This window comes from Serinicoccus chungangensis, from assembly GCF_001483745.1.
Lineage (GTDB): Bacteria > Actinomycetota > Actinomycetes > Actinomycetales > Dermatophilaceae > Ornithinicoccus > Ornithinicoccus chungangensis_A.
On the sequence record NZ_LQBL01000031.1, the window covers coordinates 113,725 to 297,860 of the forward strand.

Annotated in this window: 181 protein-coding genes, 1 tRNA gene and 1 pseudogene (1 of these 183 running past the window's edge); 80 read left to right on the top strand and 103 right to left on the bottom strand. The window is 73.9% G+C overall.

The annotated features are described in order from the left end of the window. The 8 genes from AVL62_RS13315 to AVL62_RS13350 all read left to right on the top strand — a co-directional run. Positions 1-856, top strand: partial view of a metallophosphoesterase gene (locus tag AVL62_RS13315; RefSeq protein WP_058892138.1) — the 3' portion only. 137 nt of this gene lie to the left of the window's left edge; the window shows 856 of its 993 coding nt (coding positions 138-993); the start codon falls outside the window, past its left edge; the stop codon is at positions 854-856. 68 nt (positions 857-924) lie between these two features. Further along, positions 925-1,001, top strand: a tRNA-Pro gene (locus tag AVL62_RS13320). A 156-nt stretch (positions 1,002-1,157) separates the two neighbouring features. Further along, entirely contained in the window at positions 1,158-4,142 is a 2,985-nt protein-coding gene (locus AVL62_RS13325; protein ID WP_058892139.1) for a DUF4040 family protein, read from the top strand. Continuing rightward, positions 4,139-4,471: a sodium:proton antiporter gene (locus AVL62_RS13330; protein WP_058892140.1), complete on the top strand. Its 333-nt coding sequence runs from the start codon at positions 4,139-4,141 to the stop codon at positions 4,469-4,471. Before AVL62_RS13325 ends, AVL62_RS13330 begins: the two co-directional genes overlap by 4 nt. Further along, on the top strand, positions 4,468-5,982 hold the full coding sequence (locus AVL62_RS13335; RefSeq protein ID WP_327282323.1) for a monovalent cation/H+ antiporter subunit D family protein: 1,515 nt from the start codon (positions 4,468-4,470) through the stop codon (positions 5,980-5,982). Before AVL62_RS13330 ends, AVL62_RS13335 begins: the two co-directional genes overlap by 4 nt. Beyond that, positions 5,979-6,359, top strand: coding sequence for a Na+/H+ antiporter subunit E (locus AVL62_RS13340; RefSeq protein ID WP_058892142.1), 381 nt, complete (start codon positions 5,979-5,981; stop codon positions 6,357-6,359). Before AVL62_RS13335 ends, AVL62_RS13340 begins: the two co-directional genes overlap by 4 nt. Continuing rightward, positions 6,356-6,616 carry a monovalent cation/H+ antiporter complex subunit F gene (locus AVL62_RS13345; protein ID WP_058892143.1) on the top strand — a complete coding sequence of 87 codons (261 nt, stop codon included), beginning with the start codon at positions 6,356-6,358 and terminating at the stop codon, positions 6,614-6,616. Before AVL62_RS13340 ends, AVL62_RS13345 begins: the two co-directional genes overlap by 4 nt. Beyond that, the gene (locus tag AVL62_RS13350) at positions 6,613-6,951 is read left to right on the top strand and encodes a cation:proton antiporter (RefSeq protein ID WP_058892144.1); all 339 of its coding nucleotides are present in this window, start codon (positions 6,613-6,615) and stop codon (positions 6,949-6,951) included. Before AVL62_RS13345 ends, AVL62_RS13350 begins: the two co-directional genes overlap by 4 nt. A gap of 34 nt (positions 6,952-6,985) precedes the next feature. Here the strand turns inward: AVL62_RS13350 and AVL62_RS13355 are convergent, their stop codons facing one another. The 9 genes from AVL62_RS13355 to AVL62_RS13395 form a co-directional block, all read right to left on the bottom strand. Next, positions 6,986-7,546, bottom strand: coding sequence for a DUF5063 domain-containing protein (locus AVL62_RS13355; protein ID WP_058892145.1), 561 nt, complete (start codon positions 7,544-7,546; stop codon positions 6,986-6,988). Positions 7,547-7,621: 75 nt separating this feature from the next. After that, complete coding sequence (recR, locus tag AVL62_RS13360; protein WP_058892146.1) at positions 7,622-8,239, bottom strand: recombination mediator RecR; 618 nt, start codon at positions 8,237-8,239, stop codon at positions 7,622-7,624. A 58-nt stretch (positions 8,240-8,297) separates the two neighbouring features. Further along, positions 8,298-8,972 carry a lysophospholipid acyltransferase family protein gene (locus tag AVL62_RS13365; RefSeq protein WP_058892147.1) on the bottom strand — a complete coding sequence of 225 codons (675 nt, stop codon included), beginning with the start codon at positions 8,970-8,972 and terminating at the stop codon, positions 8,298-8,300. A 13-nt stretch (positions 8,973-8,985) separates the two neighbouring features. Next, complete coding sequence (locus AVL62_RS13370; protein ID WP_058892148.1) at positions 8,986-11,547, bottom strand: DNA polymerase III subunit gamma and tau; 2,562 nt, start codon at positions 11,545-11,547, stop codon at positions 8,986-8,988. 44 nt (positions 11,548-11,591) lie between these two features. Then, positions 11,592-11,906 carry a hypothetical protein gene (locus tag AVL62_RS13375; protein ID WP_161937890.1) on the bottom strand — a complete coding sequence of 105 codons (315 nt, stop codon included), beginning with the start codon at positions 11,904-11,906 and terminating at the stop codon, positions 11,592-11,594. Between the two features lie 11 nt (positions 11,907-11,917). Next, complete coding sequence (locus tag AVL62_RS13380; RefSeq protein ID WP_058892150.1) at positions 11,918-12,643, bottom strand: hypothetical protein; 726 nt, start codon at positions 12,641-12,643, stop codon at positions 11,918-11,920. Then, complete coding sequence (locus tag AVL62_RS13385; RefSeq protein ID WP_058892151.1) at positions 12,640-12,972, bottom strand: PadR family transcriptional regulator; 333 nt, start codon at positions 12,970-12,972, stop codon at positions 12,640-12,642. Before AVL62_RS13385 ends, AVL62_RS13380 begins: the two co-directional genes overlap by 4 nt. A gap of 21 nt (positions 12,973-12,993) precedes the next feature. Next, positions 12,994-15,228 (bottom strand): HelD family protein, encoded by a 2,235-nt coding sequence (locus AVL62_RS13390; protein WP_058892152.1) that lies wholly within the window; start codon positions 15,226-15,228, stop codon positions 12,994-12,996. Between the two features lie 83 nt (positions 15,229-15,311). Continuing rightward, on the bottom strand, positions 15,312-16,328 hold the full coding sequence (locus tag AVL62_RS13395; protein WP_058892153.1) for a helix-turn-helix transcriptional regulator: 1,017 nt from the start codon (positions 16,326-16,328) through the stop codon (positions 15,312-15,314). 295 nt (positions 16,329-16,623) lie between these two features. Here AVL62_RS13395 and purD point away from each other — a divergent pair, with 295 nt between their 5' ends. The 3 genes from purD to purL are packed head-to-tail and all read left to right on the top strand — an operon-like array spanning position 16,624 to position 22,923. Next, a complete protein-coding gene (purD, locus tag AVL62_RS13400) occupies positions 16,624-17,910 on the top strand; it encodes a phosphoribosylamine--glycine ligase (RefSeq protein ID WP_058892154.1) in 1,287 nt (428 codons plus the stop codon). A 1-nt stretch (position 17,911) separates the two neighbouring features. Next, complete coding sequence (locus AVL62_RS13405) at positions 17,912-18,871, top strand: phosphoribosylaminoimidazolesuccinocarboxamide synthase (protein ID WP_058892155.1); 960 nt, start codon at positions 17,912-17,914, stop codon at positions 18,869-18,871. 35 nt (positions 18,872-18,906) lie between these two features. After that, positions 18,907-22,923 (top strand): phosphoribosylformylglycinamidine synthase, encoded by a 4,017-nt coding sequence (gene purL, locus AVL62_RS13410; RefSeq protein ID WP_058892156.1) that lies wholly within the window; start codon positions 18,907-18,909, stop codon positions 22,921-22,923. Positions 22,924-22,979: 56 nt separating this feature from the next. Here purL and AVL62_RS13415 read toward each other — a convergent pair whose 3' ends face one another. Then, positions 22,980-23,411: a VOC family protein gene (locus AVL62_RS13415; protein ID WP_058892157.1), complete on the bottom strand. Its 432-nt coding sequence runs from the start codon at positions 23,409-23,411 to the stop codon at positions 22,980-22,982. 134 nt (positions 23,412-23,545) lie between these two features. Here AVL62_RS13415 and AVL62_RS13420 point away from each other — a divergent pair, with 134 nt between their 5' ends. From AVL62_RS13420 to AVL62_RS13430, 3 genes are read left to right on the top strand one after another with little or no spacing between them, the layout of a single operon-like run. Beyond that, positions 23,546-24,064 carry a pyridoxamine 5'-phosphate oxidase family protein gene (locus tag AVL62_RS13420; protein WP_058892158.1) on the top strand — a complete coding sequence of 173 codons (519 nt, stop codon included), beginning with the start codon at positions 23,546-23,548 and terminating at the stop codon, positions 24,062-24,064. 2 nt (positions 24,065-24,066) lie between these two features. Further along, on the top strand, positions 24,067-24,744 hold the full coding sequence (locus AVL62_RS13425) for a YdeI/OmpD-associated family protein (RefSeq protein ID WP_083518956.1): 678 nt from the start codon (positions 24,067-24,069) through the stop codon (positions 24,742-24,744). Further along, positions 24,741-25,805 carry a winged helix DNA-binding domain-containing protein gene (locus AVL62_RS13430; protein WP_058892159.1) on the top strand — a complete coding sequence of 355 codons (1,065 nt, stop codon included), beginning with the start codon at positions 24,741-24,743 and terminating at the stop codon, positions 25,803-25,805. The genes AVL62_RS13425 and AVL62_RS13430 overlap by 4 nt, the downstream gene beginning before the upstream one ends. Positions 25,806-25,815: 10 nt before the next feature. On the opposite strand, the gene AVL62_RS13435 is transcribed toward AVL62_RS13430, so the two are convergent. From AVL62_RS13435 to fbaA, 6 genes are all read right to left on the bottom strand, one after another. Then, on the bottom strand, positions 25,816-26,457 hold the full coding sequence (locus tag AVL62_RS13435; RefSeq protein WP_058892313.1) for a maleylpyruvate isomerase family mycothiol-dependent enzyme: 642 nt from the start codon (positions 26,455-26,457) through the stop codon (positions 25,816-25,818). Between the two features lie 138 nt (positions 26,458-26,595). Beyond that, positions 26,596-27,066, bottom strand: a complete 471-nt coding sequence (locus tag AVL62_RS13440; RefSeq protein WP_058892160.1) for an SRPBCC family protein — start codon at positions 27,064-27,066, stop codon at positions 26,596-26,598. Positions 27,067-27,170: 104 nt separating this feature from the next. After that, positions 27,171-28,469, bottom strand: a complete 1,299-nt coding sequence (locus tag AVL62_RS13445) for an adenylosuccinate synthase (RefSeq protein ID WP_058892161.1) — start codon at positions 28,467-28,469, stop codon at positions 27,171-27,173. A gap of 72 nt (positions 28,470-28,541) precedes the next feature. Then, positions 28,542-29,504: a hypothetical protein gene (locus AVL62_RS13450; RefSeq protein WP_058892162.1), complete on the bottom strand. Its 963-nt coding sequence runs from the start codon at positions 29,502-29,504 to the stop codon at positions 28,542-28,544. 169 nt (positions 29,505-29,673) lie between these two features. Then, positions 29,674-30,090 (bottom strand): DUF3151 domain-containing protein, encoded by a 417-nt coding sequence (locus AVL62_RS13455; RefSeq protein WP_058892163.1) that lies wholly within the window; start codon positions 30,088-30,090, stop codon positions 29,674-29,676. Beyond that, the gene (gene fbaA, locus AVL62_RS13460) at positions 30,087-31,115 is read right to left on the bottom strand and encodes a class II fructose-bisphosphate aldolase (protein WP_058892164.1); all 1,029 of its coding nucleotides are present in this window, start codon (positions 31,113-31,115) and stop codon (positions 30,087-30,089) included. Before fbaA ends, AVL62_RS13455 begins: the two co-directional genes overlap by 4 nt. 83 nt (positions 31,116-31,198) lie before the next feature. Here fbaA and AVL62_RS13465 point away from each other — a divergent pair, with 83 nt between their 5' ends. The 3 genes from AVL62_RS13465 to AVL62_RS13475 are packed head-to-tail and all read left to right on the top strand — an operon-like array spanning position 31,199 to position 34,553. Further along, positions 31,199-32,785, top strand: coding sequence for a circularly permuted type 2 ATP-grasp protein (locus tag AVL62_RS13465; RefSeq protein WP_058892165.1), 1,587 nt, complete (start codon positions 31,199-31,201; stop codon positions 32,783-32,785). After that, positions 32,779-33,711 carry an alpha-E domain-containing protein gene (locus AVL62_RS13470; protein ID WP_058892166.1) on the top strand — a complete coding sequence of 311 codons (933 nt, stop codon included), beginning with the start codon at positions 32,779-32,781 and terminating at the stop codon, positions 33,709-33,711. Before AVL62_RS13465 ends, AVL62_RS13470 begins: the two co-directional genes overlap by 7 nt. Next, on the top strand, positions 33,711-34,553 hold the full coding sequence (locus AVL62_RS13475) for a transglutaminase family protein (RefSeq protein ID WP_058892167.1): 843 nt from the start codon (positions 33,711-33,713) through the stop codon (positions 34,551-34,553). The genes AVL62_RS13470 and AVL62_RS13475 overlap by 1 nt, the downstream gene beginning before the upstream one ends. 8 nt (positions 34,554-34,561) lie before the next feature. On the opposite strand, the gene AVL62_RS13480 is transcribed toward AVL62_RS13475, so the two are convergent. Together AVL62_RS13480 and AVL62_RS13485 are read right to left on the bottom strand one after the other, a co-directional pair. Next, entirely contained in the window at positions 34,562-35,365 is an 804-nt protein-coding gene (locus AVL62_RS13480) for a transglutaminase-like domain-containing protein (protein WP_058892168.1), read from the bottom strand. 4 nt (positions 35,366-35,369) lie between these two features. Beyond that, positions 35,370-36,023, bottom strand: coding sequence for a TrmH family RNA methyltransferase (locus AVL62_RS13485; RefSeq protein WP_058892169.1), 654 nt, complete (start codon positions 36,021-36,023; stop codon positions 35,370-35,372). A gap of 129 nt (positions 36,024-36,152) precedes the next feature. On the opposite strand from AVL62_RS13485, the gene AVL62_RS17350 reads away from it, so the two are divergent. Next, the gene (locus tag AVL62_RS17350; RefSeq protein WP_058892170.1) at positions 36,153-37,808 is read left to right on the top strand and encodes a hypothetical protein; all 1,656 of its coding nucleotides are present in this window, start codon (positions 36,153-36,155) and stop codon (positions 37,806-37,808) included. A gap of 36 nt (positions 37,809-37,844) precedes the next feature. Here the strand turns inward: AVL62_RS17350 and pyrE are convergent, their stop codons facing one another. From pyrE to AVL62_RS13510, 4 genes are all read right to left on the bottom strand, one after another. Beyond that, positions 37,845-38,393 carry an orotate phosphoribosyltransferase gene (gene pyrE, locus AVL62_RS13495; RefSeq protein WP_058892171.1) on the bottom strand — a complete coding sequence of 183 codons (549 nt, stop codon included), beginning with the start codon at positions 38,391-38,393 and terminating at the stop codon, positions 37,845-37,847. A gap of 46 nt (positions 38,394-38,439) precedes the next feature. Next, positions 38,440-39,834, bottom strand: a complete 1,395-nt coding sequence (locus AVL62_RS13500) for a hypothetical protein (RefSeq protein ID WP_058892172.1) — start codon at positions 39,832-39,834, stop codon at positions 38,440-38,442. Beyond that, positions 39,831-40,616 carry an SDR family NAD(P)-dependent oxidoreductase gene (locus AVL62_RS13505; protein ID WP_058892173.1) on the bottom strand — a complete coding sequence of 262 codons (786 nt, stop codon included), beginning with the start codon at positions 40,614-40,616 and terminating at the stop codon, positions 39,831-39,833. The genes AVL62_RS13500 and AVL62_RS13505 overlap by 4 nt, the downstream gene beginning before the upstream one ends. A gap of 87 nt (positions 40,617-40,703) precedes the next feature. Next, positions 40,704-41,504: a deoxyribonuclease IV gene (locus AVL62_RS13510; protein ID WP_083518958.1), complete on the bottom strand. Its 801-nt coding sequence runs from the start codon at positions 41,502-41,504 to the stop codon at positions 40,704-40,706. A gap of 207 nt (positions 41,505-41,711) precedes the next feature. Here AVL62_RS13510 and AVL62_RS13515 point away from each other — a divergent pair, with 207 nt between their 5' ends. Next, positions 41,712-42,122 (top strand): SRPBCC family protein, encoded by a 411-nt coding sequence (locus AVL62_RS13515; RefSeq protein ID WP_058892175.1) that lies wholly within the window; start codon positions 41,712-41,714, stop codon positions 42,120-42,122. Here AVL62_RS13515 and aztD read toward each other — a convergent pair whose 3' ends face one another. Together aztD and AVL62_RS13525 are read right to left on the bottom strand one after the other, a co-directional pair. Beyond that, positions 42,123-43,514 carry a zinc metallochaperone AztD gene (aztD, locus tag AVL62_RS13520; protein ID WP_058892176.1) on the bottom strand — a complete coding sequence of 464 codons (1,392 nt, stop codon included), beginning with the start codon at positions 43,512-43,514 and terminating at the stop codon, positions 42,123-42,125. An 85-nt stretch (positions 43,515-43,599) separates the two neighbouring features. Then, complete coding sequence (locus tag AVL62_RS13525; protein ID WP_058892177.1) at positions 43,600-44,055, bottom strand: DUF2231 domain-containing protein; 456 nt, start codon at positions 44,053-44,055, stop codon at positions 43,600-43,602. 144 nt (positions 44,056-44,199) lie between these two features. Between AVL62_RS13525 and AVL62_RS13530 the strand changes: the two genes are divergently transcribed. Continuing rightward, complete coding sequence (locus AVL62_RS13530; protein ID WP_058892178.1) at positions 44,200-45,003, top strand: exodeoxyribonuclease III; 804 nt, start codon at positions 44,200-44,202, stop codon at positions 45,001-45,003. 40 nt (positions 45,004-45,043) lie between these two features. Here the strand turns inward: AVL62_RS13530 and AVL62_RS13535 are convergent, their stop codons facing one another. Together AVL62_RS13535 and AVL62_RS13540 are read right to left on the bottom strand one after the other, a co-directional pair. Then, positions 45,044-46,261 (bottom strand): MFS transporter, encoded by a 1,218-nt coding sequence (locus AVL62_RS13535; RefSeq protein ID WP_083518959.1) that lies wholly within the window; start codon positions 46,259-46,261, stop codon positions 45,044-45,046. After that, positions 46,258-46,839, bottom strand: a complete 582-nt coding sequence (locus AVL62_RS13540) for an HhH-GPD-type base excision DNA repair protein (RefSeq protein ID WP_058892179.1) — start codon at positions 46,837-46,839, stop codon at positions 46,258-46,260. The genes AVL62_RS13535 and AVL62_RS13540 overlap by 4 nt, the downstream gene beginning before the upstream one ends. Before the next feature lie 54 nt (positions 46,840-46,893). Here AVL62_RS13540 and AVL62_RS13545 point away from each other — a divergent pair, with 54 nt between their 5' ends. Beyond that, complete coding sequence (locus AVL62_RS13545) at positions 46,894-47,766, top strand: ribonuclease HI family protein (RefSeq protein WP_058892180.1); 873 nt, start codon at positions 46,894-46,896, stop codon at positions 47,764-47,766. On the opposite strand, the gene AVL62_RS13550 is transcribed toward AVL62_RS13545, so the two are convergent. The 7 genes from AVL62_RS13550 to clpB all read right to left on the bottom strand — a co-directional run bounded on the left by AVL62_RS13550 (position 47,763) and on the right by clpB (position 57,368). Further along, positions 47,763-49,637 (bottom strand): MFS transporter, encoded by a 1,875-nt coding sequence (locus tag AVL62_RS13550; RefSeq protein ID WP_083518960.1) that lies wholly within the window; start codon positions 49,635-49,637, stop codon positions 47,763-47,765. The two genes, AVL62_RS13545 and AVL62_RS13550, sit on opposite strands and share 4 nt — an antisense overlap. A 2-nt stretch (positions 49,638-49,639) precedes the next feature. Further along, positions 49,640-50,392 (bottom strand): LppX_LprAFG lipoprotein, encoded by a 753-nt coding sequence (locus AVL62_RS13555; protein ID WP_058892181.1) that lies wholly within the window; start codon positions 50,390-50,392, stop codon positions 49,640-49,642. Positions 50,393-50,456: 64 nt separating this feature from the next. Next, entirely contained in the window at positions 50,457-51,236 is a 780-nt protein-coding gene (pstB, locus tag AVL62_RS13560) for a phosphate ABC transporter ATP-binding protein PstB (protein WP_058892182.1), read from the bottom strand. Positions 51,237-51,274: 38 nt separating this feature from the next. Continuing rightward, positions 51,275-52,417, bottom strand: coding sequence for a phosphate ABC transporter permease PstA (gene pstA / locus AVL62_RS13565; protein ID WP_058892183.1), 1,143 nt, complete (start codon positions 52,415-52,417; stop codon positions 51,275-51,277). Further along, positions 52,417-53,394 (bottom strand): phosphate ABC transporter permease subunit PstC, encoded by a 978-nt coding sequence (pstC, locus tag AVL62_RS13570; protein WP_058892184.1) that lies wholly within the window; start codon positions 53,392-53,394, stop codon positions 52,417-52,419. Before pstC ends, pstA begins: the two co-directional genes overlap by 1 nt. A gap of 105 nt (positions 53,395-53,499) precedes the next feature. Continuing rightward, positions 53,500-54,606, bottom strand: coding sequence for a phosphate ABC transporter substrate-binding protein PstS (gene pstS, locus AVL62_RS13575; RefSeq protein WP_058892185.1), 1,107 nt, complete (start codon positions 54,604-54,606; stop codon positions 53,500-53,502). A gap of 191 nt (positions 54,607-54,797) precedes the next feature. After that, positions 54,798-57,368: an ATP-dependent chaperone ClpB gene (gene clpB, locus AVL62_RS13580; protein ID WP_058892186.1), complete on the bottom strand. Its 2,571-nt coding sequence runs from the start codon at positions 57,366-57,368 to the stop codon at positions 54,798-54,800. 225 nt (positions 57,369-57,593) lie between these two features. Between clpB and AVL62_RS17150 the strand changes: the two genes are divergently transcribed. Beyond that, a complete protein-coding gene (locus AVL62_RS17150; protein ID WP_058892187.1) occupies positions 57,594-57,938 on the top strand; it encodes a hypothetical protein in 345 nt (114 codons plus the stop codon). Between the two features lie 2 nt (positions 57,939-57,940). Beyond that, on the top strand, positions 57,941-59,380 hold the full coding sequence (locus AVL62_RS13590) for a hypothetical protein (protein WP_058892188.1): 1,440 nt from the start codon (positions 57,941-57,943) through the stop codon (positions 59,378-59,380). 13 nt (positions 59,381-59,393) lie between these two features. Here AVL62_RS13590 and AVL62_RS13595 read toward each other — a convergent pair whose 3' ends face one another. Continuing rightward, positions 59,394-60,215, bottom strand: a complete 822-nt coding sequence (locus AVL62_RS13595) for a ZIP family metal transporter (RefSeq protein WP_153011800.1) — start codon at positions 60,213-60,215, stop codon at positions 59,394-59,396. A gap of 79 nt (positions 60,216-60,294) precedes the next feature. On the opposite strand from AVL62_RS13595, the gene AVL62_RS13600 reads away from it, so the two are divergent. Beyond that, positions 60,295-60,813 carry an O-acetyl-ADP-ribose deacetylase gene (locus tag AVL62_RS13600; protein ID WP_058892316.1) on the top strand — a complete coding sequence of 173 codons (519 nt, stop codon included), beginning with the start codon at positions 60,295-60,297 and terminating at the stop codon, positions 60,811-60,813. Positions 60,814-60,867: 54 nt separating this feature from the next. On the opposite strand, the gene AVL62_RS13605 is transcribed toward AVL62_RS13600, so the two are convergent. Further along, on the bottom strand, positions 60,868-62,397 hold the full coding sequence (locus AVL62_RS13605; RefSeq protein ID WP_058892190.1) for a CYTH and CHAD domain-containing protein: 1,530 nt from the start codon (positions 62,395-62,397) through the stop codon (positions 60,868-60,870). Positions 62,398-62,462: 65 nt separating this feature from the next. Then, positions 62,463-62,771: a ribonuclease E inhibitor RraB gene (locus AVL62_RS13610; RefSeq protein ID WP_235585707.1), complete on the bottom strand. Its 309-nt coding sequence runs from the start codon at positions 62,769-62,771 to the stop codon at positions 62,463-62,465. 332 nt (positions 62,772-63,103) lie between these two features. Here AVL62_RS13610 and AVL62_RS13615 point away from each other — a divergent pair, with 332 nt between their 5' ends. Continuing rightward, entirely contained in the window at positions 63,104-63,727 is a 624-nt protein-coding gene (locus AVL62_RS13615) for a GNAT family N-acetyltransferase (RefSeq protein ID WP_153011801.1), read from the top strand. Here the strand turns inward: AVL62_RS13615 and AVL62_RS13620 are convergent. Genes AVL62_RS13620 through AVL62_RS13630 form a run of 3 tightly spaced genes read right to left on the bottom strand, consistent with a single transcriptional unit; the run spans position 63,639 to position 67,037 of the window. Further along, on the bottom strand, positions 63,639-64,880 hold the full coding sequence (locus AVL62_RS13620) for an MFS transporter (protein ID WP_058892193.1): 1,242 nt from the start codon (positions 64,878-64,880) through the stop codon (positions 63,639-63,641). The two genes, AVL62_RS13615 and AVL62_RS13620, sit on opposite strands and share 89 nt — an antisense overlap. Continuing rightward, the gene (locus AVL62_RS13625; RefSeq protein WP_083518963.1) at positions 64,877-65,992 is read right to left on the bottom strand and encodes an ATP-binding protein; all 1,116 of its coding nucleotides are present in this window, start codon (positions 65,990-65,992) and stop codon (positions 64,877-64,879) included. The genes AVL62_RS13620 and AVL62_RS13625 overlap by 4 nt, the downstream gene beginning before the upstream one ends. A 28-nt stretch (positions 65,993-66,020) precedes the next feature. Next, a complete protein-coding gene (locus AVL62_RS13630) occupies positions 66,021-67,037 on the bottom strand; it encodes a threo-3-hydroxy-L-aspartate ammonia-lyase (RefSeq protein ID WP_235585708.1) in 1,017 nt (338 codons plus the stop codon). 112 nt (positions 67,038-67,149) lie between these two features. Between AVL62_RS13630 and AVL62_RS13635 the strand changes: the two genes are divergently transcribed. The 4 genes from AVL62_RS13635 to AVL62_RS13645 all read left to right on the top strand — a co-directional run bounded on the left by AVL62_RS13635 (position 67,150) and on the right by AVL62_RS13645 (position 68,879). Then, the gene (locus AVL62_RS13635; protein WP_058892196.1) at positions 67,150-67,410 is read left to right on the top strand and encodes a hypothetical protein; all 261 of its coding nucleotides are present in this window, start codon (positions 67,150-67,152) and stop codon (positions 67,408-67,410) included. 69 nt (positions 67,411-67,479) lie between these two features. Then, on the top strand, positions 67,480-67,632 hold the full coding sequence (locus AVL62_RS17355; RefSeq protein WP_161937891.1) for a hypothetical protein: 153 nt from the start codon (positions 67,480-67,482) through the stop codon (positions 67,630-67,632). Continuing rightward, the gene (locus AVL62_RS13640) at positions 67,633-68,199 is read left to right on the top strand and encodes a hypothetical protein (RefSeq protein WP_058892197.1); all 567 of its coding nucleotides are present in this window, start codon (positions 67,633-67,635) and stop codon (positions 68,197-68,199) included. 80 nt (positions 68,200-68,279) lie between these two features. After that, positions 68,280-68,879, top strand: coding sequence for a class I SAM-dependent methyltransferase (locus AVL62_RS13645; protein ID WP_058892198.1), 600 nt, complete (start codon positions 68,280-68,282; stop codon positions 68,877-68,879). 78 nt (positions 68,880-68,957) lie between these two features. Here the strand turns inward: AVL62_RS13645 and AVL62_RS13650 are convergent, their stop codons facing one another. The 4 genes from AVL62_RS13650 to AVL62_RS13665 all read right to left on the bottom strand — a co-directional run bounded on the left by AVL62_RS13650 (position 68,958) and on the right by AVL62_RS13665 (position 72,743). After that, positions 68,958-69,986, bottom strand: coding sequence for a sensor histidine kinase (locus tag AVL62_RS13650; RefSeq protein WP_153011802.1), 1,029 nt, complete (start codon positions 69,984-69,986; stop codon positions 68,958-68,960). After that, positions 69,976-70,686 carry a response regulator transcription factor gene (locus tag AVL62_RS13655; protein WP_058892200.1) on the bottom strand — a complete coding sequence of 237 codons (711 nt, stop codon included), beginning with the start codon at positions 70,684-70,686 and terminating at the stop codon, positions 69,976-69,978. The genes AVL62_RS13650 and AVL62_RS13655 overlap by 11 nt, the downstream gene beginning before the upstream one ends. Before the next feature lie 123 nt (positions 70,687-70,809). After that, positions 70,810-71,466, bottom strand: a complete 657-nt coding sequence (locus AVL62_RS13660) for a response regulator (protein WP_058892201.1) — start codon at positions 71,464-71,466, stop codon at positions 70,810-70,812. Positions 71,467-71,495: 29 nt separating this feature from the next. Beyond that, positions 71,496-72,743 carry a sensor histidine kinase gene (locus AVL62_RS13665; protein ID WP_058892202.1) on the bottom strand — a complete coding sequence of 416 codons (1,248 nt, stop codon included), beginning with the start codon at positions 72,741-72,743 and terminating at the stop codon, positions 71,496-71,498. Positions 72,744-72,907: 164 nt separating this feature from the next. Between AVL62_RS13665 and AVL62_RS13670 the strand changes: the two genes are divergently transcribed. Then, the gene (locus AVL62_RS13670) at positions 72,908-73,801 is read left to right on the top strand and encodes an ABC transporter ATP-binding protein (protein ID WP_058892203.1); all 894 of its coding nucleotides are present in this window, start codon (positions 72,908-72,910) and stop codon (positions 73,799-73,801) included. Continuing rightward, a complete protein-coding gene (locus AVL62_RS13675; protein WP_201023273.1) occupies positions 73,798-74,745 on the top strand; it encodes an ABC transporter permease in 948 nt (315 codons plus the stop codon). The genes AVL62_RS13670 and AVL62_RS13675 overlap by 4 nt, the downstream gene beginning before the upstream one ends. 364 nt (positions 74,746-75,109) lie before the next feature. Here the strand turns inward: AVL62_RS13675 and AVL62_RS13680 are convergent, their stop codons facing one another. The 5 genes from AVL62_RS13680 to AVL62_RS13700 form a co-directional block, all read right to left on the bottom strand. Then, positions 75,110-75,547, bottom strand: a complete 438-nt coding sequence (locus AVL62_RS13680) for a heat shock protein transcriptional repressor HspR (protein ID WP_058892204.1) — start codon at positions 75,545-75,547, stop codon at positions 75,110-75,112. A gap of 3 nt (positions 75,548-75,550) precedes the next feature. Beyond that, a complete protein-coding gene (locus tag AVL62_RS13685; protein ID WP_058892205.1) occupies positions 75,551-76,627 on the bottom strand; it encodes a DnaJ C-terminal domain-containing protein in 1,077 nt (358 codons plus the stop codon). Between the two features lie 48 nt (positions 76,628-76,675). Then, positions 76,676-77,434, bottom strand: coding sequence for a nucleotide exchange factor GrpE (locus tag AVL62_RS13690; RefSeq protein WP_058892206.1), 759 nt, complete (start codon positions 77,432-77,434; stop codon positions 76,676-76,678). Beyond that, positions 77,431-79,356, bottom strand: coding sequence for a molecular chaperone DnaK (gene dnaK / locus AVL62_RS13695; protein WP_058892207.1), 1,926 nt, complete (start codon positions 79,354-79,356; stop codon positions 77,431-77,433). The genes AVL62_RS13690 and dnaK overlap by 4 nt, the downstream gene beginning before the upstream one ends. A gap of 178 nt (positions 79,357-79,534) precedes the next feature. Further along, complete coding sequence (locus AVL62_RS13700) at positions 79,535-80,245, bottom strand: HAD family hydrolase (protein ID WP_058892208.1); 711 nt, start codon at positions 80,243-80,245, stop codon at positions 79,535-79,537. A gap of 109 nt (positions 80,246-80,354) precedes the next feature. Here AVL62_RS13700 and AVL62_RS13705 point away from each other — a divergent pair, with 109 nt between their 5' ends. Together AVL62_RS13705 and AVL62_RS13710 are read left to right on the top strand one after the other, a co-directional pair. Next, positions 80,355-81,293 (top strand): aminotransferase class IV, encoded by a 939-nt coding sequence (locus AVL62_RS13705; RefSeq protein WP_058892209.1) that lies wholly within the window; start codon positions 80,355-80,357, stop codon positions 81,291-81,293. Beyond that, on the top strand, positions 81,290-81,997 hold the full coding sequence (locus tag AVL62_RS13710) for a hypothetical protein (protein WP_058892210.1): 708 nt from the start codon (positions 81,290-81,292) through the stop codon (positions 81,995-81,997). The genes AVL62_RS13705 and AVL62_RS13710 overlap by 4 nt, the downstream gene beginning before the upstream one ends. A gap of 179 nt (positions 81,998-82,176) precedes the next feature. Here AVL62_RS13710 and AVL62_RS13715 read toward each other — a convergent pair whose 3' ends face one another. After that, positions 82,177-82,335 (bottom strand): hypothetical protein, encoded by a 159-nt coding sequence (locus AVL62_RS13715; protein WP_419177493.1) that lies wholly within the window; start codon positions 82,333-82,335, stop codon positions 82,177-82,179. A 98-nt stretch (positions 82,336-82,433) separates the two neighbouring features. Here AVL62_RS13715 and AVL62_RS13720 point away from each other — a divergent pair, with 98 nt between their 5' ends. Both AVL62_RS13720 and AVL62_RS13725 read left to right on the top strand, forming a co-directional pair. After that, on the top strand, positions 82,434-83,009 hold the full coding sequence (locus tag AVL62_RS13720) for a MerR family transcriptional regulator (protein ID WP_058892211.1): 576 nt from the start codon (positions 82,434-82,436) through the stop codon (positions 83,007-83,009). Continuing rightward, entirely contained in the window at positions 83,006-83,767 is a 762-nt protein-coding gene (locus AVL62_RS13725) for an isocitrate lyase/PEP mutase family protein (protein ID WP_058892212.1), read from the top strand. Before AVL62_RS13720 ends, AVL62_RS13725 begins: the two co-directional genes overlap by 4 nt. Positions 83,768-83,836: 69 nt before the next feature. Here the strand turns inward: AVL62_RS13725 and AVL62_RS13730 are convergent, their stop codons facing one another. The 3 genes from AVL62_RS13730 to AVL62_RS13740 all read right to left on the bottom strand — a co-directional run bounded on the left by AVL62_RS13730 (position 83,837) and on the right by AVL62_RS13740 (position 85,999). Further along, positions 83,837-84,145 (bottom strand): hypothetical protein, encoded by a 309-nt coding sequence (locus AVL62_RS13730; RefSeq protein ID WP_058892213.1) that lies wholly within the window; start codon positions 84,143-84,145, stop codon positions 83,837-83,839. A gap of 142 nt (positions 84,146-84,287) precedes the next feature. After that, positions 84,288-85,154, bottom strand: coding sequence for a pyridoxal kinase PdxY (gene pdxY, locus AVL62_RS13735; protein WP_058892214.1), 867 nt, complete (start codon positions 85,152-85,154; stop codon positions 84,288-84,290). Between the two features lie 143 nt (positions 85,155-85,297). Next, the gene (locus tag AVL62_RS13740; protein WP_058892215.1) at positions 85,298-85,999 is read right to left on the bottom strand and encodes a GNAT family N-acetyltransferase; all 702 of its coding nucleotides are present in this window, start codon (positions 85,997-85,999) and stop codon (positions 85,298-85,300) included. Positions 86,000-86,149: 150 nt separating this feature from the next. On the opposite strand from AVL62_RS13740, the gene AVL62_RS13745 reads away from it, so the two are divergent. The 5 genes from AVL62_RS13745 (at position 86,150) to AVL62_RS13765 (ending at position 89,643) form a co-directional block, all read left to right on the top strand. Beyond that, entirely contained in the window at positions 86,150-86,710 is a 561-nt protein-coding gene (locus AVL62_RS13745; RefSeq protein ID WP_058892216.1) for a DUF2975 domain-containing protein, read from the top strand. After that, entirely contained in the window at positions 86,697-86,918 is a 222-nt protein-coding gene (locus tag AVL62_RS13750) for a helix-turn-helix domain-containing protein (protein WP_058892217.1), read from the top strand. Before AVL62_RS13745 ends, AVL62_RS13750 begins: the two co-directional genes overlap by 14 nt. Before the next feature lie 27 nt (positions 86,919-86,945). Next, positions 86,946-87,485, top strand: a complete 540-nt coding sequence (locus AVL62_RS13755; RefSeq protein ID WP_058892218.1) for an MOSC domain-containing protein — start codon at positions 86,946-86,948, stop codon at positions 87,483-87,485. A gap of 199 nt (positions 87,486-87,684) precedes the next feature. Beyond that, positions 87,685-88,572 carry a phosphatase PAP2 family protein gene (locus AVL62_RS13760; RefSeq protein WP_058892219.1) on the top strand — a complete coding sequence of 296 codons (888 nt, stop codon included), beginning with the start codon at positions 87,685-87,687 and terminating at the stop codon, positions 88,570-88,572. 12 nt (positions 88,573-88,584) lie between these two features. Next, positions 88,585-89,643 carry an ArsO family NAD(P)H-dependent flavin-containing monooxygenase gene (locus AVL62_RS13765; RefSeq protein ID WP_058892220.1) on the top strand — a complete coding sequence of 353 codons (1,059 nt, stop codon included), beginning with the start codon at positions 88,585-88,587 and terminating at the stop codon, positions 89,641-89,643. A 49-nt stretch (positions 89,644-89,692) separates the two neighbouring features. On the opposite strand, the gene AVL62_RS13770 is transcribed toward AVL62_RS13765, so the two are convergent. Beyond that, positions 89,693-90,061: an iron chaperone gene (locus tag AVL62_RS13770; RefSeq protein ID WP_058892221.1), complete on the bottom strand. Its 369-nt coding sequence runs from the start codon at positions 90,059-90,061 to the stop codon at positions 89,693-89,695. Between the two features lie 20 nt (positions 90,062-90,081). On the opposite strand from AVL62_RS13770, the gene AVL62_RS13775 reads away from it, so the two are divergent. Further along, positions 90,082-90,972, top strand: coding sequence for a patatin-like phospholipase family protein (locus AVL62_RS13775; RefSeq protein ID WP_058892222.1), 891 nt, complete (start codon positions 90,082-90,084; stop codon positions 90,970-90,972). An 81-nt stretch (positions 90,973-91,053) separates the two neighbouring features. Here AVL62_RS13775 and AVL62_RS13780 read toward each other — a convergent pair whose 3' ends face one another. Continuing rightward, positions 91,054-91,713, bottom strand: a complete 660-nt coding sequence (locus tag AVL62_RS13780; RefSeq protein ID WP_062946266.1) for an alpha/beta fold hydrolase — start codon at positions 91,711-91,713, stop codon at positions 91,054-91,056. Then, positions 91,710-92,279 (bottom strand): VOC family protein, encoded by a 570-nt coding sequence (locus tag AVL62_RS17565; RefSeq protein WP_201023275.1) that lies wholly within the window; start codon positions 92,277-92,279, stop codon positions 91,710-91,712. The genes AVL62_RS13780 and AVL62_RS17565 overlap by 4 nt, the downstream gene beginning before the upstream one ends. Positions 92,280-92,375: 96 nt before the next feature. On the opposite strand from AVL62_RS17565, the gene AVL62_RS13790 reads away from it, so the two are divergent. The 4 genes from AVL62_RS13790 (at position 92,376) to AVL62_RS13805 (ending at position 97,652) form a co-directional block, all read left to right on the top strand. Beyond that, positions 92,376-92,816, top strand: a complete 441-nt coding sequence (locus AVL62_RS13790) for an OsmC family peroxiredoxin (protein ID WP_058892223.1) — start codon at positions 92,376-92,378, stop codon at positions 92,814-92,816. 126 nt (positions 92,817-92,942) lie between these two features. Continuing rightward, positions 92,943-93,743 (top strand): crotonase/enoyl-CoA hydratase family protein, encoded by an 801-nt coding sequence (locus tag AVL62_RS13795; RefSeq protein ID WP_058892318.1) that lies wholly within the window; start codon positions 92,943-92,945, stop codon positions 93,741-93,743. A 20-nt stretch (positions 93,744-93,763) separates the two neighbouring features. Further along, entirely contained in the window at positions 93,764-95,149 is a 1,386-nt protein-coding gene (locus AVL62_RS13800) for a DUF2254 domain-containing protein (protein WP_058892224.1), read from the top strand. A gap of 25 nt (positions 95,150-95,174) precedes the next feature. After that, complete coding sequence (locus AVL62_RS13805) at positions 95,175-97,652, top strand: hypothetical protein (RefSeq protein ID WP_058892225.1); 2,478 nt, start codon at positions 95,175-95,177, stop codon at positions 97,650-97,652. Here AVL62_RS13805 and AVL62_RS13810 read toward each other — a convergent pair. The 3 genes from AVL62_RS13810 to AVL62_RS13820 are packed head-to-tail and all read right to left on the bottom strand — an operon-like array spanning position 97,649 to position 99,376. Further along, on the bottom strand, positions 97,649-98,602 hold the full coding sequence (locus AVL62_RS13810) for a class II glutamine amidotransferase (RefSeq protein WP_058892226.1): 954 nt from the start codon (positions 98,600-98,602) through the stop codon (positions 97,649-97,651). The genes AVL62_RS13805 and AVL62_RS13810 overlap by 4 nt on opposite strands. A 56-nt stretch (positions 98,603-98,658) precedes the next feature. Further along, positions 98,659-98,961 (bottom strand): putative quinol monooxygenase, encoded by a 303-nt coding sequence (locus AVL62_RS13815; protein ID WP_058892227.1) that lies wholly within the window; start codon positions 98,959-98,961, stop codon positions 98,659-98,661. Positions 98,962-98,971: 10 nt separating this feature from the next. Beyond that, entirely contained in the window at positions 98,972-99,376 is a 405-nt protein-coding gene (locus tag AVL62_RS13820) for an OsmC family protein (protein ID WP_058892228.1), read from the bottom strand. A gap of 72 nt (positions 99,377-99,448) precedes the next feature. On the opposite strand from AVL62_RS13820, the gene AVL62_RS13825 reads away from it, so the two are divergent. Then, positions 99,449-100,687 (top strand): glycosyltransferase, encoded by a 1,239-nt coding sequence (locus AVL62_RS13825; RefSeq protein WP_058892229.1) that lies wholly within the window; start codon positions 99,449-99,451, stop codon positions 100,685-100,687. A gap of 107 nt (positions 100,688-100,794) precedes the next feature. Here AVL62_RS13825 and AVL62_RS13830 read toward each other — a convergent pair whose 3' ends face one another. Both AVL62_RS13830 and AVL62_RS13835 read right to left on the bottom strand, forming a co-directional pair. Continuing rightward, positions 100,795-101,970 (bottom strand): PQQ-dependent sugar dehydrogenase, encoded by a 1,176-nt coding sequence (locus AVL62_RS13830; protein ID WP_058892230.1) that lies wholly within the window; start codon positions 101,968-101,970, stop codon positions 100,795-100,797. A gap of 23 nt (positions 101,971-101,993) precedes the next feature. After that, complete coding sequence (locus AVL62_RS13835; RefSeq protein WP_058892231.1) at positions 101,994-103,175, bottom strand: phosphotransferase; 1,182 nt, start codon at positions 103,173-103,175, stop codon at positions 101,994-101,996. A gap of 134 nt (positions 103,176-103,309) precedes the next feature. Between AVL62_RS13835 and deoD the strand changes: the two genes are divergently transcribed. Further along, the gene (gene deoD / locus AVL62_RS13840; protein ID WP_058892232.1) at positions 103,310-104,029 is read left to right on the top strand and encodes a purine-nucleoside phosphorylase; all 720 of its coding nucleotides are present in this window, start codon (positions 103,310-103,312) and stop codon (positions 104,027-104,029) included. A 102-nt stretch (positions 104,030-104,131) separates the two neighbouring features. On the opposite strand, the gene AVL62_RS13845 is transcribed toward deoD, so the two are convergent. From AVL62_RS13845 to AVL62_RS13865, 5 genes are all read right to left on the bottom strand, one after another. Next, entirely contained in the window at positions 104,132-105,160 is a 1,029-nt protein-coding gene (locus tag AVL62_RS13845) for an alpha/beta fold hydrolase (protein WP_058892233.1), read from the bottom strand. A gap of 38 nt (positions 105,161-105,198) precedes the next feature. Next, positions 105,199-106,071 carry an NUDIX hydrolase gene (locus AVL62_RS17935; protein ID WP_235585709.1) on the bottom strand — a complete coding sequence of 291 codons (873 nt, stop codon included), beginning with the start codon at positions 106,069-106,071 and terminating at the stop codon, positions 105,199-105,201. A gap of 11 nt (positions 106,072-106,082) precedes the next feature. Further along, a complete protein-coding gene (paaN, locus tag AVL62_RS13855; protein WP_201023276.1) occupies positions 106,083-107,792 on the bottom strand; it encodes a phenylacetic acid degradation protein PaaN in 1,710 nt (569 codons plus the stop codon). A 111-nt stretch (positions 107,793-107,903) separates the two neighbouring features. After that, on the bottom strand, positions 107,904-108,911 hold the full coding sequence (locus AVL62_RS13860; RefSeq protein ID WP_235585710.1) for a hypothetical protein: 1,008 nt from the start codon (positions 108,909-108,911) through the stop codon (positions 107,904-107,906). A gap of 123 nt (positions 108,912-109,034) precedes the next feature. Continuing rightward, positions 109,035-109,832 (bottom strand): MerR family transcriptional regulator, encoded by a 798-nt coding sequence (locus AVL62_RS13865; protein ID WP_083518966.1) that lies wholly within the window; start codon positions 109,830-109,832, stop codon positions 109,035-109,037. An 82-nt stretch (positions 109,833-109,914) separates the two neighbouring features. On the opposite strand from AVL62_RS13865, the gene AVL62_RS13870 reads away from it, so the two are divergent. The 5 genes from AVL62_RS13870 to AVL62_RS13885 all read left to right on the top strand — a co-directional run bounded on the left by AVL62_RS13870 (position 109,915) and on the right by AVL62_RS13885 (position 114,293). Continuing rightward, a complete protein-coding gene (locus tag AVL62_RS13870) occupies positions 109,915-111,174 on the top strand; it encodes a 3-hydroxyacyl-CoA dehydrogenase NAD-binding domain-containing protein (protein WP_235585711.1) in 1,260 nt (419 codons plus the stop codon). A 34-nt stretch (positions 111,175-111,208) separates the two neighbouring features. After that, positions 111,209-111,649, top strand: a complete 441-nt coding sequence (gene paaI / locus AVL62_RS13875; protein ID WP_201023277.1) for a hydroxyphenylacetyl-CoA thioesterase PaaI — start codon at positions 111,209-111,211, stop codon at positions 111,647-111,649. A 16-nt stretch (positions 111,650-111,665) separates the two neighbouring features. Further along, on the top strand, positions 111,666-111,812 hold the full coding sequence (locus AVL62_RS17360; RefSeq protein ID WP_161937892.1) for a hypothetical protein: 147 nt from the start codon (positions 111,666-111,668) through the stop codon (positions 111,810-111,812). A gap of 181 nt (positions 111,813-111,993) precedes the next feature. Next, positions 111,994-113,316, top strand: a complete 1,323-nt coding sequence (gene paaK / locus AVL62_RS13880) for a phenylacetate--CoA ligase PaaK (RefSeq protein ID WP_201023278.1) — start codon at positions 111,994-111,996, stop codon at positions 113,314-113,316. Between the two features lie 362 nt (positions 113,317-113,678). Then, on the top strand, positions 113,679-114,293 hold the full coding sequence (locus tag AVL62_RS13885; RefSeq protein WP_161937893.1) for a hypothetical protein: 615 nt from the start codon (positions 113,679-113,681) through the stop codon (positions 114,291-114,293). Between the two features lie 157 nt (positions 114,294-114,450). Here AVL62_RS13885 and AVL62_RS13890 read toward each other — a convergent pair whose 3' ends face one another. Together AVL62_RS13890 and AVL62_RS13895 are read right to left on the bottom strand one after the other, a co-directional pair. After that, the gene (locus AVL62_RS13890; RefSeq protein WP_058892236.1) at positions 114,451-115,230 is read right to left on the bottom strand and encodes a hypothetical protein; all 780 of its coding nucleotides are present in this window, start codon (positions 115,228-115,230) and stop codon (positions 114,451-114,453) included. Further along, on the bottom strand, positions 115,227-115,775 hold the full coding sequence (locus AVL62_RS13895) for a SigE family RNA polymerase sigma factor (protein WP_058892237.1): 549 nt from the start codon (positions 115,773-115,775) through the stop codon (positions 115,227-115,229). Before AVL62_RS13895 ends, AVL62_RS13890 begins: the two co-directional genes overlap by 4 nt. Before the next feature lie 221 nt (positions 115,776-115,996). Between AVL62_RS13895 and AVL62_RS13900 the strand changes: the two genes are divergently transcribed. The 4 genes from AVL62_RS13900 to AVL62_RS13915 are packed head-to-tail and all read left to right on the top strand — an operon-like array spanning position 115,997 to position 124,239. After that, a complete protein-coding gene (locus AVL62_RS13900) occupies positions 115,997-119,635 on the top strand; it encodes an ABC transporter permease (protein ID WP_058892238.1) in 3,639 nt (1,212 codons plus the stop codon). Further along, the gene (locus AVL62_RS13905) at positions 119,632-122,439 is read left to right on the top strand and encodes an FtsX-like permease family protein (protein ID WP_058892239.1); all 2,808 of its coding nucleotides are present in this window, start codon (positions 119,632-119,634) and stop codon (positions 122,437-122,439) included. Before AVL62_RS13900 ends, AVL62_RS13905 begins: the two co-directional genes overlap by 4 nt. Then, positions 122,436-123,527, top strand: coding sequence for an ABC transporter ATP-binding protein (locus tag AVL62_RS13910; protein WP_083518968.1), 1,092 nt, complete (start codon positions 122,436-122,438; stop codon positions 123,525-123,527). Before AVL62_RS13905 ends, AVL62_RS13910 begins: the two co-directional genes overlap by 4 nt. After that, positions 123,520-124,239 (top strand): ABC transporter ATP-binding protein, encoded by a 720-nt coding sequence (locus AVL62_RS13915; protein WP_058892240.1) that lies wholly within the window; start codon positions 123,520-123,522, stop codon positions 124,237-124,239. The genes AVL62_RS13910 and AVL62_RS13915 overlap by 8 nt, the downstream gene beginning before the upstream one ends. Positions 124,240-124,329: 90 nt before the next feature. Here the strand turns inward: AVL62_RS13915 and AVL62_RS13920 are convergent, their stop codons facing one another. Next, positions 124,330-124,821, bottom strand: coding sequence for a nucleoside deaminase (locus AVL62_RS13920; protein WP_058892241.1), 492 nt, complete (start codon positions 124,819-124,821; stop codon positions 124,330-124,332). A gap of 77 nt (positions 124,822-124,898) precedes the next feature. On the opposite strand from AVL62_RS13920, the gene galE reads away from it, so the two are divergent. The 7 genes from galE to AVL62_RS13955 all read left to right on the top strand — a co-directional run bounded on the left by galE (position 124,899) and on the right by AVL62_RS13955 (position 133,894). Beyond that, a complete protein-coding gene (gene galE / locus AVL62_RS13925) occupies positions 124,899-125,915 on the top strand; it encodes a UDP-glucose 4-epimerase GalE (protein WP_058892242.1) in 1,017 nt (338 codons plus the stop codon). Between the two features lie 188 nt (positions 125,916-126,103). Beyond that, on the top strand, positions 126,104-126,496 hold the full coding sequence (locus AVL62_RS13930) for a BlaI/MecI/CopY family transcriptional regulator (protein ID WP_058892243.1): 393 nt from the start codon (positions 126,104-126,106) through the stop codon (positions 126,494-126,496). A gap of 16 nt (positions 126,497-126,512) precedes the next feature. Then, positions 126,513-127,376 (top strand): M56 family metallopeptidase, encoded by an 864-nt coding sequence (locus tag AVL62_RS13935; protein ID WP_058892244.1) that lies wholly within the window; start codon positions 126,513-126,515, stop codon positions 127,374-127,376. A 74-nt stretch (positions 127,377-127,450) separates the two neighbouring features. Further along, positions 127,451-128,914: a cytochrome ubiquinol oxidase subunit I gene (locus AVL62_RS13940; protein WP_058892245.1), complete on the top strand. Its 1,464-nt coding sequence runs from the start codon at positions 127,451-127,453 to the stop codon at positions 128,912-128,914. A gap of 12 nt (positions 128,915-128,926) precedes the next feature. After that, the gene (cydB, locus tag AVL62_RS13945) at positions 128,927-130,006 is read left to right on the top strand and encodes a cytochrome d ubiquinol oxidase subunit II (RefSeq protein ID WP_058892246.1); all 1,080 of its coding nucleotides are present in this window, start codon (positions 128,927-128,929) and stop codon (positions 130,004-130,006) included. Between the two features lie 27 nt (positions 130,007-130,033). Then, positions 130,034-133,546, top strand: coding sequence for a thiol reductant ABC exporter subunit CydD (gene cydD / locus AVL62_RS13950; protein ID WP_058892247.1), 3,513 nt, complete (start codon positions 130,034-130,036; stop codon positions 133,544-133,546). Positions 133,547-133,555: 9 nt separating this feature from the next. Beyond that, positions 133,556-133,894 carry a hypothetical protein gene (locus AVL62_RS13955; RefSeq protein ID WP_058892248.1) on the top strand — a complete coding sequence of 113 codons (339 nt, stop codon included), beginning with the start codon at positions 133,556-133,558 and terminating at the stop codon, positions 133,892-133,894. A 16-nt stretch (positions 133,895-133,910) separates the two neighbouring features. Here AVL62_RS13955 and AVL62_RS13960 read toward each other — a convergent pair whose 3' ends face one another. Beyond that, a complete protein-coding gene (locus AVL62_RS13960; protein ID WP_058892249.1) occupies positions 133,911-134,510 on the bottom strand; it encodes a hypothetical protein in 600 nt (199 codons plus the stop codon). Next, complete coding sequence (locus AVL62_RS13965; RefSeq protein ID WP_058892250.1) at positions 134,507-134,800, bottom strand: hypothetical protein; 294 nt, start codon at positions 134,798-134,800, stop codon at positions 134,507-134,509. The genes AVL62_RS13960 and AVL62_RS13965 overlap by 4 nt, the downstream gene beginning before the upstream one ends. A gap of 108 nt (positions 134,801-134,908) precedes the next feature. On the opposite strand from AVL62_RS13965, the gene purB reads away from it, so the two are divergent. Genes purB through AVL62_RS13980 form a run of 3 tightly spaced genes read left to right on the top strand, consistent with a single transcriptional unit; the run spans position 134,909 to position 137,231 of the window. Further along, the gene (gene purB / locus AVL62_RS13970; RefSeq protein WP_058892251.1) at positions 134,909-136,360 is read left to right on the top strand and encodes an adenylosuccinate lyase; all 1,452 of its coding nucleotides are present in this window, start codon (positions 134,909-134,911) and stop codon (positions 136,358-136,360) included. Further along, positions 136,357-136,716 carry a barstar family protein gene (locus AVL62_RS13975; RefSeq protein ID WP_058892252.1) on the top strand — a complete coding sequence of 120 codons (360 nt, stop codon included), beginning with the start codon at positions 136,357-136,359 and terminating at the stop codon, positions 136,714-136,716. The genes purB and AVL62_RS13975 overlap by 4 nt, the downstream gene beginning before the upstream one ends. Continuing rightward, positions 136,713-137,231, top strand: a complete 519-nt coding sequence (locus tag AVL62_RS13980) for a ribonuclease domain-containing protein (protein WP_058892253.1) — start codon at positions 136,713-136,715, stop codon at positions 137,229-137,231. Before AVL62_RS13975 ends, AVL62_RS13980 begins: the two co-directional genes overlap by 4 nt. Here the strand turns inward: AVL62_RS13980 and AVL62_RS13985 are convergent. After that, on the bottom strand, positions 137,195-137,680 hold the full coding sequence (locus AVL62_RS13985) for a hypothetical protein (protein ID WP_058892254.1): 486 nt from the start codon (positions 137,678-137,680) through the stop codon (positions 137,195-137,197). The two genes, AVL62_RS13980 and AVL62_RS13985, sit on opposite strands and share 37 nt — an antisense overlap. A gap of 416 nt (positions 137,681-138,096) precedes the next feature. Continuing rightward, positions 138,097-138,660: a dihydrofolate reductase family protein gene (locus AVL62_RS13990; protein WP_058892255.1), complete on the bottom strand. Its 564-nt coding sequence runs from the start codon at positions 138,658-138,660 to the stop codon at positions 138,097-138,099. A gap of 182 nt (positions 138,661-138,842) precedes the next feature. On the opposite strand from AVL62_RS13990, the gene AVL62_RS13995 reads away from it, so the two are divergent. Continuing rightward, positions 138,843-139,730, top strand: a complete 888-nt coding sequence (locus AVL62_RS13995) for an MBL fold metallo-hydrolase (RefSeq protein ID WP_083518969.1) — start codon at positions 138,843-138,845, stop codon at positions 139,728-139,730. Here AVL62_RS13995 and AVL62_RS14000 read toward each other — a convergent pair. Then, complete coding sequence (locus tag AVL62_RS14000) at positions 139,719-140,402, bottom strand: hypothetical protein (protein WP_058892256.1); 684 nt, start codon at positions 140,400-140,402, stop codon at positions 139,719-139,721. The two genes, AVL62_RS13995 and AVL62_RS14000, sit on opposite strands and share 12 nt — an antisense overlap. A gap of 98 nt (positions 140,403-140,500) precedes the next feature. Between AVL62_RS14000 and AVL62_RS14005 the strand changes: the two genes are divergently transcribed. From AVL62_RS14005 to AVL62_RS14015, 3 genes are all read left to right on the top strand, one after another. After that, a complete protein-coding gene (locus AVL62_RS14005) occupies positions 140,501-140,782 on the top strand; it encodes a metal-sensitive transcriptional regulator (RefSeq protein WP_058892257.1) in 282 nt (93 codons plus the stop codon). A gap of 63 nt (positions 140,783-140,845) precedes the next feature. Beyond that, positions 140,846-141,085 (top strand): heavy-metal-associated domain-containing protein, encoded by a 240-nt coding sequence (locus AVL62_RS14010; RefSeq protein WP_058892258.1) that lies wholly within the window; start codon positions 140,846-140,848, stop codon positions 141,083-141,085. A gap of 31 nt (positions 141,086-141,116) precedes the next feature. After that, on the top strand, positions 141,117-143,336 hold the full coding sequence (locus tag AVL62_RS14015; RefSeq protein ID WP_058892259.1) for a heavy metal translocating P-type ATPase: 2,220 nt from the start codon (positions 141,117-141,119) through the stop codon (positions 143,334-143,336). Here the strand turns inward: AVL62_RS14015 and AVL62_RS14020 are convergent. The 9 genes from AVL62_RS14020 to serS form a co-directional block, all read right to left on the bottom strand. Beyond that, the gene (locus AVL62_RS14020) at positions 143,333-144,691 is read right to left on the bottom strand and encodes a hypothetical protein (protein WP_058892260.1); all 1,359 of its coding nucleotides are present in this window, start codon (positions 144,689-144,691) and stop codon (positions 143,333-143,335) included. The two genes, AVL62_RS14015 and AVL62_RS14020, sit on opposite strands and share 4 nt — an antisense overlap. Positions 144,692-144,820: 129 nt before the next feature. Next, entirely contained in the window at positions 144,821-145,468 is a 648-nt protein-coding gene (locus AVL62_RS14025; protein WP_058892325.1) for a VOC family protein, read from the bottom strand. A gap of 35 nt (positions 145,469-145,503) precedes the next feature. Next, positions 145,504-146,304 carry a TrmH family RNA methyltransferase gene (locus tag AVL62_RS14030; protein WP_058892261.1) on the bottom strand — a complete coding sequence of 267 codons (801 nt, stop codon included), beginning with the start codon at positions 146,302-146,304 and terminating at the stop codon, positions 145,504-145,506. Between the two features lie 2 nt (positions 146,305-146,306). Continuing rightward, positions 146,307-147,158 carry an HAD family hydrolase gene (locus tag AVL62_RS14035; protein WP_058892262.1) on the bottom strand — a complete coding sequence of 284 codons (852 nt, stop codon included), beginning with the start codon at positions 147,156-147,158 and terminating at the stop codon, positions 146,307-146,309. A 46-nt stretch (positions 147,159-147,204) separates the two neighbouring features. Continuing rightward, on the bottom strand, positions 147,205-148,386 hold the full coding sequence (locus tag AVL62_RS14040; RefSeq protein ID WP_058892263.1) for an ABC transporter permease: 1,182 nt from the start codon (positions 148,384-148,386) through the stop codon (positions 147,205-147,207). Further along, complete coding sequence (locus tag AVL62_RS14045) at positions 148,383-149,264, bottom strand: ABC transporter ATP-binding protein (RefSeq protein ID WP_058892264.1); 882 nt, start codon at positions 149,262-149,264, stop codon at positions 148,383-148,385. Before AVL62_RS14045 ends, AVL62_RS14040 begins: the two co-directional genes overlap by 4 nt. Positions 149,265-149,376: 112 nt before the next feature. Then, positions 149,377-150,075, bottom strand: coding sequence for a response regulator transcription factor (locus AVL62_RS14050; RefSeq protein ID WP_058892265.1), 699 nt, complete (start codon positions 150,073-150,075; stop codon positions 149,377-149,379). Further along, on the bottom strand, positions 150,072-151,481 hold the full coding sequence (locus AVL62_RS14055) for a sensor histidine kinase (protein ID WP_058892266.1): 1,410 nt from the start codon (positions 151,479-151,481) through the stop codon (positions 150,072-150,074). Before AVL62_RS14055 ends, AVL62_RS14050 begins: the two co-directional genes overlap by 4 nt. Positions 151,482-151,589: 108 nt before the next feature. After that, positions 151,590-152,870: a serine--tRNA ligase gene (gene serS, locus AVL62_RS14060; RefSeq protein WP_058892267.1), complete on the bottom strand. Its 1,281-nt coding sequence runs from the start codon at positions 152,868-152,870 to the stop codon at positions 151,590-151,592. 36 nt (positions 152,871-152,906) lie between these two features. Here serS and AVL62_RS14065 point away from each other — a divergent pair, with 36 nt between their 5' ends. Then, the gene (locus tag AVL62_RS14065; protein ID WP_058892268.1) at positions 152,907-153,929 is read left to right on the top strand and encodes a diacylglycerol/lipid kinase family protein; all 1,023 of its coding nucleotides are present in this window, start codon (positions 152,907-152,909) and stop codon (positions 153,927-153,929) included. A gap of 292 nt (positions 153,930-154,221) precedes the next feature. Here AVL62_RS14065 and AVL62_RS14070 read toward each other — a convergent pair whose 3' ends face one another. Continuing rightward, complete coding sequence (locus AVL62_RS14070) at positions 154,222-154,677, bottom strand: DUF4446 family protein (protein WP_058892269.1); 456 nt, start codon at positions 154,675-154,677, stop codon at positions 154,222-154,224. A 94-nt stretch (positions 154,678-154,771) separates the two neighbouring features. Here AVL62_RS14070 and AVL62_RS14075 point away from each other — a divergent pair, with 94 nt between their 5' ends. Next, on the top strand, positions 154,772-156,898 hold the full coding sequence (locus AVL62_RS14075) for a hypothetical protein (RefSeq protein ID WP_058892270.1): 2,127 nt from the start codon (positions 154,772-154,774) through the stop codon (positions 156,896-156,898). Between the two features lie 69 nt (positions 156,899-156,967). On the opposite strand, the gene AVL62_RS14080 is transcribed toward AVL62_RS14075, so the two are convergent. Next, positions 156,968-157,894, bottom strand: a complete 927-nt coding sequence (locus AVL62_RS14080; protein ID WP_058892271.1) for a glycosyltransferase — start codon at positions 157,892-157,894, stop codon at positions 156,968-156,970. Between the two features lie 4 nt (positions 157,895-157,898). Further along, entirely contained in the window at positions 157,899-158,807 is a 909-nt protein-coding gene (locus AVL62_RS14085) for a DUF5926 family protein (RefSeq protein ID WP_058892272.1), read from the bottom strand. 38 nt (positions 158,808-158,845) lie between these two features. On the opposite strand from AVL62_RS14085, the gene AVL62_RS14090 reads away from it, so the two are divergent. After that, positions 158,846-159,919 (top strand): enoyl-CoA hydratase/isomerase family protein, encoded by a 1,074-nt coding sequence (locus AVL62_RS14090; protein WP_058892273.1) that lies wholly within the window; start codon positions 158,846-158,848, stop codon positions 159,917-159,919. A 117-nt stretch (positions 159,920-160,036) separates the two neighbouring features. After that, complete coding sequence (gene lgt / locus AVL62_RS14095; RefSeq protein ID WP_058892274.1) at positions 160,037-160,924, top strand: prolipoprotein diacylglyceryl transferase; 888 nt, start codon at positions 160,037-160,039, stop codon at positions 160,922-160,924. On the opposite strand, the gene AVL62_RS14100 is transcribed toward lgt, so the two are convergent. The 7 genes from AVL62_RS14100 to AVL62_RS14130 all read right to left on the bottom strand — a co-directional run bounded on the left by AVL62_RS14100 (position 160,917) and on the right by AVL62_RS14130 (position 169,031). Next, positions 160,917-162,422, bottom strand: a complete 1,506-nt coding sequence (locus AVL62_RS14100) for a UDP-N-acetylmuramoyl-L-alanyl-D-glutamate--2,6-diaminopimelate ligase (RefSeq protein ID WP_058892275.1) — start codon at positions 162,420-162,422, stop codon at positions 160,917-160,919. The genes lgt and AVL62_RS14100 overlap by 8 nt on opposite strands. A 135-nt stretch (positions 162,423-162,557) precedes the next feature. Further along, positions 162,558-162,740 carry a hypothetical protein gene (locus AVL62_RS14105; protein WP_058892276.1) on the bottom strand — a complete coding sequence of 61 codons (183 nt, stop codon included), beginning with the start codon at positions 162,738-162,740 and terminating at the stop codon, positions 162,558-162,560. A gap of 77 nt (positions 162,741-162,817) precedes the next feature. Then, positions 162,818-164,809, bottom strand: a complete 1,992-nt coding sequence (locus AVL62_RS14110; protein ID WP_235585712.1) for an alpha-amylase family protein — start codon at positions 164,807-164,809, stop codon at positions 162,818-162,820. Positions 164,810-164,900: 91 nt separating this feature from the next. Further along, positions 164,901-165,764 carry a carbohydrate ABC transporter permease gene (locus AVL62_RS14115; protein ID WP_058892278.1) on the bottom strand — a complete coding sequence of 288 codons (864 nt, stop codon included), beginning with the start codon at positions 165,762-165,764 and terminating at the stop codon, positions 164,901-164,903. After that, a complete protein-coding gene (locus AVL62_RS14120; protein ID WP_058892279.1) occupies positions 165,761-166,963 on the bottom strand; it encodes a carbohydrate ABC transporter permease in 1,203 nt (400 codons plus the stop codon). The genes AVL62_RS14115 and AVL62_RS14120 overlap by 4 nt, the downstream gene beginning before the upstream one ends. Further along, entirely contained in the window at positions 166,960-168,216 is a 1,257-nt protein-coding gene (locus tag AVL62_RS14125) for an ABC transporter substrate-binding protein (RefSeq protein ID WP_327282400.1), read from the bottom strand. The genes AVL62_RS14120 and AVL62_RS14125 overlap by 4 nt, the downstream gene beginning before the upstream one ends. Before the next feature lie 293 nt (positions 168,217-168,509). Continuing rightward, on the bottom strand, positions 168,510-169,031 hold the full coding sequence (locus AVL62_RS14130) for a SprT-like domain-containing protein (protein WP_058892281.1): 522 nt from the start codon (positions 169,029-169,031) through the stop codon (positions 168,510-168,512). A 54-nt stretch (positions 169,032-169,085) separates the two neighbouring features. On the opposite strand from AVL62_RS14130, the gene AVL62_RS14135 reads away from it, so the two are divergent. Together AVL62_RS14135 and AVL62_RS14140 are read left to right on the top strand one after the other, a co-directional pair. Beyond that, positions 169,086-169,472, top strand: a complete 387-nt coding sequence (locus AVL62_RS14135; protein ID WP_058892282.1) for a DUF6394 family protein — start codon at positions 169,086-169,088, stop codon at positions 169,470-169,472. 14 nt (positions 169,473-169,486) lie between these two features. Next, entirely contained in the window at positions 169,487-171,265 is a 1,779-nt protein-coding gene (locus AVL62_RS14140) for a potassium channel protein (protein ID WP_058892283.1), read from the top strand. A 27-nt stretch (positions 171,266-171,292) separates the two neighbouring features. On the opposite strand, the gene AVL62_RS14145 is transcribed toward AVL62_RS14140, so the two are convergent. Continuing rightward, positions 171,293-171,826, bottom strand: coding sequence for a DUF3806 domain-containing protein (locus tag AVL62_RS14145; protein ID WP_153011805.1), 534 nt, complete (start codon positions 171,824-171,826; stop codon positions 171,293-171,295). Positions 171,827-171,891: 65 nt separating this feature from the next. Between AVL62_RS14145 and AVL62_RS14150 the strand changes: the two genes are divergently transcribed. The 3 genes from AVL62_RS14150 to AVL62_RS14160 all read left to right on the top strand — a co-directional run bounded on the left by AVL62_RS14150 (position 171,892) and on the right by AVL62_RS14160 (position 175,104). Next, positions 171,892-173,898: an acyltransferase family protein gene (locus tag AVL62_RS14150; RefSeq protein WP_058892285.1), complete on the top strand. Its 2,007-nt coding sequence runs from the start codon at positions 171,892-171,894 to the stop codon at positions 173,896-173,898. A gap of 47 nt (positions 173,899-173,945) precedes the next feature. Next, on the top strand, positions 173,946-174,449 hold the full coding sequence (locus tag AVL62_RS14155; RefSeq protein WP_058892286.1) for a DUF427 domain-containing protein: 504 nt from the start codon (positions 173,946-173,948) through the stop codon (positions 174,447-174,449). Between the two features lie 148 nt (positions 174,450-174,597). Further along, entirely contained in the window at positions 174,598-175,104 is a 507-nt protein-coding gene (locus AVL62_RS14160) for a hypothetical protein (protein WP_058892287.1), read from the top strand. A gap of 102 nt (positions 175,105-175,206) precedes the next feature. Here AVL62_RS14160 and AVL62_RS18140 read toward each other — a convergent pair whose 3' ends face one another. From AVL62_RS18140 to AVL62_RS14175, 3 genes and pseudogenes are all read right to left on the bottom strand, one after another. Further along, entirely contained in the window at positions 175,207-176,055 is an 849-nt protein-coding gene (locus tag AVL62_RS18140) for a transglycosylase family protein (protein WP_058892288.1), read from the bottom strand. Positions 176,056-176,237: 182 nt separating this feature from the next. Further along, positions 176,238-176,888 carry a DinB family protein gene (locus tag AVL62_RS18080; RefSeq protein ID WP_083518980.1) on the bottom strand — a complete coding sequence of 217 codons (651 nt, stop codon included), beginning with the start codon at positions 176,886-176,888 and terminating at the stop codon, positions 176,238-176,240. A 147-nt stretch (positions 176,889-177,035) separates the two neighbouring features. Further along, positions 177,036-177,685, bottom strand: a pseudogene (locus AVL62_RS14175) (Type 1 glutamine amidotransferase-like domain-containing protein); the annotation flags it as partial. A gap of 118 nt (positions 177,686-177,803) precedes the next feature. Between AVL62_RS14175 and AVL62_RS14180 the strand changes: the two are divergent. Beyond that, complete coding sequence (locus AVL62_RS14180; RefSeq protein WP_058892289.1) at positions 177,804-178,730, top strand: aldo/keto reductase; 927 nt, start codon at positions 177,804-177,806, stop codon at positions 178,728-178,730. Between the two features lie 302 nt (positions 178,731-179,032). Here AVL62_RS14180 and AVL62_RS14185 read toward each other — a convergent pair whose 3' ends face one another. The 7 genes from AVL62_RS14185 to AVL62_RS17955 all read right to left on the bottom strand — a co-directional run bounded on the left by AVL62_RS14185 (position 179,033) and on the right by AVL62_RS17955 (position 183,886). Further along, the gene (locus tag AVL62_RS14185) at positions 179,033-179,404 is read right to left on the bottom strand and encodes a nuclear transport factor 2 family protein (protein ID WP_058892290.1); all 372 of its coding nucleotides are present in this window, start codon (positions 179,402-179,404) and stop codon (positions 179,033-179,035) included. Between the two features lie 30 nt (positions 179,405-179,434). Next, positions 179,435-179,866: an SRPBCC family protein gene (locus AVL62_RS14190; protein WP_058892291.1), complete on the bottom strand. Its 432-nt coding sequence runs from the start codon at positions 179,864-179,866 to the stop codon at positions 179,435-179,437. After that, the gene (locus tag AVL62_RS14195; RefSeq protein WP_058892292.1) at positions 179,859-180,191 is read right to left on the bottom strand and encodes an ArsR/SmtB family transcription factor; all 333 of its coding nucleotides are present in this window, start codon (positions 180,189-180,191) and stop codon (positions 179,859-179,861) included. The genes AVL62_RS14190 and AVL62_RS14195 overlap by 8 nt, the downstream gene beginning before the upstream one ends. Positions 180,192-180,418: 227 nt before the next feature. Beyond that, positions 180,419-181,675, bottom strand: coding sequence for an MFS transporter (locus AVL62_RS14200; RefSeq protein WP_083518970.1), 1,257 nt, complete (start codon positions 181,673-181,675; stop codon positions 180,419-180,421). 849 nt (positions 181,676-182,524) lie between these two features. After that, positions 182,525-182,767, bottom strand: coding sequence for a histidine phosphatase family protein (locus tag AVL62_RS18255; protein WP_201023280.1), 243 nt, complete (start codon positions 182,765-182,767; stop codon positions 182,525-182,527). 154 nt (positions 182,768-182,921) lie between these two features. Next, on the bottom strand, positions 182,922-183,389 hold the full coding sequence (locus tag AVL62_RS14205) for an NUDIX hydrolase (RefSeq protein WP_058892294.1): 468 nt from the start codon (positions 183,387-183,389) through the stop codon (positions 182,922-182,924). A 119-nt stretch (positions 183,390-183,508) separates the two neighbouring features. Then, positions 183,509-183,886: a GNAT family N-acetyltransferase gene (locus AVL62_RS17955; protein ID WP_327282410.1), complete on the bottom strand. Its 378-nt coding sequence runs from the start codon at positions 183,884-183,886 to the stop codon at positions 183,509-183,511. Between the last annotated feature and the right edge of the window lie 250 nt (positions 183,887-184,136).

A 184,136-nucleotide genomic window follows, 5' to 3' on the forward strand; every position in this document is an offset into this window, starting at 1 on the left:
GCCTCCGGGCAGACCGGAGGTGCGGGTGCTCCACCTGTCGGACCTGCACCTCGTGCCGCGGCAGCACCGCAAGCGCGACTGGGTGCGGGGTCTGGCCGCGCTCGAGCCCGACCTGGTGGTCCACACCGGTGACCACCTGGCCGCGATGGACGCGGTGCCGGCGGCGCTCGACACCTACGGCACGCTGCTGGACCGCCCGGGCGCCTTCGTCCTGGGGTCGAACGACTACTACCCGCCCACGGCGAAGAACCCGCTGCGCTACCTCAACGACAGCCACCGCAGGGGCGCCGACCTGACGCCGCGACGCCTGCCGACCCAGGACCTCGTCGACGGGCTCACGGCACGCGGCTGGGTCGACCTCACCCACCGCCGCGTCCGCATCGAGACCGGCGGGGTCACCCTCGAGCTGGTCGGGACCGACGACGCCCACCTCGGGCTGGACGACTACGCCCGGGTATCGGCACCGGCCGATCCTGGCGCGGACCTCACCATCGGCGTCACGCACGCGCCCTACCGCCGCGTGCTCGACCCCATGGCCGCCGACGGAGCACGCCTGCTCATCGCCGGGCACACCCACGGCGGGCAGCTGCGGGTTCCGGGGTATGGCGCGCTCGTCACCAACTGCGACCTCGACACCCCCCGGGCCCGAGGGCTGTCGCGCTGGTGGCCTGGCGCCGGAGCGACCTCGTCACGGCTCCGGCCCCGCGCGGCGCCCTCCGCCGACCCACCGTCGGACGCGGCCTGGCTGCACGTCTCGGCCGGCCTCGGCGGCAACCCCTACACGCCGTTCCGCTTCTGCTGCCGGCCCGAGGCGACGCTGCTGACGCTGACGAACGACCCTCGTCGGCGGATTTAGCCGCGGCGGTCGGCGTGGGCTATCCTTGCGGACGCTGCGTGCGGCCAGTCGGGCCTGCGCAGGAGCCACGGGGTGTGGCGCAGCTTGGTAGCGCGCTTCGTTCGGGACGAAGAGGTCGCAGGTTCAAATCCTGTCACCCCGACCATGCAAAAACCGACCCTGACCAGGGAAGACACGGTCAGGGTCGGTTTATTTCGTGCACGTTGCAGGCGCCGGCACGGGGGGTTGGTAGCCTGCTGTTCATGATCCGCCCGGTCGACCGTTGCCCCACCGGCACCGGCCTGTCCAGGGCGGGTGCTCCGTGAGCCTGCTCTGGACCCTCGTCATCTCCGCGGTGACGGTCCTCGCCACCTTCCCGCTCACCCGCTTCCTCGGGCGTCACGCCGGCTGGCCCATCGCCGCGCTCTACCTCGCGGCCGCGGCGGCGTTCTGGCCGGCCGCGACGCAGGTCATGGCCGGGGACACGCCGACCTGGTCCGTGCCGTGGGTGCCGACCCTGGGCCTGGAGCTGTCGCTGCGGGCGGACGGCCTCGGCACCGTCTTCACCTTCATCGCCCTGGTCATCGGCGCGATCGTGCTCGCCTACTCCACGGCATACCTCAAGCCGGGCCGCAACCTCACCTTCTACTTCTACATGGCGATGTTCACCGTCTCCATGGTCGGACTGGTGCTGGCGGACGACCTCATCCTGCTGTTCCTGTGCTGGGAGCTCACCAGCCTGGCCAGCTTCTTCCTCATCGCCCGGTCGGGGTATGCCGGCGAGGCCGCCTCGATGCGCACGCTGCTCATCACCTTCCTCGGCGGGCTCGGGCTGCTGGCCGCGGTGACCGCGATCATCGTGCGCACCGGCACCACGACGCTGTCCGAGGCGCTCGCCCACGAGGTGTGGGACACGAGCCCCGGCTTCACCGCCGCCGTGGCCCTCCTCGTCATCCTCGCGGCCTTCACCAAGTCGGCGCAGTTCCCCTTCCACGTCTGGCTGCCGGACGCCATGGCCGCCGCGACCCCCGTCAGCGCCTACCTGCACGCCGCCGCGGTCGTCAAGGCCGGCATCTTCCTGCTCATGCGCTTCTCGCCGGCCTTCCACGACGTGCCGGTGTGGAACGTCCTGCTCATCACCACCGGCCTGGTCACCTGCGGGATCGGCGGCTGGTTCGCGCTGCAGAAGACCGACCTCAAGAAGCTCATGGCCTATTCCACGGTCAGCCAGCTCGGGCTCATCGTGGCCACCATCGGCGTCGGCACGGAGTACGCCCTCGCCGCCGCCATCCTGCACGTCATCGCGCACGCCCTCTTCAAGTCCGGGCTCTTCATGATGGTCGGCGTGGTCGACCACGCCACCGGCACCCGCGACGTGCGCCGTATGCCGGTGCTCTCCAGCGCCATGCCGGTGGCCTTCTGGGTCACCGTCCTCGGGTGCGCCTCGATGGCCGGCGTGCCCCCCATGCTCGGCTTCGTCTCCAAGGAGAGCATCCTCACCTCGATGCTCGACTCCCCCTTCGGCGCGGTCGCCTCCTGGGCCGCCTTCCTGGGGGTCGCCCTGACCGCGGTCCTCACCTTCGCCTACTGCGCCAAGATCGTCTTCAACGGCTTCTACGACGGCCGCGGCCAGGCCAAGTGGCCCGAGGACCGCCCGTTGCACACCACCCCGTGGGCTCTCGGGACCTTCGCCGCCATCCCCATCGTCGTCGGCCTGCCGCTGGCCTTCGTCGTCGGCATCCTCGACACCCCGGTCGGCCGGGCCACCGCCGCCATGCTCCCCGCCGACGCCGAGGAGCCGCACCCGCACCTCTCCCTGTGGCACGGCGTCAACCTCGAGCTCGTCACCTCCCTGGCCATCATCGCCGTCGGCGTGCTGGTCATCCTGCGCCGCCGCTTCTTCTTCCCGGCCCGCGAGCACGACACCTTCTCCTTCGACGGCGCCGACGTCATCCGCGTCATCAACGACACCGCCGCGGACTTCGGCAAGGCGCTGGGAGCCCTCGCCCGGGCCGACAACCCCACCCGGCACGTCGCAGTGCAGTTCGTCGCGCTGGCCGCCCTCGTGCTCGGCGGCGTGGGCGTCCTCGTCGGCCGCGACGAGCTCCTGCCGGTGCAGGAGGGACTGGTCAGCCCGGTCGACGCGGTGGTCCTGGTCATCATCGCGGGGGCCGTGGTCGTCCTGGGGCGGGCCAGCTCGCGGCTCGCCGCCGTCGTGGCGCTCTCCACCATCGGTGCCGCCGTCACCGTCCAGATCTTCGCCCTCGGCGCCCCCGACGTCGGCATGACCCAGCTGCTGGTCGAAGCGCTCACCGTGCTCATGATCATGCTCGTGCTGCAGCGCCTCCCCCAGACCTTCGGCCGCGGGCCCCGGTGGGGCAACAAGGCCGCCCTCGCCCTCGCCGTGGTCGGCGGGCTGTCGGCCGGCGTGGCGACCTGGGCGCTGACCGGCCGCCGCGACCGCAGCGAGATCGCGATCTGGTACCTCACCGAGGGTCCGGTCGAGACGAGCGGCGACAACGTCGTCAACACGATCCTGGTGGAGTTCCGTGCCCTCGACACCTTCGGCGAGCTCACCGTGCTGGGGATGGCCGCGGCCGCCATGGTCGCGATCCTCTCCACGGTCCGCGACCGCTACCTCGACCCGCCCCCGGAGTCGGACCGCAACTACGTCGCACCTCCCGAGGTGCCGCTGCAGGCCGAGGGGTCCACGGCATACCGCGCCATCGCCGAGGCCTGGGGCAACGCCGTGCCCATGCAGATCATGGTGAGGGCCACCGCGCCCCTGCTGGCGATCATCTCCGCGATCCTCTTCCTGCGCGGCCACAACTCCCCGGGCGGCGGGTTCATCGCGGCGCTCGTCGGGTCCTCGATCGTCGCCCTCATCTACCTCGCGACCTCCCGCGACCGCACCGTCGGTCCGCCCCGGCTCCCGCTGCGCCTCGTCGCGCTGGGTGTCCTCATCGCCATCGGCACCGGCATCTGGGGCATGCTCGGGCACGCCTCGTTCCTCGAGCCGCTGCACGGCTACGTCTTCGACATTTACGTCAGCACCTCGATGGTCTTCGACCTCGGCGTCTACCTCGCCGTGCTCGGCCTCGTCATGGAGGCCTTCAACCTGCTCGGCGCCACCGGGGGCCGCGAGGGCACCAGGGAGCGCGCCGACGAGTCCGTCGAGGGCGAGATCAGCGGGCCCATGGACACCTCCCGCGGCGAGCGGTATGCCGAGACCCGCCGCGGCATCCCCGGGCGCCGGTCGACCTACCTCCAGCAGGACCGTCCCCCGCGCCCAGGAGGTGGCCAGTGATCCTCCCCCTCACCGTCGGCGTGCTCACCGCCGGAGCCATCTACCTCATGCTGCAGCGCGGCATGGTGCGCATCATCTTCGGCCTGTCGCTGCTCGCCCACGCCGCCAACCTGGTCATCCTCTCCGCGGGCGTGACCGCCTGGCGGGGTGAGCCCTTCCCGGACGCGGCCGGGGCCGCGGACGCCGGCGACCCCCTGCCCCAGGCCTTCGTCCTCACCGCCATCGTCATCGCCCTCGCCGTGACCGTGCTCATGCTCGCCATGGCCGTCATCGGGCACAACGACGACACCAAGCGGATGCCCGAGACCGGGGAGACCCACCGCCGATGATGACTGCCGCCCTCCTCCCGTTCCTCGCGGTGCTGCCGATCGCCGCCTCCGCCGCCACCGTGCTGTGGCGCAACGCGACGTGGCAGCGGATCTGGCTGCTCGCCATCCCGGTCCTCACCGGTCTCGGCGCCCTCGACCTGCTGCTGCAGCACCGCGAGACCCCCGTCATCGCCGAGAACGTCGGCGCCTTCGTGCCCGGTGTCGCGATCCCCTTCGTGTCCGACACGCTCAGCGCGCTCATGATCCTGGTGACCTCGCTCACCGTGCTCATGTGCCTCGCCTTCATGACGATCACCGGGGAGAGCCGCTACCGGCTGGTGACCCCCCTCGTGCTCATGCTGCTCGGTGGGGTCAACGGCGCCTTCCTCACCGGCGACCTGTTCAACCTCTTCGTCTTCGTCGAGGTCATGCTGCTGCCCAGCTACGCCCTCATCGCGGTGACCGGCACGTGGCGGCGCCTGGGCGTGGGCCGGACCTTCGTCGTCGTCAACCTGCTCACCAGCACCATCCTGCTCATCGGGGTGGGCCTCGTCTACGCGACCGCCGAGACGGTCAACCTGGCGCTCCTCGTCGGCGCCGGCAGCGACCCCCGCACCATGCTCAGCTCGGGCGTGGTGCTGCTGGCGCTGTCGATCAAGGCCGCCATCGTGCCCCTGCACACCTGGCTGCCGCGGACCTACCCCGCCACCTCGGCCTCCGTCATGGCGCTGTTCAGCGCCCTGCACACCAAGGTCGCGCTGTACGCGCTGTACCGCGTCACGTCCACGCTCTACGAGGGTCAGCCCCCGTGGATCATGGTCCTCGCCGTCCTCGTGGGGCTCTCGATCGTCGTCGGCTCCTACAGCACCTTCAGCGAGCGGGTCATGCGGCGGGCCCTGTCCTGGCAGATGGTCGCCGGCGTCGGGCACATCATGCTGGGGCTGGCGCTCTTCACCCAGTTCTCCCTGGGCGCCGGCATCTTCTACATGATCCACCACATCATCACGATGGGGGCCCTCATCCTCGGGGCCGGGGCCATCGAGCAGACCTACGGCTCGGGCCGGTACGAGCGGCTCTCGGGGATCATCCGGCGCGACCGGCTGCTGACCATCAGCTACGCCCTCGCGCTCATGTCGCTCATCGGGCTGCCGCCGAGCTCCGGCTTCTTCGGCAAGGTGGGGCTGGTGCAGGCGTCCGCCCAGGCGGGCGGCCCCTGGCAGGCGGTCTTCATCACGCTGATCTTCGTCGGTGCCCTCGGCTCGCTGGTCGCCATGCAGCGACTGTGGGTCGGGGTGTTCTGGGGCCCCGACATGGAGGACTACCTCCCCGACTCCCCGGAGACGGGCCGCGGCACCAAGGTCGCGCTGACCGACGACGTCCGCGTCACCCCCCGGCTCCTCGCCCCGATGGCCGTGCTGGTCATCACCCAGCTCGCGATGTTCGTCCTCGCCGGGCCGATCATGCAGGTGACCACCCGAGCGGCCCAGGGCCTGGTCGACCTGCAGCCCTACGTGCAGGCGGTGACCGGATGATCCCCAACCCGCTGCGCATCGGGGTCTACGCCGGCTGGCTGGCCGGCGAGGTCATCCGCGGCGCCCTGCGCATCGGGGTCGACGTCATCACCCCGGACCTGCGCATGTCCCCCGCGATCGTGGCGCTCCCCCTGCACTGCGAGACCGACCTGGAGATCAGCACCATGGCCTCCTCCATCACCATCACCCCCGGCACCATCACCCTCGGCATCGCCCCCCGCACCGGCGACTCGCCGCCCACGCTCTACGTCCACGCGCTCTACGGGCAGGACCGCGACTCCCTCATCGAGGAGCTGCGGGAGATGGAGCGACGGCTGCTCGTCATGACGCGCGGGCGCCGTGCCGGTGAGCGGGCCATGGAGGGGGAGCCGGCATGACCTTCATCGTGTGGACCACCGTGGCGATCCTGCTGCTCGCGGCCGTCCTGGGGCTCGTGCGCGTGCTGCTCTCGCGCGACGACGCCTCGGTCGCGGCGGTGAGCGACCTCGCCTACTTCTGCGCGGTCGGGATCTTCCTCATGGTCGGGCTGAACTCGGAGTCGATCGTGCTGCTCGACGTCGCCTCCCTCGCCGCGCTCGTCGGCATCCTCGCCACGGTGTCGCTGGCCCGCATCCTCACCAGGGGGCGCCGATGACGCTGCTGCTGACCATCCTCACCGGCGTGCTGTGCATCGGTGGCGCCGTCTTCGTGCTGCTCAGCGCCATCGCCATGCTGCGCTCTCGCGACGGGCTGTCCCGGATCAGCGTGCTCTCCAGCGCCACCGGCATGGGGCTGCCCTGGATGGCGACGGGGGTCTACATCCAGCACGTGGTGGTCCACGGGTTCGACGTCATCACCCTCGTCAAGCTGCTGGTCGCCATCGCCGGCTTCATCATCATGAGCTCGGTCGCCTCCAACGCGCTCGGTCGGGCGGCCTACCGCTCGGGCGCCCCCCTCGACCCCGCCACGGACCCGAACGAGCTGGCCTGAGCGCACCCGGGGTCGCCCGGGGTCGTCCCCGTCGTCAGGTGACGGCGTGCAGCGCCGCGAGCTCGGCCTCCATGACCTGCTCGTCGGTGGCGTCGAGCCGGACGTGCGCCAGCAGCGTGTGCAGCACGCGCAGCGCGGCGGCGGCGCGCTCGCCCCAGGAGGAGAGGTAGCTGAACTGCCACCACCACATGGCCTCGGTCGGGCGGCCGGCGAGGTAGTGCTCCTGGCCGTGCGCCAGGTCGGCCGCCACCGCGACGAGGTCGTCCGAGAGCGAGCCGCGCGTCACCTCCCCGGTGATGACGGGGTCCTCGAGGTCGCAGTAGTCGTCCAGGCCCCCGAGCAGCGTGTGCAGCGCCTCGCGCACGCGTTCCAGGTCGGCGTCCGGGCCGGCGTCGGGCTCGAAGCGCTCGGCCGGCACCACGTCCACCAGGGCCCCCAGCCGCGCCCCGGCGGCGCACAGCTGTCCCACGCTGAGCAGCAGCAGCGGCAGCGCCGACTCGGCGGCCTCGCCCGAGGCCACCTCCTCGAGACTGCTGAAGTAGGCGGCCACCTCCGCGTGCATGTCCTGCGCCGGCTGGGTCCAGTCGTCGACCATGCCCCCCACCCTAGAGGCAAAGGGAGACCGGCGGGCCGGGTCGCGCCCTCCGGGGCGCCGGTCCGCCCCCGCGCGTCAGGGCGTGGCGGTGCCGGAGGAGATCATCCGACGCCCCTCGAAGGCCCGCCCGAGCGTGACCTCGTCGGCGTACTCCAGGTCGCCGCCGACGGGCAGCCCCGAGGCCAGGCGACTGACCCGAACCCCGTCGTAGGGCTTGAGCAGGCGGGCGAGGTAGGTCGCGGTCGCCTCTCCCTCCAGGTTGGGGTCGGTCGCGATGATGACCTCGGCGACCTGGCCGTCGGCGAGCCGGGCGACCAGCTCACGGACCCGCAGGTCCTCCGGACCCACGCCACCGATGGGGTTGATGGCCCCGCCGAGGACGTGGTAGCGGCCGCGGAACTCCCGGGTCCGCTCGACGGCGGCGACGTCCTGGCTCTGCTCGACGACGCAGATCATGCTCGGGTCGCGCCGGTCGTCCAGACAGATCCGGCAGCGCTCGGCCTCCGCCACGTTGCCGCAGACCTCGCAGAAACGCACCTTCTCCCGGATCTGCAACAGGGCCTCGGCGAGGCGGGTGATGTCCTCGGGGTCGGCCGCGAGCAGGTGGAAGGCCATCCGCTGGGCTCCCTTGGGGCCCACGCCGGGCAACCGCCCCAGCTCGTCGATCAGGTCCTGGACCACGCCTTCATACACAGCAGGCCACTGTATGCCGTGGCGCCGACACCCGCCTCCAGGCTCGCCCGGTCCGGTGTCAGGCGGGGGTCTCGCCGGAGCGCTGGGCGTACTCCCCGGCCCACTCCTGGCCCGACAGCTCCCGGATGCGCTGCATGACCTCGTCGGTGAGCTCGCGCCGGGCCCGGCCCTGCGGCACCCCGTCGAACCGACCGGCGACGTGGATCGGTGCGCCGAACTCCACCCGCACCTTGGCCCGGCGCGGGAGGCGGCTCCCGACGGGCTGGATGTCCTGGGTGCCCTGGAGCCCGACCGGCACGACCGGGCAGCCGGCCTCCAGGGCCAGCCAGGCGACGCCGGTCCGACCGCGGTAGAGGCGCCCGTCACGCGAACGGGTGCCCTCGGGGTAGATGCCGAAGGCACCGCCGCCGCGCAGGTGGGCGAGCGCGAGGTCGAGGGACTTCTGCGCCGCCCGGGTGTCGTCGCGGTCCACGGGGATGGACCCCACGCCGGTGAACCACTCGCGGCTGATCCAGCCCTTGACCCCGGTGCCGGTGAAGTACTCCGACTTGGCGAGGAAGGCCACCTGGCGGGGCGCCGTGAGCGGGATGACCACGCTGTCGATGAACGAGCGGTGGTTGCTGGCCAGGATGACCGGTCCGTCCATGGGGACGTTGTCCCGCCCCACGACCTCGGGCCGCCAGATCGCCGTGGCCAGGGGGGTCACCACAGGATGGAGCAGCTCGTAGATCATGCCTGGGCCGTCCTCACGCCACGGGGTCGTCGTTGATGGCGATGACAGTACCGCCCAGCACGCTCTCGATGACCGGCTGGCCGACCGTGCCCGAGGTCGCGAGGTCCTCGTCGTCGTCGCTCGGGACGGCGTCGGCCGCGTCGGCGGGAGCCGCAGGCCGGTCGCGGGCGGGCGCCGGCCCGGCCGGGGCAGGCTCCGCGCCGGTCGCCCAGGCGGGCGCGCCCTGCCCGACGGTCCGCTGCGACCACTCCGGCTGGTCCGCGGCCGGTGCCTCCGGCCGCCCACCGGCACCGAGCTGCTCGGCCAGGCCCGGCTCGGGTGGGCCCGCCGCCGCGCGGCCCGGCTGCGACGGGCCCGGCCCGGGGCCGCCGCCGCGTCCGCGCACCCGCACCGGGGCGGCGGCGGGCGCCGCGGTCCCGCCCACGCCCTCGGAGCTCGCGCCACGCGTCCGCAGACGCCCCCGCATCGGAGCATCGGGGATGCCGTCGGGCACCGCGGCCGTGCCGACCGACGGCGTCCCCGGAGCGTCCGTCCGGCGTGCCGCGGGGGTCGTGTCGTCGGACGCGCCGAGGTCCTCCGGCGGAGCCCAGTCGTCCGGCTCGGGCGGCTCCTCCGGGGCTCGCTCGGGTTCGTCCTCCGGCGGCTCTGGCGCCGCCTGGGGGCTCGGGCCGGGGCCGGGGGCGCCCGGCCGCGCCGCCGGCTGGCGGGACCGGTCGCCCGGCCGGGGCGGGGATCCCGCCGCCCCCGGAGCCCCGGTGGGCTGCCCGGCGCCGGTGGACTGCGCCGAGGGCGAGGGCGAGGTCTTCGATGGGGCACGCCCGCCACCGTCCTCGGGCGGATGGCCGCCGACCACGGTGGCCTCGATGCGGGTGTCGAGGGCGAGTGCGTCCAGCACCCCCTGCCGCAGCGCCTCCTCGTTGGAGGTGCCCATGAAGTGGCGGATCCACCGCTCGTCCGGCATACCGACGAGCAGCCGTCGACCGTCGAAGTCCACGACCTGGATCGACTCCAGGGCGCCCGCGGTGCGGCGGCTGATCGAGCGCACGGCCGCGATGATCTCCGGCCAGTGCCGACGCAGCGCGGCCGTGTCGAGGTGACCGGGTGCCGACGCACCGGCATCGTGCCGCTGCCCGTCCACCTGCTGAGCGTGGTCCTGCTGCTCGACCTGGGCCGGGGCGGCCCCACCCGGCTGCTCCCCGTGCCCCGGGGCCGCCGCCGACGCGGGTGGCGTCGGTGCCGGCCCCCGGTCCGTCGCCCGTGCCTGCGCCACGGCGCGCTGCCGGGGCGAGGGCTCGGTGACCGCGCCCCGGGCCGGGGCCGCCGCCCCCGGACCACCGCCGGGAGGAGTCGTGGCGTCCTCCTCGACCGGGGCAGCGCCACGTCGGCCCGTCGCCGTCCCGCCGCCCGGGCGGTCGGCCGCGCCGAGCCGGCGCTCGATCCGGTCCAGCCGGGCCCCGTGACCCTCCTCGCCCTGCGCGGCGGGCAGCAGCAGGCGGGCCGCCAGCAGCTCCAGGACCAACCGGTAGGAGACCGCGCCCGTCATCTCCGACAGCCCCCGGCTCACCAGGTCGCCCGCCCGGGACAGCCCGGCCGCGCCGTAGGCCTGCGCCTGCCGTCGCATCCGCTCCACCTGGTCCTCCGGCAGCCCGGGGAGCAGACCGCCGGCCTGCTCACCCACGGCGGCCAGGACGATGAGGTCGCGGTAGCGCTCGAGCAGGTCCTCCACGAAGCGTCGGGGGTCGTGCCCGGACTCCATCACCCGGTCGACCTGCGCGAACACCGTGGCCGCGTCGCCGGCCGCGACCGCCTCGACGACCGCGTCCAGCAGCTCGACGTCGGTGAAGCCGAGCAACGCGGCGGTGCGCTCGTAGGTGAGGCCGTCCTCGCCCGCACCGGAGATCAGCTGGTCGAGCACCGACAACGAGTCGCGCACGGAGCCGCCCCCCGCTCGGGTGACGAACGACAGCACGCCCGGCTCGAGGTGCACGCCCTCCGTCCGGCACAGCTGCTCGAGGTACGCCGTGAGGCGCTGCGGCGGGACGAGGTGGAAGGGGTAGTGGTGGGTGCGGGAGCGGATGGTCGCCAGGACCTTCTCCGGCTCGGTGGTGGCGAAGATGAACTTCACGTGCGGCGGGGGCTCCTCCACGACCTTGAGCAGGGAGTTGAAGCCCTCCCGGCTCACCATGTGGGCCTCGTCGATGATGTAGATCTTGTAGCGGGCCGTCGCGGGCCCGAAGGCCGCGCGCTCGCGCAGCTCTCGGGTGTCGTCCACCCGCCCGTGGCTGGCGGCGTCGATCTCGATGACGTCGACCGACCCGGCGCCGTCGCGGGCCAGCGCCACGCACGACTCGCAGGTGCCGCAGGGCTCCGGCGTGGGCCCCTGCTCGCAGTTGAGGCAGCGGGCGAGGATGCGTGCGCTCGTGGTCTTGCCGCAGCCGCGCGGGCCCGAGAAGAGGTAGGCGTGGCTCACCCGCTCCGAGCGCAGCGCCTGCATGAGCGGCTCGGTGACGTGCTCCTGACCGATGACGTCCGCGAAGGTCTCCGGTCGGTAGCGGCGGTACAGGGCGATGCTCACAGCACCGACCCTAACGCCCTGGCCCGACAGCTCCCCCCCGCCGATCATGCCGCCTGTGGACGATCCTGCTCGCGCCGGACGCGGCGCCACGCCGTGGCGACGGACCAGCACACCGCCACCGTGAGCAGCACCCAGATCCAGGTGACGAGGTCCGCGGCACCTCCGTCGACGAGGCGGTCGACCGTGAGGAGCAGCACCACCGGCACGAGGGCCGTCCAGCCCCAGGCGGCCCGGCGGGCCCGGGCCACCCGGTCCCGGCCGAACCGTGACGCGTAGGACGCGGGCGTCCCGAACTCCTCCCGCAGCCCGGCACCGGACCGGCCGGCGTGGGCCCTGGCCTCCCGGACGATCTCGCTCACCCTCGCCTCGCTCAGGTCCAGCCGCAGCCGGAGGGTGCCGGCCAGCTCCCGGCTCCACGCCTCGTCGTCCGAGGCGGGGGCGGTGCGCCGGCCGGACGGCGGCAGCACAGGGCGTAGCCCACCGCGAGGAGGGCGAGCGAGAACGTGCTCGTGGTGGCCAGGACGGCGTCCCTGGTCCCCAGCAGCAGCCACGTCAGCCCGGCGACGACGGTCGCCGCCACGCCGAGCCCGGCCGCCGCCGCGACGCCGACCGGGCGGCGTGTCAGCACCCACTCCCAGGTGGCGATGGCCGCGACCACCCCGGTGCCGGCCAGGATCGGCAGGAGGAGCAGGCCCCAGGTCAGCTCCACCGACCATCCCTCGCGCAGGAGCCAGACGAGCATCATGAGCAGGCTGACGAGACAGGCCGCCACCGAGCCGACGACGGGGACGTCCCGCCATCTCGCGTCCGGGGTGGAGTCCACCGTCGGGAGCCCGCGCTCGGCCCGGTCCGCGAGCCGCCCCGCGGCCCACTCCGGCGCCGGGCCGTAGAGCTCTGCCGGCCCCTCCCCGGTCTCGCGGACCAGGGGGAGCGCGTCCCGCAGCTCCTCCAGGACGGGGCGCGCCCACACTTCCTCCCGCGCCAGGGTGAGCACCACCTCCTCGGCCCAGGCCTGGTCCTCCGCCCGCCCGCGGGCCTCGCGGTAGGCGCGCAGCACAGGGGTCAGCGGCCCCTCCGGCCGTCGGGTCCTGCTCATCGTCCCTCCTCCATCCGTAGCGCGTCGCCCAGCTGGGCCCAGCTCGTCCGGCCCTCGTCGAGCCGGGTGCGGCCGGCCGACGTCAGCCGGTAGTCCTTGCGCGCCGGGCCGCTCCCGGCGTCGACCCAGGCCGCCGCGACGTGGCCGGCGTCCTCCAACCGCGCCAGCACCGGGTAGAGGGAGCCCCCGCGGAGCCTCCCGAAACCCCGGGCCTGTAGCACCTGGGCGATGGCGTAGCCGTGACGGGGCCCGTCGGCCAGCGATCCCAGGACCGCCAGGTCCAGGGCGGCACGCACCCACGCCGCCGGCCACCGAGCTGTCTCTGACATGTACCTAAGTATGCATCATACCTAGAGCGCCGCAGGAACCCCCGTGGCCTCGGGGCGCAGCACCGTCATGCGGTGCGCGGCCCGCGTGAGCACGACGTAGAGGGCCCGCACCCCTCCCGGCGCCTCCCGGACGACGGCGTCGGGGTCCACCACCACGGTGGCGTCGTACTCCAGGCCCTTGGTCGACAGCGGGTCGACGAGGACCACCTGCTCACCGGCGACCACCGGGGCGAGCCGCTCGTGCCAGGACCAGGGGGCGATGACCGCGACCGCGCCGGACACCAGCGCCCGCAGCTCCGCCACCTCCTCGGCCACCCGGGCCGGTGTCTCCTCCGCCCACACCGTGACGTCCCGCGGCTCGTGACCGGTCTCCCGCACCGCCTGCGGGATGTCGGCGTCGGGCACGTGCTCGGTGATGAGCCGCGCCGCCAGGTCGAAGATCTCGCGGGCGTTGCGGTAGTTGGTGTCCATGTGGAAGGCCCGGCGCGGCGCGCTGCCGAAGGCCTCCTCGCGGGCCTGCCGGGCCTCGGCGAGGTCGTCCCACGAGGCCTGGGCCAGGTCGCCCACGACGGTCCACGAGGCCCACCGACCGCGCCGCCCGAGCATCCGCCACTGCATCGGGGAGAGGTCCTGCGCCTCGTCGACCAGGACGTGGGCGTACTCCTCCGACTCACCCACCCGCCCGGCGAGCAGCCGCTCGCGCGGGTCGGCGGACACCCGCTGACCCCGACCGGGCGCCCCCGTCGCCTCGGTCCCGCCGTCCGCGCCGACCCGCAGGGCGGAGACGCCGTACTGGCTGGCGTCGTCCAGCTCCTCGATCTCGTAGAACCCGCGCTCCTCGCTGGGCAGGTCCACCACGGGTCCGAGCCGGGCGGCGAGGTCGTCGACGAGGGCGACGTCGGCCACCGTCCACGTCCCGAGCCGCAGGGCCTCCTGGTAGGACGCCGCGAGACCGGCTGCGGCGCCGGCGTCGAGCCCCCCGAGACGCCGGACGAGGCCCTCGTCGGCGAGCCAGAGCAGCATCTCGCGGGGGTCGAGGGGGCGCCACCAGTGCCGCATGAACGCCTCGACGTCACCCGAGTCGCGGAACCGGTCGAGGAAGTCGTCGCGCTCGCCGTGCTCGACCTGGGCCCAGGCCAGCTGCGCCAGCGCCTCCACCGCCGCATCGTAGCCGGCGTTGCGGTGGTGGTGGCGCAGCACCTGGGCCCGCGCCCGGTCGAGGTCCGGGGCGTCCAGGCGGATGGCGTGACCGGCGACGAAGGTGCGCAGCTGCAGGGGCGCGTCCGGGATCGGCTCCCGGACCAGCCGGGCGAGCAGCCGACGGACGCGCAGGCTGCCCTTGGTCGCCGCGACCGCCGGTGGGTCCAGCCGGGTGGCGGTGATGCCGCCGAGCACGTCCCCGAGCGAGCGCAGCACGACCGAGTCCTCGCCCAACGAGGGCAGGACCCGCTCGATGTAGGCGGTGTAGGCGGCGGACGGGCCGACGACGAGCACCCCGCCGCCCTCGAACCTGCGACGGTCGGAGTAGAGCAGGTAGGCCGCGCGGTGCAGCGCGACCACGGTCTTCCCGGTGCCCGGGCCCCCGGTGATCTCGGTGACGCCCCGGGCGGGTGCCCGGATGGCCTCGTCCTGGTGGTGCTGGATGGTGGCGACGATGTCGCGCATCCGGGCGCCGCGGCTGCGGGTCAGCGCGGCGAGCAGGGCGCCGTCGCCGACCACGACGACGTCCTCCGGCGGCTCGGCCACCATGAGGTCGTCCTCGACACCGACGACCTGGACCCCCTGGCAGCGCAGCACCCGCCGGCGCAGGACGCCCTGCGGGTCGACCGGGGTGGCGCGGTAGAACGGTGCGGCGGCCGGCGCCCGCCAGTCCACCACGAGCGGCTCGTAGTCGTCGTCGCGCACCCCGAGCCGGCCGACGTAGCGCACCTCGCGGGTGGCTCCCTGCTCGTCGGGCACCTCGTGCTCCAGGTCGAGCCGACCGAAGACGAGCCCCTCGTGCTGGTGCTCGAGCGAGGCCCGCCGCTTGCTGGCGGAGTAGACGAGGGCGTCCCGCTCGAACAGCCCGGCCATCTCCTCCTCCCGGGGGTCACCGGTGCCCCGGCGGTCGGTCTGCCCCCTGGCCATGCCCTCCGCGTGCACCAGCTCGACGCGGGCGGCAGCCTTGCCGAGCTCGGCGTAGACCTTGTCCACGTGCGCCTGCTCCGCGGCGATCTCGGCCGCGACCGCCTGGTCGGTCGTCGCCAGCTCGGTCATCCGCCCACCTTCCGTGCGATCTCCCGGGGCGCAGCGCCGCCACGGCGGCCCCCGCAAAGTCGGCAGTCTATCGGTCCGCGGTGTCAGACCCAGCCACGGCGGACCGCCTGGGCGCCGGCGTGGAACCGGGTGGCCGCCCCGAGGTGCTCCATGATGTAGCGCACGCGGCGCTCGACGGTGCGCACGGAGATGTCGCACCGCCGGGCGATCACCTGGTCCGACGCCCCGCTGACGAGGAGGGTGAGGATGGTCTGGTCGCGCTCGTCCAGCGGTGCCGCCGACCCGCCCTCCTCCTTGCGCCGGTTGGCGTCGCGCATCTCACCGTAGGGGGCCGCCAGCAGCCAGGTCCGCTCGATGAGGCTCGCGACGGCGGCCACCGGGGCCTCCATCCGGGCCTCGAAGGACCCGACCCCCTCGGGGTCGAACCGGCTGATGTCCACGAGCGTGGCGTCGTCGTCGCAGACGACCGCGGTCACCGGCACCCCGTTGCCGGTCCGGACGAGGGCGCCGTCGCGCACGGCCTGCTCCATGACCGCCACCGTGGCGGGCAGCTCCAGCAGCCCGGTGTCGAGGATCAGCCGCCGGTCGACCCCCGGCCGCACGGACAGCAGCCCGGGGTCGTCGGCCGCGAGCTCGAGCAGCCTGCGGCTGGCCACCGAGCCGTCGATCGCCCACCAGAGGCGCTCGGTCGTGGCCAGGTGCATCGCGGCGATCCGGCCCACGATGTCGTCGACCCCCCCGAGGAAGTCCATGCCGGGGACGACCCGCTGCACCCCGCCGTCGGCCGCCCGTCGCCACGCCCGTTCCAGCTCCCCGGCCGTGGCCCGGGCCAGCCGCAGCCGATGCTCGGTCTCGGCGGCATACCGGGCCACCGCCTCGCGCGGCGGCACCACGTCCCAGGTCCCCGGCGTGCCACCGGACCGCAGGAACCCCCGCGCCTCCAGCTCGGCCGTGGCCACGTCGATCTCCTCGTCCGTGAGGCCGGCGTCCCGGAGGGCGGGTCGCGAGGGGCTGCCGAGACGCACCGCCCGGCGGAACACCCCCGAGACGAAGTCCTCGTAGGCCGCGCCGTGCAGGCGTGCGGGGGGCTGGGCGTCCATCCCCTCATGATGTCGGATGTCCGCCAACGGCGACATCCCGACGTGCCGTGGCGTGACATCGCCCTCGTCGTGTGCCACTGTGGGGAGGTCGGTTACGACCGGCGCAGGGATCGTGTGAGTCGCGCGGGCAGCCCCCCATCAGCCCGTGTCGACCCTGCCCTGCCGATGGCCCTCCTGGGAGATATCCCCCCTGCCTCCCAGGAGGGTCATCCTCGTCCGCGGGCCCGCCCGCACCCGCCCCCTCCGTCCCACCCGCGGCGCCTCGTGGTGCCCGGGGCCGATAGGCTGCTGGCCCGTGGTGGTCCTCGTCCTCGGCTCGGGCGCGCGTGAGCACGCCCTGGTCCGCTCCCTGGCCCGCGATCCCTCGGTCGACGAGGTGCTCGCCCTGCCCGGCAACCCCGGGATCGCCGCGCTCGCGCGGTGCCTGCCGGGCGACCCGGCGGACCCCGCAGCGGTCGTCACCGCCGCCCGCGCGCACGACGCGGACCTCGTCGTCGTCGGGCCGGAGGCACCGCTGGTGGCCGGGGTGGCCGACGCCGTGCGCGCTGCCGGTGTCGACTGCTTCGGGCCCAGCGCCCGCGCCGCCCTGCTGGAGGGCAGCAAGTCGTTCGCCAAGGAGGTCATGGCCGCCGCCGGGGTCCCGACCGCGGCCGCGCACGTGTGCACCGACGTCGCCCAGGTCGAGCAGGCCCTGGAGGCCACCGGTGCGCCCTACGTCGTCAAGGAGGACGGTCTCGCCGCCGGCAAGGGGGTCGTGGTGACCGAGGACCGGGACGCGGCCCTCGAGCACGCGGCCGCCTGCCTGTCCCGCGAGGGCGGCCGGGTCGTGGTGGAGGACCACCTCGACGGCCCCGAGGTCTCGCTCTTCTGCCTGAGCGACGGCGCCGAGGTCGTCGCGCTGGAGCCGGCGCAGGACTTCAAGCGGGTCGGCGAGGGCGACACCGGCCCCAATACCGGCGGCATGGGCGCCTACTCGCCGCTCACCTGGGTCCCGGAGGACCTGGTGCCCGAGGTCCTGCGCACCGTCGCCCGGCCGACGGTGGCGGAGATGGCCCGGCGGGGTATGCCGTTCGTCGGCGTCCTCTACGTGGGCCTGGCGCTGACCCGGTCGGGTCCGCGGGTGGTCGAGTTCAACGCCCGCTTCGGCGACCCCGAGACCCAGGTGGTCCTGGCCCGTCTGCGTACGCCGCTTGCCGGCGTCCTGCGGGCGGCGGCCCGCGGCGAGCTGGGCGCGCTGGCGCCGCTGGAGTGGGACCCGAGCACCGGGGTCAACGTCGTCGTCGCCGCCGAGCACTACCCCGGCAGGCCCACCACCGGCGACCCGGTCGGCGGGACCGAGCAGGCCGAGCAGGTGGAGGGGGTGCACGTCCTGCACGCCGGCACGGCCACCGACGACCACGGCGCCCTCGTCTCCTCGGGGGGCCGGGTGCTCAGCGTGGTCGCGGTCGCCGAGGACCTGCCGCGGGCGCGCGAGCAGGCCTACGCGGCGGTGGGCCGGATCCACCTGCGCGGTGGCCACTCCCGCCCTGACATCGCGCTGGCCGCCGCCCAGGGCCGCGTGCGCGTCCCGCAGGAGGACTGAGATGACCCTGAGCATCCCCGGGCACGAGCTGCTCTACTCCGGCAAGGTCCGCGGCCTCTACGCCCCGACCGACCCGACGACCGGTCGGCGCGACGACACCCGCCTGCTGCTGGTCGCCTCGGACCGCATCAGCGCCTACGACCACGTCCTCGCGACGCCGGTCCCGGACAAGGGCGCGATCCTCACCCAGATGTCGCTCTGGTGGTTCGACCAGCTCGCCGACCTCGTCCCGCACCACGTCCTGTCCACCGACGTGCCGGACGAGGTCGCCGGACGGGCCGTCTACGTGCGCCGGCTGACGATGCTGCCGGTGGAGTGCGTCGCCCGCGCCTACCTCACCGGAGGCGGGCTCGCCGAGTACGCCGCCACGGGCACCGTCTCCGGGGTGCGGCTGCCCCACGGCCTGGTCGACGGCTCGCGCCTGCCGGAGCCGGTCTTCACCCCGAGCACCAAGGCACCGCAGGGCGAGCACGACGAGCCGATCAGCCTGGAGCAGGTCGCGGACCTCGTCGGCCCCGGGCTGGCCGACCGGCTGCGCGACCTCACGGTGGCGATCCTGGCGCGCGGGGACCAGGTCGCCGCCGCGCGCGGCATCCTCATCGCCGACACCAAGGTCGAGTTCGGCGTCGACCCCGCCCAGCTGCCCGCTCCCGGCGCGGACGGCCGCACCGACTGGCGGGCGGTCGATCCCGACCTGCTCGAGATCCGGCTCGCCGACGAGGTCCTCACCCCGGACTCCTCACGCTTCTGGCGGGCGGCGGACTGGGAGCCGGGGCGTCCCCAGACGTCCTACGACAAGCAGGTGCTGCGCGACTGGCTCACCTCGCCCGCGAGCGGCTGGGACCGGGCGTCCGACACCCCTCCGCCCGCCCTGCCCGAGGACGTCGTCCAGCTCACCCGGTCCCGCTACGTCGAGGCCTACGAGGCCCTCACCGGCCTGACCTTCCGCCCCCGGTCCTGACCGGCCGCCCCACACCCGCCAGGAGCCGCACCGACATGGCCGCCCCCGACCTCGTCCTCACCACCGTGCCGGGCGGGTCCGCCCTGTCCCCCTTCCGCACCGAGGGCCTGCTCCGCCGGCTGCGACGGGTGGCCCCGCAGGTCGCCGCGCTGACCGCCCGCCACGTCCACGTGGTCGCGACGCACGAGGAGCCGGCACCCGCCGAGCGGGAGGCCCTGACCGCCATCCTCGACCACGGCGAGCCCTGGACCGGCGACGCGGTCGAGCGCGACGGGGCGGGCGCGTCACGGCATACCTCGCTCGTCGTCGTCTCCCCCCGGCTCGGCACCATCTCGCCGTGGTCCAGCAAGGCGACCGACATCCTGCACAGCTGCGGCCTCGCCGTGCGCCGCGTCGAGCGGGTGACGGAGTTCCACCTCGTGCTGGACGGCGGCCCGCTGGACGAGCCCACCTGGACCGCCTGCGCGGAGGTGCTCCACGACCGGATGACGGAGTCGGCGCTGCCCACCCGCGAGGCGACCGCACTGCTCTTCGCCGAGCGCGAGGCCGCGCCGATGGAGCGGGTGGACGTGCTCGGCCGCGGCCGCGCGGCGCTGGAGGAGGCGGACGCGGCCTTCGGGCTGGCGCTCTCGCCGGACGAGATCGACTACCTCGTCGAGTCGTTCACCGCGCTGCGCCGCAACCCGACCGACGTCGAGCTGACGATGTTCGCCCAGGCCAACTCCGAGCACTGCCGGCACAAGATCTTCAACGCGGACTTCGTCATCGACGGCCAGGCCCAGGAGCACAGCCTCTTCGGGATGATCCGGCACACCGAGGCCGTTGCCGGCCGAGGCACCGTGGTGGCCTACAAGGACAACGCCTCGGTCATGGAGGGCGGCCGGGTCTCGCTGTTCCGCCCCGAGGGCGACGGCTCCGGACACGGGCAGCGGTATGCCGTGCACGAGGACACCGTCCACGTCCTCATGAAGGTCGAGACGCACAACCACCCCACCGCCATCTCGCCCTTCCCCGGGGCCGCGACCGGCGCCGGGGGCGAGATCCGCGACGAGGGCGCGACCGGCCGCGGCAGCGCCCCCAAGGCGGGCCTGACCGGCTTCGCGGTCTCCCACCTGCACCTGCCCGGCACGCAGGAACCCTGGGAGACCGCCGACCCGGGTCCCGGGTCCCCCGACCACCTCGCGACCCCGCTGGACATCATGCTGGACGGGCCGCTCGGGGCCGCCGCCTTCAACAACGAGTTCGGCCGGCCCGGGCTCGGCGGCTTCTTCCGGGTCTACGAGCAGACCGTGGACGGGGTGCGCCGCGGCTACCACAAGCCGGTCATGAGCGCCGGCGGGCTGGGGACGATCAGCGCGGGGCAGACCGAGAAGGTGCGCTTCCCCGCCGGGACGCTGCTGGTGCAGCTCGGCGGCCCCGGCATGCGGATCGGGATGGGGGGCGGCGCGGCCAGCTCGATGGCGGCCGGCACCAACGCCGCCGAGCTCGACTTCGACTCGGTGCAGCGGGGCAACCCCGAGATGCAGCGGCGGGCGCAGGAGGTCATCAACCACTGCTGGTCGCGGGGTGCGGACAACCCGGTCCTGGCGATCCACGACGTCGGTGCGGGCGGGCTCTCCAACGCCTTCCCCGAGCTGGTGGACGACGCCGGGCTCGGCGCCCGCTTCGACCTGTCGCGGGTGCCGCTGGCCGAGTCCGGGCTCTCGCCCAAGGAGATCTGGTCCAACGAGAGCCAGGAGCGCTACGTCCTGGCGATCGCGCCGGCCTCGCTGGAGGACTTCGCGGCCCTCTGCGAGCGCGAGCGGTGCCCCTACGCGGTCGTCGGCACCGCCCAGGAGGAGACCGAGCTGGTGGTCACCGACGGCCAGGGCGCGCGCGACGTCGTCGCCGACGCCCCCGTCGACATGCCCCTCGGGGTGCTGCTGGGCAAGCCTCCGCGGATGACCCGCGACGTGCACCGGGTGGCGCGCCGGACCGACGAGCTCGACCTGGAGGGGCTCGACGCCCCCGGGGTGCGGGAGGCGGCCTACGCCGTCCTGCGGCACCCCAGCGTCGCGTCCAAGCGCTTCCTCATCACCATCGGCGACCGCACCGTCGGCGGGCTCACCCACCGCGACCAGATGGTCGGGCCGTGGCAGGTGCCGGTCGCCGACGTCGCGGTCACGCTGTCGGACCACCTCGGGCTCGCCGGCCAGGCCATGGCCAGCGGGGAACGGATGCCGCTCGCCGCCGTCGACGCGCCCGCCTCCGGCCGGATGGCCGTCGGCGAGGCCCTGACCAACCTGCTCGCCGCGCCCGTCACCCCCCTGGACGACGGCTCACCGCTGTCCGGGGTGAAGCTGTCCTGCAACTGGATGGCCGCCTGCGGCGAGCCCGGGGAGGACGCCGCGCTGCACGACACCGTCCGGGCCGTCGCGCTCGAGCTGTGCCCCGCCCTGGACGTCTCCGTGCCCGTGGGCAAGGACTCGTTGTCGATGCGCACCCGGTGGGCCGACGAGCGGGGGACGCAGCAGCAGGTCACCTCCCCGGTCTCGCTGGTCGTCTCGGCCTTCGCCTCCCTGCCCGACGTCGGAGGCACCCTCACGCCGCAGCTGCACGCCGGGTCCGAGCTGCTGCTCGTCGACCTCGGGGCCGGGGCGGACCGCCTCGGGGGCTCCGTCCTGGCCCAGGTGCGGGGCGCGTTCGGCGGCGCCGTCCCGGACCTCGACGACCCGGCGCGCCTCACCGGCCTCGCCGCCGCGCTGTCCGAGCTGCGGGCGCGGGGGCTCGTCACGGCATACCACGACCGCTCGGACGGGGGGCTGTGGGCGACGCTGGTCGAGATGGCGCTCGCCGGCGGGGTGGGGCTCGACGTCGCCGTCCCGTCGGGCGGCGGGCCGGCCGCGCTGTTCACCGAGGAGCTGGGCGTCGTGCTGGAGGTGCCCGCCGGCCGGGTCCCCGAGGCGCAGGACGTGCTGCGCACCCACGGGCTGCTGGAGCTCACCGGCGTGCTCGGCCGCTCGACCCCGGAGCGCCACGTGCGGGTGCGCGGGGTGGACGGCGCGGGAGCGCCGCACCGGACGGGCGTCGGGGGCACGCCCGAGCACCTCCTGCTCGACGAGCCCCTCGCCGACCTCGCGCAGGCCTGGGACGAGGTGTCGTGGCGGATCGCGTCGCTGCGCGACCACCCGGGCTGCGCCGACGAGGAGCACGCCGCCGTGGGCCGCGACGAGCCCGGCCTGCAGGTGGCACCGAGCTTCGACCCGACCGACGACGTGGCCGCGCCCTACCTCTCGCGCGGGGCCCGACCCCGCGTGGCGGTCCTGCGCGAGCAGGGCGTCAACAGCCACGTGGAGACCGCCTACGCCTTCCACCGGGCCGGCTTCGACGCGGTGGACGTGCACATGACCGACCTGCAGGCGGGGCGGGTCGACCTGTCCGACCCCGGGCTGGTCGGGTTGGTCGCGGCCGGCGGCTTCTCCTACGGCGACACGCTGGGGGCCGGCGAGGGCTGGGCCCGCTCGGTCCTCTTCAGCCCACGTCTCACCGAGGCCTTCTCCGGCTTCTTCGCCCGTCCGGACACCTTCGCCCTGGGGCTGTGCAACGGGTGCCAGATGTTCGCCGCGCTCGCCGGGCTGATCCCCGGTGCGGCCGCCTGGCCCCGCTTCGTGCGCAACCGCAGCGAGCAGTACGAGGCGCGCCTCTCCCAGGTCGAGGTCCTCGACAGCCCCGCGCTCTTCCTCGCGGGGATGGCCGGGTCGCGGCTGCCCATCGCCGTGGCGCACGGCGAGGGACGCGCCGACTTCTCCCGGCAGGGGGACGAGGCCACCGTGGCGGCGGCCCTGCGCTACGTCGACGGCCAGGGAGCGGTGGCGACGGCCTACCCGGCCAACCCGAACGGCTCCCCCGGCGGGCTCACCGCCGTCACCACGCCGGACGGTCGGTTCACCGCGATGATGCCGCACCCGGAGCGGGTCACGCGCAACGCCCAGCTGTCGTGGACGTCCGGGCCGCTCGCGCAGGAGAGCCCCTGGCTGCGGATGTTCCGCAACGCCCGGGTGTGGGTGGGCTGAGCCCGTCGCCGGCGCCCCGCCGGAGGGCGGCGGGCGCACGGAGCCGCGGTGACCGGTCAGGTATGCCGTGACCAGGCGTCGAGCGCGGCCTGGACCTCCTCGTCGGTCATCGCGACCGGGGTCCCGACGATCCACTGGTGGCCGAAGGGGTCGCGGAACCGGCCCTGGCGGGCACCGTAGGGCTGGTCCGCCACCGGGAAGACCTCCACGGCCCCGTGGTCCAGGGCCAGCCCCATCACGGCGTCCGGGTCCTCGGTGAGCACGTCGAGGACCACACCGCCGCCGCCCTCCGGCGGCGCCGGGTCGGTCTCGTCGGCCTCCTTGACCTGCAGCCCGCTGCCACGCGGCAGGTCGAGCGAGGCGAGGACGACGGCGCCACCCATGGCATACCGCGAGCGCGGTCGGGCGCCCAGGACGGCGCGGTAGAACTCGATCGCGTCGTCGGCGCCCCGGACCACGAGCTTCGGCGTGACCAGCGGGCCGCTCATGCCCCCAGGCTGGCAGCGCCGGCCACGATCGGCAACCCCTCCCGGCCGGCGCTCCGTGCGGGCCGCGACGTCACCTCCTGACCGACCCGACGAGGACGGTGCGGTGTGTCGGTCCCCGGGTCTACGGTGCGGGTATGCCGCCGACGAGCAGCCCGCGCACCGACCGTCCGACGCTGCCGGAGGGCTACGGCCTGCCGACCGGGACCGAGGGGACGCTGGCCTGGACCACGGTCGAGCAGCGCCTGCGCGACGCCGAGCACTACTGGTTGGCCTCCGTCCGCCCGGACGGCCGTCCGCACTCGGTGCCGCGCTGGGGCGTGTGGCTGGACGGGCGGTTCTGGTACGACGGCGCCCCGACCACCCGGCACACCCGCAACGTCGAGGCCAACCCCGCCGTCACGCTGACGCTCGAGAGCGGCACCGAGGTGGTCATCGTCGAGGGGTTCTCCCACGCCACCCGGGCGGACGCCGACGGGCTGGGGGCGCGGCTGTCCGAGGCCTTCGGGAAGTATGCGGAGGCCGGCTACTCCCCCGGTCCGGACTCCTGGGCCGGCGAGGACGGCGGTGGTCTCCGGGTCGTCGAGCCACGCCGCGTGCTGGCGTGGTTCGACTTCCCGACCGACTGCACCCGGTTCACCTTCGGGGGCGACTGAGCATGGCGATGAGGCCGGGCGGCACGTCGGATCGGCCGGCGGTGTTCTTCGACGGGCCGGAGGACTTCCGCGCCTGGCTCGAGGAGCACCACGAGAGCGCGGACGAGCTGTGGATGGGGCTGCACAAGAAGCACGTCGAGCCGCAGGGCCTCACCTGGGCGCAGGCGGTGCCGGAGGCCCTGTGCTTCGGGTGGATCGACTCCGTGAGCCAGCGGATCGACGCCGACAGCCGCCGCCAGCGGTGGACCCCGCGTCGGCGGGGCAGCATCTGGAGCGCGGTCAACGTGGCGCACGTCGAACGGCTGCTGGAGCAGGGCCGGATGCGGCCGGCCGGGATCGCCGCCTTCGAGGCACGGACCGCGGAGCGCACGGCCGTCTACTCCTTCGAGCAGCCACCCGCCCCGCTGGAGGAGGCCCAGGAGGCGGCGCTGCGGGCCGACCCGGCGGCGTGGGCGTTCTGGGAGGCCGCGACCCCGAGCTACCGCACGACCGTCACCGGCTGGGTGACCAGCGCGAAGCGCGAGGCCACCAGGGCGAGCCGGATGCGGCAGCTCGTGGAGGACTGCGCGGCCGGCCGCCTCGTGCCGCCGCAGCGTTACGGCGCCACGCCCGGGTGGCTGACGCGGGCGGCAGACGCGGCCCGGGCGGCGCGCGCGCCGGAGGGAGGGGCGCAGCGATGAGGCGCTGGACGACCGACGACGTCGCGCGCATGCGGCTGCTCTCGCAGCGCCTGGTGGAGCCGCTCGCCACCCCCGGTGAGGTGGTCCGTCACCTCACCTGCGTGCAGGGCCAGGACTACCCCGGGTCCACGACCTCGATCGCGCTGCGGACGCGGTCCCGGCGGCTCGCCGAGGTCCGCGAGGCCTACGACGCCGCGGAGGTCGTGCGCAGCTGGCCCATGCGCGGCACGCTCTTCGTCGTGCCGGCGGAGGACCTCGGGTGGATGCTCGGCCTCACCGCGACCAAGGTCCTGCGCGGGACGACCCGCCGGCGCGAGGAGCTCGGTCTGGACGACGCCGCCCTGGCGCGGGCCGAGGAGGTGGCCCGCACCACGTTGGCCGGCGGCGGGTCGACCCGCGACGCCCTGGTGGAGGCCTGGGAGCACGCCGGGCACCCCACCGCCGCCGGCCGCGGCTACCACTCGCTCTTCCACCTCGCCGTGCGCGGGGTGATCTGCCTGGGGCCGACCGAGGGCCGCACCCAACGGTTCGTCCTCGCCGAGGAGTGGATCACCTCCTCCCGCACCCTCGAGCCCGAGGCCGCCGTCCTCGAGTGGTTCGTCCGCTACGTCCGCAGCCACGGGCCGGTGCCGGCCGCTGACTTCCTCTGGTGGACCAAGCTGCTCAAGCGCGACCTCGCGCCGGCCCTGGGAACCGCCCGCGACGAGCTGGAGGTCCTCGACGTCGACGGGGTCGAGCACTGGGTCGACCCCGCCGTCGTGGAGAGGTATGCCGGTGCCCGTCGGGCGACCGCCGCCCCGCTGCTGCTGCCGGGCTTCGACGAGCTGGTGCTGGGCTACGGCGACCGCCGGGCGGTCGTCACCCGGGAGGAGGAGGCGGCGGTGGTCCCGGGCAACAACGGGGTGTTCCGGCCCACCGTCGTGCAGGCCGGGCGGGCCCTCGGCACGTGGCGGCGACCGACGCGGTCCGGGGCCGCCGTGGTGGTGGAGCCGTTCGGGGCCGCCCTGCCGGGCCCGGTGGAGAGGGCGCTGCCCCGCCTCACCCGGGACCTGCCGGCCTGAGGCCGTCGGCTCAGCCGTCGAGGCGCCCGGCCAGGGTCGGCACGCCAGGGCCGCGGAGGTCCTCGAGGAACGCGGCCCGACCGGCCAGCACCATGGTGAGCGCCAGGGTGGGGCCGACGACCTCGGGGCCGCTGCCGACGTCCAGATCGCTGTCGTCGGCCCGGATCCGCAGACCGGCGGCCGTGGTGCGGCTGGGGACCGTGAAGTCCCGCGACACGAAGAAGCGCGCCACGGCCTCGGCCCGCTCCGGCGGTGTCGTGACCGGCAGCCCGAGCGGGCGGCGTATGTCCTGACCGTGCACGACGACCTCGCCCAACCACGCCGGGGTGTGACCGGACGCCGCCGTGGTGCTGGTGACCACCCGCCGGAAGCCGGCCAGCGTGTCCTGCGGCGTGGCGCCGAGGTGCTCCTCGAGACGTCGCCGGTTGTGCAGGTCGAAGTCGAGGCGCGCTCCCAGCACGCTGAGCAGCCAGCGCACCCGGCCCACGCTGGCGGCCGCCGTCAGGTGGGCCACCACCTCCCGCACGCTCCACCGGCCGCACAGGCTCGGCGCCGCCCACTGCTCGTCGTCGAGCGTGCTCAGCTGGTCGGCCAACGCCGCACGCTCCGCGTGCACCGCCGCCCACAGGTCCCTCGTCGTCGGGTCGGACACCGGCACACCTCCTCGGTCGGGGACCAGTCTGCGACGGCGCACGCGTCCGGTGTCGGCCCGACACGCGTCTGGTGCGGCCGGAGCACGCGTCCTGTGCGGTGGGTGGTGGGAGGGGCACGCCCGAGATGGCGGGAGGGGCTAACCGGTGGCCTGCGCGTCCTGCTCCTCGCGCAGCACGAGGCGCAGGCGCTCGAGGTCGCGGCGCATGGCCCGCTTCATGCCCAGGGTCACGGCGCCGGAGGCGAGCGTCGTCATCGCCGAGGGGCGGCCGGCGTTGCGGACGCTCATCCCGGTGCGCGGCCGGCCCCCGTCGCCCGGCTCCTCGTCCCACCAGCAGTAGGTCGTCTCCATCGGGAACGGCCCGTCGTCGGTGCGCATGACCATCCGCTCCTGGGGCACCAGCTCGACGACGACGTAGGTGTAGGCCAGCTGCCTCCCGAGGAAGCGGGCCACGAAGTCGATACGGGCCCCCTCGACCAGCTCCGAGGGCCCCTGCCAGCGGACCGACCTGATGTTGGCGTACCACCGCATCGCCTGGTCCGGGTCACCGGCGACCGCGGCGACCAGCGGCCGTGGCGCGTCGAAGGTGGTGGCCACGGTGACGTCCATGGAGGTCAGAGTAGCCCTCGCCGCTGCGCGTCCTCCGGGGTCGAGTCCAGGGTCGAACCAGGGGCCCGCCCGCCCCCGGTGGCGGGTCCGCGCCCACCGGCAGGTCAGTCCTCGTCGCGGCCCAGCAGGTCGTGCCGCACGATGACCTCGTCCCGCCCGGGCCCGATGCCGATGACCGAGATCCGGGTGCCGATGAGCTCCTCCAGCCGCTCGACGTAGCGCTGGGCGGCCTCGGGGAGGTCGTCGAACTCCCGGGCCCCGGTGATGTCCTCGCTCCAGCCGGGGAGCTCCTCGTAGACCGGGGTCGCGTGGTGGACGTCGGACTGGTTGACCGGCATCTCCTCGACGCGCTCGCCCTGCACGTCGTAGGCGACGCAGACGGGGATGGTGTCGAGGCCGGTGAGGACGTCGAGCTTGGTCAGCACGATGTCGGTGAGCCCGTTGACGCGGCGGGCGTAGCGCCCGATGACGACGTCCGCCCACCCGCACCGGCGTGGCCGGCCCGTCGTCGTGCCGAACTCCGCGCCCACGGTGCGCAGGTGGTCGCCGTGCTCGTCCTCGAGCTCGGTGGGGAACGGTCCCTCGCCGACCCGCGTCGTGTAGGCCTTGAACACCCCGACCACCCGGTCGATCCGGGTGGGGGGGACGCCCGAGCCCGTGCAGGCCCCACCGGCGGTCGCGTTGGACGACGTGACGAAGGGATAGGTGCCGTGGTCCACGTCGAGCAGGGTCGCCTGCCCCGCCTCGAAGAGGACGGTCCGGCCCTCGTCGAGCGCCTGCCCGAGCTCGAGGACGGTGTCGGTCACCATGGGGCGGATGCGCTCGGCGTGCCGCAGCAGCTCCTCCAGGACCTCGTCGACCTCGACGGCGCGCCGGTTGTAGATCTTGAGCAGCATCTGGTTCTTGACCTCGAGGGCCGCCTCGACCTTCTGCCGCAGGATGGACTCGTCGTAGAGGTCCTGCACGCGGATGCCGACCCGGCTCATCTTGTCGGCGTAGGTCGGGCCGATGCCGCGGCCGGTGGTGCCGATGCGCCGCTTGCCGAGGAAGCGCTCGGTCACCTTGTCGAGCGTCCGGTTGTAGGGCGGTATGACGTGCGCGCTCGCGCTGATGCGCAGCAGCGAGGTGTCGATGCCCCGTGCCTCCAGGGCGTCCAGCTCCTCGATGAGCACCGCCAGGTCCACGACGACGCCGTTGCCGATGACCGGCGTGCAGCCCGGCGACAGGATCCCGCTCGGCAGCAGGTGCAGGGCGTACTTCTGGTCCCCGATGACCACCGTGTGGCCGGCGTTGTTGCCCCCGTTGAACTTCACGACGTAGTCGATGTCGGAGCCCAGCAGGTCGGTCGCCTTGCCCTTTCCCTCGTCACCCCACTGGGTGCCGATCAGGACGATCGCTGGCATGGCTGGATGCCTTCCTCTCGGGGCTGCTGACGCCTCACTCTATCGACGTCCGGGCCCCGCCCCGACCACGACTCAGTCGACGAGCCCGCGCCGGCTGACGGCCAGCCCCAGCTGGAAGCGGGTGTCCGATCCGTGCTCCTCCATGAGGGCGGCGATCCGACGCCGCACGGTACGCAGACCCAGGCCCATCTGCCGCGCGATCGCCTCGTCCTTGAAGCCGAGGGAGAGCAGCTCCAGGAGCTTGACGTCCTGCGCCGAGGCGTCCCGGGACAGCACCGGCTCCGCCCGCCGCCAGAGCTCGTCGAAGAGGGTGGTGAAGGCGTCGATGATGGCCGGTGGCCGCAGCAGCAGGTGGTCGGCGTCCTCGCCCGCCTCCTTGAGCATCACCCCCGAGCGCCCGAAGACGCCGAACTCGACCCCGATGGCGTCGTCGGGGAGGTAGCGCTGCTGCTCGCCCGACCCGGCCCGTCGCTGGGCGGAGGAGTGCCACTGCGGGTCGGTCAGGACGGACAGGGGGAAGATCGAGCGCAGCTCGCGAGCGCCCCCCGCCGCCTCCTCCCGCCGTCGCCGGACGCCCTCGTCGTACGCGGGACCGGTGGTGACCTGGAGGATGGGTCCGCGCGAGGTCCGGGAGAGGTGCTCGACCACCGGCGCCGCCTCGGAGGGCGCCACCTGCTCCCAGGGCGGCACCCTCGGGCCGGAGAGCTGCAGCCCGCGTCGGTAGTCGGACTCGAAGCTCTCCAGGGACTCCCGGAGGCTGAGCAGCTGCCGCCGCCGCTCGTCGAGGTCCGCCTCCTCGGTGTCCAGCAACCGGCCCACGCCGGCCCGCGGGTCGTCCACCTTCACCAGGTCGCCGGAGACCCGTCGGGCGAGGCGCAGGCGCTCCAGGTCCCCCATGGCGCGCTGGGCGTCGCGCAGCTGCCAGCCCATCGCCTCGGCGTGCTGCGGCAGGGTGGCGGGCGCCGAGCGCAGGACGTGGCGGTAGAGCTGCTCGACGTCCGCCGACAGCCCGACCGTCTGTGGTTGAGCATTCATCTATGGCAGGATAGCGCCAGTGGCAGCCAAGGGACAGCTGCGCGTGCGCGAGCGTGCTTGGATGTCCAGGTCGGACCGCACGTCAGGGGACGCGATCGCTCCGACTCATGGGGAGCGGGCGGCACCCGGGGCGGTCACGGACCCGGGCGCCGCCCGCAACCCCGTCGGTTCAGCAGCCGAGCTCGCGCGCGGCCGTCGCCGAGGACGCCCGGAGGAACTCCGTGCACCGGTGCTGCTCCTCGGTCTCCCCGATGCGGCCCGCCGCCGCGGCCAAGGACGCCAGGGCCCGCAGGAACCCCTGGTTGGGCTCGTGCTCCCAGGGCACCGGTCCCTGCCCGCGCCACCCGGCCCGGCGCAGCTGGTCCAGCCCCCGGTGGTAGCCGGTCCGTGCGAAGGCGTAGGCCGACACGTCGTCCCCCTCGTGCAGGGCGTCCTCGGCCAGCATCGCCCAGGCCAGGCACGAGCTCGGGTATGCCGCGGCGACCGCCCGCGGGTCACCCTCGGCGAGTGCCCGGGTCGCGGGGTCCTCGGGCAGCTCGGTCGGGGGGATCCCCAGCAGGTCGGCCGACCCGACGCCGCCGGTCACCGGTGGGTCCCGGCGGAGCGCAGGTTCTCGCAGGCCTCGACGACCCGGGCCGTCATCGCGTTCTCGGCGACCTTGCCCCAGGCCCGCGGGTCGTACTGCTTCTTGTTGCCGACCTCGCCGTCCACCTTGAGCACGCCCTCGTAGTTGCTGAGCATGAAGCCGGCGACCGGGCGGGTGAAGGCGTACTGCGTGTCCGTGTCGATGTTCATCTTGACGACGCCGTAGTCGACGGCGTCCGAGATCTCCTGGGCGCTGGAGCCGGAGCCACCGTGGAACACGAGGTCGAACGGCCGGCTCTCGGCGTCGCGGCCCAGAGCCGTGGCGGCCGCCTCCTGGGCGGTCTGCAGGATCTCCGGACGCAGCTTGACGTTGCCCGGCTTGTAGACGCCGTGGACGTTGCCGAAGGTCAGGGCCGTGAGGTAGCGGCCCTGGTCGCCCGTGCCGAGCGCCTCGATGGTCGCGACCGCGTCCTCCGGGGTCGTGTAGAGCTGGTCGTTGATCTCGTTGGCGACACCGTCCTCCTCGCCACCGACGACACCGATCTCGACCTCGAGGATGATCTTGGCCTGCCGGCACTGCTCCAGCAGCTCCTCGGCGATCTGGAGGTTCTCCTCCAGCGGGGTCGCGGAGCCGTCCCACATGTGCGACTGGAAGTAGGGCAGCCCACCCTGCTGGACCCGCTCGACCGAGGCCGCCAGCAACGGCCGGACGAAGCCGTCGAGCTTGTCCTTCGGGCAGTGGTCGGTGTGCAGGGCGATGTTGACGTCGTACTTCTTGGCGACCTCGTGGGCGAAGGCGCTGAAGGCCATGGCCCCGGTCACCATGTCCTTCACCCCCTGGCCGGACCAGTACTCCGCGCCTCCGGTCGAGACCTGGATGATGCCGTCCGAGCCGGCCTCCGCGAACCCCTGGATGGCGGCGTTGAAGGTCTGGCTGCTGCTCACGTTGATGGCCGGGTAGGCGAAGCTGCCGGCCTTGGCCCGGTCGATCATGTCGGCGTAGACCTCGGGGGTGGCGATGGGCATGGTGGTCCTCCTCGGGACACGGTGACGTCCGGTCGCCACCCATGCTTCCACAGAGGCCGGGTGCTCTCCTCTAGGGTTGCGCCATGACTGGCGCGTTCACCGACTACCCGACCACGCCGTCCATCTACGACGAGACGGTCTCGACGGACGGAGGCGTCAGACCCGGCTACGAGCAGATCTCGACGCAGTTCGACACCTTCGGCCTCGAGGACGTCCGCAACCGCGGCGAGTACGTCAGCAAGAGCTACCACGACCAGGGCGTCACCTTCGACTTCGAGGGTGAGGAACGACCCTTCCCGCTGGACATCGTCCCCCGGGTCATCGATGCGGACACCTGGTCCCACGTCGAGGCCGGGGTGGCCCAGCGGGTGAAGGCCCTCGAGGCCTTCCTGGCCGACATCTACGGTCCGATGCAGATCATCACGGACAAGGTGATCCCCCGCCACATCGTGACCAGCAGCAGCCACTACCACCGGGTGGCCTTCGACATCCAGCCCGGCAACGGCGTCCGCGTGCACGTCTCGGGCATCGACCTCATCCGGGACGGCGAGGGCGCCTTCCGGGTGCTCGAGGACAACGTGCGCATCCCCAGCGGGGTGTCCTACGTCCTCACGAACCGCCGCGCCATGACCTCGACCCTGCCCGAGGTCGTCGGGACGCACCGCATCCGGCCGGTGGCGGCATACCCCAGCCGCCTGCTCCGGGCGCTCCGGGCGGCGGCACCCTCCGGCATCACCGACCCCGAGGTCGTCGTCCTCACCCCCGGCCCCTACAACTCGGCCTACTTCGAGCACTCGCTGCTGGCGCGCCTCATGGGCTGCCGGCTCGTCGAGGGCCGCGACCTGGTGACCCAGGGCGGGCGCGTCATGATGCGGACGACGCACGGGCTGCAGCCGGTGCACGTCATCTACCGCCGGGTGGACGACGACTTCCTCGACCCGGTTGCCTTCCGCAACGACTCGGTGCTCGGGTGCCCGGGAGTCCTCAACGCGGCCCGCGCGGGCAACGTCACCATCGCCAACGCCGTCGGCAACGGCGTCGCCGACGACAAGCTCATGTACTCCTACGTCCCGGACATCATCCGCTACTACCTGGGCGAGGAGCCGATCCTGCCCAACGTCGACACCTGGCGGCTGGAGGACCCCACCCACCGCGAGGAGGTCATGGACCGGCTCGACGAGCTCGTGCTCAAGCCGGTCGACGGTTCCGGGGGCAAGGGCATCGTCATCGGACCCCAGGCGAGCCGGGCCGAGCTGGACCAGCTGCGCGAGACGGTCAGCGCCTCGCCCCGCGGCTGGATCGCGCAGCCGGTCGTGCAGCTGTCCACCGTGCCGACGATGGTCGAGGACGGGCTGCGCCCGCGGCACGTCGACCTGCGCCCGTTCGCGATCAACGACGGGGAGAAGGTCTGGGTCCTGCCCGGCGGCCTCACCCGGGTCGCGCTGGGCGAGGGCGAGCTCATCGTCAACTCCAGCCGCGGCGGCGGCTCGAAGGACACCTGGGTGCTCTCGGGCGACGGCCGGCGCACCCGGGTCGAGCCCCGGACCCAGCGCCAGGTGCAGATCGGCACCGCCCCGCAGGTGGCGCTCAAGCGCTCGGAGGCCGAGCCCGCCGAGCAGGAGCAGCAACAGCAGCAGCAGCGCACTGACCAGGAGGTGGCGTCGTGCTGAGCCGGATCGCCGAGTCGCTCTTCTGGATCGGCCGTTACCTCGAGCGCGCCGAGGACACCTCGCGCCTGCTCGAGGTGCACCTCACCCTCCTGCTCGAGGACCCGGTGGTCGACGAGGAGGCCACCAGCGAGGTCCTGCTGCGGGTCATGGGCATCGACGGCGAGGCCAGCCCCGACCACCAGACGGTGCTGCAGCTGCTGGGCTGGGACGAGACGTCGCTCACCTCGATGGTGGCCGCGTTCTACGGCGCCCGCGAGAGTGCCCGCCGGTCCCGGGAGACCGTGTCCCTCGAGATGTGGGAGGCGGTGAACACGACGTGGAACATGATGCGCGGCAACCGGCTCCAGCACGTGCCCGCGCACCGCGCCTGCCAGCTGGTCCGCGAGCGCTGCGCCGTCGTCGGAGGCATCGCGGACACGACGATGACCCACGACGAGGGCTGGCAGTACATGATGCTCGGCCGCCAGCTGGAGCGGGTCGACATGACCTCGCGCATCATCGAGTCGGCGGCCTACAACGCCGACAGCCCGTACGCCTGGACGCAGACGCTGCGCGCCTGCGGCGCGCACCACGCGTTCATCCGCACCTACCGGGGCGCGGCGACCGACGCGCAGGCGGCGGAGTTCCTGCTGCTGGACCGGATGTTCCCCCGGTCGGTGCTGGTGTCCCTGCAGGCCGCGGAGGAGGCGCTGGCCTCGCTCGAGGCCACCACCGGCGGCCGTCGGGTCGGGCTGACCGGTGAGGCGCTGCGAGCCCTCGGCCGGGCCCGTGCTGAGCTGGAGTTCGGATCCTTGGAGGAGACCATGGCCCACCTGCCCGAGCGGATGAGCCGGCTGCAACGCACCTGCAGCGCGGTCAACGACGCCGTGTCCGACCACTACTTCGACGGCGCCGGCGCGTCCGTCTGGCGGGCGGGGGTGCGCTGATGCTGCTCCGTATCGTGCACCGCACCGGCTACGAGTACGCCGGCATGGCCTCGCACTCCTTCAACGAGGCCCGGATGTCGCCGCGCTCGACCCTGCACCAGGCGGTGCTGCATACCAAGGTCGACATCTCGCCCACGGCGTGGACCAACACCTACACCGACTACTGGGGCACCACGGTGACGCAGTTCGAGGTGCACGAGCCGCACCCGCGGATGGCGGTCACGGCCTCGGCCACCGTCGACGTGCAGCGCCCCGAGGTCACCGGGCACGGGCTGAGCTGGGAGGCGGTCCGCGACCCGGAGGTCTTCGACGACCTCAGCGAGTACCTCCTCACCTCCCCCATGGTCGAGCCGCCCGACGAGCTCAAGGCCCGGGTCGAGGAGATCGCCGGCCGGAGCGCGACCCCCGGCGACTGCGCCCGCGAGGTGGTGGAGCTCATCCACGACGAGATGGAGTACGTCTCCGGCTCGACCGGGGTGCACACCCGCGCGTCCGAGGCGTGGGCCAACCGCTCCGGCGTGTGCCAGGACATGTCGAACCTCACCATCGGCTGTCTCCGCGCGGTCGGCATCCCCGCCTGCTACGTCAGCGGCTACCTGCTCCCGGCGAGGGAGCCGGAGATCGGCACCCCCTACACCGGGGAGTCGCACGCGTGGGTCCGCTGGTGGGACGGGGAGTGGGTCGGCATGGACCCGACCAACGCCATCCAGCCCGGCGGGCGTCACGTCGAGGTGGCCCGCGGCCGTGAGTACGGCGACGTGCCGCCGCTGCGCGGCATCTACACCGGCACCAAGAGCAGCTCGATGTTCGTCGAGGTGGAGCTCACCGCGCTGCGGGCCTGACCCCGCGGTCAGCCGATCGTCACCGTGCCCAGGTGGTCGTCGGCGGGGAGGTCCCCGTCGACGACCGCGCTGACCTGCAGGGTGTTGAAGCTGAGGCCGCCGGAGTGCACCGTGAGGAAGGACGTCTCGCTGGCGTCCGCACCGCCGCCGATCCGCACGAGGGAGGGCCGCGGGGCCAGGCGGGTGGGGTCGACCACCACCCACCGGTCCTCGACCGCCGCCTCGACGACGGCGTGGAAGTCCATCGGCGCGAGCCCGGGGGCGTAGCAGGCGACCAGTCGTGCCGGTATGCCGCGCGCCCGCAGCAGCGCGAGCGTCAGGTGGGCGAAGTCGCGGCAGACACCCTTGCGGGCGAGGTAGGTGTCGCTGGCGCCGTCGGTGACCGTCGAGGACCCGACGACGTAGCGGATGTGGTCGTGCACCCAGCTGGCCACGTCCAGGACACCCTGCTCACCGGCCACGTCGCCGACCTCGGCCCGCGCGACGGCCTCGAGCCGGTCCAGGTCGACGTAGCGGCTCGGTCGCACGTAGCGGACCCGCTCCAGCGGGCTCACGCCGGCGACGGCGCCGCCGTCGCTCACCGTCGCGGTGTAGCTGACGCTCAGCTCCCCCGGCGCCACGTCCCGCAGGACGTGCCACCGGGTGCCGGAGACCTCGTCCACGACGTCCTGGACCTCGACCTCCTGGCCGTCGAGGGTCACGGAGAAGGACTCGTCCTGCCGGGTCACCTGCTCGGCGACGGTGACCCCGAGGGTGGCCTCGACCGGAGACGTCACGGTGGCGGTCAGGTCGGCGGAGAGGTGTCGGCGCATGCGCTCATGGTGTCAGGTCGCCGGCGTGCTGCAGCGCCCAGTGGTACATGACGATCGCGGCGGCCGCCCCGGCGTTGAGCGAGCGGGTGGACCCGTGCTGGGTGATGGCCACCACGTCCACGCATCCGGCGACCGCCTCCGCGCTCAGCCCGGGGCCCTCCTGGCCGAACAGGAGGACGCAGTCCCGGGGCACGGCATACCCCTCCAGCGGCACCGACCCCGGCACGTTGTCGACACCGAGGACGGGCAGGCCCCGGTCCGCCGCCCAGCGCAGCAGGGCGGCGACGTCGTGGTGGTGGTGCTCGTGCAGGTAGCGGTCGGTGACCATGGCCCCACGCCGGTTCCAGCGGCGCCGGCCCACGATGTGGACGGCCGCCGCGTTGAAGGCGTTGGCGGTGCGCACGACCGAGCCGATGTTGAAGTCGTGGCCCCAGTTCTCGATCCCCACGTGGAACCCGTGGCGCCGCGTGTCGAGGTCGGCGACCACGGCCTCCTGCCGCCAGTAGCGGTAGCGGTCCACCACGTTGCGGCGGTCACCGGCCTCGAGCAGGTGGGGGTCGAGGTGGGCCGGCAGGTCGCCCGACTCCCGGGTCGGCCACGGCCCCTCCCACGGACCGACGCCCACCGGAGGATCGGTCGACTCGCTCACCCGCAGCATTGTGGCACCGCGACGGCGCTCTGCCGTGGCCGACCTGCGCATTTCGCACTACGGTGGGGTGGGTCGCGGGCAGCAGCCCGCCACCGACCGACATGCGGCCGCACCGGGCCGCCGAACGGAGGCACCACCATGGACTCCACCACCTGGATCCTGCTGATCCTGCTGCTGCTGCTCGTCGGCATCGTCGTCTTCTGGCTGCTGCGCCGCCCCGGCGACGACGGCGAGGGCGAGGGAGTGCTGGACGCCCGCGACCACGACGAGCTGGCGGGCCGCGACGACCGGGGTGGCGCCGTGACGGACGTCCGGGACGGCCAGCACGCGGAGGCCGTCCCGCCGTCCGCGGAGCAGCCCGGCGACCCCACCGCGGCCCTCGGGCAGACTGGGCCGGCACCGCTGGCCGAGCCCGTGGGTGGCAGCGAGACCCACCAGCAGCCCGACGGGACCGCCGACCTGGCGGCCCCCGTCGAGGACGGACAGGTGGCGCCGACCGAGTCGCGCTACGACGCGCAGCCGGCCGAGCCGGCGGTCGAGGACGCCTACGTCCCCGCCGACGGGCAGGACGCCTCGGAGGAGCCGCCTCAGGCCCCCGTCGTCGACGAGCAGGACGGCTCCCTGGAGGGGACCCACCAGCCGGTGGACGAGCAGCAGGGGCCTGCCGAGCCGGCGTACCAGCCGGTCGGCGACCAGGACGTCGCCGACGAGCCGACCTCCGTCGGCAACGGTGCCGCGCCGCGCGAGGCCGAGGCGCCCGAGTTCACCGACCCGGCCGCTGCCCAGGAGCCCACGACCGAGCCGCTCACCGCCGAGGAGGTCCTCGCCGCGCAGGACACCACCTCCCCGGACACCACCTCCCCGGACCTCGCGCCCGCCGACGAGTACCCGGTCGGGGACGACGCCACCACCTACCGTGCGCAGCAGGGGCAGGCCGTCGTGCTGGACGACGACGGCTCGGTGCGGCAGGACGATGGCGCCGACATGGACGCCGACGTCTACCCCGGCGGGGACGGGTCGGTCACCCCGCTCACCGACGGGTCGACGCCCGTCGCGGAGGAGCCGACGGCCCAGGACGACGGGTGGGACAGCGCGGACACGGCGCGCGCCGCGGGTGCCGCGGGTGCCGCGGGCGCCGCGGGCGCCGTCGGTGCGGCGAGCCCCGGTGAGGACCAGCGTCAGGGCGACCTGTGGGAGGCCCCGGACACCGCCCCGGCCGACGCCCCCGTCTCCGACGACACCTGGGTCGCTCCGGAGGCCTCCACGACCGAGACCACCGTCGCCGACGAGCGGCACGACGACACGTGGGTGACCCCGGACACGGCCTCCACGGAGGCCTCGGGCACCGACCAGCGCCAGGACGAGACCTGGGTCACCCCGGACACCGCACACACCGACGTCCCGCCGACCGAGCCCACCAGCGAGGCACCCGTCGCCACGGAGCCGGTCGTCGACGAGCCCGTCGCCACGGAGCCCGTCGTCGATGAGCCCGTGGTCGAGGAGCCGGTGGCCGAGGAGCCCCCCGCCGAGGCTGCGGTGACCGACGAGCCGCCGACGGAGGCCGAGGTCGGGGCTCCGGTCTTCGCCGAGTCGATCTACGGGGCCGGGTCCGCCGAGCCGCTCGAGGACGGCACCGGTCCGGCCGGGTGGTCGGTCAAGGGCAACACCGGCTCGATGCTCTTCCACACCCCGGACTCGCCGAGCTACGAGGGTGTGCGCGCCGAGGTGTGGTTCGAGAGCGAGGACGCGGCGCGGGCCGCGGGCTTCGCGCACTGGGACCGACGCCGGCGCTGAGGGCCGCGGCGGCCGTCGGACGTGCCGCCGGGGCGCTCAGCCCGTGAGGCCGAGGTCTGCCAGGGAGTAGGCCGCCCGGTACTCCACGCCCTGCTCCTCGACGCGCTCCCGCGCGCCGCTGTCCCGGTCGACGATGACCGCGACGGCGAGCACCTCTCCCCCGGCGTCGCGCACCGCCTCGACGGCCGTCAGGGGCGAGCTGCCCGTGGTGGACGTGTCCTCGACGACGACGACCCTGCGCCCCGCGAGCGCGGGCCCCTCGATGCGCTGCTGCAGGCCGTGGGCCTTCTCGCTCTTGCGGACGACGAAGGCGTCCAGCGCGGGCCCCTCCCGGTGCGCGGCGGCGTGCAGCATCGCGGCGGCCACGGGGTCCGCCCCCATCGTCAGCCCACCGACGGCGTCGACCGCGAGGTCGTCGACGAGGTCGAGCATGACCTCGCCCACCAGGGGCGCGGCCTCCCCGTGGAGGGTGACCCGGCGCAGGTCGACGTAGTAGTCGGCCTCCGCGCCGGAGGACAGCGTCACCCTGCCGTGCACCACGGCCAGGTCGGTGATGTGGCGGAGCAGGCGGTCGCGTGGGGTCATGGCGCCCAGCCTAGCCAGCGCCAGGGCGGGTCCCCGTGGCCGACCGTCAGGGCGCGGGGGCCCGCTCGGCGATGAGCACGAGGGCGGCGGTCCAGCCCAGCGGGGCCACGGCCGCCGGGTCGCCGTCGTGCAGCACCTTCTCCGGCAGCGATCCCGCCGCCGTCCGGTGGGCGTCCAACCAGTCCAGCCAGCGGGCTGCCTCCAACGGATGGCCGTTGTGTGCGGCGGCGACCGCCTGGAGCGCCGTCTGCGGGGTCCAGGACACGCCGTCGTTGCGCCACCCGGCCCCGGGAGCCACCCCACCGGCCGGGCGCCGCTGCGCCTCCTGCGCCCGCAGCCGCGCGCGGTCGGCCCCTGGGACCGGCAGGTCGACGAACGGGGGCAGCAGCAGGGTCACCGCGGCGTCCGGGCGGCCGCCAACGTGGCGGGGGAACCGGGGCCCGAAGGCGTCGCCGATCTGCGCCCGCAGGTCGGCGGCCGTCGGCGCCAGGAGGCCGGGGTCGATCCCGGCCGAGCTCCACGCCTGCTCGCCCACCAGCCCACGGGCGTGGAGGTCGGCCGCCGCCTCCAGGCCCATGAGGGCGGTGGCCGCGATGGCCAGCGTGACCTCCTCCTCCGGGCGCTCCCAGTAGTCCGGCGAGGGCCGGGGCAGGCCCGTCCGCGGGTCGAGCCTGTCCAGGAGGCGCCCGGTCGAGCGCACCACCAGCGGGGTCAGCAGCTCGGCCACCTGCTGCTGCCCGTCCGCTCCTGCCGGGCCGACCGTCCCCCGCCCGCCACCGGTGTCACCGGCGGCGCCGTCGCCCCCGATCGACGGCATACCCTCCTCGATCACCGCGGCGGCCGCCCACACCGCCCACCCCGGCCCGTCCTCCTGGGGTTCCCGGTCGTCCGGCACCGTGCCGTCCCCCACGGGCAGGTAGCGGGCCTGCATCGAGCCGTCGTCGGCCTGCAGGTCCTGCAGCAGGAGCAGGGTCAGCAGGGCGTCCTGCTGGTGCCCGGTGCGGGCGAGCGCCACCGCCACACAGCTCGCGTCCCGGGGCCAGACGTACTGCCAGGCGGGGGACGCACCGGCGAGCACGGCGCCGGGGGCGGTGCCGGTGGGCGCGGTGAGGGTATGCAGGTCGGCCAGGGCGGCACGCGCCATCCCTGATCTCGGGTCGGTGGGGTCGGGGAGCCACCCGGAGGCGAGCCACGCCTGCCGTCCGGCCTCGCGGGCGGAGAGCACGGAGACCTCGAGGGGCACCGTGGCGGGGTCCGAGGACAGCGGGAGCCACCCGTCCGCCGAGCGCCCGGGGGCCACCTCGACCAGGCGCCCCCACGCGTCGCGGGTCGCCGTCTCCTGGTGCAGGGGCACCTGCCGGTGGCTGCCCTGCCAGACCAGCGCGCCGCCGCTGACGAGCAGCACCGCGAGGGCGACGGCCCACCGGCTGCGGGAGGTCATCCCTGCGGGTCGCGAGGGCGCCGACGGGCGGCGAGGGATCCGGCGACCCCGCGCGTCACCCGGCGGGGCGCGACCCGCAGGAACCCGACGAGGGACCGGTAGGTCACGGACGGCACCGAGACCACGGTGCCCCGCGCGACGTCGTCGAGCCCGGCGCGCACCACGTCGGACGCGTCCAGCCAGAGGGCGTCCGGGAGCCGCGACATGTTCATCTGGGCCCGGTCGTGGAACTCGGTGTGCACGAAGCCGGGGCACAGCGCCGTCACCGTGACCCCGTGCGGGGCCAGCTCGGTCGCCAGCGCCTCGGAGAGGACGGTGACGTAGGACTTGATCGCGGAGTAGTGGCCCATGACCGCAAAGGAGGCGACGGAGGAGACGTTGAGGATCGCTCCCCGGCGACGCTCGCGCATGGCACCGCCGGCAGCGTGCGAGAGCACCATGACCGCACGCACCATGAGGTCGAGGGCCGCCTCCTCCTCGGCGAGGTCCCCGCGCACGAAACCGCGTCGGCTCCCGAACCCGGCATTGTTGACCAGCAGGTCCACCGGGCGGTCGCGGTCGGCGACCCGGTCGGCGACCCGGCCGAGGGCCGCGCGGTCGGACAGGTCGGCCGGCAGGACCTCCACGGCCACGCCGTGCCGGGCGATGAGCTCGTCCGCGAGCGCGGTCAGCCGCCCCTCGTCCCGCGCCACCAGCACGAGGTCGTGGCCGCGGCGCGCGAGCTGCGCCGCGAACTCCCGTCCCAGTCCGGCGGAGGCCCCGGTCACCAGCGCTGTTCCCATGGGCTCAGGGTATGCCGCTGTCTCCCCTGCAGGGCCGGGCAGGTCGTGGCCGGGCGCGCGCGAGGCGCGGGCCCGGACCCGCGTCCGCTACAGGTGCTCGCGGAGCCAGTCGAGGTCCGCGACGTGCTCGTCGGCGCCGCCCGGGGTCTCCACCAGGGAGGGCGCACCGGCGGCCCGCACGACGTCGGCCAGCTCGTCCGGCGGGACCTGTCCGGCGCCGAGGTTCGCGTGCCGGTCGGCGCCGGAGCCCGCGGCGTCCCGCGAGTCGTTGACGTGGACCAGGTCGATGCGCCCGGTGATGGCGCGCACCCGGTCCACGGCGTCTCCCAGCTCGATGCCACCCGCCCAGGCGTGGCAGGTGTCCAGGCAGAAGCCGACGTGCTCGGCCCCCTCGGCCGCACCGACCGCGTTCCAGACGCGGGCGATGCGGTCCAGGTGGCGGGCCATGGCGTTGTCGCCGCCGGCGGTGTTCTCGATGAGGACCGGGGTGTCCCCGAAGGTCAGCGACTCGACGGCCTTGCGCCAGTTGTCGAAGCCCTTCTCCGGGTCGTCCTTGGCGTTGACGTGGCCGCCGTGCACGATGAGGCCCTTGGCGCCGATCTGGGTGGCCGCGTCGAGGTGCTGCTGCAGCAGCTTGCGGGACGGGATGCGGATGCGGTTGTTGAGCGTGGCGACGTTGATGATGTACGGCGCGTGGACGTAGAGGTCGACCCCCGCCTCCTCGGCGTCGGCCCGCAGCGCGTCGGCCCCACCGGCATACCGGATCTCCGGCCCCTGGTAACCCTGCGGGTCCCCCAGGAAGAACTGCACCAGCGGCGCTCGCCGCGCCCGCGCCTCGGCGATCGGGTCGGTCTGCTCGACGTGTGCTCCCAGGGCCGGCGTGCTCATACCCGCCATCGTAGGCACGGCACCGGACGCGCGGTCAGGTCACTCCGGACCACCGCGTCGGCGGGTGTACGCGTCCGGTGCAGGCGGAGCACGCGTCCGGTGCAGGCGGAGCACGCGTCCGGTGCAGGCGGAGCACACGTCCGGTGTCGACGGAGCACGCGTCCGGTGCAGGGGGGCGGGTGGCGCGGGGTGGCCTAGGCTGGCCGCATGGCCCGGTTCTGGTTCGACGTGCTGGTGCCCGGCGCGCCCGCGCAGGTGTGGGAGCGGCTGTGGGACCTCGACCGGCACACCGCCGCGATCCCCCTCACGACCACCCTCGGCGGCCCGCTCGGTCCGGGGGCCGACTTCGTCGCCCGGACCCGCCTCGGCCCGGTCCGGATCGACGACGAGATGGTCGTGCGGCGGTGGGAGCCCCACGACCACGCCGTCATCGAGAAGGTCGGCCGCCCCCTCACCGGCCGCATCGAGGTCACGCTGCGCCCGGCGGGTGCCGACACCCGGCTCCGGTGGGAGCAGGAGTATGCCGTGGCCGGGGTGCCCGGCGCCCTCGCGGCGCTGGCGGCCCCGGCCGTCCGTGCGGCATACCTGCGTGCCGTCCGTCAGATCACGCGCCCCTGATCAGGAGTCCTCGCCCTCGTGGTCGTGGTCCTCACCGTCGTGGTCCTCACCCTCGTGCTCGTGGGCGTCCTCCAGCTCGACGTCACCGGTGACGCCCGACAGCTCGTTCGGCTCGTGCGGCACGGTGGCCGAGTCGATGACGGCCATCGTGGCCAGGTCGACGATGTGGATCTCGCTGGAGGCCGGCTCCGTGACGTAGGCGAACTGCCCCATGGTGAAGAGGGTGGGCCGCGGCTGCTGCCACTCCATCGGCTCCTCCCACTCCTGCACGACCGGGATCTCCTCGGTGATCTCCCCGCTCTCCGGGTCGATCACGTGCAGCTCACCGTCGGTGCCCAGGACGAGGGCCTCACCCTCCCGTCCGCGGGCCAGGGAACGGAAGCTGTAGGACGTCCCGAGGTCGACCAGCTGCATCTGCGCCGTGTCGGTGTCGATGAGGGCGACCCGCTCCGGGCGCTCCAGCTCGGCGTCCTCGTCCACCTTGTAGTCGCCCAGGACGACGTGCGACTCCTCGGAGCCGGCGACGTTGCCCGTCCGGGCGTAGTCGTCGGGAGCCTCGACCTTGCTGAAGCTGCCGTCGGCGAAGACGACCGGGCCGTCCTCGCAGCCGAGCACGACGGCCTCGCCCTCGGCGACGGTCTCGCCGTGGACGCCCGGGCACTCGTCGGTCATGGCGACCTGCTCGCCGTCGGGGCCGGTGACCATGGCGCCGGTGCGCTCGTCCTCGGTGCCGACGGTCTGCAGCAGTGACCCGTCCTCCAGGCGCACCGCGACGCCGTGGTGCGGGTCCTCCACGTCGATCGACTCGGTGACGGGCAGCTCGCCCGCGGTGGCGTCCAGCTCCGCCGGGTCGAGCAGGTCGATCCGGCTGGCGCCGTCGAAGTAGAGCGCGGTCGTGCCGTGGTGCCGGACCACGTGGCCGGGGTGGGAGCCCTCCGCCGCGAGGTCGGTGAGCTGCGGCGCGGTGGTGTAGCTGTGGTTGTGGTTGCCGTGCGGCTCGCTCCACGTCCCGGCGTCCAGCAGCCGGAAGGCGTCGCCCTCGGTGAGGAACAGGTGCCGACCGTCACCGGCCGGGTTGAGCCGGACGAAGCCCTCGGCCTCCATCTCCCCCTCGACCTCGGGCGACAGGGCGTCGAGGACCATGACGCCGCCGTCGTAGGTCACCGCCAGCCGCGGGCTGGGGCCGCTGGCCTCGACGGTCGAGGCCGCCTCGGACTCGCCCGTGGAGTCCTCCTCCTCGGTGGTCGGGTCGGCGGAGTCCTCGGCCCCGGTGTTCTCGGAACCTGCGTCCTCCGTGCCGGCGGCGTCGGCCTCCTGCTCCGCACCCCCGGCACCGGACGTCGTGGACTCCGTGGCACATCCCGCGAGCAGGAGCGAGGCGGCCACGGTCATGGGTAGCAGTCGTTTATGCATTGTGGGAATCATTATCAATCGCAGCGGCTACGTCAAGTCGGGCGCTCCTGCCGCAGCCGTGGCGCTAGCCGCCCCAGACGGAGGTGGCGCCGGTATGGCCGGCGAGCGTCACCGCCACGACCGCCCACACCGCGGCCGCGGCGGCGAGCGCACCGAGCACCGTGCCGACCCTCTCCGGCCAGCGGGCCGCCCAGTGCGACCGCCCCCACGGCGACGTCGCGACCCAGTGCAGGACGCTGAGCACGGCCAGCAGGATGCCGGCCAGGCCCGCACGCACCCCCCACGCCCCGTGCTCCTGCAGGACCTGGCTGCTGCCCACCGTCTGGAGGAGGACGTCGCCGTAGCTCTGCGTCACCCGGGTGACCACCGCGGCGACGACGGCGAGCAGCGGCATACCCCACCCGAACCATCGGCGGAACCGCGGCACCAGCACGACGAGCAGCTGGGCGCCGCCGGCGAGCAGCAGCAGCACGACGGCGAAGTGCACGAGCAACGGGTGCACCGGGAGTCCCATGACCATGGTGGTCACCTTTCCTGCGGTCGAGTCCGAGACACCCAGCCTGTCACCGCGACGGCATCTCCTGCCGTCGGGGATTCGTCGCCGCCCGGGCGACGGATGGGAGGGACGGCGGGGCCCTCCGCGTCGGGCGCCTAGGCTGGCCGGATGCGCATCGCCACGTGGAACTGCAACAGCATCCGGACCCGGGTCGACCGGGCCGTCGCCTTCCTCGAGCGGCACGACGTGGACGTGCTGGCCCTGCAGGAGACCAAGTGCCGGGACGACCAGTTCCCGCTGCTGCCGTTCGAGCAGGCGGGGTACGAGGTGGCGCACGTCGGGCTGAACCAGTGGAACGGCGTCGCCGTGGTGAGCCGGGTGGGGCTGGCCGACGTCGCCACGGAGTTCCCCGGTCAACCCGCGTGGGTACCGGAGGGCGCCGAGCCCGCGGTCGAGGCGCGGGCGCTGGGGGCGACCTGCGGCGGCGTGCGGGTGTGGAGCCTCTACGTGCCGAACGGCCGGTCGTTGCAGGACCCGCACCTGGACTACAAGCTGGCGTGGCTGGGGGCGCTGCGGGAGGCCGGCCGCGGCTGGTTGGAGCAGGACGCCAGCGCCCAGGTCGCCCTCATGGGGGACTGGAACATCGCGCCGACCGACGACGACGTCTGGTCGGTGGAGTACTACGAGGGCCGGACGCACACCAGCCCTGCGGAGCGCGAGGCCTTCGCCGCGGTCGAGGGGGCGGGGTATGCCGACGTGACCCGCGAGCACACGCCCGGTCCGGGGACCTACACCTACTGGGACTACACGCAGCTGGCCTTCCCCAAGCGGCGCGGGATGCGGATCGACTTCTGCCTCGGCTCACCGGCCCTGGCGCAGCGGGTCGAGGGGGCCTTCATCGACCGCGAGGAGCGCAAGGGCAAGGGCGCCTCCGACCACGCCCCCGTGGTGGTCGACCTGACCACCGACTGAGCCTCTCCCCGGTCCGGGGGTGCGGTCACGCAGGCCTGCGTCAGCGGCGCGGGGCGACCCGGGCCAGCGGCACCGTCAGCAGGCAGAGCACGGCGGCCAGGGCCATGCCCGGTCCGAAGCCGGAGGCCACGGCGACCCATCCGACGACGAGCGAGCCGGTGGCGGTGCCGGTGTCGAAGCCCGCGTTCCACACCGCGCTGGCGGCGCCGACCCGGCGGGGACCCGCGGCCTCGAAGGCACGCAGCATGGTCAGGGTCTGCAGCGTGCCGTAGCAGACCCCCACGAGGGCACAGACCAGGATCCACGGGACGGCGCGGGAGGCGTCGACGGGGGACCGCACCACCCAGGCGAGGGCCGCCAGGACGAGCGCGCTGACGAGGACCGCGGGCACGAGCAGCCGCTGCGCACCGGCGCGGTCGGCGAGCCCGCCGACCTGCCACCGGGTGATCGCCGAGAGCAGCCCGACGGCGAACAGGCCCGCCGCGGAGAGCCAGGGCACCTGCACCATCTGCGGCGCGAAGGTGATGACGGCTCCCCCGGCGAAGGTGATGGCGAGCAGGACGAGCGTCGGGCGCAGCAGGGCGAGGTAAGTGGCCCGAGACGTGGTCGGCTCGGCCACCTCGGGGTGGCTGGCGTCGTGGGTGGAGCGTGCGGGCAGGTGGCGGGCCACCGCGACGCAGGCCGGGATCCCGGCCAGCGGCAGGGCGCCCACGACGAAGACCGGCCAGAACCCGACCGCGTCGGCGACCCAGCCGCCCACCGGCATGACCACGACCAGGGGCAGGGACAGCGCGAAGGAGTAGGCCCCGACCGCGGCGCCCCGGCGAGCGGGCTCGACGAGCAGCACGGCGGCGGCGTTGGCGGCCACCGTGAGGATGCCGAAGCCCACCCCGCGCACCGCCGACAGGGCCAGCACCGGACCGAGGTCCGCGGTGAGCAGGTGCAGGAGCGAGGGCACGCCGAGGAAGACCATGCCGAGCGAGAGCACCCACGCCCACCCGGCCCGGCCGATGGCCCACGGGACCGCGAACTGGGTGGCCACGGTGGTCCCCAGGAGCACGAAGTTGACCAGCCCCGCCCCGCCGCTGTCCGCGCCGCCGGAGACCGCCCACAGGGGCGCGACGGGGAGCAGGGCGGCATACCCGGTGAACCCGGCGGTCGCAAGCAGCGCGAGCACCACCATGCCGGGGGTGGACCACACGGACCCCCGGCCGGGCGGTTCGAGGGCCGCGGCCGGCTCGATCGGGGAGCCGCTCACCCCTGGGCGGCCTTGGCGGCGGCCTTCTTCTCCCTCTTGTAGGCGCGCACCTGCTGCAGCGAGTCGGCGCCGGTGACGTCGGCGATCGACATGTGGACGCCGTCCCGGCCGTAGTCGCCGGCCGCCTCGCGCCAGCCCTCGGCGGTGAGGCCGCGCTGCTTGCCGAGCAGGGCGAGGAAGATCCGGGCCTTCTGGTCACCGAAGCCGGGCAGCGCCTTGAGCCGCCTGAGGACCTCCCTGCCGTCCGGCTCCCCGTCGGTCCAGATCGCCGCGGTGTCGCCGTCGTAGTCGCGGACGACGGCGGTCGCCAGGTCGTGCACGCGCCGGCCCATGGACGTGGGGAACCGGTGGACCGAGGGAGGCGTGGCGCAGAGCGCCACGAACTCCTCGGGGTCGGTGTCGGCGATGGTCCTCGGGTCCACCGAGCCGAGCCGCTCGGCGATCTTGCGCGGGCCGTCGAAGGCGACCTCCATGGGGATCTGCTGGTCCAGGAGCATGCCGGTCAGCAGGGCGAAGGGGTGCTCGGTCAGGATGCGGTCGGCCTCGGCCTCGCCGACCAGGTGCAGGGTGCCGGTCATACCTGCAGCCTAGGTCCTCCCCGGGGTCGTCGGCAGGTCTCCTAGGCTGGACGCATGACTGTCGTCGCGGCCGCGGACGGATCCGCCCTGGGCAACCCTGGACCGGCGGGGTGGGGGTGGTACGTCGACGCCGACCGCTGGGCCAGCGGCGGGTGGAAGCACGGGACCAACAACATGGGGGAGCTCACCGCCGTGCTGGACCTGCTGCAGCAGACGGCCGACCTGGACGAGGACCTGCTCGTCCTGTGCGACTCGCAGTACGCCATCAAGTCCATCACCCAGTGGATGCCCGGCTGGAAGCGGCGCGGGTGGAAGAAGGGCGACGGCAAGCCGGTCGCCAACCTCGAGATCATCCGGGCGCTGGACGCCGCGATGCGCCCCAACGTGCGCTTCCAGTGGGTCAAGGGCCACGCCGGGCACGAGCTCAACGAGCAGGCCGACCGGCTGGCCAACGCCGCCGCCCAGGCGTATGCCGCGGGCCGGAAGCCGGAGCCCGGGCCTGGGTTCGGCGCGGTGTCGGCGCCGGCGGAGCATGACTTCACGGTCGGCGGTCGGGCCGACGACGACCTCTTCTCCCTCGTCGACGAGCCGGGGGACGAGGAGCAGGTGGTGGCGCTGGAGCGCTCGCTGCTCACCGGCGAGGTGCGCTCCGACCCTGCGGCCGTCGCGGCGCTGTTGCATCCGGAGTGGCAGGAGATCGGCCGCTCGGGCCGCCGCTGGAGCCGGGAGGAGATGCTCGCGGAGATCGCGCCGCTGACCGACCGGGTGGAGCTCGAGGTGCTCGACGTCCAGCGGCTGCCCGGCGACCTCGTGCTGCTCGTCTGGCGCGGGGTCGGTCCCGGGTCGAGCACCCTGCGCAGCTCGGTCTGGCAGCGCTCGGGCCAGCGGTGGCAGCAACGCTTCCACCAGGGCACCCCGGAGGTCTAGGACCCCGGCGCGTCCGCCCGGAACGCGCCGACCGGCCGCCGGCCCAGGGCGAGCGCGACCACCGCGGCGAGCGCCGCGGCATACCCCGCGCCGGTGAGGACGGTCTGCACCTGGACGACCGCGGCGTCGAGCAGCGCGTCGGTGTCGGTCGGGTCGGCGAGGCTGCCCACCTCGACGTGGAAGCGGCGCAGGCCCAGGGCGGTGAGCAGGGCCAGGCCGACCACCATGCCCACCATGCGGGCGACGACGACGAGCGAGCTGACCGTGCCGTGGCCGTCCTCCCGGGCGTCGGCGAGGGCGGCGTCGTTGACCGGCGCGATGGCGAGGCCGACCCCCAGACCGGCACCGGCGAGGGCGAGCGTGGTGCCGACGAGATCGTCGAGCGAGGCCCGCTCCCAGCGGGCCATGGCGAGGATCGACACCGCGGCCAGGGCCAGCCCCGGCGCCGCGACCAGGGCCGGACCCACCCGGCGCAGCAGCCACCCGCCCAGCAGCGCCCCGACCGGCACGGCGACGAGGAAGCGCACGAGCACCAGGGCCGCGTCGGTCTCGTCGGTGCCCTGGGTGAGGCGGGAGAGCAGCGGCACGTCCACGACGACCGCGACGATCGCGGCCCCCACCAGCAGGCTCACCACCAGCGCCGGCCAGACCCGGCGCCGGACGACGCCGCGCGGGACGAGCGGCGCGGCGGCCAGCCGTTGCCGCAGGACGAAGACGACCGCCGACGCGGCGCCGAGCGGCAGCAGCCAGACCCCCCACGGCCCGAGCACCTCGGTCTCGGGGTCGGCGGTGGAGAAGGTCAGCACCAGCGAGCCCAGGGCCACGGCGACGAGGGCGGCCCCCAGCAGGTCGGCGCGCAGCAGCAACGGCAGCCACCGCGGCAGGGTGACCAGGGCGAGCAGCAGCGTCACCGCTGCCGCAGCGAGCCCGACGGGCGTGGCGACCCGGGATCCGGAGTCCGGGTCGAGGGGGACGAAGGGCAGGCCGAGCTCCACCGAGGTCGTCAGCGCCTGCGGCGCCCAGAGGGCGAGGGTCCAGAGAGCGGCGGCGAGGACCGTCAGCAGGTATGCCGCACCCGTCCCCCACCCCGTCACCCACCCTGCGCGACGCCCGGTCGCCCCAGGGCCAAGCACTCGCGACGCTCGGTCGGGGTCGGGGGCAACCACTCGCGACGCCCGGTCGGGGGTGGGGGCAACCACTCGCGGCGCCCGGTCGGGGGTGGGGGTGGGGGTGGGGGTGCGGATGAGGACGACGCCGAGGAGGGCGAGCAGGCCCAGGACGACGTTGAGCCAGAAGATCTCCCGCCACCCGGCGACGGCGAGCACGAGCGCCCCGAGCAGCGGTCCCAGCACCGACCCGAGCTCCTGGACGGCGCCGACGACGCCCAGCGGCATCCCCCGGCGACCGCGCGGCCACAGGTCGGCCACCAGCGCGAGGGTCGCCGGCACCAGACCGCCACCGCCCAGGCCCTGCAGGAACCGGCCGCCGACCATGACCGGCAGCTCGACGGCCGCGGCGGTCACCGCCGAGCCCACGACGAAGACGACGAGGCACCAGATGAGGATGCGGCGCCGGTCCACCAGGTCGGACAGCCGCCCGATGAGGGGCAGGACGGCGATGTAGCCCAGCAGGAACCCGGAGATGATCGGCGTGCCGCGCTGCAGCGACTCGATCCCCACGCCGACACCGGCCATCATGTCGGTCAGCGCCAGGACGACGACGTAGGTGTCCGCGGCGGCCAGCGCCACCGCGAGCGCGGCCACGGCCAGCAGCGCCCGGGCCCCGCGGGCGGGCCCGGCGGTCGGGCGGGTGGTGGCCTCGGTCGGCTCGGGCGGTCCGGCCCCCCGCCCCTCCTCCCGCGTCCGCGTCATCCTCAGGGCTGCGTCACCGTGACCGGCTCGCCGTAGGCGTCCAGCGTCACGGTGTAGGTCGACGTCGCCGGCGGGTAGAAGGGTCCGGTGATCTCCACGCTGCGGACCTGCCAGTCCTCCTCGACCAGACCGTAGGTCACGTCGAACTCGGACTCGGCGTCGCCGACGAGGAGCAGGTCCGTGACCGTCTCCCCCGGGAGCGTGCCGACGACCTGCTGCACCACCTCGGCCCCGGCCCGGGAGCGCTCTCCGAACTCCGGCCCCTGGGTCTGCTCGAGCAGACCCACGAGACCGTCCTCGGGGTCGAAGAGCGTCGCCGGGTCCGGCACCCCCAGCTCGGCCGGGTCGGTGTTGACGTGGGCGGGGACGTAGGGCAGCTTCACCCACAGCTCGCCGTCGAGGGCCACCGTCGGGATGTCGGCTTGCACCCCCGCGATGACGGCGGTGATGGTGCCGTCGAAGGCGGGCGGCTCCATGGTGCCGGCACCCTCGGCGCTGATGATGTAGGACGTCTCGTCCTCCGGCAGGTCCGTGCCGGTGAGCGTCAGACCGACCGACCCCGCGTCGACCAGCACGTCGTGCGCCTGGGCCAGCCGGTCGGCGGCGGTCGGCGGCGGTGGCGCCGAGGAGGTGGCCGACTCGTCGGCGCCGTCGCTGCACCCGGCGAGCACCAGGGCGAGGACCGCGGCCGGCGCCAGCGCCAGCCTCGCCCCGCCCGTCCGGGTGAGGGTGTGCCGTCCGCCGCGAGACCTCATACGTCCAGTATCACGCACCCGCCGCCCGAGCGGGGCGGCAGCGCGCGCGACCGGCGGCGACCGGTCACCCGAAGCGGCCGGAGATGTAGTCCTCGGTCGCCTGCTGGCCCGGGTTGTTGAAGATGTTCTGGGTGGAGTCGTACTCGACCAGCTCGCCGGGCTTGCCGGTCGCCTCGAGGTTGAAGAAGCCGGTCTTGTCCGAGACCCGCGCCGCCTGCTGCATGTTGTGCGTGACGATGACGACGGTGTAGCGGTCCTTGAGCTCGTTGATGAGGTCCTCGATGGCCAGGGTGGAGATGGGGTCGAGCGCGGAGCACGGCTCGTCCATGAGGATGACCTCGGGCTGGATGGCGATCGCCCGGGCGATGCACAGCCGCTGCTGCTGCCCGCCGGACAGCCCGGACCCGGGCTTGTCGAGGCGGTCCTTGACCTCGTTCCACAGGTTGGCCCCGCGCAGCGCCTTCTCGGTGAGCTCGTCGGCCGCCTTGCTGGAGATGCGCTTGGAGTTGAGGCGCACCCCGGCGAGGACGTTCTCCTTGATGGTCATGGTCGGGAACGGGTTGGGCCGCTGGAAGACCATCCCGACCTGGCGGCGGACGTCGACCGGGTCGACGCCGCGGCCGTAGAGGTTGGTGCCGTCGATGGCGACCTCGCCCTTCACGTAGGCGCCCGGGATGACCTCGTGCATGCGGTTGAGGGTGCGCAGCACCGTCGACTTCCCGCAGCCGGACGGACCGATGAACGCGGTCACGGACCGCGGCTCGATGGTCATCGAGACGTTCTTCACGGCGTGGAAGTCGCCGTAGTAGATGTCGAGATCCTTGACGTCGATGCGCTTGGACATGTGCGTGATTCTCTCTTCTCCGGACAGGGGGTATGCCGTCAGCGGCCGGTCTTGGGGGCGAAGAACGTCGCGATGACGCGGGCCACGAGGTTGAGCGTGACGACGATGAGCACGAGCAGCAGCGCAGCCGCCCAGGCCCGCTCCCGGCTCGGCTCGATGAGCGCCGGGTCGAGGGGCTTGGTGAACATCCAGTAGGTGTAGACGGCGAGGCTGTTGATCGGCCCCTCGAACATGTTGGTGTTGAAGCTGCGGGCGAACCCGATGGCCACGAGCAGCGGGGCGGTCTCCCCGATGACGCGGGCGATGGCCAGGGTGATCCCGGAGGCCAGGCCCGAGGCCGCGGTGGGCAGCACCACCTTGGCGATGGTGCGCCACTTCGGCACGCCGAGCGCCAGGGAGGCCTCGCGCAGCTCGTTGGGCACGATCCGCAGCATCTCCTCGCTGTTGCGCACGACGGTCGGGATCATGAGGACCGACAGGGCGACCGCGCCGGCGATGCCCATCTTGGCGTCCCGGATCCCGACGACCTGGGTGAACAGCGCGAACGCGAAGAGGCCGGCGACGATCGACGGGATGCCGGTCATGACGTCCACGAGGAAGCGGATGCCCTTGGACAGGTGGTTGCCGGCGCCGTACTCGACGAGGTAGATCGCGGTGAACATGCCGATGGGCACCGAGATCAGCGCGGCCGTGCCGGTGATGATGAGGGTGCCGATGATGGCGTGGCCCGCACCGCCGGCGAGGGTGTCGGTCTCCCCGCTCGCGTAGGCCTGGTCGTCCGCACCGGTGATCCCGACCATGTCCTGGGTCCAGAAGCCGGGGCTGAAGGCCAACGGCAGCCCCTGGCTGAAGACGGTCCAGAGCATGGAGATCAGGGGCACGATGGCGCAGACGAAGGCGGCGTAGACCAGCCAGCGCATGACCACGTCGGTCGCGACCCGCGAGCCGCCGAGGGAGCGGTAGGTCGCCCACGAGGCCACGAGGAACACCACGTAGGACGCGACCAGGGAGAAGACCGGGTTGAGGTCGACGACGAACCACAGCGCCAGCCACAGCAGGACGGCGCCGGCGCCGATGACCATGAGCGGCCGGGGGCTGGTGGCCCGGACGGGTGAGGGGACGTAGTCCGGCTCCGCGCCGCGAGGGGTGGTGTCCGGGGGCGTCGTCGTGGTGGTGCTCATCAGTTGGCTCCGGAGAACTCGGCCCGGCGCTCGACGATCCAGCGAGCGACGAGGTTGACGGCCAGGGTGAGGAGGAAGAGGACCAGCCCGGCGGCGATGAGCTCGGACAGGCGCAGCCCGGCGGCCTCGGGGAAGTTGAGCGCGATCTCGGCGGGGATGGTGTTGTTGCCGGTCCCGATGATGTTCCAGGTGAAGACCCCGGGCGAGAGGATGATGGCCACCGCCATCGTCTCGCCGAGCGCGCGGCCCAGGCCGAGCATGACCCCGCCGATGACGCCCGGGCCACCGAAGGGCAGCACGGCCGTGCGGATCATCTCCCACTGCGTCGCCCCGAGGGCCAGCGCCGCCTCCTCGTGCAGCCGGGGCGTCTGCAGGAACACCTCCCGCGAGACCGAGGTGATGATCGGCAGGATCATCACCGCCAGCACGACCGACGCGGTCATGAGGGTCCGCCCGGTGGCCGAGCTGTCGGCGAAGAAGGGCAGGAAGCCGAGGTTGGCCTCGAGCCAGTCGAGCAGCGGGACGAGCCGGGGGGCGAAGACGAACAGGCCCCACATGCCGAAGACGACCGAGGGGACCGCCGCCAGCAGGTCGATGACGAACCCGATGGTGCGTCCGATGCGCGGGGGCGCGTAGTGGGACACGAAGAGCGCGATCCCGACCGCGACCGGCGTGGCGAGGACGAGGGCGACGATCGAGGAGACGACGGTGCCCAGCAGCATCGGCCAGACGTAGCTCCAGAACCCGTTACCGCCGCTGATCTCCTCGGCCGGCGCGGTGAGGGCCGGCATGCCCTGCCAGACCAGGAAGATCGCCACCAGGGCGAGGATCAGCAGGATCAGGACCCCGGAGAACAGGGACGTGCCGCTGAAGACGACGTCCCCGGCCCGGCGCTTGACCTTGCCGCCGCCGCCGGTCGGGGGCTCGGTCGTGGCGACGCCACCGCCCCGGTCCGGCTCGGGCTGCGTTGTGCTCATCGTGGGCCTCTCGTCTGCGGTCGACGACCGTCACACGCCCGCGACGACGGACGTCCCCCGTGGGTGACGTCCGCCGTCATGGCGTGCTCGCGGGTCCGAACGGGCTCAGCCGCCCTGGATCATGTCGATGGAGGACATGACCTGCTCACGGGTGCTCTCCCCGATGGGGGCCGAGCCGGCCGCGTCGGACGCGGCCTGCTGGCCCTCCTCGGAGGCGACGTACTCCAGGAACGCCTTGACGTTGTCGGCGCGCTCGGCGTCGTCGTACTCCTTGCAGGCGATGTGGTAGCTCACCAGGACGATCGGGTAGGCACCGGACTCGGTGGTGTCCCGCGCCAGCTCCAGGGCCAGGTCGCCCTCGACACCGGTCTCGGCCGGCTCGGAGTTCTCGACGACCCGCGCGGCCGCCTCCGGGGAGAACGGGACGAACTCCTCGCCGACCCCGATCGAGGCGGACTGCCCGGTCACGGCGGAGGCGTCGGCATACCCGATGGTGCCCTCGGTCGAGTTGATGACCTGCATGACACCGGTGGTCTGCGCGGCGGCCTCGCCACCCTCGACCGGCCAGGCGTCGGAGGGCTCGTGCGGCCACGCGTCCGGGGCGGCGGCGGTGAGGTACTCCAGGAAGTTCTCCGTGGTGCCCGAGTCGTCGGACCGGTGCACGACGGTGATCTCGGTGCCCGGCAGCTCGGCGTCCGGGTTGTCCGCGGCGATCGCCTCGTCGTCCCACGTGGTGATGTCGCCGTTCATGATGCCGGCGAGCACCTCCGGGGCGAGGTTGAGCTCGTCCACCCCGGGCAGGTTGTAGGGGACGGCGACCGGCGAGATGTACATCGGCAGGTTGATGGCCTCGCCACCGGCGCAGGCGTCGGCGACCATGCCGCGCTCGTCCTCGTCCAGGTAGGCGTCGGAGCCGGCGAAGTCCGTCGCGCCGGCGAGGAACTGCTCGCGCCCGGCACCCGAGCCGACGGCGTCGTACTGCACCTCGACCTCGGGCTGCACCTCGAGGTAGCCGGCGATCCAGGCGGTCATCGCGGACTCCTGCGAGGAGGCGCCGGCGCCGACCAGGCGGCCGGACAGCTCGCCGCCCCCGGACTCCGAGCCGCCTCCGGCCTCGCCCTCCGAGCTGCTGTCGTCTCCGCCGCAGGCGGCGAGCGCGAAGGACGCCGCCATGGCGATGGCGACCGTGCGGGTCAAGCGGTGCTGCTTCACGGGGAACCTCTCTCAACGTCTGTCAGGGATCGTGGCCCCGGGCCGGTGGCGGAGCACCGGCGCGTCCAGGGGCACGCTGGCGGCATCGCCAACGCTTGAGAAGGTAGGAGCCGCACGTGACGCGATCTACGGCCTTGGGTGAACGAGTGGTGAACGAGGGGCGAAGGTCCGGCAGGCGGGGCCGCCCCCGCTCACCGCAGCAGGAGCTCCCCGGTGCCCTCGTCGAGGTCGACGACGACGTGGGAGCCGTCGCGCACCTCGCCGGAGAGCAGCAGCCGCGCCAGCCGGTCCCCGATCTGGGTCTGCACCAGGCGGCGCAGCGGTCGCGCGCCGTAGGCCGGGTCGTAGCCCCGCTCGGCCAGCCAGGACGAGGCGGCACCGGTGACCTCCAGGCCGATGCGGCGCCCCTCGAGCCGGCGGGCCAGCTCGGCGACCTGCAGCCCCACGATGGTGGCCAGCTCCTCGCGGGTCAGCGCGTCGAAGATGACGACCTCGTCCAGCCGGTTGAGGAACTCGGGCTTGAAGCTGGCCCGGACGGTGCCCATGACCTGCTCGCGCTTGGTCTGCTCGTCGGTGGTCGGGTCGACGAGGAACTGGCTGCCCAGGTTGGACGTCATGACGAGGATGACGTTGCGGAAGTCGACCGTGCGTCCCTGCCCGTCGGTGAGCCGGCCGTCGTCGAGCACCTGCAGCAGGATGTCGAAGGTCTCCGGGTGGGCCTTCTCCACCTCGTCCAGCAGCACCACGCTGTAGGGCCGGCGGCGGACCGCCTCGGTGAGCTGACCGCCCTCGTCGTACCCGACGTAGCCGGGGGGCGCCCCGATGAGGCGCGCGACCGCGTGCCGCTCGGCATACTCCGACATGTCGATGCGCACCATGGCCCGCTCGTCGTCGAAGAGGAAGTCCGCGAGGCTCTTGGCGAGCTCGGTCTTGCCGACCCCGGTGGGGCCGAGGAAGAGGAAGGAGCCCTGCGGGCGGTCGGGGTCGGAGATGCCGGCCCGCGAGCGGCGCACCGCGTCGGAGACGAGCCGCACCGCGGTGTGCTGGCCGATGAGCCGCTCACCGAGCACCGACTCCATCCGGAGCAGCTTCTCGGTCTCGCCCTCGAGCAGCCGGCCGGCCGGGATGCCGGTCCAGGCGGAGATGACGTCGGCCACGTCGTCCGCGCCCACCTCGTCCTTGACCATGGGCGTGGCGTCGCTGCTCCGCTCGAGCGCCGACTCCTCCTCCTGGGCGGTCGCCAGCTCGGCCTCGGCGGCAGGGATCTCGCCGTAGAGCAGGCGCGAGGCACCCTCGTAGTCCCCCTGGCGCTGCAGCCGCTCGGCCTGCGTGCGCAGGTCGTCGAGCCGCGCCTTGAGCTCACCGACCCGGTTGAGGCCGGTCTTCTCCGCCTCCCAGCGCGCCGTGAGCGCCGCCAGCTCCTCGCGGCGGTCGGCGAGGTCGGAGCGCAGCTTCTCCAGCCGGGCCCGGGACGCCTCGTCCTCCTCCCGCGCCAGGTGCATCTCCTCCATGGTCAGCCGGTCGACCTGCCGCTGCAGCTGGTCGATCTCGACCGGCGAGGAGTCGATCTCCATCCGCAGCCGGCTCGCGGCCTCGTCCACGAGGTCGATGGCCTTGTCCGGAAGCTGGCGGCCGGGGATGTAGCGGTCGGAGAGGTCGGCCGCGGCGACGAGGGCCGAGTCCTCGATGGCCACCTTGTGGTGCGCCTCGTAGCGCTCCTTGAGCCCGCGCAGGATGGCGATGGTGTCCTCGACCGAGGGCTCGCCGACGAAGACCTGCTGGAAGCGGCGCTCGAGGGCGGCGTCCTTCTCGATGTTCTCGCGGTACTCGTCCAGCGTGGTGGCGCCGACCATCCGCAGCTCACCGCGGGCCAGCAGCGGCTTGAGCATGTTGCCCGCGTCCATCGAGGAGTCGCCGCTGGCACCGGCCCCGACGACGGTGTGCAGCTCGTCGATGAAGGTGACGACCTGCCCGTCGCTGCCGGTGATCTCGGCGAGCACCGCCTTGAGCCGCTCCTCGAACTCCCCGCGGTACTTCGCGCCGGCGACCATCGCCCCCAGGTCCAGGGAGATGAGCGTCTTGTCGCGCAACGACTCGGGGACGTCCCCGGCGACGATGCGCTGGGCCAGGCCCTCGACGACCGCGGTCTTGCCGACGCCGGGGTCGCCGATGAGGACGGGGTTGTTCTTGGTGCGCCGGGACAGCACCTGGACCACGCGGCGGATCTCGGCGTCCCGGCCGATGACCGGGTCCAGTTTGCCCTCGCGCGCCATCGCGGTGAGGTCGGTGCCGTACTTGCCGAGCGCGTCGAAGGTGGCCTCGGGGTCGGCGGAGTCCACCCTCTTGCCGCCGCGCAGCGCGGGGATGCGCTCGGCCAGGGCGTCCGCGTCGACCCCGGGCACGACTCCCGCCCGGGCCAGGGCCAACAGCAGGTGGTCGGTCGAGACGAAGGTGTCGCCCATCGCCGACATGGCGTCCTGGGCCCCCTTGACGACGCCGTGCATGGCCCGGGACAGACCCGGGTTGCCCATGCTGGACCCGCTGGCGCGCGGCAGGCCGGCCAGCGCGGCGTCGGCGGCCTGCTTGGCCGCCTGCGGGCTGGACCCGGCCGCCTCGAGCAGCGGTCCGGTCGTCGTGTCGCCCTGCTGGCTCAGCGCCGCGAGCAGGTGCGCGGGCTCGACCTGGGCGTGCCCCGCCGCCGCGGCGTCCCGCACCGCGGTCGACAGGGCCTCCTGGGCCTTGCTGGTGAGGTTGAGATCCATGGGTGTCCCCTGTCCTCCCCGACCGGGAGCGGTGTGCTCGACGGCCGTGTCGTGTCGTTCGAAGAATGTCTGATCAGGTCAACATCGACAAAGTTGAGCGCATTCCGCTCAACCCTGGGTGGCCCGGTCGGGTGACGGGGTGCGGCCGGGCGGTCGTGGTTCTATACTCCCCTCAGGTCCAGCCGTGGCAGGGCGGCTGTCGATCACCAGGAGGGGGTCCACGCGATGTGCGACGACGGCACCGGCACCCACGAGATGGTGCCGAACCCGCGCAAGGAGCGGCTCAGGACGACGCTCACCCACCTCGCCCCCGATCTCGAGGCCCTGCGGACGGCCTTCGACCCGGCCGAGCGGGCCATGTCGGCGGGGGCGTGGACGGGCCGGCCCGCGGATCGGTTCGGCGACGGGCTGTCCGCCCGCGCCCGCCGGCTGGGCCGGGCCGCCGAGCAGGCGCGGGAGCAGCTCCTGGAGGAGCTGGCGGCCGAGCCGGAGGAGGTGCGGCGCTGCGAGACCCTCGGCGGGGCCCCGTTCTTCCCGCTGAGCACGCCGCCGCTCGGGAGCGGTGGCTGAGCGTGGCGACGGTATCGGTGGACATCGAGGCCATGCGGGACCTGGTGCGCACCCTGAAGGGGGTGGAGGACGAGGTCGCAAGGGCGGAGTCCCGGGTCGTGCAGGCGCTCACCCGGTTCGGGCTGTCGTCCCGCGACCTGTCGGGCGTCGCCGAGATCGGCGACTGGGCGACCCGCAAGCACCTGGTGCTGCGCAACCAGCTCTTCTACGCGGAGTGGCTGGCGGCGAGCGCGCCGGGCATCCAGCGCACCGTGTCCTACGACCACCAGGCCGTGCCCGACCTGTCCTACGAGGAGGCCAAGCAGTTCGCCGACCGGGCCCGTGACCTCATGGACACCTACACCATGCCGCCGCCGCAGGAGCTCATCGACCTCCTGGAGCGCTACGGCGGGGACGCGACCTTCGCCCTGCTCGTCCTCGACGGCTACCGCGAGGGCGACGGCTACGCGAGCACCGACATGGGGCCGAGCATCGACCTCGACTACCTCGCGGCGCTGGACGACTCGCCCGCCTCGGAGCGCTTCCTCCAGCTGTATGCCGGTTCGCTCGGCGTCCTCAGCCACGAGTTCGACTTCCCCGGTGCCGAGGACGTGACCGACGCTCGCGCCTTCGCGCTGCTCGCCAGCCGCGGCGACTGGTCGGCCGACTGGCTGGTCGGCCTGGGCGAGGACGTCATCCGCATCGAGCGGGAGGACCCCGAGGCGTGGGCGGCCGAGATGGCCGAGACGTCGCGCTTCCGCTACGACCGCCTGCCCGTCTTCCGCGACCCGCAGGGCGCGGACGTCATCGACCCCATGCCCTGGGTCCTGGAGGCGATGAGCCGCAACCCGGAGGCCCTGCGGGCGTTCCTCCTGGGGGGCGAGGACGTCCCGATCCGGGTCGAGGACGGGGAGGACGACTGGGACGTCGACATCCCGGCGAACCTGCGCCACCTCGCCCTGGAGCGGGGGTGGATGCAGGACCGCGGGGCCAGCCTGGGTGCGGCCCTCGTCGAGCTCTCGGCCCTGGACCCGGGCAGCATCGACCAGCACCTGGAGAACCTGGACCGGCTCAAGCCGATGGACGGCTTCAACCCGTTGTCCTTCTTCACCCACCTCGGGCTGGACATCATCGGGCTCGTCCCGGGGGTCGGCGAGTGGGCCGACGGGCTCAACGTCGCGCTCTACGTCGGGGAGGGGAAGTACGTCAACGCCGGCTTCTCCTCCGCCGCCGCCATCCCCGGTGCAGGCACCGGGTCGACGATCGCCAAGTGGATCCGGCACGTCAACCAGGCCGGGTATGCCGGGGGCGTCACCCTCACCGCGAAGGACATCAAGGACCTCATCCGGTTCCGGAACCACGCCGACCAGGGGGACGTGTCGGGTCCCGGGCTGGACGCCCTGGACGACGCCGACGTGCCGCGGCAGCGGGTCGGCGGGTGGCAGGGCGCACCGGCCCGCTGAGGGGCCTGGGCTCTCACCGCCGCAGCAGCGCCAGCGAGAGGACCATGACGACGGCCCCGAGGAAGAGACCGACCAGGACCTCGCGGTGGCCCACGGCATACCGGCGGGCGCCCGGGACGAGCTCGAGCAGGCTGACCGCGATCATCATCCCCGCGACCAGGGCGAGGGACAGGTCGAGCCAGGCGGGTGGCAGCAGGGCCCGCAGCGCCAGGTAGCCGAGCAGCCCACCGGCAGGCTCGGCGAGCCCGCTGAGCGTCGCCCACAGCATCGCCTGCCTCCGGTTGCGGGTCGCCACGTAGATGGGCGCGGCCACCGCCAGGCCCTCCGGCACGTTGTGGATGGCGATCGCGAACGCCAGGACCACCCCGCCGGCCGGGTCCTCGACGGTCGACAGGAAGGTCGCCAGGCCCTCCGGCAGGTTGTGCAGCGTGACCACCAGGGCGATGAGGACGCCGCTGCGCAGCAGGGTCGGGTCCAGGCCCCGGACGTCGGGCACACCCGGCGCCGGGCGGTGCGGGAGGAGCCGGCGGAGGGCGTAGACGACCCCGGCACCGAGGGCCATCGCGCCCAGCACCGCGGCGACCGCGGGACCTCGACCGAGCGCCCCGGTCATGCTGTCGAGGGCGGCGGGGGCGATCTCGACGAGCGAGATCGTCAGCATCAGGCCAGCGGCGAAGGCCAGGGCCACCGCCATCGCCCCCGGCCGGACCATCCTCGACCGGGTGCCGATCACCCCGCCGACGCTGGTGGCCAGCCCCGCGAGCAGGGTGACGCCGAGAGCCAGCAGCACGGCATACCTCCTTGCGGGTCGTGCGTCGGACCGGGACGGCCTCACGGCCGACATCGTGGTCGGCCGACTGACGGTACCTCCCGGACGGTCGCGGACCGCGGGAGGACGGGGCACCATGGGGACCATGCGCATCACTGCCGAGCACGGGGACCTCACGACGACGAGCGTGGACGCCGTGGTCAACGCCGCCAACTCGACGCTGCTGGGCGGGGGTGGTGTCGACGGGGCCCTGCACTCGGCCGCCGGCCCGGAGCTCCTCGAGGAGTGCCGACGGGTCCGGGCCGCGCGCTGGCACGACGGGATGCCGGTCGGGGAGGCGGTGGCGACGGGGGCCGGACGGCTGCCGGCGCGATGGGTCGTTCACACCGTCGGGCCCGACCGGCACCGCGGCCAGACCGACCCTGCCCTGCTCGCGTCCTGCTTCCGGCGCAGCCTGGAGGTGGCGCACGAGGTGGGAGCGCGGTCGGTCGCCTTCCCGGCCATCAGCCCCGGCATCTACGGCTGGGCCCCGGCCGAGGTGGCCCGGGTGGCGGTGCGGACCGTGCGGGACACCGCACCGGAGGTGCCGTCCGTGACCGAGGTCCGGTTCGTCCTCTTCGGCCCCGAGGTGCTGGGGCACTTCGAGCGGGCGCTGGATGACTGACGGGGGCCCTGACGAGCGGGACGCGACCGCTCCGGTCGCGACCTGTCGGCACCGTCAGGGCCAGCCGTGCTCCAGAGCCCGAGCGAGCGCCATCTCGCCGTCGCGGGCGGCCTGTGCCCTCCTGACCGCCTGCGCGGCGAGCACCCCGTAGGTGTAGCCCGGCTCCCCCGCCTCCTGCGCCGCCGCAGCGACCTCCCGCAGCCACTCGGCCGCCAGGGCGGCGTCCTGGACGGCGCCCAGCGTCTCGGTGACCTGCTCCCACACCTCGGCGGCGTCGGCCGCCTCCGCGCCCAGCGCGGGGGCGAGCGCCTCGCACGCGTAGCGCACCGCCTTGGCCTTCTTGCGGGCCTCGTGCAGCAGGGGCAGCTGCTGGGGCCCTTCGGCCCGCTCCGCGGCCCGGGCCTGCGTCCGTGCCCGGTCGACCGCGTCGGCCACGAGACCGGGAAGGACCTCCTCTGCAGGCTGGTGGGCGCGTCCTCGCCAGGGTGGCACGGCCAGCAGGTCCATGAGCTGGTCCAGCAGCTCGCGGTACCGGTCGGAGTCCAGCACCTGGACCAGGGCCCGGTGCGCCGCCGCGTGGCGCTGCTCCAGCTCCGTGCTCACCCGCTCGCGCACGGGGCCGACCACCTCGTGTTGCGGCAGGTCGTCGACCGCGACGAGGAGGTGGTCGCGCATCACCTCGGCGTCGCGCGGCTCGCCCAGAGCGGTCGCGAACCACCGGATCTCCTGGCGCAGGGGGTCGGCGACGTCACGGTCGAGGAGTCGTCGGAACGTGCGGAGGGCGCTGCGCAGCCGCCTGGTGGCGACCCGCGCCTTGTGGACGGCGTCCGGCGCGTCCGTGCGCACGTCGTCCTCACGGCCCACGACGACCGCGACCTGGGCCGCGAGGTAGGCCAGCACGACGTCGGCAGCCGGGCCGTCCGCGGCCGGTCCCTCACCTCGTCGGGCCCGCTCGGGCCGGGGGCCGAGGGCACGGGACAGCTTGGAGGGGTCCTCGGCGAGAGGGAGGCCCTGGCGCTCGACGGTGTCGGCCACCTGCCGGAGGAGCGCGTCGTCGCCGTCGACGAGCTCGACCTCCAGCTCACGCCAGGTCTCCCCCGCCGGCAGGGCGGTCACCCGGTCGTCGCACAGCCGGGCGAGCACCACCTCCGGGCGGGCCGGATCGAGCAGGTCGAGCTCGAGACGGTGCGTGACCAGCACGGCCGCGGGGAGCAGGGCGCCGTCCGGACCGTCCGGCAGGGCGTGCCCGAGGGTGGCCAGGACCTCCTCACGGAGCGTCTCCGGCACCCGCAGCCGACCCGGGCCGTCAGCGAGCGGGGCGTGCACCTCCAGCCGGGTGCCGTCGGGGAGCGGTGACTTGAGGTGCCAACCGGCGTCCGGACCTCCCTCGCGTCGGCGCAGCGTGATGCGGTGACGCACGAGGTGCAGGGCCTGGGTGTCGAGGTAGACGGCACGCAGATGCTGCTCGTGCACCGGTCCCACCTCGACGAGCTCGCCCAGCGCGGGCAGCGGGTCGTCCGCGCCGATGGCGAACTTCAGCTCGGCCTCGACCTGCTGCATACCCGCCTCGCTCTCCGTGGCCACGTGCCTCCCGACCTGGTCCTGACGATCCAGGTCGGTGCACCCACGACCCTAGGCGGGCCCGGCGGTCAACGCGTGGCGGGCCGGGGGTCGCCCGGCTCGTCGTACCACCCGTCGTGCTCGCGAGCCAGCTCGGTGAAGCGTTCGCGCAGTCCCTCGTAGGCCCCGCCCCCTGCCGCGTCCGGCAACCGGGTGTCACGGACGTGCACGACCCAGGCGGACTCTCCCGACCCCTGTCGGCTCTCGCCCTCGGGCACGACCTGCACCTGCCGGAAGCCCTCCTCGTCCAGGTCCTCGGCGACGGCCTCGGCCTCGGCGCGGTCCGGCATGGCGACGAGGTGCTCGCTGCCGGGACGAGGGGGCTGTGCGGTGGTCACGCCTGCAGCGTATGAAGTGATCGCCTGCCCCGCCGGCAAGCTCGCCAGGGTGTCGACGACTCCCGGCACCACCAGGTCCGCAGACGTCACACTGATCCACCACCCGGATCAGCCCGCCGGTGATCCACCACCCGGGTCAGCGCGCCCCTGATCCGCCACCCGGGTCAACGCGCCATTGATCCACCACGCGAGTCAACGCGCCAGTGACTCACGACCAGAATCAGCGCGCCACTGATCCGGCATGAGACTCAGTGTGACGTCTCGGCGACCTGGTGGTCTGGGGTGCCCACGATCTGCGCCGCCCGGCGGCGCGCGCCAGTAGCATCGGCCCGGTGCCCGCGCTGCTGACCGACACCCCGACGCTGACCGGCGACCTGGTCCAGCTCCGACCCGTCACCGCGCGGGACGTCGGGCGGTTGCACGCGTTGATGCGCGACCCGGAGGTGGGGCGGCTCACCGGGTCGGTGCACGACGACGCGGAGGCCGGGCGCGACCCGTGGACGGTCGTTCAGCTGCAGGAGGTCTACGCGCGCTGGGCCCGTGACACCGACCGGCTGGTCTGGACGGTCGTCGAGCGCAGCACCGGCCAGGTCGCCGGCGAGGCGGTGCTGCTGGACCACGACCCCGGCAACGCCTCCATCGGCTTCCGCATCTGGCTGGGGGGCTCGCGCGACCGCGGACTCGGCACCGAGGCGACACGTCTCGCGGTCGGGCACGCCTTCGAGGTCCTGGGGCTGCACCGGGTCGAGCTCGAGGTCTACGCGTTCAACCCCCGGGCGCGGCGGGTCTACGAGAAGGTCGGCTTCGTGCTCGAGGGGACCAAGCGGGAGGCGCTGCGGTATGCCGACGGCTGGGTCGACTGCCACGTCATGGGGATCCTGGCGCGGGAGTGGTCACGGCCTCTCGACCCAGGGTCTCCGGCGCCCGGAACCACACCGCCGCCCCCAGCACGCTGACGACCCCGGTGGCGGCCAGGGCCGCACCGAAGCCGACGAGGTCGACCACGGCCCCGATGAGCACCGGCCCGACGATGACCCCGACGTCGGTCGCCATCTGGTAGGTGGACAGCACCGTGCCGCCCTTGCGCTCCTGGCCCACGATGTCGGCGACCGCCGCCTGCTGCGCCGGGTTGACGAAGCCTGCCCCCACCCCGGAGACGAAGCTCAGCCCCAGCAGCACCGCGAGCGAGGCCACGACGGCGAGGCCGGGCAGCAGGCTGAGCCCGAGCACCCCCAGCGACACCCCGGAGGTGACCATCCCCGCGATGACCAGCGGGCGCCGGCCCACCCGGTCGGCCAGGCGGCCGGTGACCTGCAGCGTGATCGCGGTGCCCAGGGCTGCGGCGGTCAGCGTCGCGCCGGCCACCCACGGCTGGTCCAGCACGGCCGCCGCGAGCAGCGGGATCACCGCCATCCGCACCCCGAGGTTGGCCCACCCGTTGGCCACGCCGCACGCCAGCGCCGCCCGGTACGCCCGGTCGCCCAGCGCCTCCCGCACCGTCAGGACCGGGCGGTCCTCCTCCCCCGCCGGCGGCCGCAGCCGCGCCCCACCCAGCCCCAGGCCCACGACCAGGGCCGCGAGGACGAGCGCGACGGCATACACGACGAAGGGCAGGCGCATCCCCCACCCGGCGATGAGGCCACCGATGACCGGCCCCAGCATCGACCCGATGATGAACGAGCTGCCCCACAGCGAGCTCACCCGTCCCCGGATCGTCGGCGGCGCCAGCCGCACCACGAGGGCGATCGCCGAGATGGTGAACATCGTCGAGCCGACGCCGCCGAGGCCGCGGAAGACGAGGAGCTGCCAGTAGGTCTGCGCGTACGCCGTGGCGAAGGAGGAGACGGCCACGATGAGCAGCCCGGTGAGGTAGACCGGACGCTCGCCCAGGCGCTGCACCAGCCGACCTCCGACCGGAGCGAAGACCAGCCGGCAGAACGCGAAGGCCGAGACCACGACCGTCGCCGCCGTCGCGCCGACGTCGAAGGAGCGCGCGAACCCCGGCAGCACGGGCGACACGAGGCCGAACCCGACGGCGATGACGAAGGACGCGCCGACGAGGATCCAGATCTCGGAGGGTATGCGGACCCGCTCGCCGACCGCGCTCACCCGCGCCTCAGGTGCTCGCGCAGGTAGGGCAGGGCCATGTCGACGAGTCCGTGGCCGGCCGGCACGATGAGCTCCCGGTCGATGAGCCGGCCGCGGACGACGTTGCCGTGCTGCTTGCTCACCCCGAGCCGGGCCGCCACCTCGCCCGTCGACGACGGCCCGTCGTCCTGCGCCATCGCCCGGAGGTAGTCGAGCTGGCCCTGCGGCACCTGCCGCAGGGCCGGGGTGTGCACCAGCCGGCTCATCCGGTCGACCACGACCGGCAGCGTGGCCTCCACGTCCGCGAGGGTGATGACCTCGTCGTCCCCCGCGGCGCGCCAGGCCTGGTAGCCCACGAGCTGCAGCAGGTAGGGGTAGCCGTGCACGACGTCGGCCAGCCGCTCCCCGGCCTCGGCGCTGATGACCCGCCCGGCCTCGCGCACCGTCCGGACCGCGGCGTCGAGGACCTCCTCGCGCCGCAGCGGGGCGAGGTCGACGCGTTCGGCGCGGCGCAGGAAGGTCGAGCCCTGCTGCCCCAGGAGGGCCGCGATCCCCGTGGGCAGACCGGCCCCGACGAAGGCGATCTCGCTCTCGTCGCGCAGCAGGTGCTGGTAGGCGGACGCCAGCCGGGCGACGTCCTCGATGGGGGCGGCCTGGACCTCGTCCAGGGTCAGCAGCACCCCGGTCCCGTGGGACCGGGCGATCTCGGCGAGCCGCTGCAGCATCGTCGCGACGCTGGGGGTCGTGGGGTAGGCCTCCGAGGTGTCGGTGGAGACCGACCCGACCGCGCTGATGCTGCCCCCGGTGATGCGGCGCCGCTGCGAGGTGGGGTCGTGCTCGGTGAGCCGGGCGGGCAGCACGGTCCGCTCCAGCTCGCTCATCAGCCCCGGGCCCTCCGGCAGCCGCAGCACGTGCCAGCCCCGGACCCGCGCCCGCTCCTCCAGCTCGTTGAGCAGGACGGTCTTGCCCATGCCGCGCGCCCCGCTCAGCAGGATCGAGCGCATGGGCGACCCGGGTCCCTCGTCGAGGGCGATGTCGAACTCGTCGAGCAGGTCGGCCCGGCCCGCCACCACCCGAGGGCTGGTGCCGAAGCTCGGACGGAAGGGGTTGCCCCCGCGCACCCTCACCGTCACGCCTCCAACCCTCGTGGTGTTTTACCTGTTATACCACGGCCTCGTCGTTTGACCTGTTGTACCCCAGCAGCTGCCCGTACCGCTCCGGGTCGACATTGCCCCCGGTGAGCACCACGCCGACGCGCTCACCCTCCTGCACCGGCACGGCCCCGCTCAGCACCGCCGCGAGCCCCAGCACTCCCGTGGGCTCGACCACCTGCTTGAGCGTGCCGGCGACCAGCGCCATCGCCGCGACGAGCTCCTCGTCGGTCGCGGTCACCACCGCGTCGACCCCGGAGCGCAGGATGGGGAAGGTCAGCTCGCCCAGGTGCTGGGTCTGCGCCCCGTCCGCGATCGTCACCGGGGTGTCGATGTGCACGATCCGCCCCTGCTCCAGGGAGCGGCGGGCGTCGTCCCCCGCGGCCGGCTCCACGCCGTACACCCGGGCCTGCGGGCAGAGGGCGCGCACGGCGAGGACGGACCCGGCCAGCAGCCCGCCCCCGCCCAGCGGGGTGACGAGCACGTCGAGCGGGCCGGCGTCCTCGACCAGCTCCCGGGCCGCCGTCCCCTGCCCTGCGATGACGTGCGGGTGGTCGTAGGGCGGCACCACCGTGGCCCCGCTCCCCCGGGCGATCTCGCGCCCGATCTCCTCGCGGTCCTGGGTGTAGCGGTCGTAGCGGACCACCCGGGCGCCGTAGCCCACCGTGGCCTCGACCTTGAGCCGCGGCGCGTCGTGCGGCATGACGATGGTGGCCGGTATGCCCAGCTCCCGGGCCGCGAGCGCGACCGCCTGGGCGTGGTTGCCGGAGGAGTAGGCGACGACCCCGGCCCGGCGCTGCCCCTCGTCGAAGGCTGACAGCGCGGTGAACGCGCCGCGGAACTTGAACGCCCCGACCCGCTGCAGGTGCTCGGCCTTGAGCAGCAGCCGGGCGCCGACCAGCGCGTCCAGCCGGCGCGAGGTCAGCACCGGCGTCCGGTGGGCCGCGCCGGCCAGCGTCGCCGCCGCGGCCTCGACGTCGGCGTAGGTCGGGAGGGTGGTGAGCGGCATACCCGCAGCGTGCGTCATGCGGTAAGGATTCGGCAACACCACCGCCCTCTCGGCCGGGCCACGCTGGCGGTATGACACGGACCCCAGCCACCCTGCTCGCCGCCCTCGCCACCGCCCTCGCGGTGGCCTCGTGCGCACCACCGACGACACCGAGGAGCCCGCCACGCCGGCCGCGAGCGCCGAGGCGACGACCGCGGAGGACATGAACTCCGAGGACGACATGGACGAGACGACCGAGGACATGGACGACGCGTCCACCGACGACATCGACGAGGAGGAGACCGGCACCACGGGCGGGATGAGCGGCTACGTCGACCACGACACGTATGCCGCCGACCCCGCCGCCTACGACGGCGGGCCGGTCGTGCTCTTCTTCCACGCCGACTGGTGACCCGACTGCCGCGCCACCGACGAGAACCTCACCACCGCAGGCCTGCCCGAGGGCCCCACCGTGGTCAAGGTGGACTTCGACGAGAGGACCGACCTGCGGCGGACCTACGGCGTCACCCAGCAGCACACCTTCGTCCAGGTCGACGCCGACGGCGAGGAGATCGCCACCTGGACGGGCGCCACCACGGGCGAGGAGATCCTCGCCCGGACCCAGGGCTCCTGAGTGCTCGCGCTGCTCGGCGCGCTCGTCGCGGGCGTCCTCACGACGCTCGCGCCCTGCGTGCTGCCGCTGCTCCCGGTCATCGTCGGCGGTTCCCTCGTCGGGGACGGCTCCCGCGCGGCGCAGGCCCGGCGCGCGGTGGTCGTGGCCGGGTCGTTGGGTCTGTCGGTGGCCGCCTTCACCCTGGTCCTCAAGGGCACGACGGCGCTCATCGGGGTGCCGCCCGAGGTCTGGCGCTGGCTCTCCGGCGGCATCCTGCTCGTCCTCGGCGTGGTGATGCTCGCCCCGAGGCTGTGGGAGCAGGTCAGCGCCCGGCTCGGCCTGGCCGCCTACTGCCTCGGCCTGAGCGCCACCCTGCTGGCCGTCGCGCTGGCCGGGCAGGGCCTGGTCCGGCGGCTGGGCTGGGCGGCCGACCCGCGCGGGTGGCTGCAGCGCGGCTTTGGGCTCGTCTTCGTCGCCGTCGGGATCGCCGTCGGCCTGGGCTGGGACCGCGAGCTGCAGGCCTGGATCCTCGAGCACTCTCCGGTCGCACCGTGGGAGCTGGACTCCGGCTTCATCCCCGAGCGGTGAGCCAGGACGCGGCGGCGCTAGCGTGAACGCCCGGCCGACGGCATACCGGATCCGTCGCCCGACGAGCCGAGGAGCCCCGTATGCCCCACCGCCCCACCCGCTGGGAGCTGGCCGGCGACCACACCCGTGAGTTCGGCGAGCGCCTCGCCCGCCTGGTCGCCGAGGGGGCCGACGTCGACGGCGAGGCGCGGCTGGCCGACGTGCTGGTGCCGCGGGGCGCCCGCGTCCTCGACGTCGGCTCCGGTATGGGGCGGGTGGCGGCCACGCTGCAGTCCCGCGGCCACCGGGTGACCGCCGTGGAGCCGGACCCGGCCCTCGTCGAGCAGTCGCGCCGGACCTACCCCGGGCTCGCGGTGACGCAGGCCGACATCCTCGAGGTCGACCTGGAGCCGGGCTACGACCTCGTCGTCCTCGTCGGCAACGTCATGGCGTTCCTGGCCGAGGGGACCGAGCGCGAGGTGCTGGGCCGCGTGCGCGCCCTGCTCGGTCCGGGCGGGCGGGTGCTCGTCGGGATGCACCAGCGTGGTGGGCCGGACCATGCGCGACGCTACCCGCCGGAGGAGCTCGAGGCGGACGCCCTGGCCTGCGGCCTGGACGTCGACCTGCGCGCCGGCTCCTACGAGCTGCACCCACCGGGGCCGGACTACTCGGTGTGGGTCCTGTCGCCGGTCGGCCCCTGACGGCAGCTGCCCCGAGCGCGCGTCCGGTGCGGCCCGAGCGCGCGTCCGGTGCGGCCCGAGCGCGCGTCCGGTGCGGCCCTACCGCGCGTCCGGTGCGGGGGTGTGCCGCGGGAGGGTGATCCGGACGCGGCATCCGGGGCCGTGGTTGGCCAGCGTGATCGTGCCGCCGCTGCGCTCGACGAGGGCGTGGGCGATCGTCAGGCCCACGCCGACGCCGGCGCCCGCCGACCGGGCGCTGCTGCCGCGCCACCCGGGCTCGAAGGCGTGCGCGAGGGCCTCCTCGGCCAGTCCGCCGCAGGCGTCGTCGACGTCGAGGACGACCTCCTCCGCAGCCGGCTCCGCCGCGACGCGCACCACCACGTCCGACCCGGCCGCCGACTCCCGGACGGCGTTGCTCACCACGTTGGCCACGACCCGGTCGAGCTCGCCGGCGGCCGCGCGCACCGGCGCGGGTGCGTCGCCGGTCAGCCGCAGGTGGACCCGCTGCTGCTGCGCCACCGGTTGCTGGCTCGCCACCACCGTCGCCGCCACCTCCGCCAGGTCGACCGCCTCCCCGGGGTCGGCGGGCGCGCTGCTGCGCAGCCGGCTGAGCTCGAGCAGGTCGTCGACCATGACGGTCATCCGGTCGGCCTCGGCGCGGATGCGGCGGTGGTAGTCGTCCTGGTCGGTGACGAGGCCGTCCTCGAGCGCCTCGGACATGACCCGGATCGACGACAGCGGGGTCCGCAGGTCGTGCGAGGCCCAGGTGATCATGTCCTGCCGGGAGCGGGCGAGCTCCAGCTCGCGCTGCTCGTCGGCGAGCCGCTGCTGGGCCCGCCGGTCCAGCCGCCGCACGCTGCGGAAGAGCAGGACCCCGATCGCCAGGGCCACCGGTGCCGCGGCGAGCAGCACCAGGGCGATGAGCGTCGCGTCGTGCTCGGACAGGAACATCGCGCGCGTGGTCACGACCACCCCGGCGGCGACGCTGGCCACCCCCACCACCGGGCCCAGGAGGGTCGCCGCGGCCGGGGAGCGCCGGGCGACGAGCAGCGTCAGCGCCGCCCCGGCCAGCCCGACCGCCCCCGCGGTGCCCGCGGCGAGGGTGATCGCCTCCAGCTCAGGCCTCATCGGCACACCCCTGCTCCCGGTCCCACCGGTAGCCCCGGCCCCACACCGTGCTGATCCGCTCCGGCCGGGACGGGTCGACCTCGACCTTCTCGCGCAGCCGCCGCACGTGGACCGTGACGGTCGAGCGGTCGCCGACCTCCCACCCCCACACCTCGCGCAGCAGGTCGTCCCGGTCCAGCACGACGCCGGGATGGGTCATGAGGTGCACGAGCAGGTCGAACTCGCGACTGGTGAGCGCCAGCTCCGCACCCGCCCGGGTGGCCCGGCGGGCCCCGCGGTCGACGACGAGGTCGCCCTCCTCGATGGTCCCCCCGGGCGCCCCGCCGGGCGAGGTGCCCGCCGACCGACGCAGCAGGCCCTGGACGCGCAGCACGAGCTCGCGCGCGCTGAACGGCTTGGTGACGTAGTCGTCCGCACCCAGCTCCAGACCGGCGATGCGGTCCTGCTCGGCACTGCGGGCCGTGAGCATGAGCACCGGCACGTCCGGGTCGATCGCCCGGATGCGCCGCAGCACCTCGAACCCGTCGATGCCGGGCACCATGACGTCGAGCACGACCACGGCCGGCCGCACGTCCGGGAAGGCCCGCACCGTCACCAGGCCGTCGGCGGCCTCGTGGGTGGGCAGCCCGGCCCGGTGCAGGTAGGCGCACACCACCTCCCGCACCGTCCCCTCGTCCTCGACGACCAGCACCGTGCTCACCGCCTCAGGGTATGCCGCGCCGCGGCCGCCGGGTCGTGCGGAAGGGTGGCGGCCCGTCGCGTTCCGGGGCGGTCGGTCCGGCGGGTGAGCGCGGGGCGCGGCGGGGAGACCCGACGGGACGGCTCAGCGCCCGGTGTCGCCGTCCTGCGCGTCGTGCACCAGCAGGGCGATCTGCACCCGGTTCGCGAGACCGAGCTTGGCCAGGACGCTGCTGACGTGCGCCTTCACCGTCGGCACCGACAGGAAGAGCTCCCGGGAGACCTCGGCGTTGGAGCCGCCCCGGGCGACCGCCCGGGCCACCTCGCGCTCCCGCTCGGTCAGGTTCTCGAGCGCCGACCTGGCCCGCCCGGCGCGCTCCCCACCCGCGGCTGCCGGGGCCCCCGAGACCTCCCGGACGAGCAGGGCGGCGACCGACGGCGACAGGGCGTGGTCACCCGACGCGACCTCGTGGACGGCGGCGACCAGCTGGGCCGGCGGGGTGTCCTTGAGCACGAACCCGCGCGCCCCCGCCCGCAGCGCCTCCAGGACCAGCGCGTCGGCGTCGAAGGTGGTGAGGATGAGCACCTGCACGTCGGGGTAGGCCGCGAGCACCTCCCGGGTGGCGCTCACCCCGTCCGTGCGCGCCATCCGGACGTCGATGACGAGCACGTCTGGCCGGTGCCGTCCGACCAGCTCGACCGCCTGGCCGCCGTCCTCCCCCTCGGCGACGACGTCGACCCCGTCGGGCCCGCCCAACAGCATGCGCAGCCCGGCCCGCACCAGCGGGTCGTCGTCGATCATCACCACCCGTGGGCGGGGCACCCCCGCCGTCACCTCGTCTCCCACGGCAACCAGACTCGCACGACGAAGACCCCCGGCCCGCCGCCGGCCTCGAAGGTGCCGCCGACGAGGGTGACGCGCTCCTGCATACCGGTGAGACCCCGACCGGGCGCCCCGGGGTCCTGGGCCGCCGGACGGGGGACGACGTTGCGGACCTCCAGGCTCAGCCCGGTCGACTCGTCACCGGACAGGTCCACCTCGACGGCGGCCCCCGGGGCGTGCTTGCGGGCGTTGGTCAGGGCCTCCTGGACGACGCGGTAGGCGTGGCGCCCGACCCGGTCGGAGAGGGTGACGCTGCGGTCCCACAGACCAGGGGAGGCGGTGAGGTCGACGGGGTGACCGCCCGTCGTCACCTCCGCCGCCAGCGAGGGCAGGTCGGTCAGGGTGGGCTGGGGCGCCACGGCCCCGGACGCCGCGTCGGCGTCGTCCTCCCCGCGCAGGACCCCCAGGACCTCGCGCAGCTCCTGCAGGGCCTGGTGCGCGCCGTCGCGGACGATCTCGGCGCTCTGCACCCGCTCGGCCTCGGTCAGGTCCGGACGGTGGGCGAGCGCCCCGGCGTGCATCGCGACGAGGGAGAGCCGGTGCCCCATGACGTCGTGCATCTCCCGGGCGATCCGGGCGCGCTCGGCGGTCCGGGCCTGCGCGACCCTCGCGGCCTGCTCGCGGTGGGCCGTCTCCGCCTGGGTCCGCCAGCTCTCCACGAGCTGGCGACGGCCGCCGATATTCCACCCGATGAGGGACACGAGGGCGAACAGCAGGACGCTGAGCCCCGCGATGAGGCCGGCGTACCACGGCGAGGGGATCTCGGACAGCGTCTCCATGCCGAGCTGGCGCGCGACCACGAGCTCGTAGAAGATGCCCGCGCCGACGTTGACGGTGCCGACCGCCAGCAGGGGTCGCCACCGTCGGCGACTGGCCAGGGACAGCGCCGCGAGGAGGGAGGCCGGGACCGCCATCGAGGAGACCACGAGGGCGGCGCTCGTCAACACCGCGACCGTGACCGGGGACCGGCGCCGCCACAGGACCAGGGCCACCGCCAGGTGACCGACGACCAGGTCCGCCACCAGCAGCGCGTCGACCCGGGCCGGGTAGCTGCCCAGCTCCTGCGAGCCGGCCGGCGAGCTCGCGAAGGTGACGGTGAGGATGAGCAGCCCGGTGACCCACACCACCAGGACCCGCCAGGCGTGGCCCCACCAGCGCAGGGGCGGGGGGCCCGGGACCGGGCGCGCGGACGTCATACCGCAGCAGCGTAGGCGGGCGCCGGGCGCCCCGCCTCGGCCGTCGGTCGTGCCTCTCTACGACTTTCGTCGGGGTCGGGGCCGCGGGAAGGGCGACCATGGGCCCACCGACGACCGACCGTGGGCCGATGTGGCGGGGTGGCCCTGTCGCCGAGGGTGGAGCCATGATCGAGATCGAGAACCTCACCAAGAGATACGGCGCCTTCACGGCCGTCGACGACATCAGCTTCACCGCACGTCCCGGGCGGGTCACCGGCTTCCTGGGCCCCAACGGCGCGGGCAAGTCCACCGCGATGCGGATGATGTGCGGGCTGACCCCGGCGACCTCGGGCAGCGCGCGGATCCTGGGCCGCCCCTACGCCGCCCTGCCCAACCCCACCCGGCACGTCGGGGTCATGCTCGACGCCAGCGCCCAGCACGCCGGGCGCACGGGTCGCGAGGTCCTCACCCTGGCCGCCATCCTCGTCGGCGCGGGACGCGGCCAGGTCGACGCGACGCTGGAGCGGGTCGGCCTCACCTCCCGCGAGGCCGAGCGTCGCGTCGGCAACTACAGCCTCGGTATGCGGCAGCGGCTCGGCCTGGGAGCGGCCCTGGTCGGCGACCCCCGGGTGCTCATCCTCGACGAGCCGGCCAACGGGCTCGACCCGGGCGGCATCCACTGGATGCGCGGGCTGCTGCGCGACTACGCCCGGGACGGCGGCACCGTGCTGCTCAGCTCGCACCTGCTCTCCGAGGTGGAGATCATCGCCGACGACCTGGTGCTCATCGGTCGCGGCCGCATCGTCGCCCAGGGCACGAAGGAGGAGCTGCTGTCCGCGGCCGGCGTCGTCGTCGACGCCACCGACCGGGCGGCGCTGCGGGCGGCGGTCGAGCAGTCCGGCCTCGAGCACACCCCGCGCCCCGACGGCACGCTCGCGGTCGCCGCGCAGACCGCCGAGGTCGGCGAGCTGGCGCTGCGGCACGGCCTGGTCCTCACCAGCCTGGGCTCCTCCGGGGGCGGCCTGGAGGAGATGTTCCTCACGCTGACCTCCGACGACGCCCGGGAGGTGGCGGCGTGACCGGCCCGACGAGCCACCCGCAGGCGCCGACGGCGACCCGCAGCCCCCTCGACGACCAGGACGGCACCATGGACAACGCGACCCCGACCACGACCCACCCCCGCGGCACGAGCGGGTCCGACGCAGGCCACGCCGACGCGTCGCGCGGCGGCGGGCGGACGGCATACCGGCGAGACGGTGAGGCCCCCGAGCTCACCGGCGGCGCGCTGCCGTTCTCCCGCCTCCTGCGCACCGAGCTGCGCAAGACCGTGGACACCCGCGCCGGGCGGTGGCTGCTCATCGTCATCGTCGCGCTGACCGCGCTGGCGATGGGGCTGGTCATGTGGTTCGGCCGGGAGAACGGCGCCGCCTACTCCACGCTCCTGCTCACCGCGGTGCTGCCCCAGGGCGTGCTGCTGCCCGTGCTGGGGATCCTCACCGCCGCCTCCGAGTGGAGCCAGCGCACGGCCCTGGTGACCTTCACCCAGGAGCCGCGGCGGCTGCGGGTCATGAGCGCCAAGTCGCTGGCGGCGCTGCTGCTGGGCCTCGCGGTGGTCGCGGTGACCGTCGGCCTGGCCGTCCTGGCGCACCTCGCGTCGGCGGGCCTGGCCGGGAGCGACGTGGACCTGAGCCTGCCCGGGCACGTCTACGGCGGGATCGTCGTGCTGCAGCTGGCCTACGTGCTCATGGGCGTGGCCTTCGGCGCGCTGTTCCTCAACGTGCCGCTGGCCATCGCCGCCTTCTTCGTGCTGCCCGTGCTGATGAATGTCGTCTCCATGACCGTGGGGTGGGTGCAGGACCGGGCCGCGTGGATCGACCAGAACGTCGCCGCGCTGCCGCTCACGACGCTGGACGCGGCCCCGACCGGGGAGCAGTGGGCGCAGTTCGGCGCGACCTCGGTCTGGTGGGTGCTCCTCCCGCTGGCCCTCGGGCTGTGGCGGGTGGCGCGCCGCGAGGTGAAGTAGCCCACCCGCCCCCGCGTCGGCTGCCCCACCCCCAGGTGGGGCGGTCGAGCGGGCTCGGCCCGACGTCCCGGACCCCGTGGGGTGTCGGTCGTCAAGGGCCAGGACACCTGGTGACACACACGTCACGTCGGCCACAAGGTGCGGGGCTGTTGCTGTCCGCACGGGGTATATCCCCGGCTGCTGGGCACATCCCCGCATCGTGGTGCTCGTGGGACCAGAGGTGCTGCAGCGTCGAGGCCCGGCACCGCACACGGCGACCCGGCGTGCGCGCCCCTGCGTCGCCGACCGGCTGACCCCGGCGCCGGGCGTCTCGCCCAGTCGGTGGGCCAGCCGCGGGGGCGCGGCTCCGGAGCGGTCCTGCGCCTCAGTCGGCGGGCCAGCCGCGGGGGCGCCACAGCGCCAGCGCGGTGCTGGAGGGCCGGCCCTGCGGCCGCTGGCCGGCGCGCACGGCGACGACCTCGCCGGTGAGGTCCGCCGCGAAGACACGTCCGCCCTGGGCGGCCCGCTCGCGCAGCCGCTCGTTGTCCGCCAGGAGCTGGGCGACCCGGTCACGCAGCGCCTCGACCTGCACCTCCAGCTCCATGATGCGCTGGATGCCGGCCAGGCTCACCCCCTCGCCGGAGAGGCGCTGCACCTCGCGCAACCGGTCCACGTCGCGCGAGGAGTAGCGACGGCCCCCGCCCCGGGTGCGCGACGGCGTGACCAGCCCGAGCCGGTCGTACTGCCGCAGCGTCTGGGCGTGCATCCCGGCCAGCTCGGCGGCGACCGAGATGACGTAGACGGGGGTGTCGCGGTCGACCACGGCTCAGCCCTGCGCCCGTCGGATGAGGTCGGCCCTAGGGTCGCTGCCGTCCTCGTCGGCGCGCAGCGCCTCGACGGCCCGCCGCGCCTCGTCGGACAGCCGCTGCGGCACCACGACCTGCACCTTCGCGAGCAGGTCGCCGGTGCCCCTCGTCGTCCGGATGCCGCGGCCCTTGACCCGCAGCACCCGCCCGGACGGCGTCCCGGGCGCGACCTTGACCTTGACGGTGCTGCCGTCGAGGGTCGGGACCTGCACGGTCGCCCCGAGCGCCGCCTCCGAGAAGGTGACCGGCAGGTCGACGGTGAGGTGGTTGCCGTCGCGGCCGAAGACGGGGTGCGGGGTGACGGCGACCTTGAGGTACATGTCGCCGGGCTCGCCGCCCTGCATCGGCGCGGGCGCGCCCTTGCCCTTGAGCCGGATCCGCTGACCGTCCTTGACCCCGGCCGGGATGCGGGTGGTGATCCGCCCCCCGTCCGGCTTGGACAGGGTGACGGTGTCGCCCGTCACCGCGGCCCGGAAGTCGAGCGTGGTGGACGCCTCCACGTCCTGGCCACGCGGCATACCTCCGCCGTAGCCGCGCCCGGAGAAGCCTCCGGGGAAGCCCTGGCCCCCACCGGGCTGGAAGCCGCCCGGGAAGCCCTGGCCGGCACCGCCGCCGGGCTGGAAGCCGCCGCCCCCGCCGAACGCGCCGAGCAGGTCCTCGAGGTCGATCCCGCCGCCCCCGCCGGTGCCGAAGCGCACGTTCTGCGCGCCGCCCGCACCGCCGAACATCTGCGCGAAGACGTCCTCGAACCCCCCGCCGGCACCGCCCGGGCCGCCGGCGCCCGCGGTGAAGCGGGCGCCGCCGCCCATGGCGCGCACGGCGTCGTACTGCTGGCGCTGCTCGGGGTCGGAGAGCACCGCGTAGGCCTCACCGATGTCCTTGAACCGCTGCTCGGCCGCCGCGTCACCCGGGTTGCTGTCCGGGTGGTGCTGGCGCGCCAGCTTGCGGTAGGTCTTCTTCAGCTCCTTGGCGTCCACGTCCTTGCTGACGCCGAGGATCGCGTAGAAGTCCTTGTCGAACCAGTCCTGGTTCACCACGGGTGCTCACCTCCTCCTGCCGTGCTCATTCTGCTCCGGGTATGCCGCTCAGCCCGGGTCCGCGACCGCGACCCGCGCGGCGCGGACCACCTGGTCACCGACCTTGAAGCCGGGCTGCACGACCTGCACCACGGTCATCTCCGTCGTTCCTTCGGGCAGCTCCACGGGGGAGCGCTCCGCGGGCAGGTGCATGAGCGCCTCGTGGACGGTGGGGTCGAAGACCTCGCCGACCGCGCCGACCCGCTCGACCCCGAAGCGACCGAGGGCCTGCTCCAGCTTGTCGGCGATCGCCGCGAACGGGCTGCCCTCGGTGATGTCGCCGTGCTCCCGCGCGGAGTGCACGTCGTCCAGCACCGGCAGCAGCGCCTCGACGACGGCGCCGGTCGCCCGGCCCCGGTCGCCCTCGCGCTCGCGCTGGGTGCGGTTGCGGAAGTTGACGAACTCCGCCTGCATCCGGCGCATCTCCTCGAGCCGCTCGGCGGCCAGCCGGGTGTCCGGGTGGCTGTCGTCGCCCGTCTCCGGCTCCACGGCCTCCGGCACGCCGTCGGTCTCGGGGGTGGCCAGCGGGGTCTCGTCCGCCACCTGCTCGACCGGCACCTGCCCGTCGGTGGTCTGCTCGTCGGTCGCCCGGCCGGTGTCGGCCTGCGCCTCGCTCTGGTCGCTCACAGCGTCTGCACCCTCCGTGCTCTGCCGCACCCGGCCCGTCTCGGGGTCGATGCGGCGCTTGTCCCGGATGACCGGGCCCGAGCCCGGGCGCTCCTCCTCGGGAGCGCCCGGGCCGTGGTCGCCCTGCGGCCGGTCGGTCACTTGCTGTCCTTGCCCTCGTCGTCGTCGACGACCTCGGCGTCCACCACGTCCTCGTCGGACGTCGACTGGCCCTGCTGGCCGGCGTCGGCGCCACCGGCACCGCCCGGGAAGCCCTCGCCACCCGGGGCACCGGCACCGGCGCCCTCACCGGACTCGGCCTGCGCGGCATACATCGCCGACCCCATCTTCTGGCTCTCGGTGGAGAGGGTCTCCATCTTGGCCTTGATGTCGTCGAGGCTGGCGCCGCTGTCGGCCTTGAGCGCGTCCTTGAGGTCGGTCAGCGCGGTGTCGACCGGGCCGCGGGCGTCCGCGGGCACCTGCTCGCCGGAGTCGGTCAGGAACTTCTCGGTCGAGTAGACGAGCTGCTCCGCGCTGTTGCGCGTCTCGGTCTCCTCGCGACGGGCCTTGTCCTCCTCGGCGTGCGCCTCGGCGTCCTTGATCATCCGCTCGATCTCGTCCTTCGGCAGCGCCGAGCCGCCGGAGATCGTCATCGACTGCTCCTTGCCGGTGCCGCGGTCCTTGGCGGACACGTGCACGATGCCGTTGGCGTCGATGTCGAAGGTGACCTCGATCTGCGGGACACCACGGGGGGCCGGGGCGATGCCGGTCAGCTCGAAGTTGCCGAGCAGCTTGTTGTGCGCGGCGATCTCGCGCTCACCCTGGTAGACCTGGATGCCCACCGACGGCTGGTTGTCGCTGGCCGTGGTGAAGACCTCGCTGCGCTTGGTCGGGATGGCCGTGTTGCGCTCGATGAGCTTGGTCATGATCCCGCCCTGGGTCTCGATGCCCAGCGAGAGCGGGGTGACATCGATGAGCAGCACGTCCTTGCGGTCGCCCTTGAGGACACCGGCCTGCAGGGCGGCGCCCACGGCGACGACCTCGTCCGGGTTGACGCCCTTGTTGGGCTCCTTGCCGCCGGTCATCTTCTTGACCGTGTCGACGACGGCCGGCATCCGGGTGGAGCCGCCGACGAGGACGACGTGGTCGATCTGGCCGACGTCGATGCCCGCGTCCTTGATGACCTGCTCGAAGGGCTGCTTGACCCGGTCGAGGAGGTCGGAGGTCATCTGCTCGAACTGCGCCCGGGTGAGGGTCTCGTCGAGGTGGATCGGACCGTTCTCGCCCATGGAGAGGTACTGCAGGTTGATCGAGGTGCTGGAGCCCGAGCTCAGCTCCTTCTTGGCCTGCTCGGCGGCGTCCTTGAGCCGCTGCAGCGCGATCTTGTCGTTGCCCAGGTCCACCCCGGACTGGTTCTTCACCGTGGTGACCAGGTGGTCGATGATGCGCTGGTCCCAGTCGTCACCACCGAGCTTGTTGTCGCCGTGGGTGGCCTTGACCTGGATGGTCGCGAAGCCGTCGTCGGCGTCCTTGCCCACCTCGAGCAGGGACACGTCGAAGGTGCCGCCACCGAGGTCGAAGACGAGGATGAGCTCGTCCTCCTTGCCCTTGTCAAGGCCGTAGGCGAGCGCCGCGGCGGTCGGCTCGTTGACGATGCGCAGGACGTTGAGGCCGGCGATCTCACCGGCGTCCTTGGTGGCCTGGCGCTCGGCGTCGTCGAAGTAGGCCGGCACGGTGATGACCGCGTCGGTGACGTCCTCGCCCAGGTAGGACTCGGCGTCCCGCTTGAGCTTCATCAGCGTGCGGGCGCTGATCTCCTGCGGGGTGTACTTCTTGTCGTCGATGGTGGTGCTCCAGTCGGTGCCCATGTGGCGCTTGACGGAGCGGACGGTCCGGTCGACGTTGGTGACGGCCTGGCGCTTGGCCACCTCACCGACGAGCACCTCACCGTTCTTGGCGAAGCTGACGACCGACGGGGTGGTGCGCCCACCCTCGGCGTTGGCGATGATCTCCGGCTCGCCACCGGTCAGCACGGCCACAGCCGAGTTGGTGGTGCCCAGGTCGATGCCGACTGCACGTCCCATGAACTGCTCTCCTTGGTATGTCGTGGCGTTCGTTGCGCGCCGCGGTTGACACGTCTGCGCTCAACTCTGCGGAGCGGCCTGGCGTCTTGTCAAACCGAGGCTCAGTCAAGTTGAGTTCACCTGGCTCAACCTCGGGGATCGCGGAATCATTCCCGGCGAGCTCGACGGCGGCCTGCCATCAGTGCGGCAGCGGCTCCTGCGGGTCGTCCGAGCCCTCGGGCGGCTCGGCGCGGCACAGCTGGTCCCAGTCGGCCCCGACGAGGTCGCGCGGGCCGTCGACGATGAGGACGGCCCCGGCGTCGCGCAGCTCCTGCACCCCGAAGCCACCGGAGCGCACCACGACGCAGGGCGCGCCCATCCGGGCCGCCGAGGCCACGTCGTACGGGGTGTCACCGACGAGGACGGCGCGCTCACCCCCCGCCCGCTCCAGGGCGACCCCGAGGATGTCCGGGGCCGGCTTGGACTGCTCGGCGTCCTCGGAGGTGGTCACGGTGCCGAGCACCCCGTCCGGCAGGTCGAGCAGCTCGATGACGTGGTCGGTGAAGGTCTTCTTTCCCGAGGAGGCCAGCGCCACCCGCAGCCCGCGCTCGTGCAGCGAGAGCACCAGGTCGCGGGCGCCGTCCAGCAGGCGGACCTCGTCGAGGACGCGGGCGTACTCCTCCTCCCAGCTCTGCCGCAGGTCGTCACCGACCCGGGCCTCCACCTCGTCGTCGGTCACCACGGCGACCAGCTTGTCCCCGCCCATGCCGATCGACCGGTGCACCCGCCACAGCGGAGGGGTGAGGTCGAAGCGCGCGAACGCCCGGGCCCACGCCAGGGCGTGGTGGTAGGTCGAGTCGGCCAGCGTGCCGTCGACGTCCAGGAGGACGGTGTCGCGCGTCGGAGTCATGCGTCCTTGTCTACCCGATGGCGGCGCTTCACGCCGCGCCCCCGGTCACCCGCGGGCCGCTGCCGGGCCAGGCCCTGCGCCCGCCGTCGCGCACCCCTACGCTGGCCGGGTGCCCCACGGAACCCACGACCACGGCGACGACCCCCGCAACGAGCAGATCCTCATCTGGGTCAACGGCGAGCTCAGGCCCCGCGCGGAGGCGGTGGTGTCGGTCTTCGACTCCGGCTTCGTCCTCGGCGACGGCGTCTGGGAGGGGATCCGGGTGCACGACGGCCACCCGGTCTTCTGGGAGCAGCATCTCGACCGGCTGCTCGAGGGCGCGGCGGCGATCATGCTCGACCTCGGCATGACCCGCGAGGAGCTGACCGCGGCGGTCTACGAGGTGCTGCGCGCCAACGACATGCACGACGGGGTGCACCTCCGGCTCATGGTCTCGCGCGGGGTGAAGTCCACGCCCTACCAGGACCCCCGGGTGACCGTCGGCCCGCCGACGGTGGTGCTCATCCCCGAGCACAAGGAGCCGTTGCCGGCGACGGTGCGCGACGGCATCACCCTCTTCACCACGCACGTGCGCCGGGCCACCCCGGACACGCTGGACCCCAAGCTCAACGCGCACAGCAAGCTCAACGACATCACCGCCTGCATCCAGGCCTACACCGCCGGCGCGGACGAGGCGCTCATGCTGGACCCGCACGGCTTCGTGGCCACCTGCAACAGCACCCACTTCTTCGTCGTCAAGGGCACCCCGGAGGAGCCGGAGGTGTGGACCAGCGACGGCCGCTTCTGCCTCGCCGGCATCACCCGCGGCAACGTCCTGCGCGTCTGCCGGGACCGCGGCCTGCCCGCCCACGAGCGCACCTTCAGCCTCACCGACGTCTACAGCGCGCAGGAGGCCTTCGTCACCGGGACCTTCGCCGGCGTCGTCCCGGTCCGCTCGGTCGACGGGCGCACCATCGGCACCGGCGCCCGCGGGCCGGTCGTCGAGCGGCTCCAGGGCTGGTACGCCGAGCACGTCGCCGCCGACGCCGCCCGCCGGAGCGCGCCGTGACCGTCCGGATCGCGATGTGGTCCGGGCCGCGCAACATCTCGACCGCGATGATGCGCTCCTGGGAGAACCGCCCGGACAGCGAGGTGTTCGACGAGCCGTTCTACGCGGCATACCTGCACCGCACCGGGATCGAGCACCCGGCGCGCGAGGAGGTCATCGCCTCCCAGCCCACGGACCCGGCGGAGGTGGCCCGGGCGTTGCTGGCGCCGACCGACGCCGCAGTGTCCTACTCCAAGCAGATGACCCACCACTACCTCGACGGCGACGACCTCACCTGGGCCGCTCAGGTCCGCAACGTCCTGCTCGTCCGCGACCCCGCCGAGGTGGTGGCCTCCTACGTCCGCTCCCGCGAGGCCTGCCAGCCCGAGGACATCGGCCTGCTGCAGCAGCTGACCCTCTTCGACCTGCTCGGGTCGCCGCCGGTCATCGACGCTGCCGACGTCCTGCGGGACCCCGAGGCCTACCTGCGCTGGCTGTGCGACTGGCTCGGCATCGACTTCACCGACCGGATGCTCTCCTGGCCGGCCGGCCCGCGCGACTCCGACGGGGTGTGGGCGCCGCACTGGTACGACGCCGTCGTCGCCTCCACCGGCTTCGCGCCCCACCGGCCCCGTGAGGTGGGGCTGAGCGACCACGACGCCGCCGTCGCGCAGGCCTGCCGCCCGGCCTACGAGGCCCTGCGCGAGCACGCCCTGCGGCTCTGAGCCGTCGGCCCGGCTGTCGACGCGGCCCGCCCGCCGGGCCGTCGACGTCGGCTACCTGCGGGCCGTGCGCACTGGTGGCCCCCTGAGGGCCACGGACGCACACAGTGCCGGCCCGCGCGTCGAAGTCGTGCGCGTTGGTGGCCCCCTGAGGGCCACGGACGCACACAGCAGCGGTCGGCCTATGCCTGGACAGGCGCCGGGTCGGGGTGCAGCGGCCCCGAGGTCAGCCGCTCCCGCGCGTGCCTGCCGCGCCGGGTCGCGGCGACGGCGCCGGTCGCGGCCGCCAGCCCGACCCTGGCCCCGCCGACGTAGAGCGTCTCCACCCCGCCCGCGGGCACGGCATACGTCTCGTGCCAGATGCCGACGGCGCCCGGGTGCCGCCGGGCGGCCCGGTTGAAGGCGCGCCAGGCCGGCCGGTGCGCACCCCGGGGAGCTGGTGTCCCGGACGCAGGCGAGGTATGACGCCTCGCACGTCGAGCGGCTCACCCTCGTCCGCGCGCTGACCGAGGTCGGCGGGCTCAGCCTCGCGGCGGTCCGGCGGGTGCTGGACGCCATCGAGGAGCCGGACCTGTCCCTCCTCGACGTCATGGCGGTCGCGCAGCGCTCCCTGCTCGCGGGGCCTGACACCCCGCCGGAGGACGGCGCCGAGCCGTCCTGCGACCCGTCCGACGTGCCGGACTCGCGCTCCCGCCGGTTCGTCGCCGACCGCGGCTGGCAGGTCCACCCGGGCGACCCGGTCCTGGACCAGCTCGACGCCGCGTGGGAGGCCTGCGACCGGGCCGGGCTGGGCCTGGACGAGGAGCGGATGGGCCGCTACGCCGACGCCGTCGAGCAGATCGGCCGGACCGACGTCGGGTCGGTGCCCCGGACCTCGCCCCAGGCAGCGGTCCGCCAGGTCGTGCTGGGCACGGTGCTCGTCGACCCGGTGCTCGCCGCGCTGCGCCGCCTCGCGCAGCAGCACGTCGCCGTCAGCAGCAGCGCGTCACCCCGCTCTGGCATGCTCGGCCCATGACCGACGTCGCCCGCCACGCCTCCGAGCTCCTCCGGCTGCACCACACCGGCCAGACCCTCGTGCTGCCCACCGTCTGGGACGTGTGGTCCGCCCGCGCCGTGGTCGACGCCGGCTTCCCGGCGCTCAGCGTGGGCAGCCACCCCCTCGCCGACTCCCGCGGCCAGCAGGACAACGAGGGGATGAGCCTGGCCGACGCGCTGGACGGCATCCGCCGCATCACCGCGGCCGTCGACGTGCCGGTCACCGCCGACCTGGAGTCGGGCTACGACACCCCCGCCGCCGAGCTCGTGGAGCGTGGCCTCGAGGTGGGCGTGGCCGGCGTCAACATCGAGGACACCGTGCACAGCCAGGGCCGCCTGCGCGAGGTCCGCGAGCACGCCGACTACATCGGTGCCCTGCGTGCGGCCGCGGACCAGGCCGGCGTGGAGCTCGTCATCAACGCCCGCACCGACGCCTTCATCGGCCAGGTCGCGACCTTCGACGACCCGCTGGCCGAGGCCCTCACCCGCCTGCGGGCGTGCGAGCAGGCCGGCGCGCGGTGCGTCTACCCCGTGCGGGTGCCGGACGCCGACACCCTGCGCGCCCTGCTCGACGGGCTGTCCGGTCCGGTCAACGTCACCGCGCACCCGGTGGACGGCGCGCCGTCCGGGTCGTTCGAGGAGCTGCGCTCGCTCGGCGTCCAGCGCATCACCTTCGGCCCGCTGCTGCAGAAGGCGCTGACCGCCAAGGTCACCGAGCTCGTCGCCCCCTGGCGCTGAGCGTCGGCTCCCCGGCGGGCCCCAGGGCCGCCGGTCGATCGGCCCGGTGAGCGGCGTCGGCCCGTCCGCTCAGTCGTCCAGCTCGCTCTCGGCCCAGCGCTGCCCGGGGTCGCCGCCCCAGGCGTCCCAGGCCACGCGGCCCGGGGACGGGAAGCCGTCGCCGCCGCTGGTGAAGCCGTCGGCGTCCTTGTCCGCCTCGTGCCGGCGGAAGTAGGCGCGCATCTTCGTGAGCACCTCCTCGCTGACGTCGTCGCCGTCGGCGAGCTGCTTCGCCCTCGTGCGGCCGGTGTCGGTGAAGTTCTTCCCGGCCTTGCCGTCCTCGATCCAGCGCAGCGCCCGCTGCGCCGCCTCCTGCACACCCTTGGGCGGTGTCGCCATCCGGCGCCTCCTTCGATCGGTCTGGAGGGCCAGTCTGCGTCACCGCCTGCGGCCGCGCCTGCCCGGCGAGGTCGTCATGCGCCTCGCCGCGTCAGGTCGGGGGCCGCCGGCCGAGGCGCGAGCCCGGGCGCGCCAGGTCGCCTCAGCGCACCTGGGTCGCGGTGAACTCCCGCCCGGGCCCGACGAACGCCTCCTGCGCCTGCACCAGCCGCAGCTCGCGCTCGCCGGAGTCGATGGTCACCTGCAGCAGCTCGTAGACGCTGGCCGCGGTCCGCTCGAGCGCGGTCCGGGCCGACCCGCTCTCCCGGTAGTGCGCGGTGAAGATCGCGCTGGTGACGTCACCGGAGCCGTTGGCCTTGATCGGCAGCCGCGGCGTCGCGACCAGCCAGGCGCCGTCGTCGTCGACGGCCAGCATCTCGATGGTCTCCCCGCCGTCGGGCTGCGCCTCGCGCTCCGGGCGCAGCACGCTGGTGACGAGCACGGTGCGCGGCCCGAGCTCCCGCGCCCGGTCCGCCGACTCGAGCGTCGACTCCAGGCTGTCCGGCTCGGTGTGCGTCATGTAGCCCAGCTCGAACTGGTTGGGCGTGATGATGTCGGCGTGCGGCAGCACCCGCTCGCGGATGAGCGGCGGGATGGTCGGCGCCACGAAGCACCCCGAGGTGGCGTTGCCCATGACCGGGTCGCAGGTGTACGTCGCCTGCGGGTTGGCGGCCTTCACCCGGGCCACCGCGTCCACGACGACGTCGACGATCTCCTCCCCGCCGAGGTAGCCCGAGAGCACCCCGTCGGCGGTGCCGAGCACCCCGCGGTCCTCGATGCCGCTCACGACCGCGCGCACGTCGTCGGCGGGGATGAGGGGGCCGCCCCACGCGCCATACCCCGTGTGGTTGGAGAAGTTCACCGTCAGCACCGGCCACACCTCGTGCCCGAGACGCTGCAGCGGGAAGACGGCGGCCGAGTTGCCGACGTGGCCGTAGGCGACGTGGCTCTGGATCGAGAGGAAACGCATTCTCCCGATGATGGCACCTCCTCGCCCGCGTCCGCAGCGCGGGCACCGAGGCAGGGGTATGCCGCACCCGTCCGGCCGGACGTCGGCCGCTCCCCCGGCCTCGTGGGCTGACACGTCCCGCGACCCGCCCGGGCCGACCCGGCTCAGCTGCGCACGTGCGTCCCTGAGCCGGCCGGCACGGGCGTGGCGGCGGCTCGGTCGAGCCCGTAGAACGCCCGCACCGCGGCGGCTCCCTCGACCCGGATCGGTTCGCCGCGACGGAAGGTCTCCGGGGTGAGGACGAACCTCTGCTGCTCGGCGCTCTCTCCCTGACGCGCGACCCAGGCGCGACCGTTGTCCTGGTAGCCCACCGCACGGCTGACCGCGAGCGACGCAGGGTTGTCGAGGTAGGCCGCTGACGTGATCCGCTCGATGCCGAGGTGGTCGAAGGCCAGCGCACACGCCGCCCGACGCATCCGCGTGCCGATGCCCTTCCCGTGCTCACGGCGCACCAGCCACGAGCCGGTCTCCACCGTCCGGGTCGTCGACACCTCCTCTCCCTCCAGCGCCTGGATGCCTACGGTCTCGCCGGCCCGGCGCACCACCAGCTGGAGCGACATCGCGCCTGGACCCTGACCGGCCAGGACCCGACCGAGGTAGCGCACGTAGTTGGCGGGGACGTCCTCCGGGGGAGCCGCGGTCCACGGGTAGAGGAAGGGCATGGTGCCCGGGTCGTGGATACCCTCCAGGACCAGCGCGACCAGCTCCGGCACGTCTCGCTCACGGAGCACGCTCAGCGTCAGGTCCCCCGCCTCGACGCGTAGGGCGTAGGGCGGCCAGAGCTCCTCCAGGGCGTGCGGCGACATGCCGCACAGTGTGGCCTACCGCCACCCCGTTGCGCCCTCGCACGTCGACGTTTATCGTTTGTCAGTATCCCGATCATCGATAAGGGGAGCATGATGACGACAGCCGAGACCACCGTCCCACCACGCGGACTGCGGTTCGCGTCCAGAGTCGTGAACGTGGTGGTGGGTGCTGCCGTCGCCCTCTGCGCGCTGCAGGTCTTCCTGGTGGTCTCCGGCATCCCGGTCATCCCCTCGGACGACGCCTGGGTCCCGCCCAGCGCGCTCCCTCAGGTGCTGCAGCTGGACCTCCCCGTCGACGCCCTCCGCACCGAGGTCACCGTGCTGCCGCTGTGGATCCGGCTGCTCGGCGTCAGCAGCACCGTGCTCATGGCCGCCATGCTCGTCATCGCCCTCCGGGCCGTGCACCACGTGGCGCGCCGCTCGGCACAGGGGCGCCCCTTCGCCGACGACGTGGTCCGCCGGCTGCGCCGGGTGGCGGTCTGGCTGCTGGCCCTCGTGGGGCTGCGTCTGCTCGTGGACGTCGCGACCGGCGCGGCTGTGGAGCGCCGGTTCGCCGACCACCTCGACGCCACCGAGGCGGGCGGCGCGCTGGGGATCGACCTCCCCTCGCTGTCCGTCCCGATGATCGTGGCCGCCGCCGTGGCCGCCGTCCTCGCGCACGCCTTCGCGACGGGCCGGGACCTCGTCGACGCCACCGATGGCCTCGTCTGACCACCGGGTCGTCACCAGGCTGGCCCAGGTGCTGGACGAGCGCGGCATGACGCTCACCGAGCTCTCCCGGCGGACCGGTCTGACGATGGCCAACCTGTCGATCCTCAAGAACAACCACGCCAGGGCCATCCGGTTCAGCACCCTCACGCTCGTCTGCGAGGCTCTGGACTGCCGACCGGGGGACCTGCTCGACCTCGACCGGGCCTGACGCGGCCCGCACGGCAGAATGCGGGGTATGCCGTCCCGCGTGCTCGCCGTGCAGCTCAGCCCCGTCCACGAGTTCCGCAAGGAGCCGGCCGGCGAGATCGAGCTCGTCGAGGGGTATGGCGTGCGCGGGGACGCGCACGCCGGCGCCACCGTGCAGCACCTGCACCGGGTGAAGAAGGACCCGACGGCGCCCAACCTGCGCCAGGTGCACCTCATCCACGCCGAGCTCTTCGACGACCTGGCCGAGCTCGGGCACACCGTCCGCCCCGGCGACCTGGGGGAGAACGTCACGACGACCGGCCTCGACCTGCTGGCGCTGGCGCGAGGCACCCGGCTGACCCTGGGCGCGGCCGAGGTTCAGGTCACCGGGCTGCGCAACCCGTGCTACCAGATCGACGACTTCCAGCCCGGCCTGCTCAAGCGGGTGCTGCGCCGGCACGGCGACGGTGCGGTGGAGCGGCTGACCGGCGTCATGGCCGTCGTCACCCGTGGCGGCACGGTGCGGCCGGGCGACCACATCGGGGTCGCGGCGCCCGGCGGACCGCTGGTGGCACTGGCACCCGTGTGACCCCGCCTGTGCGCGGTCGTGGCCCTCCAGGGGCCACCGGCGCGCACGGGGAACCGCACGAGGACGGCATACCACGAGACGCGGACGGGCCTTCTCGACCTGCATTCCCGTGTCGCGAGCTCTACCATGGAATGTTGTCGAGGCCCAACCGGCGTGCCCAGACTCGTCCCAGTCTTCTTTCCTACCCTAGGAATTCCTCATGCTGACCCTTCGCCGCCTCACCAGCCTGCCGGTGCTCATCGGCGCCCTGGTGCTGGTGACGGCGCTGGTCGCGGGTCCGCTGCGTGAGCTCGACCGCTCCCTGCACGGCTTCTGGTCCGACGACCTGACGCCCCGGTGGACCGACTTCCTCGACCAGGTGCCCAATGCCGTGGCCGGTCAGGCGGTCTGCCTCCCGGTGCTGCTCGCCGTGGCCTTCTTCCTCGCGTGGAAGCACCGGACCTGGCGGCCCGTCCTCGTCGCTGCTGCCGCCGAGATCGGCTTCTACGCCGTGGTCGGCGGGCTCAAGGTCGTCCTGGCCCGCACCTCCCCGAAGGCCGACGACGTCTCGGGCCGCTTCCTCAACGGCGGGGCGGCCGAGCACGGGTGGTACGGCATCAGCTACCCCTCGGGCCACGCCTCGGAGGCCATCCTCTTCTACGGGGCCGCGGCCTACCTCATCTACGTCTACTCCCAGCCCGACACCCGGCTGCTGCGCCGCCTCGGGTGGGCGATGGGTCTCATCACGCTGAACTCCATCGGCGTCGCCTACTACCTCGGCTACCACTGGCCCTCCGACCTCCTGGGCGGGATGCTCGTGGGCGCCGTGGTCCTGCGGGCCATCATCGACGCCGACCAGTGGCTGGTCCGCCGCCGCACGGCCACCTGGTGGCGCCGGCTCGAGGCGGCGCCCGCCAACCCGCACCCCGCGGAGCGCGCCACCGCCCCGGCCGAGCCGGTCGCGGCCCCGGCCCGGACGCGCGCCGACGCGGACCAGCAGGCAGCGACGCGCGCGACCTCGCCGGAGCCGCCGGGTCACGGCATACCGTCGACGCAGCCCGTCTCGGACCACCGCAGCCACCGGCGCGACCCCGAGCTCGTCCCGTAGCCGCCGCCCCGCGTGGTCACCGATCCCCTCCCCGCCGTCGTCGTGGGCGGAGGGCAGGCCGGGCTCGCGGCCTCCTTCTACCTGCGCCGCCGCGGTGTCGAGCACCTCGTCCTCGACGCCGGTGACGCGCCCGGCGGGGCCTGGCGGCACACCTGGCCCTCGCTGCGCCTCTTCTCCCCCGCGGCCTACTCCTCGCTGCCGGGCTGGCGGATGCCCCCGACGGAGGGGCCCGACAACCCCGACGCCGCCCACGTCATCGCCTACCTCGCCGCCTACGAGCAGCGGTACGACCTGCCGGTCCGCCGGCCGGTCCGCGTCCGCTCGGTCACCCGGCAGGACGGCCTCTTCCTGCTCGACACCGACCACGGCACCCGGCGGGCGCACGCGGTCGTCGGCGCGACGGGCACCTGGAGCCGGCCGTTCGTCCCCGCCGTCCCCGGGATCGCGGACTTCCGCGGGGTGCAGCTGCACAGCTCGAGGTATGCCGGTCCCGCCCCCTTCGCGGGCCGGCGCGTCCTCGTCGTCGGCGGCGCCAACTCCGGCGCGCAGGTCGCGGCCGACCTCCTGCCGGTGGCGGAGGTGACGTGGGCGACGCTCGGGCCGCCGCGCTACCTGCCTGACGAGGTGGACGGCCGCGAGCTCTTCCGGGTGGCCTCGGCCAGCCTGCGCGGGGAGGGCGACGGGGTCGGCAGCCTTGGCGACATCGTGGCCGTGCCTCCGGTGCGCCGGGCCCGGGACGCCGGCGAGCTCGTCGCCACGCCGATGGTCGCCCGCCTCACCCCCGACGGCGCCGTCGCCGCGGACGAGACCGAGCACCAGCTGGACGCGGTCGTCTGGTGCACCGGCTTCCGTCCCGAGCTGTCCTGGCTCGCCGGGCTCGACGTGCCCCGGCGCGCGGGCCGGGTCGTCACGGACGGCGGCCCCACCGTGCCCGGCGTGCCGGGGTTGTTCCTCCTCGGCTACGGCGACTGGTGCGGCGCGGCGTCGGCCACCCTCATCGGGGTCGGCCAGTGGGCGCGTCGCGTGGCCGAGGAGGTCGCCGACCACGGGGCCGCGGCCGCCCGCGCCTGACCCTCCGCGCCTGCCCCTCCGCAGGTGCCGGGCCGCCCGCCCGGTGCCGTCAGGCCGTCCCAGCGCCCCGCAGCCGGGCGAGGTGCGCGGCGGCGACGTCACCGACGAGGTCCAGCGGCAGCGCGGCGCCGTGCGGGAACTTCAGCGTCCCCCGGCCGGAGACGTAGGGGGCCATCCGCTCGGCCAGGTCCGGGTCCCCGGAGACGTCCGGCAGCGGGTAGACGGCCACGTGCCGGGCATACCCCGCGGTGTAGCAGACGGTCCGCCCGTCGAGGGTGAAGGTGAGGATGCCGTAGGAGATCTTCTCCCCCAGCCCCGGCGCCGTGGCGTGGACCCGGGCGCGGATGAGCTCCACCCGCTCGCGCGCGGTCGGCGGCAGCGAGTCCAGGTATGCCGTGACGGCCTCACCCTGGGCCATGGGGCCAATGTAGCCCTCCTATGCTCGGGTGTGTGGCTCAGACCGTGACCGACACCGCGCTGATCTTCGAGGGCGGAGGGATGCGGGCGTCCTACACCTCCGGGATGGTGGTGGCCCTCCTCGAGGCCGGCCTGCACCTGCCCTGGGTGGGCGGGATCTCGGCCGGGGCGAGCAACACGTGCAACTACGTCAGCCACGACCCGTGGCGGGCCCGGCACAGCTTCACCGACTTCGCCTCCGACCCGCGCTTCGGCGACTGGCGGTCCTTCGCCCGGGGGCAGGGGTGGTTCAACGCGCAGTACATCTACGAGGAGACCTCGCTGCCGAACCAGGCGCTGCCCTTCGACTGGGAGACCTTCGCGGCCGACCCCGCGCAGGTGCGCATCGGTGCCTTCGACGCGGTGGCCGGGGAGCAGGTGTGGTGGGGGCGCGAGGACCTAGCCTCCCTGCGCGACCTCATGGTCCGGGTGCGTGCCTCCTCGACGATGCCGGTGGTCATGCCGCCGGTGACCATCGACGGGCGGGTCTACGTCGACGGGGCGCTGGGCAGCTCGGCAGGGATCGCGCTGGACGCGGCGCGCGCCGACGGCTACGAGAAGTTCCTCGTCGTGCTCACCCAGGAGCGGGGCTACCGCAAGAGCGGGCAGCGGGGCGACTGGTACCTCCGCCGCCACTTCCGCCGCTACCCCGCGATCCCGGAGGCGCTGGCCGCGCGACCCGCCCGCTACAACGCGCTGCGCGAGGAGCTCTTCGACCTCGAGGCGAGCGGCGCGGCCTACCTCTTCGTCCCCGGGCGGATGCCCGTCGGCAACGGGGAGCGCGACGTCGCCAGACTGCGGGCCAGCCACGAGGCGGGGCTGGCGCAGGCGCGGGCCGAGCTGCCGGCCGTCACGGAGTTCCTCGGCGTCTGAGCCGCGTCCGTCGCACGAGGGGGTGCGTGCCCGCGGGTGACGCCGCGGCGACGCGGTGGGTGCCCGCTGCGGACGCTCCGGTCAGTCGTCGAGGAAGTCGCGCAGCAGCTCGACGAGCGCCCGCGGCGCCTCCTCGTTGAGGGCGTGCCCGGCGCCCTCGACGATCCGCAGCCGCGCAGAGGGTATGCCGTCCGCCAACGCCCGCGAGCCCGGCTGGTTGACCTTGTCCTTGGCCCCGACGAGCACCAGGGTCTGCGCCTGGACCCGCTCCAGGGCCTGCGTCAGGTCGGCCGAGCGGGTGACCTCCAGCGCCTGGAGCAGCCGCTCCTTGGACACGCCCGCGTCGGCCAGGCGTGCGGCCGGCACCAGCCGGAGCGCCGCCGACTGCGCGCGCATGGCCAGGCGAGGCGGTCGCACCTGCCCGGCGACGAGCACCAGGCGGCGCACCCGCTCGGGGAAGTCCGCCGCCAGCCGGGTGGCGACCATCGCGCCGTAGGACACGCCGCACAGGTCCACCTGCTGCAGACCCTCGAGCATGAGCTGCTGGTCGAGCGCCGCCGCGGCGTCGCTCAGGCCGAGCAGCTGCGTCTCGGTCGGGCGCAGCCCGGGCACCCAGGGGGTGAGGATCCGGCGGCTGCCGTAGAGGGGCACGACGACGTCCTCCCACGCCATCGGCGCCTGGCCGACGCCGTGCAGCAGCACGAGCGGGGTGGCCACGTCCTGCGCCTCGGCCCCGCTCACCGGCCGCCCTCGTCCTCGACGCCGGGCGGCACGCCGTCGTCCTCGTCGTCCTCGTCGGCCTGGTCGTCGTGGCGGTCGGCGCCGGCGCCGGGGTCGGCCCCGCGGCCCCCCGCACCGGCGTCCGCGTCGCGAGGGTCCTCGCAGTCGTCGCGCCCGAGCTCGGACTCGGGCGCGGAGTCGAAGCCGTGCTCCCCCTCGCCCTCGGTCCTGGACTCCACCTCCTCGCCGCCGTCGTGCGGGTCGCTGACGCAGAACTCGTTGCCCGCGGGGTCGACCATGACCGTCCAGCCGAAGCCGTCCACGTCGTGGGTCCGCACCACGTCGGCCCCCAGCTCGACGAGCCGGGCGACCTCGGGGGCCCGGTCGCCGCCGGCGAGGTCCAGGTGCAGGCGGTTCTTGCCGGGTGGGGTGCTCTCGACCCGCTGCAGCCCGATCGCGGGGGTACCGGCGAGGACGACGAAGTCGCCCCAGTCGGCCGCGACCTCGGTCTGCAGCGCGCGGGCCCAGAACTCCGCCAGTCCCTGCGGGTCGTCGCAGTCGATCGTCACCATGGTCACCGCCAGCATGGCCCCATCGTGTCAGGTGCGGCTGCCCGGCACGGAATGCGTCGACCCCGTGCCCGGTTGACGCGGAGGACAGCACCGCCGAGGAAAGGATGACGTATGCCCACGCGCACCGCACGCACCGACTGGACCGGCTCCCTGCAGGACGGCTCGGGGAAGGTCGAGCTCAGCAGCTCCAAGGTCGGCACCTACGACGTGTCCTTCCCGTCCCGCGCGGCGGACGACGCGGCCGGCACGACCTCCCCGGAGGAGCTCATCGCCGCCGCCCACTCCTCCTGCTACGCGATGCAGCTGTCCAACCTGCTCGCCGAGGCCGGCGGCACCCCGCGGGCCCTCGAGGTGAAGGCCGACGTCTCGCTCGGCGAGGACCCGGCCGGCGGCTTCCGCCTCACCGGCATCACCCTCACCGTGCGCGGCGAGGTGGACAGCCTGGACGAGGAGGCCTTCGTCCGGGCCGCCGAGGACGCCAAGGCCAGCTGCCCCGTCAGCAAGGCCCTCACCGGCGTCGAGATCACCCTGGACGCCGCGCTGGAGGGCTGAGCGGCCCGCCGGCACCGTCGGCCGGAGCGTTCACGTGAACGCCTGGGCCGACGACACGTCCGTCCCGACCGGCCCAGGCGTTCACCTGAACGCCTGGGCCGGTCCGTGTCTGCGATGCTCGCGGGTATGCCTCCGCCCCCGCCCAGCCAGCACGTCCGGGTCGACCGGGTCCACGACGGCGTGGCGCACGTCGTCCTCGACCGGCCGGACAAGCTCAACGCCCTCACGCTGCCGATGCTCGACGACCTGGTCCGCACCGCGCGGGCCCTCGGCCGCGACGACACCGTGCGGGCGGTCGTCCTCACCGGCGCGGGGGAGGCGTTCTGCGCCGGGCTGGACCTGCGGTCCGCGCTCGCCGACCCGGTCGGCATCGGCACCCGCTTCGTGCCGCGACCGTGGCGCGGCACCAACGTCTTCCAGGAGGCGTGCTGGGCGTGGCGTCGGTTGCCGGTCCCCGTGGTGGCCGCCGTGCACGGGCACTGCCTGGGTGCCGGGATCCAGCTCGCCCTCGGTGCCGACCTGCGCACCACCACCCCGGACGCGTCGTGGTCGGTCCGGGAGGTGCGGTGGGGGCTGGTCCCGGACATGACCGGGACGCGCTCGCTGGCCGAGCTGGTCGGCCTCGACGTCGCCCAGGAGCTCACCCTCACCGGGCGCCTCGTGCCCGGCGCCGAGGCCGGGGAGCTCGGCCTGGCCACCCGGGTCGGGGCCGATCCGGTCGCGCTCGCGCACGAGCTCATCACCCCCATGCTCGAGCACGACCCCCGGGCGCTGGCGGCCGCCAAGCGGGTGCTCCGGCATACCTGGACCTCCGGACCACGCGCCACCTTCGCGCGGGAGCGTCGTGCCCAGGTCCCGCTGCTGCGCCGCCTCGCCGTCCGCAGCGCCCGGGGTGACCTCCCCGGGCGGCGCGCGCCCACCCGGTGACCCTGCGACACTGACGCACCGTGACCGACCCCTCCCCTGCCCGGGACGACGCGCGCAGCGACGGCGACGACCTCGGTGTCCTGCCGCAGATCCGCCGGACGTCACGGTGGAGCCGGGTGTGGCGACCGTTCTGGGTGCTGCCGATGACCTTCGTCGTCGTCGCCACCGTCGTCGGCGCGGTGCTGCCGGAGTGGGAGCAGAGCGTCGACGAGCACCTGCCCTTCGTCTTCCAGGGCGGGGCGGACGGCGCCCGCGGCATGCTCAGCACCATCGCCGGGGCGATGATCTCGGTGACCGGCCTCGTCTTCTCGATCACCATGGTCGTGGTGCAGCTCGCGAGCAGCCAGTTCAGCCCCCGGGTGCTGGACGACTTCCTCTCCAGCCGCATCACCCAGTCGACGCTGGGCATCTTCGCGGCGACGTTCACCTACGCGCTCACCGTCCTGCGGTCGGTGCAGGGCGCCTCGGGCGAGGAGTCCTTCGTCCCGCAGATCTCGGTCACCCTCGGGTTCCTCCTCGTGCTGGCCAGCGTCGGCACCTTCCTCGCCTTCATCCAGCACATCACCACCTCGATCCAGGTGTCCTCCATCGTCACGCACCTGGGCAGCGCGACCATGTCGGTGATCGACCGCTACTTCCCGCACGCCGACGAGCCGGCCGCCCGCCGCCCGGACCGGGAGTGGGACCCGCCGGGGTCGGCGCCGGTGCTGCAGCTGGAGGCCGTGGAGCACGGCTACGTCGTGGAGATCGGCTACCGCCGGCTGGTCGAGTGGGCGGTGGAGCACGACGCGGTCGTCCAGGTGCTCACGCCGGTCGGGCGCTACGTCACCGAGGGGGCGCCGGCGGTGCGGATCTACGGGCTGGCGCTGCCCGAGCGCCGGGTGGTGATGAACGGCGCCGACGACGAGGAGCACCGAGAGCTGGACCGCCGCTTCGACCTCCGCACGGTGCGCCGGGCGATCGTCGTCGAGCAGGACCGGTCCTTCAACCAGGATCCCGAGCTCGGCGTGCGCAAGCTCGTCGACATCGCCGAGCGGGCGCTCAGCCCGGGGATCAACGACCCCACCACGGCCAGCCAGGTCACCAACGAGCTGCACCGCATCCTGCGCCTCGTCGTCACCCGGCGCGACCTCCCGGAGGTCGTCGAGCGCGACGGCCGGACCCGCCTGGTGCACCGGCCGCAGCGGGTCGCCGAGGTCGTCGACCTGGCGCTCGAGGAGCTGCTGCACTACGCCGAGGACTCGCTGCAGGTGCCGCGGCAGGTGCTCTTCGTCCTCGGGCGGCTGCGCCCGGTGGCCCTGCCGGAGTACGCCGAGGTGCTCGACCACTGGGAGCGCGTCGCCCGGCGGATCGTCGAGCGGGCGCGGGCCCAGGACGAGCAGGCCCTCGTCCGGCGGGGTCCGTGAGCGGACGCGGCATACCCTGACCGGCATGGACGGTCAGATCGAGGTCCGGGGCGCCCGGCTGCACAACCTGCGCGACGTCGACGTCGACCTGCCGCGGGACGCCCTCGTGGCCGTGACCGGGGTGAGCGGGTCGGGGAAGTCGAGCCTGGCCTTCGGGACGATCCACGGCGAGTCGCAGCGGCGCTACCTCGACTCGGTCGCGCCCTACGCCCGGCGCCTGCTGCACACCGCGATCGACCCGCAGGTGCGCGACGTGCACGGGCTGCCCCCCACGGTCGCCCTCGAGCAGGGGAGGTCGGGCGCCGGGGCGCGGTCCAGCGTCGGGACGGTGACCACCACCGGGGCGACCCTGCGGATGCTGCTGTCGCGGTGCGGGAGCTACCCGACGGGCGCGCCGCACCTCGACTCCGACCACTTCTCCGCCAACACGGCGGTCGGCGCGTGTCCGGGCTGCGGGGGGCTCGGCGTGGTGCACGAGCCCACCGAGGCGTCGATGGTGCCGGACGACACCCTCTCCATCGCCGAGGGCGCGGTCGCCGCGTGGCCCGGGGCGTGGCTGGGCAAGAACTACCGCGACATCGTCGCCACCCTCGGTCACGACGTCGACGCGCCCTGGCGCGAGCTGCCCGCGTCGACGCGGGAGTGGATCCTCTTCACCGACGAGCAACCCGTCGTCACCGTGGTGCCGGTGCGCGACGCGGAGCGGATCAACCGGCCCTACCAGGGGACGTTCTCCTCCGCCGCGAGGTATGTGCGGCGCACCCTCGCCGAGACCAGGAGCGCCACCTCCCGGCGCCGGATGCTGCGCTTCGTCGAGACCCGCGCGTGCCCGACCTGCGGCGGGCGGCGGCTGCGGCCCGACGCCCTCGCCGTGACCTGGCAGGGGCTCGCGGTCGACGAGGCCGCGGCGCTGCCGGTGGCCGGGCTGGTCGAGGTCCTGCGGGCGCGTCGGCTCGAGCTGACCGGCGAGCCGGGGGCGCCGGCCGGGGTGGACCAGGACGGACCCGACGCGCGGGCGCAGGCCGAGTCGGTGCTGGTCGCGGACCTGCTGGGGCGCCTGGAGCTGCTGCTCGACCTGGGGCTGGGTCACCTGTCGCTGGACCGCCCGGCCGTGGGCGTGTCGACCGGTGAGCTGCAGCGGCTGCGGCTGGCGACCGCCCTGCGGTCGGGGCTCTTCGGGGTGGTCTACGTGCTCGACGAGCCGTCGGCCGGGCTCCACCCGCGGGACGTGGACCAGCTCCTGGAGCTGCTGCGGGCGCTGGTCGCCGCCGGCAACACCGTGGTGGTGGTGGAGCACGACATGGCCGTCGTGCAGCGGTGCGACTGGGTGGTCGACGTCGGCCCGGGCGCCGGGCGGGACGGCGGGCAGGTCCTCTGGTCCGGCCCGGTGGGCGGGCTGGGCGGGGTCGAGGGATCCCCGACCGCGGCCTACCTGCAGGAGCCGGTGCACCCCGGCGAGGTGCTGGGCGACGCGGCGCCGGGCGAGCGGGCGCCGACCGGGACGCTGGAGCTGAGGCGGCTGGACCGGCATACCGTGCGGGGTGTCGACCTCGACCTGCCGCTGGGCGTCGTCACGGTGGTGACCGGGGTGTCCGGATCCGGCAAGACCAGCCTGCTCGACGCGGTGCACGACGTGGTGGGCGGCCGGCTGGCCCGGGTGGAGGACGTCGAGGGTGAGCGCGGCGCCGACCCGGAGGACGAGGACGGCGACGGGCCGCGGGCCGCGCCGCGGTCCGGCGGGCAGGCGCGGGCCGTGGGTGACGGGGCGCCGACCCGGGTGGTGCGGATCACCCAGAAGCCGATCGGGCGGTCGCCGCGGTCCACGCTGGCGACCTACACCGGGCTGTGGGACGCGGTGCGCCAGGCCTTCGCCGCGACCCCGGAGGCCCAGGACCGCGGCTTCACCGCCTCACGCTTCAGCTTCAACACCACCGCCGGTCAGTGCCCCACCTGCGGCGGGGAGGGCGCGGTCGCCGTCGAGCTACTCTTCCTGCCCGGCACGTATGCGCCGTGCCCGACCTGCCACGGCGACCGCTTCGGGCCGGAGACGCTGGAGGTCAGGTGGCACGGGCACACCGTCGCCGACCTGCTGCGGATGAGCGTGCGCGAGGCCCGGGAGGCGCTGGCCCGGCTGCCCGCGGCGGCCCGCGCGCTCGAGGCCCTGGACGCGCTGGGCCTGGGCTACCTGCAGCTGGGCCAGGCGGCGACCGAGCTCTCCGGAGGGGAGGCGCAGCGCATCAAGCTCGCGACCGAGCTGCAGAGGCGTCGCCGCAGCGCGACGCTCTACCTCTTCGACGAGCCGACCACCGGCCTGCACCCCGCCGACGTGCACCGGCTGCTGGCGCAGCTGCACGCCCTGGCCGGCGCGGGGCATACCGTGGTGGTCGCCGAGCACGACCCGGCGGCCGTCGCGACCGCGGACGTCGTGGTGCAGATGGGTCCGGGGGCCGGGGACGCCGGCGGCCGCGTCGAGGAGGTGCGGCGGGTGCGGGCCGGGACCTAGACCGAGAGCTCCCTGACCGTCCTGGTGACCCGCCCGCCCTCGTTGCGCAGGAAGAGGATGTGGCCGAAGTCGAGCGTCGACCAGCCGTCGGTGTCCTCGGTCAGGGCCTCGGAGGCGAAGATCGCGCCGGTGGCCTCCTCCTCCCCGTCGCCGGTCTCGAAGGCGTACGTCGAGGTGTCCTGGTCGAAGCCGGTCCCCATGAGGTAGTACATCGGCTCCAGGAGCATCGAGAGGCTGTGCTCGTCCGTGCCCGGCTCGGCCCGGCGCAGCTCCTGCCAGTCCCCGCTCGGGCCGGTCTCGCCCTCGAGCCCGAGCCCGCCGTTGACCCCGATGACCCGGTCCTGCGACACCAGCGCCAGCTTGAGCTTGGTGAGGCCCGGCAGGCCGAGGGTGTCCATGGCGCCCGCGACGAGCCGGATCAGCTCCTCCACCGCTCGCTGGACGTCCTCGTCGCCGTCGCCGTCGAGCAGCGAGAGCAGCAGCACGTAGATGAACTCGGTGTCCGTCGAGCCCGCCATCTGCTCGAGGTACTCGTCCTTGCAGTGCTGCAGCAGCTCGCGCTGCAGGATCTTCCAGCCCGGCAGGTAGCCGTTCTGCGCGACGATCCAGCGGGTCCCCTGGAACGAGAACGGGTGGCAGTTCTCGTCGGCGAGCACGACCTTCGCGTCGTAGGCCGCCGCCCGGACGTGCGCCAGCATGGTGCTCGCCCGCAGGCTCGGCACGATGCGCTCCACGTTGTCGTCGTAGAACGCCGCCATCGGCCGCCGGTAGATGAACGGCTCCTGCGGCTTGGCCAGGTGCTCACCCCAGGCGCCGAACCCCCACCCGGCGAGCTGGAGCTCCGGGTGGCTCTCAGGGTCGAGGGCCTGGTTGACCAGGCTGTTCGCGGGGGTGAGGAGCAGGTTCTCCAGCGGGGTCTCCGGCCCGATGAAGGCGAGCACTCGGCACATGGGGGTCCTCTACTGACGGTGGGGGTGGGTGCCGACAGCCTAGGGCCCGCACCGGGTCAGTCCCGCAGCGGCGACCCGACGACGTCGAAGCTGAACCCGCCCATCCGGCCGGACAGCAGCGGACGGGCCTCCTGGATCGACGCCTGCACGCTCTCCAGACCCAGCGAGGCCTCGTGCGCCGCGGCAGACGTCCAGAGCTCGGCGACGAAGACGGTGTCCGGGCTGTCCTCGCTGACGCCGACCTCGTAGAGCAGGCACCCGGCCTGCTCGAGCTCGGGCGAGCGGCGGGCGAGGATCGCGACGAGCTCGTCCCGCCTGCCGGGGACCGCGTCCAGGGTGCCGACGTTGGCGAAGGTCATGCGCCCGACGCTACAGGGGACCACCGACGGACGTCCTGAGCACCGGCGCCCCCTGCCGCAGCGCCCGCGGGGTCTCCGCGACGGCGTCCACCCGCTCGACGAGGCGGGTCCGGTCCGCCGCGGACGCGCGCACGTCGAGGTGCACGGCATGCCTCACCCCGGTGGAGCGCCAGTCGTCGTCGAAACCGCCGTCGGCGGTGACGGCCACCCCGTCCACCTCGATGCCGAGGGTCTGCGCCTCCCGGTAGGTGTCGTTGAGCACGCAGAGCGCCACCGACAGGTGCAGCAGCTGCGCCCCGTTGGTCACGGGGCCGGCGACGACGCCCTCGTCCGTCCACGCGTGGGCCAGCACGATCCCCTCGGCGGCGCGCAGCGTGCCCGCCGTGGCACGCACCCCCAGGGGCGACAGGTCCATGGGGCCGACGGTACTCCTGCGGCGCGGCTCCCGGCAGGCGTCGGCCGCCGGTCCTCCTGCGAGGATGGGGGTATGCGGATCGCGATCCTGGCCGGGGGCAGCCGGGGCGACTACCAGCCGGTGCTCGCGGTGGGCCGGGAGCTGCGCTCGCGCGGTCACCAGGTCGGGGTCACGGCCTCCAGCGACTTCGCCGGGAGCATCCACGCGGCCGGGCTGGACCTCGAGGAGGTCCGGGTCGACGCCATGCGGATCTACCGCGAGGGGACGGTCGCCCAGATCATGGCCGGCGCCGACGTCGGCCGGCAGGTCGCCGCGCTGCGCCACCAGGCCGAGGCCATGGCGCCCGAGCTCGCGCGGGTGCTGCTCGACCTGTGGCCCCGCTACGACGCGGTGGTGTCCACCGCGCTGACCTTCGGGTGGGCCGGGCAGCTCGCCGCCCGTGACCCCCGGCCGCACACGCTCATGCTCTTCGTCCCCGCGCTGCCCTCGCCCTGGGGCGACGCCAGCATGTTCGCCACCCGGCAGGGCCGGTCCGCCCGGAACCTCCTCGACGGGCTCCGCGCGCTCCGGCCGGCCATGGCGATGGGCTCACCCGTCTCCGCCGCCCTCGCCGACCACGGGGTGCCGAGCGGCTCCGGGGTGCGGGCGGCACGGCATACCCTCGGCGTGCGGACGTTCGTCGCCCACACCCCGCAGGTGATCGCGCCGCGTCGCGTCAGCGGACGGCGCATCGTGCTCACCGGCTACCCCTTCCACGACTCCCCGGCCGGGACCACGCTCGGCCCGGAGCTCGAGGGCTTCCTCGGGGCCGGGCCCGCGCCGGTCTACGCCGGGTTCGGCAGCCAGAGCCTGCCCCAGACCCGGGCGGCGCTGGGGCACGCCGTCGAGGGCGCGCTGGCGGCCGGGCACCGCGTCGTCGCGCTGCGCGGCACCGGCCTGGAGGAGAGGGATGACGAGCGCGTCCTCTTCGTCGACGGCGCCCCGCACGACCTCCTCTTCCCCCGGACGGCCGCCGTCGTCCACCACGGCGGCGCGGGGACGACCGCTGAGGCGCTGCGCTCCGGGGTGCCGCAGGTCGTCGTGCCGTTCGCGCTGGACCAGCCGTTCTTCGGGCGTCGGGTGCACGAGATCGGCGCCGGGGCGCGACCGGTCGCGGTGGGGCACACCTCGGTCGAGGCGCTGCGGCAGGCGTTCACCACCACCGCCGGCTCGCCGGTGCGGCGCCAGGCCGCGCTGGTCGGCGCCCGGGTGCGTGCCGAGCGGGGCGTCGAGCGCGCGGCTGACTGCATCGAGGCGGCCTTCCGGGGCTGACCGCGCGTCCGGTGTGGTCTGGCCGCGCGTCCGGTGTGGTCTGACCGCGCGTCCGGTGTGGTCTGACCGCGCGTCCGGTGTGGTCTGACCGCGCGTCCGGTGCGGCCCTAGCGCGCGTCCGGTGCGGGCCGGGGGGTGACGCGGAGGACGACGTCGCCCTCGCCGTTCGAGGTGGTCACCCACAGCGCCCCGTCCTCGTCCAGGGTCAGCGAGCGCAGCCGGCCGTAGTCGCCCTCGAGCTCGGCCATCCGGTCCTCCCCGACGACCTGCTCGCCGTCCACCCGCAGCACGCCGACCCCGGAGTCCTTGAGCTCGGCGACGGCGAGCGCCCCCTCCCAGGCGCCCCACCGCTCGCCCTCGAGGAAGGCCGCACCGCTCGTCGCGTGCGTCCGGTCACCGCTGCTCCACGCCGCCTCGACCGCGTCGGGGAAGCGCTCGGTGTCGGTCATCGGGACCGACTCGTCGTAGCCCGGGCCCGGCGCCCAGCCGTAGTTGGCGCCCGACTCCAGCACGTTGACCTCGTCGTCGACCGAGGAGCCGTGCTCCACCGACCAGACCGTCCCGCTGCCCGGCTGCGCCGCCAGTCCCTGCACGTTGCGATGGCCGTAGGTGAGGATCCGCGGGTCGCCGTCGACGAAAGGCGCGTCCGCCAGCGGCTCACCCTGCGGGGTCACCGCCAGCACCTTGCCCCCGAGGGAGTCCAGCGACTGGGGGTTGGCCTCGTCGGCCGCGTCCCCGGTGCCGACGTAGAGCGTGTCGTCCTCCAGCAGCAGCCGGCAGCCACCGTGGCGCCCGGTGGTGATCGGCATCCCGGCCACCACCACGCCGTCGGCGCCCGCGCTGGTCGCCCCCTCGTCGAGGGTCCACCGGGTGACCCGGACGTCCTGCGGCTGACCGCCGGACTGCGTCGCGTGGCACAGGTATGCCGTCTCCCCGTCCGGTGCGAGCGCCATCCCCATGAGCCCGGACTCGGACCCCACGAAGAGGTTGGGGATGTCGATCGCGACCTCCCGCACCTGCCCGTCCTCCAGCGCCAGCAGGCGGCCGCTACGCTCGGTCACCAGGGCGGTGCCGTCCGGCAGCAGCTGGACGTCCCACGGCAGCGCGAGCCCCTCGGCGACGACCTCGACGTCCAGGGCCGGGCCTGCGTCGTCGGCCTCGCCCCCCGCCGCGACGTCACCCGCCCGGGCGTCCTCGCCCGAGCCGGCCGCACACCCCCCGAGCACGAGCGGAACCGCCGCGAGCAGCAGCAACGCACGGCCCCGGATCTGGTGGTCACCCATGACTCGACGGTACCCGCGCACCCTCACAGCGGCAGGTCGAGCACCTGCGCCAACCGCTGCACGGACCGTCCGGCCTGACGCTCGTAGACCGCGCTGCGCGGGTGCCCCTCGAGCCCCGCGCGCCGCAGGGCGTAGGCGCTGAGCTGGAAGGCGTGCGCGAGCGCCAGCTGCTGGGCGTGCCCCAGCTCGCCGGGAGCCAGGGGCCAGGCCCAGCGGTCACGGACGTCGCCGAGGGTGCGTCCGGGATCGCCGGAGAACAGGTGCAGCCGGGCGGCGTCGAGCATGACCGGGGCGACCCCCGCGCGCTCCCAGTCCACGAGCACCAGACCCTCGGGGGTGCGCAGCACGTTGGAGGCGACGAGGTCGCCGTGGCACCACGACGTGGCGACCGTGCCGCCGGCCGCCAGGAGTCCCTCCACGGCGTCGGCCACCGGGGGCGGCACGATGCCGGTCCCCACCGTCTCCTGCCACCGCGCCCGCCGCGGGGCGTCCCACCAGTCGACCAGCCGCAGCTGCTCGACGCCGTGGGCGACGTGCACCTGACGCAGCCGTTCCAGCAGCTCGGCCGCCGCGGTCGCCAGCGAGACGCCGGTGGCCAGCGGGGCGCCGTCGACCCACCCCTCGACCAGCCAGCAGGCGCCGTCCGGCAGCACCCCGTGGGCGACGAGCGGGGGGATGAGGTCGGGGTCGCTGGCCCCCACCACCCGGTGGGAGGCGCGGATGCGGCCCTGCCGGACGAGGTCCCCCGACCCGTCGACCGCCAGGGTCAGCCGGCGGGAGGCGTAGGCCGCCCGCAGCTTCACCCCGCCCAGCAGGGCGAACTTCGCCAGCACCACGGCGTCCGCCGCCACCGGTGCGGCCAGGCGCTCCGCCCCGGTCACCGGAGCCGGTGACCCGGGGAGCAGGCTGTGCACCAGCTCCGGGGCCGGGGCCGGCAGCAGCGCCCGGCCGTCCGCGACGAAGGTGCGGGGCAGGTGTCGTCGGGGCAGGTCGGGCGCGACGCGCTCGACCTGCCGGACGAGGTCCAGGGCGACGACGTGCGGGTCGGCGCGCCAGGCCGCGCGTCGCTCCCGGGTCCTCAGCCAGGCTCCGCGCGCACGGCCCGCGGCCCCCCGGACCCGGGCCGCGGCGCCTCGCACCCGCACCGCCCCCGGCAGCGAGGACGAGGCGCGGCGCACCCGGTCACGGGCCGTCGGCTTCGGCATACCTCCTCCTTCCGGCGGGACCGACCCCACCATGCCCGGAGGAGAGAACGATGAGAAGCCGAACCGCCCGGTGGCGGGTGACCGGGCCGAGCGGGGGTGGGACGCGCGCACCGCGAGCGCCTACCCTGAGGCGGGTGAGCACCCACATCGCCGCCGAGCCCGGCCAGATCGCCCCCCGTGTCCTCCTGCCCGGTGACCCGCTGCGGGCCCGGTGGATCGCCGAGAACTTCCTCGACGACGCCGCCTGCTACTCCGAGGTGCGCGGCATGCTCGGCTTCACCGGCACCTACCGGGGCGAGCGCGTCTCGGTCCAGGGCACCGGTATGGGGCAGCCGTCCGCGTCGATCTACGTCAACGAGCTGATCAGCGAGTACGACGTGCAGCAGCTCGTCCGGGTGGGCTCCTGCGGGGCGCTCACCGAGCGGCTCGCGGTGCGCGACGTCGTGCTGGCGCAGGCCGCGGCCACGGACAGCTCGATGAACAGCCTGCGCTTCGGGGGCTACCACTACCCCGCGACGGCCCACTTCGGGCTGCTGCGGGCCGCGGTGGAGGCGGCCGAGGAGGCCGGCGCGCCGCACCTGGTCGGGACCGTCTTCTCCTCGGACAGCTTCTACCACTCCCGCCCCGAGCTGACCCAGAAGGTCGTGGAGTACGGCGTCGTCGCGGTCGAGATGGAGGCCGCCGAGATCTACACCCTCGCCGCGCAGCACGGCCGGCAGGCGCTGGCCGTCTGCACCGTCTCCGACCACATCGTCACCGGCGAGGAGACGAGCGCCCAGGAGCGCGAGCAGACCTTCGCCGACATGGTCACCATCGCCCTGGACGCCGCGCTGGCGACGCCCCTGCCCGCCTAGCGGACGGCATACCCCCCGGGCACCCTCGCCCCCCTCGCCCGCCCGTTCTGGACATAGGTTTCTGGGCGACGGGTCCCAGAAACCGATGTCCAGAACTGCAGGTCAGCCCTGCAGGAACGCCCGGACGTCCCGCGCGAAGCGCTCCGGGTGCTCCAGGTGGGGGCTGTGCCCGCAGTCCTCGTAGACCACCTCGGTGCACGCGCCCGCCCGCTCGAGCACCGCGCGCACCTGGCTCACCATCGGCTGCGTCGGGCAGATGTCCTCCCCCGGGTAGCCGGGCACCGCGCCCAGCTTCCCCAGCTGGGCGAGGTCGAACATCGAGGTGTCGGAGACGATCTGGTCGGCGTCGCCGCGGATCCACAGCACCGGCGGGGCGGTGTCGAGGTCGGCGAAGCCGGACTGGTCGAGGTACTTCGGGGACAGCGCGTTGTTCATCCCCGTCGTGCCGGGGCCCACGCCGGGCCAGTTCTCGCTGGTCGTCGTGTCGCCGGGGTAGACGTCGTCGCCGACGCAGGTCTGCAGCATCGCGTCGAGGTATGCCTCCTCCACCTCCGGCGCGAAGGTGAACCCGGGCGCGACGTAGAACGTGCGCAGCGTCGTCCGCGGGCTCGTCGGCTCCTCGCCGCGGTCCCCCGCCTTCAACGCCTCGCAGAAGGCCGGGTTGGCGGTGCCGCCGCCGCTGCCGGCGAAGTCCTCGGCGACCGGGCGGCCGTCGAGCCCGGTGCTGCCGCCGAAGCCGAACGGGCTGCCGGGTGCCTCGAGCACGACGCGGCGCACCCGGTGCGGGTGGTCGATCGCCAGCTGCAACGCGACGTTGCCGCCGGCGGACCAGCCGAGCACGTCGACGGCGCCCTCGATGCCCAGGGTGTCGAGCAGGGCCGCGACGTCGTCGGAGAGGTCGGCGACACCGCGGGTGGCGTCGATGGTCGCCCGGGCGGAGTCGCCGTAGCCCCGGACGTCGGGGGCGAGGACGTGGTGGTCGGCCGCGAGGTCCTCGATGAGCCGGTCGCAGAAGGCGGAGGAGGAGACGTTGCCGTGGATGAGCACCAGGGTGGGCGCGCCGGCGTCGCCCGCCTCCCGGACGGCGGTGGTGGTGCGGGCGGTCGGCACGGGACGCGCGGCGGTGGTCATGCGCGCATCCTGCCAGCCGCCGACCGCGACCGCACCCCTCAGACCGGCAGCCCGTCCTCCAGCTCGCCGGGGCCGTCGGCGAGCACCGAGCGCAGGTGCCGCGCGACGTAGGGCGCGACGTGCTGGTCGACGTCCTCGGGCCGCACCCAGTGGACCGCGCGCAGCTCGCTGCGCTGCAGCGACGCCCGTTCGGCGAGGTCGGGGTGCGTGCCCAGGTCGTGCACGAGCAGCAGCGCGTCGTCCCACTGCCGGTACGGCGGCAGCCAGTTGACGGTGAGCAGGTCGCCGACGCGCAGGTCGACCCCGAGCTCCTCCCTCACCTCGCGCTGGATGGTCTGCCGGGGCGACTCGTGCGGGTCGACGACCCCTCCGGGCAGGTCCCAGTCGGTCTTGTAGGTCAGCTCGCAGAGCAGCACCCGGCCCTGGTCGTCCCGGACCAGGCCCTGCGCGATGAGCCGCTTGCGCGGGAGCGTGGCGTTGAGCATGCCGAGGAAGGCGCCCGGCTCGCCGGGCGCAGGGTCGTCGACGAGACGGGCCAGGCGCAGCAGGTCCACCGGCACCCCCCGGTCGTTCGTGCCCCGTCCCCGGCTCACGCCCTCCGGGCGCAGGCCGGCGCGCTGCAGGGTGCGCCGGGTCTCGACGTCGTCGGCGCGGACCTCCGCCTCCACCCGGTGCCGCCCGGCGGTGAAGGCCTGCTCCACCAGGGCCAGCAGCGCGAGGACGGCCTCGTCGGGGTCCCGGTCCCGCAGCCCGGAGAGCCCGGCCAGCATGACCACCCCGTCGGTGACGGCGCGCAGGCGGACCGCGGCGGGCTCCACCTCGGCGGGCGCCCGGCCGTCCGGGGAGAGGCGACCCGCCCCCGCGGCCCCGTCGCCGGTCGGTGACGGGGAGGGGCGCTCGGCGGTCGGCATACCCTCAGGCCTCAGACGTGGCGCCGGCTGGTGATGACGCGGAAGCGGTTGGACACGAAGGCGGCGTCCGAGTAGGCGGCGTTGGCCGCCGGGTTGGCGCCGGTCCCGTGGAAGTCGGAGAACGCGGCCGTCTGGTTGACGAAGATCTGACCGGTGAGGTTCTCCGAGAGCGCCACCCCGGCGTCCGCGGCGGCCTCGCGCGCGTCGTCGAGCACCTGCTCGTCGGTGGAGTAGACCGCCGCGGTCATGCCGCCGTGCTCGGCCACCGTCTGCGCGAAGCGGTGCAGCGAGTCATCCGTGTCCGTGGTGCGCACGACGAAGGCGACCGGCCCGAAGCACTCTCTGGTGTAGGCCGCCTCGTTGCCGGCGTCGACCCCGATGAGGGCGGGGGTGCGGACGACGGCGTCGGGGTAGCTCGGGTGGGTCACGGGGCGGGAGTCGAGGACGACGTCGCCCCCGAGCTGCCCGGCGAGGGCGGGGATGTCGGTGGCCCGGCCGCGGACCTCGTCGTTGACCGTCGCCCCGAGGATCTCGACAGCCTTGGCGTCGTCACCGGTGAACCGGCTGATGGCCTCGCCCAGCCGGTCGGCGAACTCCGCGGCGCTGAGCTCGCCCTCGTCGGTGCGTACCGTCGGCGGCACGTAGACGTTCTGCGGGGCGGTGCACATCTGGCCGGAGTAGAGGGAGAAGGAGAAGGCGAGGTTGCCGAGCATGCCCCGCAGGTCGTCGGTGGAGTCGACGACGACGGTGTTGAGCCCGGCCTTCTCGGTGTAGACGAGCTTGCCGGCGCCGGCCGCCTCGGTCTCCAGCCAGTGGCCGAACCCCGGGCCCCCGGTGTAGTCGATGATCTTCACCGCCGGGTGCAGCGCCAGGTCCTTGGCGAGGGTGCCGCCGTCGTCCTCGGCGGCCAGCTGGACCAGCGCCGCGTCGAAGCCCGCCTCGGCGAGCACCTCGCGGGCGACCTGCACGGTGATCGCCAGCGGGAGGACCGCCTGGGGGTGCGGCTTGACGACGACCGGGTTGCCGGTGGCGAGGGAGGCGAAGATGCCCGGGTAGGCGTTCCACGTGGGGAAGGTGTTGCAGCCGATGACGAGGGCCACGCCGCGGGGCACCACCCGGTAGTCCTTCTGCATACGGATCGGGTCGCCCTTGGCCGGCTTCTCCCAGGTCACGGAGGCGGGGACGCGCTCCTGCTCCTCCAGCGCCACGACCACCGCCTCGAGCGCCCGGTCCTGCGCGTGCGGGCCGCCGGCCTGGAAGGACATGACGAAGGGCTGCCCGGAGGTGTGCATGACGGCGTGCGCCATCTCGTGCGAGCGCGCGTTGATCCGCTCGATGACCTCGGTGAGCACGGCGGCGCGGACCCGGGGCCCCGCGTCGCGCCAGGCCGGCATGGCGGACCGGGCCGCCTCCATGGCCGCGTCGACGTCCAGCTCGGGGTAGCGCACGCCCAGCGTCGGGCCGTAGGGGCTCTTCTCCGAGCCCACGCTGGTGCCGGTGGTGGGCTGGCCGGCGAGGCCCGCGAAGTCGGTGTTGAGCGCCTCCTGGTGGGCGAGCTGACCGCGTTCCGGCGCGCCCTCGCCGTACACCCGGGGGCTGGGCGACTCGGGGTAGCGGCTGAAGTAGCTGCGCTCCCGCAGCGCCCGGGCCGCGGCCTCCAGGGTCTCGCGGTGGGTGTCCAGCAGGGGGTGTGTGGACGACGTCGTCGCGGTCTCAGCCATGATCCTCAGCGTAACCGCGGCCTTCGGCGGTCGCGCAATCACCGCCCCTCGCAGAAGTGGACATAGGAATCTGGGGAGCGGGTCCCAGAAATCTTTGTCCAGAAGTGCTCGTCAGCCGGCCCGCCTGCGCCGGGCACCGCGGATGGCGCGCTCGACCTGGTCCAGGAAGGCGTCCGGCTGCAGACGCAGGCCCAGCACGGGGACGACCAGGGTCACCAGGCCCGGGTCGCCGAGCTGTATGTCGTTGCCGCGCAGGGCGTCGTCGATGCCGGTCAGCCCCTGCATGTGGTGCGCGCCGTGGATCTCGACGTGCAGCCCGAGGTCCTCCCAGAGGACGTCGAGGTAGACACGCCCGCGGGGTCCGCGCCGCACCGCCTGCCGGGTGGGCTCGGGGAGACCCCGGGCTCGGCAGAGCGCGGCGAAGTCCAGCTCGTTGAGGGAGTGGACCCCGTCGCAGACATCGTTGATCACCGCCTCCAGGAGCTCACGCCGGGAGGAGGCCACGACACCGCGCCACCGCTCCAGGACGGCGGGCGGGCTGACGAGGTTTTGCTGCACGGTCATCGCGATGATCGTGGCGGCCTGACGGTCGGAGGCGGCCCACTCGGCCGCTCGGAGGACCGCGACCTCCGGCCGGGTGCGCCGCAACCCGGTCCGGATGGCCGGACCGACGTCCCGCACGCGGTGGAGGCGCACCCCGTCGATGTCGCGGGCGACGACGTTGTTGGGCACGCTCACGTCGACCGCCGAGGGTGTGAAGTGCTCCAGCCCGGCGACGACCAGGGAGCTGGCACCGTCCAGGACAGACGACGAGGTGGACTCCCAGAGGGCACGCCACAGCACTCCTTCCCCCTCCGGGACGGTGCCGTGCACCACCACGGTGTGACTACCGCCGCGGTGCCACACCCCGCGCTCGATCTCGGCGCGGATGTCATCCGTCGTCAGTCCCGCCCGCAGCAGGTCTCTCCGGCGAGCCACCCCGCCGTGCTGGTCGGCCAGCTCGACGGCGACCCGCTGCCGCCAGTCGAGCCTCGCCCGCGACCGCGCCCTCCGCTCGGCGCGGGCGAGTCGGCCGTACTGCTGGCGGTCCAGGTGCGGCGGGACCGGCTCGACGTCCATACCCTCAGCATCCCGGTGTCGGCCGGGCTCCGACGGAGTTGTCCACAGGGCGGGGACCACGCCGTTCTGGACATAGGAATCTGGGGACTGGGTCCCAGATTCCTATGTCCAGAAGTGCAGTTGTCAGGCGACGGGCTGCTGCAGGTCCACCGACCACCCGGCGCCGGCGCCGTCGAAGGGCGTGACGTCGTACACCTCCCGGCACGTGCCGGTCGGCGTCAGGCCACGCGCCTCGATCTCGGCGACGAGGCCCTGCCACGCCTGCTGGATGCCGGAGAGGTCCCGGCCGGTGTAGCGCACGGTGAGCGCCCTCGGGGCGGGCGGGACCGTCGCGGCCTCCAGCCCCTCGGGCGTCGGCGCGTCACCGATCTGCTCGGCGGCGGCGGCGATCATGCCGTCGCCGTCCAGCGTGTAAGTGGCGACGCCGGGACCGCTGCGCGGCAGCGCCCCGACCGCAGCGTTGACCTGCTGGAACATGCCGCTGATCTCCTCCTCGATCTGCGCCATCTCCTCGATGTGCACGGACAGCTGCACGAGGCTGAGCCCGGGCAGCGACGTCTCGACGTAGTCGGACATGGGGTTCTCCTTCTCGATCGACCGGAGCCTCGCCTCGACGGCCGCGAGCCGGTGCTCGTCGGCCGCCATCTGCCCGCGGAGCTCGTCGCGGCGGGCGCGCATCAGGGCGACCACCTCGGCCTCGCTCAGCTCCCCGTCCAGCAGCACCCCGACCTGCTCGAGGGTGAACCCGAGCTCCTTGAGGCCGACGAGCTGGTTGGCGCGGGCGAGCTGGGCGGCGGCGTACGAGCGGTAGCCGGTGAACCCGTCGACCCGCTGCGGACGCAGCAGCCCGAGCCGGTCGTAGTGGCGCAGCATCCGCACCGAGACCCCGGCCAGACGGGCGAACTCTCCGATACTCAACATGACAACCCCACTCCAGAGCCTGACACCGTGTGAGAGTCAACACCACGCGCCGGCGATCCGGCAGGGCTGGCACCATGGGCGCGTGACCGACGACGACTCGTTCCAGACCCACGGCCCGCACCCGCTGCTCGACCCGCCCGACGAGGTCCCGGTCGCGGTCGTCGGCGCAGGGGCGATGGGCGCCGGCATCGCGCAGGTCGCGGCCCAGGCGGGGCACCCGGTGGTCCTCATCGACGCCCAGCCGGGCGCGGCGGACGCCGCGGTGGAGCAGCTGCGCCGGACGTTCCGGCGGCTGGCCGACAAGGGCAAGGTCACCGAGGAGGAGGCCGGGGCCACCCTGTCCCGGATCACCCCGCTCACCACGGCGGACATGACGACGGTGCCGGCCGTCCGCCTCGTCGTCGAGGCGGTCGTGGAGCACCTCGACGTCAAGCGCGTGATCTTCCGGCAGCTGGAGCGCGCCCAGGGGCCGCGGACCGTGCTCGCCAGCAACACCTCCTCGCTGTCCATCGACGACCTCGTCGGAGGGGCCACCACGGGCCACGACGCCGCGATGCACGGGGGCTGGTCACCCGCGATGGCCCATCCCGGACGGGTCATCGGCCTGCACTTCTTCAACCCGCCGCCCCTGATGCGGCTGGTCGAGGTCATCACCGCGCGCGCCTCCGACACGGCGGTCCTCGACGCCGCGTCCGAGCTGATGCGTCGGTGGGGCAAGGTGCCGGTGCGCTGCACCTCCACCCCCGGCTTCATCGTCAACCGGGTCGCCCGCCCGTTCTACGGCGAGGCGCAGCGCATGGTGGAGGAGGGCGTCGCCGACCCGGCCACCCTCGACCTGGCGCTGCGGGACGCCGGCTTCCGCATGGGCCCGTTCGAGCTCACCGACCTCATCGGCCAGGACGTCAACCTCGCCGTCGGCGAGTCCGTCTGGCGGCAGACCGGCGAGGACCCGCGCTACGAGCCGACCGACTGGCAGCGCCGGCTGGTGCGCGAGGGCCGGCTGGGACGCAAGAGCGGGCAGGGCGTCTTCACGTATGCCGACGGCGCGGCGGTCGACGCCGAGCCCGACGAGCGGCGCGCGTCCGAGCTCGTCGGCGGGCCGCTGCGCACCGACCCGGTCGCCCGGACCCTGGCCATGCTCGTCAACGAGGGCGTCGACCTCGTCCACCGCGGCGAGGCCACCGCCGAGGACGTCGACACCGCCATGACCCTCGGCACCAACTACCCCCGCGGCCCCTTCGGCTGGCTCGAGCAGATCGGCGCGGAGACGGTGCGCGCCCAGCTCGTCGAGCTCGACGAGCTCTACCCCGGCGGCCGCTACCGACCGAGCGAGGCGCTGTGAGCCCCGCGACCCTCCTGGGACCGGGCGGTCCCTCGTGACCGCCCCCGACCTCGCCCACGTCCGGCGCATGTGGGAGCAGGACCGGGCCTCGGCGGCCCTCGGCATCGAGCTGCTCGACCTCGACGTGGAGACCACGGGACCCGGTCGGCGCCTGGGCCGTGCCCGCACCCGGATGACCATCAGCGACACCATGGTCAACGGCCACGACATCGCCCACGGCGGCTACGTCTTCACCCTCGCCGACTCGACCTTCGCCCTGGCCTGCAACGCGACCGGCCGCACGACGGTCGCCGCCAGCTGCGACATCACCTATCTCCTCCCCTCCCACCTCGGCGACGTGCTGGTCGCCACGGCACGCGAGCGCGTGACCTACGGCCGCAACGGCATCACGGACGTCACGGTATGCCGTGCCACCGACGACGTCGTCGTCGCCGAGTTCCGCGGGCACTCCCGCACGGTGCGCCCGTCCTCGTGACCGAGGTGCACCGGGGATGACGGCGGCGGCGCCGCTCGGGCGGCAGCGGCGACAGGTGGTGCGCCGAAGCCTGCCCTCCCTCGGCCTGGGCGAGCTGTGCGCCGCGACGGTGTTCGTCCTCCTGGCCGTCTCGGTCATCGGTCCGCGGTGGACCGAGCACTAGGTGGCCACCGCCGGCGCCTCATGCCGCACCCGGTGGCGTGGGCCTACCGCGCGTTCCGCCTCCTCGACCCGGTGCGCCTCGCCTACCCGCCGCTCACCTGGGCCCGCGCGGTGACGTCGTGGCGGACACCCCGGCTCGGGCGGCATCTCCGCGCGGCCGGGTGACGGCATACCCTGCCGTCATGGCGTCGCAGCAGCTGCCCGAGATCGAGCCCCGACCCGACCTCCACGACGAGGCGGAGACCTGGTCGGTCGACCAGCTGCGCAGCACCCAGCTGCAGCGGCTGCAGGAGGGGGTGCGGCGCGCCTACGAGGGCGTCGGGCACTACCGTCGCCGGCTCGACGAGCGCGGCGTGCACCCCGACGACATCCGCAGCCTCGAGGACGTGCGCCTGCTGCCCTTCACCACCAAGGCCGACCTGCGGGAGAACTACCCGTTCGGGATGTTCGCGGTGCCCCGCGAGCGGTGCGTCCGCGTGCACGCCAGCTCCGGCACGACCGGCCGTCCGACCGTGGTCGGCTACACGCAGGGCGACATCGACACCTGGGCCGGTCTCGTCGCCCGCTCGCTGCGCGCCGCCGGCACCCGCCCCGGCGACCTGGTCCACGTCGCCTACGGCTACGGCCTGTTCACCGGCGGTCTGGGCGCCCACTACGGTGCGGAGCGGCTGGGCTGCACGGTCGTCCCGATGAGCGGCGGGCAGACCGAGAAGCAGCTGCAGCTCATCGAGGACTTCGGTCCTCGCGTCATCATGGTCACGCCGTCCTACTTCCTCGCCCTGGTCGACGCGATGACCGAGCGCGGCACCGACCCGGCGAGCACCTCGCTCCAGGTCGGCGTCTTCGGGGCCGAGCCGTGGACCGAGGCGATGCGCGCCGAGATCGAGCAGCGCTGCGGCATGCACGCGACCGACATCTTCGGCCTGTCCGAGATGATGGGGCCGGGCGTGGCGCAGGAGTGCGTCGAGACCAAGGACGGGCTGACCTTGTGGGAGGACCACTTCTACCCCGAGATCGTCGACCCGCTGACCGACGAGCCGGTGCCGGACGGCGAGGAGGGCGAGCTGGTCCTCACGGCGATGACCCGCGAGGCCATGCCGGTGCTGCGCTACCGCACGCGCGACCTCACCCGCCTGCTCCCCGGCACCGCCCGGCCCGGTATGCGGCGGCTCGCCAAGATCACCGGCCGCAGCGACGACCTCATGATCGTCCGGGGGGTCAACGTCTTCCCCACCCAGATCGAGGAGCTGGTGCTCGGCCTGCCCGGGCTGACGCCGCACTTCCAGTGCGTCCTCTCCCGGCCCGGACGCATGGACCAGCTGACCATCAACGTCGAGGGTGAGGCCGGCCTCGGCGCCGACGCCCGCGACCGGCTCGCGGGCGAGCTCGCCCGACAGGTGAAGGACCGGATCGGCACGAGCGCCCAGGTCGTCGTGCTCGCCGAGGGCGGGGTCGAGCGCTCGGTCGGCAAGGCACGGCGCATCGTGGACGAGCGCGACCAGTAGGCGATCACCTGTGGCGCTCGGGGCATGGACCGGACGTATCCGGGACATCCGCCGAGGGTGCGACGGGGCTCGTCCCCGAGCGGGTATCGCCGACAGTGGAGCGAGGCAGTGCCGTCGCTGGGCCGGGTCCAGAGGGACATGATGGCTATCATGCGGCGGTGACGACGCCACCCCACCTGCCGTATACGACGAGGTCGACGAGCAGTGGCCTCGACATCGACTACCTGTCGATGAACGACCAGGCCGACGGAATGGTCGTGCTCATGTCCAATGCACTGGTCCCGGGCCGTGAGGACCGACGGTTCCCCGCCTTCCACCGCTGGTCATGGGCAGAATCATGGCCCAACAGTCATGTGTTGTCCGTGGCCGACCCCGCGCTCCGCGGCACTCCCGTTCCGGACGGCGCGTGGTATCTCGATGCGCAGCACGACACCATTCACGCCATCGCCGAGACGGTCGGCGCCGAGGCGGAGCGGCGAGGGATCCCCTTGCACCGCGTCGTCTACTACGGCTCCTCCCTCGGGGGGTTCGGGGCGCTGTGCGCGGCAGCCGTGACGCGGTCCCATGCCGTCGCGGAGGTGCCCCAGATCGACTTTCAGCGCTGGTTCCCGGGAGCCGTCAGGAAGGTCGAGGAGCACGTCCTCCACGGTTCCGTCGCCGAGCTCCGTGCGGCTCACCCAGAGCGCGTGGACGTCTGGGAGAGGTTCCGCCACGAGGGGCACATCCCCTCGTTCAGCATCGTGACCAACGAGCTCGACCGGTCCTTCCAGGACCAGCTCGGACTCGTCACCGCGGTCCGGGACCACGAGCTGTACCGCAGGACACAGGCCGATCTGGTCATCTCCGCCTTGACCAGCGGGCACCAGGTGCTCCCCAAGGAGGTCGCAACCCGTGTGGTTCAGGAGGCGCTCGACCGGTCCCGCCCGCCCGAGTCCTCGTCGACGTCAGACACCGACGAGGACGATGGCGGACGGTGAGCTCTCACGCACCTCCTGCCACTCGCAGGTCACGAACGGCCATCGGGTCGAGGATCTTCGGTGCCGGTGCGCGCCGAGATCGAGCAGCACTGCAGCGTGCACGCGACCGACCTCCTCGGGCTCGCCAGGACGCAGGTGCCCGGCGGCGCGCCTGCTCCTAGCGCGCGAGCGGGCAGGCGGTGCGCGCCTGCGCGTACTGCCCCTGCTCGGCGGCCTCGAGGTGAGGGTGCCAGGGCGGCAGCTGTTCCCGGACCAGCGCCTCGATGAAGTCCTCGGCCGGCGGCGGGTCGGACGTCGGCAGCCCGACGTCCCGCAGGCAGGCGTCGGCGACGAGGTACTCATGGTAGCGGGCGGTCAGCTGCAGCCGGCTCGGCTGGTCCAGGCCCGACCCGGCGCTCTCGACCGGGAGCCTCCGCCCGTCCTGGGGCGGGGTCTCGCGCACCGCCTCAGCGGGGGCGGCGGTGACCGGGGAGTCCAGAGCCAGCCGGGTCCGGCAGCGCTGGAGGTCGCGGTCGCGCTCGCCGGCCTGGACGCCCTGCCGGGTGGCGGCGAGCCCGCCGCCACCGTCACCGGGCACCATGCTCACCTCGTAGCCGAGGTCCTCCAGGCATGCCGTGTAGAGCACCCGCCAGACCGACCCGGCCTGCTCACCCGGGAGGGCCGCCCCCGAGGTCAGCGGCAGCTCGATGGCCTCCGCGCCCACCGGCCCGCCGCCCCCGTTCGCAGCAGGTCCGGCCGGCAGCGGCCCCGGCTCCGACCAGGAGAGGCTGAACGCCGACACCGCCAGGGCGAGGACACCCAGGGCGCCGGTCCCCCGGAGCGCCAGCCGACGACGGCGGGACCGCCGCCCCCGCTCCCAGGTGGACCGGGCGAGGTCCGGCTCGAGCACGTCCTCGCCCGCCAGGTGCAGCAGGCGCGGCAGGTCCTGGCTCCTCACGCGCTCCCCCTCTCCTGGTCGCGCACGACCCGCGGCACCCAGCCGTCCAGGTCGGGCAGCAGCGAGCGCAGCGTCCTCATGGCATCGCTGGCCTGGCTCTTGACGGTGCCGCGCGAGATGCCCAGCGTCGTGGCGATGTCCACCTCGGACAGGTCCTCGTAGTAGCGCAGCACGACGACCGCGCGCTGCCGCGGCGGCAGGAGCGCCAGCGCCTGGCGCACCGCCGCCCCCTCGACCCAGCCCTCGACCGGCTCGCTCGTGCGCAGCCGCGCGAGCTCGCCGCCGGGGTCCTGGTGGTCCACGAGGTGCTCGCGCCGGGTGCGACGCCAGCGCGACACGGCGTCGCGGTAGAGGATCTGGCGCACGTAGGCCTCGGGCGCCTCGTCCCGCAGCCGCTCCCACCGGCTGGCCAGCTTGACCAGGGCGTCCTGGAGGAGGTCGTGGGCCAGGTGCTCGTCGCCGCAGACGAGGTAGGCCGCGCGCAGCAGCGAGCCCTGGCGGGCGGTGACGAAGGCGACGTAGTCGTCGCCGGCGCGTCCCGGCATACCGCCTCCTCTCCGCCTCCTGCGCTCATCCTCTCCTGGAACGCGCGGGCCGCCCCCCGGGGTTGGGTGAGCAGCCCGGGCCACGTCGCCGAGCCGCGGGCACGACCCAACCTCCGCCGGGGCCCCGCGCGTTGGGACACCATGGCGTCGGCACCTCGATCTGGTCACCGCGGGCGGGCCGGGTGGGGTGGGCGCACGACGGGCTGCCTAGGGTTCCCGGTATGACGTGGGCGAGCTTCGCAAGGGCGCGGGCACGGTCCTCCCGGGGGCTGCTGCTCACGCTGCTGGCGCTCGTGACCGTCACGACGGCGATCATCGCCGGGACGGTCGGCTACTCGGCGGCCGCGGCCAGCACCGCCGCCCGCGGCGCGCTGACCGAGGGCGAGTCGACGCAGACCGGGGTGCAGGTGCAGACCCGGCTGGCCGAGGACCCGCGGCGCCAGGACGAGCAGGCGAGGCGCACGATCACCGGCGCCTTCGCGCCCGCCCCGGTGAGCATCGGCCGGCTCGTCGTCACCGAGCCGCGGCCGGTCGGCGTCGACGGGGCGGACGCGGCGCGCGAGCTCGTGCTCGTCGGCGGCCCGGAGCTGACGCTCGGTGAGGCACCCGGCGACCTGGTCACCGTCCTGGAGGGGACCTGGCCGCCCACCACCGGGGCCGGGGCGGGGGACGGCGTGGACGCCCCGGCGCCGGGGGCCCTGCACGTCGGGGCCGCGCGGGCCCTGGGCGTATCGGTCGGCGACACCGTGGTCGTCGACGACCGCGCCGTCGAGGTCACCGCGCTGTGGCAGCCGGTCGACCCCGCCGACGCCTTCTGGTTCGGCGACGAGCTGGTCCGCGCCGGGGCGACCGACGACGGGGCCGTCCTGGGTCCGCTCGTGGTGGACGAGGCGCTGGCGCAGCAGCTGGGGTCGCCCTTCGTGCGCTGGCCGGTCCGGCCCGACGTCGACCTCATCACCCCCGAGGACCTCGGGGTGCTCGCGACCGGCGCCGCGAGCCTGCGCTCGGACCTGCGGGACGCCGACGGGGTGGCGGTCCGGGGGGTGCAGGTCGAGGGCGACCTCGCCCCGACCGCCGGCCAGGCCTCGACCAACCTGGCCACCGCCCGGGCCCTGGGGGTCGTCCCGCTGTCGGTGCTCGTCCTCGTCACCGGGCTCGCGGTCACCCAGCTGGCCCGGCTGCTGGCCGCCACCCGGGAGCCGCAGGCGCAGCTGCTCGTCGCGCGCGGGGCATCCCGCCGGCAGGTCCTGCTGACCGGTCTCCTCGAGTCGGTGCTCGTCGCGATGCTCGGCGCCGTGCTCGGCACCCTCATCGCCTGGGCGGTGATGCAGGCCGTGCCGGGCGGCGAGGGGCTGCTGGGGCGGCTCGTCGTCACCGCCCTGCTGACCCTGGCCGGCATCACCCTGGCTCTCTGGGTCGTGGCCGTGCTCCAGGCACGCCGCCTCTCCGGCGGGGCGGCGGTGGCCGACCGGTCGGGTCGGGCCCGGGCCGCGACGACCCTCGCCGCCGTGGTCCTCGTCCTGGGGGCGGCCGCGGTCAGCTGGTGGCAGCTGCGCCGCGCGGGCTCCCCGGTGACCCGGGCCGAGGACGGCACCCTCGGCACCGACCTCGTCGCCGCCGCCGCGCCGGCCCTGCTGCTGGCGGCCGCCGCCGTCCTCGCCACGGCCCTGCTGGGCCCGCTCAGCCGGCTGCTCGAGCTGGCCACCGGTCCCACCCGCGCCGCGCCGCAGCACCTCGCCGCCGCGCAGGTCAGCCGCCGCCTGCAGGTGTATGCCGTGCCCGTCGTCCTCGTCGTCCTCGCCGCCGGCTCGACGACGCTGGCGGCGCTCTTCTCCGGCACCAGCGCCCAGCTGCGCGACGACCTCGCGGCCGTGCGGGAGGGCGCACCCCTGCGGGCCGACCTCGTCCGCCCGCCCGCCACGGTCGAGCCCGGTCTCGTGCCCGAACCTCCCCCGGACCTCGCCGCGCTGCCGGAGGTCGACGCGGCCGCCCTCGTCTGGTCCGACCCGGACGCCCGCGTCGGGGACGTCGACGTGCCGCTGACGCTGGCCCCCACCGGCACCGGCGCCGGCGGGCTCGGCGAGGTCGCGAACGTGCCCCAGGGCATACCGGGCGGCCTGGTGCCCGCCAGCCTGGACCGGGCGGTGGACGCCGACGGGGAGCCGCTCCCGGACTCGGCCGTCACCGTCCCCGAGGGTGCCGACGCCATCACCGCCGAGCTCGTCGTCGAGCGTGGCACCGACCCGTGGGAGCTGGCCCGGCTCGAGCAGCTCCCGGACGCCCAGGAGCGCCTCGTCACCGAGCTGGCCGCGGTCGGGTGGGACCCGGCGCAGACCGAGACGTCCGGGGGCTCGTTCGTCTACGCCCTCGACGACTCCCCGGACGCGGTCCGGCAGTCGCTGGACAGCGAGGTGGCCGCGGCCGCCGCGCCGGTCGAGCTCCGGGTGACCCTGCTGGTCGAGGATGTCGCCACCGGCCTGACCTCGCCGGTCACCTCCGAGGCGGTCCGGGCCGAGGGACCCCGGCTGGACTACGACCGGCAGGCGCTGGGCGGCTGGACCTCCTCCCCCGCCCGGACGACCGCGGACCTGCGCTTCGACCTGCCCGAGGGGCGCGAGCACCGGGTCCGGTCGGTGACGGTCAGCACGCCGGGCACGGCGGAGGACGTGCCGCCCGACCTCTTCTCCGGCTACAGCTCGACCACCCTGGACCTCGACCTCGGACTGACCGCCGGGGGTGAGGAGCTGCTCACGGGGACGGACGGGTGGGGCAGCACGGCCGCGATGGACCGTGACCAGGCGGCGCCGCTGCTGGAGGAGGCCGCAGCGGTCGAGGACCCGTCCTTCGAGACGGTGATCGAGGTGGACCAGCGCTATGCCGGGGTGGGGCTGCCCCGCGTCTCCGGGGACGAGTCGAGCAACGAGGTCGACGTCCCGCCCTGGGTGGACACCACGGCCACCACCTGGCACCTGCAGGTCCCGGACCTGCGGCAGGAGCCGCTCGAGATCGGCGTGGCGCCCGGCGTGACCTACCGTGGCGGCCCGGTGGTCGGCCTGGGCTCAGGGGGCGCCGCGGCTGAGGAGCCACCGGGCGCGACCGTCCCCGTCGCCCTGACCCGGCAGACCGCTGCCGCCGCCGCCCTGACGGTCGGCGACCCGGTCACCCTGCGCCTCGTCGGCACCACCGTGCCGGCCATGGTGACCCAGGTCGTGGCCGCGCTCCCCGGGCAGCAGGGAGAGACCGCAGCCCTCGCGGACTCGCGGGTCGCCTCCCGGGTCCTCGCCGAGCAGCAGCACAGCCTCACCTGGCCGGACGAGGTGTGGGCCACCCCCGCGGCGGGAGCGCCGTCCGCCGTCGCGGCCCTCACCGCCCGCGAGGACCTGCGCGCCGTCACCGGGCCGGGCACGCTCTCGGTGACGGACGCGACGAGCGCAGCCCGGCTGGTCTTCTGGGTCGCCTCGGCCGGGGCGGTCCTGCTGGCTCTGACCGGCGTCGCGGCCGTGGCGGCCACCCTGCTGGCCGCGCGCCGCCCGGAGGTCGCGGTGCTCCGCGCGCTGGGTATGCCGCCCGCCGCGCAGGCACGCTCGCGCGCCCTCGAGCTGGCCGGGGTGGTGCTGGTCGCGGCGGTCTTCGGCCTGGCCGCGGGCTGGCTGGTGGGCGGGGCGGTGGTGCCGGAGCTGGCCTCGTCGACCACGGCCCCCGGCCGGCTCCGGCTCCCGGCGGCGCTGCGGCTGGAGGCGCTGCCCTGGGCGGTGCTGCTCGCCCTCACCCTGGCGACGGCCGGACTGCTGAGCGTCCTGGTCGCGCGGCGGGTCCGCGCGCAGGCCCTGGACCGTGGCTACCGGGAGGAGATCCGGTGAGCCCGCGTCACGGCATACCTCGTGCTCCGGGGCCGACCCGGCTGGCCCGGCGCCAGTTCGCCGCCGACCCGTGGGTGTCGGTCGGCCTGGCCCTCCTCGTCGGCCTCGTGGCGCTGCTGCTCACGGCCGCGCCGCGCGGTCTCGTCGACGTGCAGGGCCGCCAGCTCGACCAGGAGGTCGGCGCCCTGTCCGCGGCGCAGCGCGACCTGCGCGGCGACTGGCAGCGCAGCGTGTACTACGGGAGCGCCGAGGACCTCACCGGCGACCCCGACGCTGACGGCTGGGCCCCCCTCGTCGAGGGCGCCGAGCGGGTCCGCAGCGAGCAGCCCGCACCGCTGCGTGACGTGCTCGGCCCGGCGCAGCTCCTGGCCCGGTTGCAGTCGGAGGTCCCCTTCACCCCCGACATCGAGTCCGGCTACTACGCCGCGACCCTGAGCCTCGCCGTCGACCCAGACCTGCGCGAGCACGTCGAGCTCGTCGAGGGTGACTGGCCCGAGCTGGTCGTCGGGCCCTCGCCCCTGGTGGGCGCCGGCGGGTCGGCGGACCGACCTGCGCAGGAAGGGCCCGAGGAGCCCGAGCCCGAGGACGCCCCGGAGGTGCCGATCGTGCTCCTCGAGGAGACGGCGCAGGAGCTGCACCTGGAGGTGGGCGACACGGTGCCGCAGACCGACCTCGTCGTCAGCGGCACCTACGTCCCCCGCGACCCGGACGACCCGCGGTGGCAGCACGTCGACAACGCCGCGGTCATGGGCACGCTCTACGACCCCAACCAGGGCGAGGCGGCCTTCCTCACCGGTTTCCTGTCCCCGGAGAACCGCGGGAGCACCGGTCAGCCGGCCAGCGTCTCGATGCGGGTCTGGTACCCCGTGGACCCCTCCGCGATCACCGGCACCACCGGCCAGGTCGAGGCGCTGACCGCCCAGGTCAACGGCTTCCTCGCCGCCCAGCACACGCTCGCCACCGCCGAGCAGATGGGCGACGCGCGGGCCGCCCAGATCCCGCTCTTCACCACCGACCTCACCGAGACGCTCGACCGGATCGCCGGCCAGCAGCGGGCGACGAGCTCGATGCTGGCGGTGGTGACGGCCGGTCCGCTCGGGGTGGCGCTCGCCGTCGCCGCGCTGGGGGCCCGGCTCGTCGTGCAGCGTCGGCAGCAGAGCCTGGCGATGACGCTCGCGCGCGGCGCCTCCCCCGCCCAGCTGCGCCGCCTGATCGCCGCCGAGGGCCTGCTGCTGGGGGTGCCGGCCGCCGCGCTCGGCCACGCCGCCGCGATGCTGCTCGTGCCCGGCCCGACCCCCTGGTGGCAGTGGGCGGTCTCGGGGGCGGTCGCCCTCGTCCCGTCGCTGGCGCTGGCCGCCTCGGTCGACGACGCCTCGCTGCTGACCCGGCGCCAGGACCTCGCCGGCCGCAGCCGCAGCCGGTGGCGCTGGGTGGTGGAGGTCGCCGTCGTCGTGCTGGCCGGGGTCGCGACCTGGCGGCTCCTGGGCCGCGGGGCCCGCGGGGACGACGCGGCCGCGACCGGCATCGACGTGCTCGCCGCGGCCACCCCCGTGCTGCTCGCCCTGGCCGCCTGCGCGCTCACCCTGCGCCTCTACCCCCTCCCCCTGGCCGCACTGACGAGGGTGCTGCGCGGACGGCCCTCGCTCACCCCGTTCCTGGGGTCGGCCCGCGCCCTGCGCGACCCGGCCGGTGGCCTGGTCCCGACCCTGGCCGTCGTCCTCGGCACCGCCGTTGCGCTGGTCAGCGCGGTGCTGCTGTCGACCGTGACCCGCGGCGCGCAGGTCGCGGCGTGGCAGGACAACGGCGCCCCCGTCCGGCTCACCGGGCCGGTCCTCACCGACGAGCTGCGCGCCGAGATCGAGGCCGTCCCCGGGGTCGGCGCGGTCGGCGGCGTCGCCGACAGCGGAGCGACCCAGGACCTGGTCGTCGACGGGGAACGCACCGCGGTGCGCGTCTGGGTGGCGGAGCCGCAGGTGGAGCAGGTGTATGCCTCCTCCGACCTCCTCGACGGCCCGCCGGCCGCGTTCTGGTCCGACGACGGCATACCCCCGGTCATGACGCTGCGCTCTGCCGGCGAGGCGGTGCCCGAGGGGGCGGGCGACGTCGCCGTCGCGGGCCTCGGGCAGGTCGAGGTGCTCGGCCACCTGGACGAGGTCCCCGGCATCCGGGTCACCGGTGCCGGCGTGCTCGTCGACGGGGACCGGTGGGTGGCGGCCGGGAGGACCCTGCCCAGCGTGTCCACCACGCTCATCGGGGTCGAGGACGGCGCCGACCCGGCGGCGGTCGCCGACGCCGTGTCCGAGCTCGTCGGAACCGGTGGCGTGGTGACGACGGTCTCGTCCCGGCTGGAGACCTTCACCGAGGCGCCGGTGACGACCGGGCTGCGCCAGCTCTTCGTCGGGGCGACCGCGGTCTCCGCGCTGCTCACCGTCCTGGCCGTTGTCGTGGTGCAGCTCATGGGCTCGGGCGCCCGGACCCGCCTGCTCGCGACCCTGCGCACCCTCGGGCTGGCACCTGGCCAGACGCGGGCGCTGACGGCCTGGGAGCTGGCCCCGCTGCTGGCGACCTCCCTCGTCGTCGGGACGGTGCTGGGGCTCACCGTGCCCCGGGTCCTCCTGCGTGGCCTCGACCTCACGGGCCTCACCGGTGGGACCACCCAGCCCGCCCTCCACCTGGACCTGCCGCTGCTGGCCGCCGTGCTGGGCGCGGTGGTCCTGACCGTCCTGACCGCCGTCACCACCAGCGCCTGGCTCGCCGGGCGCACCAACCTCGCGCAGGCGCTGCGCGTCGGGGAGGACCGATGAGCACGACCCCTCAGAGCCACCAGGAGCAGACCGTGGACGACCAGGCCGGGCCCGCGACCGTGGACGACCAGGCCGGGCCCGCGACCGTGGACGACCACGCCACCCTCGGGACGGTGCGCGAGCACCAGGGCCCGGACATCTGGTGCGAGGACCTGGTGCGGATCTACTCCACCGAGGGCGTGGAGGTGCAGGCCCTGCAGGGGCTCAACCTCGTCGTCGACCCCGGTGACGTCGTCGCGCTGGTCGGGGCCAGCGGGTCGGGGAAGTCGACCCTGCTCGGCATCCTGTCCGGGCTGGACCGGCCGACCGGGGGCCGCGCCCGGGTGGCGGGGGTGGACCTGCTGTCGATGGGCCGCGCGCAACGGGTCGACTACCAGCGGCACACCGTCGGGTTCGTCTGGCAGCAGACCTCCCGCAACCTGCTGCCCTTCCTCACCGCGGCCGAGAACGTCGCCCTCCCCATGGTCATCTCCGGCCGGCGGGAACGGGCCCGACGGGTGGCGGAGCTGCTCAGGCTGCTCGACCTGGACGACTGCGCCGACCGTCGCCCGACCGAGCTGTCCGGCGGGCAGCAGCAGCGGGTCGCGATCGCCACCGCCCTCGCGAACTCCCCCGCGGTGCTCCTCGCCGACGAGCCGACCGGCGAGCTCGACGACGCCGCCTCCGCCCAGGTGCTCGAGGTCATGCGCGAGGCCGCCGGCAGCCTCGGCACCACCGTGCTCGTGGTCACCCACGACCCCACCGTCTCCGACCACGTGCGCCGCACGGTCGCGATCCGCGACGGCCGCACCTCGACCGAGGTGCTCCGGTATGTCGTGACCGACGAGTCCGGGGATCAGCGGCAGGTCGCCCGGGAGTACACCGTCATCGACCGGGCCGGGCGGATCCAGCTGCCGAAGGCGCACGTCGAGGGGCTCGGCCTGCGGGACCGGGTGCGGCTGGAGCACGAGAGCACCCACGTGCAGGTCTGGCCCGACGACGAGGAGCACCGGACGGGGCCGGGGTCGCGACCGCCGGACGACGGTGGTGCGACGCCGGCGCCCCGCACCGGGCGCGCGCCCCAGCCGCAGGAGGACGACGATGAGTGAGCCGACGGCATACCGGACGGACGAGGAGGTCGAGGGGCCGCGCGCGGTGCTGGTCGGGGCCGGGCTGCACCGGACCTTCGGCAGCGGCGCCACCCAGGTGCACGCCGTCGCCGGGGTCGACCTGGAGGTGTCCCCCGGGCGTCTCACCGTGGTGCGCGGTCCGTCGGGCTCGGGCAAGACGACCCTGCTCAACCTGCTGGGCGGGCTCGACCGGCCGGACGCCGGTCAGGTGCTCCTCGACGACGGGCGGGTGCTCTCCGAGCTTCCCGAGAAGGAGGTCCTGGCGGTCCGGCGGGAGCGCATCGGCTACGTCTTCCAGAGCTTCGGGCTGGTGCCGGTGCTGTCGGCGGCCGAGAACGTCGAGGTCCCGCTGCGGCTCCAGCGGACCGCGGTGGGCGAGCGGGCCCGTCGGGTCGAGGAGGCGCTGGAGCTCGTCGGGCTGGCCCGGCACAGCCGGCAACGGCCCTACGAGCTGTCCGGCGGCCAGCAGCAGCGGGTCGGCATCGCGCGGGCCCTCGTCGGCGAGCCGGACATCCTCGTCGCCGACGAGCCGACCGGGCAGCTGGACTCCGAGACCGGCGCCATGGTCATGGACCTGCTGGTGCGCCTCACCCACGAGCGCGGCATCGCCTCCGTGGTGTCCACCCACGACCCGGTGCTCATGGAGCGCGCCGACCAGGTCGTCGAGCTGCACGACGGACGCCGGGTCTGAGACCTCCCGCGCCCGACCGGCGAATCGTCGCCGGGGCCGCACTTCCACGGTCAGCAGCGCAGACCGCGGGTGCGGGTCACGGGATACGGCTCAGGAGGCGGCCTTGCGCGCGTGCAGCGCGCGCACTTGCTCCGCCAGCTCCGGGTCCGGCCCGGCGACCACGGCGCCGGGCACGAGGGCGGTGATCGGCAGCGGCGCGACGGCCCCCGGCGGCACGCCCAGCTCGGCCGACCAGACGGAGAGCTGCTCGGTGGAGGAGGCGTAGACGATGCGGCCCAGGCCCACCCAGCCGTGCGCCGCGGCACACATCGGGCAGTGCTCGCCGGAGGTGTAGACGGTGCTCGCGGCGCGCTCCTGCGGCGAGAGGTGCTGCGCGGCCCAGCGGGCGATCGCGAGCTCCGGGTGCTGGGTGTGGTCGCCCCCCGACACGTGGTTGTGGTCCTCGAGCAGCACCTCGCCGCCGGCCGAGACGAGCAGCGAGCCGAACGGCTCGTCACCGGCGTCGAGCGCGGCCTCGGCCAGCTCGACGGCCCGGGAGAGGTGGGTCCGGTCGGTCGCGGAGATGCTCGTGCGTTCGCTCACGCCCCGAGGGTATGCCGCCGCCCTCCCGACCCGCCGCGTCACGGCATACCGGAGCTGCCGTCTGACACCATGACGGCATGCGCGTTCTCGTCACCGGCGGCGCCGGCTACATCGGGTCCCACACGGTCGTCGCCCTGGCCCGGGCGGGCCACGAGGTGGTCGTCGTCGACGACTTCTCCAACAGCAAGCCGTCGGTGACGCCACGGCTGGAGGAGCTGGCCGGCATCCCCGTGCCGGTTCACGCCTTCGACCTCGCCGACGGCGACAAGCTCGACTCCCTGCTGGCGCAGGAGTCCTTCGACGCGGTCATCCACTTCGCCGCGTTCAAGGCGGTGGGCGAGTCGGTCGAGAAGCCGATCGACTACTACCGCAACAACATCGGCGCCACGCTGCGCCTCGTCGAGGCCATGGTCGACCGCGGCGTCCCCCACCTGGTCTTCTCCTCCAGCGCCACCGTCTACGGCGAGGACGCGCCGGTGCCGATGACCGAAGGGCTGCCGACCTCCGCGACCAACCCCTACGGGTGGACCAAGGTCATGAACGAGCAGATCCTGCGCGACGTGACCCACGCCTACCCGCAGCTCAGGGTGGCCCTGCTGCGCTACTTCAACCCGGTCGGCGCGCACCCCTCCGGACGCATCGGCGAGGACCCCTCCGACATCCCCAACAACCTCATGCCCTTCGTGGCCCAGGTCGCGGTGGGCCGGCGGGAGAAGCTCGCGGTCTTCGGCGACGACTACGACACCGTCGACGGGACCGGCGTGCGCGACTACATCCACGTGCAGGACCTCGCGGAGGGCCACGTCGCGGCGCTGGAGTGGATCAGCAGCCACGACCGGCCGCTGTCGGTGTGGAACCTCGGCACCGGACGCGGGACCTCGGTGCTCGAGCTGGTCTCCGCCTTCGAGCGGGCCAGCGGGCAGCAGATCCCCTACGAGGTCGTCGGGCGCCGCCCGGGCGACATCGCCAGCTCGTATGCCGACCCCTCGCTCGCGGAGTCCGAGCTGGGGTGGCGGGCGACCCGGTCGGTGGAGGACATGTGCGCCGACACGTGGCGGTGGCAGCAGGCGAACCCGCAGGGCTACCCCGACTGACGGCATACCGGTGCGGCCCGAGCACGCGTCCGGTGCGGCCCGAGCACGCGTCCGGTGCGGTCGGAGCACGCGTCCGGTGGGGTCGGAGCGCGCGTCCTGTGCGACCCGAGCACGCGTCCGGTGCGTCCCGAGCACGCGTCCGGTGCGGTCGGGGGGTGGTTCCCAGGTGGGGGGCGTACCCTGCCGGTATGCCCCTGCGCAGCACCTCCCTCGGCGACCTGGAGCGCGCCGTGATGGACATCCTCTGGTCCGAGGGACCAGGGCTGTCGGTCCGTGACGTCCTGGACCACCTGGAGCGGCGCGACCACCACAAGGAGCTGGCCTACACCACGGTGATGACGGTGCTGGACCGGCTGACGAAGAAGGGCGTGACCCAGCGGACCCGCGAGGGGCGGGCGTGGCAGTACTCCCCCGCCGCCAGCCGCGAGGAGCTCGCCGCCGGCGCCCTGCGCTCGGCCCTCGACACCGTCCAGGCCGACCGGACGGCCGCGATGCTGCACTTCCTGGACGACGCCAGCCCCGGTGAGCTCGACGACCTGCGGGCCGCGCTCGCCGAGGTCGAGCGCCGCCGCGGCGCCTGACCTTCACGCCCCCGCCATGGGCGGCCCGCTGCTCACCGCCGCCGTCGTCCTGGCCGCCCTCCTCCTCGTCCTGGGCGCGCCCCGCGTGCTCCCCGCCTGGACCGCGCTGCGCCGCATGCCGGGTCCGGGCCTGCTGCTGTGGCAGTCCGTCAGCCTGGCGGGGGCCCTGTGCGCGCTGCTGGCCGCCCCCACGGCGGTCCTCACGACCGGGCTGTCCCAGCCGCTGCTCCTGGGCCTGGCCCTCCTCCTGTCCGGGGCCATGCTCGTGCGGCTGCTCGTCTCCGGGCACCGGGTCGGCACCGACCTGCGCCGCCGCCGCACCCGGCACCGGGAGCTGGTCGACCTCGTCGGCGAGCACCTCGACGACACCCTGGCCCGCGGCGCCGAGGGCATCACCCGGCCGGACGTCACCGTCCTCGCCCTGGGCAACCCCAGCGCCTACTGCCTCCCGGGGCGCGGGCACCGCATCGTCCTCACCCGCGCCGCCCTGGACCGCCTGGGCGCCACCGAGCTGCGCGCCGTCCTCGCCCACGAGCAGGGCCACCTCGACGCCCGGCACGACCTGCTCCTCGAGCTGTTCACCGTGCTGCACGAGGCCGTCCCCCGCCGCCTGCGGGTGCCGGCGGCCCTGACCGAGGTGCAGCTGCTCACCGAGGCGCTCGCCGACCGGATCGCCGAGCAGCGCACCGGGCACGCCGACCTGGCCCGGGCCCTGGTCGCCATGGCCACGGCAGCGACCCCCGAGGTCACCGCCCGGGTCCGGCTCCTCAGCCACCCGCCGGCGCCCCGGCATACCCGCATCGCCGTCACCGCCCTGTCCGCCGCGGTGCTCGCTGTGCCCGTCGCCGTCACCGTGACCCTTATCACGCCGACCGGGTGACCCGACCGTCTACGACCGGAAGTAGCATCTACGACGACACGTAGTTCACTCCTCGCAGACGGGAGGCACCCTTCGTGGATGCACTCGACCTGGCCCGCTGGCAGTTCGGCATCACCACCGTCTACCACTACTTCTTCGTGCCGATCACGATCGGGCTCAGCCTGCTCGTGGCGATCATGCAGACGCAGTGGATGCGCACCCGGAACCCGCAGTGGCTGCGGCTGACGAAGTTCTTCGGCAAGCTCTTCACCATCAACTTCGCGCTGGGCCTGGTCACCGGGATCGTGCAGGAGTTCCAGTTCGGCATGAACTGGTCGGACTACTCGCGCTTCGTCGGCGACATCTTCGGCGCCCCGTTGGCGATCGAGGCGCTGCTGGCGTTCTTCCTCGAGTCGACGTTCCTCGGGCTGTGGATCTTCGGCTGGGGACGGATCCCGGAGAAGCTGCACGCCACGGCCATCTGGCTGGTGCACATCGGGACCCTGCTGTCGGCCTACTTCATCCTGGCCGCCAACTCGTTCATGCAGAACCCCGTCGGCTACCGGCTCAACCCGGAGACCGGGCGCGCCGAGCTCACCGACTTCCTGGCGGTGCTCACCAACCCGGTGCAGCTGGTGACCTTCCCGCACGTCATCGCCGCGGCCTACATGACCGGCGGGGGGTTCGTGCTGGCCTTCGCGATGTGGCACCTGTGGCGCGACGCCACCCCGCGGACGGACAAGCCGATGTACCGCAAGGCCGCCAAGCTCGGCGCCGTCACCGTCCTCGTCGCCTCCCTCGGCGTCATCGTGTCGGGCGACCTGCAGGGCAAGGTCATGACCGAGGTGCAGCCGATGAAGATGGCCGCCGCCGAGGCGCTCTACGAGGACGTGCCCGAGGGCGAGGGCGCCCCCTTCTCCATCGTCACCGTCGGCACCCTCGACGGCACCGAGGAGGTCTGGGCGCTGACCGTGCCCAAGCTGCTCTCCTACCTCGCCACCGGCACCCTCGACGGGGCCGTCGAGGGCATCGACCACATACAGGAGCGCTACGAGCTGACCTACGCCGGGTCCGAGCTGACGGCCGTCGAGGACTACCGCCCGGTCATCCCCGTCACCTACTGGACCTTCCGGCTCATGATGGGGCTGGGTTTCGCCGCCATGGCGATCGCGGCCGCGGTGCTGTGGGTGCTGCGGGGCCGGGGCAGCGAGACCGACGAGCAGCGGCTCGCGCACCGGGCGTGGGGCTGGGCCGGGCTCCTCGTGCTGCTGCTGCCGCTGCTGGCCAACACCTTCGGCTGGATGTTCACCGAGATGGGGCGCCAGCCGTGGCTCGTCATGGGCCTCATGACGACCCAGACCGGCGTGTCCCCGGGCACGACCGCCGCCGAGGTGCTGACCTCGATGACCGTCTTCACCCTCCTCTACGGCGTGCTCGCCGTCGTCGAGGTCGGCCTCCTGCTGCGCTACGGCCGGGCCGGCGCGGAGCAGGTGCCCGAGGACGCGTCCTACGACCCCCGGAACCGCGACGACGACGACGCGTTCGTCTTCACCTACTGAGACAGGGACGTCATGGAACTCACCACGATCTGGTTCATCCTCATCGCCGTCCTGTGGGTCGGCTACTTCTGCCTCGAGGGCTTCGACTACGGCGTGGGCATGCTGCTGCCGGTGCTCGGCCGGGACGAGACCGAGGGCGAGACCCCGCACAGCGGGGAGACGCGCAAGCGGCAGATGCTCTCGGCCATCGGTCCGTTCTGGGACGGCAACGAGGTATGGCTGCTCACCGCGGGCGGCGCCATCTTCGCCGCCTTCCCGCACTGGTACGCCACCCTCTTCTCCGGGTTCTACCTGCCGCTGCTGCTCATCCTCGTCGGGCTCATCCTGCGCGGCGTGGGCCTGGAGTACCGCGGCAAGGTCGACTCCCCGGCCTGGCGGGCCCGGATGGACGCGATGGTGGTCGCCGGGTCCTTCGTCCCGGCGCTGCTCTGGGGCGTGGCCTTCACCAACATCGTGCTCGGGGTGCCCATCGACGCGGACATGGAGTACGTCGGCGGCTTCTGGAACCTCCTGGGCCCGGTGGCCCTGCTCGGCGGGCTGACCACGCTCACCCTCTTCCTCACCCACGGGGCACTCTTCGTGGCGCTCAAGACCGACGGCCGGCTGCGCCACGACGCCCGGGCGCTGGCGCTGCGGCTCGGGGCCGCGAGCGCCGTGCTGGCGGTCCTGTGGCTGGGGGTCGTGCACCTGCGCACCGGCACCACGGCCTCCTGGGTGGTGGCCGGCGTGGCTGCGGCCAGCCTCGTCGGCGGGCTGCTCGCGGCGGCCCGCGGCCGCGAGGGCTGGGCCTTCACCGGCACCTTCGTCGCCATCGCGATGGCCACCACGTCGCTGTTCCTCGCGCTCTTCCCGGACGTCATGCCCTCGAGCCTGGACCCCGCCTGGTCGCTCACGGCGGAGAACGCCAGCTCCAGCCAGAAGACGCTCGGGATCATGACGGTCGTGGCGCTCGTCTTCACGCCGATCATGCTGCTCTACACCGCGTGGAGCTACTGGGCGTTCCGCAAGCGGGTGTCCGGGCACCACATCCCCACCGAGGTGCACCACGCGGCCGTCGTCGACGGCGGCGAGCGGGCCGGGGCGGAGCGCTGACGTGACGGCACCGGAGCGCTGAGCCGCGTGCGACCCGTCGACCCCGCCCTGCTGCGCGCGCTCCCGGCGACCCGCGGCCCCGTGGCCTCGCTGTCCGTCGTCGGCATCCTCTCCGGCATCGTCGCGATCGCCCAGGCCCTCTGCCTCGCCCTCGTCGTCGGCGCGGTGGTGCGCGGCTCGCGCGAGGAGCTCACGGCATACCTCGGCTGGCTGGTCGCCCTGCTCGTGCTGCGCGGGGTGCTCGCCGGGACGGGCGAGCTCGTGGCGCGTCGCGCCGGGCTGCGGGTCGTTGGCGTCGTCCGCGAGGCTCTGCTCCGGCACTGGCTGGGGCGGCCGGTCGAGGCGCGGCCACGGACCGAGGTCGCGGTGACCCGCGCCACCGACGGGGTCAGCGCCCTCGAGCCGTATGTCGCGCGCTACCTCCCCGCGCTCGTCACGGCCGCCGTGGTGCCGGCGCTGGCGCTCCTCGCCCTCGTCGTGGTGGACCCCTGGAGCGCACTCGTCGTCGTGCTCACGCTGCCGCTGCTGCCGCTCTTCGCGGCGCTCATCGGCATGCACACGCGGGACGAGACGCAGCGCCGCTGGGGGGCGATGGAGCTGCTGGCGGGGCACTTCCTCGACGTCATGAGGGGGCTGCCGACGCTGGTGGCCTACGGGCGGGCCCGGGCGCAGGTCGAGGTGGTCCGGGAGGTCGGCGAGCGGCACCGGAGGGCGAGCGTCGCGACCCTGCGGACGGCCTTCCTGTCGACGGCGGCGCTGGAGCTGCTGGCGACGATCTCGGTGGCGATGGTGGCCGTGGCCGTCGGGCTGCGGCTCGCGTACGGCCAGATGGATCTCGTCGTTGGGCTCACCGCGATCCTGCTGGCGCCCGAGGCCTACTGGCCGGTCCGCCGGGTGGGGGCGGAGTTCCACAACGCCGCCGACGGGGCGCAGGTGCTGCAGGAGCTCGCCGACGAGGGGGTGCTGGGGGGCGCGGCGGCGCAGGGCCCCGGTGGGCGTGCGGACGGACGGGCACCACGCCTCGGGGCCACCACGTCCGGCGAGAGCGCAGCCCGTGGTGCCCGTCCGGCGACACCGGCCGGGGGGTCGATCGGCCTCACCGAGGTGTCCTACGCCCACCCCGGCCGGGTCCGCACCCTGGACGGGCTCTCGCTGCGCACGCCGGCGGGCCCCGGCGTCACCGCGCTCACCGGGCCGAGCGGGGCCGGTAAGACCACGGTCCTGGAGCTCCTGACCGGGCTGCGCACCCCCGCCTCGGGGACGGTCAGCGCGCCCGCGGCCCACCTGGCGACCCAGCGGCCGCTGCTGCTGCCGGGCACCGTGCGCGACAACCTGGCGATCGCCGACCCGGACGCGACCGACGCGGCGATGACGCAGGCGCTGGAGCGGGTCGGGCTCTGGCGCCAGCTGGCGGACCGGCACGGGCTGGACACCTGGCTGGGCGACGACGGCGTCGGCCTGTCCGCGGGGCAGCGGGCGCGGCTGGCCCTGGCCCGGGCCACCCTCTCGCCGGCACCGCTGCTCCTGCTGGACGAGCCGACGGCCAACGTGGCGGTGGACGGCATACCCCGGCTGCACCAGGTCATCACCGAGCTCGCGGAGACGCGACGCATCGTCGTCGTGACGCACGACTGCTACCTGGCCGCGCTCGCGGACGACCGCTGGCGGCTCGAGGGGGCCGCGGAGCCGGCGCCCCGGACCGGGGGGCCCGTCCACCACCTCGCGGCACCCGTCCTGTCCCTGCCCGACCCCGAGACCGCCCCCGGGGCCGAGTCCGACGTCGGCCGCAGGGCCGACCCCGAGGCCGACCCGACCCCGCGCCCCGGGGAGGTCGACCCCGTCCGGACCCCGCGCGGCCGCCGCGGCCTGGCGCTGGCCTGCCTGCTCGGGGGTGCCTCCCTAAGCTGCGGCGTGGCGCTCACGGCGACGTCGGGGTGGCTCATCGTGCAGTCCTCGACCATGCCGGTTGTGCTCACCCTGCTCGTGGCGATCGTGGGGGTGCGGGCGTTCGGCATCTTCCGCCCGGTCTTCCGCTACGCCGAGCGGGTGGTCAGCCACGACGTCGCGCTGGACGACCTGTCCCGCCGCCGGGCGGACCTCTACGCCGCACTCATCCCGCTCACCCCGGCCCGGCTCGGGCGGCGCAGCCGCGGCCAGGTGCTCACCGCCGCCGCGCGTGACCTCGAGGACGTCGTCGACGAGCACGTGCGGGTGAGCGTGCCCGGGTGGTCCACCGGCATCGCGACCCTCGTCGGGGCGGTCGTCGCGGGCTGGCACCTGCCGGCCGCCGGCCTGGTGGTGGCGGCCGGCGGGCTGGCCGTCACCCTCGTCGGCGTCCTCGGGTATGCCGCCGAGCGCCCCGCCCAGGACGCCGCGGTCGCGCGGCGCGGGGAGGTGCGCGACCGGGCCACCGCCCTGGCCGCCCAGCTGCTCCCCGTGCAGGCGGTCAGCGGCGTCGACGGCGGGCACCGGCAGCTGCTCGCCCCGGTGCTGCGGGCCGAGGAGGCGCAGCGCCGCGGCGAGGCGCGGCTCACCCGGGCCCGGGCCACGGGGCTGGCGGCCACGTGGGTGGTCGTCGCCGCGACCGCGACGGCCGTGGCCCTGCTGGCCTTCGACGCGCGTGCCGTCGGGGCGCTGAGCGGGCCCTTCGCCGCGCTCGTCGCGCTGGTGCCGCTCGCGCTGGCCGACGCGTGGGCGGACGTCCCCGACGTGGCGGGCGCCCGGGCCCGGGCCCGGTCGGCGCGGGCCCGCCTGGACGCGCTCGTCGACCAGACGCCGGCCGTCGCCGGGGGCGGGACCGCCTCGGCGCCGACGGGACCGCCGGCGCTGGAGCTGCGGGAGGTCACCGCCCGGTGGTCCCCGGGGGCGACCGGGGGCCCGGCACCCGACCTGCCCCCGCTGGACCTCGACGTGCAGCCGGGCGACCGCATCCGGCTGGACGGGCCCAACGGGGCCGGCAAGTCGACCGCCCTGGCCGTGCTCGCTCGCCACCTCGACCCGGAGGAGGGCTGCTACCTCGTGTCCGGCGCGGGCGCAGCGGGAGGGTGCCGGTGCGGCGCGGACGTGCGGGCGCTGGACCTGGAGCAGACCCGGGCCCTGATGGCCGTCGTCGACGACGAACCGCACGCGTTCGCAGGGTCGGTCCGCGCCAACCTCGTGCTCGCCGCGCCCGGCGCGACCGACGGCGAGCTGCTCGACGCACTCGGGGCGGTCGACCTCGGCGGCTGGTTCGCCGGCCTCCCCCACGGGCTGGACACCCCCCTGACCGGGCTGTCGGGCGGGGAGCGCAGCCGGCTCGCGCTGGCCCGCGCGCTGCTCTCAGCGCGGCCGGTGGTCCTGCTGGACGAGCCCACCGCGCACCTCGACGACGCGACGGCCGAGCGCTCGCTCGGCGGGTTGCTGGCCGGTCTCGGCGGCGGCCGGTCGGTGGTGCTGGTGAGCCACACCGCGCCGGTCACCGGGCGGTGGACCGACCACCGGGTGGGCCGGGACGCCTCGTCGGCAGCGGACGACCGAGCGGTCCCGCAGCACATCGGCTAGGTTGCGGGCATGGACACCTCCACCGCCGTCTGGATCGTCGTCATCGCCCTCGTCGTGGTGGCGGCGTTGGCCGTCTGGGCGATGATGGCCCGCACCAAGCGGCTGAACGCGGCCCGCGAGGAGGCGGCAGGGCTGCGGGAGAAGGCGCAGTCCGGGGAGTCCTACGCGCAGAGCGCCGAGGAGCGGGCCCGTGAGCTGCAGGGCAAGGCGCGCGAGGCCCAGCTGCGCGCGGACCAGCTGCACCGGGAGGCCGAGGAGGCGACCCGCATCGCGCGCGAGCACCGCGACCGCGTCACCGGCGACTACGTCAACGCCGACGAGATCGACCCGGACGCTAAGAAGCGCTGACCTCGGTGCCGGCGGCTCACGACGCGTCGTCCACCGGGAGCCCGGTGTCCCGCACCAGGTAGAGCCACGGGAAGGCTCGTGCCCCCACCTGCCACCCCTGCGTGAGGTAGCTCGAGGTGGAGCGCGTCCACAGCACCCGGCGGTGCTCCCACCGGGTGGGGGTGCGCACCATCCGGTGCCGGAACATCCCGGCCTCCACGGTGTGCCAGCCGAGCCGGCCGGCGAGCTCCAGCTCGCCGAGCTCGTCGACGGCGGTGACCGGGCCGAGCCACCGCTCGTCCGGGCGCCCCTCGCCCGCGGTGTCGTCCGCGGTGTCGCCCGTGGCGTGGTCGGTGGCCGCGGGCCGACGACCGGCCCCGCCGAACCGCTGCTGGGCACCCTGCCTGCTCAGCCCCAGCTCCCGACCGAGGGTCGCCCAGCTCTGCCCGCCGGCACGGGCGGCGGTCACCGCCTGCTGCAGCAGCTCGCCGCTGACCTCGTGGGCGAGCGCGGCTCGGCGCACCAGGCGGAGATGGTCGTCGCCGTCGAGCGTCTGACCCCCCGGTTCCGGGCCGCCCTCGAGGATGATGTGCCCGATCTGGGCGGCGAGGTCGTCCTCGGGGTGCGGCTGGCTCACCGGGGGTCCCCCCTCTTGGGGGCCGGCCCGTCGTCGGCACCGTCACGGCTGGGCAGCCAGTGCCGGTCGTCCCCGGCCTGCCCCCGGCTGCGGCGGTGCCACATCGAGGCCCCGACCAGGTAGGCGCCGGCGACCATCAACGCCAGCGTGGCGCCCTGGAAGAAGCCGTGCACGAAGCCGGAGTCGACGACGCGGCTCAGGCCGTAGGTGACGAAGCCGACGGCGATCGCGCACAGGCCGGCGGTGAGACGGACCCGGGACATCGCGGTGGCGGCGGAGGGGATGCTCATGCGTCAACCATACGTTGACACAGCGCCCGATGTCAACGTGTCGTTGACAAGCGGTTCCGCGTCGGTCACCCGTTCGGTCTCGTGCCACGCCCCTGCCAAGATGGGCGTATGCCGCTGCCTCCCGCCCGCACGCCGCTCGCCGAGCTCTCTCCCACCATCGCCCTGGGTGCCCTGGACGGGAGGTACCGCGGGGCGGTCGCCCCGCTGGTCGACCACCTCTCGGAGGCCGCGCTCAACCGGGCCCGCCTGCACGTCGAGGTCGAGTGGCTGCTGCACCTGGTGCAGCACGAGGTGGTGGCGGGCGCCCCGGGTCTGTCCGAGCAGGAGCGGTCGGCGCTGCGGGCGCTGGTGGTGGACTTCGACGCCGACGCGATCGACGAACTGCGGGCCATCGAGGCGGAGACGGTGCACGACGTCAAGGCGGTCGAGTACTTCCTGCGCGGCCGGCTGACGGCTCTGCTCGCCGGGTCCGGGGCGGAGGGTGCCGCGCGGGCCGAGGCCCTGGGGCAGCTCATCCACTTCGCCTGCACCAGCGAGGACATCAACAACACGTCCTACGCGCTCATGGTGCAGGGCGCGGTCCAGGAGGTTTGGCTACCGCGGGCGCGGGCCCTGGTCGGCCAGCTCGCCGCGATGGCCCGTGACCTCGCCGAGGTGCCGCTGCTGGCGCACACGCACGGCCAGCCGGCCACCCCCACGACGATGGGCAAGGAGCTGGCGGTGCTGGCGCACCGCCTGAGGCGACAGCTGGGCCGGGTCGAGGGGGCGGCATACCTGGGCAAGCTCAACGGGGCCACCGGCACCTACGGGGCGCACGTCGAGGCGGTGCCGGGAGCGGACTGGCAGCGGCTCAGCAAGGATTTCGTCGAGCACCTGGGGCTGACCTGGAACCCTCTGACCACGCAGATCGAGAGCCACGACTGGCAGGCCGAGCTGTACGCCGACGTCGCGCGGTTCAACCGGATCCTGCACAACCTGGCCACCGACGTGTGGACCTACATCTCGATGGGCTACTTCGCCCAGGTGCGGGGGCAGGGCACCGTCGGCTCCTCGACCATGCCGCACAAGGTCAACCCCATCCGCTTCGAGAACGCCGAGGCCAACCTCGAGGTGAGCAACGCCCTGCTCGACGTGCTCGCCTCGACCCTGGTGACCAGCCGGCTGCAGCGCGACCTCACGGACTCCTCGATGCAGCGCAACGCCGGCACCGCCCTCGGCCACAGCCTGCTGGCGCTGGACAACGTGAGCCGCGGGCTCGCCGGGCTTGACGCCGTGCCGGAGGCGATGGCCGCCGACCTCGACGCGAACTGGGAGGTGCTCGCCGAACCGGTGCAGTCGGTGATGCGGGCGCTCGCCGCGCGCGGGGTCGAGGGGATGAGCAATCCCTACGAGCGGCTCAAGGAGCTGACCCGGGGGCGGCGGATCGGCCAGGCCGAGCTGGTCGAGTTCGTCCGTGGCCTGGGGCTGCCGACGCAGGAGGAGGAGCGGCTGGTCGCGCTCACGCCGGCGACCTACGTCGGTCTGGCGCCGGACCTGGTCGAGCACCTGGGGGAGGCGTGATCCTCCTGCCCGCCGAGCGCCTGGGCGACGCGGAGGCGCACTTCGCCCAGGCGGGGTACGCCCTCACCACCGTCACCACCCCGCCCGCCGGAGGGTTGCGGGAGACCCAGGCGCAGCTGGCGCACGCGCTCCGGCTGCCGGAGCCGGCCTCGACCAACCTGGACGCCATGGCCGACACGCTGCGCGACCTGCGCGACCTGTGGGACGGCCAGGAGGTGGCGCTGCTGTGGCAGGAGGCCGGGGCGTTGGCGGCCCGTGACGGGCGGGCGTGGTGGATCCTGGCGGAGATCCTCGACGACGCCGACGCGCTCGCCGTGGTGGCCTTCGGGGCGGCGCGGACCTCCGGGCAGCCGTGACCCGGTCGCGGGTCGTCTCCGGCGCGGCCCTGGCGCTGCTCGCGGCCCTGCTGGTGTGGCTGGCGCTCGGCCGGGTCGGCGGGGAGGGGGACGCACCGGGAGCCACGGGCGAGCCGTCGGCAGGGACCGGCGAGCCCTCGGCGGGGATGGACGAGCCGGCTGGCGAGGGCGCACCGGCCGGCGGTGCCCGCGGCACGGACACCCGCGCCTGGGACGACGTCGACGCCTGCGCCGACGCGGTGCTGCCGCCCGAGCTCGAGCCGGTGGTCGACGACATCGAGGACGGTGGGCCCTACGCATACCCGGATCGGGACGGGTCCACGTTCAGGAACCAGGAGGGTTTCCTGCCGCAGGAGGAGCGGGGGTACTACCGGGAGTTCACCGTCCAGACCCCTGGCCTCTCGCACCGGGGCGCGAAGCGGGTGGTCACGGGTGGGGACGAGGTCGACCCCGAGGTCTGGTACTACACCGACGACCACTACGAGAGCTTCTGCGAGTTCGCCCCGGCCGGGTGAGGCTGGTGACGCTGACGGGTGGTGGTCACGCTCCGTGTGTCAGCTCCCCCCGTGGGCCGCCGCTCTCGGCTCTCGTCACTCCCCTGCCGAACCAGGGCCCGCCAGGCGACATACGCGAGCGCGCCCGAGGCGGGCGTCCAGATGGCCCGCTCGAGAGCGGAGCGGGACATCGCGTTCGGGACGATGGCCACCGACATCAGCCCGGCCACCGCGGTGAGGACGCCGCGCCGCACCTGTGGCGGTGTCCGCTCGCTGGCGACGGTGACGGCCACACCGGCGTAGACCACCGTGGCCCCGGCGCTCACCCATCTCAGCCGTCGTGGCAGCACCCCCTCGTGCTGGCCGCCGTAGCTCGCCCGGCCCCACGGCGCGCCCAGCGCCAGGGCCAGCTGGAACGCGGCCACCCCACCCAACCCCAGGGCAGTGACCGTCTGGTCTCGTGTCGACATCGCCTCTCCTCTCGGCGTCCCCTCGACAGGCTCCGGCACGTGGCGGTCACCCGGCGGACTCGGGGACCGGGTGTCGCCCACCTCGCCGCGCTCCCGCCGGTCAGACTAGTGCCCCCCGCCCACCGGCCCCGGGCTTCCTGGCCACACCCCAGGGTCGTTCGCCGGAGACGTCACGATGAGTCACCCTCAGAATCAGCGCGCCACTGAGTCACCCCCCGGATCAACGAGCCACTCAGTCGCCTGGAGACGCAGTCCGCCGCTGAGTCGTCCTCCAACTCAGTGCGCCGGTGAGTCACGGGCTACATCAAGGGCGGACTGATTCGCGGGGTCACTCATCGTGACGTCTCCGGCGGGGCACGGGCGGGGGCGCCCCCCAGGCCGGCACGGGCGGGCGGGTGGAGTCTGCGGCCGAGAAGTCAGTCGTGGGCCGTGTACCGGGTCATCAGGACGCCACCGGGGAACGTCCTGGTCTCCACGAGGTCCAGGTGCACCCAGCTGTCCAGGGTCGCGAAGAACGGCGTGCCACCACCCACCAGGACCGGGGTGGTGGCCAGGACGTACTCGTCGACGAGGCCGGCGCGCATCGCGGCGGCGGCGAGGGTGGCGCCCCCGATGTCCATCGGCCCGCCGTCCTCCTCCTTGAGCCGACGGATCTCGCTCATCGCGTCGCCGGTGACCAGCCTGGTGTTCCAGTCGACCGGGCACGTCGTGGAGGAGAAGACGACCTTCGGCATGGCCCGCCAGCGGCGCGCGTACTCGCGGTGCTTCGGAGTGGCGCCGGGCTGCTGGTCCGCGGTCGGCCAGTGGGAGCTCATGTCCTCCCACAACCGGCGCCCGTAGAGCGCAAGCTCCGTCGCACCCACGCGGTCGGACCACCACTGGAACAGCTCGTCGCTCGGCTCGCTCCAGTCGAGGTCACCGTCCGGGCCGGCGACGTAGCCGTCCAGGCTCACATTCATGGCGAAGGTCAGCCTGCGCACGGCGGTCCACCTCTCCTCGAGCCGGTTCTCTAGTGCACCAGACCACGGTGGTCCGCCATTCTCATCGCCGCGACACCGATGAGTGCAGCACACCGACGCGGTCACACCTGACGACCCCGGCCGGCCACCGAAGACCTCGGCGGCACACAGGCCGACGATCGGCGGCGTGCGAAGGAGAACCCATGCTGCAGCGCGTCACGGACGACGTCCTGGTCCACCAGAGCGAGCTGCTCCGCAACAACACCGTGGTGGTGCGCGGACCTTCCGGGGTCCTGCTCGTGGACCCGGGGGTCACCGACACCGAGCTGCGCGAGCTCGCCCAGGACCTCCGTGAGCTCGGCGACCAGGTGACGGCAGGCTTCGCGACCCACCCCGACTGGGACCACGTGCTCTGGCACCCCGACCTCGGTGAGGCACCCCGGTTCGGCACGGCCCGGTGCGCCGAGTCTCTGCGCGAGCTGCGCGCACAGCCGGACTGGCGGACCCGGGTGCGGGAGGGTCTGCCCCCCGAGATCGTCGACGAGGTGCCGCTCGAGCCCTTCGGCCTCGTCACTGGACTGCCCCAGGGCGCCATCGAGCTGCCGTGGGAGGGGCCGGCGGTGAGAGTCCTCGAGCACCCGGCGCACTCCCCCGGCCACGCGGCTCTGCTCGTCGTCGCCAGCCGCGTCCTCGTCGTCGGCGACATGCTGTCCGACGTCTTCGTGCCCATGCTCGACGAGGCCCGCGAGGGCAGCGACCCGGTCGAGGACCACCTCGCCGGGCTGCGGGTGCTGGAGTCCGTCGCGGACGACGTCGACGTCGTCGTCCCGGGGCACGGGTCGGTCGCCCGCGGACCCCAGGTGCGAGCTCGTATCGACCTCGACCGGGCCTACCTGCACGCCCTGCGCGAGGGGCTGGAACCCGACGACCCGCGGATCGGCCCCGACGTGCCCGCGGGCTGGGAGTGGGTCCGCGACATCCACACAGGCCAGGCGCGGGGCGTCGCGCAGCGCCGCGCCGCCGCAGGGTCGGCCGGCGAGGGACCAGCGGCCGGCGAGGGACCGGCGGCCGGGGAGGCGTCAGCCCGGTAGCTGCTCGCGCAGCGTGACGACCTCGAGCGCCACCGCCCCGGGGTCGACGAGGAAGTGCAGGTGGCCGCCGGTCATCGTGCGGCGCGGCCACCCCCGGCTGCGTGCGGCGGCGAGCTCGTCGGCATACGTCGACCCGAAGGCGAGGTATGCCTGTGGCCACGCCGTCCACCCGCTCGGCGGGGCCATCTCGGTGTCGAAGTAGGACAGCGGCAGCCGAGGGCACTCCTCGTCGATCTCCGGGAACCGGTCGGCCGGGACGACCTGGTCGACGACCTCTCGCGGCCACCAGCGGGTCCAGGGCGGCAGCAGGCCGTCGGCGTCGGCGAGCCCGGCGAGGTGCTCGCGGAAGCGTGCCGGGGCCAGCGGCGCCGGGCCGGCCTCCGGCGGCAGGGCTGCGTGCATGAACGCGATGCCGACGCGCTCGCGGCCCGCGGTCGGCGCCGCGGCCCTGACGGCGGGAGCCAGGTACCCCGCGTTGCTGTGGGCCAGCATGGTCGTGCCGGGCTCCACCAACCCGGCCCACTCCCGGACGAGGGCGTGCGGATCGAGCCCCGGGCCGGCCTCCACCGGCGCGATCCCGACCCGGACCCCGGTCTGCTCCAGCGCACGGGCCAGACCGGCATAGGCCGAGGTCGGCAGCAGCGGGCTCGGCAGGAGGAGAATGGTCGCCACGAGGCCGACCCTACGGCGCGTCCAGCCAGGGATCCTCGTGCACATCCCGGGACGGGCCAGGACGAAATACCCTCAGGGGGTATGCTGTTGGCATGGCTGTGAACGGATACACCGGGTCCAAGGAGGACTACCTCAAGCGGCTGCGCCGTATCGAGGGCCAGGTGCGCGGCATCGCCCGCATGGTCGAGGACGACACCTACTGCATCGACGTGCTCACCCAGGTGAGCGCGGCCACCAAGGCGCTGCAGGCGGTGAGCCTCGGCCTGCTCGAGGACCACATCGGCCACTGCGTCGTCGACGCGGCCGCCGAGTCCGAGGAGGCCAAGGACGAGAAGGTCCGCGAGGCCTCCGCGGCTATCGCCCGGCTCGTCCGCAGCTGACCCAGCACCCACTCAGGGGCCGGGCCTAGTGTGCCGGCCGCACCGCATACCGAGGAGAGCACCATGACCGACACCCCGCTGCAGAACCAGACCACCAAGGTGGTCGTCTCCGGCATGACCTGCGAGCACTGCGTAGCCTCCGTCACCGAGGAGCTGCAGGAGATCGAGAACGTCCTGGAGGTCCGCGTCGAGGACCTCGTCAAGGGCGGCGAGACCGACGTCTTCGTCGTCTCCGACGGCCCGCTCGACCTCGGCGCCGCGCGGGCGGCCGTCGAGGAGGCCGGATACACCGCCAGCGCCTGACCCTGCCCCACCCACGCTCCAGGAAGAACCGATGAGCACCACCGAGACCGCCACCCAGCACGTCGACCTCGCCATCAGCGGCATGACGTGCGCCTCCTGCTCGGCCCGCATCGAGCGCAAGCTGGGCAGGCTGGAGGGCGTCGAGGCCAGCGTCAACCTCGCCACCGAGAAGGCGAGCGTCTCCTTCCCGTCCGCCCTGTCGGTGGCCGACATCGTCGCCACCGTCGAGAAGACGGGGTATGGCGCCACCCCCCTGACCGAGAAGACGACCGGCCGGGGTCGCGACGGCGGTCCGGCGATGACGCACGACGTCGTCGACCAGGACTCCCTGCGGCGCCGGACCGTCGTGGCCAGCGCCCTGGCCCTGCTCGTCGCTGTCCTGCACATGGTGCCGCCGGTGCGCGAGGCCCTGGGGGCGGCCGGGCACTGGCTGCAGCTGCTGCTGACCCTCCCGGTCTACCTGTGGGCGGCGTGGCCCTTCCACCGCGCCGCGGCGATCAACGCCCGGCACGGCGCCTCGACGATGGACACCCTGGTCTCCGTCGGGACGACGGCGGCGATGGGCTGGTCGGTCGTCGCGCTGCTCACCGGCTTCACCCACGACCTGTACTTCGAGGTCGTGGCGGTGGTCACCGCCTTCCTGCTCATCGGGCGCACCATCGAGGCGCACGCCAAGGCGCAGGGCCGATCGGCGCTCACCACCCTCATGGAGCTGGGCGCCAAGGACGTGGCGGTGCTGCGCCAGGACGCCGGCCGGGGCGGCGCCATGGCCACCACCGAGCACCGGGTGCCCGTCGAGGAGCTCGTCGTGGGTGACCGCTTCGTCGTCCGGCCGGGCGAGAAGGTCGCCACCGACGGGGTCATCCTCTCCGGTCGCTCGACCATCGACGCCTCCATGGTGACCGGGGAGTCCATGCCGGTCGAGGTCGGACCGGAGGACCAGGTCACCGGCGCCACGGTCAACGGCCACGGCCGGCTCATCGTCCGCGCCAGCAGGGTCGGCGCCGAGACGACGCTGGCGCGGATCACCGAGCTGGTGGAGCAGGCCCAGACCGGCAAGGCCCCTGTGCAGCGGCTGGCCGACCGCATCTCCGCGGTCTTCGTGCCGGCCGTCCTCGTCATCGCCGGGCTCACCCTGGTGCTGTGGCTCGTGACCGGCAACCCCTTCACCGAGGGCCTGGCCGCCGCGGTCGCGGTGCTCATCATCGCCTGCCCCTGCGCCCTCGGGCTGGCCACGCCGACCGCGCTGCTCACCGGCACCGGCCGCGGCGCCCAGCTCGGCATCCTCATCAAGGGCCCGCAGATCCTCGAGTCGACCCGGGCCGTCGACACCGTCGTGCTCGACAAGACCGGGACGCTCACCACCGGTCACCCGGTGCTCACCGACGTCGTCACCGCGGGGTCGCTGCCCGCGGACGCCGCGCTCAAGGCGGCCGCCAGCGTCGAGGTCGGCAGCGAGCACCCGGTGGCGAGGGCCGTCGTGGCCGGGGCCCGCGAGCGCGGCGTGCGTCTCGCCGACACCCAGGACTTCGTCACCCTCCCCGGCGAGGGCGCCCGCGCCGCCGTCAACGGCATGGTCGTCACGGTCGGGCGCCCCAGCCTCTTCGACGTCGTCCCGGAGGTGCTGCACGAGGCGCTGGCCCGCGCCGAGGGCACGATCGTCCTCGTCGGCTGGGAGGGCACCGCGCGGGCCGCGATCACCGTCGCGGACACCCCGCGGGAGACCAGCGCCGCCGCCGTGGAGCGGCTGCGCGGGCTGGGCCTCACGCCCTACCTGCTGACCGGCGACAACGCGCGCACCGCCGCGGCCGTCGCGCAGCAGGTGGGCATCGACCCGACCCACGTCACCGCCGACGTGCTGCCCCAGCACAAGTTCGACCACGTGCGCGCGCTGCAGGAGCAGGGCCGGGTGGTGGCCATGGTCGGCGACGGCGTCAACGACGCGGCCGCCCTCGCCCAGGCGGACCTCGGCATGGCGATGGGCTCGGGGACCGACGTCGCCGCCGAGTCCGCGGACATCGTCCTCATGCGTGCTGACGTCGAGACCGTGGCCGACGCCATCGGGCTGTCCCGGCGGACGCTGCAGGTCATCAAGCAGAACCTGGTGTGGGCCTTCGGCTACAACACCCTCGCCATCCCGCTGGCCGCCCTCGGCCTGCTGACGCCGGTCATCGCCGGTGGGGCGATGGCGCTCAGCTCGGTGCTCGTCGTGCTCAACAGCCTGCGGCTGCGCGGCTACGGACGGGCCTAGCGCGACCCGGTCGTGGTGGGCACCCAGCCGGGCGGGGCGCCGTCGCCGACGTCCCACCGCTCGTCGATCGACCAGGTCTGGCCGTCGGTCGTCAGCGTCGCCCAGGTGTCCCGCTCGTCGGGGTCGGCCGTGGGTCCCAGGCGCAGCCCGACCAGCGCGCCCTCGGTGGTCTCCTCGACGACCTCCACGCACGGGAACTCGCCGGTCGGCTCGTCCTCGCACAGGTCCAGGTACGCGCCGGCGGGCAGCTCCGCCTCCCAGAGCAGCCAGGCCGCCTCCCAGGCGTCGTAGGCGATCACCCCGTCCTCGTCGCCGCCCGGGGTGGACCCGTCGGACCCCTGGCCCCCGGGGTCGTCCCCGACCCACACCTCGTCGCCGAACGGCCCCGAGCCCTCACCGAACCCCTCCTCCAGCCCCGCACCCTCCGGACCCACCGCTGGCGGAGCCGGCACCACCGTGCCGTCCTGCGGTGGCGGCTCGGAGCCGGCGACCGGTGCGCCGGCACCGGCGGCCTCGGCGTCCGCGTCGCGGGTGTCGACGGTCACCAGCGGCTCCCCGGACGCGTGCAGGTCGCCCCAGTAGCGGTCGAAGAGTTCCAGACCGGTGTCGCTCGGCGCTGCCCCCTGGTGCTCGGCGACCCACTCGATCGAGGCCAGCACGTCGTCCAGCGCGGCGTCGTCGGGGTCGGCGTCGCGCAGGGTGAGCACGGCGGCGCCGTCCCCGGAGATCTGCAGCACGGGGTCCCCGGCGAGGAAGGACTCCGGCCCCTGGGAGGCGAAGCAGTAGATGGCCGTCAGCCGGGTGCCGGGCTCCAGCCACGTCGGGTCACCGTGCACACCGGTGGGAGCGGTCCAGCCGTACCCGCACTCGCTGAGGCTGCCCGACCCCTGCCCGGACGTCGTGAACACGTCGACGTCGAGCTCGTCGAAGCCGCGGCTGCTGGTCAGATCGAGCGCCCGGTCGCCCACGACCTCGAGGTCGAACACCGCGGCCACCCCCAGGAACTCCGGGTTGGCCTCGTTGCCGGTCAGCTGGCGCACCGTGCGGCCGCCCCGGTAGGTGATGCGGAGGTGGTCGGAGACGAAGGTGGTCCCCGCTCCCGCGAGGGCCGTCGGGTCGCCCGGGCACCCCGGCGCCTCGCCCGTCGTGCAGCGCTCCTCGAGGGACAACGGGTACTCACCGCCGGCGGCCACGTCCAGGTCCGCCACGTCGGCGGCCGGTGCGGCGTCGCCGGAGTGGACGACGACGACATTCTCGTCGGCCACGTCCTCACCACCCTGCCCGCAGGCCCCCAGGACGAGGAGCGGCACCAGCGCGACCGCTCCCCCGCGGCGCGACGACAGCTTCGGACGCACGGTGCTCTCCTCCACGACGGGGGCGTTGCGCGCACACGTTAGCGGCGTTCTTGACCGCCTGACAAGGATCTCTTGACGATTCCTTGACCCAGTCGCGAGGGTCGGGAGCCGGCGGCCGGCCGCAGGACCTCAGATGGTGGAAGGCCCCTGGGGCGTCTCGAAGGAGACCTCGACCAGGCACGGGCAGTCGTCGTCCTCGAGGAAGCCGAACTCGATCTCGCTCTCGAACGAGCCCTCGGGCTCGCCGGTCAGGCCCAACCACTCGCGCACCTCGGGGAAGTCCCCGCCGATGGTGAGCCCGGTCAGCCGGGTCGCCGACGCCGCCAGCCGGGAGGGGTGGTGCTCCACGTCGGACTCCCAGCGCACGAAGAACGGGCGGTTGCCGTGGTCGATGACATTCTTGACGCCGATCTGCCGCCACCGCAGCTGCACGCCCTCGGGGGTGTGCCGGTGCCCCTCGACCGAGGGCCGCCCCAGGCGCTCCTCGACCGGGGCGAGGTCGTCGACGGCGACGACCCAGGCCATCCAGCCCCCGCCGGCGGCGGAACGGGCGCGGACGGCCTGGCCGAACGGCGCCTTGTCCGAGGCCGGGTGGTCGAGCACCTCGACGACCTCGACGTAGCGCTCGTCGGCGAGCGGGAGGATGACGTTGCGGGTGCCGAAGCGCGGGTGCACCCCACCGTCGTGCGGAGTGACCTCGAGCTGCGCCGCCAGGCGCTGCGCCGTGGCCTGGAGCCCTTCCGGGCCGGCCGCATAACTCACGTGGTCGATACGCATGGCGCTCATCGTGACACACCCGTGTTTCGGGGAGGTCATCGACCTCGACCCCGTTGCCGGACCGCCTCGTAGACGATGATCGCGGCCGAGGTCGCGACGTTGAGGGAGTTGACGCGACCGGCCATGGGGATGCGCACCCGGTGCGTGGCCCGCCCGAGGACCAGGTCGGTGAGGCCGGTCTTCTCGGTGCCGACCGCGATCGCGACGGGTCCGCGGTAGTCCACGGAGGTGTGCAGCGCATCGGTGTCGGGGGTGGCCGCGACCAGAGGTATGCCGTGCCCGTCCAGCCAGTCCAGGGTCGCCTCCGTGCCTTCCGCGGCGACGGGCACGGAGAAGACGGTGCCCTTGGAGGCCCGGACCGTGTTGGGGTTGCCCCAGTCGGTCACCGGGTCGGCCGCGACCACCGCGTCCACCCCGGCGGCCTCGGCGGTGCGCAGCACGGCCCCCAGGTTGCCCGGCTTCTCCACCCCCTCGCAGACGAGCACGAGCGCGTCCGGCGGCAGGGTGAGCTCTGCGGGCCGGCGCCGCGTGGTCGGCACGACCGCGAGCACCCCGTCCGGGCCCTCGCGGTAGGCCGCCTTCTCGAAGGCCGCGCGGGAGGCCTGCACCGTCTCCACGGCCAGCTCGTCGGCCCGGGCCAGCACCTCGTCGAGCACGCCGTCGGCCATGAGCTCGGGACAGACCAGCACCAGCTCGGGGACGACCCCGGCCTCCAGGGCCAGGCTGAGCTCCTCGTGCCCCTCCACGACCGTGCGGCGCTCCGCCTCGCGGGTCCGTCGCCGCCGCAGGCCCACGACGGCCTTGATCCGCGGGTTGGCAGGCGAGGTGATGAGCACGCTCAGACCAGCTCGGCGAGGACCTCGTCGAGGGCGTCGGCCAGACCGTCCTCCTCTACCGCACCGGTGGTGCGGTCCGCGACCCGGAGCACCTCGTCGGGAGCCTGACCCATGGCATACCCCACGGCGGCCCAGTGCAGCATCTCCAGGTCGTTGCGCTGGTCGCCGACCGCTACCGTGCGGTGCGGCTGCACGCCGAGCCGGCGGCGCACGAGCTCCAGCGCGGACGCCTTGGACACGCCCTCGGGCGCGAGGTCGAGCCAGGCGCTGTAGCCCACGGCGTAGGACACCCCGTGCAGACCGATGCGTTCCACCAGCGCGGTGAAGTCGGCCGAGCTGAGCGTGGGCTCGCGGAAGGTCACCCGGGTCGCGGGCCGGGCGGCGAGCTCCTCGACGGGCACCACCCGCTCCTCGCCCCACAGCTCACCGGGCGGGAAGGGAGTGCTCACCTTGAAGCCCACCCCGATCTCCTCCACCGCGACCAGCGCGGAGGGCAGGTGGGTGTGCACGAGGGCGATGGCCGGGGCGGGGTCGAAGGTCACCATGTCGACGAGCTCGTAGCCCTCGTCCATCTGCGGCGCCGCGCTGATCGTCACCGCCCCGTTGGAGCAGACGGCAGGACGCCCCGCCGTGCTGAGCCCCAGCTGGTCCATGACCGGCAGGGTCGAGAGCACCGATCGTCCGGTGGCGATCATCACGGTGACGTGCGGCAGGGCCGCCAGGGCCTGGACCGTCTCGCGCACCCGCGGGGCGAGGTAGCCGTCGTGGTGGACGATGGTGCCGTCGACGTCCAGCGCCACGAGCAGCGGGGACGCGGTGGCGGAGGCGGGGTCGAACTGCTCGGGGTCGCTCACCCGGCCAGCCTAGCCACCCGCCCCCGCCGTCCCCGGCGGAGCCTGGTCAGTCCTTCGACAGCGACATGGCCCGGCGCCAGGACAGGCTGCCGGAGGTGTGCAGCAGCGCCCGCTCGTAGAGGCGCGAGCCCAGGGTGATGGTCAGGGCGCAGAAGACGAGGGCGAGCGCCAGCGCCACCACCGGCTCCCAGATCGCCGTGTCCCCCTCGATGATCCGGACCGGCATGACGAAGGTGGACGCCACCGGGACGAAGGAGAAGACCTGCTGCCACATCCCCTCGAGGTAGAGCCCGATGATGAAGAGCACCACGAGCACCATCGTCAGCGGCATCGTCGTCTGCTGCAGGTCCTCGGTCCGCGAGGCCAACGCACCGGCGGCCGCCCAGACGCAGGCCAGGGCGAGGAAGCCCACGAGGAAGAACGGCAGGTACCACAGGATCGCCTGGGTGAGGCCGGGCAGGGCCACGTCGAGGTCCACGACGGTGAGGCCGACGAGGCTGACCGCCGCGATGAGGGCCAGCTGGCCGAAGGCCAGCACCGTGTTGCCCAGCACCTTGCCCATGAGCAGCTGGCGGGTGGGGATCTTGGCGGCGAGGATCTCGATGATGCGCGACTGCTTCTCCTCGACCACGCTGTTGGCGATCTGCATCCCGAACATCAGGGCGGCGAAGTAGAAGAGCATCGCGAACGCGAAGCCCAGCACGAAGGCCAGCGGCCCGGTCATGGTGCCGTCGTCGGCCGCCAGGTCGACCTGGGCGAGCTCGCTCCCGGCCGTCAGGTCGGCGACGGTCGTCCCCGCCGCCTCGGCGTTGGCCGCCATGGCGGAGGCGCTGACCGCCTCGCTGAGCGCACCGTCCAGGCTCGTGGGGGCCCCGCCGTCGTGCAGGAGCTCCCAGGCGCCCGGCCCGCCCACCAGGGCGGCGTCCACGTCGCCGTCCAGGACGGCGGTCTCGGCCGCCGCCCGGTCGGCCACGTCGACCGGCGTGATCGCGGACTCCTCGTCCGCGGCCTGCAACGACTCCTCGGCCTGGTCGACGACCCCGGTGGCCGCCTCGTCGGTCACCGCGACGTCGTAGGACGTCGTGCCCCCGCCGATGAGGGCGGGGAGGAACATGGCCCCGAGCAGCAGCACGAGGGTCAGCGCCGTGCCCACGAGGAAGTTCTTGTCGGTCAGCTTGACCTGGATCTCGCGCGCGGCGACCAGGGTCCAGGGGGCTCGGGCGCTCATGCGGCCACCTCTCGGTAGATCTCGGACAGGGTCGGCCGGATGCGGGAGAACTCCCGCACCCCGCCGCGGGCGACGGCGTCGGCGAGCAGCCGCTCCGCCGTCGCCTCGTCCTCGGGCTGGATGAGCGCGCTCGGCCCGTCCAGGTCGATGACCTGGACGCCGGCGGCCCCGCGCACCCAGCCGGTGTCCCCGGTGGTCACCAGCCGGTAGCGCAGCGGGGCGCTGGCCCGCAGGTCCTCGGAGGTGCCGTGGGCGACGACCCGGCCCGCGTGCAGGACCACGATGGAGTCGCAGAGCCGGTCGACGAGGTCGAGCTGGTGGGAGGAGAAGAGGACGGGGGTGCCGTTCGCCGTGTGCTCGCGCAGCAGCGCGCTCATCTGGTCCACGGCCGCGGGGTCCAGGCCGCTGAACGGCTCGTCGAGCACGAGCATCTTGGGGTCGCCGAGCACCGAGGCGATGATCTGGGCCCGCTGCTGGTTGCCCAGCGAGAGGGTCTCGACCTTGCTGGTGAGCCGTTCCCCGAGCCCGAAGCGGGTGAGTAGCTCCTCGGAGCGCTGCCGGGCGTCGGCCTGCGGCATGCCGTGCAGCTGCCCGAGGTAGGTGAGCTGGGCCAGGACCGGCTGCTTGGGGTAGAGCCCCCGCTCCTCGGGCATGTAGCCGAAGCGCACCCGGTCAGCCCGGGTGACCGGCTCGCCGTCCCACCGGACCTCGCCGGCGGTCGGCGCCAGGACGCCCATGATCATCCGCATGGTCGTGGTCTTGCCGGCCCCGTTGCCGCCGACGAAGCCCACCATCCGCCCGTCCGGGACGGTGAAGCTCACCTCGTCGACGGCGCGGTGCTCGCCGTAGCTCCGACTCAGTCCGTGCAGCTCGAGCACGTGTGTCCCCTCTCGTCTCCCGCGACCCGGCGGGACGCGGCTGGTATGCCGTCACGCTAGTGCGGGCGGGGGTGGCGGGGCATCGGTCGCGCCGCCGATCCTGGGCTCCCCCTCAGGACGGAGACGACGACGTGCCCGGTCGGACCAGGCCGGCCTCGTAGGCGGCGATGACGGCCTGGACCCGGTCCCGGACGAGCAGCTTGGCCAGGACGTTCGAGACGTGGGTCTTCACGGTGGCCTCGCTGACGAAGGCCTCGGAGGCGATCTCGGCGTTGGACAGCCCCCGCGCCATCATCCGCAGCACCTCGCGCTCGCGCTCGGTGAGCTGGGGCAGCGCGGTCTCCGGGTCGGCCGCGGGTCCTGCACCGGCGGCGGCCGGGCCTCCCGCCATCCGGTCGATGACCCGCATCGTGACCTCCGGGGCGAGCAGCGCGTGCCCCTCGGCGGCGGCACGGACGGCGTCGACGAGGTCGTCCGCCTCGGCGTTCTTGAGCAGGAAGCCGCTCGCGCCCGCCTCGAGGGCGTCGAAGAGGTAGTCGTCGCGGTCGAAGGTGGTGAGGATGACCACCTTGACGTGCGGGTGCTCGGTGACGATGCGCCGCGTGGCCTCGATGCCGTCGAGCACCGGCATCTGGACGTCCATGAGGACGACGTCCGGGCGGTGCGCCGCGACCGCGGCCAGCGCCTCCCGACCGTCGGCGGCCTGGCCGACCACCTCGACGTCCGGCTCGGTCGACAGGATCATCGAGAAGCCCTGCAGCAGCAGCGGTTGGTCGTCGACGAGCAGCACCCGCAGCGGGGACGTGGTCACGAGAGGGCCCTCCTCGGGGTGGCGGGGGTGGTCACCCGGTGCCCGTCCAGCGGCAGCCAGACCCGCACCCGCCAGCCCGGCCCCCCGGTGCGCGGACCGGCCTCCACCCCGCCGCCGAGGTAGTCGGCACGCTCGCGCATGCCCTGCAGCCCCAGGCCGGTGCCGGAGGTGCCGACCCGGGGGGAGCCGTCGTCGACGACCTCGACCTCGACCGTGCCCGCGTCCTCGTCGACCCGGACGGTGGCGCGGGCGTGCCGGGCGGTGGAGTGGCGGCGGACGTTGGCCAGGGCCTCCTGCACGATCCGGTAGGCGGACAGCTGCAGCGGCGGGGGCACCCGGCCGGCCGCCCCCGGTGCGGACTCGACCACCTGCCCGGTGACCTCGCACACCGGCGTCGTCGCCTGCTCGATGAGCTGCGGCAGCGTCGCCAGCGTGGGCTGCGGTGCCCGGTCGGTGGAGTCCGGCACGGGCCGGTCGTCCTCGTGGCTGTCCTGGTGGGCGCCCGCGGAGCGGCCGTCGGCGACGCGCAGCGTCCCCAGGAGGTCACGCATCTGCGCCACGCCGTCGCGGGCCGCCCGCTCGATCGCGGTGAGCGAGTCGCGCGCGGCCTGCGGGTCGCGCTCCATCACCCGTCGGGCCGCCGCCGCCTGCACCCCCATGACGGACACGTGGTGGGCGACGACGTCGTGCAGCTCCCGCGCGATGCGCAGCCGCTCCGCCACGACCGCCTGGTCGGTGAGCCGCTCGGTCTGCGCGCGGATCGTGTCCGCCTGCGCCTCCACCTGCGCGTTGCGCATGGCCCCCCGCCACGCCACCTGGCCCAGGCCGATGGCGAACCCGAAGAAGATGGCGTTGCCGAGGATCGAGAAGAGCACCACGGCGAGCACGGTCGGCACCGGCCCCACCTGCTCGACCTCCGACTCCCCCAGGTTGCGGCGGATGTCCTCGAGGCCCGATCCGAGGGCATACGTCCAGGCGAAGAGCAGCACCATGAGCACGAGCACGACGGCCACCGCACCCGCGAGCGCCCGTCGGTTCCTCGCCCAGGCCATGCCGGAGAAGATGAGCAGGAAGTAGGCCATCTGCGTCGTCAGCTGCGACATCGTCATGGGCATGACGAGCGACATGAGGATCATGTGGGCGCTCGCGGCCAGCGTGACGAAGACCGGCAGCCGTCGCCGCACGACGACGAGGGCGCAGAGCGAGACGATCCCGGCGTACTGCCACACGGGTCCGTAGCTCTCGTCCTGCAGGAGCCCGAGCGAGCGGGTCAGCTCCTGCGACACGGTGATCGTCACCAGCGCCACCAGGGCCCACCGCAGGTCCGCCCGCAGCTCGCCGGCTCCGGGGGCAGGGCGCTCCCAGACCTCGTCGACCCCGAACCAGCCCTCGACCGCCCGGATCACGGCAGGGCCCGCCCACGCTCTCGTCTCACCACGGGACCAGCCTAGGCAGACCCGGCGGGGGCGTGCCTCCGCCGCACGGGGGAGATCACGACCGGCCGTCGCGGTGGCTCATCCCCGCGGGGTGAGCGACGGCATACCCCCGAGGAAGGGGCGCAGGGCCTCCGGCACGCGGACGCTGCCGTCGGCCTGCTGGTGGTTCTCCAGGAGGGCCACGATCGGGCGGGTGCTCGTGGCGACCGTGCCGTTGAGGGTCGCCACCGCCCGGGTGCCCGAGCCGTGCGGGTCGCGCTCGCGGGTGCCCAGACGACGCGCCTGGAAGGTCGTGCAGTTGGAGGTGGAGGTGAGCTCGCGGTACCTCTCCTGCGTCGGCACCCACGCCTCGCAGTCGAACTTGCGCGCCGCCGGGCCGCCCAGGTCGCCGGCCGCGACGTCGATGATGCGGTAGGGCAGCTCCAGGGCGTCGAGCAGGCGGCGCTCGATCCGCAGGAGGTTCTGGTGCTCGGCCTCGGCGTCCTCGACGCGGCAGTAGACGAACATCTCGGTCTTGGTGAACTGGTGCACCCGGAAGATGCCCTTGGTGTCCTTGCCGTAGGACCCGGCCTCGCGGCGGTAGCAGGTGGAGGTCGCGACGTACCGCAACGGGCCCTCGCCGAGGTCGAGGATCTCGTCGGCGTGCAGCCCGGCGAGCGCGACCTCGGAGGTGCCGGTGAGGTAGAGGTCGTCGGCCTCCAGGCGGTAGACCTCGTCGGCGTGGGCGTCGAGGAAGCCGGCGCCGGCCATGGTCTCGGGGCGGACGAGGTTGGGGACGATCGCCGGGACGAAGCCCTCCTCCTGCGCGATCTGCTGGGCCAGGCCCATGAGCGCCTGCTCGAGCCGGGCGCCGTCGCCGAGCAGGTAGTAGAAGCGGGCCCCGGCGACCTTGGCGCCGCGGGCCATGTCGATGGCGCCGAGCCCCTCCCCGATCGCGAGGTGGTCGCGCGGCTCGAAGCCCTCGGCCGCGAAGTCGCGGGGGGTGCCGACCTCCTCGAGGGTGACGAAGTCGTCCTCGCCGCCGACCGGCACGCCGTCCATGACGACGTTGCCGATCCGGCGCATCGCCGCGTCGCGGGCGTCCGCCGCCTCACCGGCCTGCGCGTCCAGGGTCTTGACGCGGGCGGCCAGCTCCTTGACCTCCGCGAGCAGGGCCTGCTTCTCCTCGCCCTGCGCCTGGGCGACCCTCTTGCCGAACGCCTTCTGCTCGGCCCGCGCGGCCTCGAACTGCGCGAGCGCGCCGCGGTGCGCCTCGTCCGCGGCGAGCACCTGGTCGACGACGGACGGGTCCTCACCACGGGCCTGCTGGCTGGTGCGGACGCGGTCGGGGTCGGAGCGCAGGTCGCGGAGGTCGATCATGCGGCCAGCCTACTGGCGAGTCTGTAGGGTCACGGCATGGATTCTCCTGGCCGGGCGGCCGTCATCGTCAACCCCACGAAGTTCTCCGACGTGGGTCGCGTGCGCCGGCGGGTGGAGGAGGTATGCCGAGTGCACGGCTGGGAGGAGCCGCTCTGGCTCGAGACCACCGCCGAGGACCCGGGGCCGGGCCAGACCGCCCAGGCGCTGGAGGCGGGGGTGGACGTCGTCTGCCCGCTCGGGGGCGACGGGACGGTCCGGGCGGTGGGGGCCGCGATGGTCGACTCCGGGGTGCCGGTGGGCCTGCTGCCCGGGGGCACCGGCAACCTGCTCGCCCGCAACCTGGAGCTGCCGGTCGAGTCGCTGGACAAGGCCCTGACGATCGCCCTCACCGGCCGGACGGCCCCCATCGACACCTGCCGGCTCGAGCTCGTCCGGCCCACGACCTCCCAGCTGGAGGCGCGGCTGGAGGACGAGGAGGGCCAGCCCTCCACGAGCGTCGACATGGACGACGCCGTCGACGACCGCACCAGCCCGGAGGTGCGCGAGGAGCACCGCTTCCTCGTCATGGCGGGCCTCGGGTTCGACGCGGAGGTCATGGCCGCCGCGCCGGAGAAGCTCAAGGACCGCGTCGGGTGGCTGGCCTATCTCGTGACCGGGCTGCAGCACCTCAAGGGCCCCCAGTTCACCGTCGACCTGCGGATGCCGGGGAGCGGGCAGGTGCGCCGGCGGGTGCGCTCGGTCATGGTCGGCAACGTGGGCAGGCTGCAGGGCGGGATGGAGCTGCTGCCCGACGCGCTCGCCGACGACGGCACCATGGACGCGGTGCTGCTCTCCCCCGAGGGGATCGTCGGCTGGGTCGCGACCGTCGCCCAGCTCACCACCCGCCGCCGGATCGGGCACCGGCGGGTCGAGCACTTCCAGAGCCCCGAGGTGCGGGTCGTGTCGGACAAGCCGGTGGAGCTGGAGATCGACGGGGACACCATCGGCTCGGTGCTGGCCATCCGGGTGCAGGTGGACCCCGGGAGCCTGCTCGTGCGCCTCCCCGGGACCGCCGCCTGACCCTCCCCGCCGCGGATCGGGGGTCGCGGGTCGATGGTCAGGAGGTCAGGTGTCCTGGCCGGTGCGGGCGGCGCCCCTCCGCCAGCGGCTCCGGCTCCTCCGCACAGGACGCGCGCTAGGCACACACCGGACACGTCCTCGGCATACACCGGACGCGCGCTCGGCATACACCGAGTCACGGTGGTCGGTTCGGCGCGGCCCCACCACGTGTTTTGTGCCGCCCCACCACGTGTCCTGTGCGGCCCGACGGCGCGTCCTGTGCGGCCCCACCACGCGTCCTGTGCGGGAAAGGTCAGGTGTCCTGGCCGGTGCGGGCGGCGTCGAGCGCCTGCCGCTCCTCGGGGGTCAGGACGATCTCGGAGTCCCCGCCGACGATGCCCTTGGCGTAGGTCCGGCTCTCGCCGCGGGCATGGATCGAGCTGATGACCATGCCGTCCCCCGTGTCGTCGACGACCGCGGCCGAGAAGCTCATCCGGCCACCCATGTCCCCGAAGGCGTCGTACCGGACGACCGCCACGTGCCGCAGCGCCTGCGCGAGGTCACCGCGCACGCTCGCCAGCTCCTGCTCCAGCGCCTCGATCCGCCCGCGCTCGGGCGTGGTGGGCGCGCCCGCCTCGACGAGCTGGGTCAGCCGCCGGTCGACGACCCGCAGCCGTCGCCAGACGACAGCCGTGACCAGCAGCGCGAGCAGGGCGATCGCGCCGGCGGTCCAGGCGAGCAGCTCGGGGTCCAGGCGTGCAGCGTCCACGCGCTCAGGGTATGCCGCCACGCACCAGGCGGCGTCCGGCCGCTCCCCGGGGAGCCGACGGGCCGCCGTGGGACCATGCACGGGGAGGTGAGCCATGGGAGACGGTCGGCGCGAGCCGGGCAGCGTGCCGCGGGGGTCCGACGGCGGTGAGGCAGCACCGTCGGCGCCGCCGGGCGGCCCGCCGTCGGCCGGCCCACGGTCGCCCCGGGCGGCCTGGGGGCTCGTGGGGACGGTGCTCCTCTCCTGGGTCCTCGCCGCGGTCGCCGTGGTGACGGACGTGGCGCCCGCGCACGCCCCCGACACCCGGCCGCTGGTCACGGCGACGGACCCGCAGGTGGTGCTCGTCGGCATACCGGGGCTCACCTGGGACCTCGTGGACGAGGACACGCCGACGCTGCGGTCGCTGGCGCGGACCGGCCGTTCCGCGGCGCTGGTCGTCCGGGGGCCGGACGAGGTGACCTGCGCCGCCGACGCCTGGCTGACGGTCGGCACCGGTACCCGGACCGACCGCGAGGCGCTCGGCTGCGGCCCCGACGCCACGCCGCCGTGGGGCGCCGCCGACGCCCCGGACCCCGACCTGCGGGCCCTCACCGGGCCGGTCGAGGCGGCCGGGGGGTGCGTCGCGACGTACGGCCTGACCGCCACCGCCGACCCGGCCGGCCGGCCGCAGCTGGACACCGCGAGCGCCGGGCTGCTCGCCGGGCCCGCCCTCGACCGGGAGTGCCGCGTCCACCTCCTCGCCGGCCCGACCATCCTCGAGGGGGACCGCTCGGACGTGCTGGAGGCCTCGGACGCAGCGCTCGCCGACCTCGTGGCGGACCTCCCGGACGGGAGCACGCTGGTGGTGAGCGGGATGGGGCAGACCGCCGGCCGCCCCGACGCGCAGGTACTCGTGGTCCACGGGCCGACGGGAGGCTCGCCGGACCTCCCGCCCCCGGCGCAGCTCAGCTCGGGCTCGACCCGGCAGACCGGGCTCGTGCAGCTGGTCGACCTCACCCCGACCCTCCTCTCCCTCGCGGACGTGCCGCCCGGCCCGGACGGTGCGGCCCTGCCCGGTTCACCGGTCACCGCCGTCGCGGGGGCGACGACGGACCCCGCCCGGGCCGCCGCGGACCTGGCCGACGTGGTCAGCGACGCCAAGAGGCTGGCCCCGTGGACCCTCGGTGCTCTGGCGGTGGTGCTCCTCCCGCTGCTCGGGCTCGCCGGTCTGCTCGGCAGCCGTCGCCTGCTCGTCGGCACCACCGCGACGGTCATGGCGGTGCCCGCCGCCAGCTTCCTCGCCGGCCTGGTGCCGTGGTGGCGGGCCGGGCAGCCCTGGCCGGCCCTCACGGTCACCGTCCTCGCCGTCGCCGCGCTGGTCGCCGCCCTGGCGGTCACCCTCGCCCACCGGGCCGGCCCGGTGACCGGACCGGGGCGTCGCAGCCCGCTGCTCCTCCCCGCCGTCCTGGCGGCGGCGACCCTCGTGGTGCTCGGCGTGGACACGATCTGGTCCTCACGGCTGGGGCTGGTGAGCGTCCTCGGGCTGCAGCCGGTGACGGCGGGCCGGTTCTACGGTCAGGGCAACGTCGGCTTCGGCATGCTGCTGGGCGCGCTGCTCGTGCTCCTGGCCGCCGCGCTCAGCTGGTTGCCGCGCCGCGGCGCGGCCCTGGCCGTGGCCCTGCTGGGCGGGGCGTCCCTGCTGCTGGGCGCGGCCCCCGGTGCGGGCGCCGACTTCGGCAGCGTGCCGGCCACGGCGGTGGTGACCGGCCTGCTGCTGCTCGCCGCCCTGGGTCTGCGGTGGACCTGGCGCTCGCTGCTCCTGGTGGCCGGCGGGTCCGCGGTCCTGGCGCTGCTGGCGATGGTGCTCGACTGGCTGCGGGGGCCGGAGCGACGCACCCACCTGGGGGCGTTCGTGCAGTCCGCGCTGGACGGCGAGGCGCTCGGCATCGTCACCCGCAAGCTCGAGCAGAGCCTGGGGATCCTCGTGAGCTACCCGCTCTCGTGGCTGGCGGTCGCCGCCCTCCTCGCCGTCGCCTGGGTCGTGGTCCGCCGGCCGGGGTGGAGCGGGCCTCTCTGGCGCGAGCCCGGGGTGGCGCCGGCGGCCGGGGCCGCACTCGCCGGGATGGCGGCCGCCTGGGTCCTCAACGACTCCGGCATCGCGGCGGTCGCGCTCTGCCTGACGATGCTGCTGGCGGCCGGGATCCTGCTGCTCGCCCCCGAGGGGGAGGCGCCGGGACGCTGAGGGCGCGGCCGAGGGGACATCGGGCGTCCGGGCGAGGCGGGGCCGCGCCGGGTGCGTGCCGGGTGTGCCTCAGGCGTCCGGACGACGGCGCGCGCGCTCCTCGTAGGCCGCCCTCGCCCGGTCCAGGAGCGGACGTCCGTGCCGCTGCACCTGCTCGCCCACCTGGCTGGCGGTGCGCCGCGCCAGCGGCACCCCGCGCTCCCGGGCGGTCTGGGCGATCCTCGCCCCCTGCTCGCGGGCGATGCGGCTGCCCTCGAGCCCGCCCTCGCGGACCTTGTCGGGCACCCCGGAGCGCTCGGCCAGCGCCAGCGAGACGTCCGCCAGCTGGCGGGCGCGGTGGGCCTGGGAGGACAGGTCACGCCCGGTCGCCCGGTGGCGCACCTCGCAGGGGATCTCGAGCACCCGGCCGCCGGAGCGGATGACGTCGATGGTCAGGCCGACCTCCACGCCCCACCCCCGCGCCAGCGGCATCGCGTCCAGGAGCGCCTCCCGGGTGAGGCAACGCTGCCCGGAGAGCGGCTGCGTGGGCTCCCAGCCGGTGAGCCGCCGGATGCCGGCGGAGGCGGTCCGCACGACCAGGCCCAGCCCGGCGGCACCGGGCTGCGGCGGCAGGACCGCGATCGTCATGTCGGCCCGGCCGACGAGCACCGGCGTGATGATCGGCCCCAGCTCGGCGGCCGACTCCTCGAGGTCGGCGTCCACGAAGAGCACGGGCGCACCGGGGCGCAGCTCCTGCGCTCGGGCCACACCGGTGGTCATGGCGGCGGCCTTGCCACGGTTGCGCTCGTGCCGGACCACCTCGACCCGTCCCGACCACGCGGCGACGTGGGCCGTCTGGTCGGTGGACCCGTCGTCGACCACCACGACCTCCCCCACCTGCGGCAGCCGCTGCAGGGCCGCGAGGGTGGCGCCGATCCGCGACTCCTCGTCCTTGGCGGGCACGACGGCCACGACGAGCTCCTGCGGGACGCCCTCCACCGGCTGCGACGCGCTCATCGGCTCAGCGCAGGGTGACCTGGCGGGAGACCAGGGCGTTCCTGGCCCGGCGCTCGGGCTCGGTGAGCGGCGCGTCCTGGCCGAGGGCGGCGGCATACCGCTCCTGCAGCGCGGTCAGCGCCTCGGCGTGGTCCTCGGCGCCGGTGCCGGCCGGCACCTCCAGGACGGGGACGAGCACCCCGCAGGCGCGGAACGCGCCGATGAGGTCGGTGCCCTCGCCCAGGGTGTGCTCGTGGGCGGCCTGCAGCCGGGCCAGCGCCTGCAGCGCCGTGTCCTCGTCCTCGTCGAGGATCCACCGGATGTAGGACCGGCCCGACATGTGGCACCAGAACGCGGTGGGCACGCCCTCGACGCGGGCCATGGGGACGGCCGACTCGTTCATCTGCTCGAGCGCGGCCGTCATCTCCTCGCTGGCGTCCTCGCCGAGCCAGAAGCCGAAGTCGTCGTGCACCTCGACGGCCAGCTGCTGCCCCTCGACGAGGACGTCCTGCAGCCGGGGCGTGTCGGTGGTCGCCGGCCGCACGGAGTTGACCGAGGTGCCCGGCTCCGCGGCGAGCGCGGTGAGGGCGGCGGCGACGATGTCGCGGGAGGCGTCGCCGCTGCTGGTGCGGGACTGGAGGGCGACGAGCACCTCGCCGTTCTCGCGGTGGATCGCCGGCATCGCCGCAGGCAGGACGGTGACCAGGGTGACCTGGTGCTCGCCCGCGGGGACCTCCCGGCCGGAGACCGTCGTGCCCTCGGGCACGGCGAGGGTGACCGGGGCCGAGGCGGCGGGGAGGATCTCCCGCATCGCCACCCACTCGCTCTCGTCCGCGAGACCCTCGAAGGGCCGGGAGACGAAGGGCGCCGGCCGCGCCGACCCCTGCGCCTGCGTACCGCCCGCCTGCCGCTTCTTGCGTGATGCCTTACCCATAGCGGGCGAGTCTACGTGCGTCGTGAGAGCCTGCCTGCATGCGCGACGACGCCTCCCTGACCTGGCAGCCGGCCGAGGGCCACGGCGCGGGGGTGGTGTATGCCGTGGACGGCCCGCTGGGCCGGGTGCGCCTCGACCGGCCGCGCGCGATCAACGCGTTGGACCGGCCCGCCGTCGACTCGCTGCTGCACCAGCTGCGGGCCTGGGCCGACGACGACCGCATCGAGGCGGTCGTGCTCGACGGCGCCGGGGAGCGCGGCCTGTGCGCCGGGGGCGACGTCCGCGCGCTGCGGGAGGCGATCCTCGCGGGCCGCGAGCAGGAGGCGCTGGACTACTGGGAGGCGGAGTATGCCGTGGACGCCCTGGTCGCGACCTACCCCAAGCCCTACGTCGCGTGGATGGACGGGATCGTCATGGGCGGCGGTGTCGGGATCTCGGCGCACGGGTCGGTGCGGCTGGTGACCGAGCGGACGCAGCTCGCCATGCCCGAGGTCGTCATCGGCTTCTTCCCGGACGTGGCCGGGCTCCACCCGCTCTCCCGCGCCCCCGGTGAGACGGGCACCCACGTGGCGCTCACCGGTGCGCCGGTGGGCGGGACGGACGCGGTGCTGCTGGGGATGGCCGACGCCCTCGTGCCCAGCCAGGCCGAGGACGAGGTCCTCGCGGCGCTGCGGGAGGACCCGACCCGGGACGCCCAGGCGCTGGCCGCCCTGGCCTCGGCCCCCGGCGGGACGGCAACGGCGCAGGCGTCCTGGCTGGAGCAGCAGCGGTCCTGGATCGACGAGTGCTACGTCGGGGACGACGCCGGGGAGATCCTGCGGCGGCTGCGCGAGCACCCCGAGCCCGCGGCCCAGGGGGCGGCCGAGCTGGTCGGCTCCCGCTCCCCCCACTCGGTGGCGGTCACGCTGGAGGCCCTGCGGCGGGCGGCGTCCATGACCGTCGAGGAGGTCCTGGCGCAGGACCTGCGGCTGGGCCCGGTCTTCGCGTCCCACCCCGACTTCGCCGAGGGTGTGCGCGCCCAGCTCGTCGACAAGGACCGCCAGCCGCGCTGGCAGCACGCCTCGCTGGCCGACGTCACCCGGGCCGAGGTGCTGGCGGCCTTCGGCACCTGAGCACCCGCGTCGGGGAGCGCGCCGGGGAGGCCCGCCGACGTCCTCCGACGCCGTCCGGCCAGGACCACCGCGCCTCGGGGGACGGCATACCCAGGGCCACCGGCTATCGTCGCGCTCGTGCCGCTGCTGACCGACCTGGCCCTGCTCGCCGCGAGCGCCTCCGGCGACGACTCACCGCTGCGCTGGGAGGACCTGGGACTCTCCCAGGGCATCGACCTGGGCTTCTTCACGCTGCGCTACTACGCGCTGGCCTACCTGCTGGGCATCCTGCTCGGCTACTGGCACTTCGTCCGCATGGCCAAGGCGCCCGGCAGCCCCATCACCTCGCGGCAGGTCGACGACCTCATGATCGGGGTGACCTTCGGCATCATCATCGGCGGCCGCCTCGGCTACGCCACGTTCTACAACCCCTCGCTGTGGACCTCGTGGGAGATCCTGCAGCCGTGGAACGGCGGGATGAGCTTCCACGGCGGCCTCATCGGCGTGCTCGTCGCGATGGCGTGGTTCACCTGGCGCCACGACCTGAGCCCGCTGCGGGTCACCGACTACATCGCGGTCAACGTGCCGATCGGCATGATGCTCGGACGGATCGCCAACTTCATCAACGGCGAGCTGTGGGGCCGGCCCAGCGACGTGCCGTGGGCCATGGTCTTCCCCGGTGCCGGCGAGCAGCCCCGGCACCCCAGCCAGCTCTACGAGGCGGCGCTCGAGGGGGCGCTGCTCATCCTCGTGCTCTTCTGGCTCTTCTGGCGCACCCGGGCGCGCTGGCGGCCCGGTCTGCTGGCCGGGGTCTTCGCCATCGGGGTCGGCGGCGGGCGCTTCGTCGTGGAGTTCTTCCGCGAGCCCGACGCCCAGCTCACGGAGTTCGCCGCCGCGACCGGGCTCAACATGGGCCAGTGGCTGACGATCCCGCTCGTCGTGGCCGGGGTCGTGCTCGTCGTCCGGGCGCTGCGCCGCCCCGAGGTGGAGACGCCGGAGCCGGTCGAGGAGCAGCCGGCTAGCTGACGTCCTCGCCGCGTCGCGCCGCGAGCGCCCGACGGGCCTCCCCGACCTCGTCCCAGGGCACCAGCTCGGTGCCGCGCTCCATGGTCTCCTCCGGGCCCTTGCCGGCCAGGAGGACCGTGTCGTCGGGGGCGGCCTCGCGCACGGCGTAGCGGATGGCCTCGGTGCGGTCGCCGATCGAGACGTAGTTCTCGCGCCCGGCCTCGCGGGCCCCCCGCTCCATCTCCTCGAGGATCTCCTGCAGCGGGGTGGTGCGGTGGTCCTCCTCGGTGAGCACGACGTGGTCGGCGAGCTGGGTGGCGACCCGGCCCAGCGGGGCGCGCTTGGACGGGTCACGCGGGCCTCCGGCCGAGCCGAGCACCACCCACAGCCGGCCCCGCGTCGTCACCCGCACCGTCTCCAGCGCCTTCTCCAGGCTCGGGGGGGTGTGGGCGAAGTCCACGATGACCCGCGGGTCGCCGTCGGTGTGCTCCACCATCTCCATCCGTCCGGCGACCCCGGCGAAGGTGGCGAGCCCGGCGACCAGCTCGTCCAGGGGCACCCCGGTGGCGGCGACGCCGGCCATCGCGGCCAGGGCGTTGGCGACGTTGAAGCGGCCGATCATCGGCAGCCGCGCCGGCGCCTCGCCCTGCGGCGCGTGGACGGTGAAGGTGATGGCCTCGGCCCCCTCGACCACGTCGGTGGCGCGCCAGTCGGCCGCGCTCCCCTCGGCGGAGTAGGTCGTCGCGCCGTGCCCGTCGGCGGTCGCCATCGGCAGGAGCTGCTCGACCCAGGGGCGGTCGTCGACGTTGAGGACGCTGTGCCGCGCCCGCTGCACGAGCCGGGCCTTGTCGGCGAAGTACTGCTCCATGGTGCCGTGGAAGTCGAGGTGCTCGCCGGTGAGGTTGGTCCAGACCGCGACGTCGTAGTCGACCCCGCGCACCCGGTCCAGCGCCAGGGCGTGGCTGGAGCTCTCGACCACCGCGTCGCTCGCCCCGGCCTCGACGAGGTCGCGCAGGATCTGCTGCACCTGCGGGGCCTCGGGGGTGGTGAAGTGCGAGGGCGGCTGGCGCAGCACGCCGTCGGGCAGCTGGTAGCCGATCGTCGAGAGCAGCCCGCTGGCCCGCCCCGCCTCCCGCAGCAGGTGCAGCGCCAGGCAGGAGGTGGTGGTCTTGCCGTCGGTGCCGGTGACGCCGATGACCCGCAGCGCGTCACTCGGTCGCCCGGCGAGGGCCGTGGCCGCGTCGGCCAGCGCCGGCCGCACCGCCTCGACGCGCAGGTAGGGCACGGGACAGGTCGCGCCATCGGGCAACCCCTCGCCGATGACGGCGACGGCGCCACCGCGCACGGCCCGGTCGATGAAGGTGTGCCCGTCGAAACGGGCTCCGCGGATGGCCACGAAGGCGTCCCCCGGCCGGATCCAGTCCGCCTGGTGGCTCACTCCGGTGACGTCCACGTCGCCGGCCTCAGGGCCCGGGACGACACGGACCCCCAGGGTGGCGGCGAGGTCGCTCAGCTGCATGGCGACACCCTATGTCCGGAGCCGACGGGGTCCGGCCAGCCCGGCGGCCACACGCCGCAGGGACGCCGGCCGGCCTCGCGAGCAGGATGGGGGCGAGGACGGCCGGCGTCGGGACCGCGCAGGGGAACGCGGTCGTCAGCGCCCGAGGAGCCGGGAGAGCAGGCCCCCGCCGGACGGGGCGGCGCCGGAGGCGGCGTCACCCTCGTGCCCGTCGCACCAGCGGCCCGCCGGCACCCCGCGCCGGACCTGGTCGACGTGCTGGCCGCAGCCGGCCCAGGTGGTCCTGCCGCAGGTCCTGCAGGTGACAGCTCGGCACACGAGAGGCTCCTCGGTCGGTCGTCGGACGCCGCTGCGGCGTCCTGACGTCCAAACTACTATACCCCCGGGGGTATAGGTCAAGCGCGCACGAGCCACACCGGCTGGTAGGTCGAGAGGTACACCGAGCCGTCGGCGGTGAGGCTCGGCGGGTAGCCGTTGAGGGCGTCGACGGTCCGGTCCACCGACAGGCCCTGCTCACGCAGCCACCAGCCGGGGACCGAGCGCGGCCCGGCCGTGAGGTTGTAGAGCTGCACCATGGTGCCGACCGGGTGCCGGCGGACGACGACGAAGACGGCGGCGTCCGGCGCCGCGACGACCTTCGCGCCGACGCTGGCGTGCAGGTGGGGCAGCGACGCCCGGGTGCGGGCGAGGTGCTGCATCCCCCGGAGCACCCGCCCGGCGGCCGACTCCGGCGCCGTTCGCGCGGCGTCGACCTCCTCCGGGTCCAGCCGGGGCCGGTGGACCCAGCGGTTGTCCGCGGCGTGCTCGGGGACCTGGTCCCAGTCGGGGTCGCCCAGGCTCGCGATCTCGTCGCCCGACCAGATGACCGGGATGCCGCCGAAGCCGTAGACCACGGCATACCCGAGCAGGAGCCGGGCGACCGCCTCGTCGACCGCGTGCTCGGCCTCCGCGGCGCCCTCCTCGTCCACGGCGCCGTCCACCAGCTCCAGCGCCCGCTCGAGCCCGCTCAGGCTGGCGGCCGACCCGGAGATGCGGCGGTCCCCGGTGAGCGGGTTGTGCTGGAAGACGAGCCCGGTCGCCCCGGATCCGGGGAACTCCCCGGAGTAGTAGTCCGACAGGAAGGTCCGGTGACCGTGGCCGTCCACCATGACCGAGCGGGCGTCGTCGTCGTCGATGGCCCAGCCGATGTCGTCGTGGCAGCGCAGGTAGGTGATCCAGGCCGTCGTGGCCGGGACCGCGGGGAAGCGGCCGAGCGCGTGGGTGGCCAGCCGGGCGTCACCGCTGGCCAGCATCGACCAGATCTGCACCATGAGGCTGTTGTGGTAGGCGAGGTCGGAGACCTTGCCGTGGTGCTGCCCCCGACCGAGGTAGTGCACCACCTCGTTGGGGCCCACGATGGCCTCGGCCTTGAAGACCAGTGCCGGCGCGGTGATCCGCGCCAGCGCGCGCAGGGCCTGGGTGAGCTGGTGCACCTCGGGCTCGTTCTGGCACTGGGTGCCCATGCGCTTCCAGATGAACGCGATGGCGTCCAGCCGCAGGACCTCCACGCCCTGGTTGGCCAGGAAGAGGATGACGTCGGCCAGCTCGGCGAAGACGTCGGGGTTGTCCCACGCGAGGTCCCACTGGTAGTAGTTGAAGGTCGTCCAGACCCAGCCCTCCAGCTCCTCGTCCCAGGTGAAGTTGCCCGGCGCGAAGTCCGGGAAGACCTCCAGCAGGGTGCGCTCGTAGGCGTCGGGCACCTCACGGTCGGGGTAGACGTGGAAGTAGCGGCGGTAGTGCTCCTCGCCCTCCCGCGCGGCCCGCGCCCAGGCGTGCTCACGGGCGACGTGGTTGAGCACGAGGTCGAGGCACACGCTGATGCCCCGCTCGCGCAGGCGGGCGGTGAGCGCCCGCAGGTCGTCCATCGAGCCCAGGTCCTCGCGCACCGAGCGGTAGTCGGCGACGGCGTACCCCCCGTCGTTGGGCGCGGGGCGCGGTTGCAGCAGCGGCATGAGGTGCAGGTAGCGCACGCCCAGGCCGGTGAGGTGGTCGGCCAGCCCGGCGAGCGCGGTGAGCGTGCCCTCCTCGGTGAGCCGCTCGGCGTAGCCCGCATAGCCCACGACGTCCGGGCGCTGGAACCAGTCCGGCTCCAGGGACCGGCGCTGGTCCAGCAGGTGCAGCTCCTCGTCGCGGTCGCGGTATGCCGCCGCCGCCAGCTCGAGGACCCGCGCGGCCACGGCGGGCGGGTCGGGGTAGGGCGCGAGCCCGGCGACCAGGTCGTCCCACCAGCGGGCCACGCGCAGGGCGAAGGTGGTGCGTCGGTGGTCGGGCAGCGGGGCCAGGACGGCCTCGGTGCGGGAGCGGGCCTCCGGGGGCAGTGCCACGGGCCAGGGGAGTTCACGTGTCACGGTCACATCCAATCATCGGACGCGACGAGCGGGCGGGAGCTCCACCGGGGATCTCCCGCCCGCTCGACGGTGAGGCAGGGCGCGGGACGGGTCAGCCCTTGACTGCGCCGCTCGTCATGCCGCGCACCAGGAAGTTCTGGAGCGCGAAGAAGACGATCATCGGCAGCACCATGGAGATGAACGCTCCCGCGGTCAGCAGCTCGGCGCCCTGACCCTGGGTGCCCAGCAGCTGCTGGAGCTTGACGATGACCGTGGTGTTGTCGTTGCTGAGGAACAGCTTGGCGATGAGCAGGTCGTTCCACACCCACAGGAACTGCAGGGTGGCGAACGCCGCCATCGCCGGCATCGCCATCGGCGCCACGAGCTTCCAGAAGATCTGGAAGTTGGAGCAGCCGTCGATCCGGGCCGACTCCACCACGCTGTAGGGCAGCGTCGACATGTAGTTGCGCAGGACGTAGATGCACAGCGGCATGCCGAAGCCGGTGTGCAGCAGCCACACCGCAAGGTACTGGCCCGCGATGCCCAGGCCGTTGGGCCCGAAGAGGTTGAGCAACGGCTGGAAGGCCACGTGGATCGGGACCACCATCACCGCCACGATGATGATGAACAGCGTCTCCTTGAAGCGGAACTGCAGGAAGGTGAACGCGTAGGCGGCGAAGGCGGCGAACATGATGGGGATGACCGTCGCCGGGACCGCCACCACGATCCCGTTGAGGAAGGCGTTGCCCATGTCCGCGCGCTCGAAGACCTCGGTGTAGTTGCCGAAGGTCCACGAGGTGCCGAACGGGTTGACGATCGCCGACCACCAGCCGCTGGTCAGCGCGTCGTCCCGGCTGCGGAAGCTGGTGACGAGCAGCCCCAGGGTGGGCAGCGTCCACAGCACGGCCAGCAGCAGCATGGTCACCATCGAGACGGGGCTGCGCTGGCGCCCGTCCTTGAGCCGTCCGGCGTTCATCGCATGGCCTCCTGCTTGCGGAAGTCCCTGACCTGGTAGATCAGGATGGGGATGATGGCGACGAGCAGGACGACGATGAGCGCCGTCGCCCGGCCGGCGTCGCGGTTGGTGAACATCTCCCGGAAGAACATGTTGGCGATGACATCGGTGTTGTTGCGCCCGTTGGTGAGCACGTAGACGATGTCGAAGACCTTCATCACCAGGATGAGCACCGTGATGAAGACGGTGACGATGGTGCCCCAGATCTGCGGGATGATGACCTGCCAGAAGATCTGCCACTCGGAGGCGCCGTCGATCCGGGCCGCCTCGAGGGTGTCCTCGGGGACGCCCTTGATCGCCGAGCTGAGCAGGACCATGGCGAAACCGGTCTGCAGCCAGATGAGGATGACCATGAGCAGGATGCTGTTGAGCCGGGCGGTGTCGATGTCCAGCCAGCTCGCCGGGTCCTGACCGAACCAGTTGACCCAGATGGCGTTAAGCGCCGCGGTCTGCGGCTCGCCCGGGGGCCGGTAGCCGTAGACCGTCGTCAACCAGATCGCCGAGGCGGCCACGAAGCTGATGGCCATCGGCATGAAGATGAAGCTCTTGGACCACTTCTCACTCGCGGACGACAGCTTGTCGGCCAGCACCGCCACGACGACACCCAGCGACACCGTGATCGCGGGGACGATGGCGATCCACAGCAGGTTGTTGAACATCGCCGACCAGAAGGCGCCGCTGGAGAACAGGCTGCTGAAGTTGGCCCACAGCGGGTCGACGTAGGCCGTGGAGTTCCGGTTGGCGAAGCTGTAGTGGATCGTCTGCACCGTCGGGAACAGCAGCATCAGCCCGATGAGGGAGAAGCCCGGCAGCAGGAAGGCGTACGGCATGACGCCGTGCTCCAGCCGTCGGGGCAGCGCCTCGATCGCCATGTTCAGGAACCAGAAGAGGACGGCCGCACCGCCGACACCGACGACGAGGCCGAGGGCGCCCATGAGCAGCTTGCTGTCGAAGAACCACTGGGGGTACCACGCGAAGGCCAGGAACAGGTTGCCGATGAGCCAGACCGAGACCGCGATGCCGAGCACCCCGATGACGAGCTTGGCCGGCTGGAGACCGGCGTCGGAGGGTCCGACGTTGCCTGCCCCGCCCGGGCCCTCGTCCGAGGGTGCCTGTGGTACCTCCTCCCCGACGGGAGGGGTCGATGATGTCGTGCTCACTGGTCCTCGCCCTCCTCACTCGCGTCGGCCGACTCGGGCCAGCCGGCCTCGATGTCGTCGGCGACCTCCTGGGCGGTCTTCGCGCCGCTCTGGAACTCGACCATGCCGGTCCAGAACGAGCCCGAGCCCACCTCGCGCGGCATGACGTCGGAACCGTCGTAGCGGAAGACGTCGGAGGTGTAGCCGAACTCGGCGATCGTCCGGGTGACCTCGTCGGGGTAGAGGCTGGTGTCGAAGCTGGTGTGCGGGCTCAACCACCCGCCGGCCTCCGCCCACGGGCCGCCGAACTCGTCGGAGGAGAGGAACTCCATCACCGCGGCCACGTCGGTGTCGTAGGTGAACGCCGCCGCGAGGTCGCCGCCACCGAGGATGGGCTGGCCGTCGTAGCCGTCCGCGGCGGGCGGGAAGACGAAGATGCCGACCTCCTCGTCGAGGTTCTCCTGCACGTCCTCGGGGAAGAACGTGGTGGCGAAGTTGCCCTGCCGCATGAGGTAGCAGCCGGGGTCGTCGTTGAACGCCGGGTTCATCGCCTCGGCGAACGGGGTGTTGAGGATGCCCCGGGCACCACCGAGGACGTTGCCCTCCTCGTTCGCGAGGTCGCCGTAGGTCTCGATCGCCTCGACCACCCGCTCGTCGTTGAAGGGGATGCGGTGGTAGATCCAGTCGTCGTAGACGTCCGGGCCGTGCAGGCGGAGCATGTACTCCTCCACCCAGTCGGTGCCGACCCAGCCGGTGGCCTGGTCGGACTGCCACCCGATGCACCAGGGCGGCGTGTCCGCGTCGGTCCGGATCTGGTCGGCGACCTCGTCGAGCTCGTCCAGGCTGGCCGGCTCGGTGTTCCAGCCGCCCTCCTCGTAGGGACCCTTGGGGTACCAGACGATCGACTTGACCGCCATGCGCATCGGGGCGGCGTAGACGCGGCCGTCGAACCGGGCGGAGTCGAGGAAGCCGTTGACCAGGGTGCGGTCGATCTCGTCGTAGTCGAGCATCGCGTCGATCGGGACCAGCTCTCCGCGCTCGGCGAGGCTGAGCACACCACCGGGCTGCGGGAAGAGCCCGATGTCCGGCTTGTCGCCGGCGTCCACGCGCACCTGGATGGTGTTGGTGAAGTCCTGGTCCGAGACGTAGTCGATGGTGATGCCGGTCTCGTCCTGGAACTCCTGGAGGGAGGCGTTGAACAGCTCCTCCTCGGCTCCACCGAAGGCACCCAGGATGCTGACGCTCCCGTCGCCCTCCTCGGGCTCGGCCCCCACGGCTCCGACCGCGCCCGCCGATCCGGCATCAGGATTCTGCAGACAGCCCGTCAGGGTCAGCCCGAGCGCTGCCGCGAGCGCCGGGACCGTGGCACGTCGCCACCTCGTAGTCGCCACCATTGGCTCCTCTCTCCGTCAGCGCCCACGGCCACCGCCTCACGGAACAGGGGTGCATCACATGAGCAACTCTCTCGAAACCTAGCGCAGTAGCGGCGCCCGATCAGCCCCGGAGAGGTCACGCTTTGGTCACGGAACCGCCGCTGTCACGGCCACCTCCGCCCGCGTGCCGGACGCTACGTCAACCTGTCCAGCCGGCTCAGGGTGGCGGCGACGTGCGGACCCAGCTCGGCGGGGTCGACGTCGCGTCCGTCGACCCTCCAGCCGATGACCCGCTCGCGGACGGGCAGCCCCCGGCAGCGGGTGCAGACCAGCACCCGCGTCGGTCGCCGGTGGCGGTGGACCAGGTGGCCGGCGGTGCAGCGCCCCTGCCAGCGGCCGGGCACCACGGGCCCCTCCGCCCCCACCGTGTAGCACCGCTCCCCGGTCGCGCCGAGGGACCGGGCGCGGGCACGCCATACCCCATCGTGCCCGTGGCCGGGGCCGACGAGCGCGTGCGCGACCTCGTGCAGCACCGTCTCGCGCACCTGCGCCTCGTCCTGCACCGCCGTGATCGCCCGGCTCAGGGTGATCCTCCGGTCGGTCCAGTGGCACGCCCCGGCCCGGACCTTGGCCCGGTCGAAGCCGAACCCCCAGCCCGCCAGACCGTGCTCCCTCATCAGCCCCCGGGCCAGCGCCCCCGCCTCGTCGAGTTCCATGCCCTGCAGCCTAGGAGGCGGCACCGACGGACCTGCGGCGTTATCGTCGTGGCTGTGAACCTTGAGAAAGTCGTGTTCGGCTTCTTCGTCCTGCTGGCGGCGACCCTGAACTTCGGGTACGTCCTCGGCGACATCGACAACCCGGGGTTGCACAACGTCTACGAGCTGTACGCCGCGGTGGTGGTCAACATCATCGCGACCATCCTGAAGTTCGGCGACCGCACCCAGATCGGTGCGGTCCACCTGGCCACCTCCCTGGTCGCCAGCATCCAGCTCATCGTCGCCGCGCTCGTGTGGATCTGGGCCCGGCACGTCGACCCGGGCGGGCTGACCGGGCAGCACATGAGCAGCGTGGTCTCCATCGCGGCCGGCGCGCTGCTCGCCAACATCGTCTCCATCGTCCTGCTCGTCGTGGAGACGGTCTCCTACCGCCGCCGCTGAGCGGCGCCACCACGATGGCCAACCTCCTCCAGCTCCTCGGCCGCGGCAAGCCGGCCCGGCCGCGCCCGGACTCGCTGCGCCGCTACCGCGTCGACGTGCCGATGGAGCTGCCGACCACCGACGCGGTCTTCCTCGTCCTGCGCCGCATGCGCACGCCGCTGGTCGTCATCGTCAGCGTCTTCGCGATCATGACCTTCGGGCTGAGCATGATGCCGGGCACCGAGGAGAACCCGGAGCGGCTGGCCATCTTCGACAGCTTCTACGTCATCAGCTACACCGGCCTGACCATCGGCTACGGCGAGGTGCCGCACGAGTTCAGCTACGCGCAACGGCTGTGGGTCACCGCGACCATCTACGCCTGCGTCATCGCCTGGTCCTACAGCATCGGTGCCCTGCTGTCGCTGTCGCAGGAGCAGACCTTCCGCCAGGCGATCCGGCTGCAGCGCTTCGGCCGCAAGGTCCGCAGCCTCCAGAACCCCTTCGTCCTCGTCGTCGGCTACGGCCAGGCCGGCGAGGCGGTCTGCCGGGCGCTGGAGGACCAGGGCCGCGACTTCGTCATCCTCGACGAGGACCCGGAACGGGTCCAGCAGCTCGCGCTCGACGGCTACTCCAGCGACCACCCCGGCTTCGCGGCGAGCGGTCGGGACCCGCGCATGCTCGGCCTGGCGGGCCTCGGCCACGACCGCTGCGAGGCGGTGCTCGCCCTCACCGACAGCGACGAGACGAACCTCTCGGTCGTCATGTCGGTCAACCTGCTGCGGCCCGAGCTCATGGTCATCGCCCGCTGCAGCGACCGCGAGCACGCCCAGCAGATGCACGACTTCGCCGCCGACGTCATCATCAACCCCTTCGACCGCTACGGCGCCTACCTCGTCATGGCCCTGCGCCGCCCGGCCGGGTTCCGGCTGGCCTCCTGGCTCATGAGCAAGCGCGGCTCGAACCTGCCGCACCGGCTCTCCCACCTCACCGACGGGCAGTGGGTGGTCTGCGCGGACGGCACCTTCGGCTTCGAGGTGACGCGGGACCTCGAGAGCGCCGGGCTGGACGTCATCCTCGTCGACCCCGCGGACGGCCGACCCGACGTCTCCGATGCGGTGGGGTTCATCGCCGGCGCCGAGTCCGACATCGTCAACATGGCCAACGCCGCGCACGCCCGCATCGAGAACGACCAGCTGTTCATCGCCGTCCGGCAGAACTCCGCCGTCAACGCGGCACCGCTGCAGGCCTTCGACGCCGACTCGGTCTTCATCCCCACCGAGCTGCTCGCCAGAGAGGCGGTCGCCCGGATCACCTCGCCGAACTACTGGAGCTTCATCGACCACGTCCTGCACGAGGACGACGAGTGGGACCGCCGGGTCATGGACGAGATCGTCGCCGTGGTGGGGGACGAGACCCCGATCTCCACCCGCCTGGACCTCGACTTCACGAGCGCCCCGGCCGTGGTGCGGTGGCTGAACGAGCACGAGCTGACGCTCGGCGACCTGGTGCGCGACCCGGACGAGCGCGACGTGCGGCTGGCCGTCTACCCCGCGGTGCTGGTGCGCGCCGGACGCCGCGTCTTCACCCCGGGCATGGACGAGAAGCTCAAGGAGGGCGACACGCTGCTGCTGCTGGGCCGCGAGCTCGACCTGGCGGTGGTCCGCTCCACGGTCTTCCACGACTCGGCCGTCGAGTACGTCGCCACCGGCCGCGAGGTCGCCACGGCCTGGGTCTTCCGCCAGCTGCAGAAGGTCACCGGCCGGGAGAAGGCCACGGCCTCGCGCGGGCCCGTCCCCCCGGCTGACGAGGGCTGAGGGCAGGGGGCAGGGGGCGTCCCGGGGTCAGCGGCTGCGGACCTCGACGATGTGCCCCACGACCTGCCGGACCCAGGCGCGTTCGCGCCGCATCCAGCGGACGGCCACGAGGTTGGAGGGGACGACGACGAAGTCGCCCGCGGCGACGGCGAGGTCGGTCCCGAAGACGTCGGTGACGACCTCCCAGGCCAGGTCGGTGTGGCGGTGCAGGTGCTCGCCGACGGCCACGGCATACCGCTCCACGACCTCGTCGTGGTGCCCGTCCGCCCCCCGCGCCGCGAGCCACGCCGCGAGCTCGCGGTCCAGGCCGGCGCTGATGGACGCCAGGTCGTCGACGTCCACGCCGTCCGCCGCCACCGCGGCCAGGCCGGCGTCGATCCGGGCCCGCTCCGCCTCGCCGATCCTGCGCGACTCCGGCGTGAGCGGCAGCTCGCCGACGGGGCTCTCACCGGGGTCGGGCAGGGCCCGCACCCGGGGCTCGTCCTGCGCCGACCGGGACCGGCCGAGCAGGTTCCGGACCTTGTCGAGGCCGGCCGACACACGGCGTCCGCGATCGCTCATCCGGGCAGCGTAGCGCCCGGGCGTAGGATGCGCGGGGACCACGAGGAGGCGGGGACACCGGTTCGATGCGCGCAGACATCCAGACCCTCCGGGCGGTCGCCGTCGTGCTGGTGCTGCTGTGGCACGCGGGGCTTCCGGGGCTGACGGGGGGGTATGTCGGGGTCGACGTCTTCCTCGTCGTCTCCGGCTTCCTCATGACCCGGATCCTGCTCGTCGAGATCCGTGAGCAAGGCCGGCTCGACCTCCCCCGGTTCTGGCTGCGGCGGGCCCGCCGGCTGCTGCCGGCGGCGGCGGTGGCGGTCCTCGGAGTGGCGCTCATCACGGTCGCCCTGCTTCCCAGCACCCGGTGGCGCGACATCGCCGGCGACATCGGCGCGAGCGCCGTCTACCTCGTCAACTGGCGGCTGGCGGACCGCTCCGTCGACTACCTGGTGGCGGACGCGGCCCCCTCCCCCCTGCAGCACTTCTGGTCGTTGGGCGTCGAGGAGCAGTTCTACCTCGTGTGGCCCGTGGTGCTGGCCCTGGTGGTCGCGGCGCCGGTCCGGCGCGGACGCGGGTCGGCCGCGGGCCGGGTGGCGCTCGTCGCAGGTCTCGCCGGGGCGCTCTCCCTGGCCTGGTCGGCCTGGCTGTCGCAGGCGGACCCCGGCCGCGCCTACTTCGTCACGACCACCCGCGTCTGGGAGCTCGCGCTCGGCGCGGTCCTCGGTGCCCTGTGGCCGTGGTGGGCCGCGCGGCACCCGGGCCCCCGCACGGCGACCGCGCTCGTCCTCCTGGGGCTCGGCGCCGTGCTGGGCTCCGCGGTCGTGCTCGACGCGACGACGGCCTTCCCCGGGACTGCCGCGCTGGCGCCGACGCTCGGCACGGTGGCCGTCCTGCTCGGGGGCCCCTTCGTCCGCGCCGGTGGCGTGGTCCACCACTGCCTGGGCCTGCGGCCGGCGCAGTGGCTCGGTGACGTGTCCTACTCGCTCTACCTCTGGCACTGGCCGCTGCTCGTCGCGGCCACCGCGGTGGTCGGCGCGGACACGCTGCCCTGGGGCGTCGGCCTGCTGGTCCTGACCCTCACCCTCCCGGTCGCCTGGCTGTCCTACCGCTACGTCGAGACACCCTTCCGCGGGCGGATCCCCCGGGCGCCGGTGCGGGCCACCGCCCGCGCGCTCCTCCGCTCGGTCAGCGGGTATGCCCTCGCCTGCGCCGCGGGAGTCGTCGCGGTCCTCGTGGCGACGGTGACCCTGACGCCGGGCGGGGCGCTGTCGACCGTCCCTGCGCAGGCTCAGCAGCTACAGCCGGCTCCGGCATCCGCGCGGGAGGACGTCTACGCCCCCTTCTACGACGGCTGCGCCGCGCTCGACGGGGCAGACCTGGCCACGGTGTGCGTGGACGGCGACGTCGACAGCGACACCCGGGTGGTCCTGGTCGGCGACTCGCACGCGGTCATGTGGATGCCGGCCCTCGCGGCGGCCGGCGCTCGGCACGGGTGGCGCGTGGAGCTGGTGGCGAGGACGTCCTGCCCGGCGGCGGACGTGGTCCCCATGGCCGGGAGGGACCCGCGCGAGGACTGCCCGACCTGGCTGAGCGAGGTGACCGAGACGGTCGTCGCCGACCCGCCCGCCGCGGTCCTCACGGCCCAGGTGCCCATCCCCCGGTTGTGGGTCGACGGCGAGGTGATCCGTTCCGAGGACGGGCACGCGCACATGGCCGACGGCCTGGCCCGGGCCTGGGAGCGCCTCGGCGCCGCCGGAGCACCGGTCCTGACCATGGCACCGACCCCCCGCTTCGAGCAGGACCCGCCGGAGTGCGTCGCCCGGCACCTGGAGGAGGTCTCGGCGTGCGGCGAGCCGCTGGAGCAGGCGCTGGCCCCGGTCTCACCCCCGGTGCGACTCGCGCTGGAGCAGACCCCGCAGGTGGGGCTCGTCGACCTCAACGACGAGCTCTGCCCGGACGGGTGGTGCCCCGCGGTGGACGGCTCCACGCTCGTCTGGGCCGACGGCAACCACCTCAGCCGGACCCGCTCCCAAGAGCTCGCCGACCCTCTGGCCGCGGCGCTCGCCGGGGTCCTCACCCCGGCCGGCTGAGAAGCTACCCCTTGGTCGCGGTGGGCCACCCGCCCTATGGTCGGGGTATGTCTGCACAGACCGAGTCCGTCTGGGACTACCCGCGACCCCCGGCCGTGGACACCTCCGGGGGGGAGCACGTCGTCATCCGGGTGGGCGGGCAGACGATCGCCGAGACCGTCGCGGCGATCCGGGTGCTGGAGACCTCGCACCCGCCGACCTACTACCTGCCGCTCGGGGCCTTCGTCACCGGCGTCCTGCAGCCGGCCCGCGACAACCGCCGCACGACCTGCGAGTTCAAGGGGTCGGCGACCTACTTCGACCTCGTCGTGGACGGCACCCGGCTGAGCCGGGCGGCGTGGACCTACCCGGACCCGACCCCCGCCTTCCGCGAGATCGCCGACTACGCCGCCGTCATGCCCAGCGCCATCGACGGCGCGACCGACCCGGCGGACGGCTGCTACGTCGACGACGAGCGGGTGCAGCCGCAGGAGGGCGACTTCTACGGCGGGTGGATCACCTCGAGGGTGCGCGGGCCGTTCAAGGGGGCGGCGGGCACCCAGGGCTGGTAGCCCCCGCCCCGGCGCCACCCGGTCGCGCCGCGCCGGGACCGATGAGGCAGGATGGGTCCTCGCGCGTGACGGGGCCGGGGGGCCCGGGACGGGCGGTTCGCGTCGTCCATGTCGGACGGCGACCATCCACGCAAGGAGGAATGATCTGATGCGACGTGCCCTGACCATGGCCACCGTGATGAGCCTGGCTGTCCTCACCGGCGCCTGCTCGGCCGAGGACGAGGACGCGGGCACCACCCCTGAGAGCTCGTCCCAGGAGGAGAGCGCCGAGAACGGGGACGACGCGATGCAGTCGGGCGAGGAGGGCATGGCCGTCTCGGACGACCCCGCCTGCCAGGGCTTCTTCGCCGGCCAGGGGACCCCGCTCGCGGAGCGCGCGGCCACCCAGCGCGACGTCGTCGGCTCCGGCGACGACCTCGACCCGGTCGCCTTCTCGGAGGTGACGCTGCTCTCCGGCCGTCTCATGACGCTGGCCGAGGAGGCGGACGAGGACCACGCGGCCCTCCTGGAGCGCATCAACGCGCCCTTCGAGGAGGTCAACGACGCCGTCGTCGAGGAGGGGACCCGGACCGAGGACGTCATCGCGATCCCCGACGTCGACGTGTCCGACTCCGAGGCGGCCCAGACCGAGCTCGAGGAGGCCTGCGCGGCCTGATCCCGGATTCCGGACCCCGCGTATGCCGGTGGCCCGGACCCCGACCCGTCGCGTGAGCGAGCGGGCCGGGGTCCGGGCCACCGTGCGTGGGTCAGCCCTCCGTCAGCCGACCGACAGGGTCTGGCCCGCGATGATGAGGTCCGGGTCGTCCAGGTCGTTGGCCGCCGCCAGGGTGTGCACGTCGGTACCGTGCTGCGCGGCGATCTCCGACAGCGTGTCACCGTGCTGCACGGTGTAGCTCTGCGCGGCCGTGGGCGTTCCTCCCGCCGGCACGAGCATGACGTCGCCGGCGTAGATCAGCGCGCCGCCGTGGGCGAGGTCGTTGATCCCCACCAGCTCGGTGACCGTGGTGCCGTGGTGGCGCGCGATCCTAGCGGTGGTCTCCCCGCTGGCGATGACGTGCTCGGCGAGGTCGGCGGCCGGCGCCTGCTGGGGGGCGGCCTGCTGCACCGGCTCCTGCGGCGCGGCCTGCTGCGGGGCCGTCTCCGCCTGCTGGGGCTGCGCGGGCTCGGGCTGGGCCAGCTGCTGGGGCTCCGCGGGCTGCGGCTCGGCCGGGGCGGGCTCGGCCGGAGCGGGCTCCGCCGGAGCGGGGCCACCGGCGGTCAGGCCGGCCTCGACGGAGCACACGGGCCAGGCGCCGGGGCCCTGGACCGCCAGGACGTTCTCGGCGATCGCGATCTGCTGAGCCCGCGTCGCGAGGTCGGCGCGCGGCGCGTACTCGGTGCCGCCGAAACCCTCCCAGGTGCTCTGCACGAACTGCAGGCCGCCGTAGTAGCCGTTGCCGGTGTTGATGCTCCAGTTGCCGCCGGACTCGCACTGGGCGACGGCGTCCCAGGTCTCGCCGCTGGCGGCCTGGGCGGACCCGGCGGACACGACGCCGGTCAGGCCGGTGAGGCCGGTGGCGAGGGCGAGCGCGCCCAGGCGGGGCTTGCGGATGGCACGGTGCTTCATGGTGGAACCTCAGGGGAAGTGGAGTACAGGGGGACCGCCGCAGGCTCCCCCGCGGCCCCTCCACAGTGACGGGGCAACCTGGACGACGCAACCTGTCCACGGTCAGACTCCGGTCAGACTCCGGTCAGGAAGCTGCCGCACACCCCGCTGAGCAGCGTCGACGGCTCAGCACGTGAGACTGCTCACGTCCTGGCGTCTATGACGTCGAGGTCGCGCTGCGCGAACCGCAGGTGCTCCCACTCCTCCTCGACGATCGTGCGCAGGCACGAGAGCGTCGACTCGGGGTAGGCCGGTGCCCACGGGGTGCGCCGCGGTACCTCGAGGTCGTCCGCCGTGACCGTGGCGAGGTGGGCGCGGACCATCGCCACCCGCTCGGCCCGGACCTGCAGCACCCGCTCCCAGCTCGGGTCGGTCTCGTGGAAGACCGAGGGGTCGTGCCCGTCCAGGGCGTACTCGGCGTTCGGCTGACCGATCGGGTGGTACGGGGCGGGCAGGCCGAGCACGGCCCCGCGCAGCCAGGTGTCGGTCGCCATGACGAGGTGGCGCAGCGTCTGGGCGAAGCTCCACTCCCCGGCGACGCTGACCTCGACGGTGCCGGGCGGCATCCCCTCGGCACGCGCGACCGCCCCCGCCCAGGCGGTCTCCAGCGCGGCCCACGCCGCCCGGAGCCCGTCCGGGTCCGCGGCCCGGCGCAACGCCCGGCCGGGGAAGCGCCGGTCGAGCTCGGCGTCGACCAGCGGCGCGACGTCGACCCCGTTGACCAGCAGCGTGCCCTCGCCCTCCAGCAGCCAGGGGGCGTCGATCTCGGCGCCGTCGACGTCGACGGCGCGCATCACGGCACCGGACAGCGAGCACCCGACGAAGCGGGCTCCGCTCAGGTCCTGCCCCCGGAACTCGCGCGGGGCGGACGGCTCCTCCGGCACCGGGGTCGCCCCGTGGTCCTCCTCGCGCCTCCGCTCGTCCCCGCGCGCACCGTCGACCGCGGGCAGGTGCCGCCAGACCCCCTCGGAGACGACCGTCACCTCGCCGTCGACCACCTGGACCGCGCTCTGGTCGTCCAGGGCGTGGGCGGGCACGCTCAGCGGCGCCACCCACCGGTCGGCTCCCTCCATCGGGTTCATCCCGACGTGCGGGTAGATCGAGAAGTCGACGACGCCCAGGGTCCGGTCGCTCCAGCCGTCGGGACGCCAGGTGACGAACGGCTCACCGATCCGGGGGTCAGGACCATGCTGCCCGCGCTGAGCCCGACCCACACGGTGTCCGTCAGCGTCGGCAGGAGGTCGGCGAGCCCGGACTCGCGCATCCAGTGGGCGAGGTAGGCCGCGTCACCGCCGTCCGCCAGCAGGGCGTCCGCCTGCTCGACCCAGGGCACCCAGCGCTCGCGGGGCAGGCTGGGCAGCGCGGTGAGCTCGAGCACGCCGAGCGAGGCCCACCCCAGGTCGCACATCGGAGACGGAGACTCTCCGGAGAGGAAGCGCCAGGCGTTCCCGGGGTCGCACATCGGGTGCCCGTAGGTCGCGGTCGGGATCGCCAGCGCGCTCGACTCCGCGACGGGTTTGCCGAGGAGGGAGACGAGGGCCCGCTCGATGCTGGGGTTGGTGACCCCGCCCGAGGTGAGCAGGAGCTTCATACCGGTCCCTTCGCCGCGCCACCGAGGATGCCGCAGGCACCCGGTCGGTCCGACCGACGGCGCGTGCCGACATGAGGAAGAGTAGACCCGTCCGCACCGGGCGAAGGAGGCGAGGCGCATGATCCTGCAGGAGACGTCGACCCTGGCCAACGGGGTCACCATCCCCCGGCTCGGGCTCGGCACCTGGTTCATCAGCGACACGGACGTCGTGCCGGCGGTCGGCGAGGCGCTCCGCCTCGGTTACCGGCACGTCGACACGGCCCCCGCCTACCGCAACGAGCAGGGCGTGGGCAGGGCGGTGCGCGGCAGCGGCGTGCCGCGGGACGAGGTCTTCGTCACGACCAAGGTCGACGCCGGGGCGAAGACCCACGACGCGGCCCGGGACGGCATCGACTCCTCGCTGCGCCGGACCGGGCTGGACCACCTGGACCTCGTGCTCGTCCACAGCCCGACGCCCTGGCGGAGGTTCGGTGGCGAGGAGCGCTACCTCGAGGAGAACCGGCAGGTCTGGCGGGCGCTGGAGGAGGCGCTCGCGGCCGGCAAGGTGCGGGCCATCGGCCTGTCGAACTTCGAGGTCGCCGATGTCGACAACATCCTCGAGGGATGCACCGTCGCGCCCATGGTCAACCAGGTGCTGGCGCACATCAGCAACACCCCGCACCAGCTGATCCGCTGGTGCGAGGACCGCGGCATCCTCGTCCAGGCCTACTCCCCCGTCGCGCACGGCGAGCTGCTGAGGAACGAGGAGGTCGCGCGGGTCGCGCAGCGGTATGCCGTGAGCGTGCCGCAGCTGTCCATCCGCTACTGCCTGCAGCTCGGGCTGGTGCCGCTGCCGAAGTCGGCCGACCCGGCGCACCTGCGGGCCAACACCGAGGTCGACTTCACCATCACCGAGGAGGACATGGACCTGCTGCGGGCCGTCGAGCAGATCGCGGACTACGGCGAGCACCGGGCGATGACGATCTACGGCGGGCAGCGCGACCTGCGCTCGCTGCTGGCCCTGGCCCGCGGCGCGCTGCGCTCGCGCCGGACGAGCGGCCGGTGAGGCGCCGGGGCCGGAGCGCGGCCCCTGCGCGGGCTGTCCAGCACGAGCGGATCTGAGACTGGGCCGTGGACTTGACGCGGAGAATGAGACTGGCGCTGGGTGAGGATTCTGAGACTTGACCACCGTGGCGCGCCATGGTTCGGACGGCGCCAGATCCTCCGGGCGGTGCGGAGTCCAGCAGCGTGGCGTGCGACGACCGCCCAATGCCGCCGAGCATGCGCAACCTCGCGTACGTGCCATACCGGAAGCGAGCCCCGGATCCGGTCGATCAGCGCGGGTCCGGGCCAGAGAGGGGGCTCGCGTCATGACGGCTGCTGATCCCCCGGGATGTAGCCGAGGCGGTCGAAGGCAAGGCGGATCTCGACGATCTTTCCATCCCGCACGGTGAACAGCTCACTCGCCAGTGTCGTTGTCGTCACCTCGGTCTGCGGGAAGTACCACAGCGCCACACGGCCCCGATCCGTCATCCGGGTGTGCTCGGGTGCGCCCGTCAGCATCGGTACGAAGCTGGCGAGGTACTCGTGCCAGTCGCCCTTTGTCGTGACGTTCTCGTCCGGGGCTGAACATGTCACGTCGGCCGAGACATAGGTCATGGCTCGGTCGACGTCACCGCTGGTCCAGGCATTGTGATACGCCTCGACAGTTGACAGTGCATCTTTTTCCAGGTCCGACATGGTGACTCTCTTCGGGTAGTGGGTGGTGCCTTACGGTGCGGGTTGCCAGGTGTCGGGTGGGAGCTGCTCACCTGTGGCAGCCCGTGTGAGGCGGAGCAGGAAGTGACTCCAGCCCTGTGCGTGACCGAGAACGTGATCCTCGGGCAGGTCGGTGTGGACAACCTCGACCCGGGTTCCGGCGCTGATCGGCGTCAGCTCGAAGGACACGGTCGACGAGCCTGGGGGCAAGCTGTCGTTGCCTGCGAATCCCCATGAGACTGTGACCCGTCGAGGTCGATCAACTTCGAGGAACATCCCGCGTGCGGGGTGACCAGCGATGTCGACGGCGAACGTTCCGCCGGGCACCGGGTCAAGTGATGCCCACTGGCCCATCCATGACGTCATCCCGGTATCCGTCACCAGGTACTCGAAGACGACCTCTGGAGCCGCCTCGATCTCGATGGACGTACGGTGCTCAGTCATCACTGCTCACCGCGGACGACTCCACCGCGCGCTTGAGCGCAGTCAACCGTTCTGGCCAGAAGTCGTCGAAGAATCCCTTGCCGACGGCGAGTCCTTGCACGCGCACGGCGAACAGGTGGCGGGTGCCGGAACGGGCCCCGGTCACCAGCCCAGCTGCACGCAGCACTTTCAGGTGGTGCGACACGATCTGCTGCGACAGCCCCAGTGCGTCTGCGATCTCGCCGACCGCGCGCCGCTCATGGCGGACGGCCGACAGTATGGCGCGGCGGTTCGGGTCCGCTAGTGCGTGGAACGTTCGGTCCAACTCGGGTGCGAGGTCGTTCATGTGAAACCTCCTGCGGTGCACAGTAACACAAACGGATGTTTGTACAAACCAAGTCAGTGGTCTGATGGGTGTGTGCCTCGCTTCGTCCCGGCATCTTGTCGGTATCCTGGGCTGGCACGCGGGACACCGGGAGCCACATCCCACCCGAGCGATGTGTGTTGTGTGCTCGAAGGCTGATCTGGCGGGCTGGCGAGAATGGCGAGTCCGTGGAGTTTGGCGGCTATTGGTCAGAGGCGCCTTGAGTTGCGGCGAGGTGGCGTGAGCGGTCGGCGACTGAGCGCGAGCGCGGCGATGGGGATGACATGGAGCACGGCGATGGTCAAGATGGCGTTCGTGGGTCCGAGGTGTGCTCCGAGGAGCCCTCCGATGGCGTTTCCGAGGGGGTAGCCGGCGATGCCGATGGCGCCCCGGGCGCCGGCGATCAGGGGGCGGTGGTGGACGGGGATGAGTCGCTGCTGGGCTGTTCTGATGACGGGGTAGAGGGGTCCGTCGGCGAGAGTTGCTCCTGCGCCAGCGGCTGCCGCCACTGAGAGTCTGCGTGCACCGCCGAGCAGTGCAAGGCCGGTGCCACGGATGAGCAGGGAGACGATCACCACGGGCCGGACGGGGAGGTCTGCGACGCGGGGGCTGATCAGGGCTGTCCCGACGAGGGTGGAGGCCGCGAAGATGCTGGTGAGCAGTCCAAGCTGTGCGGGGCCGCCATGGAGGGTTTCGCTGACCAGCAGAGGCAGCAGGACTTCTTGAGCGCCGGACGCGAATAGGACGAACAGGCTGACCAGGGTGAGGTAGAGGCTCGAACGGTATCGGGTCAGCAGCAGGCGGAAACCGGTCAGTACCCCGCTGGACTGCTGGGGTGTCTCGCCGTGGCATGGGTTCTCGTTGCCTGTGGAGTCGTCATCGGCCGTGGTGGGTTCGAGGGGAACCGTGGGGACCAGGAGCGCCATGCTCAAGTAGCACCCGGCGACCAAGATCAAAGCGAACGGGGCGTTGAGAGCAGCCAGGATGAAACCGGCGGTGGCCGGACCGGCGAGGTCGGAGAGATCCCACACCAGAGAAACCAGTGCGTTGGCCTCGGTCAAGTGCTCGTCGTCAACCAGTTCGGGTGTGGCCGCGTCCAGGGCGATCTCTGAAGCTGGGCCGGTCAGCCCGGCGAAGAGTGCGTAGATCAGCAGGCTGGTCATTGACGGCTCGCCGGCTGCGAGGATCGCGGCCAATGCCAGGACGGCCATGGCTCGGGCGATGTTGTCCCAACGGACCGAGGTGCGCACGCCGACGCGGGTCACGAGGTGGCCAGCGATCGGCGAGATCGCAATCGCGGGTAACGCCGCGACCAGGAGGACCAGGCCCAGCGCGGCTGGACCATGGGCTTGCAGCGTCACCCAGACCAGCACGAGGGTGGCCATGGCATCGCCGATTCGCGCCGTCGTCATTCCGACGAATAGCCGCCGGAACGACGACCCAGCCAATGGTCTGAACAGAGACATCCCCCAGACCGTACGGCCATGATTTTTCGTTCGCCAAACACGGCGCTAATGTGTAAAACTCCAGGTCAGAGGCATGATATTAATCGGGAACGCGCGCCGTCCCCCCTCCACCACACATGGAGAGTTCCGTGCCGAACGTCGTCTCGCGTCCCCGGTCCACAGTGACGGACGAAACGCAGCGTCTCGGGATCTGAGCGCCCTTCGAGGGGGCCGGGTGTGCGCGGCGGAGCGCGCTACCACCACTTCGCCGACAAGTCCACCCTGCTCGCGATCGTCTGTCGCAGATCCTGGACGGGCGTTGCCCGTGGTGGAAGCGGCCGCAGCCGAGGGGCGTGGCCTGCGGACGCTGTCGTGCGCGGGTCGATCGCGTTGGAGCGTTCGCAGCGTGAGTATGCGCCTTCATCGGCCGCGCAGGTCTCGGTGTTGGACGGATGGCAGGTGTCCCTGAGAGGACCGGCCGGTGAAGGCCGAGGCGACGTATGACCAGCAAGCGCGTCCCGTCGTCCCAGCGGTCGCGGAACCCAGCGTGTCGACCGGGCTAGTTCGCTGGGTTGGCCAATCCTTCGTTGACGAGGAAGCTGAGGACGTACTCGTGGGTGGCGCCTGGGTCTAGGGCCGGCACTAGGTGCGCGCCGGGGTGGTCGCGTGCCAGGGTGCGGTAGCCCTGGGCGATGGCGTCGTTGTTGTTGATGTCGTCCTCGTACGGGTTGAGGAACAGCAGGATCCGGTCGGCCCGGATGGGCGCCCAGATGCTGTCGATGAGATCGCGGAAGGTGTTCTCGCTCAGGGCGTCGGGGTCGATGGCTCCACCGAACCAGCCGTACGCGATGGTGGACCACCACCACCGGTCTAGGATGAGCGACCCGGCGCTGGGCGCCCACCGGCTTGGCCGTAGGACTTCTCTCGCAGGTCCGGCAACAGCACCGGTTCGACGTGGAGAACGTTGCCGATGGCCTGGGCTGTCTGGGCCGTGCGTCGCAGGTCCGAGCTGAACAGGTCCGCCCGAGCATCGTGAGGCACCAGCCGCCGGATCGTGGTGGCGATGGCGGCGGCGTGCTGCTGACCTCGGGCGTGAGTTCGGAGTCGTACCAACCACCGACCAGGCCCTCGGTGTGATGGGTGGCCTCGGGGTGGGCGACGACGTAGAGGTTCCTCATGACCTACCCGAGTATGCCGACCTACACCGACGCAGGGAGTCGACTGCCCACGGCCCAGACCGGCGCACAGGGTGCCCCGTGGGTCCGGCTCACCCGACCCGCGGTCGCTGGGCGGTGCGCGTCGTCGCTGCCGCCAAGGCGACGATGTGTGGGATGTGCTGATTGGAGACCGGCTCGTGCCAAACGTCAGCGGGGCTCCACCAACGTGTCTCTGTGATGATCTCGCCAGGGAGGCCCATGGGGTGCACGCTGTCTTCCGGAAGGGCCACGGTGAAGAAGGCTGAGGTCGAGTGATACTCAAGGCCACCGAACGAGTAGTTGTGCTCGCCTTCGTGGAACGGTCCGCGGAGGTCGTTCTCGTCGACCACGATCCCGACTTCTTCGCGCATTTCGCGCACGGCCGCCTGTCGAGCGGTCTCGCCGGGCTCGATCCGGCCACCGATGGTGAACCAGTAGGACTGGTTCGGGACCGCGGGGTCGTGACCACGCAGGAGGAGCACCCGCCCCCGTGGGCTGACGGGGATGACCCGTGCGGTGCGGCGCTGGATCGGTTCCACGGCTCAATGTCACCACATGACTCCAGGGTTCACTCCGATCGTACAGTTTTCGGTGTGCCTGGAAGTGGAGTCCAGCAGGCTGTTCCTGCGAGTTCGGTGGGCGGGCAAGGCGGGGTCGGCTAGGTCTCGATCCAGTAGCGACGGTACTGGCGGCCGTAGTCATTCGTGCGGACGTCTTCCAGGACGCCGCCGCAGCTCTCGATGGTCCTCCACGATGCGGTGTTGTCCTCGTAGCAGGTAGCAAGGACTCGGTCGAGGTTGTGGTTGCGGGCGATGGGAAGGATCTGGCGAAGACCCCACGATGCAAGTCCCCGCCGCCTCGCTGACGGACGGACGCCATAACCGATATGACCGCCCCTGTGTGTCAACGCAGGAGTGAGTGTGTGCCGCAGGAGGATCGACCCCAGGTACTCCTCCCCTTGCACTAGCCAGCGGTAGGTGCACGTCGGGCGCTCCGGACAGTGGACGTCCGTTTCTGAGGCGATCAGGTGCCTCACCTAAGCCGCGAACCCTGCTGCGGTTTCAACGTCTGAACCGGCTTGCAAGCCGCATCCGTCTTGCCGCTGGCCGCCCCACTCGTGAAGGGACTCGATGAACGAGGAGTGATAGCGCTGATGCGGCACGACTAGGTCGACCATGATCCGACGGTGTCAAGGGACAGTGGGACTTCCCTGTAGGCGGACAGTAGATCTCCTTGCTGGCGGACAGTTCATCTCCCTGTCCGTGGTCAGCTGATCTCCCTGGGGC

Excerpts from the sequence above, each read along its gene's own strand:
- AVL62_RS17935 (WP_235585709.1), bottom strand. The coding sequence starts at position 106,071 with ATGCCGACCGCCGAGCGCCCCTCCCCGTCACCGACCGGCGACGGGGCC.
- AVL62_RS13355 (WP_058892145.1), bottom strand. The coding sequence starts at position 7,546 with ATGGTCGACGACTGGACCCAGCCGGCGCAGGACATGCACGCGGAGGTG.
- AVL62_RS13650 (WP_153011802.1), bottom strand. The coding sequence starts at position 69,986 with ATGAGGCCTGAGCTGGAGGCGATCACCCTCGCCGCGGGCACCGCGGGG.
- AVL62_RS14180 (WP_058892289.1), top strand. The coding sequence starts at position 177,804 with ATGATCCTGCAGGAGACGTCGACCCTGGCCAACGGGGTCACCATCCCC.
- AVL62_RS13725 (WP_058892212.1), top strand. The coding sequence starts at position 83,006 with ATGACCGACGTCGCCCGCCACGCCTCCGAGCTCCTCCGGCTGCACCAC.
- purL (WP_058892156.1), top strand. The coding sequence starts at position 18,907 with ATGGCCGCCCCCGACCTCGTCCTCACCACCGTGCCGGGCGGGTCCGCC.
- AVL62_RS13795 (WP_058892318.1), top strand. The coding sequence starts at position 92,943 with ATGCCTCCGCCCCCGCCCAGCCAGCACGTCCGGGTCGACCGGGTCCAC.
- AVL62_RS13510 (WP_083518958.1), bottom strand. The coding sequence starts at position 41,504 with ATGAGCACGCCGGCCCTGGGAGCACACGTCGAGCAGACCGACCCGATC.
- AVL62_RS13645 (WP_058892198.1), top strand. The coding sequence starts at position 68,280 with ATGCCCCACCGCCCCACCCGCTGGGAGCTGGCCGGCGACCACACCCGT.
- AVL62_RS13475 (WP_058892167.1), top strand. The coding sequence starts at position 33,711 with ATGCTGCTCCGTATCGTGCACCGCACCGGCTACGAGTACGCCGGCATG.
- AVL62_RS13465 (WP_058892165.1), top strand. The coding sequence starts at position 31,199 with ATGACTGGCGCGTTCACCGACTACCCGACCACGCCGTCCATCTACGAC.
- AVL62_RS13350 (WP_058892144.1), top strand. The coding sequence starts at position 6,613 with ATGACGCTGCTGCTGACCATCCTCACCGGCGTGCTGTGCATCGGTGGC.
- AVL62_RS13965 (WP_058892250.1), bottom strand. The coding sequence starts at position 134,800 with ATGAGCATCCCCTCCGCCGCCACCGCGATGTCCCGGGTCCGTCTCACC.
- AVL62_RS14140 (WP_058892283.1), top strand. The coding sequence starts at position 169,487 with ATGGCCAACCTCCTCCAGCTCCTCGGCCGCGGCAAGCCGGCCCGGCCG.
- AVL62_RS13995 (WP_083518969.1), top strand. The coding sequence starts at position 138,843 with ATGCTGCAGCGCGTCACGGACGACGTCCTGGTCCACCAGAGCGAGCTG.
- AVL62_RS14185 (WP_058892290.1), bottom strand. The coding sequence starts at position 179,404 with ATGTCGGACCTGGAAAAAGATGCACTGTCAACTGTCGAGGCGTATCAC.
- AVL62_RS13420 (WP_058892158.1), top strand. The coding sequence starts at position 23,546 with ATGCCGCCGACGAGCAGCCCGCGCACCGACCGTCCGACGCTGCCGGAG.
- AVL62_RS13740 (WP_058892215.1), bottom strand. The coding sequence starts at position 85,999 with ATGTCGCCGCACGCCCTGGAGGAGCTCTGGCCGCCCTACGCCCTACGC.
- AVL62_RS13340 (WP_058892142.1), top strand. The coding sequence starts at position 5,979 with ATGATCCCCAACCCGCTGCGCATCGGGGTCTACGCCGGCTGGCTGGCC.
- AVL62_RS14200 (WP_083518970.1), bottom strand. The coding sequence starts at position 181,675 with ATGTCTCTGTTCAGACCATTGGCTGGGTCGTCGTTCCGGCGGCTATTC.
- AVL62_RS13550 (WP_083518960.1), bottom strand. The coding sequence starts at position 49,637 with ATGACGCGGACGCGGGAGGAGGGGCGGGGGGCCGGACCGCCCGAGCCG.
- AVL62_RS13430 (WP_058892159.1), top strand. The coding sequence starts at position 24,741 with ATGAGGCGCTGGACGACCGACGACGTCGCGCGCATGCGGCTGCTCTCG.
- pstA (WP_058892183.1), bottom strand. The coding sequence starts at position 52,417 with ATGAGCACCACCACGACGACGCCCCCGGACACCACCCCTCGCGGCGCG.
- AVL62_RS13825 (WP_058892229.1), top strand. The coding sequence starts at position 99,449 with ATGCGGATCGCGATCCTGGCCGGGGGCAGCCGGGGCGACTACCAGCCG.
- cydB (WP_058892246.1), top strand. The coding sequence starts at position 128,927 with ATGGAACTCACCACGATCTGGTTCATCCTCATCGCCGTCCTGTGGGTC.
- AVL62_RS13555 (WP_058892181.1), bottom strand. The coding sequence starts at position 50,392 with ATGAGGTCTCGCGGCGGACGGCACACCCTCACCCGGACGGGCGGGGCG.
- AVL62_RS13805 (WP_058892225.1), top strand. The coding sequence starts at position 95,175 with ATGGACGGTCAGATCGAGGTCCGGGGCGCCCGGCTGCACAACCTGCGC.
- AVL62_RS13935 (WP_058892244.1), top strand. The coding sequence starts at position 126,513 with ATGGGCGGCCCGCTGCTCACCGCCGCCGTCGTCCTGGCCGCCCTCCTC.
- AVL62_RS13445 (WP_058892161.1), bottom strand. The coding sequence starts at position 28,469 with ATGCCAGCGATCGTCCTGATCGGCACCCAGTGGGGTGACGAGGGAAAG.
- AVL62_RS14195 (WP_058892292.1), bottom strand. The coding sequence starts at position 180,191 with ATGAACGACCTCGCACCCGAGTTGGACCGAACGTTCCACGCACTAGCG.
- AVL62_RS13440 (WP_058892160.1), bottom strand. The coding sequence starts at position 27,066 with ATGGACGTCACCGTGGCCACCACCTTCGACGCGCCACGGCCGCTGGTC.
- AVL62_RS14190 (WP_058892291.1), bottom strand. The coding sequence starts at position 179,866 with ATGACTGAGCACCGTACGTCCATCGAGATCGAGGCGGCTCCAGAGGTC.
- AVL62_RS13405 (WP_058892155.1), top strand. The coding sequence starts at position 17,912 with ATGACCCTGAGCATCCCCGGGCACGAGCTGCTCTACTCCGGCAAGGTC.
- AVL62_RS14150 (WP_058892285.1), top strand. The coding sequence starts at position 171,892 with ATGCGCGCAGACATCCAGACCCTCCGGGCGGTCGCCGTCGTGCTGGTG.
- AVL62_RS13485 (WP_058892169.1), bottom strand. The coding sequence starts at position 36,023 with ATGCTGCGGGTGAGCGAGTCGACCGATCCTCCGGTGGGCGTCGGTCCG.
- AVL62_RS13390 (WP_058892152.1), bottom strand. The coding sequence starts at position 15,228 with ATGACCGAGCTGGCGACGACCGACCAGGCGGTCGCGGCCGAGATCGCC.
- pdxY (WP_058892214.1), bottom strand. The coding sequence starts at position 85,154 with ATGCGTTTCCTCTCGATCCAGAGCCACGTCGCCTACGGCCACGTCGGC.
- AVL62_RS14155 (WP_058892286.1), top strand. The coding sequence starts at position 173,946 with ATGTCTGCACAGACCGAGTCCGTCTGGGACTACCCGCGACCCCCGGCC.
- AVL62_RS13480 (WP_058892168.1), bottom strand. The coding sequence starts at position 35,365 with ATGCGCCGACACCTCTCCGCCGACCTGACCGCCACCGTGACGTCTCCG.
- AVL62_RS13915 (WP_058892240.1), top strand. The coding sequence starts at position 123,520 with ATGAGTGAGCCGACGGCATACCGGACGGACGAGGAGGTCGAGGGGCCG.
- AVL62_RS13955 (WP_058892248.1), top strand. The coding sequence starts at position 133,556 with ATGGACACCTCCACCGCCGTCTGGATCGTCGTCATCGCCCTCGTCGTG.
- AVL62_RS13755 (WP_058892218.1), top strand. The coding sequence starts at position 86,946 with ATGCCGTCCCGCGTGCTCGCCGTGCAGCTCAGCCCCGTCCACGAGTTC.
- AVL62_RS13845 (WP_058892233.1), bottom strand. The coding sequence starts at position 105,160 with ATGACCACCGCCGCGCGTCCCGTGCCGACCGCCCGCACCACCACCGCC.
- AVL62_RS18080 (WP_083518980.1), bottom strand. The coding sequence starts at position 176,888 with ATGCGCGCCGTCGACGTCGACGGCGCCGAGATCGACGCCCCCTGGCTG.
- AVL62_RS13600 (WP_058892316.1), top strand. The coding sequence starts at position 60,295 with ATGCGCATCACTGCCGAGCACGGGGACCTCACGACGACGAGCGTGGAC.
- AVL62_RS13860 (WP_235585710.1), bottom strand. The coding sequence starts at position 108,911 with ATGGACGTCGAGCCGGTCCCGCCGCACCTGGACCGCCAGCAGTACGGC.
- paaN (WP_201023276.1), bottom strand. The coding sequence starts at position 107,792 with ATGGCTGAGACCGCGACGACGTCGTCCACACACCCCCTGCTGGACACC.
- AVL62_RS13385 (WP_058892151.1), bottom strand. The coding sequence starts at position 12,972 with ATGTCAGAGACAGCTCGGTGGCCGGCGGCGTGGGTGCGTGCCGCCCTG.
- dnaK (WP_058892207.1), bottom strand. The coding sequence starts at position 79,356 with ATGGGACGTGCAGTCGGCATCGACCTGGGCACCACCAACTCGGCTGTG.
- AVL62_RS13700 (WP_058892208.1), bottom strand. The coding sequence starts at position 80,245 with ATGACTCCGACGCGCGACACCGTCCTCCTGGACGTCGACGGCACGCTG.
- AVL62_RS13985 (WP_058892254.1), bottom strand. The coding sequence starts at position 137,680 with ATGTCGACACGAGACCAGACGGTCACTGCCCTGGGGTTGGGTGGGGTG.
- AVL62_RS14100 (WP_058892275.1), bottom strand. The coding sequence starts at position 162,422 with ATGCAGCTGAGCGACCTCGCCGCCACCCTGGGGGTCCGTGTCGTCCCG.
- AVL62_RS14025 (WP_058892325.1), bottom strand. The coding sequence starts at position 145,468 with ATGCGTATCGACCACGTGAGTTATGCGGCCGGCCCGGAAGGGCTCCAG.
- AVL62_RS14160 (WP_058892287.1), top strand. The coding sequence starts at position 174,598 with ATGCGACGTGCCCTGACCATGGCCACCGTGATGAGCCTGGCTGTCCTC.
- AVL62_RS14040 (WP_058892263.1), bottom strand. The coding sequence starts at position 148,386 with ATGAGCGCCCGAGCCCCCTGGACCCTGGTCGCCGCGCGCGAGATCCAG.
- AVL62_RS13425 (WP_083518956.1), top strand. The coding sequence starts at position 24,067 with ATGGCGATGAGGCCGGGCGGCACGTCGGATCGGCCGGCGGTGTTCTTC.
- AVL62_RS13525 (WP_058892177.1), bottom strand. The coding sequence starts at position 44,055 with ATGGTCATGGGACTCCCGGTGCACCCGTTGCTCGTGCACTTCGCCGTC.
- AVL62_RS13815 (WP_058892227.1), bottom strand. The coding sequence starts at position 98,961 with ATGACCTTCGCCAACGTCGGCACCCTGGACGCGGTCCCCGGCAGGCGG.
- AVL62_RS14075 (WP_058892270.1), top strand. The coding sequence starts at position 154,772 with ATGGGAGACGGTCGGCGCGAGCCGGGCAGCGTGCCGCGGGGGTCCGAC.
- AVL62_RS13630 (WP_235585708.1), bottom strand. The coding sequence starts at position 67,037 with ATGACGCACGCTGCGGGTATGCCGCTCACCACCCTCCCGACCTACGCC.
- AVL62_RS13345 (WP_058892143.1), top strand. The coding sequence starts at position 6,356 with ATGACCTTCATCGTGTGGACCACCGTGGCGATCCTGCTGCTCGCGGCC.
- galE (WP_058892242.1), top strand. The coding sequence starts at position 124,899 with ATGCGCGTTCTCGTCACCGGCGGCGCCGGCTACATCGGGTCCCACACG.
- AVL62_RS14090 (WP_058892273.1), top strand. The coding sequence starts at position 158,846 with ATGCGCGACGACGCCTCCCTGACCTGGCAGCCGGCCGAGGGCCACGGC.
- AVL62_RS13810 (WP_058892226.1), bottom strand. The coding sequence starts at position 98,602 with ATGTGCCGAGTGCTCGCCTTCATCGGGCCGGAGACCCCGCTGGAGAAC.
- AVL62_RS14065 (WP_058892268.1), top strand. The coding sequence starts at position 152,907 with ATGGATTCTCCTGGCCGGGCGGCCGTCATCGTCAACCCCACGAAGTTC.
- AVL62_RS13500 (WP_058892172.1), bottom strand. The coding sequence starts at position 39,834 with ATGACCTCCCGCAGCCGGTGGGCCGTCGCCCTCGCGGTGCTGCTCGTC.
- AVL62_RS14085 (WP_058892272.1), bottom strand. The coding sequence starts at position 158,807 with ATGGGTAAGGCATCACGCAAGAAGCGGCAGGCGGGCGGTACGCAGGCG.
- AVL62_RS13515 (WP_058892175.1), top strand. The coding sequence starts at position 41,712 with ATGGCCCGGTTCTGGTTCGACGTGCTGGTGCCCGGCGCGCCCGCGCAG.
- AVL62_RS13450 (WP_058892162.1), bottom strand. The coding sequence starts at position 29,504 with ATGAATGCTCAACCACAGACGGTCGGGCTGTCGGCGGACGTCGAGCAG.
- AVL62_RS14145 (WP_153011805.1), bottom strand. The coding sequence starts at position 171,826 with ATGAGCGATCGCGGACGCCGTGTGTCGGCCGGCCTCGACAAGGTCCGG.
- AVL62_RS13865 (WP_083518966.1), bottom strand. The coding sequence starts at position 109,832 with ATGTTGAGTATCGGAGAGTTCGCCCGTCTGGCCGGGGTCTCGGTGCGG.
- AVL62_RS13790 (WP_058892223.1), top strand. The coding sequence starts at position 92,376 with ATGCCCACGCGCACCGCACGCACCGACTGGACCGGCTCCCTGCAGGAC.
- pstB (WP_058892182.1), bottom strand. The coding sequence starts at position 51,236 with ATGTCCAAGCGCATCGACGTCAAGGATCTCGACATCTACTACGGCGAC.
- AVL62_RS13910 (WP_083518968.1), top strand. The coding sequence starts at position 122,436 with ATGAGCACGACCCCTCAGAGCCACCAGGAGCAGACCGTGGACGACCAG.
- clpB (WP_058892186.1), bottom strand. The coding sequence starts at position 57,368 with ATGGATCTCAACCTCACCAGCAAGGCCCAGGAGGCCCTGTCGACCGCG.
- AVL62_RS13750 (WP_058892217.1), top strand. The coding sequence starts at position 86,697 with ATGGCCTCGTCTGACCACCGGGTCGTCACCAGGCTGGCCCAGGTGCTG.
- AVL62_RS13545 (WP_058892180.1), top strand. The coding sequence starts at position 46,894 with ATGACTGTCGTCGCGGCCGCGGACGGATCCGCCCTGGGCAACCCTGGA.
- AVL62_RS13505 (WP_058892173.1), bottom strand. The coding sequence starts at position 40,616 with ATGGGAACAGCGCTGGTGACCGGGGCCTCCGCCGGACTGGGACGGGAG.
- AVL62_RS13365 (WP_058892147.1), bottom strand. The coding sequence starts at position 8,972 with ATGATCTACGAGCTGCTCCATCCTGTGGTGACCCCCCTGGCCACGGCG.
- AVL62_RS14130 (WP_058892281.1), bottom strand. The coding sequence starts at position 169,031 with ATGGAACTCGACGAGGCGGGGGCGCTGGCCCGGGGGCTGATGAGGGAG.
- AVL62_RS13830 (WP_058892230.1), bottom strand. The coding sequence starts at position 101,970 with ATGGGTGACCACCAGATCCGGGGCCGTGCGTTGCTGCTGCTCGCGGCG.
- purB (WP_058892251.1), top strand. The coding sequence starts at position 134,909 with ATGCCGCTGCCTCCCGCCCGCACGCCGCTCGCCGAGCTCTCTCCCACC.
- AVL62_RS14115 (WP_058892278.1), bottom strand. The coding sequence starts at position 165,764 with ATGAACGCCGGACGGCTCAAGGACGGGCGCCAGCGCAGCCCCGTCTCG.
- AVL62_RS13900 (WP_058892238.1), top strand. The coding sequence starts at position 115,997 with ATGACGTGGGCGAGCTTCGCAAGGGCGCGGGCACGGTCCTCCCGGGGG.
- AVL62_RS17360 (WP_161937892.1), top strand. The coding sequence starts at position 111,666 with ATGACGGCGGCGGCGCCGCTCGGGCGGCAGCGGCGACAGGTGGTGCGC.
- AVL62_RS13335 (WP_327282323.1), top strand. The coding sequence starts at position 4,468 with ATGATGACTGCCGCCCTCCTCCCGTTCCTCGCGGTGCTGCCGATCGCC.
- AVL62_RS13930 (WP_058892243.1), top strand. The coding sequence starts at position 126,104 with ATGCCCCTGCGCAGCACCTCCCTCGGCGACCTGGAGCGCGCCGTGATG.
- aztD (WP_058892176.1), bottom strand. The coding sequence starts at position 43,514 with ATGACCGTGGCCGCCTCGCTCCTGCTCGCGGGATGTGCCACGGAGTCC.
- AVL62_RS17565 (WP_201023275.1), bottom strand. The coding sequence starts at position 92,279 with ATGCTGGCGGTGACCATGGTGACGATCGACTGCGACGACCCGCAGGGA.
- fbaA (WP_058892164.1), bottom strand. The coding sequence starts at position 31,115 with ATGCCCATCGCCACCCCCGAGGTCTACGCCGACATGATCGACCGGGCC.
- AVL62_RS14080 (WP_058892271.1), bottom strand. The coding sequence starts at position 157,894 with ATGAGCGCGTCGCAGCCGGTGGAGGGCGTCCCGCAGGAGCTCGTCGTG.
- serS (WP_058892267.1), bottom strand. The coding sequence starts at position 152,870 with ATGATCGACCTCCGCGACCTGCGCTCCGACCCCGACCGCGTCCGCACC.
- AVL62_RS13540 (WP_058892179.1), bottom strand. The coding sequence starts at position 46,839 with ATGACCGGCACCCTGCACCTGGTCGGCGAGGCCGAGGCCGACCGCATC.
- AVL62_RS13770 (WP_058892221.1), bottom strand. The coding sequence starts at position 90,061 with ATGGCCCAGGGTGAGGCCGTCACGGCATACCTGGACTCGCTGCCGCCG.
- pstC (WP_058892184.1), bottom strand. The coding sequence starts at position 53,394 with ATGAGCACAACGCAGCCCGAGCCGGACCGGGGCGGTGGCGTCGCCACG.
- AVL62_RS18140 (WP_058892288.1), bottom strand. The coding sequence starts at position 176,055 with ATGAAGCACCGTGCCATCCGCAAGCCCCGCCTGGGCGCGCTCGCCCTC.
- AVL62_RS13760 (WP_058892219.1), top strand. The coding sequence starts at position 87,685 with ATGCTGACCCTTCGCCGCCTCACCAGCCTGCCGGTGCTCATCGGCGCC.
- AVL62_RS13530 (WP_058892178.1), top strand. The coding sequence starts at position 44,200 with ATGCGCATCGCCACGTGGAACTGCAACAGCATCCGGACCCGGGTCGAC.
- AVL62_RS13670 (WP_058892203.1), top strand. The coding sequence starts at position 72,908 with ATGATCGAGATCGAGAACCTCACCAAGAGATACGGCGCCTTCACGGCC.
- paaK (WP_201023278.1), top strand. The coding sequence starts at position 111,994 with ATGGCGTCGCAGCAGCTGCCCGAGATCGAGCCCCGACCCGACCTCCAC.
- AVL62_RS13665 (WP_058892202.1), bottom strand. The coding sequence starts at position 72,743 with ATGACGTCCGCGCGCCCGGTCCCGGGCCCCCCGCCCCTGCGCTGGTGG.
- AVL62_RS13380 (WP_058892150.1), bottom strand. The coding sequence starts at position 12,643 with ATGAGCAGGACCCGACGGCCGGAGGGGCCGCTGACCCCTGTGCTGCGC.
- pyrE (WP_058892171.1), bottom strand. The coding sequence starts at position 38,393 with ATGACCCCACGCGACCGCCTGCTCCGCCACATCACCGACCTGGCCGTG.
- AVL62_RS13730 (WP_058892213.1), bottom strand. The coding sequence starts at position 84,145 with ATGGCGACACCGCCCAAGGGTGTGCAGGAGGCGGCGCAGCGGGCGCTG.
- AVL62_RS17350 (WP_058892170.1), top strand. The coding sequence starts at position 36,153 with ATGGACTCCACCACCTGGATCCTGCTGATCCTGCTGCTGCTGCTCGTC.
- AVL62_RS14010 (WP_058892258.1), top strand. The coding sequence starts at position 140,846 with ATGACCGACACCCCGCTGCAGAACCAGACCACCAAGGTGGTCGTCTCC.
- AVL62_RS13395 (WP_058892153.1), bottom strand. The coding sequence starts at position 16,328 with ATGGACGCCCAGCCCCCCGCACGCCTGCACGGCGCGGCCTACGAGGAC.
- AVL62_RS13895 (WP_058892237.1), bottom strand. The coding sequence starts at position 115,775 with ATGCCGGGACGCGCCGGCGACGACTACGTCGCCTTCGTCACCGCCCGC.
- AVL62_RS14015 (WP_058892259.1), top strand. The coding sequence starts at position 141,117 with ATGAGCACCACCGAGACCGCCACCCAGCACGTCGACCTCGCCATCAGC.
- AVL62_RS13415 (WP_058892157.1), bottom strand. The coding sequence starts at position 23,411 with ATGAGCGGCCCGCTGGTCACGCCGAAGCTCGTGGTCCGGGGCGCCGAC.
- AVL62_RS13820 (WP_058892228.1), bottom strand. The coding sequence starts at position 99,376 with ATGGACCTGTCGCCCCTGGGGGTGCGTGCCACGGCGGGCACGCTGCGC.
- AVL62_RS13660 (WP_058892201.1), bottom strand. The coding sequence starts at position 71,466 with ATGATCGACGACGACCCGCTGGTGCGGGCCGGGCTGCGCATGCTGTTG.
- AVL62_RS17150 (WP_058892187.1), top strand. The coding sequence starts at position 57,594 with ATGTGCGACGACGGCACCGGCACCCACGAGATGGTGCCGAACCCGCGC.
- AVL62_RS13835 (WP_058892231.1), bottom strand. The coding sequence starts at position 103,175 with ATGCCGAAGCCGACGGCCCGTGACCGGGTGCGCCGCGCCTCGTCCTCG.
- AVL62_RS13775 (WP_058892222.1), top strand. The coding sequence starts at position 90,082 with ATGCTCGGGTGTGTGGCTCAGACCGTGACCGACACCGCGCTGATCTTC.